The 190,723-nt window shown below is 67.5% G+C and carries 195 protein-coding genes, 2 tRNA genes and 1 riboswitch (1 of these 198 only partly in view); of the genes, 109 read left to right on the forward strand and 88 right to left on the reverse strand.

Going from position 1 to position 190,723, the window contains the following annotated elements; genetic code table 11:
* A protein-coding gene (locus DMO17_RS06915) for a putative urea ABC transporter substrate-binding protein (protein WP_110681760.1) crosses the window boundary here: on the reverse strand, positions 1 to 727 show its 5' portion. Its footprint begins 329 nt before the window's first position; only the first 727 of its 1,056 coding nucleotides appear in the window; its start codon is at positions 725 to 727; its stop codon lies beyond the left edge, outside the window.
* Positions 728 to 780: 53 nt separating this feature from the next.
* A riboswitch (guanidine-I (ykkC/yxkD leader) is annotated at positions 781 to 884 on the reverse strand.
* A 322-nt stretch (positions 885 to 1,206) separates the two neighbouring features.
* Between DMO17_RS06915 and bcsP the strand changes: the two genes are divergently transcribed.
* The 11 genes from bcsP to DMO17_RS06970 all read left to right on the forward strand — a co-directional run bounded on the left by bcsP (position 1,207) and on the right by DMO17_RS06970 (position 17,152).
* Positions 1,207 to 2,325 carry a cellulose biosynthesis protein BcsP gene (gene bcsP, locus DMO17_RS06920; protein WP_220034068.1) on the forward strand — a complete coding sequence of 373 codons (1,119 nt, stop codon included), beginning with the start codon at positions 1,207 to 1,209 and terminating at the stop codon, positions 2,323 to 2,325.
* Positions 2,322 to 4,505, forward strand: a complete 2,184-nt coding sequence (bcsA, locus tag DMO17_RS06925) for a UDP-forming cellulose synthase catalytic subunit (protein WP_110681761.1) — start codon at positions 2,322 to 2,324, stop codon at positions 4,503 to 4,505. Before bcsP ends, bcsA begins: the two co-directional genes overlap by 4 nt.
* Positions 4,502 to 6,781 (forward strand): cellulose biosynthesis cyclic di-GMP-binding regulatory protein BcsB, encoded by a 2,280-nt coding sequence (gene bcsB / locus DMO17_RS06930; protein ID WP_110681762.1) that lies wholly within the window; start codon positions 4,502 to 4,504, stop codon positions 6,779 to 6,781. Before bcsA ends, bcsB begins: the two co-directional genes overlap by 4 nt.
* A gap of 8 nt (positions 6,782 to 6,789) precedes the next feature.
* Entirely contained in the window at positions 6,790 to 7,962 is a 1,173-nt protein-coding gene (bcsZ, locus tag DMO17_RS06935) for a cellulose synthase complex periplasmic endoglucanase BcsZ (RefSeq protein ID WP_110681763.1), read from the forward strand.
* Positions 7,941 to 11,930, forward strand: coding sequence for a cellulose biosynthesis protein BcsC (locus DMO17_RS06940; protein ID WP_110681764.1), 3,990 nt, complete (start codon positions 7,941 to 7,943; stop codon positions 11,928 to 11,930). The genes bcsZ and DMO17_RS06940 overlap by 22 nt, the downstream gene beginning before the upstream one ends.
* Before the next feature lie 8 nt (positions 11,931 to 11,938).
* A complete protein-coding gene (locus tag DMO17_RS06945) occupies positions 11,939 to 12,595 on the forward strand; it encodes an SGNH/GDSL hydrolase family protein (RefSeq protein WP_110681765.1) in 657 nt (218 codons plus the stop codon).
* A 40-nt stretch (positions 12,596 to 12,635) separates the two neighbouring features.
* A complete protein-coding gene (locus DMO17_RS06950; RefSeq protein WP_110681766.1) occupies positions 12,636 to 13,295 on the forward strand; it encodes an SGNH/GDSL hydrolase family protein in 660 nt (219 codons plus the stop codon).
* Entirely contained in the window at positions 13,295 to 13,954 is a 660-nt protein-coding gene (locus DMO17_RS06955) for an alginate O-acetyltransferase AlgF (protein ID WP_110681767.1), read from the forward strand. Before DMO17_RS06950 ends, DMO17_RS06955 begins: the two co-directional genes overlap by 1 nt.
* Positions 13,955 to 13,963: 9 nt before the next feature.
* Entirely contained in the window at positions 13,964 to 15,379 is a 1,416-nt protein-coding gene (locus DMO17_RS06960; RefSeq protein ID WP_110681768.1) for an MBOAT family O-acyltransferase, read from the forward strand.
* 12 nt (positions 15,380 to 15,391) lie between these two features.
* Positions 15,392 to 16,537, forward strand: coding sequence for an alginate O-acetyltransferase AlgX-related protein (locus DMO17_RS06965; RefSeq protein ID WP_110681769.1), 1,146 nt, complete (start codon positions 15,392 to 15,394; stop codon positions 16,535 to 16,537).
* A 126-nt stretch (positions 16,538 to 16,663) separates the two neighbouring features.
* Positions 16,664 to 17,152 (forward strand): hypothetical protein, encoded by a 489-nt coding sequence (locus DMO17_RS06970; RefSeq protein ID WP_110681770.1) that lies wholly within the window; start codon positions 16,664 to 16,666, stop codon positions 17,150 to 17,152.
* A gap of 33 nt (positions 17,153 to 17,185) precedes the next feature.
* Here the strand turns inward: DMO17_RS06970 and mmsB are convergent, their stop codons facing one another.
* The 6 genes from mmsB to DMO17_RS07000 all read right to left on the reverse strand — a co-directional run bounded on the left by mmsB (position 17,186) and on the right by DMO17_RS07000 (position 24,312).
* Positions 17,186 to 18,076 carry a 3-hydroxyisobutyrate dehydrogenase gene (mmsB, locus tag DMO17_RS06975; protein ID WP_110681771.1) on the reverse strand — a complete coding sequence of 297 codons (891 nt, stop codon included), beginning with the start codon at positions 18,074 to 18,076 and terminating at the stop codon, positions 17,186 to 17,188.
* Positions 18,077 to 18,237: 161 nt separating this feature from the next.
* Positions 18,238 to 19,341, reverse strand: coding sequence for an enoyl-CoA hydratase/isomerase family protein (locus DMO17_RS06980; protein WP_110681961.1), 1,104 nt, complete (start codon positions 19,339 to 19,341; stop codon positions 18,238 to 18,240).
* 8 nt (positions 19,342 to 19,349) lie between these two features.
* Positions 19,350 to 20,168, reverse strand: coding sequence for an enoyl-CoA hydratase (locus DMO17_RS06985; RefSeq protein WP_110681772.1), 819 nt, complete (start codon positions 20,166 to 20,168; stop codon positions 19,350 to 19,352).
* Positions 20,169 to 20,291: 123 nt separating this feature from the next.
* Positions 20,292 to 21,455, reverse strand: a complete 1,164-nt coding sequence (locus DMO17_RS06990) for an acyl-CoA dehydrogenase family protein (protein ID WP_110681773.1) — start codon at positions 21,453 to 21,455, stop codon at positions 20,292 to 20,294.
* 6 nt (positions 21,456 to 21,461) lie between these two features.
* Complete coding sequence (locus DMO17_RS06995) at positions 21,462 to 22,709, reverse strand: ABC transporter substrate-binding protein (protein WP_110681774.1); 1,248 nt, start codon at positions 22,707 to 22,709, stop codon at positions 21,462 to 21,464.
* A 109-nt stretch (positions 22,710 to 22,818) separates the two neighbouring features.
* Positions 22,819 to 24,312, reverse strand: coding sequence for a CoA-acylating methylmalonate-semialdehyde dehydrogenase (locus DMO17_RS07000; protein ID WP_110681775.1), 1,494 nt, complete (start codon positions 24,310 to 24,312; stop codon positions 22,819 to 22,821).
* 117 nt (positions 24,313 to 24,429) lie between these two features.
* Here DMO17_RS07000 and DMO17_RS07005 point away from each other — a divergent pair, with 117 nt between their 5' ends.
* Positions 24,430 to 25,311, forward strand: a complete 882-nt coding sequence (locus tag DMO17_RS07005) for an AraC family transcriptional regulator (protein WP_110681776.1) — start codon at positions 24,430 to 24,432, stop codon at positions 25,309 to 25,311.
* A gap of 43 nt (positions 25,312 to 25,354) precedes the next feature.
* On the opposite strand, the gene DMO17_RS07010 is transcribed toward DMO17_RS07005, so the two are convergent.
* The 4 genes from DMO17_RS07010 to DMO17_RS07025 are packed head-to-tail and all read right to left on the reverse strand — an operon-like array spanning position 25,355 to position 26,884.
* A complete protein-coding gene (locus tag DMO17_RS07010) occupies positions 25,355 to 25,633 on the reverse strand; it encodes a Rho-binding antiterminator (RefSeq protein ID WP_110681777.1) in 279 nt (92 codons plus the stop codon).
* A 16-nt stretch (positions 25,634 to 25,649) separates the two neighbouring features.
* Positions 25,650 to 25,904 carry a DUF2024 family protein gene (locus tag DMO17_RS07015; protein ID WP_110681778.1) on the reverse strand — a complete coding sequence of 85 codons (255 nt, stop codon included), beginning with the start codon at positions 25,902 to 25,904 and terminating at the stop codon, positions 25,650 to 25,652.
* 1 nt (position 25,905) lies between these two features.
* Positions 25,906 to 26,643, reverse strand: coding sequence for a hypothetical protein (locus DMO17_RS07020; protein ID WP_110681779.1), 738 nt, complete (start codon positions 26,641 to 26,643; stop codon positions 25,906 to 25,908).
* Between the two features lie 10 nt (positions 26,644 to 26,653).
* A complete protein-coding gene (locus DMO17_RS07025; protein ID WP_110681780.1) occupies positions 26,654 to 26,884 on the reverse strand; it encodes a glutaredoxin family protein in 231 nt (76 codons plus the stop codon).
* A gap of 118 nt (positions 26,885 to 27,002) precedes the next feature.
* Here DMO17_RS07025 and DMO17_RS07030 point away from each other — a divergent pair, with 118 nt between their 5' ends.
* Entirely contained in the window at positions 27,003 to 27,569 is a 567-nt protein-coding gene (locus DMO17_RS07030) for a MarR family winged helix-turn-helix transcriptional regulator (RefSeq protein WP_110681781.1), read from the forward strand.
* A gap of 7 nt (positions 27,570 to 27,576) precedes the next feature.
* On the opposite strand, the gene DMO17_RS07035 is transcribed toward DMO17_RS07030, so the two are convergent.
* Positions 27,577 to 27,990: a PaaI family thioesterase gene (locus DMO17_RS07035; RefSeq protein WP_110681782.1), complete on the reverse strand. Its 414-nt coding sequence runs from the start codon at positions 27,988 to 27,990 to the stop codon at positions 27,577 to 27,579.
* Positions 27,991 to 28,144: 154 nt separating this feature from the next.
* On the opposite strand from DMO17_RS07035, the gene ung reads away from it, so the two are divergent.
* Positions 28,145 to 28,837, forward strand: coding sequence for a uracil-DNA glycosylase (gene ung / locus DMO17_RS07040; RefSeq protein ID WP_110681783.1), 693 nt, complete (start codon positions 28,145 to 28,147; stop codon positions 28,835 to 28,837).
* Here ung and DMO17_RS07045 read toward each other — a convergent pair.
* Positions 28,803 to 29,693 carry a DUF6279 family lipoprotein gene (locus DMO17_RS07045; RefSeq protein WP_110681784.1) on the reverse strand — a complete coding sequence of 297 codons (891 nt, stop codon included), beginning with the start codon at positions 29,691 to 29,693 and terminating at the stop codon, positions 28,803 to 28,805. The two genes, ung and DMO17_RS07045, sit on opposite strands and share 35 nt — an antisense overlap.
* Before the next feature lie 191 nt (positions 29,694 to 29,884).
* On the opposite strand from DMO17_RS07045, the gene DMO17_RS07050 reads away from it, so the two are divergent.
* From DMO17_RS07050 to DMO17_RS07060, 3 genes are read left to right on the forward strand one after another with little or no spacing between them, the layout of a single operon-like run.
* Entirely contained in the window at positions 29,885 to 31,870 is a 1,986-nt protein-coding gene (locus tag DMO17_RS07050; RefSeq protein WP_110681785.1) for an FUSC family protein, read from the forward strand.
* Positions 31,857 to 32,063, forward strand: a complete 207-nt coding sequence (locus DMO17_RS07055) for a DUF1656 domain-containing protein (RefSeq protein WP_110681786.1) — start codon at positions 31,857 to 31,859, stop codon at positions 32,061 to 32,063. The genes DMO17_RS07050 and DMO17_RS07055 overlap by 14 nt, the downstream gene beginning before the upstream one ends.
* Before the next feature lie 10 nt (positions 32,064 to 32,073).
* Entirely contained in the window at positions 32,074 to 32,931 is an 858-nt protein-coding gene (locus DMO17_RS07060; protein ID WP_110681787.1) for an efflux RND transporter periplasmic adaptor subunit, read from the forward strand.
* Between the two features lie 136 nt (positions 32,932 to 33,067).
* Here the strand turns inward: DMO17_RS07060 and DMO17_RS07065 are convergent, their stop codons facing one another.
* The 3 genes from DMO17_RS07065 to DMO17_RS07075 form a co-directional block, all read right to left on the reverse strand.
* Positions 33,068 to 33,538, reverse strand: coding sequence for a MaoC family dehydratase (locus DMO17_RS07065; protein ID WP_110681788.1), 471 nt, complete (start codon positions 33,536 to 33,538; stop codon positions 33,068 to 33,070).
* Positions 33,539 to 33,547: 9 nt separating this feature from the next.
* A complete protein-coding gene (locus DMO17_RS07070; RefSeq protein WP_110681789.1) occupies positions 33,548 to 34,492 on the reverse strand; it encodes an alpha/beta hydrolase in 945 nt (314 codons plus the stop codon).
* A 78-nt stretch (positions 34,493 to 34,570) separates the two neighbouring features.
* Positions 34,571 to 35,296 (reverse strand): substrate-binding periplasmic protein, encoded by a 726-nt coding sequence (locus tag DMO17_RS07075; RefSeq protein ID WP_110681790.1) that lies wholly within the window; start codon positions 35,294 to 35,296, stop codon positions 34,571 to 34,573.
* A 198-nt stretch (positions 35,297 to 35,494) separates the two neighbouring features.
* Between DMO17_RS07075 and fadD2 the strand changes: the two genes are divergently transcribed.
* Together fadD2 and fadD1 are read left to right on the forward strand one after the other, a co-directional pair.
* On the forward strand, positions 35,495 to 37,183 hold the full coding sequence (fadD2, locus tag DMO17_RS07080; RefSeq protein ID WP_110681791.1) for a long-chain-fatty-acid--CoA ligase FadD2: 1,689 nt from the start codon (positions 35,495 to 35,497) through the stop codon (positions 37,181 to 37,183).
* A 275-nt stretch (positions 37,184 to 37,458) separates the two neighbouring features.
* Positions 37,459 to 39,150, forward strand: a complete 1,692-nt coding sequence (gene fadD1 / locus DMO17_RS07085) for a long-chain-fatty-acid--CoA ligase FadD1 (RefSeq protein ID WP_110681792.1) — start codon at positions 37,459 to 37,461, stop codon at positions 39,148 to 39,150.
* A 79-nt stretch (positions 39,151 to 39,229) separates the two neighbouring features.
* Here the strand turns inward: fadD1 and DMO17_RS20195 are convergent, their stop codons facing one another.
* Complete coding sequence (locus DMO17_RS20195) at positions 39,230 to 40,687, reverse strand: methyl-accepting chemotaxis protein (protein WP_110681793.1); 1,458 nt, start codon at positions 40,685 to 40,687, stop codon at positions 39,230 to 39,232.
* Positions 40,688 to 40,814: 127 nt separating this feature from the next.
* On the reverse strand, positions 40,815 to 41,702 hold the full coding sequence (locus tag DMO17_RS07095; protein ID WP_110681794.1) for a DMT family transporter: 888 nt from the start codon (positions 41,700 to 41,702) through the stop codon (positions 40,815 to 40,817).
* Positions 41,703 to 41,776: 74 nt separating this feature from the next.
* Here DMO17_RS07095 and DMO17_RS07100 point away from each other — a divergent pair, with 74 nt between their 5' ends.
* From DMO17_RS07100 to DMO17_RS07120, 5 genes are all read left to right on the forward strand, one after another.
* Positions 41,777 to 42,277, forward strand: a complete 501-nt coding sequence (locus tag DMO17_RS07100; protein ID WP_110681795.1) for a MarR family winged helix-turn-helix transcriptional regulator — start codon at positions 41,777 to 41,779, stop codon at positions 42,275 to 42,277.
* A 73-nt stretch (positions 42,278 to 42,350) separates the two neighbouring features.
* Complete coding sequence (hrpA, locus tag DMO17_RS07105) at positions 42,351 to 46,385, forward strand: ATP-dependent RNA helicase HrpA (protein WP_110681796.1); 4,035 nt, start codon at positions 42,351 to 42,353, stop codon at positions 46,383 to 46,385.
* A gap of 90 nt (positions 46,386 to 46,475) precedes the next feature.
* Positions 46,476 to 47,552: a GGDEF domain-containing protein gene (locus tag DMO17_RS07110; protein ID WP_110681797.1), complete on the forward strand. Its 1,077-nt coding sequence runs from the start codon at positions 46,476 to 46,478 to the stop codon at positions 47,550 to 47,552.
* An 85-nt stretch (positions 47,553 to 47,637) separates the two neighbouring features.
* Entirely contained in the window at positions 47,638 to 48,165 is a 528-nt protein-coding gene (locus tag DMO17_RS07115; protein ID WP_110681798.1) for a DUF3087 family protein, read from the forward strand.
* 173 nt (positions 48,166 to 48,338) lie between these two features.
* Positions 48,339 to 49,034: a substrate-binding periplasmic protein gene (locus DMO17_RS07120; protein WP_258371494.1), complete on the forward strand. Its 696-nt coding sequence runs from the start codon at positions 48,339 to 48,341 to the stop codon at positions 49,032 to 49,034.
* A gap of 3 nt (positions 49,035 to 49,037) precedes the next feature.
* Here DMO17_RS07120 and DMO17_RS07125 read toward each other — a convergent pair whose 3' ends face one another.
* Entirely contained in the window at positions 49,038 to 49,253 is a 216-nt protein-coding gene (locus tag DMO17_RS07125; protein WP_110681800.1) for a VF530 family protein, read from the reverse strand.
* 802 nt (positions 49,254 to 50,055) lie between these two features.
* Positions 50,056 to 51,018, reverse strand: coding sequence for a bifunctional GNAT family N-acetyltransferase/nucleoside diphosphate kinase regulator (locus tag DMO17_RS07135; RefSeq protein ID WP_110681802.1), 963 nt, complete (start codon positions 51,016 to 51,018; stop codon positions 50,056 to 50,058).
* Positions 51,019 to 51,368: 350 nt separating this feature from the next.
* Between DMO17_RS07135 and DMO17_RS07140 the strand changes: the two genes are divergently transcribed.
* Both DMO17_RS07140 and DMO17_RS07145 read left to right on the forward strand, forming a co-directional pair.
* The gene (locus tag DMO17_RS07140) at positions 51,369 to 51,671 is read left to right on the forward strand and encodes a hypothetical protein (RefSeq protein WP_258371495.1); all 303 of its coding nucleotides are present in this window, start codon (positions 51,369 to 51,371) and stop codon (positions 51,669 to 51,671) included.
* Between the two features lie 62 nt (positions 51,672 to 51,733).
* The gene (locus DMO17_RS07145) at positions 51,734 to 52,477 is read left to right on the forward strand and encodes an SDR family NAD(P)-dependent oxidoreductase (RefSeq protein ID WP_110681804.1); all 744 of its coding nucleotides are present in this window, start codon (positions 51,734 to 51,736) and stop codon (positions 52,475 to 52,477) included.
* Between the two features lie 33 nt (positions 52,478 to 52,510).
* Here DMO17_RS07145 and DMO17_RS07150 read toward each other — a convergent pair whose 3' ends face one another.
* From DMO17_RS07150 to DMO17_RS07160, 3 genes are read right to left on the reverse strand one after another with little or no spacing between them, the layout of a single operon-like run.
* Positions 52,511 to 52,738 (reverse strand): DUF2798 domain-containing protein, encoded by a 228-nt coding sequence (locus tag DMO17_RS07150; protein WP_110681805.1) that lies wholly within the window; start codon positions 52,736 to 52,738, stop codon positions 52,511 to 52,513.
* Entirely contained in the window at positions 52,738 to 53,322 is a 585-nt protein-coding gene (locus DMO17_RS07155) for a flavodoxin family protein (protein WP_110681806.1), read from the reverse strand. Before DMO17_RS07155 ends, DMO17_RS07150 begins: the two co-directional genes overlap by 1 nt.
* Positions 53,323 to 53,343: 21 nt before the next feature.
* Complete coding sequence (locus tag DMO17_RS07160; RefSeq protein ID WP_110681807.1) at positions 53,344 to 53,841, reverse strand: DUF2938 domain-containing protein; 498 nt, start codon at positions 53,839 to 53,841, stop codon at positions 53,344 to 53,346.
* An 82-nt stretch (positions 53,842 to 53,923) separates the two neighbouring features.
* On the opposite strand from DMO17_RS07160, the gene DMO17_RS07165 reads away from it, so the two are divergent.
* Positions 53,924 to 54,343 carry a helix-turn-helix domain-containing protein gene (locus tag DMO17_RS07165; RefSeq protein WP_110681808.1) on the forward strand — a complete coding sequence of 140 codons (420 nt, stop codon included), beginning with the start codon at positions 53,924 to 53,926 and terminating at the stop codon, positions 54,341 to 54,343.
* A gap of 28 nt (positions 54,344 to 54,371) precedes the next feature.
* Here the strand turns inward: DMO17_RS07165 and DMO17_RS07170 are convergent, their stop codons facing one another.
* From DMO17_RS07170 to DMO17_RS07185, 4 genes are all read right to left on the reverse strand, one after another.
* On the reverse strand, positions 54,372 to 55,814 hold the full coding sequence (locus DMO17_RS07170; RefSeq protein ID WP_110681809.1) for a SulP family inorganic anion transporter: 1,443 nt from the start codon (positions 55,812 to 55,814) through the stop codon (positions 54,372 to 54,374).
* A 96-nt stretch (positions 55,815 to 55,910) separates the two neighbouring features.
* Positions 55,911 to 56,477 carry a COG3904 family protein gene (locus DMO17_RS07175; protein ID WP_110681810.1) on the reverse strand — a complete coding sequence of 189 codons (567 nt, stop codon included), beginning with the start codon at positions 56,475 to 56,477 and terminating at the stop codon, positions 55,911 to 55,913.
* A 102-nt stretch (positions 56,478 to 56,579) separates the two neighbouring features.
* On the reverse strand, positions 56,580 to 57,284 hold the full coding sequence (locus DMO17_RS07180) for a glutathione S-transferase N-terminal domain-containing protein (RefSeq protein WP_110681811.1): 705 nt from the start codon (positions 57,282 to 57,284) through the stop codon (positions 56,580 to 56,582).
* A 74-nt stretch (positions 57,285 to 57,358) separates the two neighbouring features.
* The gene (locus tag DMO17_RS07185; protein WP_110681812.1) at positions 57,359 to 58,618 is read right to left on the reverse strand and encodes a DUF3422 domain-containing protein; all 1,260 of its coding nucleotides are present in this window, start codon (positions 58,616 to 58,618) and stop codon (positions 57,359 to 57,361) included.
* 160 nt (positions 58,619 to 58,778) lie between these two features.
* Between DMO17_RS07185 and DMO17_RS07190 the strand changes: the two genes are divergently transcribed.
* Positions 58,779 to 59,216 carry an HIT family protein gene (locus DMO17_RS07190; RefSeq protein WP_110681813.1) on the forward strand — a complete coding sequence of 146 codons (438 nt, stop codon included), beginning with the start codon at positions 58,779 to 58,781 and terminating at the stop codon, positions 59,214 to 59,216.
* 2 nt (positions 59,217 to 59,218) lie between these two features.
* Here the strand turns inward: DMO17_RS07190 and DMO17_RS07195 are convergent, their stop codons facing one another.
* On the reverse strand, positions 59,219 to 60,085 hold the full coding sequence (locus DMO17_RS07195; protein ID WP_110681814.1) for a tetratricopeptide repeat protein: 867 nt from the start codon (positions 60,083 to 60,085) through the stop codon (positions 59,219 to 59,221).
* Between the two features lie 180 nt (positions 60,086 to 60,265).
* Positions 60,266 to 60,892: a cysteine hydrolase family protein gene (locus DMO17_RS07200; RefSeq protein WP_110681815.1), complete on the reverse strand. Its 627-nt coding sequence runs from the start codon at positions 60,890 to 60,892 to the stop codon at positions 60,266 to 60,268.
* Between the two features lie 131 nt (positions 60,893 to 61,023).
* On the opposite strand from DMO17_RS07200, the gene DMO17_RS07205 reads away from it, so the two are divergent.
* The 6 genes from DMO17_RS07205 (at position 61,024) to DMO17_RS07230 (ending at position 66,068) form a co-directional block, all read left to right on the forward strand.
* The gene (locus tag DMO17_RS07205; RefSeq protein WP_110681816.1) at positions 61,024 to 61,974 is read left to right on the forward strand and encodes a GlxA family transcriptional regulator; all 951 of its coding nucleotides are present in this window, start codon (positions 61,024 to 61,026) and stop codon (positions 61,972 to 61,974) included.
* A 63-nt stretch (positions 61,975 to 62,037) separates the two neighbouring features.
* Positions 62,038 to 62,925: a LysR substrate-binding domain-containing protein gene (locus tag DMO17_RS07210; protein WP_110681817.1), complete on the forward strand. Its 888-nt coding sequence runs from the start codon at positions 62,038 to 62,040 to the stop codon at positions 62,923 to 62,925.
* Between the two features lie 97 nt (positions 62,926 to 63,022).
* A complete protein-coding gene (aguA, locus tag DMO17_RS07215) occupies positions 63,023 to 64,132 on the forward strand; it encodes an agmatine deiminase (protein ID WP_110681818.1) in 1,110 nt (369 codons plus the stop codon).
* A gap of 9 nt (positions 64,133 to 64,141) precedes the next feature.
* Entirely contained in the window at positions 64,142 to 65,233 is a 1,092-nt protein-coding gene (locus DMO17_RS07220; RefSeq protein WP_110681819.1) for an extracellular solute-binding protein, read from the forward strand.
* An 83-nt stretch (positions 65,234 to 65,316) separates the two neighbouring features.
* Complete coding sequence (locus DMO17_RS07225; RefSeq protein ID WP_110681820.1) at positions 65,317 to 65,757, forward strand: 3-isopropylmalate dehydratase; 441 nt, start codon at positions 65,317 to 65,319, stop codon at positions 65,755 to 65,757.
* Between the two features lie 8 nt (positions 65,758 to 65,765).
* Positions 65,766 to 66,068 carry a hypothetical protein gene (locus DMO17_RS07230; protein ID WP_110681821.1) on the forward strand — a complete coding sequence of 101 codons (303 nt, stop codon included), beginning with the start codon at positions 65,766 to 65,768 and terminating at the stop codon, positions 66,066 to 66,068.
* A 40-nt stretch (positions 66,069 to 66,108) separates the two neighbouring features.
* Here DMO17_RS07230 and DMO17_RS07235 read toward each other — a convergent pair whose 3' ends face one another.
* On the reverse strand, positions 66,109 to 67,029 hold the full coding sequence (locus DMO17_RS07235; protein WP_110681822.1) for a LysR family transcriptional regulator: 921 nt from the start codon (positions 67,027 to 67,029) through the stop codon (positions 66,109 to 66,111).
* 116 nt (positions 67,030 to 67,145) lie between these two features.
* Between DMO17_RS07235 and DMO17_RS07240 the strand changes: the two genes are divergently transcribed.
* The gene (locus DMO17_RS07240; RefSeq protein WP_110681962.1) at positions 67,146 to 67,586 is read left to right on the forward strand and encodes a carboxymuconolactone decarboxylase family protein; all 441 of its coding nucleotides are present in this window, start codon (positions 67,146 to 67,148) and stop codon (positions 67,584 to 67,586) included.
* Between the two features lie 33 nt (positions 67,587 to 67,619).
* A complete protein-coding gene (locus DMO17_RS07245) occupies positions 67,620 to 67,862 on the forward strand; it encodes a hypothetical protein (protein ID WP_110681823.1) in 243 nt (80 codons plus the stop codon).
* Positions 67,863 to 67,899: 37 nt separating this feature from the next.
* On the opposite strand, the gene DMO17_RS07250 is transcribed toward DMO17_RS07245, so the two are convergent.
* The gene (locus tag DMO17_RS07250) at positions 67,900 to 68,538 is read right to left on the reverse strand and encodes a LysE family translocator (RefSeq protein ID WP_110681824.1); all 639 of its coding nucleotides are present in this window, start codon (positions 68,536 to 68,538) and stop codon (positions 67,900 to 67,902) included.
* Between the two features lie 372 nt (positions 68,539 to 68,910).
* Between DMO17_RS07250 and DMO17_RS07255 the strand changes: the two genes are divergently transcribed.
* The 11 genes from DMO17_RS07255 to DMO17_RS07305 all read left to right on the forward strand — a co-directional run bounded on the left by DMO17_RS07255 (position 68,911) and on the right by DMO17_RS07305 (position 77,017).
* Positions 68,911 to 70,035, forward strand: coding sequence for a beta-ketoacyl-ACP synthase III (locus tag DMO17_RS07255; RefSeq protein ID WP_110681963.1), 1,125 nt, complete (start codon positions 68,911 to 68,913; stop codon positions 70,033 to 70,035).
* A gap of 26 nt (positions 70,036 to 70,061) precedes the next feature.
* Entirely contained in the window at positions 70,062 to 70,664 is a 603-nt protein-coding gene (locus DMO17_RS07260) for an RNA polymerase sigma factor (RefSeq protein WP_110681825.1), read from the forward strand.
* On the forward strand, positions 70,658 to 70,891 hold the full coding sequence (locus DMO17_RS07265; RefSeq protein ID WP_110681826.1) for an anti-sigma factor family protein: 234 nt from the start codon (positions 70,658 to 70,660) through the stop codon (positions 70,889 to 70,891). The genes DMO17_RS07260 and DMO17_RS07265 overlap by 7 nt, the downstream gene beginning before the upstream one ends.
* Before the next feature lie 101 nt (positions 70,892 to 70,992).
* Positions 70,993 to 71,301, forward strand: a complete 309-nt coding sequence (locus DMO17_RS07270; RefSeq protein WP_110681827.1) for an HvfA family oxazolone/thioamide-modified RiPP metallophore — start codon at positions 70,993 to 70,995, stop codon at positions 71,299 to 71,301.
* A 12-nt stretch (positions 71,302 to 71,313) separates the two neighbouring features.
* A complete protein-coding gene (locus tag DMO17_RS07275) occupies positions 71,314 to 72,141 on the forward strand; it encodes an HvfB family MNIO-type RiPP peptide maturase (RefSeq protein WP_110681828.1) in 828 nt (275 codons plus the stop codon).
* Positions 72,138 to 72,842 (forward strand): HvfC family RiPP maturation protein, encoded by a 705-nt coding sequence (locus DMO17_RS07280; RefSeq protein ID WP_110681829.1) that lies wholly within the window; start codon positions 72,138 to 72,140, stop codon positions 72,840 to 72,842. The genes DMO17_RS07275 and DMO17_RS07280 overlap by 4 nt, the downstream gene beginning before the upstream one ends.
* Before the next feature lie 30 nt (positions 72,843 to 72,872).
* Positions 72,873 to 73,469: an HvfX family Cu-binding RiPP maturation protein gene (locus DMO17_RS07285; RefSeq protein WP_110681830.1), complete on the forward strand. Its 597-nt coding sequence runs from the start codon at positions 72,873 to 72,875 to the stop codon at positions 73,467 to 73,469.
* Positions 73,470 to 73,662: 193 nt separating this feature from the next.
* Positions 73,663 to 74,985, forward strand: a complete 1,323-nt coding sequence (locus DMO17_RS07290) for an OprO/OprP family phosphate-selective porin (protein ID WP_110681831.1) — start codon at positions 73,663 to 73,665, stop codon at positions 74,983 to 74,985.
* A 108-nt stretch (positions 74,986 to 75,093) separates the two neighbouring features.
* Positions 75,094 to 76,224: a GNAT family N-acetyltransferase gene (locus DMO17_RS07295; RefSeq protein ID WP_110681832.1), complete on the forward strand. Its 1,131-nt coding sequence runs from the start codon at positions 75,094 to 75,096 to the stop codon at positions 76,222 to 76,224.
* A gap of 2 nt (positions 76,225 to 76,226) precedes the next feature.
* Positions 76,227 to 76,550 (forward strand): low molecular weight protein tyrosine phosphatase family protein, encoded by a 324-nt coding sequence (locus DMO17_RS07300; protein WP_110681833.1) that lies wholly within the window; start codon positions 76,227 to 76,229, stop codon positions 76,548 to 76,550.
* 38 nt (positions 76,551 to 76,588) lie between these two features.
* Positions 76,589 to 77,017: an STM3941 family protein gene (locus DMO17_RS07305; RefSeq protein ID WP_110681834.1), complete on the forward strand. Its 429-nt coding sequence runs from the start codon at positions 76,589 to 76,591 to the stop codon at positions 77,015 to 77,017.
* Here the strand turns inward: DMO17_RS07305 and DMO17_RS07310 are convergent.
* From DMO17_RS07310 to DMO17_RS07320, 3 genes are read right to left on the reverse strand one after another with little or no spacing between them, the layout of a single operon-like run.
* Positions 76,998 to 77,552 carry a peptidylprolyl isomerase gene (locus tag DMO17_RS07310; RefSeq protein ID WP_110681835.1) on the reverse strand — a complete coding sequence of 185 codons (555 nt, stop codon included), beginning with the start codon at positions 77,550 to 77,552 and terminating at the stop codon, positions 76,998 to 77,000. The two genes, DMO17_RS07305 and DMO17_RS07310, sit on opposite strands and share 20 nt — an antisense overlap.
* The gene (locus DMO17_RS07315; protein WP_110681836.1) at positions 77,546 to 78,373 is read right to left on the reverse strand and encodes an alpha/beta fold hydrolase; all 828 of its coding nucleotides are present in this window, start codon (positions 78,371 to 78,373) and stop codon (positions 77,546 to 77,548) included. Before DMO17_RS07315 ends, DMO17_RS07310 begins: the two co-directional genes overlap by 7 nt.
* A gap of 10 nt (positions 78,374 to 78,383) precedes the next feature.
* The gene (locus DMO17_RS07320) at positions 78,384 to 79,310 is read right to left on the reverse strand and encodes a LysR family transcriptional regulator (RefSeq protein WP_110681837.1); all 927 of its coding nucleotides are present in this window, start codon (positions 79,308 to 79,310) and stop codon (positions 78,384 to 78,386) included.
* Between the two features lie 49 nt (positions 79,311 to 79,359).
* Between DMO17_RS07320 and DMO17_RS07325 the strand changes: the two genes are divergently transcribed.
* Both DMO17_RS07325 and DMO17_RS07330 read left to right on the forward strand, forming a co-directional pair.
* Positions 79,360 to 79,674: a 3-phosphoglycerate kinase gene (locus DMO17_RS07325; protein WP_110681838.1), complete on the forward strand. Its 315-nt coding sequence runs from the start codon at positions 79,360 to 79,362 to the stop codon at positions 79,672 to 79,674.
* A 131-nt stretch (positions 79,675 to 79,805) separates the two neighbouring features.
* A complete protein-coding gene (locus DMO17_RS07330) occupies positions 79,806 to 80,405 on the forward strand; it encodes an FMN-dependent NADH-azoreductase (protein WP_110681839.1) in 600 nt (199 codons plus the stop codon).
* Between the two features lie 110 nt (positions 80,406 to 80,515).
* Here DMO17_RS07330 and DMO17_RS07335 read toward each other — a convergent pair whose 3' ends face one another.
* The 3 genes from DMO17_RS07335 to DMO17_RS07345 are packed head-to-tail and all read right to left on the reverse strand — an operon-like array spanning position 80,516 to position 84,451.
* Entirely contained in the window at positions 80,516 to 81,694 is a 1,179-nt protein-coding gene (locus DMO17_RS07335) for a glycosyltransferase family 4 protein (RefSeq protein WP_110681840.1), read from the reverse strand.
* Between the two features lie 21 nt (positions 81,695 to 81,715).
* The gene (gene cysZ, locus DMO17_RS07340; protein ID WP_110681841.1) at positions 81,716 to 82,456 is read right to left on the reverse strand and encodes a sulfate transporter CysZ; all 741 of its coding nucleotides are present in this window, start codon (positions 82,454 to 82,456) and stop codon (positions 81,716 to 81,718) included.
* A 33-nt stretch (positions 82,457 to 82,489) separates the two neighbouring features.
* On the reverse strand, positions 82,490 to 84,451 hold the full coding sequence (locus tag DMO17_RS07345) for a sensor domain-containing diguanylate cyclase (protein ID WP_110681842.1): 1,962 nt from the start codon (positions 84,449 to 84,451) through the stop codon (positions 82,490 to 82,492).
* 210 nt (positions 84,452 to 84,661) lie between these two features.
* On the opposite strand from DMO17_RS07345, the gene trxB reads away from it, so the two are divergent.
* From trxB to DMO17_RS07365, 4 genes are all read left to right on the forward strand, one after another.
* Positions 84,662 to 85,609 carry a thioredoxin-disulfide reductase gene (trxB, locus tag DMO17_RS07350; protein WP_110681843.1) on the forward strand — a complete coding sequence of 316 codons (948 nt, stop codon included), beginning with the start codon at positions 84,662 to 84,664 and terminating at the stop codon, positions 85,607 to 85,609.
* 102 nt (positions 85,610 to 85,711) lie between these two features.
* Positions 85,712 to 86,422 carry an AzlC family ABC transporter permease gene (locus DMO17_RS07355; RefSeq protein ID WP_110681844.1) on the forward strand — a complete coding sequence of 237 codons (711 nt, stop codon included), beginning with the start codon at positions 85,712 to 85,714 and terminating at the stop codon, positions 86,420 to 86,422.
* Positions 86,422 to 86,751 carry an AzlD domain-containing protein gene (locus DMO17_RS07360; RefSeq protein WP_110681845.1) on the forward strand — a complete coding sequence of 110 codons (330 nt, stop codon included), beginning with the start codon at positions 86,422 to 86,424 and terminating at the stop codon, positions 86,749 to 86,751. The genes DMO17_RS07355 and DMO17_RS07360 overlap by 1 nt, the downstream gene beginning before the upstream one ends.
* Positions 86,752 to 86,864: 113 nt before the next feature.
* Positions 86,865 to 88,736, forward strand: a complete 1,872-nt coding sequence (locus tag DMO17_RS07365) for an MFS transporter (RefSeq protein ID WP_110681846.1) — start codon at positions 86,865 to 86,867, stop codon at positions 88,734 to 88,736.
* Between the two features lie 52 nt (positions 88,737 to 88,788).
* On the opposite strand, the gene sugE is transcribed toward DMO17_RS07365, so the two are convergent.
* Complete coding sequence (sugE, locus tag DMO17_RS07370; RefSeq protein WP_110681847.1) at positions 88,789 to 89,103, reverse strand: quaternary ammonium compound efflux SMR transporter SugE; 315 nt, start codon at positions 89,101 to 89,103, stop codon at positions 88,789 to 88,791.
* A 153-nt stretch (positions 89,104 to 89,256) separates the two neighbouring features.
* The gene (rdgC, locus tag DMO17_RS07375) at positions 89,257 to 90,177 is read right to left on the reverse strand and encodes a recombination-associated protein RdgC (RefSeq protein WP_110681848.1); all 921 of its coding nucleotides are present in this window, start codon (positions 90,175 to 90,177) and stop codon (positions 89,257 to 89,259) included.
* Between the two features lie 150 nt (positions 90,178 to 90,327).
* On the opposite strand from rdgC, the gene DMO17_RS07380 reads away from it, so the two are divergent.
* The 5 genes from DMO17_RS07380 to DMO17_RS07400 all read left to right on the forward strand — a co-directional run bounded on the left by DMO17_RS07380 (position 90,328) and on the right by DMO17_RS07400 (position 92,760).
* Positions 90,328 to 90,403: transfer RNA gene (locus tag DMO17_RS07380), tRNA-Val, on the forward strand.
* 15 nt (positions 90,404 to 90,418) lie between these two features.
* Positions 90,419 to 90,495: transfer RNA gene (locus DMO17_RS07385), tRNA-Asp, on the forward strand.
* Positions 90,496 to 90,724: 229 nt separating this feature from the next.
* Positions 90,725 to 91,435, forward strand: coding sequence for an FKBP-type peptidyl-prolyl cis-trans isomerase (locus DMO17_RS07390; RefSeq protein ID WP_110681849.1), 711 nt, complete (start codon positions 90,725 to 90,727; stop codon positions 91,433 to 91,435).
* Positions 91,436 to 91,787: 352 nt separating this feature from the next.
* The gene (locus tag DMO17_RS07395) at positions 91,788 to 92,204 is read left to right on the forward strand and encodes a DUF1232 domain-containing protein (protein ID WP_110681850.1); all 417 of its coding nucleotides are present in this window, start codon (positions 91,788 to 91,790) and stop codon (positions 92,202 to 92,204) included.
* A gap of 118 nt (positions 92,205 to 92,322) precedes the next feature.
* Complete coding sequence (locus DMO17_RS07400; protein WP_110681851.1) at positions 92,323 to 92,760, forward strand: PaaI family thioesterase; 438 nt, start codon at positions 92,323 to 92,325, stop codon at positions 92,758 to 92,760.
* Positions 92,761 to 92,887: 127 nt separating this feature from the next.
* Here the strand turns inward: DMO17_RS07400 and cmoB are convergent, their stop codons facing one another.
* The 10 genes from cmoB to DMO17_RS07450 form a co-directional block, all read right to left on the reverse strand.
* On the reverse strand, positions 92,888 to 93,859 hold the full coding sequence (cmoB, locus tag DMO17_RS07405) for a tRNA 5-methoxyuridine(34)/uridine 5-oxyacetic acid(34) synthase CmoB (protein ID WP_110681852.1): 972 nt from the start codon (positions 93,857 to 93,859) through the stop codon (positions 92,888 to 92,890).
* Complete coding sequence (gene cmoA / locus DMO17_RS07410) at positions 93,856 to 94,599, reverse strand: carboxy-S-adenosyl-L-methionine synthase CmoA (protein WP_110681853.1); 744 nt, start codon at positions 94,597 to 94,599, stop codon at positions 93,856 to 93,858. Before cmoA ends, cmoB begins: the two co-directional genes overlap by 4 nt.
* Positions 94,600 to 94,664: 65 nt before the next feature.
* Positions 94,665 to 95,234 (reverse strand): hypothetical protein, encoded by a 570-nt coding sequence (locus DMO17_RS07415; RefSeq protein ID WP_258371496.1) that lies wholly within the window; start codon positions 95,232 to 95,234, stop codon positions 94,665 to 94,667.
* An 86-nt stretch (positions 95,235 to 95,320) separates the two neighbouring features.
* Positions 95,321 to 95,989 carry a lysoplasmalogenase family protein gene (locus DMO17_RS07420; protein WP_110681855.1) on the reverse strand — a complete coding sequence of 223 codons (669 nt, stop codon included), beginning with the start codon at positions 95,987 to 95,989 and terminating at the stop codon, positions 95,321 to 95,323.
* A 96-nt stretch (positions 95,990 to 96,085) separates the two neighbouring features.
* Complete coding sequence (locus DMO17_RS07425) at positions 96,086 to 96,277, reverse strand: hypothetical protein (RefSeq protein WP_110681856.1); 192 nt, start codon at positions 96,275 to 96,277, stop codon at positions 96,086 to 96,088.
* A 10-nt stretch (positions 96,278 to 96,287) separates the two neighbouring features.
* A complete protein-coding gene (locus tag DMO17_RS07430) occupies positions 96,288 to 96,689 on the reverse strand; it encodes a protease inhibitor I42 family protein (protein WP_110681857.1) in 402 nt (133 codons plus the stop codon).
* A gap of 72 nt (positions 96,690 to 96,761) precedes the next feature.
* Positions 96,762 to 99,149: an endopeptidase La gene (lon, locus tag DMO17_RS07435; protein WP_110681858.1), complete on the reverse strand. Its 2,388-nt coding sequence runs from the start codon at positions 99,147 to 99,149 to the stop codon at positions 96,762 to 96,764.
* 49 nt (positions 99,150 to 99,198) lie between these two features.
* The gene (locus DMO17_RS07440; RefSeq protein WP_110681859.1) at positions 99,199 to 99,903 is read right to left on the reverse strand and encodes a hypothetical protein; all 705 of its coding nucleotides are present in this window, start codon (positions 99,901 to 99,903) and stop codon (positions 99,199 to 99,201) included.
* A complete protein-coding gene (locus tag DMO17_RS07445) occupies positions 99,900 to 100,637 on the reverse strand; it encodes a hypothetical protein (protein WP_258371497.1) in 738 nt (245 codons plus the stop codon). Before DMO17_RS07445 ends, DMO17_RS07440 begins: the two co-directional genes overlap by 4 nt.
* Positions 100,634 to 101,716, reverse strand: a complete 1,083-nt coding sequence (locus DMO17_RS07450; RefSeq protein WP_110681860.1) for a methyl-accepting chemotaxis protein — start codon at positions 101,714 to 101,716, stop codon at positions 100,634 to 100,636. The genes DMO17_RS07445 and DMO17_RS07450 overlap by 4 nt, the downstream gene beginning before the upstream one ends.
* 144 nt (positions 101,717 to 101,860) lie before the next feature.
* On the opposite strand from DMO17_RS07450, the gene DMO17_RS07455 reads away from it, so the two are divergent.
* Complete coding sequence (locus DMO17_RS07455; RefSeq protein WP_110681861.1) at positions 101,861 to 102,613, forward strand: helix-turn-helix transcriptional regulator; 753 nt, start codon at positions 101,861 to 101,863, stop codon at positions 102,611 to 102,613.
* Between the two features lie 4 nt (positions 102,614 to 102,617).
* Here DMO17_RS07455 and DMO17_RS07460 read toward each other — a convergent pair whose 3' ends face one another.
* Positions 102,618 to 103,472, reverse strand: coding sequence for a sulfurtransferase (locus DMO17_RS07460; RefSeq protein ID WP_110681862.1), 855 nt, complete (start codon positions 103,470 to 103,472; stop codon positions 102,618 to 102,620).
* Between the two features lie 99 nt (positions 103,473 to 103,571).
* Here DMO17_RS07460 and DMO17_RS07465 point away from each other — a divergent pair, with 99 nt between their 5' ends.
* Positions 103,572 to 104,363 carry a lysophospholipid acyltransferase family protein gene (locus tag DMO17_RS07465; RefSeq protein ID WP_110681863.1) on the forward strand — a complete coding sequence of 264 codons (792 nt, stop codon included), beginning with the start codon at positions 103,572 to 103,574 and terminating at the stop codon, positions 104,361 to 104,363.
* A gap of 184 nt (positions 104,364 to 104,547) precedes the next feature.
* Here the strand turns inward: DMO17_RS07465 and DMO17_RS07470 are convergent, their stop codons facing one another.
* The gene (locus DMO17_RS07470) at positions 104,548 to 105,606 is read right to left on the reverse strand and encodes an SMP-30/gluconolactonase/LRE family protein (RefSeq protein ID WP_110681864.1); all 1,059 of its coding nucleotides are present in this window, start codon (positions 105,604 to 105,606) and stop codon (positions 104,548 to 104,550) included.
* A gap of 108 nt (positions 105,607 to 105,714) precedes the next feature.
* Between DMO17_RS07470 and rnd the strand changes: the two genes are divergently transcribed.
* From rnd to DMO17_RS07485, 3 genes are read left to right on the forward strand one after another with little or no spacing between them, the layout of a single operon-like run.
* Complete coding sequence (gene rnd, locus DMO17_RS07475) at positions 105,715 to 106,830, forward strand: ribonuclease D (RefSeq protein ID WP_110681865.1); 1,116 nt, start codon at positions 105,715 to 105,717, stop codon at positions 106,828 to 106,830.
* Entirely contained in the window at positions 106,827 to 107,120 is a 294-nt protein-coding gene (locus DMO17_RS07480) for a YcgL domain-containing protein (RefSeq protein ID WP_110681866.1), read from the forward strand. The genes rnd and DMO17_RS07480 overlap by 4 nt, the downstream gene beginning before the upstream one ends.
* Positions 107,121 to 107,125: 5 nt before the next feature.
* Positions 107,126 to 108,052 (forward strand): D-2-hydroxyacid dehydrogenase, encoded by a 927-nt coding sequence (locus DMO17_RS07485; protein WP_110681965.1) that lies wholly within the window; start codon positions 107,126 to 107,128, stop codon positions 108,050 to 108,052.
* A gap of 15 nt (positions 108,053 to 108,067) precedes the next feature.
* On the opposite strand, the gene DMO17_RS07490 is transcribed toward DMO17_RS07485, so the two are convergent.
* On the reverse strand, positions 108,068 to 109,690 hold the full coding sequence (locus DMO17_RS07490; protein WP_110681867.1) for a methyl-accepting chemotaxis protein: 1,623 nt from the start codon (positions 109,688 to 109,690) through the stop codon (positions 108,068 to 108,070).
* Between the two features lie 186 nt (positions 109,691 to 109,876).
* On the opposite strand from DMO17_RS07490, the gene DMO17_RS07495 reads away from it, so the two are divergent.
* Positions 109,877 to 110,326 carry a YcgN family cysteine cluster protein gene (locus DMO17_RS07495; protein WP_110681868.1) on the forward strand — a complete coding sequence of 150 codons (450 nt, stop codon included), beginning with the start codon at positions 109,877 to 109,879 and terminating at the stop codon, positions 110,324 to 110,326.
* Positions 110,327 to 110,384: 58 nt separating this feature from the next.
* On the forward strand, positions 110,385 to 111,605 hold the full coding sequence (locus DMO17_RS07500) for a hypothetical protein (RefSeq protein ID WP_110681869.1): 1,221 nt from the start codon (positions 110,385 to 110,387) through the stop codon (positions 111,603 to 111,605).
* 28 nt (positions 111,606 to 111,633) lie between these two features.
* On the opposite strand, the gene DMO17_RS07505 is transcribed toward DMO17_RS07500, so the two are convergent.
* Positions 111,634 to 111,981, reverse strand: a complete 348-nt coding sequence (locus DMO17_RS07505; RefSeq protein WP_110681870.1) for a YajD family HNH nuclease — start codon at positions 111,979 to 111,981, stop codon at positions 111,634 to 111,636.
* Between the two features lie 83 nt (positions 111,982 to 112,064).
* Between DMO17_RS07505 and DMO17_RS07510 the strand changes: the two genes are divergently transcribed.
* Positions 112,065 to 112,337, forward strand: coding sequence for a hypothetical protein (locus DMO17_RS07510; RefSeq protein ID WP_146224900.1), 273 nt, complete (start codon positions 112,065 to 112,067; stop codon positions 112,335 to 112,337).
* Here DMO17_RS07510 and DMO17_RS07515 read toward each other — a convergent pair.
* Both DMO17_RS07515 and DMO17_RS07520 read right to left on the reverse strand, forming a co-directional pair.
* Positions 112,321 to 112,746: a hypothetical protein gene (locus tag DMO17_RS07515; protein WP_110681872.1), complete on the reverse strand. Its 426-nt coding sequence runs from the start codon at positions 112,744 to 112,746 to the stop codon at positions 112,321 to 112,323. The genes DMO17_RS07510 and DMO17_RS07515 overlap by 17 nt on opposite strands.
* Complete coding sequence (locus DMO17_RS07520; protein WP_110681873.1) at positions 112,746 to 114,782, reverse strand: S9 family peptidase; 2,037 nt, start codon at positions 114,780 to 114,782, stop codon at positions 112,746 to 112,748. The genes DMO17_RS07515 and DMO17_RS07520 overlap by 1 nt, the downstream gene beginning before the upstream one ends.
* A gap of 109 nt (positions 114,783 to 114,891) precedes the next feature.
* Here DMO17_RS07520 and DMO17_RS07525 point away from each other — a divergent pair, with 109 nt between their 5' ends.
* From DMO17_RS07525 to DMO17_RS07540, 4 genes are read left to right on the forward strand one after another with little or no spacing between them, the layout of a single operon-like run.
* On the forward strand, positions 114,892 to 115,374 hold the full coding sequence (locus tag DMO17_RS07525; RefSeq protein ID WP_110681874.1) for an MFS transporter: 483 nt from the start codon (positions 114,892 to 114,894) through the stop codon (positions 115,372 to 115,374).
* Positions 115,375 to 115,410: 36 nt separating this feature from the next.
* A complete protein-coding gene (locus DMO17_RS07530) occupies positions 115,411 to 115,854 on the forward strand; it encodes an HIT family protein (protein ID WP_110681875.1) in 444 nt (147 codons plus the stop codon).
* Positions 115,855 to 115,857: 3 nt separating this feature from the next.
* Positions 115,858 to 116,637: a class II glutamine amidotransferase gene (locus DMO17_RS07535; protein WP_110681876.1), complete on the forward strand. Its 780-nt coding sequence runs from the start codon at positions 115,858 to 115,860 to the stop codon at positions 116,635 to 116,637.
* A 2-nt stretch (positions 116,638 to 116,639) separates the two neighbouring features.
* A complete protein-coding gene (locus tag DMO17_RS07540) occupies positions 116,640 to 117,173 on the forward strand; it encodes a DUF2937 family protein (protein ID WP_110681877.1) in 534 nt (177 codons plus the stop codon).
* Between the two features lie 48 nt (positions 117,174 to 117,221).
* Here the strand turns inward: DMO17_RS07540 and DMO17_RS07545 are convergent, their stop codons facing one another.
* From DMO17_RS07545 to DMO17_RS07555, 3 genes are all read right to left on the reverse strand, one after another.
* Positions 117,222 to 117,716, reverse strand: coding sequence for a PaaI family thioesterase (locus tag DMO17_RS07545; RefSeq protein WP_110681878.1), 495 nt, complete (start codon positions 117,714 to 117,716; stop codon positions 117,222 to 117,224).
* Positions 117,717 to 117,798: 82 nt separating this feature from the next.
* A complete protein-coding gene (locus DMO17_RS07550) occupies positions 117,799 to 118,977 on the reverse strand; it encodes a vWA domain-containing protein (protein WP_110681879.1) in 1,179 nt (392 codons plus the stop codon).
* A 144-nt stretch (positions 118,978 to 119,121) separates the two neighbouring features.
* Complete coding sequence (locus tag DMO17_RS07555) at positions 119,122 to 119,967, reverse strand: AAA family ATPase (protein ID WP_110681880.1); 846 nt, start codon at positions 119,965 to 119,967, stop codon at positions 119,122 to 119,124.
* A gap of 213 nt (positions 119,968 to 120,180) precedes the next feature.
* Here DMO17_RS07555 and cysK point away from each other — a divergent pair, with 213 nt between their 5' ends.
* Entirely contained in the window at positions 120,181 to 121,155 is a 975-nt protein-coding gene (gene cysK, locus DMO17_RS07560) for a cysteine synthase A (protein WP_110681881.1), read from the forward strand.
* A gap of 239 nt (positions 121,156 to 121,394) precedes the next feature.
* Here the strand turns inward: cysK and DMO17_RS07565 are convergent, their stop codons facing one another.
* From DMO17_RS07565 to DMO17_RS07575, 3 genes are all read right to left on the reverse strand, one after another.
* Positions 121,395 to 122,297, reverse strand: a complete 903-nt coding sequence (locus DMO17_RS07565; RefSeq protein ID WP_110681882.1) for a DMT family transporter — start codon at positions 122,295 to 122,297, stop codon at positions 121,395 to 121,397.
* Between the two features lie 110 nt (positions 122,298 to 122,407).
* Positions 122,408 to 123,151, reverse strand: a complete 744-nt coding sequence (locus DMO17_RS07570) for a TorF family putative porin (protein ID WP_110681883.1) — start codon at positions 123,149 to 123,151, stop codon at positions 122,408 to 122,410.
* Positions 123,152 to 123,247: 96 nt separating this feature from the next.
* Positions 123,248 to 124,948 carry an amidohydrolase gene (locus DMO17_RS07575; RefSeq protein WP_110681884.1) on the reverse strand — a complete coding sequence of 567 codons (1,701 nt, stop codon included), beginning with the start codon at positions 124,946 to 124,948 and terminating at the stop codon, positions 123,248 to 123,250.
* Between the two features lie 156 nt (positions 124,949 to 125,104).
* Between DMO17_RS07575 and DMO17_RS07580 the strand changes: the two genes are divergently transcribed.
* The 3 genes from DMO17_RS07580 to DMO17_RS07590 all read left to right on the forward strand — a co-directional run bounded on the left by DMO17_RS07580 (position 125,105) and on the right by DMO17_RS07590 (position 128,944).
* Complete coding sequence (locus tag DMO17_RS07580; RefSeq protein WP_110681885.1) at positions 125,105 to 126,028, forward strand: LysR family transcriptional regulator; 924 nt, start codon at positions 125,105 to 125,107, stop codon at positions 126,026 to 126,028.
* A 100-nt stretch (positions 126,029 to 126,128) separates the two neighbouring features.
* Positions 126,129 to 127,766: an AMP-binding protein gene (locus DMO17_RS07585; RefSeq protein ID WP_110681886.1), complete on the forward strand. Its 1,638-nt coding sequence runs from the start codon at positions 126,129 to 126,131 to the stop codon at positions 127,764 to 127,766.
* 2 nt (positions 127,767 to 127,768) lie between these two features.
* Positions 127,769 to 128,944 (forward strand): CaiB/BaiF CoA transferase family protein, encoded by a 1,176-nt coding sequence (locus DMO17_RS07590; RefSeq protein WP_110681887.1) that lies wholly within the window; start codon positions 127,769 to 127,771, stop codon positions 128,942 to 128,944.
* 32 nt (positions 128,945 to 128,976) lie between these two features.
* Here DMO17_RS07590 and DMO17_RS07595 read toward each other — a convergent pair whose 3' ends face one another.
* Positions 128,977 to 129,468 carry an Lrp/AsnC family transcriptional regulator gene (locus tag DMO17_RS07595; protein WP_110681888.1) on the reverse strand — a complete coding sequence of 164 codons (492 nt, stop codon included), beginning with the start codon at positions 129,466 to 129,468 and terminating at the stop codon, positions 128,977 to 128,979.
* 199 nt (positions 129,469 to 129,667) lie between these two features.
* Between DMO17_RS07595 and DMO17_RS07600 the strand changes: the two genes are divergently transcribed.
* Positions 129,668 to 130,288 (forward strand): LysE family translocator, encoded by a 621-nt coding sequence (locus tag DMO17_RS07600; protein ID WP_110681889.1) that lies wholly within the window; start codon positions 129,668 to 129,670, stop codon positions 130,286 to 130,288.
* Positions 130,289 to 130,306: 18 nt separating this feature from the next.
* On the opposite strand, the gene DMO17_RS07605 is transcribed toward DMO17_RS07600, so the two are convergent.
* From DMO17_RS07605 to DMO17_RS07630, 6 genes are all read right to left on the reverse strand, one after another.
* Positions 130,307 to 131,635, reverse strand: a complete 1,329-nt coding sequence (locus DMO17_RS07605; protein WP_110681890.1) for a sensor histidine kinase — start codon at positions 131,633 to 131,635, stop codon at positions 130,307 to 130,309.
* 54 nt (positions 131,636 to 131,689) lie between these two features.
* Complete coding sequence (locus tag DMO17_RS07610; protein ID WP_110681891.1) at positions 131,690 to 132,133, reverse strand: Spy/CpxP family protein refolding chaperone; 444 nt, start codon at positions 132,131 to 132,133, stop codon at positions 131,690 to 131,692.
* 244 nt (positions 132,134 to 132,377) lie between these two features.
* Positions 132,378 to 133,055: a response regulator transcription factor gene (locus tag DMO17_RS07615; RefSeq protein WP_110681892.1), complete on the reverse strand. Its 678-nt coding sequence runs from the start codon at positions 133,053 to 133,055 to the stop codon at positions 132,378 to 132,380.
* Between the two features lie 27 nt (positions 133,056 to 133,082).
* Positions 133,083 to 133,493, reverse strand: coding sequence for an SH3 domain-containing protein (locus DMO17_RS07620; RefSeq protein ID WP_110681893.1), 411 nt, complete (start codon positions 133,491 to 133,493; stop codon positions 133,083 to 133,085).
* 51 nt (positions 133,494 to 133,544) lie between these two features.
* Positions 133,545 to 133,844: a YciI family protein gene (locus DMO17_RS07625; RefSeq protein ID WP_110681894.1), complete on the reverse strand. Its 300-nt coding sequence runs from the start codon at positions 133,842 to 133,844 to the stop codon at positions 133,545 to 133,547.
* Between the two features lies 1 nt (position 133,845).
* Positions 133,846 to 134,436 carry a septation protein A gene (locus DMO17_RS07630; RefSeq protein ID WP_110681895.1) on the reverse strand — a complete coding sequence of 197 codons (591 nt, stop codon included), beginning with the start codon at positions 134,434 to 134,436 and terminating at the stop codon, positions 133,846 to 133,848.
* Positions 134,437 to 134,501: 65 nt separating this feature from the next.
* Here DMO17_RS07630 and DMO17_RS07635 point away from each other — a divergent pair, with 65 nt between their 5' ends.
* The 6 genes from DMO17_RS07635 (at position 134,502) to rluB (ending at position 139,113) form a co-directional block, all read left to right on the forward strand.
* Complete coding sequence (locus DMO17_RS07635; protein WP_110681896.1) at positions 134,502 to 135,362, forward strand: PHP domain-containing protein; 861 nt, start codon at positions 134,502 to 134,504, stop codon at positions 135,360 to 135,362.
* A gap of 13 nt (positions 135,363 to 135,375) precedes the next feature.
* Positions 135,376 to 136,008 (forward strand): L-threonylcarbamoyladenylate synthase, encoded by a 633-nt coding sequence (locus DMO17_RS07640; RefSeq protein WP_110681897.1) that lies wholly within the window; start codon positions 135,376 to 135,378, stop codon positions 136,006 to 136,008.
* Positions 136,005 to 136,817: a segregation and condensation protein A gene (locus DMO17_RS07645; RefSeq protein WP_110681898.1), complete on the forward strand. Its 813-nt coding sequence runs from the start codon at positions 136,005 to 136,007 to the stop codon at positions 136,815 to 136,817. The genes DMO17_RS07640 and DMO17_RS07645 overlap by 4 nt, the downstream gene beginning before the upstream one ends.
* Positions 136,818 to 137,606 carry an SMC-Scp complex subunit ScpB gene (scpB, locus tag DMO17_RS07650; protein WP_110681899.1) on the forward strand — a complete coding sequence of 263 codons (789 nt, stop codon included), beginning with the start codon at positions 136,818 to 136,820 and terminating at the stop codon, positions 137,604 to 137,606.
* A gap of 77 nt (positions 137,607 to 137,683) precedes the next feature.
* A complete protein-coding gene (locus tag DMO17_RS07655) occupies positions 137,684 to 137,869 on the forward strand; it encodes a DUF1289 domain-containing protein (RefSeq protein WP_110681900.1) in 186 nt (61 codons plus the stop codon).
* Positions 137,870 to 137,961: 92 nt separating this feature from the next.
* Positions 137,962 to 139,113: a 23S rRNA pseudouridine(2605) synthase RluB gene (rluB, locus tag DMO17_RS07660; RefSeq protein ID WP_110681901.1), complete on the forward strand. Its 1,152-nt coding sequence runs from the start codon at positions 137,962 to 137,964 to the stop codon at positions 139,111 to 139,113.
* Positions 139,114 to 139,167: 54 nt separating this feature from the next.
* On the opposite strand, the gene DMO17_RS07665 is transcribed toward rluB, so the two are convergent.
* The 5 genes from DMO17_RS07665 to DMO17_RS07685 all read right to left on the reverse strand — a co-directional run bounded on the left by DMO17_RS07665 (position 139,168) and on the right by DMO17_RS07685 (position 143,788).
* Positions 139,168 to 140,094: a GGDEF domain-containing protein gene (locus tag DMO17_RS07665; RefSeq protein WP_110681902.1), complete on the reverse strand. Its 927-nt coding sequence runs from the start codon at positions 140,092 to 140,094 to the stop codon at positions 139,168 to 139,170.
* A 199-nt stretch (positions 140,095 to 140,293) separates the two neighbouring features.
* On the reverse strand, positions 140,294 to 141,034 hold the full coding sequence (locus DMO17_RS07670; protein WP_110681903.1) for a YciK family oxidoreductase: 741 nt from the start codon (positions 141,032 to 141,034) through the stop codon (positions 140,294 to 140,296).
* A 31-nt stretch (positions 141,035 to 141,065) separates the two neighbouring features.
* Positions 141,066 to 141,737: an N-acetylmuramic acid 6-phosphate phosphatase MupP gene (gene mupP / locus DMO17_RS07675; RefSeq protein WP_110681904.1), complete on the reverse strand. Its 672-nt coding sequence runs from the start codon at positions 141,735 to 141,737 to the stop codon at positions 141,066 to 141,068.
* Between the two features lie 5 nt (positions 141,738 to 141,742).
* A complete protein-coding gene (gene ubiG / locus DMO17_RS07680) occupies positions 141,743 to 142,441 on the reverse strand; it encodes a bifunctional 2-polyprenyl-6-hydroxyphenol methylase/3-demethylubiquinol 3-O-methyltransferase UbiG (protein ID WP_110681905.1) in 699 nt (232 codons plus the stop codon).
* A 12-nt stretch (positions 142,442 to 142,453) separates the two neighbouring features.
* A complete protein-coding gene (locus DMO17_RS07685) occupies positions 142,454 to 143,788 on the reverse strand; it encodes a TRZ/ATZ family hydrolase (RefSeq protein ID WP_110681906.1) in 1,335 nt (444 codons plus the stop codon).
* 103 nt (positions 143,789 to 143,891) lie between these two features.
* On the opposite strand from DMO17_RS07685, the gene mtnA reads away from it, so the two are divergent.
* The 17 genes from mtnA to rfbD all read left to right on the forward strand — a co-directional run bounded on the left by mtnA (position 143,892) and on the right by rfbD (position 162,418).
* Complete coding sequence (mtnA, locus tag DMO17_RS07690; protein ID WP_110681907.1) at positions 143,892 to 144,968, forward strand: S-methyl-5-thioribose-1-phosphate isomerase; 1,077 nt, start codon at positions 143,892 to 143,894, stop codon at positions 144,966 to 144,968.
* Positions 144,969 to 145,192: 224 nt separating this feature from the next.
* Positions 145,193 to 147,961: a DNA gyrase subunit A gene (gene gyrA / locus DMO17_RS07695; RefSeq protein WP_110681908.1), complete on the forward strand. Its 2,769-nt coding sequence runs from the start codon at positions 145,193 to 145,195 to the stop codon at positions 147,959 to 147,961.
* A 10-nt stretch (positions 147,962 to 147,971) separates the two neighbouring features.
* The gene (gene serC / locus DMO17_RS07700) at positions 147,972 to 149,057 is read left to right on the forward strand and encodes a 3-phosphoserine/phosphohydroxythreonine transaminase (RefSeq protein WP_110681909.1); all 1,086 of its coding nucleotides are present in this window, start codon (positions 147,972 to 147,974) and stop codon (positions 149,055 to 149,057) included.
* Positions 149,057 to 150,154, forward strand: coding sequence for a prephenate dehydratase (gene pheA, locus DMO17_RS07705; protein ID WP_110681910.1), 1,098 nt, complete (start codon positions 149,057 to 149,059; stop codon positions 150,152 to 150,154). Before serC ends, pheA begins: the two co-directional genes overlap by 1 nt.
* A 10-nt stretch (positions 150,155 to 150,164) precedes the next feature.
* The gene (gene hisC / locus DMO17_RS07710) at positions 150,165 to 151,274 is read left to right on the forward strand and encodes a histidinol-phosphate transaminase (RefSeq protein ID WP_110681911.1); all 1,110 of its coding nucleotides are present in this window, start codon (positions 150,165 to 150,167) and stop codon (positions 151,272 to 151,274) included.
* Positions 151,275 to 151,278: 4 nt separating this feature from the next.
* A complete protein-coding gene (locus DMO17_RS07715) occupies positions 151,279 to 153,507 on the forward strand; it encodes a bifunctional prephenate dehydrogenase/3-phosphoshikimate 1-carboxyvinyltransferase (RefSeq protein WP_110681912.1) in 2,229 nt (742 codons plus the stop codon).
* Complete coding sequence (cmk, locus tag DMO17_RS07720) at positions 153,504 to 154,172, forward strand: (d)CMP kinase (protein WP_110681913.1); 669 nt, start codon at positions 153,504 to 153,506, stop codon at positions 154,170 to 154,172. The genes DMO17_RS07715 and cmk overlap by 4 nt, the downstream gene beginning before the upstream one ends.
* 146 nt (positions 154,173 to 154,318) lie before the next feature.
* A complete protein-coding gene (gene rpsA / locus DMO17_RS07725) occupies positions 154,319 to 155,998 on the forward strand; it encodes a 30S ribosomal protein S1 (protein ID WP_110681914.1) in 1,680 nt (559 codons plus the stop codon).
* A gap of 158 nt (positions 155,999 to 156,156) precedes the next feature.
* On the forward strand, positions 156,157 to 156,441 hold the full coding sequence (gene ihfB, locus DMO17_RS07730; protein WP_110681915.1) for an integration host factor subunit beta: 285 nt from the start codon (positions 156,157 to 156,159) through the stop codon (positions 156,439 to 156,441).
* A gap of 24 nt (positions 156,442 to 156,465) precedes the next feature.
* Positions 156,466 to 156,699, forward strand: coding sequence for a LapA family protein (locus tag DMO17_RS07735; protein WP_110681916.1), 234 nt, complete (start codon positions 156,466 to 156,468; stop codon positions 156,697 to 156,699).
* A 178-nt stretch (positions 156,700 to 156,877) separates the two neighbouring features.
* Entirely contained in the window at positions 156,878 to 157,198 is a 321-nt protein-coding gene (locus DMO17_RS07740) for a ComEA family DNA-binding protein (protein ID WP_110681917.1), read from the forward strand.
* A 91-nt stretch (positions 157,199 to 157,289) separates the two neighbouring features.
* The gene (locus tag DMO17_RS07745; protein ID WP_258371498.1) at positions 157,290 to 158,180 is read left to right on the forward strand and encodes an NAD(P)-dependent oxidoreductase; all 891 of its coding nucleotides are present in this window, start codon (positions 157,290 to 157,292) and stop codon (positions 158,178 to 158,180) included.
* Positions 158,177 to 158,980: a hydroxypyruvate isomerase family protein gene (locus DMO17_RS07750; protein WP_110681919.1), complete on the forward strand. Its 804-nt coding sequence runs from the start codon at positions 158,177 to 158,179 to the stop codon at positions 158,978 to 158,980. The genes DMO17_RS07745 and DMO17_RS07750 overlap by 4 nt, the downstream gene beginning before the upstream one ends.
* 39 nt (positions 158,981 to 159,019) lie before the next feature.
* Complete coding sequence (gene rfbB / locus DMO17_RS07755) at positions 159,020 to 160,081, forward strand: dTDP-glucose 4,6-dehydratase (protein WP_110681920.1); 1,062 nt, start codon at positions 159,020 to 159,022, stop codon at positions 160,079 to 160,081.
* Between the two features lie 39 nt (positions 160,082 to 160,120).
* Complete coding sequence (gene rfbA / locus DMO17_RS07760; RefSeq protein ID WP_110681921.1) at positions 160,121 to 160,999, forward strand: glucose-1-phosphate thymidylyltransferase RfbA; 879 nt, start codon at positions 160,121 to 160,123, stop codon at positions 160,997 to 160,999.
* Positions 160,996 to 161,535, forward strand: coding sequence for a dTDP-4-dehydrorhamnose 3,5-epimerase (rfbC, locus tag DMO17_RS07765; protein WP_110681922.1), 540 nt, complete (start codon positions 160,996 to 160,998; stop codon positions 161,533 to 161,535). The genes rfbA and rfbC overlap by 4 nt, the downstream gene beginning before the upstream one ends.
* A 1-nt stretch (position 161,536) precedes the next feature.
* The gene (rfbD, locus tag DMO17_RS07770) at positions 161,537 to 162,418 is read left to right on the forward strand and encodes a dTDP-4-dehydrorhamnose reductase (protein WP_110681966.1); all 882 of its coding nucleotides are present in this window, start codon (positions 161,537 to 161,539) and stop codon (positions 162,416 to 162,418) included.
* Between the two features lie 49 nt (positions 162,419 to 162,467).
* On the opposite strand, the gene DMO17_RS07775 is transcribed toward rfbD, so the two are convergent.
* Positions 162,468 to 164,522: a hypothetical protein gene (locus DMO17_RS07775; protein ID WP_373389555.1), complete on the reverse strand. Its 2,055-nt coding sequence runs from the start codon at positions 164,520 to 164,522 to the stop codon at positions 162,468 to 162,470.
* A 555-nt stretch (positions 164,523 to 165,077) separates the two neighbouring features.
* On the opposite strand from DMO17_RS07775, the gene DMO17_RS07780 reads away from it, so the two are divergent.
* The 3 genes from DMO17_RS07780 (at position 165,078) to DMO17_RS07790 (ending at position 167,101) form a co-directional block, all read left to right on the forward strand.
* Positions 165,078 to 166,238 carry an MFS transporter gene (locus DMO17_RS07780; protein ID WP_110681924.1) on the forward strand — a complete coding sequence of 387 codons (1,161 nt, stop codon included), beginning with the start codon at positions 165,078 to 165,080 and terminating at the stop codon, positions 166,236 to 166,238.
* A 91-nt stretch (positions 166,239 to 166,329) separates the two neighbouring features.
* Positions 166,330 to 166,758 (forward strand): hypothetical protein, encoded by a 429-nt coding sequence (locus DMO17_RS07785; protein WP_110681925.1) that lies wholly within the window; start codon positions 166,330 to 166,332, stop codon positions 166,756 to 166,758.
* A gap of 10 nt (positions 166,759 to 166,768) precedes the next feature.
* On the forward strand, positions 166,769 to 167,101 hold the full coding sequence (locus DMO17_RS07790; RefSeq protein WP_110681926.1) for a YnfA family protein: 333 nt from the start codon (positions 166,769 to 166,771) through the stop codon (positions 167,099 to 167,101).
* Positions 167,102 to 167,109: 8 nt separating this feature from the next.
* On the opposite strand, the gene DMO17_RS07795 is transcribed toward DMO17_RS07790, so the two are convergent.
* The 5 genes from DMO17_RS07795 to DMO17_RS07815 form a co-directional block, all read right to left on the reverse strand.
* The gene (locus tag DMO17_RS07795) at positions 167,110 to 167,340 is read right to left on the reverse strand and encodes a YheU family protein (protein WP_110681927.1); all 231 of its coding nucleotides are present in this window, start codon (positions 167,338 to 167,340) and stop codon (positions 167,110 to 167,112) included.
* 28 nt (positions 167,341 to 167,368) lie between these two features.
* Positions 167,369 to 170,122, reverse strand: coding sequence for a hybrid sensor histidine kinase/response regulator (locus DMO17_RS07800; RefSeq protein WP_110681928.1), 2,754 nt, complete (start codon positions 170,120 to 170,122; stop codon positions 167,369 to 167,371).
* 81 nt (positions 170,123 to 170,203) lie between these two features.
* Complete coding sequence (locus DMO17_RS07805; protein WP_110681929.1) at positions 170,204 to 171,400, reverse strand: osmoprotectant NAGGN system M42 family peptidase; 1,197 nt, start codon at positions 171,398 to 171,400, stop codon at positions 170,204 to 170,206.
* Positions 171,401 to 171,443: 43 nt separating this feature from the next.
* Positions 171,444 to 173,180, reverse strand: coding sequence for an N-acetylglutaminylglutamine synthetase (ngg, locus tag DMO17_RS07810; RefSeq protein ID WP_110681930.1), 1,737 nt, complete (start codon positions 173,178 to 173,180; stop codon positions 171,444 to 171,446).
* 14 nt (positions 173,181 to 173,194) lie between these two features.
* On the reverse strand, positions 173,195 to 174,964 hold the full coding sequence (locus tag DMO17_RS07815; protein ID WP_110681931.1) for an N-acetylglutaminylglutamine amidotransferase: 1,770 nt from the start codon (positions 174,962 to 174,964) through the stop codon (positions 173,195 to 173,197).
* Positions 174,965 to 175,077: 113 nt separating this feature from the next.
* On the opposite strand from DMO17_RS07815, the gene DMO17_RS07820 reads away from it, so the two are divergent.
* Positions 175,078 to 175,542, forward strand: a complete 465-nt coding sequence (locus DMO17_RS07820) for a MarR family winged helix-turn-helix transcriptional regulator (protein ID WP_110681932.1) — start codon at positions 175,078 to 175,080, stop codon at positions 175,540 to 175,542.
* A gap of 3 nt (positions 175,543 to 175,545) precedes the next feature.
* Here the strand turns inward: DMO17_RS07820 and DMO17_RS07825 are convergent, their stop codons facing one another.
* The 5 genes from DMO17_RS07825 to mnmC form a co-directional block, all read right to left on the reverse strand.
* Positions 175,546 to 176,238 carry an MBL fold metallo-hydrolase gene (locus DMO17_RS07825; protein ID WP_110681933.1) on the reverse strand — a complete coding sequence of 231 codons (693 nt, stop codon included), beginning with the start codon at positions 176,236 to 176,238 and terminating at the stop codon, positions 175,546 to 175,548.
* 2 nt (positions 176,239 to 176,240) lie between these two features.
* Positions 176,241 to 176,996: a sulfite exporter TauE/SafE family protein gene (locus DMO17_RS07830; protein WP_110681934.1), complete on the reverse strand. Its 756-nt coding sequence runs from the start codon at positions 176,994 to 176,996 to the stop codon at positions 176,241 to 176,243.
* The gene (locus tag DMO17_RS07835; protein WP_082806462.1) at positions 176,996 to 177,538 is read right to left on the reverse strand and encodes a rhodanese-like domain-containing protein; all 543 of its coding nucleotides are present in this window, start codon (positions 177,536 to 177,538) and stop codon (positions 176,996 to 176,998) included. The genes DMO17_RS07830 and DMO17_RS07835 overlap by 1 nt, the downstream gene beginning before the upstream one ends.
* 28 nt (positions 177,539 to 177,566) lie before the next feature.
* Entirely contained in the window at positions 177,567 to 177,833 is a 267-nt protein-coding gene (locus tag DMO17_RS07840; RefSeq protein ID WP_110681935.1) for a metal-sensing transcriptional repressor, read from the reverse strand.
* 83 nt (positions 177,834 to 177,916) lie between these two features.
* Positions 177,917 to 179,869: a bifunctional tRNA (5-methylaminomethyl-2-thiouridine)(34)-methyltransferase MnmC2/FAD-dependent 5-carboxymethylaminomethyl-2-thiouridine(34) oxidoreductase MnmC1 gene (gene mnmC / locus DMO17_RS07845; RefSeq protein ID WP_110681936.1), complete on the reverse strand. Its 1,953-nt coding sequence runs from the start codon at positions 179,867 to 179,869 to the stop codon at positions 177,917 to 177,919.
* A gap of 78 nt (positions 179,870 to 179,947) precedes the next feature.
* Here mnmC and pap point away from each other — a divergent pair, with 78 nt between their 5' ends.
* Positions 179,948 to 181,441, forward strand: a complete 1,494-nt coding sequence (gene pap / locus DMO17_RS07850; protein ID WP_110681937.1) for a polyphosphate:AMP phosphotransferase — start codon at positions 179,948 to 179,950, stop codon at positions 181,439 to 181,441.
* Position 181,442: 1 nt separating this feature from the next.
* On the opposite strand, the gene DMO17_RS07855 is transcribed toward pap, so the two are convergent.
* Positions 181,443 to 181,652, reverse strand: a complete 210-nt coding sequence (locus DMO17_RS07855) for a DUF6316 family protein (RefSeq protein ID WP_110681938.1) — start codon at positions 181,650 to 181,652, stop codon at positions 181,443 to 181,445.
* Positions 181,653 to 181,859: 207 nt separating this feature from the next.
* Here DMO17_RS07855 and DMO17_RS07860 point away from each other — a divergent pair, with 207 nt between their 5' ends.
* On the forward strand, positions 181,860 to 182,825 hold the full coding sequence (locus DMO17_RS07860) for a DMT family transporter (protein WP_110681939.1): 966 nt from the start codon (positions 181,860 to 181,862) through the stop codon (positions 182,823 to 182,825).
* On the opposite strand, the gene DMO17_RS07865 is transcribed toward DMO17_RS07860, so the two are convergent.
* The 3 genes from DMO17_RS07865 to DMO17_RS07875 form a co-directional block, all read right to left on the reverse strand.
* Positions 182,815 to 183,435 carry an NAD(P)H-dependent oxidoreductase gene (locus DMO17_RS07865; RefSeq protein ID WP_110681940.1) on the reverse strand — a complete coding sequence of 207 codons (621 nt, stop codon included), beginning with the start codon at positions 183,433 to 183,435 and terminating at the stop codon, positions 182,815 to 182,817. The two genes, DMO17_RS07860 and DMO17_RS07865, sit on opposite strands and share 11 nt — an antisense overlap.
* On the reverse strand, positions 183,428 to 184,822 hold the full coding sequence (locus DMO17_RS07870) for a class II fumarate hydratase (protein ID WP_110681941.1): 1,395 nt from the start codon (positions 184,820 to 184,822) through the stop codon (positions 183,428 to 183,430). Before DMO17_RS07870 ends, DMO17_RS07865 begins: the two co-directional genes overlap by 8 nt.
* 80 nt (positions 184,823 to 184,902) lie before the next feature.
* Positions 184,903 to 185,916, reverse strand: a complete 1,014-nt coding sequence (locus tag DMO17_RS07875; RefSeq protein WP_110681942.1) for a DUF2804 domain-containing protein — start codon at positions 185,914 to 185,916, stop codon at positions 184,903 to 184,905.
* A 203-nt stretch (positions 185,917 to 186,119) separates the two neighbouring features.
* Here DMO17_RS07875 and DMO17_RS07880 point away from each other — a divergent pair, with 203 nt between their 5' ends.
* The 5 genes from DMO17_RS07880 (at position 186,120) to DMO17_RS07900 (ending at position 190,482) form a co-directional block, all read left to right on the forward strand.
* A complete protein-coding gene (locus tag DMO17_RS07880) occupies positions 186,120 to 186,614 on the forward strand; it encodes a DUF2059 domain-containing protein (RefSeq protein ID WP_110681943.1) in 495 nt (164 codons plus the stop codon).
* 12 nt (positions 186,615 to 186,626) lie between these two features.
* Entirely contained in the window at positions 186,627 to 186,932 is a 306-nt protein-coding gene (locus DMO17_RS07885; RefSeq protein WP_110681944.1) for a BolA family protein, read from the forward strand.
* 122 nt (positions 186,933 to 187,054) lie between these two features.
* A complete protein-coding gene (trhO, locus tag DMO17_RS07890) occupies positions 187,055 to 187,993 on the forward strand; it encodes an oxygen-dependent tRNA uridine(34) hydroxylase TrhO (RefSeq protein WP_110681945.1) in 939 nt (312 codons plus the stop codon).
* Between the two features lie 109 nt (positions 187,994 to 188,102).
* Complete coding sequence (locus DMO17_RS07895) at positions 188,103 to 188,711, forward strand: DsbA family protein (protein ID WP_110681967.1); 609 nt, start codon at positions 188,103 to 188,105, stop codon at positions 188,709 to 188,711.
* Positions 188,704 to 190,482 (forward strand): ABC transporter ATP-binding protein, encoded by a 1,779-nt coding sequence (locus DMO17_RS07900; RefSeq protein WP_110681946.1) that lies wholly within the window; start codon positions 188,704 to 188,706, stop codon positions 190,480 to 190,482. Before DMO17_RS07895 ends, DMO17_RS07900 begins: the two co-directional genes overlap by 8 nt.
* Positions 190,483 to 190,723: the final 241 nt, after the last annotated feature.

A 190,723-nucleotide genomic window follows, 5' to 3' on the forward strand; every position in this document is an offset into this window, starting at 1 on the left:
CCATCAGGCGCATGCCTTCGAACCAGGCGCCGGTGAGGGCGCGACCCAGCTGCGGATGCTGGGTCAGGGTCTGGCTGTTGATCACCAGCAGGTCGAGGATCTCGCCGGGGATGTGGTGCGAGCTGAACACCTGCACGCTGTCACCGTCCTGGCGCAGGTCGGCGAGGATCGGGTTCCAGGTCACCACCGCATCGCCCCTGCCACTGCGCCAGACCTGGGCCAGGTCCTTGTCCGAGACGTTCTCGATGGTCACGTCGGAAGGCTGCAGGTGGGCCCATTCCAGGGCACGGCTGAGCAGGTAGTGGGATACCGAGTTCTCCACCAGCAGGATGGTCTTGCCCTTGAGATCCTTCAGGTCCTTGCTGCCGCCGCGCACCAGGATGCCATCGGCACCGGCGGAGAAATCGCCGACGATCAGCGCGGTGCTGTCCACCCCAGCAGCTGCGGGAATAGTCAGCGCGTCCATATTGGTCATGGCGCAGGCGTCGTACTGGCCAGCGGTGTACTGCTCGATGGAGGTGACGTAGTCCGGCACCTGCTCGACCTGGATCTCGATGCCGTACTTCTTCGCCCACTTGTCGACGATGCCCTGCTCGGCCATGTAGCCCCACAGCATCCAGCCGGCATAGATCGACCAGCAGACCTTGAACGGGCGGGTTTCGGCAGCGTGGGCGGGCTGCAGGAGCAGCAGGGCGAGCAGGCAGGAACAGAACAGGCGGGCAGGCATGATGACCTCGGGACAATGGATGGGAGACAGGATGCGGCCGAGCAGGCACGCATTTCTCCCGGGCTTTTGTCCCGCCGTGTAACCCCAGTCGGGGTCGCCCACTCTCGGACCAGTCGCTCGTCGTGGTGGACGAGCCGGAACCCTAGTCGGCCATTGCGATGATGTGTTGGCACCAGGCCGGCACATCCTGTGCTGCCATTGCTTAGCGAATGGCGTGCCAGGCGCAGGGAGGCCGGATTGCGCCATTTGCGGGGGCGAAAGACCGCTCTGGCATGCGGATGGGTGTTTTTTTGGTGCGCACCCGCCCAGTAAGAGGGCAGAAAGCCGGGCTGCAATATCATCTTGACATCAGGTTTTTATCTCGCTGTAGAATTGACGCAATTTCGAAAAATAATAAGCAGTCGATATTTTTTTGACGCCATTTGTGCGTTCCCCTCTTCCTTGCGTACCTGCCCTAATCCGGCCAGCGGTGTTTCGATATGAGTGCCTCGAGCGATATCTCGCGTTTGTTCAAGCAGTTCGGTGGTCGCGCGGATCAGTATCAGGAAATATCCCGGGGCGATGAGGCGCGGGCCAGTGTCGAGCGCTGGCCGGTGGTGGGGCGCAGCGAGATTCAGCCCACTGACATCGCTGAGGTCTTACCCGCGGCGCCCGAGGCCGTCGCAGTGGCCGAGCAGGCGCCTGTCGCGCAACCGGAGGTCTGGTCCGCTGCCGGCCTGCAGAGCCTGCTGGCCAAGCTGGCCGAGGAGCCCAGCGAGCCGGCGCAGGTCGCCGCTGCGGTCGCGCCGGAACGTCCCGATCTTGCGCACATCCGCGTGATCGCGGTGGTTTCCGCCAAGGGTGGCGTCGGCAAGAGCACCCTGGCGGCCAACCTGGCGGCCGCGCTGCAGAAGACCGGACGGGCCGTGTTGGCCATCGATCTCGATCCGCAGAATGCCCTGCACCATCACTTCCAGGCGACCGAACAGGCACAGGCTGCAGCGCCGGCGCAGGGGTTGTGTCATAGCGAGCACGACTGGCACGAGCTCTGCGTGCCGACCCGCGACGGCCTGTTCGTCCTGCCCCACGGCCTGACCGACGAACCGGCCCGGCGCACCTTCGAGCGTCAGCTGGAAAGCGATCCCCTGTGGTTGGCGCGGCGTCTGGCCGATCTGCAGCTGGCCGATGGCGCGCTGGTGCTGCTCGACACGCCGCCGGGCCCGTCGCTGTACCTGCAGCAGGCGCTGAGCGTGGCCAATCTCGCCCTGGTGGTGAGCCTGGCCGATGCGGCCTCCTACACCGCGCTGCCGCTGATCGATGGGCTGATCGCCAGCCATACCGAGGGGCGCGCCGACTTCGCCGGCAGCGCCTACCTGATCAATCAGGTGGACAACTCGCGGCAGCTGAGCAAGGACATCACCCAGATCATGCAGGGCCTGCTCGGCAAGCGCCTGCTGGGCCTGGTGCATCGCGATCAGTCGGTCGGCGAGGCGCTGGCCTACAACCGCAACGTGCTGGACTACGACCCGCACGGCCGCGGCTGCCACGATATCCTGGCCTGCGCCCAGAGCCTGCTGGTACGCCTGGCGAGCGAGCAGCGAGTCGAGCAGCCGGCATGAGCCTCTGGCGCAAATGGTCCGGCGTCCTGGCGTCGGACTCCATCGCTGCGCGGCTGTGCGCCAGTCGCCTGGGGCAGCGGCTGACGCTGCTGCTCGCCCTGCTGATGCTCGGGGTGGTGGTGGCCGCGCCGCTCGACCTCGAAGCCCAGATGCTGTTCACCGCCGCCTGCATGGCGGCGGCGCTCGTTTTACGCCGGCACGCACATCGCCTGGCGATCCTGGCGATGATCACGCTGTCGGTGATCGCCTCGCTGCGCTACATGTACTGGCGCCTGACCTCCTCGCTGGGCTTCGAGAACCTGCTCGACATGCTGTTCGGTTACGGCCTGGTGCTGGCCGAGCTGTATGCCCTGCTGGTGCTGCTGCTCGGCTACCTGCAGACGGCCTGGCCGCTGCAGCGCAAGCCCTACCCGCTGCCGCGCGACACCGCCCTGTGGCCCACGGTGGATGTGTACATCCCCACCTACAACGAGCCGCTGGAGATCATCAAGCTCACCGCCTTCGCCGCCCAGGCCATCGACTGGCCGAAGGACAAGCTCAACGTCTACGTGCTCGATGACGGCCGCCGCGAGGAGTTCCGCGACTTCTGCGCCGAGGCCGGGATCGGCTACATCATTCGCCCGGACAACTTCCACGCCAAGGCCGGCAACCTCAACCACGCGCTGAAGCTGACCCACGGCGACTACATCGCCATCTTCGACGCCGACCACGTACCGACCCGTTCCTTCCTCCAGGTCGGCATGGGCTGGTTCCTGCGCGACCCCAAGCTGGCGATGCTGCAGACGCCGCACTTCTTCTTCTCGCCGGATCCCTTCGAGAAGAACCTCGACACCTTCCGTTCGGTGCCCAACGAGGGCGAGCTGTTCTACGGCCTGGTGCAGGACGGCAACGATCTGTGGAACGCCACCTTCTTCTGCGGCTCCTGCGCCATCATCAAGCGCGGCCCGCTGGAGGAAGTCGGCGGCATCGCCGTGGAGACCGTCACCGAGGACGCCCACACTGCCCTCAAGCTCAACCGCCTGGGCTACAACACCGCCTACCTGGCGCTGCCGCAGGCCGCCGGCCTGGCCACCGAGAGCCTGTCCGGGCATATCGGCCAGCGCATCCGCTGGGCGCGCGGCATGGCGCAGATCTTCCGCACCGACAACCCGCTGCTGGGCAAGGGGCTCAAGCTCGGCCAGCGGCTGTGCTACCTCAACGCCATGCTGCACTTCTTCTATGGCCTGCCGCGCCTGGTGTTCCTCACCGCGCCGCTGGCCTACCTGTTCTTCGGTGCGCAGATCTTCCAGGCCGAGGCCCTGCTGATCCTGGCCTACGCGCTGCCGCACATCCTCATCGCCAGTGTCACCAACTCGACCATCCAGGGGCGCTTCCGCCATTCCTTCTGGAACGAGGTCTACGAGTCGGTGCTGGCCTGGTACATCATGCGCCCGGTGCTGCTGGCGATGGTCAACCCCAAGCTCGGCAAGTTCAACGTGACGGCCAAGGGCGGGGTGATCGACCGGAGCTACTTCGACTGGAAGATGGCGCGGCCCTACATCGTGGTGCTGGCGCTGAACGTGCTGGGCGTGCTGGCCGGCCTGTGGAAGCTGGGCTTCGATCCCGAGGTCAGCGTGGCCACCGTGCTGATCAACCTGACCTGGACCTTCTACAACATCGTCATCAGCGCCGCGTCGGTCGCGGTGGCCGCCGAAGCCCGGCAGATTCGTGCCGAGCCGCGGGTGTACGCCGAGCTGCCGGCCACCCTGAGCCTGGCCAACGGCAAGACCATCGTCTGCCGGACCAACGACTTCTCCCAGCGCGGCATCGGCATCGCCCTGCCGGAAGGGGCACATGTCGAGCGTGGCGAGCAGCTGCTGGTGTCGCTGTTCCGCGACCACGAGGAGTGCGTGTTCCCCGCCGTGGTGATGTTCTCCCGCGCCGGCGTGCTGGGCCTGAACTTCCTCGAGCTGAACATCGAGCAGCAGCGCGAACTGACCCGCATGACCTTCTCGCGCGCCGACACCTGGGCCGCCACCTGGGGCCAGGGCGCCGTCGACACGCCGCTTGGCGCCCTGGCCGAAGTCTCCAGCATCGGCTGGCGCGGCCTTCGCCTGCTGTCGCGCGCCACCTTCGCCGAACTGCGTGCGCGCCTGCGCAGCCCGTCCTTCCACCTTCGCTCCACCCCGAGGAACCCATGAGCCAGAAACGCAATGGACTGTCGTCCCTGTGTCTCGCATTGACCCTGCCGCTGCTGCTGGCTTCCGCCTGGGCCGAGGAACCGGCGGAGGAGGGCGCCGTCGCCGTCGAGGGGGCTGCCGTCGACGGTGGTGAGATCCCGGCGGATGCCGTGCCGGTCGAGTTCGTGCCGACCTACAGCGCCACGCTCAAGCAGCTGGGCGCCAACTACACCATGCACCTGCGCGGCATCGAGGGCAGCGACAGCGTCAGCTTCGACGTGCGCGCCGACCAGGTGGTGAGCAAGGCGCGGGTCAAGCTGGAATACAGCTACTCGCCGGCGCTGCTGCCCGACCTGTCGCAGATCAACCTGATGGTCAACGACCAGGTGGCGGCCAGCCTGCCGGTGCCCAAGGAAACCGCCGGCACCCTGCAGCAGCAGGTGCTGGACATCCCGCCGCACCTGATCACCGAGTTCAACCGCCTGACCCTGCAGCTGATCGGCCACTACACCATGATGTGCGAGGACCCGCTGCATTCCAGCCTGTGGGCCAAGGTCAGCAACACCAGCGAACTGCAGCTGGAGACCACCCAGATCGCCCTGCCGGACGACCTGGCCAAGCTGCCGCTGCCGTTCTTCGACAGCCGCGATTCGCGCCTGCTGGAGCTGCCCTTCGTGTTTGCCGGTGCGCCGGACAACCGCAGTCTGGAAGCCGCCGGCATGGTGTCCTCGTGGTTCGGCGCGCTGGCCAGCTACCGCGGTGCGCGTTTCCCGGTGAGCCTCGGCCAGCTGCCGGAGAAGGGCAATGCCATCGTCCTGCTCAGCGGCGCGGCCAGCCTCGACGGTGTGCCCGCAGCAACCGACAAGGGCCCCAGCCTGACCCTGATGGCGCACCCCGTCGATCCCTTTGGCAAGCTGCTGATCCTGCGCGGTGACGACAGCGAACAACTCAAGCAGGCCGCCCTGGCGCTGGTCACCGGCAGCCAGGTGCTGTCCGGCGCCCATGCGCGCATCGAGCGCATCGACAGCCTGGCGCCGCGCGAGCCCTATGACGCGCCGAACTGGCTGCCCAGCGACCGCCCGGTGCGCCTCGGCGAGCTGACGGAAGCCAAGCGCCTGAGCGTCTCCGGCTATGACCCGGGCACCATCAACCTGCCGCTGCGCCTGCCGCCGGACCTGTTCAACTGGCGCCAGCCAGGCGTGCCGCTGCACCTCAAGTACCGCTACACGCCGCAGCCGGTGTCGACCAACTCGTCGCTGCTGATCAGCGTCGGCGGCAAGTTCATCAAGTCGCTGCCGCTGCCGTCGCAGGAGAACCTCGACCAGTCGCTGCTGGCCAAGCTGCAGGATGACAGCCTGCTGCGCGAGGCCAAGCTGATGCTGCCGCTGGACAGCCTGCCGCTGCAGTCGGCCCTGCAGCTGCGCTTCATGTACGACTACATCAAGCAGGGCGATTGCCGCGACATCATCATCGACAACATGCGCGGCACCATCGAGCCGGATTCGACCCTGGACCTGAGCGGCTACGAGCACTTCATCGCCATGCCCAACCTGGGCGTGTTCCAGAGCAGCGGCTTCCCGTTCACCCGCATGGCCGACCTGGCTGAGACCGCCGTGGTGATCCCGGCCGGTGCCAGTGCCGAGGAAATCTCCCTGCTGCTCGACCTGCTCGGCCGCTTCGGCGAGTCCACCGGCCTGCCGGCCAGCGGCGTCAGCGTGACCCAGGGCGACAGCGATACCGAGCTGGAGGACAAGGACCTGCTGGTGCTAGCCACCGGCAGCAACCAGCCGCTGCTGGAGCGCTGGGCCGACTGGCTGCCGGCGCAGATCAACGGGCGCGCCAGCTTCGAGCTGTCCGACCTGGTCCATCGCGTGCGCCACTGGATGGACAGCGACAGCCGCCGCCCGGCGCGCAGCAACCTGGTGCTGGGCAGCGGCGCGGCCGGCGCCTACGTGGCCGGCTTCGAGTCGCCGCTGACCAGCGAGCGCAGCGTGGTGGTGATCGCCGCCAGCGCCGCGGAGCGGCTGGGCGAAGTCAGCGCGGCCCTGCGCGGCGGCGAGGACTACGAGCAGTCCCTGCAGGGCAGCCTGGCGGTGGTCAACGGCACGCGCATCAACTCGCTGGTGGCCGACGAGCAATACCATGTCGGCGACCTGGGCTGGTTCCGCTACCTGCAGTGGCTGCTGGCGCACAACCTGGGCTGGATGCTGCTGCTCACCGCGCTGGGCGTCGGCCTGATCAGTCTGCTGCTGTTCGTCAGCCTGCGTGCGCGGACTCGTGCCCGCCTGAACGGCTGAGGTCGGCCATGCGGCGTCTGTATCCGACTCTCTGCGCCGGCCTGCTGAGCCTCGTGCTCGGCGGCGCCGCACAGGCTGCCTGCCCGGTCGATTGGCCGCACTGGCAGCGCTTCGCCGAACACTGGATCCAGCCGGACGGCCGCGTCCTGGAGTCCAGCCTGGAGAAGAACCACAGCACCTCGGAAGGGCAGTCCTACGCACTGTTCTTCGCCCTGGTGGCCAATGACCAGGCGCGTTTCGAGCGCATCTGGCGCTGGAGTCGCGAGAACCTCGCCGGCAATGACCCGCAGAAAATCCTACCGGCCTGGCTGTGGGGGCAGGGCAAGGACGGCCAGTGGCAGGTGCAGGACCCCAACTCCGCTTCCGACGCCGACCTGTGGTTCGTCTACGCCCTGCTGGAAGCCGACCGCCTGTGGCGCAAGCCCGAATACCGCGCCGATGCGCTGGCCCTGCTGGCGCAGATCAAGGCCCGTGAAACCACCGAGCTGCCAGGCCTGGGCCCGGTGTTGCTGCCGGGTCCGATCGGCTTCTCGCATATTGGCCATCTGTGGCGCATCAACCCCAGCTACCAGCCGTTGCCGCTGCTGCGCCGCCTCGCCGCCGTCGACCCCAAGGGGCCGTGGAACGCCATCGCCCGCCACAGCGCGGTGTTGCAGGAGCAAGCCGGGCCGCATGGCTTCGCCGCCGACTGGATCGGCTACCGTGCCGTATCCGAACGCGCCGGGCTGTTCGCCAGTGACCCGATGAAGGGCGACAGCGGCAGCTACGACGCCATCCGCGTCTACCTCTGGGCCGGCATGACCGACCCCGCCGACCCGCTGGCCAAGCCGCTGCTCGACAGCCTGTTCGGCATGGCGCGCGCCACCGCCTCCAGCGGCCTGCCGCCGGAGAAGGTCGACGTGCGCACGGGCGTCACCTCGGGGCAGAGCCCGAGCGGCTTCTCCGGTGCGCTGGTGCCGTACTTCCGCGCCAAGGGCCAGCCCTGGCTGGAAGAGCTGCAGGACCAGCGTGCGCGCGGCGCCATCGACCAGTGGATCGCCGGCACGGGGCCTGCGCCGTTCTACTACGACTACATGCTCAGCCTGTTCGGTCTCGGCTGGGCGGACAAGTACTACCGCTTCGCGGCCGATGGCCGTCTGCTACCGCTTTGGGAGTCTCCATGTTCCGCTACCGCCCGCTGACTCTGGCGCTGCTCGCCGCCCTGGCCCATGGCGGCGCCCAGGCCGAGGGCAGCGATGCCCAGCGCCTGCTGATCGAGCAGGGACATTTCTGGCAGGCGCAGGACAAGCCCAAGCGTGCCGGCGAGGTCTGGCAGAAGCTGCTGCTGATCGATGCGGCGCAGCCGGATGCGCTCTATGGCCTGGGCTTCATCGCGGTCAAGGATGGCGACCTGGCCAGCGCCGGCGGCTACCTGCAGCGCCTGCAGGCCATCCAGCCGCTGCCGCGCCAGGCATTGCTGCTGGAGCAGGACATCCGCCTGGCCGATCCGGCCAACCAGAAGCTGCTCGACGAGGCTCGCCTGCTGGTCGAGAGTGACCAGCGCGCGAAGGCTGCCGAGGTCTATCGTCGTGCGCTGGGCGGCAAGCCCGCGCAGGGGCAGATCGGCCTGGAGTTCTACAACAACCTGGGTTATGTCGACGCGCACTGGGCCGAGGCCCGTAGCGGCATGCAGCGCATCCAGCGCGAGTACCCGGACGACCCCTACGCCGCGCTGTTCCTGGCCAAGCACCTGGCGCGCAACCAGGGCGCACGCGAGGAGGGCATCCGTGCCCTGGCCAAGCTGGCCGAGCGCGAGGATATCGGTGGCGACGCCGACGAAAGCTGGCGCCTGGCGCTGACCTGGATCGGCCCGCCCAACAAGGCGCAGCAGCCGTTGTTCGAACAGTTCCTCAAGACCCATCCGGACGACGAGGAAATCCGCGCGCTGCTGGTCAAGGGCCGCACTCAGCCCGCCAGCGCAGCGGCGGCCTGGCGCCGTGACCCGCAGCTCGACCGCGGCCTCAAGGCCCTGGAGAAAGGCGAACTGCAGGTGGCCGAGCGCGAGCTGAGCGCCTACCTGGAGAAGCACCCCAAGGACCCCGATGCCCTCGGCGGGCTGGGTATCCTGCGCCAGCGCCAGGAGCGCTTCGAGGATGCCGAGCTGCTGCTCACCCGTGCCGTGAAGGGCGGTGGTGGCCGCGCCTGGCAGAGTGCGCTGGACGATGTGTGCTACTGGTCGCTGCTGCAGCGTGCGCGCGACAACATCGCCAACGCGCGCAATGCCGATGCCCGCCAGCAACTGGAACAGGCGCGCCGGCTCAAGCCCAAGGATGCCGAGGCCGTGCTGAGCCTGGCCGAGCTGCAGGCCCAGCAGGGCGAGCTCGCCGCCGCCGAAGCCGGCTATCGCCAGGCGCTGCAGCTGGGTCAGCAGCAGGCACGCGCCCTGCGCGGCCTGGTGCAGGTGCTGGGTGGCCAGGGCAAGGCCGACGAGGCCCTGCGCGAGCTGGACAAGCTGCCCAAGGCCGAGCGCGAGAAGATCGGCAGCCTCAGCCAGCTGCGTGCCGAGCAGGCGCTGCAGCGCGCCCGCGCCGCCGAACAGCACGGCGACAGCGCCGGCATGCGCCGCGAGCTGGAAAACGCCCTGCGCGACGACCCGAACAATGCCTGGGCACGCTTCGCCCTTGCTCGCCTGTACGTCGACCTGGGCGCCGTGGACGAGGCGCGCAGCCTGGTCGATGGCCTGTTGCAGACCCAGCCGAACGACCGCGACGCGCTCTACACCAGCGCGCTGCTGTCCATGCAGCTGGGCGACTGGCGCAAGGCCCAGGCGACCCTGGCACGCATCCCGCGCGACGCGCGCAATTCGGACGTCAGCCGGTTGGTGGCGGAAGTGGATTTCAACCTGCAGATGCAGGAAATCGAGGAACTCAACCGCAGCGGTCGGCGCGCCGAGGCGCGCGCCTTCCTCGGCCGTATCGAACCGCTGGCCCAGGGCAAGCCGGCGCGCCTGGCCAGCATGGCCTCGGCCTACGCCGATGCCGACGACCCGCAGCGTGCCATGGTCATCATGCGCGACCTGCTGGCGCGCAGCCCGCGCAACGACCTGTCGCTGACCCTGAGCTATGCCGGCGTGCTGTTGCGCGCCGAGCAGGACACCGAGGTGGCCGCCATTCTGCGCGACCTGCAGGGCCGCAGCATGACGGTGGAGCAGCGCAAGCAGTACGACGACCTGCTGTTCCACTACCGCGTGCGCCAGGCCGAGCAGCTGCGCCTGCGCGGTGAGCTGGCCGCCGCCTACGACACCCTGGCGCCGGCGCTGGCGCTGCGCCCGCTGGACCCGCTGGCGGTTTCGGCACTGGCGCGCATGTACGGCGCCAACGGCAACACCGCCAAGGCCCTTGAGCTGTTCAAGCCGCTGGTGCAGCGTCACCCGCAAGACGCCAACCTGCAGGTCGGTGCCGCCGATATGGCCGCGCAGCAGGCCGAGAACGGCTACGCCGAGGAGCGCCTGGAGCAGGCGCTGAAGCTGGCGCCCAACGATGTCGACATCCTCACCACCGCTGCCCGCGTGTACCGCTACCTCGGTCGCACCGGTACCGCCGCCGAGCTGCTGGGCAAGGTGGTGGCCCAGGAGAAACGCGAACAGACCCCGAGCTACGCCGCCAGCACCCGTCCGGCCAGCGCGCCGGCCAACCCCTTCGCCGGTGTTGGTAGCCTGGCCGCGGCACCTGCGGCGATTCCCGACCCGGTATCGACCCTGCCGGCGCCGGTCGAGCGTCCGACTCTGGCGCTGGACGATATTCCAGCTCCGGCGAGCAGCCAGCCGCGTGCCCCGGCCCGTGCCGAGCTGCCGGTGACCACCACGCGCGACAGCCTGTTGGCCCTGGAACCCGCGCCTGCACCGACGACCACCCTGGTCGCCGCCGAACCGGTCTCGGCCAATCCCTTCCTGCCGGGTGCCGAGGAAGAGCCGGACCCGCGTGCCGGCATGAGCGAGGCGGCCCGCGCACTGGACGATATCCTGCAGCAGCGCAGCGCTTATGTGGTGCAGGGTGTGACGGTGCGGACCAACGACAGCGAGTCCGGCCTGAGCAAGATCACCGATGTGCAGGCGCCGTTCGAGGCCAGCATGCCGCTGGGCGACAACCGCCTGGCCGTGCGCGTGACCCCCGTCTCGTTGAACGCCGGCAGTCTGGACGACAGTGCCCGTGATCGTTTCGGCGGCGGTCCGCAGGCGACGCTGGACAACCCGGGCATGTCGCCGGGTTCGCAGAAGGATTCCGGTGTCGGCCTGGCCGTGGCCTTCGAGAATCCCGGTGCGGGCCTCAAGGCTGACATCGGCACCACGCCGCAGGGTTTCCTCTACAGCACCGCCGTTGGTGGCGTCAGCGTCGAGCGTGCCGTGCCCGGCAACCCGGACCTGCACTGGAGCGTCGGCGTATCGCGGCGCGCGGTCACCGACAGCCTGCTGTCGTTCGCCGGTGCCGAGGACAAGCGTACCGGGCAGAAGTGGGGCGGCGTGACCGCCAACGGTGGGCGTGCCCAGCTGGCCTTCGATGACCGCGAAATGGGCGCCTATGCCTATGCCGGCTGGCATCGCCTGCTCGGCAACAACGTCGAGGACAACGACCGGGTCGAGGCGGGCACCGGTGTCTACTGGTACCTGCAGAACGACGAGCAGAGCCAGGCCACCATCGGTCTCGACCTGCTCGGCATCGGTTATCGCGAGAACCTCGGCTACTTCACCTATGGCCACGGCGGCTACTTCAGCCCTCAGAGCTTCTTCGCCCTGGGCGTGCCGGTCAGCTGGGCGCAGCGTTATGACCGTCTGAGCTTCCAGCTGCGCGGCTCGGTCGGCGTGCAGGCGATCAATCAGGACGAGGCCGACTTCTTCCCCGGCGACCGCGCGAAACAGGCCGAGGCCAGTCGTGCGCTGGGCTACGAGGCGGTCTACGGCAGCGATAACAGCACCGGTATCGGCTACAACCTGGCCGGCGCCGCCGAATACCAACTGGGCGACCACCTGTTCCTCGGTGGTCACGTCGGCGTCGACAACGCCCAGGACTACCGCCAGTGGAACGGCGGCCTGTACCTGCGCTACATGCTCGAACGCATGACCGGCCCGATGCCGCTGCCCGTTTCTCCCTATCAATCCCCCTACGCGAAATAAGGATTCCCATGGCTTCCTCCCTGCTTGCCGGCCTGTCGATCCTGATCATTGGCGACAGCCATATGGCCACTCCCAACTACCTGATCGGCGGTCTGCACGACGACCTCACCCGCAAGGGCGCCAACGTCCATTCCATCGGTATCTGCGGGGCCAACGCCGGCGACTGGCTGAAAGTCTCCCCGGGCGGCAACTGCGGCGCGGCCGAGCGCCGTGGCAAGGAGCCGGCCCAGGTGCTGCGCGGCAAGGCCAGCACCACGCCGATCAAGGAGCTGATCGCCAAGGACAAGCCGGACCTGGTGCTGATCGTGATCGGCGACACCATGGCCGGCTACGACAAGCCGTCCTTCCCCAAGGCCTGGATCTGGCAGCAGACCACCAGCCTGACCAAGGCCATCGGCGCCACCGGTACCCAGTGCGCCTGGGTCGGGCCGAACTGGGGCACCGAGGGCGGCAAGTACGGCAAGACCTACGCCAAGGTGAAGCAGATGTCGGCCTTCCTCGCCGCCAACGTGGCGCCGTGCAGCTACGTCGACTCGCTGAAGTTCTCCAAGCCGGGCGAGTGGGCCACCACCGACGGCCAGCACCTCAACGTGCAGGGCTACCAGAAGTGGGGCGCGGCCATCAGCGCCGAGCTGGAGAAAGTGCGCAAGGGCGCCGCCCAGTAAGCCCGGTATTCCTCTTTACGAACGATTCAAGGAGTTTCAGATGTCTTCTTCCGTACTGGCCGGCCTGACCCTTCTGGTGCTCGGCGAGAGCCACATGAGCCTGCAGAACCACCTGACCGAGCCGCTCAACGAGGCACTGGTGGCCAAGGGCGCCAACGTGCACTCGATCGGCGCCTGCGGTGCCAGCGCGGCCGACTGGCTGGTGACCAAGAAGGTCGACTGCGGTGCCGTGCAGGACAACAACGGCAAGCTGGTACTCAAGGGCAGTGGCGCCACCACCACGCCGATCAAGGAGCTGATCGCGCAGCAGAAGCCGGATGTGGTGGTGCTGGTCATCGGCGACACCATGGCCTCCTACGACAAGCCGGCCTTTCCCAAGGCCTGGGCCTGGCAGAGCGTGACCAACCTGACCAAGGCCATCGCCGCCACCGGCACCAAGTGCGTCTGGGTCGGCCCGGCCTGGGGCAAGGTCGGTGGCAAGTACAAGAAGAATGATCAGCGCACCCAGTTCATGTCGCAGTTCCTCGCCGCCAACGTGGCGCCCTGCACCTATGTCGACTCGCTGAAAATGTCCAAGCCGGGGCAGTGGGTGACCACCGATGGCCAGCACTTCACCGTGGCCGGCTACAAGGCCTGGGGCAATGCCATCGCCGAGGCGATGAGCAAGCTGCCGGCCGCCAGCCTGAAAGGAGGCAAATGATGAAGCGCGCGCTGCTCGGTATGTTCGCTGTGCTGCCGCTGGGCCAGGCCCTGGCGGCGGAGATTCCGCTGTATCCCACCGGGCCCAGCGAAGATTCGGCCTTCCTGCGCTTCTTCAACGCTGGCGAGACGCCGCTGGAGCTGAACGCCGCCAACGGCGCCAGCCTGCGCCTGGAAGGCGAGCAGCGTGCCTCCGATTTCCTCACCGTGCCGGCCGGCAAGCCGATCCAGGGCAGTCTGAAGCAGGGTGATGCGCAGCAGGCGCTGGATGTCAGTGTCGAGCCGGGCGAGTTCGCCACCGTGGTCGGCCTCGGCAACGGCAAGGAGCTGCGCCTGGTGACCCTGCGCGAGCAGCCGGACGACTTCAACGCCCTGAAAGCTTCGCTGGCCTTCTACAGCCTCGATGGCAGCTGCGCCAACGCCGGCCTGCAGGCCGCCGGGCGCAATGTCGACATCTTCAAGGATGTCGCCGAGGGCAGCCTGCAGCGGCGTTCGATCAACCCGCTGAAGCTGTCCGTGCAGCTGCGTTGCGGTGGTGCCGCCGTCGGCCAGCCGCTGGACCTCGGCCAGCTGGCCGCCGGCCAGCGCTACACCCTGTTCCTGGTGCCCTCGGCCCAGGGTCCGCGCCTGTTCCAGGCCGTCGACAACCTGGCCAATTAAGATCCCGACATGGTTTTCGCCTCCCTCGAATTTCTCCTGCTGTTCCTGCCCACCTTCATGCTGGTGTATGCCCTGGTCCGGCCGGGGGGGCGCAACCATGTGCTGCTGATCGGCAGCTGGATCTTCTATGGCTGGCTGAGCCCGGCCTTCCTCCTGCTGCACGTGGTGCTGACGGCGGTGGGCTGGGTCGGCGGCCTGCTGGTGGAGCTGACCGATGCGCAGTCGCGGCGGCGCTACCGCCTGCTGACACTGCTGATCGTGGCCAACGTACTGGTGCTGTGCTGGTACAAGTACGCCAATATCCTCGCCGCGACCTTCAACGAGCTGCTCAGCGCCTACGGTGCCATGCCGTTCGAGTGGCAGAAGGTGGCGCTGCCGGCAGGCCTGTCGTTCATCGTGCTGCAGGTGATCTCCTACCTGGTCGACGTGCACCGTAAGGTGGTTCCGGTCGAGCGCAGCTTCGCCAACTTCGCCACCTACCTGGCGATGTTCGGCCACTCCATCGCCGGCCCGATCATCCGTTACGACTGGGTGCGCCGCGAGCTGGTGCAGCGCTACTTCAATCCACTGAACTTCGCCCTCGGCGCGCGTCGCTTCATGATCGGCATGAGCATGAAGGTGCTGGTGGCCGACAGCCTGTCGCCGCTGGTGGACGTGGCCTTCAGTCAGGCCAACCCATCCTTCGTCGACGCCTGGATCGGCTGCCTGGCCTACTCGCTGCAGCTGTTCTTCGACTTCGCCGGCTACAGCGCCATGGCCATCGGCCTGGGCCTGATGCTCGGCTTCCACTTCCCGGAGAACTTCAACCGGCCGTACTGGGCGCGCAACATCCAGGACTTCTGGCGGCGCTGGCACATCTCGCTGTCCAGCTGGCTGCGCGACTACCTGTACATCGGCCTGGGCGGTAACCGCCTGGGTACCTGGAAGACCTACCGCAACCTGTTCCTGATCATGGCCATCGGCGGCCTCTGGCACGGCGGCGACAGCTGGAACTACGTGCTCTGGGGCGCTGCCCACGGTATCGCCCTGTGCATCGACCGCGCCTGGAGCCGCGCCGGCCTGCCGGACCTGCCGGCGCCGCTGGCGCACACGGTGACGCTGCTGTTCGTCTGCCTGGCCTGGACCCTGTTCCGCTCGCCGGACTTCGCCACGGCGCTGGGCATGTACGCCGGCCAGTTCGGCTTCAACGGCTTCGCCCTGGGCGATGCCCTGGCGGCGACCTTGCGCCCGGCCCACGGCATCGCCGCCGCCCTCGGCGTGGTGTGCCTGCTGCTGCCGCTGCTGCAGGCCCGTGCCGAGGCGCGCTTCGGCCACAGCCTGAGCTTCCGTGCGGTCGGCGCCCTGTGGCCGGTCGCCGGTTTCCTGCTGTCGTTCGCTCTGATCGCCAGTCGTGAAACCGTACCTTTCCTGTACTTCCAGTTCTAAGGGGACGTCCGTATGTCGAACAAAGACGCTTCCCTCGCCCCGGTGCCGCCGAGTGCGATGACCATCCTGCTCAGTCCGGTGGCCGGGGTGGTGATGTTCGTGTTCCTGCTGGCCGGCCTGCTCAGCTGCCTGTGGGCCATGTTCGTCAGCGGCAAGGTGGACCTGCTGCCCAAGGAGCACGGCTGGGCAGCCATCCGCGAAGGCGAGATCACCCACCATATCGCCAGGGAACTGTCCCATGTGACGCTGGCCAGGAAGGCGGCCGACCTGGAGCGCGCCGCCAGCTGGCTGCTGATCGGCGACACCGGCGCGCGCGTGCGCCAGGGCTGTCCGGGCTGGCTGTTCCTGGCCGACGAGAACCGCATCCACCCGCGTGCCGAGGCCAATGCCCAGGCGCGTGCGCAGAAGGTGCTCGCCGTGCGCGACTGGCTGGCGGCGCGCAACATCCGCCTGCTGGTGGCGCTGGTGCCGGACAAGAGCCGGATCGCCGCCGACCAGCTGTGCGGCATCAGCCGTTCCGCCCAGCTGGCTGACCGCGCACAGCGCTGGCAGGCGCAGCTGCAGCAGGCCGGTGTGGCGGTGCTGGACCTGGCGCCGACCCTGCAGGCGCTCGGCAGTTCGGCCTACCTGCGCAGCGACACCCACTGGAGCGAAGCAGGGGCGCAGGCTGCAGCCCAGGCACTGGCGCCGCAGGTCGGCGTGCTCGGTGTGACCCCGACGCCGGCCCAGCAGCTCAAGCGCGAGCTGCAGGCGGAGGCGCCGCGCCCCGGCGATCTGGTGCGCCTGGCGGGCCTCGACTGGCTGCCGGAAGGCCTGCAGCCAGCCGGCGAACGGGTGGCCGAGTCGCGCTTCAGCAAGGTCGAGCAGGCCGAGGCGCTGAGCGAGGACGACCTGTTCGGCGACAGCCAGCTGCCCAATGTCGCGCTGATCGGTACCTCCTTCTCGCGCAACTCCAACTTCGTGGCCTTCCTCGAGCAGGCGCTGGGGGCCAGCCTGGGCAACTTCGCCAAGGACGGCGGCGAGTTCTCCGGCGCCGCCAGGGACTACTTCGCCAGCCCGGCCTTCCGCGAGACGCCGCCGCAGCTGCTGATCTGGGAGATTCCCGAGCGCGACCTGCAGTCGCCCTACCAGGACGACATCGAGCTGCCGGCGCTGTAATAACTTGTAATGAAAGTTCGCCCGGGGCCCGGCATGCGCTTGCCCCGGTGACGCGGTCAGATGCAGTGGGAGCAGTCCCGGAGCCGGCACTCGCCGGCGCCTTCCCCGCGGTCGAAGGAGGCCGCCATGTCCCGTCTAGCCCTTGTCCTTGCAGTTCTGGCCCTGAGCCTCAGCGGTTGCGCCGTGTACGGTGGTGACTACGGTTACCCCGGCCCCAGCGTGCGCTACTACGAAAGCTACCCGTCCTACCGCGTCTACTACTACGACGATGACCGCAACTACCATCGCTGGCATCGCGACCGCTATCAGGAGCGCCGCCATTCCCACTACGCGCCGGGCTACGACGGCCGCTACCAGTGGCAGGATGGCAGGCGCCACGAGCGCTACCGCGAGCATGACCGTGGCTACCAGCCACCGCGCCATGGCTGGGACCAGCGCTATCACCAGCATGACCGCCGCGACCAGTCGTCCTGGCAGCGCCATGGCGGCCAGCGTTACGACGGCTACCCGCGCAAGCACCAGGAGCGCCGCCACGAGCGCCAGCGCAGCCAGGAGCGCGAGCCGGACCGGCGCAGCCAGCGCGGCGATGGCCGCTACTGGGGGATTTCCAACTGAGTGACGGGTAGCGGGGAGCGTCCCGCTGTCGCCTCAGCGCGGCTCGACGAAGAGTTTCTGCACCGCCGAGAAGTCCAGCTTGCCGTTGCCCTGCTTGAGCAGCAGGCGATACAGCTGCAGCGCCAGCGCACCCATCGGCGTGCTGCTGCCGGTGGCCTGCGCCGCCTCCTGGGCCAGGCCGAGGTCCTTGGCCATCAGCTCGGCCATGAAGCCGCCGCTGTAGCCTTTCGACGCCGGCACGTTGTCCATCACCCCCGGCCAGGGGTTGTACTTCTCCAGGCTCCAGTTGCCGCCCGAACTCTGCCGCATGATCTCGGCCAGCACGGCCGGGTCCAGGCCGCTGGCCACTCCCAGGGCCATGGCCTCGGCGGTGCCGATCATGTGCACGGCAAGCAGCTGGTTGTTGCACACCTTGGCCACCTGGCCGGCGCCGTCGGGGCCGGCATGGAAGATGTTCTTGCCCATGGCGGCGAGGATCGGTCGGGCCTTTTCCAAGGCTTCGGCCTTGCCGCCGACCATGAAGGTCAGGGTGCCGGCGGCGGCGCCGGCGGTACCGCCGGACACCGGCGCATCGAGCAGGGCGATGCCGCGCGCGGCCGCCGCGGCATGCACCTTGCGCGCGGAGTCCGGGGCGATGGTCGAGCATTCCAGCACCAGGCTGCCGGGCGTGATCTTCTGCAGCAGGCCGTCATCGCCCAGGTACAGACCCTCCACATGGCGGCTGGCCGGCAGCATGCTGACCACCACCTGGGCGTCGCGCACCGCCTCGGCGGCGCTGGCGGCAGGCTTGCCGCCGTCCTGGGTGAAGGCGTCCAGCGCCTCCTGCACCAGGTCGAAGGCGGTGACGGCAAAGCCGGCCTTGAGCAGGTTGCGGGCCATGGGCAGGCCCATGTGGCCGAGTCCGATGAAGGCGATCTGGGTCATTGTTGTTCTCCTTGTACAGTCCCGGTGATGGTGTGGCCGCGCAGGGCCTTGTTCTTCCCTCTCCCGTGGACGGGAGAGGGGAGTGTCAGTGCGTAGCCCGGATGCAATCCGGGGCGCGGTTTCGGAGCTTTGCCGGATTTCATCCGGGCTACGGCTCGCTTCTACAGGTCCGCCAGCGGATGCTCGCCCTCCCAGACCGGGGCGAAGTGCGCCGCGATCACCGCCGTCGGGATGGCCGCCGGGTCGGGCCAGTGCCACTTCGGTGCCTGGTCCTTGTCGATCAGGCGCGCACGCACACCCTCGGGGAATTCCGGATGGCGGCAGCAGTTCAGGCTCATGGCGTATTCCATGCGGAACACCTCGGCCAGCGACAGGTGGCGGGCACGGCGGATCTGCTGCCAGACCAGGTGCGCGGTCAGCGGGCAGCCGGCGGCCAGGGTCTTGGCGGCGCGCGCCAGCAGCAGGTCGTCGTCGCCCTGCAGGGCGGCGAGGGCGCGCCAGGCGGCGGGCAGGTCGGCCACGTCGAGCAGCGCGTCGATGCGCTCGCGGCGCGGCAGCCACTGGGCTTGCGGCAGTTCCGCGCGGGCCTCGTGCTCCAGGGCGCGGAGCAGGCTGGTGAGCTGTTCGGCGGCCTGCTGCTGCCAGTTGAGCTGTGTCAGGCCGTCGAGCAGCGCGTCCTGCTGGTCGTCGCGCAGGAAGCGGTCGGCGAGATTCAGGTCCAGGGCGTCACGGGCGTTGATGCTGGCGGCGGTCAGGCCTAGGAACAGGCCGAGCCTGCCCGGCAGACGGGCGAGGAACCAGCTGCCGCCGACGTCCGGGTACAGGCCGATGTTGATCTCCGGCATCCCTAGGCGGCTGCTCGGGGTGACGATGCGGATCGCCGCGCCCTGCATCAGGCCCATGCCGCCGCCCAGCACATGGCCGTGGGCCCAGCAGATCAGTGGCTTGGGATAGGTGTGGATGCGGTGGTCGAGGCGGTACTCGTCGGCGAAGAAGCGCCGTGCCAGCGGCGGCACCTCGCCGGGGTGCTCGCGGCACTGCTGCACCAGCTGCACCACGTCGCCGCCGGCGCAGAAGGCCTTGGGCCCGTTGCCGCGCAGCAGCACGCAGGCGATACGCTCGTCCTCGGCCCACTGCTTCAGCTTGGCGTCCAGTGCCTCGATCATCGGCAGGCTCAGGGCGTTGAGGCTCTTCTCCGCATCCAGGCTGGCGATGCCGATGCGGTAGCCATGCTGGGCGGGGCGTTCTTCGAAATGCAGGTTCATGGCGGTCATCACTTGTTGCGCCACTGCGGGTCGCGTTTCTCCAGGAAGGCGTTGACCCCCTCGCGGGTGTCGTCGGCGTCGAACAGGTCGACGAAGCGCTCGCGCTCCTCCGGCAGCCAGGTGTTCGGCCCGCGTGAACGTGCGCCCTGGATCAGCGGCTTGATGGTGCGCACCGCCACCGGGCTCTGCCGCGCCACCTTGGCCGCCAGCAGCAGGGCGGTGCCGCGCGCCTCGCCGCTGTCCACCACCTGCTCGATGAGGCCGATGCGCAGGGCGGTCTCGGCGTCGATGCGCTCGCCGCAGAGGATCATGCGCTTGGCCCAGCCTTCGCCGACCAGCCAGGGCAGGGCCTGGGTACCGCCGGCGCAGGGCAGCAGGCCGACGGTGGCCTCGGGCAGGGCCAGCTGGGCCTGGCGTTCGGCGATGCGGATGTCGCAGGCCAGGGCGCATTCCAGGCCGCCGCCCATGGCGTAGCCGTTGATCGCGGCGATGGACACGCCGCGGAAGTCGCGCAGGGTCTCGAAGGCCTCGCCGAAGCGCCGCGCCATCTCGCGGGCGCGGGCCTTGTCGCCGTCGGCGAACAGGTTGAGGTCGGCGCCGGCGCTGAAGAACTTGCTGCCCTGGCCGGTCACCACCAGGGCGTAGATGTCGTCGTCGCGGTTGAGGTGTTCGACCACCTGCTTGAGGCCGATCAGCGAGTCGCGGTCCCAGGTGTTGGCCGGCGGGTGGTTGATGGTGATCAGCGCGGTGTGGCCGTGCTTCTCCACCGTCAGCTTGTGGGTCAGGTCGAAGATGCCGGGTTTGTAGGCTTCGATGGCGGTGCTCATAACGCTCCTCGTCGGTGTTCTTGCCCGTCTCATTCATGGGAGATGGGGCAGGGGGAGAGGGTGGCTGTTCGGCCCCCTCTCCCTGACCCTCTCCCCAGGGGGAGAGGGGACTATAAGCAAAAGCTACAGCAGGCGATCGAGCATGCCGCCCTGGTCCAGCAGGCGGCGGGCGATGATCACCCGCATGATCTCGTTGGTGCCTTCCAGTATCTGGTGCACGCGGCTGTCGCGCACCCAGCGCTCCAGCGGATAGTCGTTGAGGTAACCGTAGCCACCATGCAGCTGCAGGGCCTCGTTGCACACCGTGAAGCAGTGGTCGGTGGCGAAGCGCTTGGCCATGGCGCAGTACAGGCTGGCCTCGGCGTGGCCGTGGTCCAGCTTGTGCGCGGCCAGGCGCACCATCTGCCTGCTCGCGGTCAGGTCGGTGAGCATATCGGCCAGCTTGAACTGCAGGGCCTGGAAGGTACTGAGCTGCTTGCCGAACTGCTTGCGTTCCTCGACGTAGTGCAGGCTTTGCTCCAGCGCCGCCTGGGCCGCGCCGAGGGAGCAGCTGGCGATGTTGATGCGGCCGCCGTCCAGGCCCTTCATGGCATAGACGAAGCCCTGGCCCTCCGGACCGATGCGGTTGCCGGCCGGGATGCGCACGCCCTCGAAGGCGATGGTGCGGGTCGGCTGCGCACGCCAGCCCATCTTCAGTTCGTTGCGACCGTATTTCACCCCCGGCGCGTCGCCCGGCACCAGGAAGCAGGACACGCCCTTGGCGCCGTCCTCGCCGGTGCGCGCCATGACGATCAGCACATCGGTGCTGCCGGCGCCGGAGATGAAGCACTTGCTGCCGTCCAGCACGTACTCGTCGCCGTCGCGCCGCGCGCGGGTGCGCAGGTGGGCGGCGTCGGAGCCGGCGTCCGGCTCGGTCAGGCAGTAGGAGGCCAGCAGCTCGCCGCTGCTCAGGCGCGGCAGCCAGGCATCCTTCAGCGCCTGGTCGGCGAAGCTGGCCAGCATCCAGCTGGCCATGTTGTGGATGGTGAGGAAGGCGGTGGTGGCGATACAGCCGGCGGACAGCTGTTCGAAGATCAGCGAGCTGGACAGGCGCGACAGGCCCAGGCCGCCATCCTCTTCCTTGATGTACAGGGCCAGGTAGCCCTGTTCGGCGGCGCGCTTGATCACGTCCACCGGGAAGTGGTGGTCGCGGTCCCAGTCGGCGGCATGCGGCGCCAGCTCCTTCTGGGCAAAGGCGCGGGCGCTGTCGACCAGCAGGCGTTGTTCTTCGTTCAGTTCAAAGTCCATGTTTCCTCACTGCAGGGTGCTGGGCTGGCCGGCCGCCTGCCGCTCGGCCTGCCATTCGGCGAGGCTGGGTGCGGCCTGGGCGCCGTCCAGTTGGTGGACGATCTCGAAATAATCCTGGCGCAGGGCGTCCTTCATCACTTCGGCGCGCGGCTTGACCCGCACGGCGTAGACGCTCTGCACGTTCTGGTGGTCGAAGGCTCGCCACTGCTGCTGATCCTTGAGCAGGCGGTAGCTGTGGCCTTCGAGGGCCTTGATCAAGGCTTCGCTGTCCAGGCTGCGGGCCCGTTCGGCGGCGTCGGCCCACTGGTGGACGATGCTGTAGGCCGAGGCGGCGGCGCTGGAGGGGTAGACCTGGTAGCGCTCGGTGAAGTCACGCACGAAGGCCTTGCCGGCTTCCGAGCCGACCAGCTCGGGCACGCGCCAGGTCCAAGGCTCGGTGCCGATCACGCCCTGCATCAGGCTGGGGCCGGCCTGCTCGACTATGCCCTGGGTCAGGTTGGGCGCGACTATCTGCATGCGCTGGGTCAGGCCCAGGTCCTCGGCCACGCGCATGGCACGCACCAGGTCCTCGCCGAACAGCACCAGCACCAGCACTTCGGCCTGGCTGGCGGCGGCCTGGCTCAGGCGTTCGTGGTAGTCACCGAGGCGGGCGCCGGGGAAGGGCACCTTGAGCCCCGGGTGGCGGGCGATGTCCTGGGTGCCGGTGGCCTGGCGCAGCGAGCTTTCGCTGGTGGTGCCCCAGGTGTAGTCGGCGGTGACGTAGAAGTAGCGCTTGCCCGGCAGGGTCTTGGCCAGGTACTGGCCGAGCACGCGGGCGCTCATCCAGGCGCTGTTGCACTCGCGGAACAGGTAGCGCTGGCCGTCCTTGCCGGTGGTGTCGTTGGAGTAGGTGAGGGTGCCGAAGTACAGCAGGCCGCGCTCGCGGGCGCGCTTGCCGGCGGCGATGGCCACCGCGCTGGAGGCACCGCCGAAGAGCATGGCGGCGCCCTCGTCGGCCAGCTTGTCGACGTTCTTCACCGCCTTTTCCGGGCGCGAGGCGGTGTCCCGGCTGGACAGGCGCAGCGGCCGGCCCAGCACGCCGCCCTGGGCGTTGAGTTCGTCGATGGCCAGCAAGGCTCCGCGCATCTGTGCCAGTCCCTCTTCCTTGTACGGGCCGGTGCGCGGGTAGTTGAGGCCGAGGGTGATGGGCTCGGCGGCATGCGCACAGGCGGTGATCCCGGCCCACAGGGCCAGGGTGGCGGTCAGTCGTTTCATCGGGCAATGGCTCCTTGTTCTTGTTGTGCCGGGGCCACTCTGAGGCCCTGGCGAACGCGGAGGCATTGTCTTTTCGTCTTAGTCGTCCGTTATTGAGGTGAGTCAGGTCTCACTTCAGTTGGATGGTCATGTTCGGTCCACTCACCGGACTGTCATCGAACCAGCGGCTGGTGACCGTCTTGGTCTCGGTGTAGAAGCGCACCGCCTGCTTGCCGTAGGCGTGCAGGTCGCCATAGAAGGAGCCCTTCCAGCCGGTGAAGGAGAAGAACGGCAGCGGCACCGGGATCGGCACGTTGATGCCCACCTGGCCGACTTCCACCGCGTGCTGGTAGTGGCGCGCGGCGCCGCCGGAGCGGGTGAAGATGCTGGTGCCGTTGCCGTAGGGGCTGGCGTTGACCAGCTCGATGGCCTGCTCCAGGGTGTCGACCTCCATGCACACCAGCACCGGACCGAAGATTTCCTCGCGGTAGAGGGACATCTTCGTCGTCACACCGCGGAACAGGGTCGGGCCCAGCCAGTTGCCGTCCGGGTAGCCGGGCACCTCGCAGTGGCTGCCGTCGAGCAGGCACTCGGCGCCTTCGGCCTTGCCCTCGGCGATCAGCCGCTGCACGCGCTGCTTGGCCTGCTGGCTGATCAGCGGGCCATAGGCGGCGCCGCTGTCCTTCCAGTAGCCGGGGCGCAGCTCGGCCATCTGCGCGGCCAGCTCGTCGATCCACTGCTTCGACTCGCCGACGAACACCGCCACGCTGATCGCCATGCAGCGCTGGCCGGCGGCGCCGCAGCTGGCGCCGAGCAGGTTGCTGATGACCTGGTCCTTGGGCGCGTCGGGCATGATCACCATGTGGTTCTTGGCGCCGGCGAAGGCCTGCACGCGCTTCAGGTGCTGGGTACCGGTGCGGTAGATATGCTGGCCCACCGGCACCGAGCCGACGAAGGAGATGGCGCGGATGTCCTCGTGGGTGAGCAGGGCGTCCACCACCTCGCGGCCGCCGTGCAGCACCTGCAGCACGCCGGCCGGCGCGCCGGCCTCGAGGAACAGCTCGGCCAGGCGGTTGGGGGTCAGCGGGTCCTGCTCCGACGGTTTGAGGATGAAGGTGTTGCCGCAGGCGATGGCCAGCGGGAACATCCACAGCGGGATCATCGCCGGGAAGTTGAACGGGGTGATGCCGACGCACACGCCCAGCGGCTGGATATAGCTGGCGGTGTCGATCTCGCGGGCGACGTTCTCCACCGTCTCGCCCATCATCAGGCTGCAGATGTTGGCCGCGTGCTCGGCCACCTCGATGCCGCGCCAGACGTCGCCCTTGGCATCGGCGAAGGTCTTGCCGGTCTCGCCGGCGAGGATCTCGGCCAGCTCGTCGTGGTGTTCCTTGAGCAGGTGCTGGTAGCGCAGCATCAGCCGCGCACGCTCCGGCACCGGCACTTCGCGCCAGGCGAGGAAGGCCTTCTTGGCACTGGCGATGGCCGCCTCGATCTCCTCGTGGGTGGCCTTGGGTGCCAGGGCCAGGACTTCCTGGGTGGCCGGGTCGGTCACTTCGATCAGTTCACGGGCGTGGCTGGCCTGCCACTGGCCATCGATCAGCTGGGGGATCACTCGGGGCATCGCGGGCCTCCTGATTGTTCTTGTGTGCCACTGTTATAGCCGCAGCCGACCAGCCTGTGGATTGACGATCTTGCTCTCGGGATGGACGATCTTGGGATTCGAAACCGGAGAGTCAGCATGGCCGCATCCTTCGAAACCTCCAACTGGCCGCTGCCCGCCGGCGGCCTGCGCTTCATCGTGCCGCCGCGGCTGCGCCGTGTGCTGGCCCGCCACCCGCTCAGCGGCGGCTGCTACCCGCTAGCCCTGGGGTTTTACCCGGAGGCCGCCGGACACCGCATGCAGCGCGCGCAGCCGGACGATCACCTGCTGATCTACTGCCGCGCCGGGCGTGGCTGGCTGGAGACGGTGGATGGACGATTAGAGGTCGGTGGCGGCGACCTGCTGCTGCTGCCGCGCGGCCAGGCCCACGCCTACGGCGCCGACCCCGAGCGGCCCTGGACCCTCTACTGGGTGCACTTCGACGGCAGCCTCGGCGACGACTTCCTGCGCCTGCTGGGCAGGCCCGGCGCCCGGCGCATCGGTGTGCAGCCGCGCCTGCTGGCGGACTTCGAGGCGCTGCTCGGCCTGCACCGCCAGGGCCTCAACCCGGCGCACTTCATCCACGCCGCCCACCAGTTGCAGGCGCTGCTCAGCTCGCTGGCCATACTGCCGGCGCGCACCACGTTGAAGTCCGGGCGGGTGCTGGACGTGGACGCGGTGCAGGCGGTGATGCGCAGCCACCTGCACGGCAGCCTCAACCTCGACGAGCTGGCGGCGCAGTTCAAGCTGTCGCGCTTCCACTTCGCCAAGACCTACCGCGCCCTGACCGGCCACGCGCCGATCCAGGATTTCATCCAGCTGAAGATGGCCCAGGCCTGTCGCCTGCTCGACCAGGGCAGCCTGGAAGTGCGGCAGATCGCCGAGCAGCTGGGCTACGACGATCCCTACTACTTCTCGCGGCTGTTCCGGAAGGTGGTGGGCATGGCGCCCAGTCACTATCGGGCGTTGCACCAGGGCTAGATGAAAAAGCCGTGGGTATCAGCCACGGCCTGTTCTGTCGCGGTCAGCTCGAGCAGACCAGCCCCGCCAGCTCCACCCGGCCGAAGCTGGCGCCGGGATCGAGCGGAGTGATGGCCAGCAGGCGGTCGAGACGCACTTCCTGCTGGCCTGCCTCGGTCTGCAGCACGAGGAACTCCTCCTTGCTCGGGGCCGTGCGCGTATCCAGCGCCCTGGCCACGAAGCTCGGGCCCTCGACCAGCTCGACCTGCAGGCGGTAGCCGTGCATGCAGGCGATCTCCAGGAAGTCGTGCAGATCGCAGTTCAGGGGTTGATACGGGTTCATGGCTTTCCTCCTCGGCTCAGCAACCCTGCAACGGGATGATGAAGTAGCCCTGCCGGGCGATGGCCGCGGCCACCTCGGGGTGGGCCGGCTCGCTGTGGCAGAACTGGCAGCGACTCTGCTCCACATCCGCTTCCGCCACGCCGCGGCTGGCGAGCCAGTCGCGGGCATGGCGGGCGGCGAGGGCCTTGTCGTTGCCTGCGATGAGCACGTCGAAGTGTAGGTAGCTACCGTCGAGCGTGCGCACGTGGGTGTCGAAGACCTGCACCTTCATGTCATTGCTCCTCTTTCCAGGTGGCCGGCAGCGACAGGTCGCCGGAGGCCACGTCCCACACGCTGGAAACGCACAGCAGCGGGTTGTGCAGGTCGGCATTGACCTGCAGGGCAGCGGTCACGCCGTCGTAGTTGAAGCTCTGCGGGAAGCCGACGGCGGCCAGCGGCACGCGGATGCGCGCGGCGTCGCCCTGCACGCTGAGGTCGTAGCCGGGCGAGTCGATGTAGATCGGCGCGCCGGGCCAGGTGGCCGGCAGCCTGGGCTTGGCGCCTTCGGGGATGTCGCGCACCTTGAGGCCGGACGGGCCGCAGCTTTCATCCTTGGTCAGCACCACCCAGTGCGAGTGCCACAGGCCTCCGTCGTTGTCCTGCTTGCCGTCGCCATTTTCGTCCAGCTGCGGAGTGTCGTCGAAGTCCGGGTGCGAGGTCAGCGCCAGGGCGAGGATGCCCGCGCCCGGCTCGAAGCCGACGCTGCCGGCGTCCAGGCTGGTCGGCCAGACATAGCTGTACACCTCGGCGGCGGCGAAGCTGCCCTTGGGCGAAGGCGTGCGGCTGCCGGCCTGGCCGTCGACCAGCTGTTCGAACACCAGGTCGCTGCCGTCCTTGGTCACGCGGGTGTGCACCAGGTCGAAGGCGGCGTCGAGCTGGGTGCTCTTCTCGCTGTGGATGCCGCCCGGGCCATGGGCCCAGGCCTGGCTGGCGAGGAGTGCGGTGAGCGCGAGAGCGAAGGGGGCTTTCATGGCCGGCTCCTTATTTCAGGTCGTCGATGGAGGCGCCGAAGTTCAGGTGCAGCACCTGGCCTTCGACCACCAAGGCGGGCACCGACCTGACACCGGCCGCTTCGGCCTCGGCGACGCGCTGTGGCTGATCGCCGAGGTGGACGACCTCGACCTCAACTTGCGGGGCCAGCAGGGCGAGCAGGGTCTGTTCGGCCGAGACGCAGACGGGGCAGCCGGCGTGGTAGAAGCGTGCGTGGGTCATTTCGAGTCTCCTTCAGGTTAATTTGGTATCGATTCGATACTGAATTGAAGGCTACGCGAACTCCGCGCTTTGTCAATATGGTTTTTAATCGATACTATGTGCCGACAGGAGTGATGACATGACCGCCACGACCCTCTTCGACCTGATCGAACGCCTGACCAGCCTGATGCGCATCTGGAACCGCCAGCACCCGCTGCTGGCGGAGCTGCAGCCGATCCAGGTCAGCGCGCTGGTCTATCTGTCGCGCTGCAACCGCTACTCCAACACGCCGCTGGCGGTGACCGAGTACCTGGGGCTGACCAAGGGCACGGTGTCGCAGTCGCTCAAGGCGCTGGAGGCCAAGGGCCTGATCGAGAAGGTGCAGGACCCGCACGACCGGCGCAGCGTGCATCTGGAGCTGACCGTGCCGGCCCGCGAGCTGCTGGCGGCCATCGCGCCGCCGCAGTTCCTGGTGGCGGCGCTGGAGCAGTTGGGCGAGCGCGCGCAGGCGCTGGAGGCGCTGTTCGGCGACCTGCTGCGGCAGATCCAGCGCAACCAGGATGTGCCCGGCTTCGGCCTGTGCCATACCTGCCGCTTCCACCAACAGCTTGACGGTGCGCCGTTCTGCGGCCTGACCCAGGAGCCGCTGCGCCAGTCCGATAGCGAGCTGATCTGCCGCGAGCATCAGCCGCCACAGGCGGCCTGACCAGGCCTTACACCCGGGCGATGGTCGCCAGGCCGGTGGCGATCAGCTTCTCCGCACCATCCTTCACCGCGAATACATCGGCTCGGCACACCGCCTGGCGCTGGCCGGCCTTGAGCACTTCGGCGCGACAGACCAGGCGCTCGCCGAGGGCCGGCGCCAGCAGGTTGAGCTTGTATTCGCTGGTGACCACGTCGCCGCACACCGAGGCCGCCGCCCAGGCGCAGCCGCTGTCGACCATGAAGCCGACCACGGCGCCGTGCAGGTAGCCGTGGTGCTGGCACAGGTCCGGGCGGCTGCGCACCTGCAGGCTGACCCTGCCGGGTGCGAAGTCGAGCAGTTCGGCGCCCAGCAGCTGGGCGAAGGTGGAGTGTTGCAGGGCCTGTTCCAGGCGTTCGCGGCTGATGCCGGTGACGGTGTCCATGCGGGTGCTCCTCGCAGGTGGGGAACCTGCAGTCTTGGCCGGCTTCGGCGTACGGGCCACATGCATCCACGGCCGTGATGGCCGGGCATCAGCTTGACTTGCCCGCGGCCCTTGCCTAGCGTGCCGCTTCCGTTTTTCGCAGCAGGAACACCGCATGAGCGCCGACGACCGCATCAAACTCGAGCCGGGCTGGAAGGAGGCCCTGCGCGAGGAGTTCGACAAGCCCTACATGCGCGAGCTGAGCGAGTTCCTGCGCGCCGAGAAGGCCGCCGGCAAGGTGATCTACCCGCCGGGCCCGCTGATCTTCAACGCGCTCAATTCCACGCCGCTGGAGCGGGTCAAGGTGGTGATCATCGGCCAGGACCCTTACCACGGTCCGGGGCAGGCCCATGGCCTGTGCTTCTCGGTGCAGCCCGGGGTGGCGGCGCCGCCCTCGCTGGTGAACATCTTCAAGGAGCTCAAGCGCGACCTGAACATCGACATCCCCGAGCATGGCTGCCTGCAGAGCTGGGCGGACCAGGGCGTGTTGCTGCTCAATACCTCGCTCACCGTGCAGCAGGCCAGCGCCGGCTCGCATGCCGACAAGGGCTGGCAGCCGTTCACCGACAAGGTGATCGAGGTGGTCAACGCACGGCCGGGCAACCTGGTATTCCTGCTCTGGGGCTCGCACGCGCAGAGCAAGCAGAAGCTGATCGACAGCACCCGCCACCTGGTGCTGAAGTCGGCGCACCCCTCGCCGCTGTCGGCCTACCGGGGTTTCCTAGGCAACGGCCATTTCAGCCGCACCAACAAGTACCTGGAGCAGTGCGGCCTCACTCCGATCGATTGGCGACTGCCGCCCCTGTAGTCGTCTCGCAGCTCAACCCGGCGATGTCCTCGCGCAGCTCGCCCAGGCGCGCCTGCAGGTGCTGGCGCTGCTGCGCCGAGCTGCTGGCGATCAGCCCGCCCAGCAGCTCGGCCAGGGCCTGCTCGCTGCGGGCGAAGGCGGCACGGTAGTCCTCGCTCCAGTAGTCCTGGCGCTGGGCGAACAGCTGCTCGATACGGGCGGCGAAGTCCTCCGCCTGGCGTTGCTCCAGGGTTGCCAGCAGCGCCGCCTGCCAGCGCTGGCGGCTGTCCAGCCAGAGCGGGCTCTGGCCCTCCAGCTGCCGTGCCCAGCGGGCCACCAGGTCGCGCTGTGCCGCATCGAGCTGGCCGAACCAGGGCTGCAGGCGTTCTTCCATGCGCACGCGGCGGCGCTCCAGCAGCTGGTCCGCCGGCGGGTCGACATACTCGCGGCGCAGCTCGGCGTTTTCCTCGGCCAGGGCCTGGCGCAGCTGTTCGACTTGCTGCGGGCTCAGCTGCTGCAGCAGGCCGGCGGCGGTCGGGCCGACTTCCACGGACACCGCGTCGAGCGCCTGGCGCAGCTGGCCGAGGCGCTGCAGGAGGCGGTCGCTGTCCAGGCGGCCGGCGTCCAGGCGGGCGCCGTCTTCCTCCAGCCAGGCGGCCAGCTGTGGCATCTGCGTGCTGCAGTGCCAGGCCTGGTGCTCCTGCAGGCGTGGCTTGAGCCAGGCCTTCTGCTGGCGATCCAGGTCCAGGTACTGGTCGACCCGCCAGGTCAGCAGCCAGTCCAGGTTGCGGTAGGCCAGGTCGATACGGCTGCAGGCGGCCAGCAGGCCCATGCAGGCCAGCAGTGCCAGGGTGGGTAGGGCGGATGAGCGTCGCATGTCCTTGCCTCATCTTGTCTGCCTCGTCCGAGCATAACCGGCGTTGGCGCAGGCGGCAGCATCGGGACATATCCGCTAAAACTCCTGTAGCGAAGATTCGACTGGAGGCTTAATGATAGTTAGCTAATAATTAGCTTCTGTTTGTATCTGCCGTAATGGCATGTCCAGCATGAGTCCATCAGGTAGCCGCCGTGCGTGATTCCCTCTCGGCCTTCCTTGCGCCCAGCCCCGTGGCGCTGCAGTTCGCCCTCAAGACCCTGCTCAGTGGCGGTCTGGCCCTGTGGTGCGCCTTCCGTTTCGATCTCGACCAGCCGCAATGGGCGTTGATGACTGCCTTCATCGTCGCCCAGCCGCTGGCCGGCATGGTGGTGCAGAAGGGCCTGGCGCGCCTGCTCGGCACATTCATCGGCACCGGCATGGCGGTACTGTTCATGGCCCTGTTCGCCCAGGCCCCCTGGCTGTTCCTGCTGGTGATGGCGCTGTGGCTGGGGCTGTGCACCGGCGCCTCGACCCTGCTGCGCAGCGCCTGGGCCTACTCCTTCGTGCTGGCCGGCTACACGGTGGCGATCATCTGCCTGCCGATCCTCGGCAAGCCGCTGCAGGTGTTCGATGCGGCCGTGGCGCGCTGCACCGAGATCAGCCTGGGCATCCTCTGTTCCATGGCGGTCAGCGCCGTGCTCTGGCCACAGCGGGTCGAGCGACAGCTGGTGCAGCAGGCGCGCGCGGCCTGGCAGAGCGGCACCCAGGCCGCGGCGGCGGCCCTGCAGGGCCGGGCGGCGCAGCGCCAGGGCCTGTTGGAGACCCTCGGCCGCATCGTCGCGGTGGATGCCCAGCGCGAGCATGCCTGGTTCGAGGGCCGGCGCGGCCGCCAGCGTGCCCGCGGCCTGCGCGCGCTGACCCGCGAGCTGCTCGGCCTTCTGCGCACGGCACGTGGCGTGGCGCGCCAGTGGCGGCAGCTGGAGGAGGCCGACGCGCGTGCCCTGGCGCCCTGGCTGGAGCGCCTTCGGGCGCGGCTCGGCGACGCCGAGGCGGCGCCGGATGAGCTGTACCGTGACCTGCTGGCGGCGGCCGAGCAGGCCGAGCAGCCGCCGGCGCGCCGCCACTGTCTGGGGCGCCTGGCGCTGCTGGCGCGGCAGCTGGGGCGTGCACAGCAGGCCCTGCTCGCGGTGGAGCGCGGCGAGCCGCCAGAGGATGCGCCGCCGGCCTTGTCCTGGCATCGCGATGTGCAGACCGCCGCGGTCTATGGCCTGCGCAGCTGCCTGACCCTGCTGGCACTGTCGGCCTTCTGGCTGGCCAGCGGCTGGCCCGCCGCCAATGGCGCGCTGCTGCTGGCGGCTGTGGTGTGCAGCCTGTTCGCCAGCCGGGAGAACGCCGACCTGATCGGCATGGCCTTCCTGCGCGGCATCTTCTACGCCTTGCCGGTGGCCTTCGTCGTCGGCCAGTTGCTGCTGCCGCAGTGGAACGGCTTTGCCATGCTCTGCCTGGGGCTCGGCGTGCCGCTGCTGTGCGGCCTGCTGGCGATGGCGCGGCCGGCGCTGGCCGGCGCCGCCACCTCCTTCTGCCTGCACTTCATCGTGCTCTGTGCGCCGCGCAACGACATGGTCTACGACGTCGCCTTCTTCCTCAACGAGGCGCTGGCCATGCTGATCGGCGTCGGCTGCGCCGTGCTGGCGCTGCGTCTGGTGGTGCTGCGCAACCCGCTGTGGCATGCCCGGCGCCTGCTGCGCGCGACCCTGGAGGACCTGGCGCGGCTCTGCTCGCGCAGCCTCGATGGCGCCGAGAACTGGTTTGGCGGGCGCATGGCCGATCGCCTGCTGCAGCTGGCCCGCCACTACCCGCAGCTGCCAGACGAGCGGCGCAGCCGCTGGGATGACGGCCTCGACAGCCTCGACCTGGGCGACGAGCTGCTGCACCTGCGCGCCTGCCTGGCCGCCGCGCCCGCCACCCCGCGCGAGGCCGAGCGGCGCTTCTTCGCCGAGGTGCAGCACCTGCTGCTGCAGGGGCCGCAGCCGGCCCGGGGCGCGGCCCTGGAGGCGCCGGCCACGGCCCTGCTGCGCGCGCTGCACGAATACCCCCAGGGGATCGAGCTGCGCCTGGCCGAGGCGGCGCTGCTGCAACTGACCCACAGCTGGCGCCAGTGGTGCGACCGGCAAGGAGACTCCAATGGCACTGCGTGAATGGGCCCTGGGCGGCGTGCTGCTCAGCCCCATGCTGCTGTATGCGCTGTTGGCGCTGCTGCTGACCGGCGTGCTGCGCCTGGGCCTGCAGCGTGCCGGGCTGGCGCGCTGGATCTGGCACGAGGCGCTGTTCGACTGCGCCCTGTATGTCTGTGTACTGGCGGCGCTGCTGGCGGCGCTGGCCACCTGGTGAGGAGTTGTAGATGAACGCACTTCCGCGCATGGCGGTGACCCTGATCGCGCTGCTGCTGGCCCTGCTGGCCGGCTGGTGGCTGTGGCACTTCTACATGATCGCGCCCTGGACCCGCGACGCGCGGGTGCGCGCCGACGTGGTCACCCTGGCTCCGGACGTGTCCGGCTGGGTGGTCGAGCTGAAGGTGCAGGACAACCAGCAGGTCAGGGCCGGCGACCTGCTCATGAGCATCGACCGCGAGCGCTACCAGGCCGCCCTGGACAAGGCCCGCGCCCTGGCCGAGACGCGCCGCCAGCAGCTGCGCCTGCGCGAGCACGAGGCCAACCGGCGCACCCGCCTGGGCCCGCAGGCGATCAGCGCCGAGCTGCGCGAGAACGCCCAGATCAACGCCGAGATTGCCCGCGCCGAGTTCCAGCAGGCCGAGGCCGAGGTCAAGCTGGCCGAGCTCAACCTGCAGCGCAGCGAGGTACGTGCGCCACGTGCGGGGCAGATCACCAACCTGCACCTGGCCCAGGGCAACTACGTGCAGGCCGGTCAGGCGGTGATGGCCCTGGTGGCCGACGATTCCTTCTACGTGCAGGCCTACTTCGAGGAGACCAAGCTGCCGGGCATCCGCGTCGGCGCGCCGGCCGAGGTGATCCTGATGAGCGGCGACGAGCCGCTACGCGGCAGGGTGCAGAGCATCAGCCGCGGCATCACAGACCGCAATGCGGCGCCGGATGCGCAGCTGCTGGCCAATGTCGAGCCGACCTTCAACTGGGTGCGCCTGGCCCAGCGCATCCCGGTGCGCATCGAGCTGGAAGCGGTACCTAAGGAGCTGCCGCTGAGCGCGGGGATGACGGCGAGCGTGCGGGTGGAGCGGGAGTAGCGCTGGGCTGACTCGGCCCAGGCTGACTCTGGGCACCTCCAGGCGTAGCCCGGATGCAATCCGGGCTAGGGCAACGATGAGCCAGCAAAAAGGCCGCTCGATGAGCGGCCTTGTCGTACCCGGACCTGGCCTCCAGTCAACCGACCGTGACCTTGGGCATCTCCGGCATGCTCAGGGTCTGCTCGGCGCGCGGCGCCAACACCTCGGCCTCGCCGTCCACCACCTGCTCGGCGTTCTGGTTGAACACCCGGGTGGCCAGGCGCACGCGGCCCTTGGGCAGTTTTTCCAGCACTTCCAGCTTGACCGTCAGGGTGTCGCCGAGCTTCACCGGGCGGGTGAACTTGAGCTGCTGGCCGAGGTAGATGGTGCCCGGGCCAGGCAGGCGGCAGGCGATGGCGGCGCTGATCAGCGCGCCGCTGAACATGCCGTGGGCGATGCGCTCCTTGAACATCGTCTCGGCGGCGAAGGCGGCGTCCAGATGCACCGGGTTGTTGTCGCCGGAGACGGCGGCGAACAGCTGGATGTCGCGCTCCTCCACCCGCTTGTCGAGGCTGGCCTGCTGGCCCACTTCCAGTTTGTCGTAGGGGATGTTGGTGACCTGGGTCATGGCGTGCTCCTAGGCAGTGGTATGGCAACGGCCGCGGGTCAGGGCCCGCTCCAGCCAGTCGCGCAGATGGGTGGTGACCTCGTCGCGGTTGCTCTCGTTGAACAGCTCGTGACGGGCCTCGGGATAAAGCTTGAGTTCGACTTCCCTGAGACCGGCGGCGCGCAGCGCATTGGCCAGGTCGACCAGGCGCTTGCCCTGGCTGACCGGGTCGCGGTCGCCGCCGATCACCAGCAGCGGCAGCGCGCTGTCGATCTGCGCCAGGTTGCGCACCGGGGTGATCTGCTGCAGGCCGGCGAGCAGGTCGCACCACAGCTGGGTGGTGCAGATGAAGCCGCACAGCGGGTCGGCGATGTACTGGTCGACTTCCGCCGGGTCGCGGCTGAGCCAGTCGAAGGCGGTGCGGTTGGGCTTGAAGGCCTGGTTGAACGAGCCGAAGGAGAGCCGGTCGAGCAGCCGGCTGCGCTCCAGCGGGCCGAGGCGCCAGCGCTCGAAGCGGGCGATCGTGCTGGCCAGCTTGTACAGCGCCAGCGGCTGGCAGTTGGAGCCGGACAGGATGGCGCCCTGCAGGCTGCAGCTGTGCTGCATCAGGTAGGCCTGGCCGATGTAGCTGCCCATGCTGTGGCCGAGCAGGAAGATCGGCGTCTGTGGGTGCTGCTGGCGGATGTGGTGGTTGAGCGTGGCGAGGTCGCCGACCACCTTGTTCCAGCCGTCCGCGTCGGCGTAGTGGCCAAGCACGCCGCGTTCGGCGGTGCGGCCGTGGCCGCGCTGGTCGAGGGCGTAGACCTCGTGGCCGGCCGCCACCAGCTCAGCGGCCAGGCGGGCATAGCGCGCGCCGTGTTCGGCCATGCCGTGGGCGATCATCAGCACCGCGCGCGGCGCCGCGTCGCCGTGCCAGCGGCGCACGAACAGTTGGCTGCCGTCGCTGGCGCCGATCCAGAGTTCTTCGAGTTGCATGGCGGGTCCTTGTGCCCTGGGAGTGGCGGCATTGTGCATGGCCCGGCCGGCCGCGCAAAGTGCCACGCCCGCCAAGGCTCAGCGTGGCGCGGCGTAGCGCCGCAGGATGCGCATGTATTCGCCGCTGGCGTGCAGTTCGCGCAGGCCGCGCTCGAAGATCGCCGCCCAGTCCGGCTGGTCGGGGCGCGGTGCGCTGAAGCCGACCATCAGCGGGATGCGCTCCAGCGCCGGCTCCTGCCAGGCCAGGCGCCCGCGCAGCGCCGCGTCACCGGCCACCAGGTGTTCGCCGACGATGCGCTCCAGCAGCACCAGGTCGAAGCGCCGGGCCGCCAGCTTGCGCAGGTTGCTGATGTCGTCCACCGCCTCCTCGGCGAGCAGGCCCGAGGCCAGGATGCGCGGCGGATAGCCGTAGCCGCGCACGATGCCGACCCGGCGCCCGCGCAGGTCGGCCAGGCTGTGCACGGGTTGCCGTTCGTGCTTGCGCACGAACAGGCCGAGCTGGCTGTAGAACAGCGGGCGCGAGGCGATCAGTCGCTCTTCCTTGATCTCCTGCGGCCACAGCGCCAGGGCCCCCTGGTAGTTGCCGTTGCGCAGCTCGGCGCGCACCCGTGCCCAGGGCAGGAAATCGATCTGCGGGGCATGGCCCTGGGTGGCGAAGGCGCGGCGGGTCAGCTCCACTATGCTGCCGCCGCCGGGCAGGTGCTCCGAGCTGTAGGGCGGGTATTCCAGGGTGGCCAGGCGCGGCTCGGCCGCCAGCGGCAGGCAGAACAGGGCGAGGAGGGCGGGCCAGAGTCTTGGGGGCATGAAGGCGGGTATGTCGGGGGCGATTAGTAGCTATAGCCCAGTCGGGCATGAATCGCCGAAAAGCATGGTAAAGATTCACGTGGTCAATGAGTGACCGCGGGTATTTGCCTGTGACGCACCAACTGTTAAGTTCCGGCACAGCCCGGTCGCAATCGCTGGCGTCCGGCCCGCACATTCAGGTCAAGGGGAATAACAACAATGCAACCTGACTTCTGGGACGACAAGCGCCCGGCCGGGGTATCCAACCAGATCGACATGACCGCCTACCGCTCGGTGGTCGAGGTGTTCGAGCGATCCTGCAAGAAATTCGCCGACCGCCCGGCCTTCAGCAACCTCGGCGTGACCATGACCTACGCCGAGCTGGAGCGCCATTCCGCGGCCTTCGCCGCCTGGTTGCAGAAGAACACCGACCTCAAGCCCGGCGACCGCATCGCCGTGCAGATGCCCAACATCCTGCAGTATCCGATTGCCGTGTTCGGTGCCATGCGCGCCGGCCTGATCGTGGTCAACACCAACCCGCTGTACACCGTGCGCGAGATGCGCCACCAGTTCAACGACGCCGGCGTGCGCGCCCTGGTGTACCTCAACACCTTCGGCAAGGCGGTCCAGGAAGTGCTGCCCGACACCCAGGTCGAGTACCTGATCGAGGCGCGCCTGGGCGACATGCTGCCGAGTCTCAAGGGTTGGCTGGTGAACACCCTGGTCAAGCACGTGAAGAAGATGGTGCCGGACTACCAGCTGCCGCAGGCCGTGTCCTTCAAGCAGGCGCTGCGCGAGGGCAAGGGCCACGCCTTCCAGCCGGCCAAGCAGGGTCTGGACGACATCGCCGTGCTGCAGTACACCGGCGGCACCACCGGCGTGGCCAAGGGCGCCATGCTCACCCACGGCAACCTGGTGGCCAACATGCAGCAGGTGCACAACTGCCTGCAGCAGATCGGCGAGGACGGCCAGCCGCTGATGCGCGAGGGTGGCGAGATCATGATCGCGCCGCTGCCGCTCTACCATATCTATGCCTTCACCGCGAACTGCATGTGCATGATGGTCAGCGGCAACCACAACGTGCTGATCACCAACCCGCGCGACATCCCCGGCTTCGTCAAGGAGCTGGGCAAGTGGCAGTTCTCCGCGCTGCTCGGCCTCAACACCCTGTTCGTCGCGCTGATGGATCACCCGGACTTCAAGAACCTCGACTTCTCCCGCCTCAAGCTGACCAACTCCGGCGGTACTGCGCTGGTCAAGGCCACCGCCGAGCGCTGGCAGCAGATGACCGGCTGCACCATCGTCGAGGGCTATGGCCTCACCGAGACCTCGCCGGTGGCCACCACCAATTGCTACGGCAAGCTGGCGCGCCTGGGCTCGGTGGGCATTCCGGTGGCCGGCACCACGCTCAAGGTGATCGACGACAACGGCGTCGAGCAGCCGCTGGGCGAGCGCGGCGAGCTGTGCATCAAGGGCCCGCAGGTGATGAAGGGCTACTGGCAGCGCCCCGAGGCGACCGCCGAGGTGCTGGACGAGGAGGGCTGGTTCAAGACCGGCGACATCGCCGTGATCGACCCGGACGGCCATGTGCGCATCGTCGACCGCAAGAAGGACATGATCATCGTCTCCGGCTTCAACGTGTACCCCAACGAGATCGAGGACGTGGTCATGGCCCACCCCAAGGTGGCCAGCTGCGCGGCCATCGGCGTGCCGGACGAGAAGTCCGGCGAGGCGGTCAAGCTGTTCGTGGTGGCCCGCGAAGGTGGCGTCACCGTCGAGGAGATCAAGGCCTACTGCAAGGAGAACTTCACCGGCTACAAGGTGCCCAAGCACATCGTGCTGAAGGACGCCCTGCCGATGACGCCGGTCGGCAAGATCCTCCGCCGCGAGCTGCGCGACATCGCCTGACGCCCGTTCCCGGCCGGCACCGCGTGTGCCGGCAGGTGCCGAAAAGCCCCGTCCCAGGGGCTTTTTTGTCCCGTGGTGGCGCTGGTGACCAGGCTGGGTGGTTCGGTCACTTTTATGACCGCTGCGGCCATGTTTGGTGCTAGGCGCACCCTGGCAAAGCTGCTACTCTCGGCACGCTTTGCGCCAGTCCCCATCTCGCGTCAAGGTCAATCATCACAACAAACAACCGCCATTGCGCGCGGTGTAGACAAGCTGTTGCTCAGGAGTAGGCTTCCATGACCGATAACTTCTGGAAGGACAAATACCCTGTCGGAATCGCTGCCGAAATCGATGCCGACCAGTACCCCAACATCCAGGCCGTACTGAAAGAGTCCTGCCAACGCTTTGCCGATAAGCCTGCTTTCAGCAACATGGGCAAGACCCTGACCTACGGCGAGCTGTACCAACTCTCCGGCACCTTCGCCGCCTATCTGCAGAACCACACCGATCTCAAGCCCGGCGACCGTATCGCCGTGCAGCTGCCCAACGTCCTGCAATACCCCGTGGTGGTATTCGGCGCCATGCGCGCCGGCATGATCGTGGTCAACACCAACCCGCTGTACACCGCGCGGGAGATGGAACACCAGTTCAACGACTCCGGCGCCAAGGCCCTCGTCTGCCTGGCCAACATGGCTCACCTGGCCGAAGAAGTGCTGCCCAAGACCGGCATCAAGCACGTCATCGTCACCGAGGTGGGCGACCTGCTGCCGCCGCTCAAGCGCCTGCTGGTCAACACCGTGGTCAAGCACGTGAAGAAGATGGTTCCGGCCTTCAACCTGCCGCAGGCCGTCAAGCTCAACCAGGCCCTGGCCCTCGGCCGTGGCAAGGCGGTCACCGAGGCCAGCCCGAGCAACACCGACATCGCCGTGCTGCAGTACACCGGTGGCACCACCGGCGTGGCCAAGGGCGCCATGCTGACCCACCGCAACCTGGTGGCCAACATGCTGCAGTCCAAGGCGCTGATGGGCTCCAACCTCGGCGAGGGCTGCGAGATCGTCATCTGCCCGCTGCCGCTGTACCACATCTATGCCTTCACCTTCCATTGCATGGCGATGATGCTGACCGGCAACCACAACATCCTCATCACCAACCCGCGCGACCTGTCGGGCACGGTGAAGGAACTGTCGAAGTGGAAGTTCAGCACCTTCGTCGGCCTCAACACCCTGTTCGTCGCCCTGTGCAACAACGAGGACTTCCGTCGCCTGGACCTGTCCAGCCTGAAGCTGACCCTGTCCGGCGGCATGGCCCTGCAACTGGCCACCGCCGAGCGCTGGAGGGAAGTCACCGGCTGCGCCATCTGCGAAGGTTATGGCATGACCGAGACCAGCCCGGTGGTGTCGGTGAACCCCTACCAGAACATCCAGATCGGCACCATCGGCATCCCGGTGCCCTCGACCCAGTGCAAGGTCATCGACGACGACGGCAACGACCTGCCGCTGGGCGAGCGTGGCGAGCTGTGCGTCAAGGGCCCGCAGGTGATGAAGGGCTACTGGCAGCGCCAGGAAGCCACCGACGAGATGCTCTCGGCCGATGGCTGGCTGAAGACCGGCGACATCGCGGTGATCCAGGACGACGGCTACATGCGCATCGTCGATCGCAAGAAGGACATGATCCTGGTGTCCGGCTTCAACGTGTACCCCAACGAGCTGGAAGACGTGCTCGCCACCCTGCCGGGCGTGCTGCAGTGCGCGGCCATCGGCGTGCCGGACGAGAAGTCGGGCGAGGCGATCAAGGTCTTCGTGGTGGTGCGCCCGGGCGAGAGCCTGAGCAAGGAGCAGGTGATGGAGCACATGCGCGCCAACCTCACCGGCTACAAGGTGCCGCGCTCGGTCGAGTTCCGTGACAGCCTGCCGACCACCAACGTCGGCAAGATCCTGCGCCGCGAGCTGCGCGACCAGGAACTGAAGAAGCTGGCCGCCACGGCCTGATCTTCGCGGCCATGAGAAAGCCCCGCCTCGGCGGGGCTTTTTCGTTTCTGTCACGCCGCTCTCGCAGAGGGGCGAGGGGCTACAGCTTGAGCTTGCGGATCGCCTTGCCCAGCTCGTCGGCCAGGCCGACCAGCTCGGCGCTGGTGCTGGCCGAGGCCAGGGTCTGCTGCACCGTCTGCTCGGTGACGTCGCGGATGCCCACCACCGAGCGGGTCATCTCCTCGGCCACCTGGCTCTGCTGCTCGGCAGCCACGGCGATCTGCACGTTGCTGTCGCGCATCTGCGCCACCGCACGGGCGATGTCGCCGAGCGCGCCGCCGGCCGCCTCGGCCTCCTGTACGCAGTGGTCGGCCTTGATCGAGCTCTCGCGCATGAACTCCACGGCGTCGCGGCTGGCCGCCTGCAGGTTGCCGATCATGCGGGTGATCTCGTCGGTGGAGTCCTGCACCCGCTTGGCCAGGTTGCGCACCTCGTCGGCCACCACGGCGAAGCCGCGGCCCATCTCGCCGGCCCGGGCGGCCTCGATGGCGGCGTTGAGCGCCAGCAGGTTGGTCTGCTCGGCGATGCCGTGGATGGTCTCGACCATGCCACCGATGGTGCGGCTGTCCTCGGCCAGCTTCTGGATCATCTCGGCGGTCTGCTGCACGCCCTGCGACAGATTGGCGATGGCCGAGCCGGCGCGCGCCACCACCTGCTGGCCGACGCCGCTGAGGCGGTCGGCCTCGGCCGATTGGTCGCGGGTGTCACCGGCATGGCGGGCGATCTCGTGCACGGTGGCGGACATCTCGTTGATTGCGGTGGCGGCCAGGTCGGTCTCGGCCTGCTGGCCGAGCATGCCGCTGCGCACCTGTTCCATGCTCGCGGCCAGGCGCCTGGCGCCTTCGTCAAGGCTGGCGGCGGCCTGGGCCACGGTGCCGACCACGCGCTGGTAGCCGGCCTGCATGGCGTTGAAGGCACTGGCCATCTGGCCCACTTCGTCGCCGCTGTCGAGTTCGGCGCGGGCGGCCAGGTCGCCGCTGCGCTCCACGTGCAGCATCACGTCCTTGAGCTGGTTGAGATGGCCGAGGATGAAGCGGATCAGCAGCTGCGAGGCGCCCAGCAACAGCAGCATCAGCACGGCCACGGCGATGGCGTAGGCGCCGGCGCGCTCGCCGAACACCTGCCACAGGCTCGGCGCGTGCACCGGCAGGGCCAGGCGCTGTCCGTCGGCGCTGTCCAGCACCCAGGCGCCGATCAGCGGCGAGTCGCCCCACAGGCCGTCATGCTCCAGCTCCACCCAGCCGCGAGCAGTGCGCGGCAGGCCCAGCGGCGGCTGCGCCGAGGCGGCGAAACGCTGGGCCTGGCTGGTCGCCGGCAGCTCCGCCAGGGCCGCCAGTTGCACGGCCAGGGCCTGGCCGGCCTGGCGCGCGGTCTCGGCGCGGCCGTGCTGCTCCTGCTGCATGGCGAACAGCACCAGCAGCAGGGTGGTGGCGAAGGCCACCAGGTTGACGGCCCAGAACTTGTATTTCAGAGAGAGATTACGAATCCATGCATCCATGGCGAACTTCTTCAGCGTCTGATGGGATGGCACAAGGCCGCTATCATGCCTGCGACAGTTCGCCCCGGCTTGATCCGGGTCAAGAGAGCCGCCGCTACTCCCTGTAACGGTCCGGATCGGATGATCTTTAGCCCGCCGCCCGCGCCGGGCGCAGCGCCACCAGGGCCACGCCGACCGTGGTGCACAGGGCGGCCAGCAGCATGGAGGCCGAGCCTTGCTCGCCGAGCAGGAAGATCGCCACCGCCGCGCCGGTAATCGCCGTGACCGAGCCGATCTGGCTCAGGTACACCGCGCCGGCCACCTTCTGCAGCACGAAGTAGAGCGCGTACATGCCGGCGAACAGCGCCACCTCGGCGACCAGCCACCAGGCCGCGGCGGCCTGCCCCCAGGCCGGGCGCAGCTCCACGCCGAACAGTCCCAGCGGCAGCAGCAGCAGGGCACCGGCCAGCAGCATGCCAGGGGCCAGTTGCAGCGGGCGTGCGCCTTCCGGCCAGTGGCGCGAGCGGTAGACGTTGCCGATGGCCAGGAACACCGGCATGACCAGCGTCGCCAGTACCCAGAGCAGCGGGCTGTCGCCGCTGCCGAGCTTGCCCAGGGCGAGGATCAGGCTGCCCGCCAGGCCAATCAGGATGCCGAGCAGGCGCAGGCGCTGCAGGCCCTCCATGCGCAGCGCCAGGGCCAGCGCGTAGGTCAGCAGCGGCGGGAAGGCCAGGCACAGCGAGGCGAAACCGGCGCCGACGTGGGGGATGGCGCTGAACAGCAGGGCGTTGGGCAGGCTGATGCTGACCAGCCCGGAAACCAGGTAGTAGCGCAGGTAGGGCCCCCGCAGGCTGGGCGCCTCACCGCGGGCCAGCGCCAGCAGGCAGAGCAGGCCACCGGCGCCGAGCAGGCTCCACAGCAGCAGGGCCACCGGTGGCCAGCCGCTGGCGGCGGCGAGTTTGGCGACGTTGCCGATCAGGCCGAGCAGGCCGCCCACGGCCAGCAGCAGGAACAGGGAAAGCCAGGGGCGCGACATGGCGGTCTCCTCGGGTTAGGATGGCTGCATTCTTGATGATAAGTATCTTGATGGCAAGATAAATGAAGCAGTCCATGCACGACCGTGCGCAAACCGCCGCCGACCAGTGGTGCCAGCAGCGTCCCGACCTCGACCCCTTTCCCATGGCCCTGCTGGGGCGCCTCGGTGAGCTGAGCCAGGTGATCAGCCGCGACTACCTGCTGCCGTTCTTCACTGCCCATGGCCTGCAGCCGGGCGAGTTCGACCTGCTGGCCACCCTGCGCCGCGCCGGCGAGCCCTATGCGCTGATGCCCACCGCGCTGTACGAGGCGGCGATGATCTCCTCCGGCGGCATGACCAGTCGCATCGACCGCCTGGAAAAGGCCGGGCTGATCGAGCGGCGCAAGCACCCGAGTGACCGCCGCGGGGTGCTGGTGGCGCTGACCGCCGCCGGATTCGCCCTGATCGACGGCATCATGGTCGCGCACGTGGCCAACATGCGCCGCCTGCTGGTGGGGCTGGACGAAGCCGAACAGACTCAGCTGTTCGACCTGCTCGGCAAGCTGCTGGCCGGCCTGCCGCCGGCCGGGCGCTGAGCCGCGTGGTTTCACGCCGGGCCGCGCAATCTGCGACAATCGCCGCCCGCCCTCGCCAGACCGCCGCGTTGCAATGACCGACTTCCACACCTTGCAGAAGAACCTCGACCAGGCCATGCAGGCCGACCGCCACCGCCTGCGCCGCCAGCTGCACGAACTGCAGAAGCAGACGCCGCCGGACGAGGCCAAGCTGGCGCAGTGGCTGGAGCGCTTCCAGGCCTCAGTGGCCAAGGTCGAGGCGCGCCAACGCAGCATCCCGAGCATCCGCTACGACGACGCCCTGCCGATCGCCGCCAAGCGCGACGAGATCAAGAAGGCGTTGCAGGAGCACCAGGTGCTGGTGATCGCCGGCGAGACCGGCTCGGGCAAGACCACCCAGCTGCCGAAGATCTGCCTGGAGCTGGGCCGTGGCGTGCACGGCCTGATCGGCCACACCCAGCCGCGCCGCCTGGCCGCGCGCAGCGTGGCGACCCGCGTGGCCGAGGAGATCGGCACCCCGCTGGGCGAGCTGGTCGGCTACCAGGTGCGCTTCGAGGACCATTCCGGCGATGCCAGCCTGATCAAGCTGATGACCGACGGCATCCTGCTGGCCGAGACCCAGCACGACCGCTTCCTGGAAAAGTACGACACCATCATCGTCGACGAGGCGCATGAACGAAGCCTCAATATCGACTTCCTCTTGGGCTATCTCAAAACCCTGCTGCCGCGCCGCCCCGACCTCAAGCTGATCATCACCTCGGCGACCATCGACCTGGAGCGCTTCAGCAAGCACTTCGGCGGGGCCGGCCTTCCGGATGCCCCGATCATCGAGGTTTCCGGCCGCACCTACCCGGTGGACACCTGGTACCGCCCGCTGGCCGCCGAGGTGGACGAGGAGGGCGAGAGCCTGCTCGACGACCTGACCGTCGACCAGGGCATCCTCGCCGCGCTGGACGAGATCGCAGCCTTTGAGAAGGCCGAGGGCAAGCGCCCCGGCGATGTGCTGGTGTTCCTCCCCGGCGAGCGCGAGATTCGTGAGGCCGCGGAGGTGCTGCGCAAGGCCAACCTGCGCCTGACCGAGGTGCTGCCGCTTTATGCACGGCTGACCCCGGCCGAGCAGCAGAAGATCTTCGCGCCGATGGGCGCACGCAAGATAGTGCTGGCCACCAACGTCGCCGAGACTTCGCTGACCGTGCCGGGCATTCGCTATGTGATCGACTCCGGCACCGCGCGTATCAGCCGCTACAGCTACCGCGCCAAGGTGCAGCGCCTGCCCATCGAGGCCATTTCCCAGGCCAGCGCCAACCAGCGCAAGGGCCGTTGCGGCCGGGTCGAGCCGGGCATCTGCATCCGCCTGTACAGCGAGGAGGACTTCCTCGCCCGCCCCGAATTCACCGATCCGGAAATCCTGCGTACCAACCTGGCGGCGGTGATCCTGCAGATGCTGCACCTGCGCCTGGGCAGCATCGAGGATTTCCCCTTTATCGAGCCGCCGGATGGCAAGGCCATCAGCGATGGCTTCACCCTGTTGCAGGAGCTGTCGGCGGTGAATCGCGAGGGCCAGCTCACTCCGTTGGGGCGCCAACTGGCGCGCCTGCCCATCGACCCGCGCCTGGGGCGCATGGTGCTGGAGGCGGCCAAGCTCGGCAGCCTGGACGAGATCCTGATCGTCGCTTCGGCGCTGTCGGTGCAGGACCCGCGCGAGCGGCCGCTGGACCGCCAGCAGGCGGCTGACCAGGCCCATGCGCAGTGGAAGGACGTGGATTCCGACTTCGCCGCGCTGATCAACCTGTGGCGCGGCTTCGAGGAGAAGCGCCAGGAGCTGGGCGCAAACCCCTTGCGCAACTGGTGCAAGAAGAACTTCCTGAATTACCTGCGTCTGCGCGAATGGCGCGACGCCCATCGCCAGCTGGTGCTGATCGCCCGCGAGCTGCAGCTGTCGGCGAGCAAGGCGGAAGGCCGTCGCGAGCGTCCGGTCCAGGGCGAGCAGAAGGCCAAGCCCACCACCGATACCAAGGTCAATGTCATCGTCCGCGAGCAGGCCGAGGCCGGCGAGGCGGCGCAGCGCGCCAAGAGCTACGCCGCCGTGCACAAGGCGATTCTGTCTGGCTTGCTCAGCCAGATCGGCCAGAAGAGCGAGGAGGGCGACTACCTCGGCGCGCGCCAGCGGCGCTTCTGGATTCATCCATCGTCGGTGATCGGCCGCAAGAAGCCGGCCTGGGTGATGACCGCCGAGCTGGTGGAAACCACCAAGCTGTTCGCCCGCATGGTCGCCAAGATCGAGCCGGACTGGATCGAGCCGCTGGCCGCCCACCTGATCAAGAAGAACCACTTCGAGCCGCACTGGGAGAAGCGCCGTGGCCAGGTGGTGGCCTTCGAGCAGGTCACCCTCTACGGCCTGATCGTGGTCGGTCGCCGCCCGGTGCATTTCGGTCCGGTCGATCCGGTTGCGTCCCGCGAGCTGTTTATCCGCGAGGGTCTGGTGCGCGGCGAGATCAACAGCCGCGCCCGTTGCCTGGCGGCCAACCGCGAGCTGCTCGAACGCCTCGACGAACTGGAGGCCAAGGCCCGGCGCCGCGATATCCTCGCCGACGAGGAAACCCTCTACGCCTACTACGAGGCGCGCATCCCGGCGGAGATCCACCAGGCCGCGACCTTCGAGCACTGGTACAAGAGCGAAGGGGCGAAGAATCCGCAGCTCTTGATCATGCGCGAGGAAGACGTGCTGGCGCGCGATGCCAAGGAAGTGACCGCCGCGCAGTACCCGGACATTCTCCAGCTCGGCGAGCTGCAACTGCCGCTGACCTACCACTTCGAGCCCAACCACCCGCGCGACGGCGTGACCCTGCGCGTGCCGGCGCCGCTGCTGCCGCAGCTGCCGGCGGACCGCCTGGAATGGCTGGTGCCGGGGCTGATCGAGGCCAAGGCCATCGCCCTGGTGCGCGGCCTGCCCAAGGCCATCCGCAAGAACTTCGTGCCGGTGCCGGACTTCGTCGGCGCGGCCCTGTCGAAGATCGCCTTCGGCCAGGGCTCGCTGCCCGAGTCGCTCGGTCGCGAGCTGACCCGCATGACCGGTGCCCGCGTGCCGGAAGAGGCCTGGATCGAGGCGGCTGCTCAGCTGGAAAACCACCTGAAGATGAACATCGAGGTGGTCGATGCGCGCGGCAAGTTCCTCGGTGAAGGCCGCGACCTGGCCGAGCTGTGCGCGCGCTTCGCCGAAGCCAGCCAGGCCGCCCTGGCCATCCCGCAGCAGAAGCAGGAACAGAAGCCGGTGGAGGCCAAGGCCTTCGCCCAGGTCGCCGAGAAGACCCAGCAGAAGATCGCCGGCCTATCCATGACCGTGTTCCCTGCCCTGGTGGAAGAGGGTGGGGTGGTCAAGGAAGGGCGCTTCCCGACCCAGGCCGAGGCCGACTTCCAGCACCGCCGCGCCCTGCAGAGGCTGCTGCTGCAACAGCTGGCCGAACCGGCCAAGTACCTGCGCGGCAAGCTGCCGGGCCTCACCGAGCTGGGCCTGCTGTACCGCGAGATGGGCCGCCCCGAGGCGCTGGTCGAGGACATCCTGCTGGCCAGCCTGGACGCCTGCATCCTCGACGGCGAAGCGACGCTGCCGCGCGATGGCGCCGCCCTGGCGCAGCTGGCCGAGCGCAAGCGCGGCGACTGGACCGGCCACGCCGAGCGTATCGCCCGCCTAGTGCTGGAGATCCTCAAGCTCACCCACGGCCTGCACAAGCGCTTCAAGGGCAAGATCGACCTGGCCCAGGCCATGGCGCTCAACGACATCAAGCAGCAGCTGGCCAACCTGGTCTACCCCGGCTTCGTGCGCGAGACGCCCGGCGAGTGGCTGAAGGAAATCCCGCGTTATCTCAAGGCCATCGAACAGCGCTTTGACAAAATCGGCGGGCAGCTGCAGCGCGACCGGGTGTGGACCGGCGAGCTGAGCGCCGCCTGGGAGCAGTACCAGGCGCGCGCTGCCAAGCACGCCCAGGAGGGCAAGCGCGATCCCGAGCTGGTGCTGTATCGCTGGATGCTGGAGGAGTACCGCGTGTCGCTGTTCGCCCAGCAGCTGGGTACCAGGATGGCGGTGTCGGACAAGCGCCTGAGCAAGCAGTGGAGCCAGGTTGAGGCCTGATGGCATTCTGCGCTCATGTCGGCGATGCTTGTGCCGACATAGCGAGCAGCCCATGAGGAGGAGCCGCCGGTGGGGTGGATCGACAGGCTGATGCGGTCGCTGAATCCGTTGCACGGCTTGCCGCATGCGACGTGCGAGGATTTCGCCTGCTGGTACCGCCAGGCCAAGCTGCTGCAGATCCGCTACGTCGCCTTCCTGACCATGGCGCTGTACCTGGTCTACGCCGCCATCGAGCAGAATGTGGCGCGCGACCACCTCGGCTCGCGTCTGCTGGTGCACGGCCTGCTGGTGCCCCTGGCACTGCTCGCTGTGGGCCTGATGAGTTACCGCGAGGCCTGGCACCGGGGCATGCTTGTCACCCTCTGCGTTGCGCCGGTGGGCGCGGTGAGCGCCAACCTGGCGTTCAACCACGGCGGGGCCGACTTTGCCTACTTCGCCCCGGAGATCTACCTCGCCCTGATGTGGACCTTCACCGTCTCCGGGTTGAACCTGCGCCAGGCCACGCTGAGCGCTGGGGCCTCCACCCTGGTGGTGGCCATCGTCACCCTCGACGGGGCGCTGCAACCCGGGCCGCAACGCCTGCACCTGATCTGGGTGCTCGCCTCGCTGTCCTTCGGTCTGCTCTGCGCCTTCATCCTCGAGAAGGCGCACAAGACCATGTTCCTGCACCAGGGCCAGCTGACCCTCAGCGCCAGCCTCGACGGCCTCACAGGGCTGTGGAACCGCGCCCGCATCGACCAGTTCTTCGCCGACGAGATCGCCCGTGCCCGGCGCTATGGCACGCCGTTCTCGGTGATCCTGCTGGACATCGACCACTTCAAGCACGTCAACGATCACCATGGCCATACGGTGGGTGACAGCGTGCTGCGCCAGTTCGCCACGCTGCTGCGCAACAACGTCAGGAGCATCGACAAGGTCGGTCGCCTGGGTGGCGAGGAGTTTCTCGTCATCCTGCCGGAGATCGACGCCGAGCAGGCCCAGGCCGTCGCGCGTACCCTGCAGGAGCGCATCCACCAGTTCGACTTCGACACCGTACTGCGCAAGACCGCCAGCTTCGGCATCACCCATTTCCGTGGCGACGAGAACCCGCAGAGCATGCTGGAGCGCGCCGACCGCGCGCTGTACCGGGCCAAGGCCAACGGCCGCGACCGCATCGAAGTGCTCTGAAGCCTCTTGTCACTGCGCAGGGCTCGACGGCGCGAAGGTGATCGGGCATTTTTGGCCCCCCCCAAGGCATTCCCGCGGACCCGCCATGTTCGAAATCCAGCCCATGAACCCCGAGCACTACCGCCAGCAGACCCGCCGCAGCACCCTGGCGCTGGCGGCCATCTTCCTGGCGCTGGGCATGCTCTGCGCCACCGCCAGCACCCAGCTGCTGGGCACGCCCGGTGGCGACAACTTCAAGTGGAACCTGCTCGGCGTGCTGCTCGGCCTGGCCCTGACCATCGCCCTGGTGCGCCAGCAACTGTGGCAGCGGCCGTTCATGGCGGCGGCGGTGTACGGCTGGCAGCTCAAACGCAGCCTGATGCGCGTCACCAACGTCATGCACCACGTCAAGGCCGGCGTGGCGGCGGGTGACGAGAGCGCCATGAAGCTGCTGCGCTTCTACCACCTGGGCGTGACCCAGATGCACCAGCTGGACGGCAACAGCAGCGACCTCGGCCAGATGGTGTGGGAGATCGATGCCCACCGCGAGGCCATGGCACAGCGCGGGCTGGATATCGAGCAGAAGCGCCTCGATCCGGCCTGGCTGGAGGCGGTCAAGGGCTTCAAGCCCTGAACACGGCGCGCTTTACCGAGGCGTCGACTTTCTCTTAGAGTCGGAGGCTCCCGGCCCCGAGCAGTCCCGCGAGCGCCCCGATGCCTCTGCCCAGCCTCCCCACGCCGCACTGCCGCTGCCTCCTGCTGGGGCTGCTACTCCTCGTGCCGGGCCTGGCCAGGGCCGGTTGCGAAATGTCGCTGCGCTGGGACAACGACCCGCCCTTCAGCATGCAGCTGGCCGATGGCTCCATTGCCGGCATCTCCATCGACAGCGCCCGCGAGGTGCTACAAGGCCTGGGGTGCGAGGTGCGCCTGGTGCGCCTGCCCTGGGCCAGGGCCCTGCGCGATCTGGAGCAGGGGCGCCTCGACGTGCTCACCGGCGCCTTCCGCAAGCCCGAGCGCGAGGTCTACGCACACTTCTCCGGCGTGATCGAGGAACCCTCGCGCAACATCCTGTTCATGCACCGCGAGGCTGCCGCTCGCTGGCCGGTGAGCGAGCTGCTGCAGCTGCGCGATACGCCGTTTCGCCTCGGCGCGCAGATCGACGTGTCCTATGGCCCCGGCTACCAGAAGTTGATCCAGACCCCGGCCTTCCACGAGCGCATGGAGTTCAGCGCCACCCGTCTCAACCTCTGGCGCATGGTCGCCAAGGGGCGCATCGACGGTGTGATCGCCGACGAACATTCCGGCCAACAGGAGCTAGCCGACCTGGGCCTGAGCGAGCTGATCCTGGCGACGCCGGTGGTGGTGTCCAGCGAGGGCGCGGAAACCGCCTTCAGCAAAAAGAGCGTCGCGTCCGAGTTCGTCCAGCGCTATGCCGAGGCGCTGCGCCGGCAGATCGCCGAGGGCCGTTATGCGCAGATTCGCCAGCGCTACCTGCAGCCCTGAGGGCTAGCGGCTGCGGGCGATGTCGCGGATATAGAGCGCCTCCACCTTCTCCCGCGCCCAGGGTGTCTTGCGCAGGAACTTGAGGCTGGATTCGAGGCTGGGTTCGTGGGTGAAGCAGCGGATGGCGATGAGCTGGCCGAGGCGCTCCCAGCCGTGCTTGTCGACCAGGGCCTGGAGGATGGCCTTTAGGGGCAGGCCGTGGAGGGGGTCGTTGCTCATCGGGTTCTTGCTCAGGGCTGGCGGGGAGTTGGAGCGGGGCACTGTAACGCCCCTCTCCCGTTTACGGGAGAGGGGAGGGGGAGAGGGGCTCTAGTTTGTGCCGATACTATTTATCTACTTGCTTACTGCACTGGTTCCGCCCTGCTGGGCGGGTCACTTTTTCCAGTCGCGGAAAAAGTAACCAAAAACGCTTGCCCCCGACATCCGGGTCTCGCTGCGCTCGACTCCCCTCACTCCATCGTTGTTCCAGGGGCACGCGCCGAAGGGCCATCCTTGGCCCATCGGCGCTCTCGCGGCATCCATGCCGCTCAACCCCTTACACAACGATTCCGTTCGGCCTCCTGAAGGGGGCGTTTGGAGTTGCCTGAAAGTTATGCATTCTTCTCCGGATGGTTCCCACGCTCCACGTGGGAACCATCCCGGCGCAATGCACGAAGCGCCGAGATAAACCACCAAGCACCTCGGAGCCCAAGTCCCCGTCAGAAGGCCGAGTGGAGGTGTTGCGCAGGGGGACGCGAGGCAGGACGCCGAGCGAGGAACGAAGGGACAGGGACGTCCCTTCGTGACGGCCCCCGGAGCGGCACCGGAGCGAGGGGAGTTTGGTGGCGTAGCCGCCAAACCCGGATGTCGGGTGCCCTTCTTCTTTGGTTACTTTCTTGTTGGGCAAGCAACAAGAAAGTGACTCGCCGTACAAGGCGAAACCTGGCGTTCCAGCCGAGGAAAGTGTTTCGACCTAGAGCCTGCGCTTCGGATAAAGCGTGGTCTGTCCCCAATTGGTTCTGAGCGCGAGCCAAGATCGTAATCAGAGGTGGAAATGGCCCGCAGCCTCCGGCTGGTAAAGCACTTTCCTGATGGCAATCCGGCAGGTCCGATCAGCAATACGCCAGTCGATGGTGTCCCCTTCCTGATAGCCGAGGATGGCAGCGCCGATGTCGGAACACACGGAATGCTTCCCAGCGTTGGTGTCCGCGTCCTCCGGGTAGACCAAGGCCACTTCGAGCTCTTCTTCGTCCAGCTGCAGCAAGGCCCTGGAGTTCATCGTGACGACGTTGCACGCCACCTGCTGCGGCTTGACGACAATGGCTCGTTCAAGCTCGTGTTCGAGCTCAACAACGGCCGGGCCCTGCTCGAGTGCGATAAGGCTCTCGAGCCTGGATTTGTCGACTTCAGTGATGTAGATCCTGCCGGAGTCGCCAGCGCCACCTTCGCGCAAGAGCTGGAGATAGCGCCCTGCCGTCATGGAAAATGACTTCAATGCAGGCGATTCGCTCTCAAGCAGAAAGCCGCTGCGCAGAAAGGCTTTTAGCGAGCGCACGTTATCCGGGTGGATCTTGGCGATTAGCTTTTCGGCCCGCATGTCGAGAAACGCCAGTTTCATGCCTTCGCGGAGGGTGCTGGTGCCAAGGTTGCGGCCCCATGTGTCGCTGTCTCCGATTACAAGGACGATTTCGCACTGTGCGCCGGTCTTGATCAGGCGGACAAAGCCCACCGGAGCGTCATGCCGGTCGTAGGCCATGAAGAATCGGCCGCCGCGGTTGAACAGATGAGTCAGGATCGGTAGCTGAGTACGATCGATGGCTTGCTCGATGAAGCGGGAGGTATGACGCGAATCGCTCAGGTAGCAGGTGACGCGCTCATCTTCCAACCAGTCCATCAGCTTCAGCGCGTGTGCCCGAGTAATTTCAGGGCACAGCGAAATGAAAGGCTTGTTCATCTTCACCACAGGTGTCTGTAAAGAATGAAAGCCCTTCATGGCTACGGCCATGACGGTTCTTTCGGCAGCCCGCCATCTTAAGACATAACGCGGGTAATGCCGAATGGGCTGGGAAGTTCGGGGAGGCTAACGCTCTGCCGAACCTGAACTCGCAGGAGGCTCAAGCATCCCGTTTACATCGGTGCCCCTCACTGCTACATCGCTGTCATTCCGACCTCACCGAATGTCTTATCGATCACGAATCATCGTTGTCATGACGACTTGTTATTTCATCAAGTCATTGAAATTAAATAGAAAAATACCTGGCACGAAAGCTGATTAACTCCAGGCGCAATGCCCAAAACAGGAGTACTCAGATGAAACACCTTGCCTTGCTTGCTTTCACAACCGGCCTATTGGCCATGCAAACCCTCCAGGCCGCCGAGGTGGTGGCGGAGCGGGAAGAAAACGCGGTCGGCACCGGTTTCGGTGGCCTGACCGGGCTGATGGTCGGTGCCGCCGCCGGCGGGCCGGTCGGCGCCGTGGTGGGGGCGGCGCTGGGGGGCTGGTCCGGGGCGCAGGTGCAGCGCGCCAGCGGGCAGAGCGGCACCGCCTACATCGTGCGCGACGAGGCGGGCGAGGAGCGTTGGGTGCGCTCGCCGCACCGGCGCTTCGAGCGTGGCCAGCAAGTCGACTTGCGCCAGGGCCGGCTCTATCCCCACTGATCCTGACGGCGCTCCGGGCCGGGCCCGGGGCGCGCCCCTTCTTCTCGGCTTTCGAGGTAATGATGAACAACGAATTCGAGCAACGCCTGGCGGTGGTGACCGGCGCCAGTTCCGGTATCGGCCTGGCCGTGTGCGAGCAGCTGCTGGAGCGCGGCGCGCGGGTGCTGGCGATGTCGCGCCGCCTGGGTGGGCTGGCGCCGCTGCTGCAGCGCTATCCCGAGCGGCTGTACTGGCATGAGGGCGACGTGACCCGCGCGGCCTCGCTGCAGGGCCTGGCGGCGCGCGTCGCCGAGCTGGGCACGGTGCATTACCTGGTGCCCAACGCCGGTATCGCCCAGCTGGCGGCGGGCAGCGATCTGCAGGCGTTCGAGGCGCAGTGGCGGGTCAACGGCGCCGGCGCGGTGAACACCTTCTATGCGCTGAAGGCGCAGCTGGCCGAGCCGGCGTCGGTGGTGTTCATCAGCACCTTCCTGCGCCAGCTGGGCTTCGTCGGCCTGGGTGCCTACATCGCCAGCAAGGCGGCGCTATCGGCGCTGGTGCGCAGCCTGGCGCTGGAGCATGCGGGCGAGGCTGTGCGCCTGAACCTGGTGTCGCCGGGGCCGACCGCCACGCCGATCTGGAACAGCCTGGGCCTGCCGGACGAGGCGCTGGCCGGTGTGGCCAGCGAGGTCAATGCGCGCCTGGTGGACGGCGAGTTCCTCAGCGCCGCGGCGGTGGCCGAGGTGGTGCTGTTCCAGCTGTCCCAGGGTGCCCGTGGCGTGTACGGCCAGGACTGGGTGGTGGACAAGGGCTACACCCTGCGCTGAGAGACCGCGGCACGCAGCAGCGTGCCGCCGGCTTCAGGCCTGGCGCAGCAGCAGGCGCACCAGGCGCTGGGTCAGCGGCGCCACCAGCAGCACGGTCGGGAAGGCGAACAGCCAGGCCGTCAGCCAGGCGCCCAGCCAGATCTCGGTGAACTGCGGCACCAGCCCGCTGGCGCGCAGGGTGGCAATGCCCGAGACCAGCAGCGACATCAGCCCGGAGAGGATCAGGGCGAACAGCAGCGGGGCGTACTTGGGCGGGATCATCAGGCGTGCTCCAGGGTGGCGCCGGCGTGCAGGCGCAGCAGGGTGTGGGCGAAGTGCTGGCCGAACAGGCGCGCGGTCTTGATGTCACCGGGGGCGAAGGCGTGGCCGGGCGAGGCCTTGTCCGCCTGTGCCATCAGCCCGGACCAGGAGCCCAGGCGGTTGGCGGCTTCGTCGTAGGGTACGCCCAGGTGCTGTTCGGGCAGGATCGGGTTGCCGACCCAGAGCATGCCGTGCTGCATGCAGAAGGTGAACATCGACAGCAGGGTGGACTGCTTGTCGCCGGCCGGCAGCGCCGACACGGTGAAGCCCGCCGCCAGCCGGCCGCGCAGGCGCTGCTGGCGCCACAGGCCGCCGGTGGCGTCCATCAGCGCCTTGAGCGGTGCCGAGACGCCGCCGAGGTAGGTTGGCGAGCCGAGGATCAGGCCGTCGTAGGCGGGTAGTTCGTCGGGGCGGGCGACCAGCTCCTGGGCTTGCAGCAGGTGGGCGGCGACGCCGCCGACGCCGGTCACGCCCTCGCCGATGCGCTCGGCGATGTGCTGGGTGTGCCCGTGGGCGCTGTGATAGAGGATGGCGACTTGCTTCATGGGATGGCTCCTTGACGGGGTTCAGGGTTGCAGCGCGGCGATCAGGACGGCGCTGAGGTACAGGCCGAGGCCGAACACGCTGTGGGTGGCCAGGCTTTTCAGGCTGTTACGCAGCGGCGTGGGGGTGTTGCGCGAGGCGATGCCGGCGCCCATGGCCGGCTGGATCAGCAGCAGCGGCATGGCGACCGTGGCCAGGCCCAGCGCCAGCGCCGGCAGCGGCGTGGGGCGTGCGGCCCAGCCCGTTCCGGCGAGGGCCAGCAGCAGGGCGGCGAAGACGATGCCGGTGGCGTAGTGGACGAGCCAGCCCAGGGCCAGTTCGCCGCGAACCGGCGTGGCCTTGGCGATGGCGGCGTGGCGTACCCGGCCGCGCGCCAGGTGGCCGACCCAGCGGCCGACGAAGGCGAAGCTCAGGGTCGGTACGCCCAGGCGCTGCAGGAGCAGTAGCCAGGCGTCCATCACCAGGGTGGCGCCGGCACCGATGGCGCTGATGAGCAGGAAGTTGTGCAGTAGCGGGTTCATGGCGGCCTCACTCGGGTTGACCAACAGGGGTTTCGATGTGAGGCTACAAGTTCAAGTGAACTTGAGGTCAAGAGGTGTTCGCATGGATATCGCCGAAGTCGCCAGACGCTCCGGGCTGCCCGCGTCGACGCTGCGCTTCTACGAGGAAAAGGGCCTGGTGCAGGTGCTCAACCGCCAGGGCGAGCGGCGCCGCTTCGGCCCGCAGATTCTCGACCAGCTGGCGCTGATCTCCCTCGGCCAGTCCGCCGGGTTCAGCCTGGAGGAGATCCGCAGCATGCTGACCAGCAATGGCGAGCCGAACATCGACCGCCAGGCGCTACTGGCCAAGGCTGCCGAGATCGATGCCAGCATCAAGCGCCTGCGCGCCATGAGCCGTGGCCTGCGGCATGCCGCCGCCTGCCCGGCGCCGAGCCATGCCGAGTGCCCGACCTTCCAGCGCCTGCTCAAGGACGCCGCCGCCGCGGCGCATGCGCGCAAGACCGGGCGCAAGCAGGGGCGTTGACTCGGAGCGCTGCGCCAGGTCGGGGGGCTCAGTGCTCGGCGCCGGCGCGCTTGAGCAGCTGCTTGCAGCGCTCGGACAGGTGCACCACGCGCAGGTGCTTGCCGGCACGGGCGTAGCGCTCGCGCAGGGTCTTCAGCGCGGCGATGGCGGAGTAGTCGACGAAGCTCAGGTGGCGGCAGTCGAGGGTCACCTGCTGCGGGTCGTCGGCCACCTCGAACAGGTTGAGGAAGGGCGTGGTGCTGGCGAAGAACAGCGTGCCGTGCACGCGGTACAGCTTGCTGCCGTCGGCCTGGACGTCGCTGTCGGCGTACAGCTCGCGGGCGTGGTGCCAGGCGAAGTTCAGCGCGGCGATGACGATGCCGCAGAGCACGGCGGTGGCCAGGTCGGTAAAGACGGTGATGACGGTCACGGCGGCGATCACCAGGGCGTCGCTGAGCGGCACCTTGCCGAGCACGCGCAGCGAGCCCCAGGCGAAGGTCTGCTGCGACACTACGAACATCACCCCGACCAGTGCGGCCAGCGGGATCAGCTCGATCAGCGGGGCCAGGAACAGCACGAACAGCAGGATCATCACCCCGCTGACCACGCCGGACAGGCGGCCGCGGCCACCGGAGCTGAGGTTGATCACGGTCTGCCCGATCATCGCGCAGCCGCCCATGCCGCCGAAGGCGCCGGACACCACATTGGCCGCGCCCAGGGCCACGCACTCGCGGTTGGTGTGGCCGCGGCTCTGGGTGATCTCGTCGGTGAGGTTCAGCGTGAGCAGGGTTTCCAGCAGGCCGACCAAGGCCATCAGCGCCGCATAGGGGGCGATGATGCGCAGGGTCTCCAGGTTCCACGGGATGTCCGGCAGGGCGAACTGCGGCAGGCCGCCGGCGATCTGCGCCATGTCACCGAGGGTGCGGGTGGGCAGGTCGAGCAGGTACACCAGCAGGCCGACGCCGAGTATCGCCACCAGCGCCGGCGGCACCGCACGGGTCAGTTTCGGCAGCAGGTAGACCACCGCCATGGTCAGGGTCACCAGGCCGAGCATCCAGTACAGCGGCGTGCCCTTGAGCCAGCCACCGTCGGCATGGAAGTGCTCCAGCTGCGACAGGGCGATGACGATGGCCAGGCCGTTGACGAAGCCGAGCATCACCGGATGCGGCACCATGCGCACCAGCTTGCCCAGGCGCAGCACGCCGAACAGGATCATCAGCAGGCCGCCGAGCAGCACGGTGGCCAGCAGGTACTGCGCGCCGTGTTGCACCACCAGGGCGACGATGACCACCGCCATCGAGCCGGCGGCGCCGGAGATCATCCCCGGGCGGCCGCCGAACAGCGCGGTGAGGGTACAGATGATGAAGGCGCCGTACAGGCCCATCAGCGGGTTGAGCTGGGCTACCAGGGCGAAGGCGATGCACTCGGGCACCAGGGCGAAGGACGAGGTGAGGCCGGCCAGGATGTCGGCGCGCACACGGGCGATTTTCATGGGCTTTCCTGAAGCAGCCGGCGGCTGCCGGTGCGGTGCTGCGGAGTTGCAAAGGGGGGCGGATGGTACGCAATCACCACTGCAGCGGCCAGCGCCTCAGTACAGACGGTAGCGCGCCAGTTCCTGCGCCGTAAGCACCTTCATGCGGTGCGGCTCGATGGCCTGCATGTCGCTGGCGAGCGTCGGCGCCACACCCATCTCGCGCAGGTAGCCGGCCAGGTTGTGGGGCATGCCGGCCTCGCGGGCGCGGGCCGACTCGCCGGCGGGGAAGTGCGGGCGGTGGATGGCCACGTGGCCGCGCACGTTCTTCTTGCGTCCGGCCGCCAGCAGGTAGACACAGCTGCCCTGGCACACGCCCCGGGCTGGGACCAGGGCGTCGAAGCCGGTCTCGCGCAGCAGGCGACCCATGCGCAGGGCCTCGGCGGTGCTGCCGCCGATGCTGTCGAGCAGCAGGATCTTGCGTGCGAACTTGCCGGGGTGGCCGCGTAGGCCCTTGAACAGGACTTCGTAGTCGCCGGGGGCGATGTCCTCGGAGACCTTGACGATGAGGATGCGGCCGACCGATTTCTGCTCGGCGGCTTCGATTTCGACCCTGGCCAGGCTGGGGCTGGCGCCCAGCGCGGCGGCGCAGAGCAGGGCGAGGCGGAGGAGGGTACGGCTCATGGGGCGACGGCTTCTGGCTGAACGACTGGGCGCAGAAGATACCCGTAGCGCGGCCCTGCGCCTATAGCCCGCCCCGCGCAGCAATGCGCGGGGCGGTCGAGGTCAGGTGCGCGCCGGTATCTGCAGGCCGCGCTGCACCGCCGGGCGGGTTAGGAAGGCGTCGAGCACGCGGGCGACGTTGGCGAAGCGCTCGAACTGCACCAGTTCGCCGGCCTCGTAGAAGCCGACCAGGTTGCGCACCCAGGGGAAGATGGCGATGTCGGCGATGCTGTAGTCGTCGCCCAGCATCCAGTCGCGGTCTTGCAGGTGCTGGTCGAGCACACCGAGCAGGCGCACGGATTCGGCCACGTAGCGGTCACGCGGGCGCTTGTCCTCGTAGTCGCGGCCGGCGAATTTGTGGAAGAAACCGAGCTGGCCGAACATCGGGCCGATGCCGCCCATCTGCCACATCAGCCACTGGATGGCCTGGTAGCGCAGGGCCGGGTCCTGCGGCAGCAACTGGCCGGTTTTCTCGGCCAGGTAGAGGAGGATGGCACCGGACTCGAACAGGGCCAGCGGCGCGCCGTGCGGCCCATTGGGGTCGAGGATGGCGGGAATCTTGTTGTTCGGGTTGAGCGAGAGGAACTCCGCGCTGAGCTGGTCGTTGCTGTCGAAGCTGACCAGGTGCGGCTCGTAGGCCAGGCCGGTCTCCTCCAGCATGATCGAGACCTTGACCCCGTTGGGCGTGGGCAGCGAGTACAGCTGCAGGCGCTCGGGGTGCCGGGCGGGCCACTTGCGGGTGATGGCGAAGGCGGACAGGTCGGTCATGGGGCTTCCTTGGCGGTTGAGAACTCGGGCCATCTCAGCACGGCGCTGTGGCTGCGGGAAAATCGATAGTGGCGTTAGTGGCTATCAGCCGTGGCGATTCTTTCCCCCTGCCGGCGCGCCCGGCGGATGCGCAGCATCACCCCGGCCAGGGTGAGCAGCGCCAGCGGCCCCAGGGTCAGCAGCGCGGTGCGTTCCGACAGCTCCAGGCCGAGGCCGAGCAGGCCCTGGTAAAGCAGCTTGAACAGGCTCAGCAGGTAGTAGCTGATGGCGATGATCGACAGGCCCTCGACCGCCTTCTGGATCCTGATCTGGGTGTCGGCGCGGGCATTGAGGCTGCGCAGGATGGCCGAGTTCTGTTCCTCCACTTCGCCCTGCACCCGCACCTGCAGCAGGTCGCTCAGGTGGGCGACGCCCTGGGCCAGGCGGGTCAGGCGCTGGTCGGTGGCCTGGCAGTAGCGCACCGTGGGCAGGAAGCGCCGCTCGATGAACACGCCCAGGCGCTGGCAGTCCTCGACGTGCTTCTCGCGCAGCTCGGCGATGCGTTCGCCGACCAGTTGCGCGTAGGCGGTGGCGGCGCCGAAACGCTGGCGGGTGCGCGCGCTGCAGTGGACGATGCGCGCCGACAGCCGGGCCAGGTCGGCGGACAGCTCGCGGGCGCCGTCGCGGCCTTCGGCGTTGCGCGCGGACAGGCGATCCAGCTCGCGCTCATGGTCCTTCAGCTCGCGGCTGACCTGCTGCGCCACCGGCAGGGTCAACGAGGCCATCATGCGGTAGGTCTCGATCTCCAGCAGGCGCCGCACCATGCGCCCCAGGCGGTAGGCATTGAGCCGGTGGTTGACCAGCAGCAGGCGGTTGACGCCCTGCTCATCGAGGCGGAAGTCGGACCAGGCGGTGGCGTCGCCGTCGCCCAGGGCGGAGGCGGCCGGGTCCTTGAAGCCGCAGCGGGCCGGGCCGTCGGGCCAGTGGGCGGCGGATTCCACGAGCAGCTGGCTGGCGCTGATCAGGCGTTCACGATGGGGTGCCAGCAGTGGCTCCAGCACCGCCGGCCACTCGCCCCACAGCGGGTCGCCGGCCTGGCGTGGCTGCACCAGGGTGAGGGTGAAGAACTCGCCGTGGCGCTCCCACTTGAGCGTGGCCTGGCCCAGGCGCAGCAGGCCCTGCACGCTGTTGCTGGGCAGGCGCTCTTCGGCCAGCCGTTCGAGCTGGCCGATCAGCACCGAGCAGGCCTCGTCCGGGTCGACGAAGGCCAGGTGGTGGACGTTGGCCGGTTCCTGGAAGTGGATCGAGGGGCGCGAGTGCAGTTCGTTGTGCAGGGTGACGCGCAGTGGATGCATGCTGGTTCTTCTGCCGGATCGGGGAATGGGGCAATGACGCCACCGCGTGACCTTGTGGTCACTGCGACATTTCGCCCCGGCCCGGCCACGGGGGCATGGGCAGCGGCGGCTCGAGCCGGTATGGTGCGGGCTTTACTCACCCGGGTTAGGGAGCTTACCCATGAGCCTGCATGGCACTTACGATCCGCAGAACATCTTCGCCAAGATCATTCGTGGCGAGGCGCCCTGCTACAAGCTGTACGAGGACGAGGACGTGCTCGCCTTCCTCGACCTGTTCCCGCAGTCCTACGGCCACTGCCTGGTGATTCCGAAGAATGCCCCGGCGCGCAACATCCTGGAGATCGACGACGCCAACCTGGCCAAGGTCATGGCCGTGGTGCGCCGGCTGACCCAGGTGGTGGTGGACGAGCTGCAGCCGGCCGGCGTGCAGGTGGCGCAGTTCAATGGCGCCCCGGCCGGGCAGACGGTATTCCACATCCACATGCACATAGTGCCGCGCTACGAGGGCGAGAAACTTGGCGTGCACGCCGCCAAGCAGGCCGATGCGGCCGAGCTGGAGCAGCTGCAGGCGCGGCTGCTGAAGCGGATCAACGGCTGAGGCTACTGCGGCCGCTGCAGGGCTATCTGCGGGCAGCGCGCCTGGCCGTCGCCGGCCTGGCGCTTGATCCATAGTTCGGCCTTGTCGTACCAGCTGCCATTGTCGCTGGCGAGGATGGCGATGGCCTCCTCCTTGCCATTGGCGGCGGCCTTCTCCAGCCACAGGCGGCTCTGCAGCTGGTCCACCGGCATGCCGCGGCCACGGCTGTAGGCCTCACTGAGGCTGAACTGGGCGAACTCGTCGTCGTTCTGCGCTGCCTGGCACAGCCAGTACAGGGCTTTGGCGTCGTTGCTGTCGTAGCGCTCGAGCAGGTGGAACTCGTCCTCGCCCAGGGCCATGTCCGCGTCTGCCGAGCTGCGTGCATCGCTCCAGTACATTTCGCCGAGCAGGTACTGGGCCTGGGAATGGCCCTGCTCGGCGGCCTTCTCCAGCCAGCCCATGGCGGTGAACAGTCCCCGCGCGTCCTGGCGGTCCTGCAGGTACAGGTAACCGAGTTCGGTCTGGGCCAGGGCCAGTCCCTGTTCGGCGGCCTGCTGCAACCAGCGCAGGGTCTGCTCCTGGTCACCGGGCAGCAGCTTGTCGCGGTAGAGCATGGCGATCTCGAAGGCCGCGCGACTGATGCCCTGTTCGGCGGCCTTGGCGTACCAGCGTTCGGCGGCCGGATACTGCTGCCTGGTGTAATACAGGTAGCCGAGGTTGAACTGGGCGCAGGCGTCGCCTGCACCCGCCTGGTCCAGATATTGGAAGATGATACTCGGCTTGTTCTCGATCAATACCTCGCAGCCGGGGGCGACTTCGGCCCGGGCGTAGAGGGACAACAGCAGGGGCAGGCCGGCGAGGGCCCTGAGCAGCGAGGGGAGTGGGCGCATGGGATCCTTCCTTGGATGTGGTCGGCCGCGCGGAGGAATGGCGCAACGGCGCAACGGACCTTAACCAAATGCTCTTGCGCTCGGCAAGCCCGTCGGCGCGGCTGGTGAGCCGCATCGATGGCCGATCGTGCCGCGGCGAAGGAGCCCGGCCTGGGCCGGGCTTTTCTGCGCCTGCGGTGTTCAGCGACCGGCGATGGCCCGCTGGTTGGACAGGTAGATGTTGTCCGGCTGCGGCACCTCGCCGGTCTGCAGGGCGTTGAGCCAGTCATCGGTGCTGAGCACGGCGGCGAAGCCGGTGTGCATGACCACGGTGAACACCCGGTGGATCTCCTCGGCGCTGGCCGAGCCCATGGCGTTGCGGTACGGCGGCGAGCCGGCGGCGTCGTGCAGCAGTTCGACCTTCCAGCCCTCGTGGTGGGCCTGGCGTACGGTGGAGTCGTCGCAGTTGTGGGTCATGTAGCCGATCACGCTGAGGGTGTCGATCTCGTGTTGCTTGAGGTAGGCGGCCAGGTCGGTGCCGGCGAAGGAGCTGGCCATCTGCTTCTGGATGAAGTGGTCACGCGGGCGCTCCGCCACCAGCGGGTGCAGCTCGGCGTTGTGGCTTCCGGTGGCGAAGATCGGCGCGCTTTCCGGCAGCAGGTGCTGGATGACGATCACCGGGATGCCGGCGGCGCTGGCGGCGTCCATGGCGCGGCCGATATTGGCCATCGACTGCTCGATGGGCGGGTACTCGATGCGCAGGTTGCCGGTGACGTATTCGTTCTGCACATCGATGACGATCAGGGCGCGTTTCGCTTGCTGGCTCATGGCGGGTTCCTCTGGTTTGGCGGTGTGGTGGTCGATGGGCAGATTGTTCGCCCGTCGCGCCTGTTGCCGTAAGTGGCCCTGAAGCCAGCTTGCGCTAAGATCGGGCCAAACCTTCGGATCGGGACAACGCCATGCCTGCCCACCGCATCGCCGTGGTCGCCTTCGACCACATCACGCCGTTCCACCTGTCCGTGCCCTGCCTGGTGTTCGGCGACCTCGGGCCGGGCGCCGAGCTGTACGAGCTGCGCGTGTGCGCCACTGCGCCGGGCGCGCTGCCGACCACCGCCGGCTTCGCCCTGCAGGTCGAACACGGGCTGGAGGCGCTGCAGTGGGCGCAGACGATCATCGTGCCGAGCTGGCACGACCCGGACGAGCGCCCACCGCAGACCCTGCTGGATGCGCTGGTGGCGGCCCATGCACGCGGCGCGCGGCTGGTCGGCCTGTGCCTGGGCGCCTATGTGCTGGCCGAGGCGGGACTGCTCGATGGCCTGCGCGCCACCACCCACTGGGCCTGGGCCAATGACTTCGCCGCGCGCTTCCCGCGGGTGACGGTGGACGCCGACGTGCTCTATCTGGATGACGGCGGCCTGCTGACCTCGGCCGGCACCGCCGCCGGCATCGACTGCTGCCTGCACCTGCTGCGCCAGCAGCACGGCGCCGAGCTCGCCAACCGGGTCGCAAGGCGCCTGGTGGTGCCGCCGCACCGCCAGGGCGGCCAGGCGCAGTTCATCGAGCAGCCGCTGCCGGCTACCTCCCGCGACGATCGCCTGGCCGGCCTGCTGGACTGGGTGCGTGCCCACCTCGACCTGCCGCACAGCCTGGACAGCCTGGCCGAGCGCGCGCTGATGAGCCGGCGCACCTTCACTCGGCACTTCCGCCAGCTCACCGGCATGACGGTGGGAGGCTGGCTGCTGGCCGAGCGCCTGGCCCTGGCCCAGCGCCTGCTGGAGAGCAGTGAGCAGGGCGTGGAGGCGATCGCCGCACTGGCCGGCTTCGGCTCGCCGGTGTCGCTGCGCCATCACTTCGGTCGTGCCTTCGGTGTGTCGCCCAGTGCCTGGCGGCAGACCTTCCAGGGGCACTGATCGGGCTGGACGGGGAGCGCGGCGCTGGGCAAGGATGACGGCTTTTGCCGGAATCGGATCGCCATGCGCCGCCTGCCCTCACTCACCGCCCTGCGCACCTTCGAGGCCGCCGCGCGCCACGCCCATTTCGGTCGTGCGGCCGCCGAGCTGTGCGTCACCGACAGCGCGGTCAGCCACCAGATTCGCCAGCTCGAGGAGCAACTGGGCACGCTTCTGTTTCAGCGCGACGGCCGCCAGGTGCGCCCCACGCCCCAGGCGCGGCGACTGCTGCGCAGCCTGCAGCAGGCCTTCGAGCTGATCGGTGAGGCCTGCGACGAGCTGCGCGACCCCGGCTCGCAGGCGCAGCTGCGCATCGCGGTGACCGTGGAGCTGGCGCAGAAGTGGCTGATCGGGCGCCTGGCGGACTTCGCCGAGCGCCACCCGCAGATCACCCTGCACCTGCACGAGCAGCCGCTGGAGGCGCCGCTGCCGGGCGCCGAGATCGACCTGGCGATCACCTATGGCACCGGCCCGGAGGACGCCAGCGCCTACTTCGTGCGACCGCTGCCGACCCTGCAGTTCTTCCCGGTGTGCAGCCCCGGCCTGTTCAATCAGCTGCCGCTCAAGCACCCGCGTGACCTGGCCCGCCACTGCCTGCTGCACGACGACCAGGACGGCAAGACCTGGACCGCCTGGCTGACCACCCACGCCGGCGACATCCAGCCTGCGCGCCACCTGTACCTCGGCCACGCCGGGCTGACAATGGAGGCCGCCGCGCGCGGCCAGGGCGTGGCCATCGGCGACAACCTGACCAGCGCCGAGGACCTCGCCAGCGGCCGCCTGGTGCGCCCGTTCGCCGCCCAGGTGGCCTCGCTAGGGCAGTATGCGCTGGTCTGCGAACGCCTGCGCCTGGACAAGCCTGCGGTGGCCAGCTTCATCGATTGGTTCACCGATCAGCTTGCTGATCTGTGAATTGAATTCAGCTATCCCGCGATAATGGTCATTGGTCGCGGCCGCTCTGCCGCGGGTACTGTCGAGCCATCCAACAGCCACCGAAGAGTACCTGACAATGGCCCGTACCCTGACCTCCCTGCCCAAGGCCGACGGCTTCCGCCTGCCCGGTGAATTCGAACCCAAGAGCCGCTGCTGGCTCGGCTGGCCGGAGCGCCCGGACGTGTGGCGCAACGGCGGCAAGCCGGCGCAGAAGGTCTGGGTCGAGATCGTCAGCGCCATCGCCAGCAGCGAGCCGGTGACCGTGTGCGCCTCGGCGGCCCAGTACGCCAACGCCCGCCGCCTGCTGCCGGCCCATGTGCGGGTGGTGGAGATGACCTGCAACGACACCTGGTTCCGCGACAGCGGCCCGGCCTTCCTGGTCAACGACGAGAGCGGCGAAGTGCGCGGCGTGGACTTCGAGTTCAACGCCTATGGCGGCCTCGACGGCGGTCTCTACTACCCCTGGGACAAGGACGACCAGATCGCCCAGAAGGTCCTCGAGATCGAGGGCTTCGACCGTTACCGCGCGCCCTTTATCGCCGAGATGGGCGGCATCCAGAGCGACGGCCAGCGCACCCTGCTGACCACCGAGCAGTGCCTGCTCAACCGCAACCGCAACGCCCACCTGGGCAAGGACGAGATGACTCGCCGCCTGCAGGACTACCTGGGCGCCGAGCAGGTGATCTGGCTGCCGCGCGGCTGCAAGTTCGATGAAACCGACGGGCATATCGACGACCTGGCCTGCTTCGTCCGCCCCGGCGTGGTGGTGATGCAGTGGACCGATGACCGCAGCGACCCGCAGTGGGAGATCTACCAGGAGGCCTACGACATCCTGCGCAGCACCCGCGATGCTCAGGGCCGCGAGCTGGAGATTCACAAGCTGCCGCAGCCGCGCGTACTGGAGTGGACGGCCGAGGAGGCCGAAGGCCTGGACCAGGACGACGCCACCCACACCCGTCAGGCCGGCACCCGGATCTGCGCGTCCTACATCAACTACTACGCCGGCAACTCGGCCATCGTCGTACCGCTGTTCAACGATCCCAACGACCGCATTGCCCAGGCGACCCTGGCCGAGCTGTTCCCCAAGCACCGCATCCTCGGCATCGAGAACTCGCGGGAGATCCTCCTCGGTGGCGGCAACGTCGCCTGCATCACCTCGCCGCAATACGCCGCGCCCAAGCGCTAGGAGGCCGCCATGAAACTGCCCGCCTCGTGGCTGGCCCTGTCTCTGTCCGTCTGCGCGGGTGCGCAGGCGGCCGAGCCCGCCAAACAGGTCAACCTGTATATCTGGAACGAGTACCTGGCACCGGACACTCTGGCGTCCTTCGAGCAGCAGACCGGGATCAAGGTGGTGGTCGATCACTTCGACTCGCTGGAGACGGTTGAGACCAAGCTGCTTACCGGACGCAGCGGCTACGACCTGGTGCTGACCGCCGGCCAGCACCTGCAGCGGGCCATCACAAGTGGCGCGCTGCAGCCGCTGGACAAGGCCGCGCTGCCGCACTTCGCCGGCCTGGCGCCGGAGTTCACCGGGCATATGGCGGTCTTCGATCCGGGTAACCGTCATGCCGGGCTCTACGTGTGGGGCACCACCGGTTTCGGCTACCAGCGTGAGGCCATCGCCCAGCGCATGAAGGATGCGCCGACCGACAGCTGGGCGATGCTGATGGACCCGGTCGTGGTGGCCAAGTTCGCCGACTGCGGGGTGAGCTTCCTCAATGACCCCAACGAGGTGTTCGCCGCCGCCTTCCGCTACCTGGGCCTGGATATCAACCAGCAGAACCTCGATGACCTTAAAAAGGCCGAGGCGCACCTGGCCAAGGTGCGGCCGTCGATCCGCTATTTCGACAACGACCATAACATCGCGGATCTCGCCAACGGCGACACCTGCCTGGCGATGTCGTGGAACGGCAACGTGGCCATCGCCGCCGGCCAGGCGCAGCAGGCCGGCAAGCCCTACAGCCTGCACTACAGCATCCCGCGCGAGGGCACGCTGATCTGGTTCGACGCTATGGCCATCCCTGCGGATGCGCCGCATCCGCAGGAGGCGCTGGCGCTGATGGACCACCTGATGAAGCCCGAGGTGATCGGCGCCATCACCAACAGCATCTACTACGCCAATGCGGTGCCGGCGGCCGATGCCTTCGTCGATCCGGCCCTCCTCGCCGATCCCGGTACCTATCCGCCGGCGCAGCTGCGCGCCAGCCTGTACACCAAGAACGACAACACCCCGGCCTTCAACCGCGCCCTGACCCGGGCCTTCAGCCGGCTGAAGTCGGGGCTATAGCACAGCGTTGCAGATCGGGCTTGAGCGGCGGCGTGGGAGCGCCAATACTGGGCCGACTCCACGCACGCCCAAGGAGGGCTTCCATGCGTTCGATCCTCGCCGTTCTTCCCCTGGTTCTGCTGGCCGGCTGCTCGTCGTTCCGTCCCGACGCCGAGCACATCACCCAAGTCCCCGACGATCGCCTGCTGGCCTACCAGGAGGCGCGCGAGGGCGGTGGCCAGCTGGTGGTCAACCGCGACATGGGCCTGATGGGCGGCGGCTGCTACGTGGCCATCGAGGTGGATCGCAAGCTGGCCGCGCGCATCGGCATGGCCGAGGTGGCGAGCTTCAATGTGCCGGCCGGTACCCGCGTGTTGGGCCTGACCATCGACCCGCTGGACGACACCCTGTGCGGCATGGGGCGCCTGCACAAGGAAGTGGCGGTGAAGGTCGCGCCGGGCAGCGTGCAGTACTTCCATATCGTCAGCGAGAACCGTGGCGGCTTCGACATCCGCCCGGATGCGCAACCGCCCAAGCTGCAGTGAACGCCGGCATGTCAGGTATCCGCCGCGCCATCCTGCTCGGCTTGCTGCTGAGCTGCGCGCCAGTGCTGGCCAAGGACTGGCCGGCCGGGGTCAAGCAGACCTTCCGCGACAGCTGTGTGAACAGCGCCGGCGAACCGCTGGGCAAGGAGCGCGCGCTGCTTTACTGCGATTGCACGGTGGGGCGCATCGATCGCGATTTCAGCCTGGCCGAGATGGCCGCGCTGGAGCAGGCCGAGCTGCCGCCGACGCTGATCGAGCGCCTGCAGCAGGTCTCGCAGCAGTGCCTGGGCGAGCTGGGCGCTCAGCGATAGCAGGCGGCCAGTCAGAACGGCAGGGGCTTGGCGCCGCGGCTCAGTCCCGCGGGCGCCACAGCGGATCGCCGGCCAGCAGTTCACCCGCCCAGTCGATGAAGGCGCGCACCCTGGCCGAGAGATGCCGCGATTGGGGGTAGACCAGGCTCAGCGGCATGCTGTCGGCCTGCCATTGCGGCAGCGGTTGGACCAGGCGGCCCTCTTCCAGGGCCTGGCGCGCGGCCGCCGCCGGTAGCACGGCAAAGCCCAGGCCGGCCACGACGGCGGCCAGGTAGGCCTCGCCGCTGTTGAAGCGCATGGCCGGCTCCTGCTCGATCGGATAATGCTCGTTGCCGCAGTGCAGGGTGTTGGCCTTCTGCCGCCCGGTGGCCGGGTAGACGAAGGCCAGGTAGCGGTGCGCCACCAGATCCTGCGGGTGCCGCAGTGGCGGGCTGGCGGCCAGATAGCTCGGCGCCGCGCACAGGCAGAAGCGCATCTGTCCGATGGGCCGGCAGACCAGATCCGGGTCGTGCACCGGGCCGCCGCGGATGGCGCAGTCGACGCCTTCCTGCACCAGATCGACGACCCGCTCGCTGCTGCCGATGTCCAGGCGGATCTGCGGGTAGCGGGCGACGAAGTCGGGCAGGGCGGGAATCAGCAGGAAACGGCTGACCGGCGAGGGCATCTCCACCCGTACCCGGCCGCGCGCCAGGCTGCGGTTCTGCGCCACGCTGGCTTCCAGTTCGTCGAGGTCGTCGAGCACGGCGCGGGCGCGTTCGTAGTAGGCGCTGCCATCGGTGGTCGGCGACACCCGGCGGGTGGTGCGGTGCAGCAGCTTGACGCCGAGCTGGCTTTCCAGTGCCTGCACCTGGCCCGACACTGTGGTCTTGGCCAGGCCCAGGGCATAGGCGGCGCGGGTGAAGCTGCCCAGCTCGATGATGCGGCAGAAGGCGCGCATGGCTTCCAGGCGGTCCAGGGCCATTATCCGAATCTCCGCACAATGTTTCCGTATGGGGCCAATTTATCGCGTTATGCATGGCTAATACAGTGGCGACCAACCCCGGTACGACATCGGGCCCCTTCGGAGCAATCGCCATGATGACCAGCAAGCGCAACAACTATCACCAGACCGCCCCGCATGTGTTCAAGGCCATCTATGCCCTGGAGCAGACCCAGGCCGGCTTTGCCCTGGAGGGCTCGCTGCGCGAGCTGGTCAAGGTGCGTGCCTCGCAGCTCAACGGCTGCGCCCTGTGCCTGGACATGCACAGCGCCGACGCGCTGAAGCAGGGCGAGTCGGCCCGTCGCCTGCTGGCCCTGGGCGCCTGGCAGGATGCGCCCTGCTTCAGCGAGCGCGAACGGGCCGCCCTGCTGTGGACCGACAGCCTGACCCGGCTGACCGAGGGGCACGTCACGGATGCCCTGCACCAGCAGGTGGCCGCGCAGTTCGACCCGCAGGAGCTGGCCGAGCTGACCCTGTGCATCGCCACCATCAATCTCTGGAACCGCTTCGGCGTCGGCTTCGCCATGCAATCGGCCTGAGTGCCGGTCACGCCCCCTGTGCTGGAGACCGCCATGGCCAAGCTCGTATTGATGGAAACCCGGAGTCTGGACGAACAGGCCCTGCGCCAGCGCCTCGCGGCGCTCGGCGCGGCGCCTGGCTGGCGCCTGCAGCGGCAGGAGCGGGGCTGGTTGCTGCGCCTGGACGAGTCGGCCGCCAGCATCGGCCTGTGCGCCGCGCTGCTGCGCTGTACCTGGTTGCGCCGGCTGGAGTGCATCCCTGGCGGGGAGGGCGGCGCGCTGGCGGCCAGCCACTGAGCCGGACTCGCGCAAGGGGCCCTGCGGCCCCGGCGCATCACACCCGGTCGGCGAGGGCCAGCTTCACCCCCAGCAGGGTGAACAGGCCGCCGGTAGCGCGCTCCAGCCACAGGCCGACGCGCCGGCCGACCTGCAGGCGCTGCTGGGCGAAGGCGGTGCTCAGGGCCAGGAAGTGGCACCAGAGCATGCCGTTGAAGTTGAAGATGGCGCCCAGCAGGAGGAAGGCCAGTGCCTTGTGCTCGGCGTCCGGGCTGATGAACTGCGGCACGAAGGCGAGGAAGAACAGCGCCACCTTGGGGTTGAGCACGTTGGTCAGGAAGCCCTGGGCGAAGATGCGCCCGTAGGGTAGCGCCGGCAGCTCGCTGGCGCCCGATGCGGCCGTTTCCTTGTGCCTGGCCAGCAGCATGCCGATGCCGATGTACAGCAGGTAGGCAGCGCCGATCAGCTTGACCAGCATGAAGGCGGTGGCCGAGGTGGCGAGCAGGGCGGACATGCCCAGCGCGGCGGCGACTATGTGTACGCAGGTGCCGGCGCCGATGCCCAGCGCCGCCGCCGAGCCGGCACGCCAGCCCTGGGTGGCGCTGCGTGCCATGATCAGCAGCGAGTCCGGCCCGGGGGCCATGTTCAGCAGCAGGCCGGAAATGACGAACAGGGCGAGGTCGTGGGTGCCGAGCATGGGCAGGCTCCAGGGGCTGGGAAGCCAGGATTCTGCGCCTTTTCTGAATGGCCGGTCAAAACCCGGTCATCGTTTCGGCGAGCGTGCTGCTCCCGTCGCAAAAGCCTATTTTGCTCGACTATCGCGACAGATTCCTGTGTCTTCGCCGCAGGTGCGCGCATCTCCTATGAACGCAGGATGCTTCGCCGCCAGTCCGGTGCCGCCGTGCGACAGCAGCGCCACGCCGGCGGCTATGGCACACTCTGCGCTTTGCAGCGTGGCGGGCCCAGCCTGGCCGTGAGCCGCCCTGCAGCCGAATTCGCGCCGCCGGCCCGTGCCGGGGTGCAACCGACCAGCCAGCCGCCCGCGGCGGTACAAGAAGAGGAATGTCCCGTGCACAAAGCCGTAATCAGTGGCACTGGCCTGTACACCCCGACCAACAGCATCTCCAACGAAGAGCTGGTGGCCTCCTTCAATGCCTACGTCCAGCAGTTCAACGCCGACAACGCCGCCGCCATCGAGCGCGGCGAGGTGCAGGCGCTGGCCGAGTCCAGCGTGGCCTTCATCGAGAAGGCCTCGGGCATCAAGAGCCGCTTCGTCATCGACAAGGACGGCATCCTCGACCCGCAGCGCATGGTGCCGCGCATCCCCGAGCGCTCCAACGACGAGTGGGGCATCCTCTGCGAGATGGCCGTGGGCGCCGCCAGGGAAGCCCTGCAGCGCGCCGGCCGCAGCGTCGCCGACATCGACGGCGTGATAGTCGCCTGCTCCAACCTGCAGCGCGCCTACCCGGCGGTGGCCATCGAAGTGCAGGCCGCCCTGGGCATCGACGGCTGGGGCTACGACATGAACGTGGCCTGCTCCTCCGCCACCTTCGGCATCCAGGCCGCCACCAATGCCGTGGCCACCGGCCAGGCGCGCGCCGTGCTGATGGTCAACCCGGAGATCTGCACCGGCCACCTGAACTTCCGCGATCGTGACAGCCACTTCATCTTCGGCGACGCCGCCACCGCGGTGATCATAGAACGCGCCGACCAGGCCACCTCCGAGCACCAGTGGGACATCCTCGGCACCAAGCTGCTGACCCAGTTCTCCAACAACATCCGCAACAACTTCGGCTTCCTCAACCGCGCCGCGGAAGAGGGCATCGGCGCGCCGGACAAACTGTTCGTCCAAGAGGGCCGCAAGGTGTTCAAGGACGTCTGCCCGATGGTGGCCGAGCTGATCGCCGCGCACCTGGCGGAAAACCAGCTGAACGTCGGCGATGTCAAGCGTTTCTGGCTGCACCAGGCCAACCTCAACATGAACCTGCTGATCGCCCGCAAGCTGCTCGGCCGCGATGCCGAGCCGCACGAGGCGCCGGTGATTCTCGACACCTACGCCAACACCAGCTCGGCCGGTTCGGTGATCGCCTTCCACAAGTACCAGGACGACCTGCCAGCCGGCAGCCTGGGCGTGCTCAGCTCCTTCGGCGCGGGCTACTCGATCGGCAGCGTGATCCTGCGCAAGAAGGCCTGACGCCAGTACCTGGCTGAGCGCACGCCATGGACGAGCAGCAGCTGTTGCAGCGTTTGCTGGCCGGCGAGCAGCAGGCCTTCCGCGAGCTGGTCGCCCGCTACCAGGGCGCCATGCGCGCGGTGGCCTACGCCATAGTCGGCAGCCGCAATGCCGACGAGGTGGTGCAGGACGCCTGGCTGGCCGTGGTGCGCAACCTGGCCGGCTTCCAGCAGCGCGCCAGCCTCAAGACCTGGCTGCTGACCATCACCGCCAATACCGCCAAGAGCCGCCTCAAGCAGCAACGCCGCGAGCCGCTGCTCGATGACCTGCCGGCGCCGCATGGCAGCGTCGGTGCCGAACGTTTCTCGGAAAATGGCCACTGGCAGGCGCCGCCCAGCCAGTGGGAGCAGGATACCCCCGAGGCCCTGCTGGCCGCCGGCGAGCTGCGCGAGTGCCTGGAGAAGACCATCGCCAGCCTGTCCGAGATGCAGTCCAGCGTGCTGCTGCTGCGCGAGCGCCAGGGGCTGGAGCTGGAGGAGATCTGTAATCTTCTCGACCTTTCGCTCTCCAATGTCCGCGTGCTCCTGCACCGCGCCCGGCTCAAGGTGTTCGCTACCCTGGAGCATTTCGAGGAGACCGGCCAATGCTGACCTGCCAGGAACTGGTAGCCCACTCCAGCGACTATCTCGACGGCCAGCTGCGCCTGCGCGAGCGCATCGCGGTGCGCGCCCACCTCGCCATGTGCCACCACTGCCGGCGCTTCATCCGCCAGATGAAGGTGACCCAGGCCGTGCTGCGCCAGTTGCCCGAACAGAGCCTGCCGGAGCTGGATGCCCTGGCCGACCGCCTTGCCGAGCAGCATCGCCGGCAGCCCTGAGCCGGCGTCGTAGAAAAAATTCTCCCGGGCTGTAACGCCCGCTTCGTCACTCCGTCTAGTGTTGCGTCGGGGGCATGTCGCCCCTCCACTGGAGAGACTCCATGAAACAGCTGAATACCGTTGTCGCCACCCTGGGCGCCGCCCTGCTGAGCACCGCTGCCTTCACTGCCCAGGCTGGCAGCAACCCCTTTGCCGCCCAGGAGCTCTCCAGCGGCTACAGCCTGGCGGCCCACGAGAAGGGCCACGAAGGCTCCTGTGGCGAGGGCAAGTGTGGGGGCGAGATGAAGGCCGAAGAAGGCAAGTGTGGCGGCGACAAGGCGAGCAAGGAGGGCAGCTGCGGCGAGGAAGGCAAGGCCGGTCGCGAAGGCAAGTGCGGCGAGGGCAAGTGCGGCGGCGACAAGACCGAGTAAGGGCGACGGGACATGACCATGCAGGGTTTCGTCACTGGCGCTGGCCTGGGCCTGCGTCGCGGCCTGCTGGCGGCGCTGCAGGACAGCGTCGTCGGCCAGGCGGATTTTCTCGAAATCGCCCCGGAGAACTGGATCGGCGTCGGCGGCCGTTTCGGCCGCCAGCTGCGCGCGCTGAGCGAGCGCCTGCCGTTTCTCTGCCATGGTCTGTCCCTCAACCTCGGTGGCTTCGCCCCGCTGGACATGCAGCTGCTGCGCTCGATCAAGGCGTTCCTCGACGAGCACGGCGTCCGCGGTTATAGCGAACACCTGTCGGCCTGTGCCGACCAGGGCCAGCTGTACGATCTGATGCCGCTGCCCTTCAGCGAGGAAACGGTGCGCCGCGTCGCGGCGCGCATCCGCCAGGTCGAGGAGGTGCTGGAGCGCCCGCTGATCATCGAGAACGTCTCGGCCTACGCGCGCCTGCCCGGCGAGCTGGACGAGGTCAGCTTCGTCCGCGCGGTGCTGGAGGAGGCCGACTGCCGGCTGCTGCTGGACATCAACAACGTGGCGGTCAACGCCCACAATTTCATCTTCGATGCGTGCGCCTACATCGCCGCCATGCCCGGCGAGCGCATCGCCTACCTGCACATGGCCGGTCATTACGACCAGGCCGCCGACCTCAAGATCGACACCCACGGCGCGCCGGTGGGCGAGCCGGTGTGGCAGTTGCTGCAGCATTGCTACAGCCTGCACGGCGTGCGCCCGACCCTGCTGGAGCGCGACTTCAACTTCCCGCCGGTGGCCGAGCTGTACGCCGAGGTGGCGCAGATCCGCCAGCTGCAACGGGAGGCCGGACGATGAGCGCGCAGGCCCAGGCCGCCTTCGCCGCGCGCATCCGCCGGCCCGAGTCGCAAGCGCTGCTGCCGGGCATCGCGCCGGAGCGCATGGCGGTGTACGAGGAGCTGTTCTTCAACAATGTCGATGGCTTCATCAACAGCGGTTTCCCGGTGCTCTGCCGGGTGCTCGGCGAGGCACGCCGGCGGCGCCTGGTGCGGGCCTTCCTGGCTGGCCACCGCTGCACCACGCCGTACTTCCTGCAGATCGGCGCAGAATTCCTCGCCTGGCTGCAGGAGGGCTGCGTCGCCGAGCCCGATGATCCGCCGTTCCTGCTGGAGCTGGCCCACTACGAGCGGGTCGAGCTGGCCCTCGATGTGGCCGAGGCCGAGTTGCCGCGGCAGGGCTGGTCGCCGCTGGCCTGGCCGCTGGCCTATGCCTGGCCGGTGCAGCGGATCGATGCCGAGTACCGGGCCGTGCAACCGCCGGCAGAACCGACCTGCCTGCTGGCCTGGCGCGATGCGCAGGAGCGGGTGCGCTTCCAGCAGCTGACGCCCTTCGCCTATCACCTGGCGCTGCGCCTGCAGGCCGGCCAGGCGAGCGCCGAGGCGCTGCTGGAGCTGGCCGCGCAGAGCGGCCTGGAGGCTAACGAACACTACTTCAGCCAGGCCCGTGCGCTGCTCCATGACTGGCAGCGCCAGGACATCTGGTTCCCCCCTGCCACCTGATCCGCGGGCTCGCGCCGCACGGAGATCACCATGCTCAGACTGCTCAACCGCCTCCAGGATGGCCTGGACGCTACCCGTCGCCTGGATTTTCTCGGTCCCCTGCTGCTGCGCCTGTACCTGGTGCCGGTGTTCTGGATGGCCGGCACGCACAAGCTGGCCGACATGGAGTCGACCATCGCCTGGTTCGGCAATCCGGACTGGGGCCTGGGCCTGCCGTTCCCGGCACTGCTGGCCTGGCTGGCGGCGCTGACCGAGGCGGGCGGTGCGCTGCTGCTGCTGTTCGGCCTGGCGGTGCGCTGGATCAGCATCCCGCTGATGGTGACCATGCTGGTGGCGATCTTCACCGTGCACTGGCAGTTCGGCTGGCAGGCCATCGCCGATCCGTCCGCACCCTTCGCCAACGAGCGGGTGTTGGCGGCGGCGGAGAAGCTGGAGCGAGCCCGCGCCATCCTCCAGGAGCACGGCAACTATGCCTGGCTGACGGCCAGCGGGCGCTTCGTGGTGCTGAACAATGGCATCGAGTTCGCCGCCACCTACCTGGTAATGCTGCTGGCGCTGTTCGGCACCGGTGGCGGGCGCTGGGTGAGCCTGGACTACTGGCTGGCCCGGCGCTGGCGGCAGCGCTGAGTTCCCGCCAGGCGAGAGCCGGGTGTGCGGCTCTCGCGGCTTATTCTTAATGGAAGTAAAAAAGTTCCTGTGTCACTGAACTTTCATCTAAATCAAACCGAGCTGAAATAACCCCCCGCCAAGATTCCCCCCCAACACCAAGGGCCGAGCCCGCGTGTTTTCCAACGCTAAAGACCAATAGGGGAATCCTTCGATGATCCGCAAGCACTTCGCCGGTTTCGCAGCCAGCGCCCTGGCCATGGCCGTTTCCGCCCAGGCTTTCGCCGGTACCGTCACCACCGACGGCGCCGACCTCGTGATCAACACCAAGAGCGGCCTGGAAGTCGCGACCACCGACAAGGAATTCAGCTTCAAGCTGGGCGGCAAGCTGCAGTGGGACGCCACTAACTTCGACGGGCTGAGCGCAGTCGACGAGAACCGTCCCTTCGACAGCACCTTCAACACCTTCATCCGCCGTGGTGAGCTGTCCGTGGAAGGCGTGGCCTACACCGACTGGGGCTATGGCCTGCGTGTCAGCTATGACGGTAACGAAGACGGTACCGATGTTGACCGTGCCTTCATCACCTACACCGGCCTTGGCTTCGCCGATATCACTGTGGGTCAGTACGGTGTCGACTACGGCCTGGAGAACACCACCAGCTCGTCCTGGATCACCGGCATCGAGCGCCCGATGATGTACGACCTGCTCAATGGCGACGAGGACACCAAGTTCGGCGTCAACGTCATGCACGCTGGCGACAACTATGGCCTGATGGCTCAGGTTGGCCATTACGAGCAGTACGAGTCCGAGGGCAATGACGAGCTCTTCGGTTACACCTTGCGTGCCAACTGGGCGCCGTACATGAACGGTACAGACGTGGTGCACCTGGGGGCCAACTATCACAGTTCCAATCCGGACGATAACCGCGCTCGTGCTCGCACTCGCTTCGGTGTGCGTAGCGACACCGACCGCAGCTTCACTCTGGCCGATACCACCGAGGCCAGCAGTGATAAAGAGTGGGTGTTGGAGTCGGGCGCTCAGTTTGGAGCCTTCCGCGCTCAGGCTGAATACTTCCAGCGCACCATCTCGGGTGAGAACAATGTTGGTGCTCCGGCAGATGTCGACATCGATGGCTACTACGCTCAGATGTCCTACATGTTCAACGGTGTACGCAAGTACAAGGCTGGCGCCGGCAAGTGGGACAAACCGGATCAGGCGGGTGCTGTAGAGCTGTTCGTACGTTATGACACTGCCACTGTAGACGGCGACACTGCTTCCGTTGATGGTGATCTGGGCGCTGGGGCCGGCACTACTCTGGCAGGTCTGAACGTGGTTGCAGATGCGAATGACGACTTCACTACCAAGGCATTTGTCGTGGGCGTGAACTATTTCCCGGTCCCGGCCGTACGCATGAGCCTCAACTATATCGACTACGAGCTGGACAACATCAATACCAGTGTTGCGGTGAATGCTGATGGCGACACCATGGAAGACGACGGCAAGGCCATCGTCGGTCGCCTGCAGTACGTGTTCTAAGAAGAACTTCAACGATACTGCTCCTTCCTGGCCCCGCCTCGTGCGGGGCTTTTTTCGTTCTACCGGCGCGCTATAGTGCGGCTCTCGCCGCATCCGGTATCCGTGCCCATGTCGCTGCTCCGGCTCGACTCCCTGCATCGCATCGCTCCTGCCGCCTGGGACGCCCTCTTGCCCGAGGCCCAGCCCTTCCTGCGGCATGTCTTTCTCTCGGCCCTGGAGGACAGCGCCAGCGTCGGGGCGCACTGCGGCTGGTCGCCGGCCCACCGCCTGCTGTGCGACGAGCGCGGCCAGGCGCTGGCGGCGCTGCCGGCCTATATCAAGCAGCACTCCTACGGCGAGTATGTGTTCGACATGGGCTGGGCCGAGGCCTGCCAGCGTGCCGGCATCGCCTACTACCCCAAGCTGCTCGGCGCCGTGCCCTTCAGCCCGGTGAGCGGGCCGCGTCTGCTCGGCGATGCACGGGCCTGCGCGCAGCTGCTGGAGGAGCTGGAGGCGCAGCTGGTGGAGCAGGGCCTGTCCGGCCTGCATATCAACTTCCTGCGCGCCGAGGACGATGCGCTGCTGCAGGGGCGCGAGGGCTGGTTGCAGCGCCTGGACTGCCAGTACCACTGGCGCAACCGCGGCTACCGCGATTTCCAGGATTTCCTCGACGCACTCAGCTCGCGCAAGCGCAAGCAGCTGCGCAAGGAGCGCGAGCAGGTGGCGGGGCAGGGCATCGAGTTCCGCTGGCAGCGCGGCGACGAGCTCGAGGAGGTGGACTGGGACTTCGTCTACGCCTGCTACGCCAGCACCTACCATGTGCGCCGCCGCGCGCCCTACCTGACCCGCGAGTTTTTCGCCCTGCTGGCCGAGCGCATGCCCGAGGCCATTCGCGTGGTCAGCGCGCTGCACAGTGGCCGGCCGGTGGCCATGGCCTTCAGCCTGGTGGCCGGCGACACTTTCTATGGGCGCTACTGGGGCTGCCTGGGCGACTTCGACCGCCTGCACTTCGAGACCTGTTTCTACCAGGGCATCGAGCGCGCCATCGCCGAGGGACTGCAGCGTTTCGACGCCGGTGCCCAGGGCGAGCACAAGCTGATTCGCGGCTTCGAGCCGCAGATCACCCGCTCCTGGCACTACCTGCTGCATCCCGGGTTGCGTGCAGCGGTGGCCGACTTCCTGGCCCGCGAGCGGTCGGCACTGCTGGCCTATGCCGAGCAGGCGCGGCAGCTGTTGCCCTATCGCCAAGAGGGAAGCTGAGCATGCCCCGCGCCCTGTTTATCTGTAGCCGCAACCGCCTGCGCAGTCCCACGGCGGAGCAGCTGTTCGCCGCCTGGCCGGGCGTGGAGAGCGACTCGGCCGGGCTGGCGCCGGATGCCGAGGTGCCGCTGTCCGCCGAGCAGCCGCAGTGGGCCAAGCTGATCTTCGTCATGGAGCGGATGCACCAACGTCGCCTGCAGCAGCGCTTCGCACCCTGGCTCAAGGGCAAGCGGGTGATCTGCCTGGGCATTGCCGACGACTACCAGTACATGCAGCCGGAGCTGGTCGAATTGCTGGAGCGCAAGGCCGGAGGCTATCTGCGGTGACTCGCACCCTGCGCCCGCGACCCTGGAAATAGCTGGGCATGCTGCTCGGCTGTCTGGCGTTCTGCATGATCGCCGTGTGGATGCTGCGCGACGGGCGCATCGCCGGCTGGTTCTGCCTGGCGGTGTTCGGCCTGGGTGGGTTGGTCGCCGCGCTGGCCCTGTTGCCGGGTGCTAACTACCTGCGTCTGGAGGAGGCGGGCTTCACCTTCAGCTCGCTGTTCCGCACCCACCATGTGCGCTGGGCGGATGTGGCGGGCTTCGTCCCGGTGCGGGTGGCGTCGAACACCATGGTTGGCTGGCTCTACCACGAGGGGCGGGTGCCCGAGGGGCGCGGCGCGCGCCTGTCACTGGCGCTCGCCGGCTGTCATGCGGCGCTGCCGGAGAGCTACGGCCTGCGCGCCGAGGAGCTGGCGCAGCTGCTGGAGCGGCTGCGCCGGGAGTGGCAGGTTAGAGCTTCTTCGCGTTGAGGATCAGCACCGGCTCGACCGGCACGTTCTGGTGCATGCCGCGGTTGCCGGTGCGCACCTTGGCGATGCGGTCGACCACGTCCATGCCGCGTACCACCTTGCCGAACACCGCGTAGCCGAAGTCGCGGCCGCCGTGGTTGAGGAAGTCGTTGTCCTTGTGGTTGATGAAGAACTGGCTGGTGGCCGAGTCCACCACCTGGGTACGGGCCATGGCGATGGTGCCGCGGTCGTTGCGCAGGCCGTTGTCGGCCTCGTTCTTGATCGGCTTGAAGGTGTCCTTCTCGGCCATGTCGGCGTCGAAGCCGCCGCCCTGGATCATGAAGTTCGGGATCACCCGGTGGAACTGGGTGCCGTTGTAGAAGCCGGATTCCACGTAGCCGAGGAAGTTCTGCGTGCTGATCGGCGCCTTCTCGGCATTGAGCTCCAGCTCGATGTCGCCATAGCTGGTGGTCAGCAGCACATGGGGATTTTCCGCAGCCAGCAGGCTGGTGCTCAGCAGCAGGCCGCAGGCGCAGAGGAGGAGTTGCTTCAGCATGGTCGTGAGTCCTTGTCTTGGGGGTGTGGCGGGGTAGCTTCGACCCGGGCGAGGAATTCGTCCAGGACGGCATTGAATCGTTCGGGCTGGTCCATCGGCGTGGCGTGGCGCGAATGCTCGATCACCACCAGGCGGGCGTCGGGCAGCTCGTTCACATAGGCCTCCTTGAGGGCGACCGGGGTGTAGTCGCGGTCGGCCGTGACCACCAGCGTAGGACAGGTGATCGCCGCCAGGCGTTCCCGCACGCCCCAGCCGATGATCGCATCGAGGCTGGCCAGGTAGGCGCGCTTGTCGTTCTGCGGCCAGCGTTGCTCGATCTTGGCGCGCAGCTCGGCCTGCTGCGGATGGGGGAAGAGGAGGCGGCCGAGGCCCTTGCCGATCGCCTGCATGCTCAGCAGGCGCGACAGGCTCCAGCGCTTGGCCAGCTGCCAGAAGTCGGCGGCGCTTCTGACCTTGACCTCCGGGGCGCTGTTAACGATGGTCAGGCTGCGCAGCAGTTCGGGGCGCTCGACGCCCAGCTGGAAGCCGACCATGCCGCCCATGGAGATGCCCACCAGGTGCACCGGCGGCAGCTGCAGGTGCTCGATCAGCGCCGCCACGTCGGCGGCGAAGCCGGCGATGCTGTAGCGCTGGCGTGGCTTGGAGGACTGGCCGTGGCCGCGCAGGTCAAGGCTCAGTACCCGGTGCGTGCGGGCCAGGTGGGGAATCTGGTATTCCCAGTCGCGGGTGCTGGAGCCCAGGCCGTGCACCAGCAGCAGCGCTTCGCCCTGGCCGTGCTCCTCGTAGTAGAAACGGCAGCCGTCATGCTCGAAAAAGGCCATCGCGTTCTCCTCAGTCGCTTGCCAGCGGAGCGGCGAAGGGTGCATCCAGCGGCGCGCCGTCGAAGTTCTTGATCAGCTCGATGAGGATCTGGGTGGCCGGGCCGAGCACCTTGTCCTTGTTGCTGTACAGGCAGAAGCGTGGCTTGCGTGTGCCGCCCTGTTCCATCGGCAGCGGCTTGAGCAGGCCCTCGGCCAGTTCGCGGGCGATCAGGTGGCGCGGCAGCCAGGCGAAACCCAGGCCGCTGGAGACGAAGGTGCGTGCGGTGGGCAGGCTGCCGACCGTCCAGCGCTGCTCGGCGCCGAGCCAGCCCGAGTCGCGGGGCTGGATGCGCCCGCTGTCGCGGGTCACCACCTGCATCTGGCCTTCCAGGTCCTGGAAGGTCACTTCGCGTTGCAGGCGGTGCAGCGGATGTTCCGGATGGGCCACGGCGATGAACTCCACCTCGCCCAGCTCGATGGGCAGGTAGCCGGTGATGTTGAGGGCGCTGATGGCCAGATCGGCGGAACCCTCCTTGAGCACTTCCTCGACCCCCGACAGCACTTCCTCGCGCAGGCGCACGCGGCAGCCATGACTCTGCGGCATGAAGGCGGAGAGGGCGCGGACGATGTTGGCGGTGGGGTAGGCGGCGTCCACCACCAGGCGCACCTCCGCCTCCCAGCCCTGTTCCATGTGGTGGGCCAGTTCCTCCAGCTGGCTGGCCTGCTTGACCAGCTGCCGCGAGCGGCGCAGCAGCACCTCGCCGGCCTCGGTGAGCACCGCCTTGCGCCCGTCGATGCGCAGCAGCGGTGCGCCCAGCTGCTCCTGCATGCGCGCCACCGTGTAACTCACCGAGGATTGCGAGCGGTGCAGGGCCTCGGCGGCCTGGGCGAAGCCGCCATGGTCGACCACCGCCTGCAGGGTGCGCCATTGTTCCAGCGTGACACGGGGCGCTTTCATCGCCGCTTCCTCTTCTCTAATCTGGGCACCCCCGGACGAGGAGATACCGATGAAAAACTGTTGCCTGGCCCTGCTCGCGCTGCTGCCGCTGACCGCCCTGGCCTATCCGACCGAGCTGAAGAAGCAGATGAACGGTGCGGAGGTGTCTGCCAGCATCCAGCAGATCGACACCAACATCGGCGGTCTCACGCTCTACAACTACGGTCTCACCGCCGCCAAGTGCAATGCCCAGTTCCGCAATGGTCCCGAGGCACCACGCAATCGTGCCGCCGAGCTCAAGCCGGGGGAGAGCGTGACGCAAACGGTGAGGTTCGCCCGTAACATCATCAAGCTGCGAGTAGACCTGCGCTGCGAGCCCAGATGAGACTAGAGCGCAGTGCTAGATAAATCAACTTTGTTGATTATTCATAGCGGATATTTGCGCTTTTTTATCTTAATGGCTGACCATAATCTGCACCCCATCGAAGCCAATCACCCCCGATGGAGGTCAGCCAAATGTCCCGTGTACTCGTTATCGAAAGCAGCGCCCGTCAACAGGATTCCGTCTCCCGCCAACTGACCGCCGACTTCGTCGCCCAGTGGCAGGCCGCCCACCCGCAGGACCAGGTGCAGGTTCGCGACCTGGCCAAGCAGCCGGTGCCGCACCTGGACGAAGCCCTGCTCGGTGGCTGGATGAAGCCGGTCGAGCAGCAGAGCGAAGCGGAGCAGGCCGCCGCCGTCCGTTCCAACCAGCTGACCGATGAGCTGCTGGCCGCCGACGTGCTGGTGCTGGCCGCGCCCATGTACAACTTCGCCATCCCCAGCACCCTCAAGGCCTGGCTGGATCACGTGCTGCGCGCCGGGGTCACCTTCAAGTACACCGAGACCGGCCCGCAGGGCCTGCTCACTGGCAAGCGTGCCTTCGTGCTGACCGCCCGCGGCGGCATCTACGCCGGCAGCGGCCTCGATCACCAGGAGCCCTACCTGCGCCAGGCGCTGGCCTTCATCGGCATCCACGACGTGCAGTTCATCCACGCCGAGGGCCTGAACATGGGCGCCGAGTTCCAGGAGAAAGGCCTGGCCAAGGCCCGCGAGCAGCTGGCCCAGGTCGCCTGATTCCCGACTCTCCCCTGGGGCCGATCCACTCGGCCCGTCCACCGGTCTGCACGGGCACTCCTCCCGGCAGGCCGGTTTTTTTATGCCCGCCGTTCAGGGGGGCAAGTGATTCACTCCGGCGCGGGGGCGATGCGGGCCTGGCGCAGGTGCGCCTCGAACTGCTCGACTATGCTGGCCCAGCCCTGCTGGCCGGCATGCCGGCGGGCGTTCAGGCGTACCCGGCGCAGGCTTTCCGCGTCCTCCAGCAGCCAGCGGGCGGCCTCGATGAAGGCCGTCTCGTCGCCGGGTGTGGCAAGGGCGCCGTTGTGCCCGTGGCGGATGTGCTGGGCGGCTGCGGCCTGGTCGAAGGCGACCACGGCCAGGCCCGAGGCCAGGGCCTCCAGAACCACGTTGCCGAAGGTTTCGGACAGGCTGGGGAAGAGGAACAGGTCGCCGCTGGCATAGTGCTCGGCCAGCTCCGCGTCGCGTCGCACGCCGCAGAACAGGGCCTCCGGCAGCTCGGCCTGGAGTTGTGCGCGCAGCGGCCCGTCGCCCACCAGCACCAGCCTCAGGCGGCGCTGCGGCAGGTTCTGCTGCAGGCTGCGGAAGGCGCGCACCAGCAGTTGCAGGTTCTTCTCCGCGGCCAGGCGGCCGACGTGCAGCACGGCGATCTCGTCCTCGCCCAGGCCCCATTCGGCGCGCAGTTCGGCCGAGCGGCGCATGGGGTGGAACAGTCGCCCGTCGACGCCCCGCGCCAGCAGCTCCAGGCGCTCGAAGCCGCGCCGCTGCAGTTCCAGGCGCTGGCTGGGGCTGGGCACCAGGGTCAGCCGCGAGCGGTTGTGGAACCAGCGCAGGTAGCCGGTCAGCAGGCGGCTGAGCAGGCCCAGGCCGTAGTGGTCGCTGTACTGCTGGAAGTTGGTGTGGAAGCCGCTGACCACCGGGATGCCCAGGCGCCGCGCGGCGCGCAGGGCGGACAGGCCGAGCGGGCCCTCGGTGGCGATGTACAGCACGTCCGGACGATGGCGCTGCCAGCGGCGCAGCAGCTTGTGCAGCGACGACTGGCCCCACTGCAGGCCGGCATAGCCCGGCAGCGGCCAGCCGCGGGTGAGCAGCAGATCATCGTCGCCGGCGGTGTCCTCGTCGGCCTGGCGCGGGCGCACCAGCTGCAGCCGGTGGCCGCGCTCGCGCAGGCCCTGGCACAGGCGGCCGAGGGTATTGGCCACGCCGTTGATTTCCGGCGGGAAGGTCTCGCTGACCAGGGCGATATGCAGGCTCGTGACATTCATGGCGCCAGTCTGCGACGGCGCCATGAAAGGCTGGTGACGGCCAGGTTACTGCGCGGTGACGTCGCGCTCGCGCACCCAGAACAGGGTGGCGCCGGCCACGGCGGCGGGCATCACCAGGATGTTGAAGAAGGGCACCAGCAGCGCCAGGTACACGGTGCCGCCGAAACCCAGGCTCTGCCAGCGCTTCTCGCGCAGCCAGGCGAGCATCTCGTTCCAGCCCAGCTTGTTGTTGTCCGCCGGGTAGTCGATGTATTGCACCGCCATCATCCAGATGCCGAACAGTATCCACAGTGGCACGGCCAGCAGGTTGAGCACCGGCACGAAGGTGAGGATCAGCAGCGGGATGGCGCGCGGCAGGAAGTAGGCCAGCTTGCGCAGTTCGCGGCCGATGGTGCGCGGCATCATGGCCAGCAGTTCGGCCCAGCTGAAGGGCGGGGAGTCGTCGCGGCCGCGCAGCACCACTTCCACCTTCTCGGCGAGGAAGCCGTTGAAGGGCGCGGCGATGACGTTGGCCAGCAGGGTGAAGGTGAAGAACATGATCACCAGCACCAGCAGCACGAACAGCGGCCACAGCAGGTATTCGAGAAAGCTCAGCCAGTCGGGCAGGCTGGGCATGAAGCTGTCCACCCAGCCGCCGAACTGTTGCATGGCCAGTACGATCAGGCCGACGAACAGCAGGGTGTTGACCGCCAGCGGCAGCAGCACGAACAGGCGCAGGCCGGGGCTGAGCACCAGCTTCAGGCCTTGGCCGAGGTATTGGGGGCCGGACAGGGCAGGGGTGGGCATCGCGATCTCCGTTACGCTGAAAACGCGCCGACCTTAACCACTTTGCGGAGATGAGGAAAGCATGCCGGGGTGGTACAGGCAGGCGCGGTTGCGCTCGCGCTTGGCCTCGTACATGGCGCTGTCGGCGGCCTTGATCAGGCCGTCCGGGTCGTTTGCGTGCTGCGGGTACAGGGCGATGCCGATACTCGGTGTAACAAAGTCGATGGACAGCGCGCCGATGCGGATGGCGCCCTGCAGCGCCTCGCGCAGGCGCTCGGCGAGCTTCTGCGCGGTCTCGGCGGCGCTGTCGGCCAGGATCAGGGTGAATTCGTCGCCGCCCAGGCGATAGACCCGGTCCGGCTGGCGCACGGCGCCGCGCAGGCGCTCGGCGATGTGCTGCAGCAGGGTGTCGCCGACATCGTGGCCGAACTGGTCGTTGACCTCCTTGAAGTGGTCCAGGTCGAGAAACAGCAGGGCCAGCGGCTGCTGGGACTGCTCGATGGACTGGCGCAGTTGCTCGTGGAAGGCCTTGCGGTTGCCCAGCCCGGTCAGCGGGTCGCGGTAGGCCATGTCCAGCAGGTGCTGCTGGTAGGCCATCTGATCGCTGATGTCGCGCAGGATGCCGCGATAACCAACGCAGTTGCCCTGTGCGTCGCGGATCAGCGAGAAGCGCGTCTCGTAGTAGCCCTGGCTGCCGTTGCGGCGGCGGAAAGGGGCGGCGAAGGTGGCATCGCTGCCGGCGTTCCAAGACTGGCGGAACAGCTCGCGGGCGCGTTGGATGTCCTGCTCTTCCAGCACCGTCTCGAAGGAACGCTGCAGCAGTTCCTCGGCCGGGTAGCCGAGCATGCTGCAGAGCGCGCGGTTGACCGCCTGGATGGTGCCATCCTGGGTCAGTTCGAAGTAGCCGTCCTGGATGGCGTCGAGGATCTCGCGGTCGCGCGTCTCGCTCTGTTCCAGGCGGGCCAGCATGCGGTTGGTCTCGGCCGCCAGCCGACCCAGCTCGTCGCGCCCGGCGTCGCTCAGGCGCTGGCCGGCGGTCTCCGGGCCGATGTCGGCGATTTCCCGATGCATGCGCGAGACCCGGCGCAGGATGCCGAACTCCAGGCCCAGGTAGATCAGCAGCCAGGCGGCGATCCCGACCGTGCCGGCCTGGGCCAGGAAGATGGCGATGGCCTTGCGTCCCTCCAGGTACAGGCGTCGCTCGCGGGTCAGTTCCAACATCAGCTCGGGTTCGTCGAGGCTGTTGCTGAACAGCAGCACCACCTGGTGGTGATCGTCGTCGAGGATGCGCCGGGGGCTGATCTCGATCTGGTTGATGCTGGTCTGGTCGAGGCTGGACAGCATCTTCCAGCGCACCATCTCCTCGTCCGGGGGGAGCATGCGCATGGCGCCGTCGAGCTGGGTCTGCAGGTTCTCGGCGCGCTCGCCGTCGATGAAATGGCCCGCCACCAGGGTGCCGACGCTGGGCAGGCTGTTCTGGTTGTTGCTGATGCCGCTCATCACCAGTATCAGCGGCACGCCCTGCAGGGCCACCAACTGGCCGCGCGGCCCCTCGCCGTCGCGGTGGCGCAGGCGCTCGGCCAGGGCCAGGATGCTGGTGCGCAGCGACTCGTGGCTGCGCGGCTTGTCGCTCCCTAGGGCCAGCAGGTCCGGCAGATCCGGCGGCAGCCACTGCTCGGCGCGGACCCGGCCATCGGCGGCGAGGTAGATCATGAAGTCGAAGTTCATCTGGCGCAGGGCTTCGCTGTCCATGTTGCGTTGCACGAAGTCCGGGTGCTGGCCGAGCATGAATTCGTAGCTGGCATCCCACTGGGCGTAGCTGAGCAGCAGGTCGAGGTTGCGCTTCAGATCGTTGTCCAGCAGCGCGCGCACCCGCTCGGCCTCGGCGACCAGCAGGGCGGCGTCCTGGCGGTCGAAGCGGCTGAGGATCAGGCTCTGCGAGAGCAGGTAGGCGATGACCAGGGCCAGGGCCAGCAGGGGGGCGAAGAGCCAGAACAGGCGTTTGCGCAGCGTCATGCCGATCGTGCGTCCTGGGGTGGGATGAGCCGAGTATAGTCCGAGCGCTCTGGCGCATAGGCCCGGGCTATTGGCGGCATTGAGAATGGGTATTTTCCCCGATGGCGGCGGCCCGGTAGCGTGGCCGCAGTTTCCCTTGTCGGGGTCGTCCGTTCCTCCCAAGCCTTCCCCAAGTGCTGTGGATGACCCCCTTTTATTCAGGAGCCGGTCATGTCCGCCAACCGTCACGCCCGCGTCATCATCCTCGGCTCAGGCCCCGCGGGTTACAGCGCGGCCGTATACGCCGCCCGTGCCAACCTCAAGCCGCTGCTGATCACCGGCATCCAGGCCGGCGGCCAGCTGACCACCACCACCGAGGTCGACAACTGGCCCGGCGACCCCCACGGTCTCACCGGGCCGGCGCTGATGCAGCGCATGCAGGAGCATGCCGAGCGTTTCGAGACCGAGATCGTCTTCGACCATATCAACGCCGTGGACCTGGCCGGCAAGCCCTTCACCCTGGTCGGCGACAGCGGCACCTACACGGCCGATGCGCTGATCATCGCCACCGGTGCCAGTGCCCGCTACCTGGGGCTGCCGTCCGAGCAGGCGTTCATGGGCAAGGGCGTGTCCGCCTGCGCCACCTGCGACGGCTTCTTCTACCGGGGCCGCGAAGTGGCGGTGGTCGGCGGTGGCAACACCGCGGTGGAGGAAGCGCTGTACCTGGCCAACATCGCCAGCAAGGTGACCCTGGTACACCGCCGCGAGACCTTCCGTGCCGAGAAGATCCTGCAGGACAAGCTCAGGGCGCGCATCGCCGAGGGTAAGATCGAGCTGCGCCTGAACGCCGAAGTGGAGGAGGTACTGGGCGACGAGATGGGGGTCACCGGGGTGCGTTTGAGGCACAGCGATGGCGCCCGCAGCGAGCTGAAGGTCGACGGCCTGTTCGTTGCCATCGGCCATACCCCCAACACCACGCTGTTCGAGGGCCAGCTGGCGCTCAAGGATGGCTACCTGGTGGTCAACGGCGGCCGCGACGGCAACGCCACCGCCACCAGCATTGCCGGGGTGTTCGCCGCCGGCGACGTGGCCGATTCGGTGTACCGCCAGGCCATCACCTCGGCCGGCGCCGGCTGCATGGCGGCACTCGACGTGGAGCGCTACCTGGACTCGCTGTGATCCCCCGGCTGTCCTGAGGAACCCCGCTGTTGCGGGGTGCAGCAATATCGTTCAAGACGGTGCCGTGGCGGCCAGCTAGCCTCCTCGTTCCAAGGAGGTTCCATGTCCCGTCACCACGAATTCCTGCAGGGCATGCGCGACATGCTGCCGATGCTGCTCGGCGCCATTCCCTTCGGCATCATCTTCGGCAGCCTGGCCGGTGCCGCCGGCCTCACGCCCTGGCAGACCATCGGCATGTCGGTGCTGGTGTTCGCCGGCTCCGCCCAGTTCATCGCCATCAGCCTGCTCGGCGGCGGCGCGACCCTGGCCGTGCTGTGGCTGACCACCCTGGTGGTCAACCTGCGCCACGCCCTGTACAGCGCCAGCCTGCAGCCCTTCGTGCGCCACCTGCCCAAGCGCTGGCGGGTGCCGCTGGCCTTCTGGCTGACCGACGAGGCTTTCGCCGTGGTCCAGCACCGTTATGCCGAAAGCGACGCCTCGCCGCACAAGCACTGGTACTTCCTCGGCGCGGCGCTGGCCATGTACCTCAACTGGCAGGCCTGTACCCTGGTCGGCCTGGTGTTCGGCCAGGCGGTGCCGAACATCGGCGCCTGGGGCCTGGACTTCGCCATGCTCGCCACCTTCATCGGCATCGTCGTGCCCATGCTGCGCAACCGCCCGCAGGTGGCGGCGGCCCTGGTGGCCGGCGCGGTGGCGCTGGTCTGCCACGCGCTGCCCTACAAGCTCGGCCTGATGGCCGCGGCCGGTGCCGGCATCGTCGTCGGCGTGGTGCTGGAACGGCGCTACCGCCTGCTGCAGGACGAGGTGTTCTGATGGACAACTGGCTCCTGATCCTCGGCATGCTGGCAATCACCTTCGCCACCCGTTACAGCCTGTTCGCCTTTCCCGACCTGCACTTCCCGCCCATGGTGCGCCAGGGCCTGCACTACGTGCCGACCGCCGTGCTCAGCGCCATCGTGGTGCCCGGCATGCTGTTGCCGGACGGCCAGAGCTGGGCCCTGAGCCTGGACAACGCCTACCTGCTGGCCGGCCTGGTGACCATCGTCATCGCCGCCGCGACCCGCCACCTGCTGGCGACCATCGGGGGCGGCCTGCTGGTGTTCTTTCTGTTGCGCGGGTGGCTGGGGCAGCTGCCGCTCTAGCACTTTTCCGCGACGATCCTGGGCGAATGCCACACGTGGGTGTGGCTTTGTCAGGGCTGGATGCTGTCCAATGCAGGACGGCGTTTGCCGCCCATATGACAGGTACAAGGACGATGACCCCACACTCGCAATTCGCCCTGCTCGGCACTCGGCGCTTCCTGCCGTTCTTCATCACCCAGCTGCTCGGTGCGTTCAACGACAACGTGTTCAAGCAGTCGCTAATCCTCGCCATCCTGTTCAAGCTCAGCGTCAGCGCCGACCGCGATCTGCTGGTCAACCTCTGCGCGCTACTGTTCATCCTGCCGTTCTTCCTGTTCTCCGCCCTTGGCGGCCAGTTCGGCGAGAAGTTCGCCAAGGATGCGCTGATCCGTGCGATCAAGCTGGCCGAGGTGGTGATCATGCTGGTTGGCGCGCTGGGCTTCCTGCTCGGCAGCCTGCCGCTGATGCTGGCCACCCTGTTCGTGATGGGGACCCAGTCCGCGCTGTTCGGTCCGGTGAAGTACTCGATCCTGCCGGCGGCGCTGCGCGAGCAGGAGCTGGTCGGCGGTAACGCGTTGGTGGAGATGGGTACTTTCCTGGCCATCCTCGCCGGCACCATCGGCGCCGGCATGCTGATGGCCAGCGACAGCTATGCCGCGCTGGTGGCCGGCGTGGTGGTGCTGGTGGCCGTGGCCGGCTACCTGGCCAGCCGCCATGTGCCGCGTGCGGCGGCAGCGCTGCCGGAGCTGCCGCTGGACTGGAACATCCTGCGCCAATCCTGGCGGATCATGCGCCTGGGGCTGGGTCAGCGCCCGGCGGTATCGCGCTCGCTGGTGGGCAACTCCTGGTTCTGGTTTCTCGGGGCCGTGTACCTGACGCAGATCCCGGCGTTCGCCAAGGAGCTGCTGCACGGCGACGAGAGCGTGGTGACCCTGATCCTCGCGGTGTTTTCCATCGGTATCGGCCTGGGCTCGATCCTTTGCGAGCGCATGAGCGGGCACAAGGTGGAGATCGGCCTGGTGCCCTTCGGCTCGTTCGGCCTGACCCTGTTCGGAATCCTGCTCTGGTGGTTCTCCAGCGGTTTCCCTCAGCCAGCGACACCCTACGACTGGCTGGGGCTGCTGGGCGTTGGCCAGGTCTGGTGGGTGCTTGCCGCCATTCTCGGCATCGGCATGTTCGGCGGCTTCTACATCGTGCCGCTGTATGCACTGATCCAGTCGCGCACCGAGGAGCACGAGCGGGCGCGGGTGATCGCCGCCAACAATATCCTCAACGCGCTGTTCATGGTGGCGGCGGCGCTGGTGTCGATCCTCTTCCTCAGCGTGGCCAAGCTGAGCATCCCGCAGCTGTTCCTGGCCATCTCGCTGATGAACATCGCAGTGAACCTGTACATCTTCAAGATCGTCCCCGAGTTCACCATGCGCTTCCTCATCTGGATGCTCAGTCATTCCATGTACCGGGTGCGCCATCAGAATCTGGATGTCATTCCCGACGAGGGCGCGGCGGTGCTGGTGTGCAACCACGTGTCCTTCGTCGATGCCCTGTTGATCGGTGGCGCGGTACGTCGGCCGGTGCGCTTCGTCATGTACTACAAGATCTACGATCTACCGGTGCTCAACTTCGTGTTCCGCACCGCCGGCACCGTGCCGATCGCCGGGCGCAACGAGGACCCGGAGGTGTTCGAGCGGGCCTTCACGCGGATCGCCGAGTACCTGGCGGCGGGTGAGCTGGTGTGTATCTTTCCCGAGGGCAAGTTGACCACCGATGGCGAGATCGACGAGTTCAAGGCCGGGGTCGAGCGCATCCTCGCGGCCAACCCGGTGCCGGTGATTCCGCTGGCTCTGCAGGGCCTGTGGGGCAGCTTCTTCAGTCGTGCGCCGCACAAGGGCCTGTTCAAGCGCCTGTGGTCGCGGGTCAACATAGTCGCCGGCACGCCGCTACCGGCGGACACCGGCAGACTCGTCATGCAGGAGCAGGTGATGCGCCTGCGCGGTGATCAGCGCTGACCCGATCGAATAAAAAAGCCCGCCGATTGGCGGGCTTTTTCTTTGGGGCCTATCAGTGGCTGAGCTTGAGGCCGACCAGGCCGATGACGATCAACGCCACGCTGCCCAGGCGCATTAGCGCCATGGACTCGCCAAACAGCAGCACGCCGGCGATCACCGTGCCGACGGCGCCAACCCCGGTCCAGATGGCATAGGCGGTGCCCAACGGCAGTTCCTTCATGGCCAGGCCGAGCAGGCCGATGCTGACGACCATGGCCGCGACGGTGAGCAGGGTGGGGAGGGGGCGGCTGAAGCCGTCGGTATACTTGAGGCCGACGGCCCAGCAGACCTCGAACAGGCCGGCGAGAAACAGAATGATCCAGGACATGGGATGGCTCCTTACAACGAATGGGCGGGCCGTCCCGGATGGTCACTCGAATGGAGCGGCGAGGTCGTCCTCGCGTTGTTCGCTATTTTGCACAGTCGGCTGCACAGGGCAAGTCATGTAGGACGGATGGCCCCGTGCAGCCTGCGCAGCGGATCAGATACCCTGCGGGATTTCCTCGCCGCCGAAGGCTTCGAACAGCGCCGGCAGGAAGTCGCTCAGGGTCAGCATCATCAGGGTGAAGCTGGCGTCCAGCTGGCCCAGCGCATCGTCACCGCCGTCCTGGGCGGCCTGGTCCTGCAGCAGGTCCTCGAAACGCAGGCGTTTGACTGCGAACTTGTCGTCCAGCACGAAGGACAGCTTGTCCTGCCAGGCCAGGGACAGCTGGGTGACCAGCTTGCCGGCGGACAGGTGCAGCTGGATTTCCTCGCTGGTCAGGTCCTGGCGCTTGCAGCGCACCACGCCGCCGTCTTCGCTGGTATCGCGCAGCTCGCACTCGTCGAGCACGAAGAAGTCCGGCGCGGCGGCCTGGGCCTTGACCCAGTCGGTGAGGGTGGCGGTCGGCGCCATCTTCACGGAGAGCGGACGCACCGGCAGCGAGCCTATGGCTTCGCGCAGGGTGGACAGCAGGTCTTCGGCCTTCTTAGCGCTGGCGGTATCGACCAGGATCAGGCCGAGCTTGGGCGCGATGGCGGCGAAGGTGCTGGAGCGGCGGATGAAGGCGCGTGGCAGGAAGCTCATGACGATCTCGTCCTTGAGCTGGTCGCGCTCCTTCTTGTAGACCTTGCGCATCTGTTGCGCCTCGATCTCGTCGACCTTGTCCTTCAGTGCGTCGCGCACCACGCTGCCGGGCAGGATGCGTTCTTCCTTGCGTGCGGCGATCAGCAGGAAGTCACCGCTGACATGCACCAGCGGCGCGTCGCCACCTTTGCCGAACGGCGCCATGAAACCGTAGGTGGTCAGCTCCTGGCTGGCGCAGGGGCGCGCGGCCTTGGCGGCCAGCGCTGCCTCCAGGGCCTCGGCGTCGAACGGCACGTCCTGGGTCAGGCGATAAACGAGCAGGTTGCGGAACCACATGGGAATGAACACTCCTTGAACACGAAGCGCGCATTATTCTCCATTGCCGGGGGTGAAGCTAAGCCTTTGGAACTGCTCGAAAATTTTTTTCAAAAAAGGCTTGCCAAGGTGAAAGGGCATCCCTAGAATGCGCACCACTTCGAGAGCACTGGGTGGTTAGCTCAGCCGGGAGAGCATCTGCCTTACAAGCAGAGGGTCGGCGGTTCGATCCCGTCACCACCCACCACTTTCGGGGTTACGCGCAGCGGTAGTTCAGTCGGTTAGAATACCGGCCTGTCACGCCGGGGGTCGCGGGTTCGAGTCCCGTCCGCTGCGCCATATATAAAGCTCTGGTTAGACTGAAGACCGGAGCTTGAAGAAAACGACCGAAAGGTCGTTTTTTTTTGCCCGCGATTTGTCCGCGCCGAGGCGGGTTCTTCGCCAGCCCGCCTGCGCCACTGAACTTCTGCGCCGTTTGCGGTTCCCATTGTGCCGTAGCCAGTGCTCGCTGCGGGCTGCTAAGCTCGCGCTCTCTCATTGCCCTTCGTGGCTTCTACAAGGAACAAGCATGAAACAACATCGTCTTGCGGCGGCGGTTGCCCTGGTCGGCCTGGTACTGGCCGGTTGCGATGCGCAGACCAGCGAAGTGGAACTCAAGACCCCGGCGCAGAAGGCTTCCTACGGCATCGGCCTGAACATGGGCAAGAGCCTGTCCCAGGAAGGCCTGGATGATCTGGACTCCAAGGCTGTGGCCATGGGCATCGAGGATGCCATTGGCAAGCAGGAGCAGAAAATCACCGACGCGGACATGAAGGATGCCTTCGAGTTCCTGCAGAAGCGTGCCGAGGAGCGCATGGCCAAGCTCAACGAGGAGTCCGCCGCCGCCGGCAAGAAGTTCCTCGAAGAGAATGGTAAGAAGGAAGGCGTGATCACCACCGCTTCCGGTCTGCAGTACGAAGTACTGAAGAAGGCCGACGGCGCCCAGCCCAAGGCCACCGACGTGGTCACCGTGCACTACGAGGGCAAGCTGACCGACGGCAGCGTGTTCGACAGCTCCATCGAGCGCGGCAGCCCCATCGATCTGCCGGTCAGCGGCGTGATCCCGGGCTGGGTCGAGGGCCTGCAGCTGATGCACGTGGGTGAGAAGTACAAGCTGTACATCCCCAGCGAGCTGGCTTACGGCGCCCAGAGCCCGAGCCCGGCGATCCCGGCCAACTCGGTGCTGGTGTTCGAGCTGGAACTGCTGGCGATCAAGGCCCCGGCTGCCCCGGCGCAGTAACGCTCGCTGCACAAGACAACGCCCCGCTTGCCGGGGCGTTTTCATTTGCAGAACCGGTAGGCGACCTGGCGGTCTGAATGGGAGTGCGGGGCCAGATGGTGTTACGGTTATGCACATTGCCCGAGTTACCTTTCCTGCACCGACTGTTACAGTTTTGATGAGCGGTACGATTGCTGTAACTAGCTGATTTATATGATTTTTTATTCGTGAGCAAAAAATGCCCGATCTGTAGCGAGGCCGCGTGATACGGGCGTTTGCTCGACTCATCAAACAACTGTTCACAGGGTTATCCACAGCTTCGGTGGATAACCGGACCTGACCCAGCAGCCATGCGGTATCGCGGAGAATCACCATGAGCATTCCCTGGAACAGTGTGCGTTACCTTCGCCTGGCTCAGCGCGTGCTGGCTCGTGGGCGATTGCCGGCACTGCTGCTGGCCGTCGCTCGCAAGGGCGAAGGCGGAGCCAGGTTTGCCCGCTTGCGCGCCGATCTGAATCTCATGCAGGGACTCTGCGCAGCCTGGTGGCGTGGAGAGTATCGAGACATCAGCAAGCAGGCCCTGCTCGCCGTGGTGGCTGCCCTGGTGTATTTCCTGGTGCCGCTGGACATGGCCCCGGACTGGCTGCTGGGTGTCGGTCTTCTGGACGATCTGGCGGTGCTGGCCTGGGTGTTGCGCACCTGGGAAGGTGAATTGCAGGCCTATCGTACCTGGCGCGAGACACAGCCCGCCGCTGCGCTGCAGCGCATCGAGGCGCTGCCGCCGGTGTAGGCGCGGCCGCTTGCCTAGCGGCCGATTCCGCCATGCTCGCGGGTGCTCCGGTCGCCGCGCTTTTGTCGGGGCGGCGCTGCGATAGAGTGGCGCCATAACCATGAACAGCGGAGTCGCCATGAGCCCCGAGGAACACTATCAGCGCCTGCAGAACATGTATGGCGCCGCGCCGGTCAACGCCTTCTACCAGCCGCTGCTGCGTGTCAGCGAGGGCGCTGCTGAGATCGAGATCCGGGTCGATGAGAAGTTCTTCCATGCCGCCGGCGCGGTACACGGCTCGGTCTACTTCAAGCTGCTCGACGATGCCGCCTTCTTCGCCGCCAACTCCCTGGAGCCCGAGGTGTTCGTGCTGACCACGGCCTTCACCACCTACCTGACCCGGCCGGTGTCATCCGGCAAGCTCAAGGCGGTGGGCAAGGTGGTCAACCGCAACCGCTCGCAGTTCATCGCCGAGGCCGTGCTCTATGGCGATGACGGCAAGGAAGTCGGGCGCGGCAACGGCGTGTTCGTGCGCAGCAAGATCAGCCTGGCGGACGCCCTGGGCTACGCCGACTGAAAACTGTCTACGTGGTCCAGCCGTTGTTGGTAGCGCCCTCGGATGCTCATTTACTGGTTGTAAACTGCGCTTCTGCGGGTGCTCCCGCCCAGGCTGGCCTGCCTCGCCAACGTTTCCGGCTTTTTTATCAGGGCTTGCGCGCCAGCAGCACGGCGCGGGTCGGCGCCGGTAGGCCCTCGACGGTGCGGCTGTGGTCGGCCGGATCGAGGAATTCCGGCAGCGACTGGAAGCGCATCCAGTCGGTGGCGCGCTGCTCCTCGACGCTGGTGGTGGACACGTCCACGCAGCGCACGTCGACGAAACCTGCGCGGCGCAGCCACAGCTCCAGCGCCGGCACCGAGGGCAGGAACCAGACGTTGCGCATCATCGCGTAGCGGTCCTCGGGCACCAGCACCTGCTGGGCATCGCCCTCGACCACCAGGGTCTCCAGCACCAGTTCGCCGCCACGCAGCAGCTTGTCCTTGAGGTCGAGCAGGTGGTCGATGGGCGAGCGGCGGTGGTACAGCACGCCCATGGAGAACACGGTGTCGAAGCCTTCCAGCCTGGCCGGCAACTCCTCCAGCGCCAGTGGCAGGTGCCAGACGGCGGCATCCGGCAGGTAGTTCTTCACGGCGAGGAACTGGTTGAGGAACAGCCAGTTGGGGTCGACGCCGACCACTGCGTCGGCGCCGGCGCCGAGCATGCGCCACATGTAGTAGCCGTTGCCGCAGCCGACATCGAGGATGCGCTTGCCGGCCAGGTCCAGATGCGGCGCCACCCGCGACCACTTCCAGTCCGAGCGCCACTCGGTATCGACATGCACGCCGAACAGCTCGAAGGGACCCTTGCGCCAGGGAATCAGGCCCTGCAGGGCCGTCTTCAGCGCGGCGCGGGTGGCCCCGTCGCAGGTGCCGTCCAGGCGCAGCGTCTCGCGCAGCTCGCTGCGCTCGGCGACCAGCGCCGGCAGCGCCTCCACGGCGGCGTACCAGCGCTCGAGATCGCCGTGGCCGATGGCCAGCTTGGCGTCGAGCTGGCCGGGCAGGCCGGCGGCCCAGTCCTGCAGCGGGGTGCCGGCCAGCTGCTGTTGCAGGGCGTCTAGCCCTAAGCGGGAAAAGATCATGACAGGGCGATCAGCGAGGCGAAGTTGAGGCACTGGAACCAGGGCACGACCCTGGAGAAACCGGCGGCCAGCAGGCGTTCGCGGTGTTGCTCCAGGCTGTCGGGCTTCATCACGTTCTCGATGGCGCTGCGCTTCTGCGCGATTTCCAGTTCGCTGTAGCCGTTGGCGCGCTTGAAGGCCAGGTGCAGTTCATTGAGCAGCGCCTGTTCGGCCGCGTCTTCGAAACGCAGCTTCTCCGAGAGGATCAGCGCGCCGCCGGGCAGCAGCGCCTGGCGGATGCGCGTCAGCAGCTCCAGACGCTGCTCGGGGGCGACGAACTGCAGGGTGAAGTTCAGCGCCACCAGCGACGCCGGCTGGAAGTCGAGGGCGAGGATGTCGGCCTCGATCACTTCGACCGGCAGCAACTCCTGGAACATGGCGTCCTGGGCGTGCAGGTACTCGCGGCAGCGCTCGACCATGGCATGCGAGTTGTCCACCGCGATCACCCGGCAGTCGTCGGCCTTCACGTGGCGACGCAGGGCCTGGGTCACCGCGCCGAGCGAGCAGCCGAGGTCGTACAGGGCGCTGCGCGGTTGGGCGAACTGCGCGGCGAGCACGCCGAGGTTCTCGACTATGGTCGGGTAGCCCGGCACCGAGCGCTTGATCATGTCCGGGAAGACCTTGGCCACGTCCTCGTTGAACACGAAGTCCGGCACCTGGTCCAGGGGCTGGGCGAAGAGTCGGTCGGGCTGCTGTTTCACGGCGGTCGGTTCACGGCGGAAAAGGCCGGCATTCTAGCCAAGAGCGGGCGCCAACCCAACCGCCGTCAGGGCAACTGGTCGAGGATGAACTCGCCGCCGCCCTGCAGCGGGCCCAGCGGGTTGCGCTTGACCTCGTAGCGGCGGATGTTCGGCTCGCCGTTGCTGACCTTGTGCACCAGCACGTCGTCGACCAGCACGAACACGGCGCGGAAGGTCCAGCCCTTGAGTTCGCGGGTCTTGCGGAAGTTGAGCACGTCGGCCCAGAAGTTCCCCACGCGCTGGGTATCGGTCTTGTTGAACTCGAAGGCGTAGCCGATGCAGCGGTCCTTGGCCTCCAGGCAGCGCAGCATGCCGTCCGGCAGGTATTCGATGGGCACATTGGGCTGGACGAACAGCAGGCGCAGGTCGATGAACGAGAGCATCTTGCCGTTGCCCTGGGCCAGCGGGTCGAAGCCCAGGGAGAAGAGTTCGGAGCGGGTGGTCCTGCCCGGCTCGGCCTGGGCGTAGCGGATCTCGGTATCGGTGTAGTCACCGAAGGGCGAAACTACCTCTGCCCGTTGGCTGGGCAGCAGGCTGGTGCAGCCGGTCAGAAGCAGCAGGGGAAGCAACAGCGACATGCAACGAGAGCCAGGCATGACAACCTCCGTCGATGAGCCCCCCTTACTCTCTATAGACGATTTGTCGGGCCGCCGTCGTCTCGCCGCAGGGACGAGCGGTGTTTCTAGCCCGCTGAGCAGACAGTGCCGCGGATCTGTCGCGAGGCCAGTACCACCGCCGAGGCGGCGATGCCCAGTTGGCCCAGCCAGTAGCTGAGGATGATGGCGTAGCGCGCGCCATCGAAGGGTGCGACGAAGCGGTTGATGCCGATCAGGCTGTCCGACAGTACGAACAGCGCCGCGCCGCCGGCCGCCAGCCAGGCCGAGCGCGGCGCTACCACGCCGACCCTGGCCAGGGCGCGCCAGAGCATGGCGCCGATGGCCAGGCTGTACAGCGCCACGGGCGCCAGCAGGGTGCCGAGCCCGGCGCGGCTGAGCACGAAAAGCATGCCGCCGGCCGCCGTCGCCGCGATCAGCAGGTCGAAGGGCGCCAGGCGGCGGGTATCGCCCAGGTAGGCCGCCAGGTAGGCCAGGTGCGCGAGCAGGAAGGCGCCCAGGCCGAACACGAAGAGGTCGGCCGGCCACTCCAGCAGCAGGTCGCCGAGCAGCGACAGGCCCAGGCCGATGGCGATCCAGCGTCGGTAGGCGCCGGCCGGTGCGGCGCGCAGCCAGAGCAGCAGGCACAGCACCGGCACGGGTTTGCTGAGCAGGGTCAGCCACTTGAGCTCGAGGTGCAGGCCGAGCAGGAACAGGGTGGCGCCGGCGAGGGCGACGAGCAGGAGCAATGGGCGCATGGCGGAACTCTCTTGTTGTTTGCGCCCAGTATGGCCGTCGAGTAGCTCTGCAGCAGTGCGCGGCGTGACAGCCAGGGTGGCTGATTGCGTCAGTGGCTAGAGCCAGATGGCTGCCTGTCCGTCATTCGCTCTGATTTTCTGCAACACCTTCTCGGCCTCTTCGTAATTGCGGCAGGCCAGCAGGAACCGATTCTTGCCGGACTTGCGATTCCAGATCGCCGGGCTGCCTGCTTTGGTGATGATGATTTCGCACTCGCCCAGGCTTCTGGGCAGGCGTACCCGCGCCATTGCATCCGCCTCAGCGCACGCTGATCGGGCAGTCGATGATCTTGGCCGGCGCCACCTCTACTTCCCAGGGGCGCTGGTAGTGCATCAGCAGGCGGCCGTTGCCGGCCTGGTAGGCCTGGTAGCGCCAGGTCGACTTGCCGGCGCTGCCGACGATGCCGGCGTCCTCCGGGGTGATGTAGACCTCCGGGCTCAGGCTGCGCAGCACGCCTGGCGCGGCATCGACCACCACCCAGCGGAAGCCGGTGGTGGGGTTGCTCGGCAGGCTGATGGTCAGCGACTGGCCGCTGTACAGCTGCATCGGGCACTTGCCCAGCTGCTTCTCCTCCACGGCGACGCCGGACTTGGGCTGCGAGCCGCAGGCGGCGAGCAGGGCCAGGGTGCAGGGCAGCAGCAGGCGCAGGGCAGGTTTCATGGTGGACTCCGGTCGGGCGAAAACCGCCACAGCATAGCCGCTGTGCACGGGCGCGGGCGAGCGCAGTGCCGCTCAGTCGAACAGCACCCGGGCCACCTCGGCGTAGCGCCTGGCGAAGTGCACGGTCAGCCCTTCGCGCAGGTAGTCCGGCAGTTCGAGGAAGTCGCCGCGATTGGCCTCCGGCAGGATCAGCTCGTGGATCTTCTGCCGGCGCGCGGCGATCACCTTCTCGCGCACGCCGCCGATGGCCAGCACCTGGCCGGTCAGGGTCAGCTCGCCGGTCATCGCCACGCCCTTCTTCGGCGCCTGGTTGCGCGCCAGGGAGAGCAGGGCGCTGGCCATGCTGATGCCGGCGCTGGGGCCGTCCTTGGGCGTGGCGCCCTCGGGCACGTGCAGGTGGATGAAGGCCTGGTCGAAGAAGTTCGCATCGCCACCGTACTTCCTCAGGTTGGCGGTCACGTGGCTGTAGGCGATCTCCGCCGATTCCTTCATCACTTCGCCGAGCTGGCCGGTGAGCTTGAAGCCACGGTTGAGGGTGTGGATGCGCGTGGCCTCGATCGGCAGGGTGGCGCCGCCCAGGCTGGTCCAGGCCAGGCCGGTGATCACCCCGGTGCCTTCGATGACCTGCTCGCCGCGGAACAGCGGCATGCCGAGGTAGCCTTCCAGGTCCCTGGGGCCGATCCGGACCTTGCTGCCCGGCTCGTCGAGCAGTTTGACCACCGCCTTGCGCACCAGCTTGCCCAGCTGTTTCTCCAGCTGGCGCACGCCGGCCTCGCGGGCGTAGCCCTCGATCACCGCGCGCAGCGCGGCATCGCTGATGGCGAGCTGGGCCTTCTTCACGCCCGCCTTGGCCAGCTGGCGCGGCCACAGGTGTTGCTTGGCGATGGCCAGCTTCTCCTCGGCGATGTAGCCGGACAGGCGGATCACCTCCATGCGGTCGAGCAGCGGGCCGGGGATGGAGTCCAGGGTGTTGGCGGTGCAGACGAACAGCACCTTGGACAGGTCCAGGCGCAGGTCCAGGTAGTGGTCGAGGAACTCGACATTCTGCTCCGGGTCGAGGGTCTCCAGCAGTGCCGAGGCCGGGTCGCCCTGGTAGCTGGCACCCATCTTGTCGATCTCGTCGAGCATGATTACCGGGTTCATCACCTCGACTTCCTTGAGCGCCTGCACCAGCTTGCCGGGCATGGCGCCGATGTAGGTGCGGCGGTGGCCCTTGATCTCCGCCTCGTCGCGCATGCCGCCGACGCTGAAGCGGTAGAAGGGCCGCCCCAGCGATTCGGCGATGGACTTGCCGATGCTGGTCTTGCCCACGCCGGGCGGGCCGACCAGCAGCACGATGCTGCCGGCGATCTCGCCCTTGAAGGCGCCGACGGCGAGGAACTCGGTGATGCGCGCCTTGATGTCGTCCATGCCGGCGTGGTGCTTGTCCAATACCCGGCGCGCGTGCGCGAGGTCGAGCTTGTCCGCGCCGAGCACGCCCCAGGGCACGCTGGTGGCCCAGTCCAGGTAGTTGCGCGTCACCGCGTATTCCGGCGAGCCGGTCTCGAGGATGGCCAGCTTGCCCAGCTCCTCGTCGATGCGCTTCTGCGCCTGGGCTGGCAGGGTCTTGCCGGCCAGGCGGGCGCGGAACTCGTCGGCGTCGGCGCTGCGGTCGTCCTTGGTAATGCCCAGCTCCTGCTGGATCACCTTGAGCTGTTCCTTGAGGAAGAACTGGCGCTGGTGCTCGCCGATCTTGCGGTTGACCTCGGCGGACAGCTCGTTCTGCAGGCGTGCCACCTCCACTTCCTTGCGCAGCAGCGGCAGCACTTTCTCCATGCGCCGCAGGATCGGCACGCAGTCCAGCACCTCCTGCAGCTCGGCAGGGGTGGCGGTGGTCAGCGCGGCGGCGAAGTCGGTGAGTGGCGACGGGTCGTTGGGGCCGAAGCGGTTGAGGTAGTTCTTCAGCTCCTCGCTGTACAGCGGGTTGAGCGGCAGCAGCTCCTTGATCGCGTTGATCAGCGCCATGGCATAGGCCTTGACCTCGTCGCGCGGATCCAGCGGACTCTGCGGATAGTCCACTTCGGCCAGGTAGGGCGGGCGATGGCGCTTGAGCCAGCCGCGCACGCGTACCCGGCCCAGGCCCTGGGCGACGAACTGCAGCTTGCCGTCGCCACGGCTGGCGTGGTGCACGCGCACCAGGGTGCCGTGCTCGGGCAGGCTGGCGGTGTCGAAGTGGCGCGGGTCGGTCACCGGCTGGTCGACGTAGAACAGCGCCAGGCACTTGTGCTCGGTGTTGGCTACCAGCTCCAGGGTCTCGGCCCAGTGCTCCTCGTTGACGATGACCGGCAGCACCTGTGCCGGAAAGAACGGGCGGTTGTGGATGGGGATGACGTACAGCTTGTCCGGCAGCGTCTGCCCGGGCAGGGCCAGGCTGGTGGTCTTGGCTTCGATGATTTCCGGCGTGTTGTCCTGATCGTTCATGGCGCACCCTCGGTTATGGGGTGCTAGATGGGGCGAGACGCCGGCGATTTCAACCGTGGCCCAGGCGGGTGCCCTGCAGCAGGCGCTCGATCGGCGGAGTGAGTAGGGCGAAGCAGTCGGCCGGGCCCAGGCTGGGCTGGCGCGCTTCGATCAGGTCGCTGCGCAGGCGCGCCAGCAGGCTGTGCAACTGCTGGTCGGCGTTGCCGGCGGCAATGCGTCGACACAGTTCGCGCATCTGCTCCTGCAGCACCGGCGGGCACTGGCCGTAGTTGGCGGCGCGCACGGCCAGGCCGCGCAGGCGGGCCAGGTCCTCGAGATTGCGGCAGGTGCTGGCGAGGCCGCGCACGGCGCCATGCGCGCGTGAGGCCAGGCGCTCTTCCAGGGTGTCGATCACCTGCAGCAGTACCTCGATCACCTGGCAATGGGCCTCGAAGTCGGCCGGGCGCATGCGCAGCAGCGGCCATTCGCGGTGCAGCGGGGCCAGCTCCAGGCTCTCGCCAGGCCAGTTCAGCCAGAGCTGGTCGAGCTGGCGGGCCAGGGCGTTGCGCTGGCTGACCGCGACGATGTCCTGCTGGGCGCCCAGGCCACGGTGTTTCTGCAAGGCACGCAGCAACTCCAGGCTGCGCTGCAGGCACTGGCCCTCGAGCTGATCGAGGGTGGCGCGATGCATCTGTGCGGCGCGACGGGTCAACAATTGGCCCAGGGCCAGCAGGCCGAGGCCCAGGGCAAGGGCGAAAAGCAGTTCGGGGCTCATCTGGCGGGCTCGTGGTGCATGGGTGGGCGAATGGCAGGGTCGGCGGCGGTCAGCAGGCGTTGGCGCAAGGTGCCGAGCTGCTCGTCGATCAGCGGGGTGAGCAACTCGAAACATTCCTGCGGCGCGATGGCCACCCGCAGCGGCTCGATCAGTTGCCGTTGCAGGCGCTCCAGGGCCTGGGCCAGGGCACTGTGCGGCGCCGCCTGGCGCTGCAGGCGCAGGCTCAGGTAGCGCAGCTGCACCTGCAGCGGCAGCGGGCAGCGCGGCGCGCCGGCCCCGCGTACCGCCAGGCCGCGCAGGCGCGCCAGCTCCTCCAGCTCGCGGCAGCGGCGGGCGATCTCGATGTCCTCGCCCTGGCGCAGTTCGAACAGCTGCATGGCGGTCAGCAGCTGCTCGATCAGCCGGCAATGGCCGTCGAAGTCGTCGGCCTGGCTGCGCAACCGCTGCCAGGCCGGGTGCAGCTCCTCCAGCTCGGCGGCGGCGGGCGGCAGCTCGCGCCACAGCCGGTCCAGCTCGTCGGCCAGCGCTCGGCACTGGGCGCGCGCGGCGGCGCTGTCCTGGCCGCCGAGGCCGCGATGCTTCTGCAGGCGCTGGAGCATTTCCAGGCTGTGCATCAGCGCCTGCAGCAGCGCGCGGCCCTGTCGGCGGCTGCGGCGCAGGGCGTGGCGGCGGTAGAGCAGGGCCAGCAGCAGGAGCGTGGCGAGGCTGGCACCGAGCAGGGTGGCGAGGTTCATGAGCTGGTCCTGTGCGTCAGGTACAGGGTCAGGGCGTGCAGTTCGCGGTTCTGCGCACTCTGCTGGCCGAGGGCGGCGCCTATCTCGTGCAGCTGCTGGTTGAGCGCCTGGTTGGCCTGGGTATGTTCGTCCAGGGCCTGGCGCATGGCGCCGAAAGCCGCCAGGTGGGAGGCACTGAAGTCGGCCTGCTGGTGCAGGCGCGCGGCCAGCTCCAGGTTGCATGTGCAGCCCTGGCCGAGCAGCTCGCGGTGCTCGTCGACCTCGCTGCGCACGTGGTTCATCGACTGGCCGATGGCGGCGACCGCCTGGGTGATCTCGCTGGCCGCCGCCGCGGTGGACTGCGCCAGGTTGCGCACCTCCTCGGCGACCACGGCGAAACCTCGGCCCTGCTCGCCGGCGCGGGCGGCCTCGATGGAGGCGTTGAGGGCCAGCAGCTGGGTCTGCTTGGCCAGGGCCTGGATCAGCTGCACCGCCTGTTCGACGGCGGCGTTGTGGCGCAACAGCTGGCCGACGGCCTGGTCGGTACGGCCGAGGCTGGCCTGGATCAGTTGCATCTGATCGCCCACCAAGCGGGCATCGAGGCTGCCCTGTTCACTCATTTGGTGCAGGCGGCGGAAGGCCTGCAGGGCCTCCTCGGCCAGGTCGCCGATGTGCAGCAGGGTCTGGCCGATCTCCTCGCTGGCGGTGGCGATCATGTTCACCCGCAGGTTCTGCGCCTCGCCCTGCTGCTCGGTGTGCTCGGCCATGCGCTCCAGCGCCTGGGCGGCGAACTGCACCTCGCTGCGCAGGCGCTCGGCGGCGCGGCGCTCGTCATCGCACTTGACCAGCAGGCGGGTACGCTCCGCGCTGCTCTCGAACAGGCCGGCCAGCTGTCGCAGCAGGTGGCTCTGCGCCTGTTGCTGGCGTCGCCAGCTGAGGCTCTGGGCGCCGCCCAGGTAGAGCAGCAGGGGCAGCAGGCAGAGGGCGGCGGCGTCCTGGTCGAGCAGGGCCAGCAGGGTGCTGGCCAGCGCCAGTGCGGCCAGCAGCCAGGTGCGGGCGGCGCCGCAGCGTTGCAGGCAGTAGATGCCGAGTTCCAGCATGAAGGCAGTCCAGGCGGGGCAGGGAAGTCAGCAGGGCAAAGCAAGATGCTGGCCAGCCTCCATCCGTCGCAACCCATGCGTGAGGACTGTTGCAACTAGGTGCAACCAGATAAAGTGCAGGCTTGCCCCGAGTCGGTGAAGAGAATGCTCAACGCCCGTCTGCTGCGCCTGGACGACCAGGCCCATGAACATGCCCACGACTACCACCAGCTGGTGCTGTCGCTGTCCGGCCGCGCGGAATTCGAGGTCGACGGCTGTGGCGGCGAAGTGTGCCGGATGCGCGCCTGCCTGGTGCCGGGCGACGCCGACCACCAGTTCGCCGGCATGGGCGACAACCGCATGCTGATCCTCGACCTGGACGAGCGCGACACTTCGCCGGAGGACCTCAGCCTGCTCGCCGAACTGTTCGAGAGTCCGCGCTACCCGACCCTGGACGCCGATTTTCAGAACCTGCTGAGCTACGCCGGTGCCGAGCTGGCACGCTACGGCAGCGACCCACACCTGGCCCGCGCCCTCGGTGGCGTGCTGCTGCGCGCCCTGCACCTGCGCCTGTTCGGCGAGCGCGGCCGCAGCGCCGTGGCCGGCCTGGACATCGGCCGCCTGGACGCCTACATCATCGAGCACCTGGCGCGGCGCATCACGGTGATCGAGCTGGCCCAGGTGGCCTGCCTCAGCCCCAGCCATTTCCACGCCCAGTTCAAGGACGCCGTGGGCCTGACCCCGCACCAGTACCTGCTCAAGACCCGCCTCGATCACGCCGCGCGCCTGCTGCGCGAGAGCCCGCTGCCGCTGGTGCGGATCGCCGAGGAGTGCGGCTTCTCCAGCCAGAGCGCGCTGACCACGGCCATGCGCCGCTACCTGGGGCTGACCCCCAAGCGCCTGCGCGGCCTGCAGTAGCGCCTCAGTCGCCGGTCGCCACGGGGCGCGCCGGGTCGGTGATCCATTCGCTCCAGGAGCCCGCGTACAGCGGCGCCAGCGGGTAGCCGGCGAGGCTCATGGCGAACAGGTTGTGGCAGGCGGTGACGCCCGAGCCGCAGTAGGCCACCAGCGACTCCACCGGCCGCGTACCGCGCAGGGCGTCGAAGCGTGCACGCAGCTGCTCGGCGGGCAGGAAGCGTCCGTCGGCGCCCAGGTTGTCGGTGAACACCGCGCACTGCGCGCCGGGGATATGCCCGGCCACCGGGTCCAGCGGCTCCACCTCGCCACGGAAGCGCGGCAGGGCGCGGGCGTCCAGCAGGGTCAGATCGCTGGCGCCCAGGCGCTGCTGCAGCTGCGTGGCGCTCAGCAGCAACGAGTGGTCCGGCTGGCCGCTGAAGCTGCCCGCCCGCTGTGCAGGCGTGTCGGTGGTCAGCGCCAGGCCGGCTTCCTTCCAGGCCTTGAGGCCGCCGTCGAGCAGCCACACGCCGTCGCGCTTGCCCAGCCAGGCCAGCAGCCACCAGGCGCGGGCGGCGAAGGCGCCGGGACCGTCGTCGTACAGCACGATGGTCGAGTCGTTGTCGATGCCCCAGGCGCGCAGCCGGTCGACCAGGGTGGCGGCGTCCGGCAGCGGGTGGCGGCCGGTCAGGCCCTTGATCTTCGGCCCCGACAGGTCGTGCTCCAGGTCTGCGAAGCGCGCGCCGGGCAGATGCCCCTCGGCATAGCTGCGCGCGCCGTAGCCCGGGTCGTCGAGGGCGAAGCGGCAGTCGAGGACCACCAGGCCTGGCTCCTGCAGGCGGGCGTGCAGGTCGGTGGCGCTGATCAGCTGGGCGAGCGGCATGGGAACTCCTGTGTCCAAATCATGACTATGGGCATCATAAAGACAGCCTTCCATAACCAGAAGCGAACCCCAGGCGGTTCGCCGCGCGAGGTAGTACTCATGCTCAGCCTGCAACCCGCCATCGAAAGCGCCAACCTGGCCCGCCGTGTCGGCGTGGTCCTGGGGTCGCTGCTGGTGACCTTCTACTACTGCAGCAAGGTGTTGCTGCGCGCCGTCAGCGGACGCCTGCGGCGCGCCGACGTGGACCGCTACACCCGCCGCTGGTCGGGCCTGCTGCTGCGCCTGGTGCGCATGCACCTGAGCGTGCACGGCCAGGTGCCGGACTTCAACGACGGGCGGCGCTACATCCTGCTCAGCAGCCACGCCAGCCACTACGACATCCCCGCCAGCTTCGTCGCCCTGCCGGGCTCGATCCGCATGCTGGCGAAGAAGGAGTTGTTCGGCATCCCGATCTTCGGCGCGGCGATCCGCGCCGCCGAGTTCCCCTCGGTGGACCGGCACAACCGTCACCAGGCGGTGAAGGACCTGGAGCAGGCGCGGCGCATGATGGAGAGCGGCATCGTCCTGTGGGCGGCGCCCGAAGGCACGCGCTCGAAGGATGGCCAGCTGCTGCCGTTCAAGAAGGGCTGCTTCCACCTGGCCCTGGACACCAACGCGATCATCGTGCCGATGGTCTTTCGCGGCATTCACGAGGTGCTGCCGGCGCGCACCTGGTGCTTCAATCTGGGCCTGCCGGTGCAGCTGCACATCGGTGCGCCGATCGACGCCAGTCGCTTCAGCTCCGAGCAGTTGCCGGAGCTGATGACGCAGACCCGCCAGAGCATGCAGGCGCTGCTCGGCGAGCCGGCGCCCGGTACGCCCCGGGGGCTGCTGACCGAGCAGCCGGTCTGACGAAAAAGCCCGCCGAATGGCGGGCTTTTTCATGGAAGTGTAAGAGCTCATCGCGTAGCCCGGATGCAATCCGGGGGGCGGAGCAGCCTGGTTCCCGGATTGCATCCGGGCTACGAATGATACTGTCGGAGCCAGTTGCCAATAGGCGGCTCCTCGCCCCCTGACCCGCGTGGAGAGGGCTGTCTCAGCGGATCTTCAGCTTGCCGATCCGGTCGTTGTCCAGGCTGCCCAGGTACAGGTAGTCGCCCACCGGTTTCACCGAGGTGACCATGCGCAGGTGGGTGCCGCTGGTGTCGTGCAGGCTCTGCACGATCTCGCCCTGTTCGTTGAGGGCGATGGCCAGGCCGTAGGAGGCCGGCTTCGGCCACAGCGCGCGCGGCAGCTTGGCCAGCTGGGCCTTGATCCAGGGCTGGTTCTGCAGGAAGTCGGCGTCGCCCTTGCGCGGGGTCGGCAGGGCCACCCAGAAGGTGCCGGCGCGATCGCCCTGCAGGTTGTCCGGCATGCCCGGCAGGTTGTCGGCGAACAGGTCATGGGTGCCGGCCTTGTCGCCCTTCAGCCAGTAGCGCTGGATGCGGTAGCGGTAGGTCTCGTTGACCAGCACGAAGTCCTCGTTCTGCGACAGGGCCACGCCGTTGGCGAAGTACAGATCCTTGAGCAGCACCTGGGTCTGGCCGCTGGCCGGGTCGAATACCATCAGGCGGCCATAGGGGCGGCCTTCGAGCAGGTCGAGCAGGTAGTCCGGCTGCTGGAACTTGCTGGAGGCATCGGTGAAGTAGATGCGGCCGTCGCTGGCGATGTCGAGGTCGTCGGTGAAGGTGAAGGGCACGCCCTCGGCCTCGCTGGCCAGCACTTCGATCTTGCCGGCCGGGTCGATGCGCAGCAGGCCCTTGTAGGCGTCGGCCAGGATCAGGTTGCCCTGGGCGTCGAAGTCCATGCCCAGCGGGCGGCCGCCGGTGGCGGCGAAGGTCTCGACCTGGCCGTCGGTGATGCGGATCACCCGGCCGTCATGCAGGCCGGCGTAGACCCGGCCCTGGGCGTCCACCGCGGTGTCTTCCGGACCGTGGATCTGCCCCCGGGCCAGCAGCTCGGCCTTCATCAGGGTGTCGTTGGGCTCCAGCACGCCGGTCATCGTGGGGGCCGGCTGCGGCTGCCAGGCCAGCGGGTCGATCGGGCTGGGGGTGAGCGCGAGGTAGCCGGCAGCGCCGGCGATGGCCAGGGCCAGCAGGCCGAGAAGCTTCTTCATTATGTTTCTTCCCTGGTTTGCGATGCGCGGCAGTGTACACGCAGGGCGCCGATGCCCGGTATCAGCGCCGGCCATATATACTGCGCGGCATCAATCAAGGAGTGCCGCGTGGCCATCGATATTCAGTGGATCCTCGACGACGCCAGCCTGGCGCGTCACTGCGCCGAGTGGCGGCAGTTGCCCTTCGTCGCCCTCGATACCGAGTTCATGCGGGTCGACACCTTCTATCCCATCGCCGGCCTGCTGCAGGTCGGTGACGGCCAACGTGCCTACCTGATCGACCCGCTCGAGGTGAAGGACTGGGCGCCGTTCGCCGAGCTGCTGGAAGACCGCGCCGTGACCAAGGTGCTGCACTCCTGCAGCGAGGACCTGGAAGTCTTCCTGCGCCTGACCGGCGCGCTGCCGGCGCCGCTGTTCGACACTCAGCTGGCGGCCGGCTACCTCGGCATCGGCTTCTCCATGGGCTACTCGCGCCTGGTGCAGGAGGTGCTCGGCATCGAGCTGCCCAAGGGCGAGACCCGTTCCGACTGGCTGCAGCGGCCGCTATCGCCGACCCAGGTCAGCTACGCCGCCGAGGACGCCCAGCATCTGGCCGAGCTGTATCAGGCTCTGCTGCCCAGGCTGCCTGCGGACAAGCTGGCCTGGCTGCTGGAGGATGGCGCCGAGCTGGTCGCCAACCTGCGTCGCGAGACCGACCCGGACGAGGCTTACCTGGAGGCCAAGCTGGCCTGGAAGCTGTCGCCCCAGCAACTGGCCGTGCTGCGCGCCCTGTGCGCCTGGCGCGAGCGTCAGGCGCGGGCGCGCAACCAGCCGCGCAATCGCATCCTGCGCGAGCACTCGCTGTGGCCGCTGGCGCGCTTCCAGCCGGACAACACGGTGGCCCTGGCGCGCATCGAGGACATGCACCCGCGCACCGTGCGCCAGGATGGCGAGACCATCCTGCGGCTGATTCGCGAGGCCGCTGCGCTGCCGCCCGAGCAGTGGCCCGAGGCCCTGCCGGCGCCGCTGCCGATCGAGGCCGGCGCGCTGCTGAAGAAGCTGCGTACGGTGGGCCAGCGCGAGGCCGAGCGCCTGCAGATGGCCCCGGAGCTGATGCTGCGCAAGAAATCCCTCGAAGCCCTGCTCAAGAGCGGCTTCCCCGACGGCCCCTGGACGCTGCCGGACAACCTGCGCGGCTGGCGCCGCGAACTGATGGGCCAAGCCCTGCTGGACGTACTGCAATGAAGAAGATCTGCTCCATCTACAAAAGCCCGCGCAAGAACGAGATGTACCTCTACGTGCTCAAGGCCGAGGCCCTGAGCCGCGTACCGGAAGGCCTGCTGGCCGCCTTTGGCACCCCGCAGCTGTGCTTCGAGATGATCCTCACCCCGGAGAAGAAGCTGGCCCGCGAGGACATCCATCAGGTGCTGGAGAACCTCGACAAGCAGGGTTACCACCTGCAGATGCCGCCGCCGGAAGAGGAATACATCCAGCACCTGCCGGAAGAGCTGCTGCGCCGCAACGACCCGGTGTGACGCCGGTGCGCATCCTCCTGCTGGAGCACGACCACGCCCGCTACGACGAGCTGCTGCGCGCCGCCGCGCCCGAATTGCAGCTGGTGCCCGGCGCACAGGTCAGTAGCGAGCAGGCCAGCGCCTGCCCGATCTGGCTTGGCCAGCCGGACCTGTTGCTGCCGCTGCTGCGTCAGGGCCTGCGTCCGGCCTGGCTACAGTCCACCTGGGCCGGCATCACGCCGCTGCTGGGCAGCGAGCTGCCGCGCGACTACCGCCTGAGCCGGGCCGTCGGCATCTTCGGCCAGCCGATGGCCGAGTATCTGCTGACCTACCTGCTGGCCCACCGGCGCCGGGTGCTGGCGCGCCTGGCCAGCCAGGTCGAGCAGCGCTGGGACAACCAGGCGCCGCCCAGCCTGCGTGGCTGCAAGGTGCTGATCGTCGGCACCGGCGATATCGGCGTGGAGGTGGCGCGCCTGCTCGCGCCCTTTGGCGTCGAGCTGCGCGGCATCGCCCGCCAGCCTCGGCCGATCGCGCCCTTCGCCGCGGTACATGGGCTGGATCAGCTGGCCGAGCAGGCGGCCTGGGCCGACTGCCTGGTCAACCTGCTGCCGGATACCCCGGCCACCCGCGACCTCTACGATGCCGCGCTGTTCGCCCGCATGCGTGGCGAGGCGCTGTTCGTCAATGCCGGGCGCGGCGTGGCGGTGGTCGAGGCCGACCTGGTCGCCGCCCTGCGCGCCGGACTGTTGGCCGGCGCGGTGATCGACGTGTGTCGCGAGGAGCCGCTGCCGCCCGGCCATCCGTTCTGGGATGCGCCGCGCCTGCTGCTCACGGGCCATAGCGCGGCGCCCACCGAGCCGGCGGCGATGGTTGAGTTATTTCTCGACAACCTGCAGCGCTACCGTGACGGCCAGGCGCTACGCGGCGAGGTGGATTTCGCCCGCGGCTACTAGCGGGCGTCGCCGGCCTCAGTAGCTGAAGCGCCGCAGCATGCCCTGCAGGCGCCCGGACATCGCCTGCAGCGCCTGGATGGCCTGGACGATGCCGCCCTGGGCGGCGGAGTTCTCCTCGACTATCTGTGCCACCCGCTCGACATTGGCGGCCACCTGTTCGCTGGCGGCGCGCTGCTCCTGCAGGGACAGCGAGATCACATTCACCGCGTCGAGCGACTCGCTCAGCGCGGCGCGGATGTCCTGCATCGCCGTGCCGGCCTGTTCCACCAGGCGCGTGCCGCTGCCCAGGCGCTCGCGGCCCAGGCCCATGCTGCTGCGCGCCTGCTCCACGCCGCCCTGGATGGAGCCGACCAGGGAGACGATCTCGGTGGTGGACTGCGCGGTGCGGCTGGCCAGGCTGCGTACCTCGTCGGCCACCACGGCGAAGCCGCGGCCCTGCTCGCCGGCGCGGGCGGCCTCGATGGCTGCGTTCAGCGCCAGCAGGTTGGTCTGCTCGGCGATGCCCTTGATCACGTCGACTATGGCGCTGATGTTGGCTGACTGGGCGGCCAGTTGCTCGAGATCCGCCGAACTCTGCAGGACCAGCCCGGCGATGCTGCGCATTTCCTCGATGGCGGCGGCGGTCACCTCGAGGCCGTGGTCGCTGAGCTGGCCGGCCTTTTCCGCCATGTCGCGGGTCTGCTGGGCGTTCTCGGCGATCTGGCTGATGCTCACCGCCATCTCCTCCATGGTGGCGGCGATGGCCGAGGCCGTATCGCTCTGCACGTTGGCGCTGTTGAGCACCTGTTCGGAAGAGGCGGCCAGCTGCAGGGAGGCGCACTCGATCTGCTCGGAGGCCTCGCCGATGTTGCCGATCATGTCGCGCAGGCCGTGGTGCATGCTCTGCACCGATTTCATCACGCCGCTGCTGGCACGCTCCAGGCTCGCCTGGCTGTCCAGTTGGCCGGCGGCGATGCGCGCGCTGATGGCTTCCAGCTCACCCGGTTCGGCACCCAGCTGCAGGCGCAGCAGGCGGGCGAAGTACAGCGCCTGGGCGCCGCCGAGCAGCAGAGCCAGCAGCAGTAGGCCCAGGCTTAGGCGCAGATCTCTGGTGTAGGTGGCCTGGCCCCGCTCGTACTGGTGCCGGGCCTCGCCCAGCTGGACCTCGATCAGCTCGGCGAACTTGGCCGACAGCGGGTCGATCAGCGGGTACAGGCGCTGGTCGGCGAACTCGCGCGTGGCTTCGCGCTGCTCCTGGCGCAGCAGGTCCTGCAGATGGTCGAGCGGCGCCTCGGCGGCGGCCATCAGTGGCTTGATCTCGGCGATCAGGCGTTGTTCCTCGGCGATCAGCTGGGTGTCCAGGTAGGCCTGCCAGGTCTTGTCGATATCGCTCCGGGCCTGGACTATCAGGGCTTGCGCGGCGCTGCTGGAGAGGCTGCCGCTGTTGGCCTTGTGCGTGGCGTCGACGATGTTGACCGCGTAGAGGTCGGCGATCAGCTTGAGGTCGCGCAGCGGCACCACCCGATCCAGGTACACGGTTTCCAGGCCGCGCACCGTCGACTGCAGCCCGTGCAGGCCGAGCAGCCCAACCAGCAGCAGGCTCGACAGCAGGGTGCCGATCAGCAGGAACAGATGGGTTCTGATCTTCCAGCTTTTCATGGGAGTCTTCCTTGAGGTAGGCAGGGGCTGGCCAGGGGCCATGACAGGAGAAGCCTAGATCAGTTCGGTGAATATCTGTTTTTTCGGTCAGTAAAATTACCGGCCTGCGCGACCGCCAGTCGCGCCTGCTTGGCCGCGTTCCTGGCACGGGCTAGACTGCCGGCCTTCCCAGCTGTCCTCATCGTCATGGCCGCCATCGTTCAACCCTTCTGGAAACGCAAGACCCTCGCCCAGCTCGACCAGGACGAGTGGGAATCGCTGTGCGACGGCTGCGGCCTGTGCTGCCTGCAGAAACTGGAAGACGAGGACGACGGCAGCGTCTATTACACGCGCATCGCTTGCAAGCTGCTGGACCTCAAGACCTGCCGTTGCAGCGACTACGCCAATCGCCGCCAGCAGGTGCCGGATTGCGTGCAGCTCACCCCGGCCCAGGCCGACCAGTTCAAGTGGCTGCCGCCGACCTGCGCCTACCGCCTGGTCAGCGAGGGCAAGGACCTGCCGCTGTGGCACCATCTGGTCTGCGGCGACCCCGACGCAGTGCACCACGAACGCATTTCCCAGTCCGGGCGCATGCTTGCCGAAGGCAGCGTGGCCGAGGAAGACTGGGAGGATCATTTGATCTTCCGCGCCGGTTGAGCTTTTCCCCTCGGCGGCGGTCCAAGGTCGTTCTCATTCACCCGCATGGAGCCCTTCGATGCCAGCCCGCACGCTGTTGACCGCCACCCTTCTGCTCGGCCTGAGCGCGCCTCTGTGGGCCGCCAAGCGGGTCGACCTGGATTACCGGGTCAAATTCCTCCCGGAAAGCGACCAGGCCGAGGTCAGCCTGACCCTGGAAAAGGGCGAGGTCGTACAGAAACTGGCCTTCAATCTGGGCAGCAAGGACTACTACAGCGACTTCAGCACCGACGGTAGCTGGACCCAGGAGGGCCCCGGCAGCGGCACCTGGCAGCCGGCCAAGGGCAAAAGCAGCCTGACCTACAAAGTGCGCATCAGCCATCCGCGCGATGCCGGCAAGTTCGATGCACGGATGACCGCGGACTGGGCCCTGCTGCGCGGCGACGACCTGGTGCCCAGCGCGCGCCTGGTCAAGGACGACAAGGTCGAGCTGGTGGCGCGCCTGCAATTCGATCTGCCCAAGGGCTGGGGCGGCGTGGAGACCGGCTGGCCGCGCATCGGCGAGAAAAGGTTCCGCATCGACAACCCGACCCGCAAGTTCGACCGCCCCACCGGCTGGATCCTCGCCGGCAAGATCGGCAGCCGCCGCGCCCGGCTCGGCGACACCGACGTGACGGTGGCTGCGCCGGTGGGCGAGGGTATGCGCCGCATGGATATCCTGACGCTGCTGACCTTCGTCTGGCCCGAGGCCCAGGCGGTGTTCCCGCGCGACCCGGCCAAGCTGCTGATCGTCGGCGCCGGCGACCCGATGTGGCGCGGCGGCCTGTCGGCGCCCAACTCGATCTTCTTCCATGCCGACCGGCCGCTGGTCAGCGAGAACGGCACCAGTTCGCTGGTGCACGAACTGGTCCACGTGTTCAGCCGCATCCGCGACACCGATCGCAGCGACTGGATCAGCGAGGGCCTGGCCGAGTACTACGCCATCGAGCTGGTGCGCCGCGCCGGCGGCATGAGCGAGGATCGCTACCAGGCGATCCGTAAGAAGCTGGCGAAGTGGGGCAAGCCGGTCGACAGCCTGCGCACCGAGGACTCCACCGGTCCGGTCACCGCCCGTGCCGTGCTGCTGTTGCAGGAGCTGGACCGGGAGATCCGCAAGCACACCGACAACCAGCGCTCGCTGGATGATGTCACCCGCGGCCTGATGCGCCTGGAAAAAGCCAGCACCAAGGATTTCGTCGAGATCAGCGAGAACGTGATGGGCCGCGGCTCGGAAGTGCTGGACAGCGCACTGCTGCGCTAACGCCTCCCGGGCCAGGGAGGCAGCGCGCTCAGCTCTTGGCCTTGAGCAGCGCCTCCAGCCCGGCCAGGGCCTTGTGGGTGACCTTGGCGCCCCTGCCGGCGCTGGCCGCCTCTTCCTTCTGGTAGTGCAGGTCGACCTGGCGCTGGTGCTCGTTGTCGTGGCAGTACAGGCACAGCAGCTCCCAGTTGGAGCCGTCTTCCGGGTTGTTGTCGTGGTTGTGGTCGCGGTGGTGCACGGTCAGCTCGCTCAGGCGCTTGCCGCTGAACTCGCGGCCGCAGCGCCCGCAGATGTGCGGGTACATCTTCAGCGCCTTCTCGCGGTAGCTGGTCTCGCGCCGGCGCTGGGCCTCGGCGAGGATCTGGTCGAGCTTGTTCATGGTGGTACCTGTGGTCGGCTGGGAAGTCGCGGGCCGGCGACCCTGCCAGAATAGAACGAAAGTCGCCGCCGCTGGAGCCCCCCATGCACCGTCTAGCGCCATTGCTGCTCCTGCTCCTCAGCCTCTGTGCCCAGGCCCAGCCCCAGGGCCTGCCGGGCACCGCCACGCCACAGCCCTATGCCCAGCCCCAGGTGCGCAGCCTGCCGGCCGCCCCCTATGGCACGCCGCCGCTGTTGGTCAATCCCGGCCAGCCCGCCAGGCCGCTGGTCAATCCGCCGCCCGCGCCCAGGGATAAGCCGCTGCCACAGCTGGAGAAGCGGCAGCAGGGCCAGCAGCACCCTAGCGACAAGCCCTGAGCGGGCGCAGGAACAGCAGCGGCAGGGCGATGGAGAGGGCCGCCGCCGCATTCAGGTAGGCGTGCAGCGCCAGGTTGAAATGCACGGAAATGGCGCTGTCCAGCAGGCACCAGAGCAGCAGCGCGGCGAATATCGCCGGTTTGATCGGCGCATGGCCGTGGCGGCGGTAGAGCAGCACCAGCACGCTGAACAGCAGGCCCCAGCTGGCCACGGTGGGGCCGAACAGGCCGACCATGGTGCGCAGCAGCGCCTGGTATTCCACGGGTGGCGGAGTTGTGGCGACGCTGGCATGCAGGTAGTCGAAATAGGCCTGGGTGGCCGGCAGCTGGGCGGCGAAGGCCAGCACCACGCCCAGCCCCACATGGCCCAGGCCGACCAGCAGCAACCAGCGGTAGAGCAGGGTCTGCATCAGGCTATCCCCAGCACCTTGAACAGGAAGGCGTATTCCAGGGCCACGTCCTTCAGCGCCTGGTAGCGTCCGCTCATGCCGCCGTGACCGGCGCCGAGGTCGGTCTTGAGCAGCAGCAGGTTGCCGTCGGTCTTCAGTTCGCGCAGGTGGGCCACCCACTTGGCCGCCTCCCAGTACTGCACGCGGCTGTCGTTATAGCCGGCCACCGCGAGGATCGCCGGGTAGCCCTGCGCGCGCACGTTCTCGTAGGGCGCATAGCCCCTGATGCGCTCGAACACTTCAGGGTCGTTAGGGTCGCCCCATTCGTCGTACTCGGTCACGGTCAGCGGCAGGTCAGGGCTGAGCATGGTGTTGAGCACGTCGACGAAGGGCACCTCGGCGATGGCTGCGGCGAACAGCTCGGGACGCAGGTTGAGCACGGCGCCGATCAGCAGGCCGCCGGCGCTGCCGCCGCTGATCACCAGTTGCCCGGCAGTGGTCAGGCCGTCGGCGATCAGCTGCTCGGCGCAGGCGATGAAGTCGCCAAACGTATTGGCTTTATGTTCCAGCTTGCCGGCGCGGTACCAGGCTTCGCCCAGCTCGCCGCCGCCGCGCACGTGGGCGATGGCGAAGACGAAGCCGCGCTCCAGCAGGGACAGGCGCGCGTGGCTGAACCAGGGGTCGAGGCTTTCGCCGTAGGCGCCGTAGCCATAGAGGTAGAGCGGGGCGGGCGCGCCAGAGGCGAGCACGTCCTTGCGCGCCACCAGGCTGATCGGCACCCGGGTGCCATCGGCGGCGCTGGCCCACTGGCGCCGGCTCTCGTAGGCGTCGGCGTCGAACGGGCCCTCCACCGGGGTCTGCTTGAGGACCTGCTGCGCCCCCGTGGCCAGCTCCAGCTGGCGCACCTGGGCCGGGCGGCCGAGCGCCTCGTAGCGCAGGCGGATCACCTCGCTGTGGAATTCCAGGCTGTCCTGCACGTACAGGCTGTAGGCGGCGTCCGGCAGTTGCACGGGGTAGGGGGCGCCGCCCTGCGGATGTACCTCGATGATCGGCAAGCCGCCCTCGCGCAGGCTGAGGACGAAGGCATCGCGGTTGAGGCTGACGCCCTCGAGCATGCGTGTCTCGCTATGGCCGACCAGCTCGCGCCAGTGCTCGCGGCTCGGCTGGGCCTCGTCCGCGACATACAGGGCGAAGTTGATGCCAGCCTGGTTGCTGCGCACGAACCAGGTCCACTGGCCGTCCAGCAGGCCGTGGTCGACGTCGTACTCGTGGTCTTCCTGGCGCGGCGCCAGGCAGCGGAACTCGCCGGCCGGCGTGTCGGCGTCGAGCACCCAGGCCTCGCTGGTGGTCTTGCTGCCCAGGCTGAGCACCAGCTGGCGCTCGGAGCTGGTGCGGTGGCAGCTGAGGAAGAAGCGCCCGTCGGCCTCCTCGAACACCAGGTCGGCGCCGGCGTTACCGAGCGTGTGGCGATACAGGCGGTGAGGGCGGTGGGTGTCGTCCAGGGTGACGAAGAACAGGGTCCGGTTGTCGTTGGCCCAGGTCATCTGGCCGTCGCAGTCGTCGAACGGCAGCTCGCGCAGCAGGCCGCTGTCCAGCTCCTTGACGAACAGGCGGTAGACCTCGTCGCCGCTGGTATCCAGGCTGTAGCCGAGCAGGCGGTGGTCCGGGCTGATGGTGAAGGCGCCGAGTGACAGGTAGCCGTCGCCGGCCAGGGCATTGGGGTCGAGCAGCAGCTGCTCGGCGTTCTCGTCCACCCTCAGCGAGCCGTCGGCCGGACGCGGGCAACGGTAGTGGCGCGGGTATTCGTCGCCGGCGCTGGTGCGCTGGTAGTACAGCCAGGGGCCCCAGGGCACCGGCAGTGACAGGTCGGTCTCGCGGATGCGGCCCTTGATCTCCCGGAACAGCGTCTCGCGCAGCGCGGCCTGGTCGGCCAGCTGCGCCTCCATGTAGGCGTTCTCGGCCTTGAGATGCTCGAGCACCTCGGTGGCATCGCGCTGCTGCAGCCAGCGGTAGGGGTCGGCGCCGGCTTCGCGGCGGGCAATCGGGGCGTCGGTCATCGCGCTTCTCGGCTTTCGGTTTTCGGCTCGGGGGCGACCGCGGGGAGGCGCAGGTCGCGCAAAAGCCGTTATCATAAGCGCCCCTCTGCCGGCCAAGCCACGAAACGCCATGACCGAACAAGACTATCTGCTCGCCTGGGCCGTCTATGCCGTCGCCGCCCTCGGCTGCCTGCTGGTATGGATGCGCATGACCGGCTGGATGTGGCGCTGGCTGCGCGAGCCATTGCGCGTGCTGGTGGCCGTGCTGCTGCTGACCCCGACCATAGTCGACCCGGCCCGCGAGCTGTTCGCCCCGGCCATCGCCATCACCGCCCTCGACCTGCTGTTCAAGGTCGGCAACAACGCCTGGCGCGCGGTGGCCGACCTGGCCATCTACGGCCTGATCGCCTTCGCCGTGTGGCTGGCCTTCTGCGCCCTGCGCTGGCCCGTCGAGCGCTGGTGGCAGGCGCGCCAGGGCAAGCCGGCGCAGGCCGCTGCCGAGGACGACGAACCGACCCTGCGCCAGCTCATGGACCGTGACGAGCGTTTCGATGCCGACACCCGCCTGGACGCCCAGGGCGAGCGCCGCCTGCGCATCGAACCGCGCCTCTAGAGGCTGCGCGCGGCCGGCATGCGCCAAGGAGAGCCCATGAATTGCGTGTTCTGCGCCATTGCCGACGGCCAGCTGCCGGCCCATGTCGTCCATGAGGACGAGCATTTCCTCGTGCTGCTGGACATCTTCCCGCTGCGCCCCAGCCATGTGCTGATCGTCGCCCGCGGCCATGCACCCTTTCTCGCCGACCTGCCGGCCGCGCCGCGCGAGGCCCTGCTGGCCCTGGCCGACCGGGTAGGCCGCGCGCTGTACCGCAGCGATCCTGCCGTGCTCGGCATCAACCTGCTGCTCAACGACGGCCCGGTGGCCAACCAGCATGTGCCGCACCTGCATCTGCACCTGATTCCGCGGCGTGTCGGCGACCTGCCGGCGCTGTGCTGGCGCATCCTCACGCGCTTCCTGCCGCTCGGCCGCAAGCGCCTCGAGGCACGTCTGGCGGGCGAGGCCGAGCGTCTGCGCGCGGCCCTGGCGGAGGGCTGAGCCATGTGCGAACTGCTCGGCATGAGTGCCAACGTGCCCACCGACATCGTGTTCAGCTTCACCGGGCTGATGCAGCGTGGCGGCGGCACCGGCCCGCACCGCGACGGCTGGGGCATCGCCTTCTACGAGGGGCGCGGCCTGCGCCTGTTCCAGGACCCGGCGGCCAGCGTCGAGTCCGAGGTGGCGCGCCTGGTGCAGCGCTACCCGATCAAGAGCGAGACGGTGATCGGCCACATCCGCCAGGCCAATGTCGGCCGCGTGTGCCTGGCCAATACCCACCCCTTCGTGCGCGAACTGTGGGGACGCAACTGGTGCTTCGCCCACAACGGCCAGCTGGCCGGTTTCGTCCCGCGCCTGGATTTCTACCGCCCGGTGGGCGACACCGACAGCGAGGCGGCCTTCTGCGACCTGCTCAACCGGGTGCGCGGCGCCTTCCCCGAGCCGGTGCCGGCCGAGGTGCTGCTGCCGGTGCTGGTGCAGGCGGCGCAGGAGTATCGCGGCAAGGGCGTGTTCAACTGCCTGCTCAGCGACGGCGACTGGCTGTTCTGCTTCTGTTCGACCAAGCTGGCGCAGATCACCCGTCGCGCGCCGTTCGGCCCGGCGCGGCTGAAGGATGTGGAGGTGACGGTGGACTTCCAGGCGGAAACCACGCCCAACGACGTGGTCACCGTGATCGCCACCGAGCCGTTGACCGACAACGAGCGCTGGAACCTGTTCCAGCCCGGCGAATGGAGCCTGTGGCGGCGCGGCGAGCGCGTCGCCCACGGGCAGATGGGGGAGTGAGGATGTTCAGGGCTTACTTGCGCTTGCTGGTGTTCGCCTTCGGCCTGCTGGTCGGGGTCCAGGTGCCGGGCTTCATCGACGACTACGCCAAGCGCGTGGCCGCCCAGCGCGCCGAGTCCGAGGAGAGCCTGCTGGGCTTTCGCGAGACCGCCGCGCGTTTCTTCAATGCCGATCTCAATGCTTTGGTCGCCCACTACCGCGCCAGCACCGACGAAGTGATGCGCAGCGACGCCGAGAGCGTCGCCCATCTGGTGACTCGTTCCGAACTGCTGGAAGGCGAGTGGCTGGCCATGCAGGGGCCCTGGTACGCCCAGGCCTGGCACCTGGCCACGGCCGCCGACCCTGAGCTGCTTGAGGCGACCTACTCCGCCTATACCTACCAGGTGCTGCTGGCGCCCCAGGCCGTCGCCTGGGCACTCGGCGTCGGGCTGGTCCTGGCCTGGCTGGTCGAGCTGCTGGCGCTGGGCATCGGCTGGACCCTGGGCATCGGCCGCAAGCACAAGCCGATCGCCTACGAGAAGCGCCACTGGCGCTGACATGCAAAAGGCCCCGCGAGGGGCCTTTTTCTTTTGCCGCAGCCGTTGTCAGTTTTCGCGACCGTGCGCCGTGGCGGCCAACTGGCTGGTGTCCACCCGCACGAAGACCGAATCGCCGATGGCGGTGAGCACATCGCCGGCGTAGATCTCGCAGATCACTTGGGTCTTGCGCCCCACCTCGCCCTCGACCCGCGCGCGCAATTGCAGTGGCACGCCCATGGGCGTCGGCTTGATGTACTTGATGCCGAGGAACCCGGTGACACAGTCGATGCGCGGCAGGCTGCCGGGCTCGCGGCCTTCGGCGCGGTAGTGGTAGGCCATGGCCGTCCAGTTCGAATGGCAGTCCACCAGCATGGCGATCAGCCCGCCGTAGACCAGGTCCGGCCAGCCGCAGTGCATGGGGTCGGGCAGGTGTTCGGCGACGACGTGGATGCCGTCCGCGTGCCAGCGGCTCTTGACGTGCAGGCCGTGCGGGTTGCGGCTGCCGCAGCCGTAGCAGACGCCATCGGGTGCGGCGGCGTCCTGCAGGGAAATATCGTGCATGTTTGGCTCGATGCGAAGGGATAACGCACCAAGCCTAACGGCTTTCGCCGCAAAGCAGAACGGGCCCGCATGGGCCCGTCCGTCACTTGGAGAGGAACTTCATGCCGTCTTCCAGCCCGCGCAGGGTCAGCGGGTACATCTGGTCGTTGATCAGCTCGCGGACGATGTTGGTCGAGGCGGTGTAGTTCCAGGCGTCCTTGGGGTAGGGGTTGATCCAGATGAGCTTCTTGTACTTGTCCATGAAGCGCTTCATCCACACGTAGCCGGCTTCCTCGTTCCAGTGTTCGACGCTGCCGCCGGCCTGGGTGATCTCGTAGGGCGCCATGGATGCGTCGCCGACGAACACCACTTTCCAGTCCGGCCCGTACTTGTGCAGCAGGTCCGAGGTGGAGAAGCGTTCGCTGGTACGGCGCAGGTTGTTCTTCCACACGCTCTCGTAGATGAAGTTGTGGAAGTAGAAGTACTCCAGGTGCTTGAACTCGGTCTTGCAGGCCGAGAACAGCTCCTCGCAGACCTTGACGTGGGCGTCCATCGAGCCGCCGATGTCGAACAGGATCAGCAGCTTGACCGTGTTGCGCCGTTCCGGGCGCATCTGGATGTTGAGCAGGCCGGCGTCCTTGGCCGTGTGGTCGATGGTGCCGCCGAGGTCGAACTCTTCCGCCGCGCCTTCGCGGGCGAACTTGCGCAGGCGGCGCAGGGCCACCTTGATGTTGCGCGTGCCCAGCTCGACCTGGTCGTCGAGGTTCTTGTACTCGCGCTGGTCCCACACCTTGGCGGCCTTGCCCTGGCGCTTGCCGGCGTCGCCGACGCGGATGCCTTCCGGGTTGTAGCCGCCGGAGCCGAACGGGCTGGTGCCGCCGGTGCCGATCCACTTGTTGCCGCCGGCGTGGCGTTCCTTCTGTTCTTCGAGGCGCTTCTTGAATTCCTCGATCAGCTTGTCCAGGCCGCCCAGGCTCTGGATCTGCGCCTTCTCTTCCTCGGACAGGTGGCGCTCGAACTCCTTGCGCAGCCACTCCTCGGGGATCAGCGCCTCGATGTGTTCGTTGAGGTTTTCCAGGCCCTTGAAGTAGGCGCCGAAGGCGCGGTCGAACTTGTCGAAGTGGCGCTCGTCCTTCACCAGGATCGCCCGGGCGAGGTAGTAGAACTCGTCCATGTCGGCGAACACGACGTTGTGCTTGAGCGCGTTGATCAGATCGAGCAGCTCGCGCACCGAGACCGGCACCTTGGCCGCGCGCATTTCATTGAACAGGTTGAGCAGCATGGCTGCGGACCTCTTGGGGTATGCGGACAATTCCCTCTCCCTTGAGGGAGAGGGCTAGGGAGAGGGTGAACGGACAACGCCGAGTAGCCGGCTTTCCCTCTCCCCCGGCCCCTCTCCCGCAAGCGGGAGAGGGGAGACAAGCAATCAGCGCCCGGCGCGGCGCGCCATGAAAGCCAGGCGCTCGAGCAGCTGCACGTCCTGCTCGTTCTTCACCAGGGCACCGGCCAGCGGCGGAATGGCCTTGGTCGGATCGCGCTCGCGCAGCACGGCCTCGCCGATGTTGTCGGCCATCAGCAGCTTCAGCCAGTCGACCAGCTCGCTGGTGGAGGGCTTCTTCTTCAGGCCCGGCACCTTGCGCACGTCGAAGAACACGTCCAGCGCCTCGGCCACCAGCTCGCCGCTGATGCCCGGGTAGTGCACGTCGACGATCTTCTTCAGGGTGTCGCGGTCGGGGAAGGCGATGTAGTGGAAGAAGCAGCGGCGCAGGAAGGCGTCCGGCAGTTCCTTCTCGTTGTTCGAGGTGATGATGATGATCGGGCGCTGCTTGGCCTTGATCGTCTCGTCGGTCTCGTAAACGTAGAACTCCATCTTGTCGAGTTCCTGCAACAGGTCGTTGGGGAACTCGATGTCGGCCTTGTCGATCTCGTCGATCAGCAGGATCACCCGCTCCTCGGACTCGAAGGCCTCCCACAGCTTGCCTTTCTTGATGTAGTTGCGAACGTCGTGGACCTTCTCCGAGTTCAGCTGCGAATCGCGCAGGCGGCTGACCGCGTCGTACTCGTACAGGCCCTGGTGGGCCTTGGTGGTGGACTTGATGTGCCAGGTGATCAGCTTGGCACCGAAGGCCTCGGACAGCTGCTCGGCCAGCATGGTCTTGCCGGTGCCCGGCTCGCCCTTGACCAGCAGCGGGCGCTGCAGGGTGATGGCGGCGTTGACCGCGAGCTTCAGGTCGTCGGTGGCGACGTAGGACTGAGTGCCTTCGAACTTCATCGTGTAATCCTCGAACGGTAACGCGCGGGCGGCGCCCGGCACGGCGAACAGCTGAAAAAACCAATATACCCCGCTCCCTGGCGCACTGTGAACGCAGACGCGCCATTCAGTCACTGAATGGCGGGTCACCCGCTCAAGGTCAGCGGCTGGACGCCCGCGCGGCCTGGGCATAGGCTTGGCGGTCTAGTTCCCGCTCGCACAAGGACTTCCGCCATGAGCCGCATCTATTCCGACAACGCCCAGTCCATCGGCAACACGCCGCTGGTGCAGATCAACCGCCTGGGGCCCAAGGGCGTGACCATTCTGGCGAAAATCGAAGGGCGCAACCCGGCCTATTCGGTCAAATGCCGGATCGGCGCCAGCATGATCTGGGATGCCGAGTCGCGCGGCGTGCTCAAGCCGGGCATGACCCTGGTCGAACCGACCTCGGGCAATACCGGCATCGGCCTGGCCTTCGTCGCCGCCGCCCGTGGCTACAAGCTGACCCTGACCATGCCGGCCTCCATGAGCCTGGAGCGGCGCAAGGTGCTCAAGGCCCTGGGCGCCGAGCTGGTGCTGACCGATCCGGCCAAGGGCATGAAGGGCGCCATCGCCCAGGCCGAGGAAATCGTCGCCGGCGATCCGGCCAAGTATTTCATGCCGGGGCAGTTCGACAACCCGTCCAACCCGGCCATCCACGAGAAGACCACCGGCCCGGAAATCTGGAACGACACCGACGGCGCGGTGGACGTGCTGGTGGCGGGCGTCGGCACCGGCGGCACCATCACCGGCGTGTCGCGCTACATCAAGCACAGCCGGCACAAGCCGATCCTCTCGGTAGCGGTGGAGCCCATCGTCTCGCCGGTGATCAGCCAGACCATCGCCGGCGACGAGGTCAAGCCGAGCCCGCACAAGATCCAGGGCATCGGCGCCGGTTTCGTGCCGAAGAACCTCGACCTGTCGATCGTCGACCGCGTCGAGCAGGTCTCCGACGACGAGGCCAAGGCCATGGCCCTGCGCCTGATGCGGGAGGAGGGCATCCTCTGCGGCATCTCCTGCGGCGCCGCCATGGCTGCCGCCGTGCGCCTGGCCGAGAAGCCGGAGATGCAGGGCAAGACCATCGTAGTGATCCTGCCGGACTCGGGCGAGCGCTACCTGTCGAGCATGCTGTTCAGCGACATGTTCACCGAGCAGGAGCTGCAGCAGTAAACAGCTGCCGTGCATGAAAAAGCCGCCCATGAGGCGGCTTTTTTGTATCCCCTCTCCCCATGGGAGAGGGCGGGGGTGAGGGACTCTGGGGCGACTCCGAGTTGCCAGCCGGCCCCTCTCCCTGGCCACGCGTCCTACACCGAGGCTAGCGTCCTGCTCGGTGCGCAGGGCTGCACTAACGGCCGTAGCCCGGATGCAATCCGGGAAACAGGCCACTCCGCTCCCGAATTGCATCCGGGCTACGTTCTGATCGGCGCCGCGCTCGGTGCGCTCGGGCGCACCACCAGCCACAGCGCCACGCCGATCAGCAGGCAGCCGGGCAGGTAGTCCCAGGTCAGCGGTTCGCCCAGCAGCAGGGCGCCCCACAGCACGCCGAACGGCGGGATCAGGAAGGTGGTGGTGGAAGCCTTGATCGGGCCAATGTCGGCCAGCAGGCGGAAGTACAGGACATAGGCGAAGGCGGTACAGACCAGGCCCAGGCCGGCCAGCGACAGCCAGACCTTGGGCCCGCCCCAGCTGGTGGGCGGCTGCCAGGCCAGGCTGCTGGCGAACAGCGGCAGCTGGAACAGGCTGGCACCGACCAGGCTGGCGAAGGCCACCAGGCGGTTGTCCAGGCCCAGTGGGCCGATCCAGCGGCGAGTGAGGAAACCGGCGAAGCCGTAGCAGGTGGTGGCCACCAGGCAGGCGGCGGCGCCCAGCAGCAGCGGTAGGTCGAAGTCCACCGGGCCGGTGCGGGTCAGCACGGCCACGCCGAACAGGCCCAGTGCCACGCCGGCGGCCTTGCTGGTGGTCAGCCCCTCGCTGAAGAACAGCGCGCCGATCAGTACGCCCATCAGTGGGGTGGTGGCGTTGAAGATCGACGAGTAGCCGGCCGGCAGCACCAGCGCGGCCAGGCAATACATCACCGACGGCAGACCGGCATTGATCACGCCGAGCACCAGGCAGGCCCTGAACTTGCCCTGGTAGTTCCACAGCGGCCGCATCAGCAGGAGGAAGGCCAGCAGGCCGAGGGCGCCGAGGCTGGCGCGGAAGAAGGCGGTTGGCAGGCTGCCCAGCACCGGCACGGCGATACGCATGAACAGGAAGCTGGCGCCCCAGATGGCGGCGAGCAGCAGCAGGCGGAACAGATCGGCGGGTTTCATCAACGGCTCCAGGCAGGAGCCGCCAGATTACGCCGCCCGGCAGACGGCGCAATCCGCAGCTGACTTTCAAATCGGCCGTACAGATGCATTCGCACGGCCGTGGTCATGGCTCAGAAGGTCTTGCTGGCGCTCACCACCAGATCGGCGCCGCACAGGTCGTCGTAGCCGGTGAAGCTCAGGCACTCGGCGTCGGACAGGTCGGTATCGACATAGCTGAGGCCCCAGTTGATGCCGGCCAGCTCGCGATTGAGTGAGACCTGCCAGTTGTCGTAGTCCTCGCGCGAGTCGCTGTAGTCGGCGTTGAAGAACACCCCGTCCTTGTAGTCGACGTTCTCCCAGCGCAGCTCCAGGCCGATCTCCAGCGGCAGCTGGGTACGGTAGCCGGCGTATTGGGTGAAGGCGGTGTCGTCGGTGTCGTGGGAGTGCTTGCCGCCGACGAAGAAGCCGTAGGCCTCCAGGGTCAGGTAGATGTCGCTGCCGTTGAACTGGCTCTCGCCGGGGAAGGTGTAGCGGTTGTAGTAGCCGTCCAGGCTGATGGCGTCGGTGATCTGCCAGTAGTAACCGAGGTAGTAGTCGATCTCCTGGCGGGTGCCGAAGCGGTCGTCGTTCTCCCAGTCGTAGCCGAAGTCGACGTTGCTGGTCCACACCCCGGCGTACAGGCCGCTGGCGTGGCTGAGCATCAGGTCGAGCTGGGCGGCGGGGTCGCCGAGGGTCTGCGAGATGCCGCTGTTGCGGTAGTCGCTGTAGAGGCCCGGGGTGATGGCCAGGGCGAACTGCTCGTTGAGTTCGATGGCCTGGGCCTGCAGGGTGCCGCCGGCCGCAAGGGCCAGGGCGAGAAGGTGCTGGATGCGCATGGAAGAGCCTTGTGTTGTGGTTGTTAGGTCGGCAGTTCGAAGGCGAGCCGCTGCGCCGCGCGCCGCAGGGCGCACGGTGAAGGCGGCGGGTGGGTCTTATTCGGCGTGGGCGGTGGTGGCGCCGGCCTGGTACACCGGCTTGCCGGCGAACCAGGTCTGCAGCACCCGGGTGTCGAACAGTTCGGCGTCGCTGACCGTGAAGATGTCGCGGTCGAGCAGGATCAGGTCGGCCTGCTTGCCGGGCGCCAGCGAGCCGATACGGTCCTCCAGGCGCAAGGCCTTGGCGGCATTGATGGTGTAGGCACGCAGCATGGTCTCGCGGTCGATGCTCTCGGCGGCGTTGAGCACGCCGAGCGGGCCCTCGCGGGTGCTGGCCTGGGCGATGGCGTTCCACGGGTTGGGGCTGGACACCGGCCAGTCGCTGGCCCCGGCGATGGTGGCGCCGGCCTTGTGCAGCGAGCGCGCCGGGTACTGGTAGCGGTAGGCGAAGGCGCTGACGTAGGGCTTGACCAGCTCCTCGGTGTAGCTCTCGGCGGTGGCCCACAGCAGCTGCATGGAGGCGATCACGCCGAGCTCCCTGAAACGCGGGAACTCCTTGGGATTGACCAGCTGCAGGTGGGTGATGCTGTGCGGCAGTGGCTGGGCATTGTGCTGGCGGGCGTACTGCACGGCATTCAGCGATTCCCGTACCGCTCTGTCGCCGACCGCATGCATGTGTACGATCCAGCCGCGCTGCTCGGCGGCGGCCAGCAGCGGGCCGAAGCCCTGCGGGTCGATCAGCAGCTGGCCCTGCTTGTGGCTGTTGGTGTACGGGTCGATCACCGCGGCGGTCTGCCCTGGGTATTCGAGGATGCCGTCGACGAACACCTTGAGGCCGGGGAAGGTCAGGTTGGGCACCCCTTCGAACTGGCGCATCACCTCGGTCTGCACGGCGAGGTCCTCGGGCTTGCTCTGCGGGTGGGTCAGCAGCAGGGCGGCCACGTGCACGTTCAGCTCGCCCTTCTCGGCCAGCTCGCGGTACAGCGGCAGCACGCCGAGGTCGCGGGTGGTGGGGCGCATCTCGAACAGCGACTGCTCGCCGCCGCCGTTGGCCGCGGCATCCATCCAGGCGGTGACGCCCACTTCCAGGTTCAGGCGCACCGCCTCGCGGGCGGCCTTCAGCATCAGCTCGTGGGAGGGCTTGGGCAGCTGGCTGCGCACCCGGTCCCAGCCGGTTTCGCTGAGGTAGCCGGTGGGTGTCAGGTCCGCCTCGTGCTCGATGTAGCTGGCTTCCTTGGCGTCCAGTGTCTTGATCAGCGCGGCATCGATGCCGACGCGCTGCAGCATGGCCTGGTTGGCCCAGCCGGTGTGCCCGTCGATGCCGTCCAGCACCAGCGGCTGCTCGGCCCAGCGGCCCTGGTTGAAACGCTTGGCCAGCGCGCGGCTGTCCTTCCAGTAGGCCGAACTGACACCGCTGATGACGATGATGTCGTCCAGGCGCGCGGTGCCGGCCGTGTCCTGCGCGAGGATCCATTGTTCCAGTTCGGCCAGCGGCTTGACCTCGTCATAGAGGTTGGCGCGCAGGCTGGCCAGGGCGCCCATCACTGGGTGGCTGTGGGTGTCGATCATGCCCGGCATCAGCACCTTGCCGGCCAGGTCGATGCGCTGGGTGCTGGCGTCGGCCAGGGCGAGGATGGCCGCGTCGCTGCCGACCTGGAGAATCCTGCCGTCTTCCACGGCGATGGCCTGGGCCCTGGGCTGGCTGGCCTCGGCGGTAAACACCTGGCCGTTGTAAAACACCATGTCGGCGGCGGCCATGGCTTCCAGGGAGGAAAAAGCTAGTGCACTTGCCAGTAACGCTCTTTTCACAGCAGACCCCTTGTTTTTATTGAGCTGCCGGCGAGACTAGCGAGCATGGGGAGCAGGCAGAACGGCCTGTTCGCGCAAAATCCTTTTGCCTGGTAGGAAACGACCATGGACAAGTTCAGTGCCCTCGGCATGTTCGTCGCCACGGCCGAGCAGGGCAGTTTCAGCCGCGCCGCCGAGCTGCTGGGCAAGACGCCCTCGGCCCTGACCAAGGCCGTCGGCCACCTGGAGCGCGAGCTGGGCGCGCAGCTGTTCGAGCGCAGCACCCGGCGCATCGTGCTGACCGAGGCCGGGCGCCTGTATCTGGACACCGCGCGCCAGGTGCTGCAGCGCCTGCATGAGGCGGGCGAGGAAATCGGCCAGCTGCAGCATGGCCTGCACGGCAGCCTGCGGCTGACCGCGCCGCTGGCGTTCGGCCAGGCCTTTCTCGATCAGGTCTGTGCCGGCTTCCTGACCGAGTACCCGCAGATTCGTCTGCGCGTCGACCTGTGCGACGACTTCGTCGACCTGGTCGAGGCAGGTTACGACCTGGCCCTGCGCGAGGGGCCTAGCGACCTGCCGGGGTTGATTGCGCGGGTGGTCGGCAAGAACCGCATCTGCCTCTCTGCCAGCCCAGCGTACCTGGCGCGCAACCCGCTGCCGCTGACGCCGCAGAGCCTGGAGCAGCACGACTGGCTGATGTACGCCCACCCGGCGCTCGGGCGCGACGGCTGGTGGGTGGTACGCGATGGAATGCGCATCCGCCTGCCGCACCCGCAGCGAGTGCGCCTGGAGAGCGACAACTACGACCTGCTGCTGGCCAATGCCGTGGCCGGCAACGGCGTGCTGCACACCCCGCTATGGAGCGTCGCGCCCCATCTGGCCGATGGCCGCCTGGTGCGGCTGATGGCGGACTACCAGATCGAGCCGGACGCCTTCGGCGAAGACATCCTCGCCGTCTACCCCAGCCACCGCCGCGCCACCGGCAAGGTGCAGGCCTTCATCGATTACCTGCAGCGCTTCCTGGCCTTCACCCTCGAGGCTGACCGCTAGGGTCAATCGCGCCGAGCGCTTGGGTCATTGAGGGGCGGCGAGGGCGGGGCTACCTTGAACCAGCCCGGCGGGGCAGATAACAACAAGAAGGGACGCCCGCATGACCGAACAACTGCCGCTAGAACGTTTCCAGCACTGGTGCGAGCGCACGCCCGAGCGGGTCTGGCTGCGCCAGCCGGTGGCTGGCCACTGGCATGGCTTCACCTGGCGCCAGGTCGACGAACAGGCGCGGCGCCTGGCCACCGGCCTGCAGGCCCTGGGCTGTGCGCCAGGCGACCGCGTGGCGATCCTGGCGAAGAACTGCGCCGAGTGGTTCATCAGCGACCTGGCCATCATGATGGCCGGGCTGATCAGTGTGCCGCTCTATCCGCTGCAGACCGCCGAGAGCATTGCCTACGTGCTGGAGCATGCCGGGTGCCGGGTGATCATCCTCGGCAAGCTGGACGAGCCGGGCAAGCTGGAGGGGGCCATCGGCGCGCAAGTAGCGCGCATCGCCATGCCCTATCCGACCCTGCGCGCCGACTACCAGTGGCACGAGCTGCAGGCCCATGCGCCGCTGCAGCAGGTGCACCGGCAGCAGGGCGACGAGCTGCTCAGCATTCTCTACACCTCCGGTACCACCGGCCAGCCCAAGGGTGTGATGCTGTCGGCGCGGGCCATGGCCTTCTCCGCCGCCAACGCCTGCGCCGAGATGAAGATCGGCGAGCGCGACCAGTTCTTCTCCTACCTGCCGCTGTCGCATGCCGCCGAGCGTTTTCTGGTGCAGATGAACAGCCTCTACGCCGGCGCGGCGGTGGCCTTCGTCGAGTCGCTGGAGACCTTCGCCGCCGACCTGCAGCACGTGCGCCCGACCGTGTTCTTCTCGGTGCCGCGGCTGTGGACGCGCTTCCAGCAGGGCGTGCTGGAGCGCCTGCCGCAACGCAAGCTGGACCTGCTGCTGCGCCTGCCGCTGCTCGGCAGCCTGGTGGCACGCAGGATCCGTCGCGGCCTGGGTCTGGACCGGGCGCGCATCCTGGTGTCCGGCGCCGCCGCGATTTCCCCCGGGCTGCTGGAGTGGTACCGGCGCCTCGGCCTGACCATCTGCGAGGGCTACGGCATGACCGAGAACTTCGCCTACGGTTGCTTCAACCGCCCAGGGCAGGTGCGCTTCGGCACGGTCGGGCGGCCCATGCCCTTCCTCGAAATGCGCCTGGCCGACAGCGGCGAGGTGCTGTTCCGCAGCCCGACCCTGATGCAGGGTTACTACCGTGAGCCGCAGCTCAGCGCCCAGGCCCTGGAAGGGGGCTGGCTGCACACCGGCGACAAGGGCGAGGTGGATGCCGACGGCTACCTGCGCATCACCGGGCGGGTCAAGGACATCTTCAAGACCAGCAAGGGCAAGTATGTGGCGCCGGCGCCGATCGAGGGCGAGATCGCCAAGAACACCTGGGTCGAGCAGGTCTGCCTGATGGGCAGCAACCGTGACCAGCCGCTGGCGCTGATCGACCTGTCGCCGGCGGCCCGCGCCCAGGCCCGCGAGCAGGTCGTCGCCGACTTGCTGGCAACCCTCGAGCGCCTCAATGCCGCGCTGCCGGCGCATGAGCGCCTGAGCCATTTGCTACTGGTGAGCGAGAGCTGGACCGTGGACAACGGCAGCCTGACGCCGACCCTGAAGATCCGCCGCAACGTGCTGGAGGCCCGCTACGCCGAGTGGGTCGCCCGCCTGCCGCATCAACCTGCTGTTCACTGGGAAGACTGAATATGAAAGGCCCGCTGTCCTCGCTGAAAGTCCTCGACTTCTCCACCCTGCTGCCGGGGCCCTTCGCTTCGCTGCTGCTGGCCGACCTGGGCGCCGAGGTGCTGCGCATCGAATCGCCGACGCGCATGGACCTGGTGCGCGTGCTGCCGCCGCATGTCGACGGCGTATCCGCCAGCCATGCCTACCTCAACCGCAACAAGCGCTCGCTGGCGCTGGACCTGAAGCAGCCCGAGTCCCTGGAGGTGGTGCGCCGCCTGGTGGCCGAGTACGACATCGTGCTGGAGCAGTTCCGCCCCGGAGTGATGGAAAAACTCGGCCTCGGCTACGAGGCACTGAAGGCAATCAACCCGCGGCTGATCTACGTCTCCATTACCGGCTACGGCCAGACCGGGCCGTACAGGGACCGCGCCGGCCACGACCTCAACTACCTGGCGCTGAGCGGTCTCGCCAGCTACACCGGGCGCCGCGACAGCGGCCCGCTGCCGCTCGGCATGCAGGTGGCGGACATCGCCGGCGGCTCCCTGCACGGGGTGATCGGCCTGCTCGCCGCGGTGATCGCCCGGCACAGCACGGGGCAGGGCCAGCACGTCGACATCAGCATGACCGACTGTGCCTTCAGCCTGCACGCCATGGCCGGTGCCGGCTTCCTCGCCGCCGGCCAGGAGCCGGACATGGAGAACCAGGCGCTCAACGGCGGCAGCTTCTACGACTACTACCGCACCCGCGACGGCCGCTGGCTGTCGGTGGGCAGCCTGGAACCGCAGTTCATGCAGCAGTTCTGCGCCGCCATCGGCCGCCCGGAGCTGGCCGCCCTGGGCCTGTCGCCCAAGGATCAGAAGGCGCTCAAGCGCGAGATCGAGATCGAGATCGAGAAGCACGACCTGGCCGACTGGCAGCAGCGTTTCGCCGCCCTGGATGCCTGCGTCGAGCCGGTGCTCAAACTGTCCGAGGCGGTCGAGCACCCGCAGCTCAAGGCCCGTGGCGTGGTCACCGAAGTACCGCGCGAGGGCAGGGCGGCGCAGCGCCAGCTGGCCTGCCCGATCCGTTTCTCGCAGGGGCTGGAGCCACCCCGGCATATCGGCAGCGCCCTCGGCGCGCACAGCCTGGAGGTGTTGCGCGAGCTGGGCTACGACGAGGCGCAGATCGCCGCGCTACAGGCCGCCAAGGCGCTCGGCTAGCTGCCCGGCACCTTGTCGGTGCCTGGCGGCCGTCATGCCGCGCCGCTGGACGGGCGCTTGATCGGGAACGCGACGAAGGGCTTGATCTCCTTGAGCACGAACATGCTCTGCATTTCCTTGATGCCGGGTAGCTGGCGCACGACTGTCATCGCAAAGTCGGCAAAGCAATCCAGGTCGCGGGCCACTACCTGCAACAGGAAGTCGGCGTCGCCGCCGATGCTGTAGCAGGCGACGACATCCTCCAGGCGCATGACTTCCTCCTCGAACTTCTGGGCTTCGGCCTTGCTGTGGCTGTCGATGCTGATGCGGATGAACACCATGACGCCCAGGCCGATCTTGCGCCGATCCAGCACGGCCCGGTAACCCTGGATGAAGCGGTGTTCCTCCAGCTGGCGGACCCTGCGCCAGCAGGGTGAGGCCGACATGCCGAGGTGCTCGGCCAGGGTCTGATTGGTCATGCGGCCATCCTGCTGCAGGGCGGCCAGGATGCGGGCGTCGGTAGCTGTCAAAGCGTGATCGGTCATAAATACCCCTGGGCTGTATCTATGTGAAATTTCCTGCCCTTTCTAATCCATTCGGAAGCCTAAGTAGAGAAGTTTTTCCCGGTCTGGAGGGTTAGAGTTTTCCCGTTCTCCTGGGCGGCGACCATGCCGCCCGTCGAGAGAACTCTGCGCGCGCAGGCCGAGGTTTGCCGCAGTCGACCATCTTCTCGAGGGCCACAGCGTGCTCGATCTGACCCAACTCATGACTTATGCGCTGTCGTTGCTGATTGCGGCGATAGTGCCCGGCCCCGGCATGGCGGCGCTGGTCGCCCGCAGCGTGGGCGGCGGGGCGGCTGCGGGAAGCTGCCTGCTGCTCGGCTTGATCCTGGGCGACCTGATCTACCTGTCGTTCGCCGTCTTCGGCCTGGCGCTGATCGCCGAGCATTTCGACCTGCTGTTCCAGTTGGTGCGCTGGGGGGCTGCTCTCTACCTGGGCTACCTGGCCTGGCTTTTCTGGTGCGCCGATCACCAGGAGATCGTGGTGGGACGGCCGGCGCATAGCCGGGAGCTGCTGTCCGCCGCCCTATCGGGGCTGACCATTACCCTGGGCAACCCGAAAACCATCGCCTTCTACCTGGCGCTGGTGCCCCTGGCCATCGACCTGAACAGCGTTTCCCTCGGCACCTGGGCATTGGTGCTGGTGCCGCTTACCGTGGCGGTACTGCTGGTGGTGGGGGCGGTGTTCATTCTCGCGGCGGTGCGCATCCGTCACATGCTCTCGAGCCCGCGCGCCCAGCAGCACCTGTTCCGCGGGGCGGCCACGGTGATGCTGGGGGCGGCCCTGTCCATGCTGGTGCGCTGAACAGGGGCTAACACCCCCTTACTGCTGCTGTGTCAGCGGCAGTTCCAGGGTGGCGATGAAGCCGCCCTCCGGGTGGTTGTCCAGCAGCAGGCGGCCGCCATGGCGCTCGGCGGCGCGGCGCGCGATGGCCAGGCCCAGGCCGTGGCCGGCGGCGTCCTGGTTGGGCGCGCGGTAGAAGGGTTCGCCCAGCCGCGCCAGCACCTCCTGCGGGGCGCCGGGGCCATGGTCGCGCACGCTGATGCGCAGCTGGCCGTCCTGCTGCTGCACCGTCACTTCGATGGGCTGCCCCTGCGGGTTGAAGCGCAGGGCGTTGCGCAGCAGGTTGTCCAGCGCGCGGCCGAGCATGTCCGGCCAGCCCGCGAGCGGCAGGGGGCGGCTGTCCATGCGGATCTGCAGGCGCTGGGCGGGGGCGGCCAGGGCGGCGTCGGCCTGCAGGCCGTCGAGCAGCTGGCGAAGGTCGATCGGGCGCGCGGCCCCGGGGTCGGCGTCCAGGCGGGCGAGGGCAAGAATCTCGCCGATCAGCGCCTCCAGGCGATCGCATTCCTGGGTCAGGCGGCCCCACAGCTTGTCCCGTTCGCCCGGCTCGGCGCGTTCGGCCAGGGCCAGGGCCACGCGCAGGCGCGCCAGCGGCGAGCGCAGTTCGTGGGAGACGTCGCGCAGCAGCTGGCGCTGGCTGCCGATCAGGTCTTGCAGGCGCGCGCCCATGCGGTTGAAGTCGCGGGCCAGCACGCCGAACTCGTCGCCGCGCGCGGCCAGCCTGGCCAGGCTGTGCTGCTGGTAGGCGGTCTGCCCGAGGTCGTGCACGGCGCCGCGCAGGCGGCCGAGCGGGCGGGTAATGGAGAAGGTCAGCAGCAGGCTGATGGCGGTCAGCACCACCAGGGCGATGCCGAGGGCACTGAGTGGCCAGAACAGGCTGTCGCGGTGCCAGGCCATCATCTCCGGATGGGGGATGCGGTAGATGAACAGGTAGGTCTCGCCCGAGGCCGGGCTCTGGTATTCCTCGGTGATGCGCCGCCAGGGCAGGCGTTGCGGGTTGTCCTGGCGTGCCTCGAAGGCGGCCGCGCGTGGCGGAAAGGTGCCGTAGACCAGGGCCTGGCCATTGTCGTTGAGCACCTGGACGTTGACCCGGAAGCGCCGCTTGCGCTTTTCCAGGAACTGCTGGGCGGCCTCGGGGCCGTCGCGCTCGTAGAGCTGGGTCCAGAGTTCGGGCAGGTCCTTGAGGGCCGGGTGGCGGCCGAGCACCCAGGCGTCCTGGTCCAGCGCGCGGCCCAGCAGCAGCGACAGGCCGGCGACCAGGGCCACCGCCAGCCAGAAGCTGGCGAAGATGCGCCAGAACAGTGAACGCATGGAGGCTCCTTGAAACGGAGGGCCCGGCACTGCGCCGGGCCCGATTGCCGAATATTACTCGGCTTTTTGTGCTTTCTCGGCCTTCCAGGCCTCGAATTCCGCGCGTTCGGCGCGACGTTTCGCCATCTCGGCCTTGTGCGCGTCGAAGGTCTTCTGCTGCTCCGGGGTGAGGATGGCGCGGATGGCCTTGTCATGCTCCAGGCGCGCGGTTTCCAGTTCCTGCTTGAGGGCGTCCTGGTCGGCCTTTGGCAGCTTGTCCAGATACTTCTGGGTGATCTCGCGGGGATCGCCCTTGCGCTCGCGCATCAGCTTGCCCATCTGCTCGCGCTGTTCGGCGCTGAGGTCGAGGTCCTTGAACATCCGCATGCCGTGGCCGTGGTGCTCGCCGTGCATGGCCTTGCTGCAGGGGCCGTGCTCGCCGGGGGCGCCTTCGGGCATGGCCAGGGCGAGGGTCGGCAGGCTGGCGGCGAGCAGCAGGGCGGTGAGGGTCTTGCGCATGATCTGTCTCCTTGTCTCGAAACCGGTGGTTTACCGGATGAGCCCAGTCTAGGGAGGGCAAGGTCAGGCGCGGTCAGGGGAGGGTAAAGGCTGGGTAAAGCCGAACCTGCCCGGAAGCCTGCTGCGCGTCAGGCCTGCTGCGTTAAAACTGTGTTCAGAACGCTCATTTACCTCGCGTAAATTGCGCTTCTTCACCCAGTTTTGCCTTGCATGCCTGCAGCTCGCGATGCTTCTGAGCTGGTTCTCAGGGCGCGTAGTAGTAGCCACGGCTGCGCAGGGCGACGATGCGCGGGCGGCCGTCGGGGTGCGGACCGAGCTTCTTGCGCAGGTTGCTGACGTGCATGTCCAGGCTGCGGTCGTAGAGGGTCAGCTTGCGGCCCAGTGCCAGCTGGGCCAGGGCCTGCTTGTCCAGCGGTTCGCCGGGTTGCTGCAGCAGGGCCTCGAGGATGCGCCCTTCGGACAGGGTCAGGGCGATCTCGTGCTCGCCGAGGTTGGCCACGCCGCGCTGCGGGCTGTAGCTGAGGTCGCCCAGCTCCAGGCGCGAGGAGCTGGCGACCGGCTGGCTGCGGCGCAGCACGGCGCGCAGGCGGGCGGTCAGCTCGCGCGGGTCGCAGGGCTTGGCCAGGTAGTCGTCGGCACCCAGCTCCAGACCGAGGATGCGGTCCAGCGGCTCGCCGCGCGCCGAGAGCATCAGCACCGGCAGTTCGGCGTGCTCGCTGCGCAGCTGCTTGAGCAGCTCCAGGCCGCTGCCGTCGGGCAGCATCACGTCGAGTATCACTGCCGCCGGGCTCTGCCCGGCCAGGGCAGCGCGGGCGCTGACACCGTCATGGCAGGCACGCACGGCGAAACCTTCCTGCTGCAGCCAGCTGGCCAGGAGCTCGCAGAGCTCGGTGTCGTCGTCGATCAGCAGCAGGTCGGTCATGGCGGTTTCGGCGGCTCAGGGTCGCGCTCAGACCCACTCGCTGCGCCTTTTGTTCCGCCCGCCGGCGCTCAGGCGGCCGACGATGAAGGCGATCAGCGCGCTGCCGGCGCCGATGGCGTACCACAGTTGTTGTTCGCTGAGCAGGCGCGGCGGTTGCTCGGCCTGGGCCTGCTTGAGCTGCAGCTTGAGGCGCTGGTTGTCCTGGCGCAGACGGCTGATCTGCGCCGCCTCGCGCTCGCCGCCCTGCAGTTCACCGAGCTGGCGCTGACTCTCGGCCAGTTGCTGCTGCAAGGCGGCGATCTGTGCGGCGCCGTCGCCGCTCGGGGCCGTGGCTGCGGCAGGTACCGGATTGAGGGCCAGCGGCTGGGACTCTTCCGCGTGCAGGGCGGGGATGACGCAGAGGGTGGTGAGCAACAGGTAGAGCGGGCCTTGGCGCATGGGGAACTCCGTTGTGCGAATTATTGTTATGGGCCTGCGTCGTGGATCGGATCAGGGCATTACCTGCTTGAAGGGTTTGACCAGCACGCTGGCGTAGACACCGGCGGCACGGTAGGGGTCGGCGTCGGCCCAGCTCTGGGCGGCGGCGAGGGACTCGAACTCGGCGACGATCAGGCTGCCGGAAAAACCGGCCGGACCGGGGTCGTTGCTGTCGATTGCCGGGTGCGGACCGGCCAGCACCAGGCGACCCTCGTTCTTCAGCTGTTCCAGGCGGGCCAGGTGGGCTGGGCGGGTGGCCAGGCGCTTGTCCAGGGACCCGGGGGCATCGCTGGCGATGATGGCGTAGAGCATGTCAGTCCTTGCTTTGCTGGGGGGCGTCGTCGTGGATGTGGCGCGCCAGGTAGACGCCCTGGGCGATCAGGAACAGCACGGTCATGCCGAGGCTGCCGAAGACTTTGAAGTCGACCCAGATGTCGTGGAAGGTGAAGGCGACGAACAGGTTGGCGCAGCCGCTGAAGACGAAGAAGGCGATCCAGGCCAGGTTCAGGCGGACCCAGATCGGCTGCGGCAGCTGCACGGCATGGCCCATGATGCGCTGGATCAGCACCTTGTCGCCGATGAAGTGGGTGGCGGCGAAGCCGGCGGCGAACAGCCAGTTGACCACCGGCGCCTTCCACTTGAGGAAGGTCTCGCTGTGGAAGGCCAGGGTCATGCCGCCGAACAGCAGGCAGGCCAGCAGGGTCAGCCACTGGCCCTTTTCCAGCTTGCGCTGGAGCAGGAGCAGCACGCCGTAGACCACCACCGAACTGGCGATCAGCACGGCGGTGGCGCTGAAGATGCCGCCCAGCTCGAAGCTCTGGCCGGCCAGTACGACGGTGCGCGGATCGAGTTTGTAGACGATGAAGAACAGGATGAGCGGGATGAAATCGATGAATTGTTTCACGGCGGCAGCCAGAAGCGGGATGTGGCGGCATAATAACAAACAACCCCGTTAACGAAAGACGCGCCATGAAGGTCGACCTGCACTGCCACAGCACCGCTTCCGACGGCGTTCTGCCGCCCGCCGAGGTGGTTGCGCGCGCCCATGGGCGCGGCGTCGAGCTGCTGGCGCTGACCGACCACGACACCCTCGAGGGCCTGGACGAGGCGCGCGCCGCCGCTGCCGGCCTGGGCCTGCGTCTGGTCAACGGCATCGAGCTGTCCTGCACCTGGGGTGGGGCGACCATCCATGTGCTCGGCTATGCCTTCGCCAGCGAGGCGCCGGCCTTGCAGCAGGCCATCGCCGAGTTGCACCAGGGCCGCTGGCTGCGCGCCGAGGAAATTTCCCGCCGCCTGGCCGCCAAGGGCATGCCTGGCGCCCTGGAGGGTGCCCGCGAAGTCCAGCAGGGCCTGGGCGATAGCGGCAACGCGCCGGCGCGGCCGCACTTCGCCGAGTTCCTGGTGCGCGCCGGGCATGTGCGCGACCACGCCGAGGCGTTCCGCAAGTGGCTGGGCTCGGGCAAGCTGGGTGACGTCAAGCAGCACTGGCCGAGCCTGGAGCAGGCGGTCGGCACGCTGAAGGCGGCCGGCGCCTGGATCAGCCTGGCGCACCCCTGGCAGTACGATTTCACCCGCAGCAAGCGCCGCCGTCTGGTGGCCGACTTCATCGCCGCGGGGGGGCACGCACTAGAAGTGGTGAACGGCCTGCAGCCGGCCGAGCAGGTCGGCGGCCTGGCCATCCTGGCCCGCGAATTCGGCATGCTGGCGAGCGCCGGCAGCGACTTCCATGCCCCGGGCGACTGGTCCGAGCTGGGCATGTACCGCCCGTTGCCGGACGATCTGTCTCCTCTCTGGGAGCGCTTCGACCATGCACGCGCTACTACCGCCTGAACAGGGAACGTCAATGAGCCAGTTCTTCCAGGTCCACCCGGAAAACCCGCAGCCGCGCCTGATCAAGCAGGCGGTGGAAATCCTTCGCAACGGCGGGGTGATCGTCTACCCGACCGACTCCTCCTACGCCATCGGCTGCCTGATCGGCGACAAGGGCGCGGTGGAGCGCATCCGCCGCCTGCGCCAGCTGGACGACAAGCACAACTTCACCCTGGTGTGCAGCGACCTGTCGCAGATCGGCCTGTTCGCCAAGGTCGATACCGGCGCCTTCCGCCTGCTCAAGGCGCACACGCCGGGGCCCTACACCTTCATCCTCGGCGCCACCCGCGAAGTGCCGCGCATGCTGCTGCACCCCAAGCGCCGCACCATCGGCCTGCGGGTGCCGGCGCACCCCATCGCCCTGGCCCTGGCCGAGGCCCTGGGCGAGCCGCTGATGAGCGTGAGCCTGATCCTGCCCGGCGCAGACCTGCCGATGAGCGACCCCTACGAGATGCGCCAGGTCCTCGAACACCAGGTCGACCTGATCATCGACGGCGGCTACGGTGGCCTGGAGGCTTCCACCGTGATCAACCTGGCCGAGGGCGAGCCCGAGGTGATCCGCGTCGGCTGCGGCGACCCGACGCCGTTCCAGGGTGACGCGGCGTGAGCGAGCAGCTCGACAGCCAGGCCGGCGCGCAGCAGGAATTACCTTTTGCTCTGGTCTACGGCCAGGCCGTCACCGAGCTGCCGCTGGACCTGTATATCCCGCCGGATGCCCTGGAAGTCTTCCTCGAAGCCTTCGAGGGCCCGCTCGACCTGCTGCTGTACCTGATCCGCAAGCAGAACATCGACATCCTCGACATCCCGGTGGCCGAGATCACCAAGCAGTACATGGGCTACGTCGAACTGATGAAGTCGGTACGCCTGGAGCTGGCCGCCGAGTACCTGGTGATGGCCGCCATGCTGGCCGAGATCAAGTCGCGCATGCTGCTGCCGCGCTCGGCCGAAGCCGAGGAAGAGGAGGATGACCCGCGCGCCGAGCTGATCCGCCGTCTGCAGGAGTACGAGCGCTACAAGGCCGCCGCCGAGGGCCTGGACGAACTGCCGCGGGTCGGCCGCGACCTCAGCGTACCGCGCCTGGACGCCCCCGAGGCGCGGGCGCGCAAGCTGCTGCCGGAGGTCAGCCTGGAGGAAGTGCTGCTGTCCATGGCCGAGGTGCTGCGCCGCGCCGACATGTTCGAGAGCCACCAGGTGACGCGCGAGGCACTGTCCACCCGCGAGCGCATGAGCGAGGTGCTGGAGCGTCTCAAGGGCAATGGTTTCGTGCCGTTCGTCAGGCTGTTTACTGTGGAGGAGGGACGTCTGGGGGTGGTCGTCACCTTCATGGCGGTGCTCGAACTGATCAAGGAACAACTGGTGGAACTGGTGCAGAATGAGCCCTTCGCGCCCATCCACGTCCGTGCCCGAGCCGAATAGATGAACCTGAACGACCCCAAGGAACTCGCCTCCCTGCTCGAAGCCTGGCTGCTGGCCCTGGGTCGGCCGCTGTCGCTGGAACGCCTGGGTGAGCTGTTCGAGGAAGGCGAGCGGCCGGAGCCGGCGCAGATTCGCGAGGCCCTGGAAGTGCTGCGCCTGTCCTGCGAAGGGCGCGCCTTCGAACTCAAGGAAGTGGCCAGCGGCTACCGCCTGCAGGTGCGCGAGAAGTTCGCCCCCTGGGTCGGTCGGCTCTGGGAGGAGCGCCCGCAGCGCTACTCGCGGGCCATGCTGGAGACCCTGGCGCTGATCGCCTATCGCCAGCCGATCACCCGTGGCGAGATCGAGGACATCCGCGGCGTGGCGGTCAACAGCCAGATCATCAAGACCCTGCAGGAGCGTGACTGGATTCGCGTGGTCGGCTACCGTGATGTACCGGGCAGGCCGGCCATGCTGGCCACCACCAAGGCGTTCCTCGATTACTTCAACCTCAAGAGCCTGGAAGAGTTGCCACCGCTGGCGGCCCTGCGCGAACTGGAGCCGGAGCCGATGCTGGCGCTGGACGACGACCTGCCGGTGCCATCTGGTCTGCAGGCGCGGGTGGATGCCGAGCTGGGTGAGGCGGAAGTGCCGGCCGAGCCGCGCGAGGAAACCAGCTTCCGCAGCCTGCTGGTCGAGCTGGACCAGATGGAGCAGGGCCTGAAGACCGATTTCAGTGATCTGCCGCAGTCTGCCGACGACGCGGAAGAAGAGCAGGGCGAGACGCTGGATAGCAGCGATTCCCTGCATTGAGGGGATTGAGACTTTCAATTCCGAGCTGAGGCCCTCTCGGCCTAAGCTGGCCCCGCCTTCCCCGAGCGGTTGCCGTCATGAGCAAGAATCCCTGCATCAATATCTGTGAGTTCGAGGCCGACATCTGTGTCGGCTGCGGCCGCAGCAAGCGCGAGATCAAGGCCTGGAAGAAGCTCGGCAAGGCCGAGCGCCTGGTGTTGCTGGCCGAGGCCGATCTGCGCCTGCTGGCGCTGGCGGCGACCGGGCGGCGCAAGCACCGCTGAGCGGTCTATAGTCAGTCAGCCGTGCGTGCGGGCGGCGATCCGCGTATGATGCGCGGCCTTTTTCATCCTCAGTTACACCGGGAGGTGCCCAGATGAGCGAATCCGAATTCGAACCCCGTCCCAGCGGCGAGAAGCTGCAGAAAGTCCTGGCCCGTGCCGGCCTCGGCTCGCGTCGCGACATCGAGCAGTGGATCACCGATGGTCGGGTCAAGGTCAATGGCGCCATCGCCAACCTCGGCGCCCGTGTCGAGCCGCGCGATGCCATCAGTGTCGACGGCCAGTTGCTCAGGCGCGAAGACGCCCAGGTGGTACGCCGCGTACTGATCTACAACAAGCCGGAAGGCGAGATCTGCACCCGCGACGACCCGGAAGGCCGCCCGACCGTATTCGATCGCCTGCCGCGACCGAAAGAAGGGCGCTGGATCAACATCGGCCGCCTGGACATCAACACCACCGGCCTGCTGCTGTTTACCACCGACGGCGAACTGGCCAACCGCCTGATGCACCCCTCCTACGAGATGGACCGCGAGTACGCCGTGCGCGTGCGTGGCGAGGTCACCGAGGAGATGATCGAGCAGCTCAAGGCTGGCGTGATGCTGGAAGACGGCCCGGCCAAGTTCACCGACATCAAGGAAGCGCCCGGCGGCGACGGCCTCAACCACTGGTTCCACTGCGTGGTGATGGAAGGCCGCAACCGCGAGGTGCGCCGCCTATGGGAGTCCCAGGGCGTGGTGGTCAGCCGCCTCAAGCGCGTGCGCTTCGGCCCGGTGTTCATGACCTCCGACCTGCCCATGGGGCGCTGGCGCGAGATGGGCCAGCGCGAGGTGGACATCCTCAGCGAGGAGGTCGGCCTCAAGCCGGTGGCCCTGCCGGCGATGAAGGAGAAGATGCGCGAGAAGCTTGACCGCCTGCAGCGCAAGGCGGCCAAGCCGCTGGCCCGCGGCGAGCGGCCCAAGCGCGTGCTGCGCCCGGCCGAAGGCGAGGTTGCCGAGGCGCCCCGTGCGCCCCGTGGCGAAGGCGCCGAGCGTGCGCCGCGTGGGCCGCGCAAGCCGGCTGGCGAGCGCCGTGAAGGTGGCCGTGGGACGCCGGTGGCCGAGCGGCCGTCCGAGGTGAACAAGAAGCGCGCCCCGCGCCCGGCGGTGGAGCTGGCCGATCGGCCGGCGCGCAAGCCTCGCCCGGCCGCACCGGGCAAGCGCCCGCCGAGCGGCGATGGCCAGCGCCCCGGCTTTGGCCGCAAGCGCTGATCGGCGGCAATGAAAAAGGGGCTCCACGGAGCCCCTTTTTGCTGCCCAGCCTTATCAGCCGGCCATGGACAGGCGGTTGCGCCCCTCGCGCTTGGACACATAGAGCGCATTGTCGGCGCGGCGCTGCAGGCTTTCCGCCGTCTCGCCCGGCAGCAGGGTGGCGCAACCGAGGCTGATGGACAACTCCAGGGCGCGGCCTTCTTCGAGGTATTGCAGGCCGAGCACGGCCAGGCGCAGGCGTTCGCCGACCATCTGCGCCGCCTCGCGACTGGTGTTGGACAGCAGCACGAGGAACTCCTCGCCACCGTAGCGGAACACCATGTCGATGTTACGCAGGCTGTTCTTCAGGGCGCTGGCCACGGCCTTCAGCACTTCGTCGCCGGTGGCGTGGCCGAAACGGTCGTTGATCGACTTGAAGTGGTCGATGTCGAGCATCAGCACCGACAGCGGCTGCTGGCTGCGGCGGGCCAGTTCGATCTCGCGCTGCAGGGCCTGGTTCATGGCGATGCGATTGCCGGTGTCGGTCAGTGGGTCGCGCAGTGCACTCTGCAGGGCCGAGCGGTAAAGCAGGGCATTGCGCAGGGGAAACAGCAGGCTGGCCAGCAGCGACTCCAGCTGGCCCAGTTCGTCGTCACTGAAGCGCTGGCTGCGGCGGAAGATCAGCTCGCCCAGGTACTCGCCCTCGTGGCTCAGGCGGTAGCCGGCCGAATGATTGGCGCGCTCACCCAGTTCGATGCGCAGGTCGCAGGCGGCCAGCTGGTAGCTCAGGGAGTCGAGCGGGACCAGACGCTGCACTTCCTGGAAGAACAGGCCGAGGATGCGGTCGACTTCCAGGGAGGTCTGCAGCTGCAGGCTCAGCTGCTGGCGTAGCTGCGCCAGGCTGACCGGCTTCACGGCCCGACTGTTGCGCGCCGCATAGCCCAGGCGCTGCAGCTTGGCGGCATCGAAGTCGATCGTATTGGACGGGGTGTGTGGAGCCATGGAACTCAACCTCTGACGCTGGGCGCGTTGATGGGAGAGGTAAAGCGAGTTCCGTGCCAATGAGATTTAACTTATTTAAATCAGATAGTTACGTTTATTTTTGGCGAGGGTTCGGCAAATTCTTGCCGGTTCCTTGGCGGGGATGCTGGCAATCTGATGCCGTTATGTGGGTGTCCGCCGGAAAACCGGCGGCAGGTCCTCACTGGGCGTCGAATGCCTGGCCATTGACGTCCCGGCTGTCCGGGCCCATCAGGTACAGATAGACCGGCATGATGGCTTCCGGCAGCGGGTTGTTCGCTGGATTCTCCCCGGGGTAGGCCTGGGCGCGCATGCCGGTGCGGGTGGCGCCCGGGTTGACGCTGTTGGCACGTACGTTGGCGATGCCGTCTACCTCGTCGGCCAATACCTGCATCAGGCCCTCGGTGGCGAACTTGGACACCGCGTAGGCGCCCCAGTAGGCGCGGCCCTTGCGCCCGACGCTGCTGGAGGTGAACAGCACCGAGGCGTCCTCGGAGAGCTTGAGCAGCGGCAGCAGGGTGCTGGTCAGCATGAACATGGCGTTGACGTTGACCTGCATGACGCGCATGAAGTTGTCGCCGGACAGCTGTTCCAGCGGCGTGCGCGGCCCGACGATGGCGGCGTTGTGCAGCAGGCCGTCGAGGCGGCCGAACTCGGCCTCCACGGTGGCGGCCAGCTCGTCGTATTGGTGCGGCAGGGCGGTTTCCAGGTTGAAGGGGATCACCACCGGCTGCGGGTGGCCGGCGGCCTCGATCTGGTCATACACCTGGTTGAGGTTTTCCTCGCTCTTGCCCAGCAGCAGCACGGTGGCGCCGTGGGCGGCAAAGGTCTTGGCGGCGGCGGCACCGATGCCGCGGCCGGCGCCGGTGACCAGGATGACGCGACCCTGGAGCAGGTCGGGGCGGGCGCTGTAGTCGAACATGGGGCGGGATCTCGTTGTTGCGTGAGTCGGATCAGCAGCTGCACAGGGCGCGGTCGAGCACGGCGCGCAGCTCCAGGGGATGGTCCACCACCACGTCGGCGCCCCAGTGGCGCGGGTTGTCCTCGGGGTGGATGTAGCCGTAGGTGACGGCAGCGGTCTTGCAGCCGGCGGCGCGGCCGGCCTCGATGTCGCGGGCATCGTCGCCGACGAACAGCACCTCGGCGGGGGGTATGCCCATCTGCTCGCAGGCCAGCAGGAGCATATCCGGCGCCGGCTTGCTGCGCGCCACGTGGTCCGGGCAGACCAGTGCCGCCGAGCGCCCGGCCAGCTCGAGCCGTTGCATGATCGGCTCGGCGAAGCACACCGGCTTGTTGGTGGCCACGCCCCACTTGAGGTGCGCCGCCTCGATGTCGGCGAGCAGCTCGGGCATGCCAGCGAACGGCTTGCTCAGCACCGCGCAGTGCTCCTGGTAGCGCTCGAGGAACTCCAGGCGCAGGGCTTCGAAGCCTTCGGCGCCAACCTCCAGGCCGAAGGTGGCGGACACCATGGCGCGGGCGCCACCGGAGACCACGTCGCGGATCAGTTGCTCGTCCATTGGCGGCAGGTCGCGCGCGGCGCGCATGGCCTGGCACACGGCGACGAAGTCGGGGGCGGTATCCAGCAGGGTGCCGTCCATGTCGAAGAGTACTGCTCGCAGGGCCATGCGCCTCAGTCCTCGCGCAGGGTCTGGATCATGTAGTTGACGTCGACGTCCGCCTCCAGCTTATAGCGTTTGGTCAGCGGGTTGTAGGTCAGGCCGATGATGTCACGCACCTCGAAGCCGGCCTGGCGACACCAGGCGCCGAGTTCGGACGGGCGGATGAACTTGCGGAAATCGTGAGTGCCGCGTGGCAGCAGGCGCAGCACGTACTCGGCGCCGACGATGGCGAACAGGTAGGCCTTGGGGTTGCGGTTGATGGTGGAGAAGAACACCTGGCCACCGGGCTTGACCAGCTTGTGGCAGGCGCGGATCACCGAGGACGGGTCGGGCACGTGCTCGAGCATCTCCAGGCAGGTGACCACGTCGAACTGGCCAGGCATCTCCTCGGCCAGGGCCTCGGCGGTGATCTGCCGGTACTCAACCTCTACGCCGGACTCCAGCTGGTGCAGCTGGGCCACGGCCAGCGGCGCCTCGCCCATGTCGATGCCGGTGACCGTGGCCCCGCGCTGGGCCATGGACTCGCTGAGGATGCCGCCGCCGCAGCCGACGTCGAGCACCTTCTTGCCGGCCAGGCCGACGCGCTCGTCGATCCAGTTGACCCGTAGCGGGTTGATGTCGTGCAGCGGCTTGAACTCGCTCTCGCGGTCCCACCAGCGGTGGGCGAGGGCCTCGAATTTGGCGATTTCGGCGTGGTCGACGTTGCTCATGCGGACTTTCCTTTAAATCGAATGCTTGCCAGCAATGCGCGCGCCCCAGGCGCGGGCATTGGCGATGATGTTTTCTTCATCGAGACGTGTCAGTCGGCCGTCGTCGAGCAGCTGTTTGCCGCCGACCCAGAGGTGCTTGGCGCAGCTGCGGCTGCCGGCGTAGATCAGTTGCGACACCGGGTCGTAGACCGGCTGCTGGGCCAGGCCGGAGAGGTCGAAGGCGGCCAGGTCGGCCAGCTTGCCCGGCTCCAGCGAGCCGGTGTCCTCGTCCAGGCCGAGGGCGCGGGCGCCGTTGAGGGTGGCCATGCGCAGCGCGGCGTGGGCATTCAGGGCGGTGGCGCTGCCGGCCACGGCCTTGGCCAGCAGGGCGGCGGTGCGGGTCTCGCCGAGCAGGTCGAGGTCGTTGTTGCTGGCCGCGCCATCGGTGCCGACGGCTACGTTGACGCCAGCCTGCCAGAGTTTTTCCACCGGGCAGAAGCCGCTGGCCAGCTTGAGGTTGGACTCGGGGCAGTGGATCACGCTGCTGTTGCTTTCCACCAGTAGCTCTACGTCTGCCTCGTCGATCTGGGTCATGTGCACGGCCTGGAAGCGCGGGCCGAGCAGGCCCAGGCCCGCCAGTCGCTGCAGCGGGCGCATGCCGTGCAGCTCCAGGCTTTGCTGCACCTCGAAGGCGGTCTCGTGGACGTGCATGTGGATGCCGGCGTCCAGCTCCTCGGCCAGCATCAACACCTGCTGCAGCTTATCGTCGCTGACCGAGTAGGGCGCGTGGGGGCCGAAGGCGATCTTGATCCGCGGGTGCTGCTTGAGGTCGTCGAACAGACGCAGCCCCTTGCGCAGGGCCTCCTCGGCGTCGCGCGCGCCGGGGGTGGGGAAGTCCAGCACCGGGATGGTCAGCTGGGCGCGGATGCCGCTCTTGTGCACCAGCTCGCTGGCCACTTCCGGGAAGAAGTACATGTCGGAGAAGCAGCCGATGCCACCCTTGAGCTGCTCGGCGATGGCCAGTTCGGTGCCGTCGCGCACGAAGTCCTCGTCGACCCACTGGGCCTCGGCCGGCCAGATATGGTCCTGCAGCCAGCTCATCAGCGGCAGGTCATCGGCCAGGCCGCGGAATAGGGTCATCGCCGCGTGGCCATGGGCGTTGACCAGGCTCGGGGTGAGTACGCAGCCCGGCAGTTCGCGTACCTGCGTAGACGGGTGGCGCAGGGCCTCGGTGCGCGGGGCGAGCAAGGCGATGCGGCCGTCGCGAATGCCCAGGCCGTAGTCGCGCAATACCACGCCGGCGGGCTCGACCGGCACCAGCCAGCTGGGCAGGAGCAGCAGGTCGAGCGGCTGGCGCGGTTCGGGCATGGCATTTATCCGGGCAATAAAAAGGTGGCGGCAGTATAACTGAGCCACGGCGGGGCCGGCTCGCTATAATCCGCGGCTTTTCGTTTCACCTTGTGGGGATGTCATGCGCGACAAACTGTTGGCAGCGGAGAAGGTAAAGGCCATCGAGTGGCGCGACGGCACATTGTTCCTGCTGGACCAGCGCCTGTTGCCAGGCGAGGAAACCTGGCTGGCCTATGGCTCGGCCGCCGGCGTGGCCGAGGCCATCCGCAGCATGGTGGTGCGTGGTGCGCCGGCCATCGGCATCGCCGCCGCCTTCGGCCTGGTGCTGGGCGCGCGGGCGCGCCTGGCCGCCACCGGCGACTGGCAGGCGGCGCTGGAGGAGGACTTCCGGGTGCTGGCCGAGTCGCGGCCGACCGCGGTCAACCTGTTCTGGGCGCTGGATCGCATGCGCGAGCGCCTGCAGCGGCTGAAGGCGGGCGAGAATGCCCTGGCGGCGCTGGAGGCCGAGGCGGTCGGCATCTTCGACAGCGACCGCGAGGCCAACCTGACCATGGCCCAGCTCGGCCTGGAACTGATCCGCAAGCACCAGAACACTCCGCAGAAGCTGCTCACCCATTGCAATACCGGGGCCCTGGCCACCGGCGGCTTCGGTACCGCACTGGGCGTGATTCGTGCCGCCCACCAGGCCGGCTTGATCGAGCGGGTGTTCGCCGACGAAACCCGACCCTGGCTGCAGGGCTCGCGCCTGACCGCCTGGGAGCTGGCCGGCGAGGGCGTGCCGGTCAGCCTGAACGCCGACTCCGCCGCCGCGCACCTGATGAAGACCGAGGGCATCACCTGGGTGATCGTCGGCGCCGACCGCATCACTGCCAATGGCGACGTGGCCAACAAGATCGGCACCTACCAGCTGGCGGTCAACGCCATGCACCACGGCGTGCGCTTCATGGTGGTGGCGCCCAGCTCGACCATCGATATGAGCCTGGAAGACGGCGAGGACATCCCCATCGAGGAGCGCGACGGCCGCGAGCTGCTGGAAGTCGGTGGTCAGCGCATCGCCGCCGAGGTGCACGCGGTCAATCCGGTGTTCGACGTGACGCCGGCCGACCTGATCGACGCGATCGTCACCGAAAAAGGGGTGGTCGAGCGGCCAGATGCGGCGAAAATGGCGCAACTCATGTGCCGCAAGCGCCTGCACTGAGCCTGTCGCCCGGGCGCCCGCCGGGGTAGGTCTGCACCGGTGACTGTGGTAAGCTCCGGCAGTTTTCGGGCGGCCCCATGCGGGCCGCTCCATTTGCGCCAATAACCGACTTAACTCGTTGATTTGTCGTGAGTCGCTGCCACGCAGGGGCGGCCACGGCGGACTCCGGTCAGGCCCAGGAAGGGTGCGACGGGGTTTCACCAGAATAAGGAACCAGGCTTCTCATGGGCGAACTGGCCAAAGAAATCCTCCCGGTCAATATCGAAGACGAGCTGAAACAGTCCTACCTCGACTACGCCATGAGCGTGATCGTCGGGCGTGCGCTGCCGGATGCGCGCGACGGTCTCAAGCCGGTGCACCGTCGTGTGCTCTACGCCATGAGCGAGCTGGGCAACGACTGGAACAAGGCCTACAAGAAGTCCGCCCGTGTGGTCGGTGACGTGATCGGTAAGTACCACCCGCACGGCGACACCGCGGTGTACGACACCATCGTGCGCATGGCCCAGCCTTTCTCCCTGCGCTACATGCTGGTCGACGGCCAGGGCAACTTCGGTTCGGTGGACGGCGACAACGCCGCGGCCATGCGTTACACCGAAGTACGTATGGCCAAGCTGGCCCACGAGCTGCTGGCCGACCTGGACAAGGAAACCGTCGACTGGGTGCCCAACTACGACGGCACCGAGCAGATCCCGGCGGTCATGCCGACCAAGATACCCAACCTGCTGGTCAATGGTTCGTCCGGTATCGCCGTGGGCATGGCGACCAACATCCCGCCGCACAACCTGTCCGAGGTGATCGACGGCTGCCTGGCGCTGATCGACAACCCCGAGCTGACCGTCGACGAGCTGATGCAGTACATCCCCGGTCCGGACTTCCCGACCGCGGGCATCATCAACGGCCGCGCCGGCATCATCGAGGCCTACCGCACCGGCCGCGGGCGCATCTACATGCGCGCCCGCGCCACCGTCGAGGACATGGAGAAGGGCGGCAGCCGCCAGCAGATCATCGTCACCGAACTGCCCTACCAGCTGAACAAGGCGCGCCTGATCGAGAAGATCGCCGAGCTGGTCAAAGAGAAGAAGATCGAAGGCATCACCGAACTGCGCGACGAGTCCGACAAGGACGGCATGCGCGTGGTCATCGAGCTGCGCCGTGGCGAAGTCGGCGAGGTGGTGCTGAACAACCTCTACGCCCAGACCCAGATGCAGAGCGTGTTCGGCATCAACGTGGTGGCCCTGGTCGACGGCCAGCCGCGCACGCTGAACCTGAAAGACATGCTCGAAGTGTTCGTCCGTCACCGCCGCGAAGTGGTGACCCGTCGCACCGTGTACGAGCTGCGCAAGGCGCGCGAGCGTGGCCACATCCTCGAGGGCCAGGCGGTTGCCCTGTCCAACATCGACCCGGTGATCGAGCTGATCAAGACCTCGCCGACCCCGGCCGAGGCCAAGGAGCGTCTGATCGCCACCGCCTGGGAGTCCAGCGCCGTGGAGGCCATGGTCGAGCGCGCCGGCGCCGATTCCTGCCGTCCGGAAGACCTGGAGCCGCAGTACGGCCTGCGCGAGGGCAAGTACTACCTGTCGCCCGAGCAGGCCCAGGCCATCCTCGAGCTGCGCCTGCACCGCCTGACCGGCCTGGAGCACGAGAAGCTGCTGGCCGAGTACCAGGAAATCCTCACCCAGATCGGCGAGCTGATCCGCATCCTGACCAACCCCGAGCGCCTGATGGAAGTCATCCGCGAGGAGCTGGAGAAGGTCAAGGCCGAGTTCGGCGATGCTCGTCGCACCGAGATCATGGCCTCGCAGATGGACCTGACCATCGCCGACCTGATCACCGAGGAAGAGCGCGTCGTCACCATCTCCCACGGCGGCTACGCCAAGTCCCAGCCGCTCGCCGCCTACCAGGCGCAGCGTCGTGGCGGCAAGGGCAAGTCAGCCACCGGGGTGAAGGACGAGGACTACATCGAGCACCTGCTGGTCGCCAACAGCCACGCCACCCTGCTGCTGTTCTCCAGCAAGGGCAAGGTCTACTGGCTGCGTACCTTCGAGATTCCCGAGGCCTCGCGCGCTGCGCGCGGTCGTCCGCTGGTCAACCTGCTGCCGCTGGACGAGGGTGAACGCATCACTGCCATGCTGCAGATCGACCTGGAGGCCGTGCGCGCCCGCTTCGCCGATGAAGAAAGCGAAGATGACGACGTGGTTGCCGAGCAGGTCGCCGAGGTGGTCGAGGCGGAAGACGCCGAAGAAGGCGACGACGCCGACTTCAGCCAGGACGAGCCGACCGGTGCCTATATCTTCATGGCCACCGCCTACGGCACCGTGAAGAAGACCCCGCTGATCCAGTTCACCAAGCCGCGCTCCAACGGCCTGATCGCCCTGAAGCTCGAAGAGGGCGACTCGCTGATCGCCGCCGCCATCACCGACGGCTCGAAGGACGTGATGATGTTCTCCGACGCCGGCAAGGTGATCCGCTTCAAGGAGAGCAAGGTACGCATCATGGGCCGCCTGGCCCGCGGCGTGCGCGGCATGCGTCTGGCCGATGGGCAGCGCATCATCTCCATGCTGATCCCGGAAGCCGGTGCGCAGATTCTTACCGCCTCCGCGCGCGGCTACGGCAAGCGCACCCCGCTGGCCGACTATCCGCGCCGCGGTCGTGGTGGCCAGGGCGTGATCGCCATGGTGATCAACGAGCGTAATGGCAAGTTGGTCGGTGCCGTGCAGGTGCTGGATGGCGAGGAGATCATGCTGATCTCCGACCAGGGCACCCTGGTGCGTACCCGTGTAGATGAAGTCCGTGGTGCGGGTCGTAACACCCAGGGTGTGATCCTGATCAAGCTGGCCGAGGACGAGACCCTGGTCGGCCTTGAGCGCGTGCAGGAGCCCTCCGGCGGCGACGAAGACGAGCTGGAAGCGCTGGAAGGCGAAATCGTCGAGCAGAACGAAGAAACGGTGACCGAGGCCGAAGAAGGCGCGGAGACCGGTAACAGCGAAGAGTGAGAGAGTCGAAGTGAGCAAACGCGCCCATAACTTCTGCGCCGGCCCGGCCGCGCTTCCCACCGCCGTGCTGGAGCGTGCCCAGGCGGAGATGCTCGACTGGCAGGGCAAGGGCCTGTCCGTGATGGAAATGAGCCATCGCAGTGATGAGTACGTGGCCATCGCCGAGAAGGCCGAACACGACCTGCGCGACCTGCTGAGCATTCCCAGCGACTACAAGGTGCTGTTCCTGCAGGGTGGCGCCAGCCAGCAGTTCGCCGAGATCCCGCTCAACCTGCTGCCGGAAGACGGCGTGGCCGACTACATCGAGACCGGCATCTGGTCGAAGAAGGCCATCGAGGAGGCGCAGCGCTACGGCAACATCAACGTCGCCGCCAGCGCCAAGGGCTACGACTACTTCGCCATTCCCGGGCAGAACGAGTGGCAGCTGTCGAAAGATGCCGCCTACGTGCACTACGCCAGCAACGAGACCATCGGTGGCCTGCAGTTCGACTGGATCCCCGAGGTGGGCGATACCCCGCTGGTGGTGGACATGTCCTCGGACATCCTCTCCCGCGAGATCGACGTCTCCAAGTTCGGCCTGATCTACGCCGGCGCGCAGAAGAACATCGGGCCGAGCGGCCTGGTGGTTGCGATCATCCGCGAAGACCTGCTGGGACGCGCCCGCAGCGTCTGCCCGACCATGCTCAACTACAAGGTCGCCGCCGACAACGGCTCCATGTACAACACCCCGGCGACCTATTCCTGGTATCTCTCCGGCCTGGTCTTCGAGTGGCTGAAGGAGCAGGGCGGCGTCGCCGCTATGGAGAAGCGTAACAAGGCCAAGAAGGACCTGCTGTACAAGGCCATCGATGCCAGCGATTTCTACACCAACCCGATCCAGCCGAGCGCGCGCTCCTGGATGAACGTGCCGTTCCGCCTGGCCGACGAGAAGCTGGACAAGGCCTTCCTCGCCGGCGCCGAAGCGCGCGGCCTGCTCAACCTCAAGGGCCACCGCTCGGTAGGCGGCATGCGTGCCTCCATCTACAACGCCACCGGTCTGGATGCCGTGGAGGCCCTGGTGGCTTACATGGCCGAGTTCGAGAAGGAGCACGGCTGATGAGTGACGCCGATCAGCTCAAGGCGCTGCGGGTTCGCATCGACAGCCTCGACGAGAAGATCCTCGAGCTGATCAGTGAGCGCGCGCGCTGCGCCCAGGATGTGGCACGGGTCAAGATGGCTTCCCTGCCGGCAGGCGAGAAGCCGGTGTTCTACCGCCCCGAGCGCGAAGCCTGGGTGCTCAAGCACATCATGGAGCTGAACAAGGGCCCGCTGGACAACGAGGAAATGGCGCGGCTGTTCCGCGAGATCATGTCCTCCTGCCTGGCCCTGGAGCAGCCGCTCAAGGTGGCCTATCTCGGCCCGGAAGGCACCTTCAGCCAGGCCGCGGCGATGAAGCACTTCGGTCATTCGGTGATCAGCGTGCCGATGGCCGCCATCGACGAGGTGTTCCGCGAAGTGGCCGCCGGCGCGGTCAACTTCGGCGTGGTGCCGGTGGAGAACTCCACCGAGGGCGCGATCAACCACACCCTGGACAGCTTCCTCGAGCACGACATGGTGATCTGTGGCGAGGTGGAGCTGCGCATCCACCACCACCTGCTGGTCGGCGATACCACCAAGACCGACAAGATCACCCGCATCTATTCCCACGCCCAGTCCCTGGCGCAGTGCCGCAAGTGGCTGGACGCGCACTACCCGAACGTCGAGCGCGTGGCTGTTTCCAGCAATGCCGAGGCGGCCAAGCGGGTGAAGAGCGAGTGGAACTCGGCGGCGATCGCCGGTGATATGGCGGCCAACCTCTATGGCCTGACCAAGCTGCAAGAGAAGATCGAGGACCGCCCGGACAACTCCACGCGCTTCCTCATCATCGGCAGCCAGGAAGTGCCGCCGACCGGCGACGACAAGACCTCGATCATCGTCTCCATGCGCAACAAACCGGGCGCGCTGCACGAGCTGCTGGTGCCGTTCCACACCAACGGCATCGATCTGACCCGCATCGAGACCCGCCCGTCGCGCAGCGGCAAGTGGACCTACGTGTTCTTCATCGACTTCGTCGGCCACCACCAGGACCCGCTGATCAAGGACGTGCTGGAAAAGATCAACAGCGAAGCCGTCGCCCTGAAGGTGCTGGGTTCCTACCCGAAAGCGGTTCTCTGAAGGAGCCACCATGAGTTGCGATTTCCTCGCCCTGGCCGTGCCGGGCGTGCAGAAGCTCTCGCCCTACGTGCCGGGCAAGCCGGTCGACGAGCTGGCCCGCGAGCTGAATCTCGACCCGGCCGGCATCGTCAAGCTGGCCAGCAACGAGAACCCGCTGGGCCCGTCGCCCAAGGCGCTGGAGGCGATCCGTGCGGCGCTGTCCGAGTTGACCCGCTACCCGGACGGCAACGGCTTCGAGCTGAAGACCAAACTGGCCGCCCGTTGTGGCGTCAGCCCGTCTCAGGTGACCCTGGGCAACGGCTCCAACGACATTCTCGACCTGGTCGCCCGCGCCTGGCTGGCGCCAGGCCTGAATTCGGTGTTCAGCCAGTACGCCTTCGCCGTGTACCCGATCGCCACCCAGGCTGTCGGCGCCCAGGGCAAGGTGGTGCCGGCCAAGGCGCATGGCCACGATCTGGAGGCCATGCTGGCCGCCATCGACGCCAATACCCGCGTGGTGTTCGTCGCCAACCCGAACAACCCGACCGGTACCTGGTTCGGTCCGGACGCGCTGGAGTCCTTCCTCGCCCGCGTGCCGCATAACGTGCTGGTGGTGCTGGACGAGGCCTATATCGAGTACGCCGAGGGCTTTGATCTGCCAGACGGCCTCGACTACCTGGCGCGCTACCCCAATCTGCTGGTCTCGCGCACCTTCTCCAAGGCCTATGGCCTGGCCTCGCTGCGCGTCGGCTATGCGCTTTCCTCGCCGCAGGTGGCCGATGTGCTCAACCGCGTGCGTGCGCCGTTCAACGTCAACAGCCTGGCCCTGGCCGCCGCCTGCGCGGCGCTGGACGATGCCGACTACCTGGCGGCCAGCCGTCGCACCAACGATGCCGGCATGGCCCAGCTGGAAGAGGGCTTCCGTCGCCTGGGGCTGAGCTGGATTCCGTCCAAGGGCAACTTCATCGCCGTCGACTTCGCTCGCGATGCTGCGCCGATCAACCAGGCGCTGCTGCAGGCCGGTGTCATCGTGCGCCCGGTGGCCGGCTACGGCATGCCGACCTTCCTGCGCGTGTCCATCGGCACCGAGCAGGAAAACGCCCGCTTCCTCGAGGCGCTGGAGCAGATTCTCCGTGGCTGATGCAATGCCGCTGCAACACGCGCTGGGCAAACTCGGCCGCCTGGTGGTGGTGGGGCTCGGCCTGATCGGCGGCTCCTTCGCCAAGGGCATGCGCGAGAAGGGGCTGTTCGACGAAGTGGTCGGCGTGGATCTGGATGCCGAGTCGCGCCGCCTGGCCGTGGAGCTGGGCGTGGTTGACCGCTGCGAAACCGAGCTGGCGGCCGCCTGTCAGGGCGCCTCGGTGATCCAGTTGGCGGTGCCTATCCTGGCCATGGAAAAGCTGCTGGGCCAACTGGCCAAACTGGAACTGGGTGATGCGGTGCTCACCGACGTCGGCAGCGCCAAGGGCAATGTGGTGCGTGCGGCGCGCCTGGCCTTCGACGGCAAAGTGGCGCGCTTCGTGCCCGGTCATCCGATCGCCGGCTCCGAGCAGAGCGGGGTGGAAGCTTCCAACGCCGAGCTGTTCCGTCGGCACAAGATGATCCTCACGCCGCAAGAGTCCACCGATGCCGCGGCGCTGGCGCTGGTCGACGGCCTGTGGCGCGCCCTGGGGGCCGACGTGGAGCACATGGAGGTGGAGCACCATGACCAGGTGCTGGCCGCCACCAGCCACCTGCCGCACCTGCTGGCCTTCACCCTGGTCGACTCGCTGGCCAAGCGCAGCGAGAACCTGGAGATATTCCGATACGCCGCCGGCGGCTTCCGCGATTTCACGCGGATCGCCGGTAGCGACCCGGTGATGTGGCACGACATCTTCCTCGCCAACCGCGAGGCGGTGCTGCGCACCCTCGACGCATTTCGCGACGACCTCGACGCCCTGCGCGGTGCGGTCGACGCTGGGGACGGGCATCAGTTGCTCGGCGTGTTCACCCGCGCCCGGCATGCCCGCGAGCATTTCAGCAAAATCCTGGCCCGCAGGGCCTATGTGGACGCCATGCACTCGAACGACCTGATCTACCTCGCCAATCCCGGTGGCTCGCTCTCCGGCCGCATCCGCGTACCGGGCGACAAGTCCATCTCGCACCGCTCGATCATGCTCGGCTCGCTGGCCGAAGGCGTGACCCAGGTGGAGGGCTTCCTCGAGGGCGAGGACGCCCTGGCCACCCTGCAGGCCTTCCGCGACATGGGCGTGGTGATCGAAGGTCCGCATCACGGCAAGGTGACCATCCATGGCGTCGGCCTGAATGGCCTGAAGCCGCCGCCCGGCCCGCTGTACCTGGGCAACTCCGGTACCTCCATGCGCCTGCTCTCCGGCCTGCTGGCCGCGCAGCCGTTCGACACCGTGCTGACCGGCGACGCCTCGCTGTCCAAGCGCCCGATGAACCGCGTGGCCAAGCCGCTGCGCGAGATGGGCGCGGTGATCGAGACCGGTCCTGAAGGTCGTCCGCCGCTGACCATTCGCGGTGGCCAACGCCTGACCGGCATGAGCTACGAAATGCCGATGGCCAGTGCCCAAGTCAAATCCTGCCTGCTGCTGGCTGGCCTGTACGCCGCCGGCGAGACCCGCGTCACCGAGCCGGCGCCGACCCGCGACCACACCGAGCGCATGCTGCGCGGCTTCGGCTACCCGGTGGCGGTGGATGGCAATGTCGCCAGCGTCGAATCCGGTCACAAGCTCAGTGCTACCCATATCGAAGTGCCGGCGGACATCTCCTCGGCCGCCTTCTTCCTGGTCGCCGCCAGCATCGCCGAGGGTTCCGAACTGGTGCTGGAGCATGTCGGCATCAACCCGACCCGCACCGGCGTGATCGACATCCTCAAGCTGATGGGCGCCGACCTGGGCCTGGAAAACCAGCGCGAAGTCGGCGGCGAGCCGGTGGCGGACATCCGCGTGCGTGCGGCCAAGCTCAAGGGTATCGACATCCCCGAGGACCTGGTGCCGCTGGCCATCGATGAGTTCCCGGTGCTGTTTGTCGCCGCTGCCTGTGCCGAGGGCCGTACCGTGCTGCGCGGCGCCGAGGAGCTGCGCGTGAAGGAATCCGACCGCATCCAGGTGATGGCCGACGGCCTGATCGCCCTGGGCGTGAAAGCTGAGCCGACTCCGGACGGCATCATCATCGAAGGCGGCCCGATTGGCGGCGGCGAGGTGTGGAGCCACGGCGACCATCGCATCGCCATGTCCTTCAGCGTCGCCTCGCTGCGCGCCACGGCACCGATCCGCATCCACGACTGCGCCAACGTCGCCACCTCCTTCCCCAACTTCCTCGGCCTGGCCGCCAGTGCCGGCATCCGCGTGGTGGAGGAGGGCAAATGAGCGCCATGGTGATCACCATCGACGGACCGAGCGGCTCGGGCAAGGGTACCGTCGCTGGCCTGCTGGCTGCCAAGCTGGGCTGGAAGCTGCTGGATTCCGGCGCGCTCTATCGCCTGCTGGCCTTCGCCGCCGGTAATCACGGCATTGACCTGACCAACGAGGAGGCGCTGAAGACACTGGCCGCCCACCTGGACGTGCAGTTCATCGACAAGCGCATCATCCTCGAGGGCGAGGAAGTCACCGACGCCATCCGTAATGAACAGGTCGGTGCCGGTGCCTCCATGGTCGCTTCGTTGCCGGCGGTGCGCGAGGCGCTCCTGCAGCGTCAGCGCGCCTTCCGCGAGGCACCGGGCCTGGTGGCCGATGGTCGCGACATGGGCACCGTGGTGTTCCCGGACGCGCCGCTGAAGATCTACCTGACCGCCAGCGCCGAGGAACGGGCCCGTCGCCGCTACCTGCAGTTGAAAGGCAAGGTGGAAGGTGTTAGCCTGCCGAGTCTGCTAGACGAGATTCGTGCGCGTGATGAGCGCGACATGCAGCGCGCCGTGGCTCCGCTGAAGCCGGCGGCTGACGCCATTCAGCTGGATTCCACCGAGCTGAGCATCGAGCAGGTGCTGGAAAGAATTCTCAGCGAGGTCGCCAATCGTGATCTCGCGGGTAACTGAGCCACGGCTGACTTAAGTCGAAAGGCTCGCAAGGAGGCAGGCGGGAGACCAGTCACAGTCCCGCAGGCCTCTTTTTACATGAACGAACCCACATTGTCTGGAGTGTGGTTTGGGCGAATCCCCGCCCTTGATCAACAGGAATCAACATGAGCGAAAGCTTTGCAGAACTTTTTGAAGAAAGCCTGAAATCCCTCGACATGCAGCCGGGTGCCATCATCACCGGCATCGTGGTCGACATCGACGGTGACTGGGTCACCGTACATGCCGGCCTGAAGTCCGAGGGCGTCATCCCGCTCGACCAGTTCTTCAACGAACAAGGCGAGCTGACCATCAAGGTCGGTGACGAAGTCCACGTTGCGCTGGACGCTGTGGAAGACGGCTTCGGTGAAACCAAGCTGTCCCGCGAGAAAGCCAAGCGCGCCGAGTCCTGGCTGGTTCTGGAAGCTGCGTTCAACGCTGAAGAAGTGGTCAAGGGCGTTATCAACGGCAAGGTCAAAGGCGGCTTCACCGTTGACGTCAACGGCATCCGCGCGTTCCTGCCGGGCTCCCTGGTCGATGTCCGTCCGGTGCGTGATACCACCCACCTGGAAGGCAAAGAGCTGGAGTTCAAGGTCATCAAGCTGGACCAGAAGCGCAACAACGTTGTCGTTTCCCGTCGCAGCGTGCTGGAAGCCGAGAACAGCGCCGAGCGCGAAGCTCTGCTGGAATCCCTGCAGGAAGGCCAGCAGGTCAAAGGTATCGTCAAGAACCTCACCGACTACGGTGCGTTCGTTGACCTGGGCGGCGTAGACGGTCTGCTGCACATCACCGACATGGCCTGGAAGCGCATCAAGCACCCGTCCGAGATCGTCAACGTTGGCGACGAGATCGACGTCAAGGTCCTGAAGTACGACCGCGAGCGCAACCGCGTCTCCCTGGGTCTGAAGCAGCTGGGCGAAGATCCGTGGGTCGCCATCAAGGCCCGTTATCCGGAAGGCACCCGTGTTACCGCCAAAGTCACCAACCTGACCGACTACGGCTGCTTCGCCGAGCTGGAAGAGGGCGTGGAAGGCCTGGTGCACGTGTCCGAGATGGATTGGACCAACAAGAACATCCACCCGTCCAAGGTCGTTCAGGTCGGCGACGAAGTGGAAGTTCAGGTTCTGGACATCGACGAAGAGCGTCGTCGTATCTCCCTGGGCATCAAGCAGTGCAAGTCGAACCCGTGGGAAGACTTCTCCGGTCAGTTCAACAAGGGCGACAAGATCTCCGGCACCATCAAGTCGATCACCGATTTCGGTATCTTCATCGGCCTGGACGGCGGTATCGATGGTCTGGTTCACCTGTCCGACATCTCCTGGAACGAAGTGGGCGAAGAAGCCGTACGCCGCTTCAAGAAGGGCGACGAGCTGGAAACCGTCATCCTCTCCGTTGATCCGGAGCGCGAGCGCATCTCCCTGGGCATCAAGCAGCTGGAAGACGATCCGTTCTCCAACTACGCCTCCCTGAACGAGAAAGGCACCATCGTGCGCGGTACCGTCAAGGAAGTGGACGCCAAGGGCGCCGTGATCAGCCTGGGTGGCGACATCGAAGGCATCCTGAAGGCTTCCGAAATCAGCCGCGACCGCGTCGAAGACGCCCGCAACGTGCTGAAGGAAGGCGACGAAGTCGAAGCCAAGATCATCAGCATCGACCGCAAGTCCCGCGTTATCAGCCTGTCCATCAAGTCCAAAGACGTCGAAGACGAGAAGGATGCGATGAAAGAGCTGCGTAACAAGCAGGAAGCCGAGACCACTGGTCCGACCACCATCGGTGATCTGATCCGTGCCCAGATGAACCAGAACTAAGTTCCGGTTTCAGCTGGAAAAAGGGCGACTTCGGTCGCCCTTTTTCGTTTCCGCGCCAATCATCATCCCCTCTTGACATTCGGACTATCCAAAGCCTGGCGGGCGTGCTAAAAACACCCTACTAGATGATCTAGCCGCTTGAAAAAGAAGGGAAAACCATGACCAAGTCGGAGTTGATCGAGCGTATTGTCAGTCACCAGGGGCTGCTGTCCTCCAAGGACGTGGAGCTGGCGATCAAGACCATGCTGGAGCAGATGTCCCAGGCTCTGGCTACCGGTGATCGCATCGAGATCCGCGGCTTTGGCAGCTTTTCCCTGCATTACCGTGCGCCGCGCGTGGGACGCAACCCCAAGACCGGCGAGTCGGTGCGGCTGGATGGCAAGTACGTGCCGCACTTCAAGCCTGGCAAGGAACTGCGCGATCGCGTCAACGAAGATGAGTGAGTCGCCAGTGGTGGGAGGCTATCTGTGCTGAGCCGTGTTGCACGCCTTGTCTGGTTTGCGGTTGTTTCCCTTATTGCAGGCTCGATTCTGCTGCTCATCCTGCAGAACCCACAAAGCTCCCGGTTTCACTTCTTGTTCTGGGAAACTCCCGAGCTGCCTTTTTCTATTTTGCTTATCCTGGCTTTCGGGCTAGGTATTTTTGTAATGATGCTTTGCTTGGTGGGATACAAGCTTTTCAGGCTCAAGCCTGGCAGGTGATAGGCGTTTCACATGGTCGGCAGCTACAAAGATGACCAAAGTGTGATCGGTTGGTGTGGCTATTTGTGATGTGGTGCGCATTGTCATGGCGGTATCTTTTTGACAGTCCCGTGACGAGGGCTAGCTTGTTCAGGGCGTGATCAGGATTCACGCCTCATCAATGAAAAGGAGCTTCGTCATGCGCAATAATCCCTTCGCTATTCTGCTGTTTTCCTGCCTTGCAACTCTTTCCCTCGGTGTAGCTGCCGCCGAATCAACAGATGCTCCCAGCGTGCCTGCCGAACAGGTGCAGATGCCTTCCGGGCAGGTAGACCTCAATACGGCTGACGCTGCAACTCTCGATGCTGGGTTGCTGGGAGTGGGGCCGGCCAAGGCGCAGGCAATTATCGATCACCGCAACAGCAATGGACCCTTCGCCTCGGTGGATGAGCTTCTGGAGGTCAAAGGCATAGGGGCGGCGATTCTCGAAAAGAATCGCGAGCGCATCAGAGTCAACTGATGCCGCAGCAATGAAAAAGCCGGTCACCGACCGGCTTTTTCATTTGCCCGGCTGGTTACAATGTGGGTTGGTGATGGCTCGGAGGTAGGCTGTGGTGCCGGTACAACGCTCACTCGGATTCGCTGGCATTGGCCTGATGGGCCTTCCCATGGCTCGCCGCCTTCTCGGCGCCGGTTATGCCCTCAGTGTCTGGAATCGCTCCAAGGGGAAGTGTACTGAACTCGGTCCCGAAGGGGCGAGGGTGGTGTCCGAGCCTGCTCATCTGTGTGATGACGCAGATCTGGTGTTGCTCTGCTTGGCTGACACCGAAGCTGTGCGCCAGGTCGTCTTCGGCCGAGGAGGGATCGTCGAGAGGGCCCGGCCTGGCCAGCTTCTGGTTGACTTCTCCAGCCTGGATCCCGCCGCGACGCGCGAAATGGCGGCCGAACTGGAGGTGCGAACCGGTATGCGCTGGATCGACGCGCCCGTATCCGGTGGTACCCAGGGGGCTGTGGCTGGAACGCTGGCGATCATGGCCGGTGGCCGTCAAGAAGATATCGAACGTGTGCGTCCACTGCTGATGCACCTGGGGCAGCGGGTGACTCGCATGGGTGATGTAGGGGCGGGGCAGGTGACCAAGGTATGCAATCAGATGCTGGTGGCCTGTAATGCGCTAGTAATCGGTGAAGTGGTGGCCCTGGCCGAGCGTGCGGGTGTCGATGCCCGCCTGCTGGCCCCGGCTCTGGCTGGTGGTTTTGCAGACTCCAAACCGTTGCAGATACTCGCGCCGCAGATGGCCGAGCGGTGTTTCGAGCCAATCAAGTGGCATGTGCGTACCTTGCTCAAGGATCTGGATACTGCAGTCAAGCTGTCTCGCGAGCAGGGCAGCGCTACCCCCATGAGCGGTCTGGCGGCGCAGCTGATGCGTATGCACGGCAGTCAGGGATATCTCGACAGGGATCCGGCAACCCTGATCGACCTGTTTCAGGAGTCGACATCGTGAAGGTCTGCGCCAACCTGTCGCTCCTGTTCACTGAACTGCCCCTTGCCGAGCGAGTCGCTGCTGCGCTGCTGGCAGGCTTCGACGGGGTGGAAATTCAGTTCCCCTACGACCTGCCGGCGATGCAGTTGAATGAGGCCCTTGAGCGATCCGGACTGCCCCTGGTGCTGATCAATCTCCCGGCTGGTGATCTGATGCAGGGTGGGGCTGGGCTGGCGTCCGTGCCGTCCCGTCAGGCTGAGTTCATGGCGGCGCTGGAACAGGCCCTAGCCTACGCGGGCAAGGTGCGTCCACTGTGCGTTAATGTGCTCCCCGGTCGGCGGGTTGAGGGAATTTCCCGCGAACACGCCTTGAGCACCCTTGCCGCCAATCTACACAGGGCGGCCGAAGCTTTCATGGAGCTCGGCATTCGTGTGCTATGCGAGGCGATCAACCCACTGGATATGCCGGGCTTTCTGATCAACACGCCCGAGCAGCTCGACGAGTTATTACAGCGGGTTGCGCATCCTAACTGTTTGGCCCAGCTCGATCTCTATCATATGGCGCGGCAGGGTTTGGATCTGCAGGCCGGTATTCGCCTGTTGGCGGGACGTATTGGCCATGTGCAGTTTGCCGACTGTCCTGGCAGGGGGATGCCAGGTAGCGGTGAGCTGGATTTCGAGTCAGTTCTGAGAGAGTTGAGGGCAAGCGGCTACCGAGGTTGGTTGGGCGCCGAGTACATCCCTGATCGGTCATCGCCCACGGCGTTCGATTGGCTGGCGCATTGGCGTTCTGCTGGTGGGGTCCTCGCCTGCGAGGTCTGATTGTGGGGTGCCTGTGGTATTTCCTGGTAAGAGAAAGCTATGGCCTTGCGTATTTTGCTGACTGGTGGTGCCGGCTTTATCGGCTCTGCGGTGATCCGTCATCTGATCGAGAACACCGACCATAAGGTCGCCAACCTAGACAAGTTGACCTATGCGGGAAATCTGGACTCGCTGGCCATGGTCGCCGACTCTCCACGTTACAGTTTTCATCAGCTCGACATCTGCGAGTGCCAGGAGTTGGACCGGGTATTCGCTGATTTCAGACCGACGACCGTGATGCACTTGGCTGCAGAGTCACATGTCGATCGGTCCATCGAGTGGCCTGCAGACTTCATACGGACCAACATAGTCGGCACATACAGTCTGCTGGAGGCTGCTCGGCGTTATTGGCAGACACTGCCGGGCATTGAGCGCCAGACCTTCCGCTTCCTTCATGTTTCCTCAGACGAGGTATTTGGCGATCTGGAGGGGAAGGGAGGGCTTTTTACCGAAACCACGCCCTATGCACCCAGTTCGCCGTACTCGGCGTCCAAGGCAAGCGCAGATCACTTGGTCCGGGCGTGGATGCGTACCTATGGCCTGCCGGTGCTGGTGACCAACTGCTCGAACAACTATGGCCCTTTCCAGTTTCCGGAAAAGCTTATCCCACACATGATCCTCAATGCTTTGCATGGGCAGTCTCTGCCGGTTTACGGGGATGGCTCGCAGGTGCGTGACTGGCTATTTGTCGAGGATCATGCCCGGGCATTGGTCGACGTGGTAACCCAAGGCAGGGTAGGGGAAACCTACAATATTGGCGGGCATCACGAAATGCCTAACCTTGAAGTGGTTGAAGCCATCTGTGCCCTGCTGGACGAACTTCAACCCTGTGAGTCGGGTGCCTACCGGGAGCGCATCAGGTTTGTGCAGGATCGCCCCGGACATGACCGGCGCTATGCCATCGACGCCAGCAAGATCGAGCGTGAGCTGGGCTGGCGCCCCCAGGAAACATTTTCAAGCGGTATCCGCAAAACGGTGGTCTGGTATCTGGAGAATCGGTGGTGGTGGCAGCGTGTGCTGAGCGGTGACTATCGACTGGCTAGACTGGGTGATCAGCCATGAATGAGGCGGCACTGTGCGCTCTATGAAAAGGGGCATTCAATGAAGGGCATCATTCTTGCCGGTGGTTCTGGTACCCGCTTGCACCCCATTACCCGAGGCGTCTCCAAGCACCTGCTGCCCATCTACGACAAGCCGATGATCTATTACCCACTGTCGGTGCTGATGCTGGCTGGTATACGCGAAGTTCTGATTATTTCAACTCCGGATGATCTACCCAATTTCCGTAAGCTGCTTGGCGATGGCAGCGCTTTCGGCATCGACCTGGACTATGCCGAGCAGCCTTCCCCCGACGGTCTGGCGCAGGCTTTTCTGATCGGTGAGTCGTTCATCGGGAGCGACAGAGTATGCCTCATCCTCGGAGATAGCATTTTCTATGGCTATGGTTTCAGTGCGATGCTGCAGGAAGCGATGCGACGCATGCAGGGGGCAACGGTCTTCGCCTACCATGTGAGTGATCCTCGGCGTTTCGGTGTGGTGGAGTTCGATGCTGCAGGCAAAGCAGTATCCATCGAAGAGAAACCGGCGTTGCCGAAATCCAATTATGCGGTTACGGGGTTGTACTTCTACGATAACTCGGTGATCGAGTTGGCCAAGCGGATCAGGCCCTCTGCACGCGGTGAGCTAGAGATTACCGACATCAATAGCGCTTACCTGGAGCGTGGTGATCTGCGCGTCAGCCTGCTTGGCCGTGGCTTCGCCTGGCTGGACGCGGGCACCCACGATTCCTTGATGGAGGCCGGCCACTTCGTACAGACCATCGAGTCCCGCCAGGGACTCAAGGTGGCGTGTTTGGAGGAGATCGCCTATCGCCAGGGCTGGTTATCGGCAGAGCAATTGGCGATCCAGGCGCGCGAGCTGGGTAAAACAGGGTACGGACAGTATCTGCTGCATTTGCTAGAGCAAGAGAATCATTCGTGAAGGTGATTGAAACGGCACTGCCCGGCGTGTTGATCATTGAGCCGAGAGTGTTTTTCGATGCGCGGGGATTTTTTCTGGAGACTTTCCAGAGCGAGCGTTATCGCGAGGTAGGCATTGATCTGCCGTTCGTGCAGGACAATCATTCGCGCTCTTCGCGCGGAGTGCTTCGTGGTCTGCATTTTCAGCGTACCCGCCCGCAGGGCAAGCTGGTGCGTGTCAGCAGGGGGGCGGTCTACGATGTCGCTGTGGATGTCGATCCGGCATCATCATCCTGCGGTCGTTTTGTCGGTGTTGAGCTTAACGACGAGAACCATCGCCAACTCTGGGTGCCGCCGGGCTATGCGCATGGTTTCTGTGTGCTGAGCGAGACGGCTGATTTCGAATACAAATGTACGGAGCTTTATCTACCCGAGGATGAAGGCGGCCTGCTCTGGAACGATCCGGATGTGAATATTCCTTGGCCTATTGCATCCCCTAAGCTATCTGCCAAGGATCAATGCAATCCTACGCTTCGCCAATTGCTTGGGCGCTTCTGAGATGCGCATCCTGATCACAGGTGCCCATGGGCAGGTCGGCCATGCACTGATGCGATCGGTCCCGGACAAGATAGAGACTGTCGCCTTGCCTCTGGACATCACCGAGCAGGGACAGGTTGCTCGGTGCCTGGTTGAGGTCGCCCCTGACGCAATCATCAATGCCGCCGCATACACAGCTGTGGATCGGGCGGAAAATGACCGCCAGCGGGCTTATGCGGTCAACCGCGATGGTGTGGCTTGGCTTGCTGACGCCGCCGAGCGCCTTGCTATTCCCATGTTTCATTTATCCTCGGACTATGTCTTTCACGGCGATGCCTGTGTTCCCTATCGAGAGGTGGATGCCTGTGCACCTCTGAACGTGTATGGGGCTAGCAAGCTGGCGGGTGAGCAGGTACTCGCAGAGCGCTGCTCCCGCTGGCTGGTGTTGCGTAGTAGCTGGGTGTTTGGTGTGCACGGCAGTAACTTCGTAAAGACCATGCTGGCGCTTGCCGGGGAGCGTGATGAGCTGGCAGTGGTCTCTGATCAATGGGGCTGTCCAACGTCCGCAATGAGCATTGCCTCAACGCTATGGCGGCTTGTGGAGCTTTACTATCAGCAAGGCGTTCTGTCCTGGGGCTGTTACCACTTCAGTGGTACGCCCATCTGCAGTTGGTACGACTTTGCTGAGATGATCTTTCTCCAGGCTCATGAACTGGGACTGATTACGCGGGTACCCAAGCTAAGGGCGCTTGCTACCTCGGATTACCCGACAGCGGCGCTGCGTCCGCGCTGGTCTGTGCTGGACTGCTCCAGGCTGCAGACCGAATTCGGCATTCCCCAGCCCGACTGGCGTCTCGACCTATATCAGGTATTGCAGGAAATTCGGCAGTCTATGCATGGCTGAAATGAAAAGGCCTGCGATTGCAGGCCTTTTTGTTGGTGCCGCTTCTGAATCAGGCCTTGTTGCCGTCGTAGTCGTTGAGCGAGATGACCCGGGTCTTGCCGACGCGGTGGCGATAGATCTCGCGCAGGTACTTGATGGCCTTCTTCACGCTCTCTCGCGACAGGCGGATGTCGTTGATCGAGACGAACTTGTCCTGGTCGTGGATCAGCTCGCGGTACTTCTTCTCGTACATCGGCTTGATCGCGTACCAGTTGGTGTCGAGGATCTTCGCCGGGTTCTCGTACTCGTTGAGCATGGCCTCGACGCGCGCCTCGTCGAATTCCTCGGAGACGATGAAGTCGAGCATGGCGTTGTCCAGGCTCTCGTCGTAGCGGTACTGGTCACGGGCGAAGCAGCGCTTGATGAAGGCGACGATCAGGGTCAGGAAATCGTCCGACAGGCACGGGCTCTTGACGATCAGGGTGGTCAGCGACAGGTTGGCCGAGGCGCCGATCACCAGGGCGTAGCGCTTCAGGGTGGTGTTGGGGAACAGGCTGTTGAGATGGGTCTTGAGCCGGTTCAGGTCCATGTAGGACAGCTTGTAGTCCTTCGGCAGCGAGACGATGGACACCACCGAGGAGCAGTTCTTGAAGAAGTGCAGGTCACTCAGGGCGCTGGCGTCGTAGTTGGACTTCTTGTACTGCTCCAGCGCCGCACGGTAGCGCTTGGCCTCGATCGGCAGCAGGCTGATGCCCTCGATGGCCTGGGTCGCCTTGTTGAAGTGCGGCAGGTCGATGGAACGGAAGAACAGGTCGTCGATATTGAGCTTGGGCTGCTCCTTCTCGAACACCTTGAACTTCTCGGTCGGCGCCGGAGCGGCCTGCTCGGCCACCACGGATTCCGCGTAAGCAACTGCCACCGGCCCGGCCAGGCTCATGAACAGGTCGTTGGCATCCAGGCGGATGGTCTCGCCGATATCGATGCCGGCACGGCGGAAGTAGTTCTGGTCGTAGTCGGTGGTCACCGCCTGGGCGGTGAGGATGTTGAAGATCTGCTGCGAGATGTACTGGTTGGCGTGGCGCTCCATGGCGTTCACGTCGATGTTCTGCACGTTGCCGCCGTCGCTTTCCTCGGCGTAGCGCATGATGTCGTTGGAGATCAGCATCATCGCGTTCCACGGGCGGATGCGGCGCATCACGCTCTCTTCGCCGGTTTCCTCGCTGTCGAAGTTGTAGGAGAAGTCCCACTCCTCGGCGAGGTACTTGCATAGCAGGCGGCCGGCGTTGATGTGCAGGGCTTCGGACATCTCGATGCGCTGGTCGGAGATGTTCGGCAGGATGCAGATGCCGCTGGTGAAGATCGGCTCGAAGACGAAGGAGTGCCCGCGATTGTCCTCGCTGCTGCTCTCCTGCTTGGTCTCGAAGGTCTTGCTCATGTAGGCGAACTGCTGGGCCAGGCCGAACTCCGAGGCCATGCCCGAGCCGGTGCCGCCGCCGGCGCTGAAGATGTAGAAGTACAGGCGCGACTGGTTGGCCTTGATGCCGCAGGAGTCGATCAGGTAGCTGTGGATGAACTTCCAGTCGGCGTTGGAGAAGCGCTGGGTATCCTTGTTGAGGATGATCTTGGCCAGGTACTGGCCGAGGATCGGCGCGTTACCGGCGCCGCCGGCGTGGACCTCGGACAGGTCCATGATCTTCATCTTGCTGTAGTCGTCGAGGAAGCCGCTGGTCTCGGCCTTGCGCGAGAAGCGGATGCGCCCCTCGATGTCCTTGTCCAGGTCGCCCAGCATCACCAGCGGTTCGATCAGGAATACCGGTTTGGCGGCGCGGCTGCCGGCCAGGCGCAGGTTGCTGCGTAGCCAGCCAGCCGGGCGCTGCTCGGAGCCGCTCTTTTCCTGGTTGCTGAATTCGTTGAGGTAGAAGCGCCGGGCGTTGTACACCAGCGAGGCGACGTCTAGGGCGATGTTGGAGCCGCAGCGGCCGAGGCCGATCAGGCACACCGAGGGGAAGTGCTGGGCGTGGCGGGCATCCAGGGCTTCATCGCCGTGCAGCTTGGGGAATACTCGTTCGCGCAGGCCGTCGAGGTTCTCCAGGATGCGGTCGATGTCGCGCTCGGTGAAGTACATGTACTGCTCGCCACCGATGTTGGCGGGGAGGTTCGGGGTTGCCGGTGCCGCCAGTTCCTCGACCGCGCTGGCGGTCAGGGTGCGCGGTTCGGAAACGGTGGAATCTACGTCTTTAGTTGTTTTCATCGGCGACATTCCGGGCTGTTGGCGGCAGCTTTCTTATTAAGGGAGTAGCATCAAAACAGCGCTGTTACATGACTAAGCACTATATACAGTGAACAGGCGTTATTCGAGGCGCCGTGTCGCTCTTTTTTATGCCCTATGCCGCGCCAGACCTGTGTCGACGACGGATCGCTGGCGAAATGCCATTTAGGAGCTGCGTGATGCTCGGTATGGTCGGTTTTCTGTCGGTGCCGTCGCGACGAGTGCGTAACTTCCGGGCCAGCGCAAGACACTTTCCCGGTGTGCTGCGCAAGACATTCTGCTTGAACAAGTTGATGGTCGAAATATATGTCCGCGCGGTCAGAATTTGGCTCCGAACGCTTGTCTGGCCCGTCTGTACAGGGGTAGGGTGACCGTCCCGGCCGAGATGGCTGCCCTGTTGTCGGATCTTGCGTGAAACCTGTATCCCGAGCCCTGCTGATGCTGGCTCTGGTGCTGGCGGCGATCAACCTGCGCCCCGGCATCACTTCCTTCGCCCCGCTGATCGAACGCATCGCCGAGGAGCTTGCCCTGAGCCGCGGCCTGATCAGCCTGACCACCGCCTTGCCGGTGCTGTGCATGGGCCTGCTGGCGCCGCTGGCGCCGCGCCTGGCCGTGCGCTTCGGCCTGGAGCGCACCATCGCCTGTTGCCTGGCCTTGATCGCCCTGGCACTGCTGGTGCGCCTGGGTGGGCACGCCAGCGCCGTGCTGATCGGCAGTGCCGTGCTGCTCGGCACCGGCATCGCCGTGGCCGGGCCGCTGCTGTCCGGTTTCATCAAGCGGCATTTCCGTGATCAGGTCGGCCAGGTGGTCGGCTGGTATTCCTTCAGCATGGCCATCGGCGGTGCCGGCGGCGCGGTGCTGACCGTACCGCTGACCCAGCACCTGGGCGACGACTGGAGCCTGGGCCTGGCCGCCTGGTGCGTGCCGGCGCTGCTCGCCCTGGTGCTGTGGCTGCGCCTGCCCAATCGCGCCGAGGCGGCGCAGCTTGGCGATGGCCAGGGGCTGCCCTGGCGCGAGCCGCGCGCCTGGCTGGTGACCGGTTTCTTCGCCATCCAGGCCGGCTTCTTCTACACCATGGCCACCTGGCTGGTGGCGCGCTACCACGAGGCGGGTCTCAGCCTGCTGTACAGCAACGGCCTGTTCAGCCTGTTCATGCTGGTCGGCCTGCCCAGTTCCTGGCTGATGCCCTGGCTGGCCCAGCGCTTCGATATCCGCCAGCCGCTGCTGGTGGCCTGCGGCCTGAGCCTGACCCTGTGCCTGGCCATGATCACCTTCCAGCCGACCCTGCTGCCCGAGCTCTGGGCCGTGCTGATGGGCTTCGCCCTCAGTGGCTCCTTCGCCCTGTCGCTGGTGCTGCCGCTGTACGAGGTGCACACGCCGCTGGCGGTCAGCCGCTGGACCGCGATGATGCTCTGCGCCGGCTACTGCATGGCCTGCCTGGCGCCGATCCTGGCCGGCCTGGGGCGCGACCTGGCCGGTAACTACCAGGCGCCGTTCATGGTGCTGATCGGCCTGGGCGTGCTGATGACGCTGATCGCCTGGGCCCTGCGCTCACCGAGGCGCCCGGCCTGAGGTCCGGCTTTTTGCGCGTGCGGGGCACTGGTTCCTTTGCAGTCGCCATGCCCTGTGTTAGAAGGCAGCCTGCACTTTCTGGAGTACCCGAGTGGAGTCCGAATCCATCGTCTATGGCTGCATCCGCGACTGGCCATCCGGTGACCGCGAGCAGCGCCTGGCGCGTCGCGCCACCAACCGCCGGATGCTGGAGCAACTGCCCCAGGGCGAGTCCTGGGCCTTTCTCGGGCGTGACATGTTCTCCTTCTGCGCGGCCGAGGGCGAGGGCCTGTACCAGACCCAGGTGATCCACTTCGGCGCCAGCTACCAGGCCATCGAGTACGAATGGAGCCTGTGGATCAAGGAATTCGAGGCACTGCTCAAGCGCCTGTACTGGGCCAGCGCCGTGGTGCACCTGGAAACCGAGCTGAACGGCGTGCACACCTTCCGCTGGGAGTCGGAGAACGGCTTCCACAGCCCCCAGGAACAAGACCTGCGGGTACGCTGCGTGTGGGAGCGCGAGGGCAGCCTGCGCGGCTGAGGGAGGGGCGATGCTCAACTACTTCTGGTTCTTCCTCGCCGCGCTGTTCGAGATCGGCGGCTGCTACGCCTTCTGGATGTGGCTGCGGCTGGGCAAGAGCGCCTGGTGGATCGCCCCGGGCCTGCTCAGCCTGACCCTCTTCGCCCTGCTGCTGACCCGTGTCGAAGCGGCCTATGCCGGGCGCGCCTATGCCGCCTATGGCGGCGTCTACATCGTGGCTTCGCTGCTCTGGCTGGGGCTGATCGAGCGGACCCGGCCGCTGCTCTCGGACTGGCTGGGCGCGGCGCTGTGCCTGGTCGGTGCCGGCATCATCCTGTTCGGCCCGCGCTTCGCCAGCCACTGAGGCGAGGCTCAGTCCTCCAGCCACTCCTTCGGCACTTCCTCGCGCAGCATCAGCTGGCACTGCTGGCTGTCGGGGTCGAAGGCGATCAGCGCCTGACCCTTCTCCAGTGCCCGGCGCGCCCGCTCGACGCGGGTCGCCAGCGGTGTGTCGTCGCCATTGTCGGTGCCGTCGCGGGTGACGAAGTCTTCCAGCAGGCGGGTGAGGGTCTCGGCTTCGAGCATCTGGTGGGGGATCAGCATGGCGGCTCCTGTTGGCGGGGCGGCCATGCTAATCGCTGGCGTTCGCCGCGGCGAGCAGGTGGCGATCGAGCACCGCGTAGAGCTGCTGGCAATCCAGCGGCTTGCCGAGGAAGTCGTCCATGCCGGCCTCGGCGCCGCGCTGGCGATGCTCATCGAGAATGTGCGCGGTCAGCGCGATGATCGGTACTGCCGGCAGCTGGCGCTGGTACTGCAGCTGGCGGATCTGCCGGGTGGCCTCGAAGCCGTCCAGCTCCGGCATCTCGCAGTCCATCAGGATCAGCGCGATGGCCGCCGGATCGCGGCGGTACTCGTCGACCGCCGCGCGCCCGTCGGCGACCAGGCGTACCTGGTAGCCGCGCTTCTTGAGAAAGCCCTGTACCACCATCTGGTTCACCTTGTTGTCCTCGGCGACCAGGATGCAGGGCGCCCTGCCGCCACGGCTGGCCAGTGCCGGAGCAGGCTCCTGGGCTTCGCGGCGGCGCTCGCTGTAAAGCTCCTGCAGGGCCTCGCGCAGGCTGCTCAGGGACAGCGGCAGGGGCAGGCCGAGCAGGCGCAGGCCCAGGCTGTCCGGCAGGTGCTGGTGCTGTTCCGGCGGGCTCAGCAGCAGCACGCGCTGGCCGTGTTCCAGGTGCGGCCGCAGGCTGTCCAGCCAGTGGCCACAGCTGCCCGGCCAGGGCGCCATCAGCACCAGCAGCGGGGGGGCACTGAAGTCCTCCAGGTAGTCGCGCAGGCGCTCCGGATCCTGGCAGCGCTGGGTGCGCATGCCCCAGCGGCCGAGCAGGTGGCCGAGGCAGTCGAGTCCCTGGGCGTCCAGCGAGCAGAGCAGGGCGACGCGACTCTCCAGCAGGCCGAGCAGTTCGTCTTCCGTCTGCTCGCCGGGCTTCAGCGGAATATCGAAGGCGAAGCGCGAGCCCTGGCCCGGCGTGCTCTGCACTTCGATGCGGCCCCCCATCATCTCCACCAGCTCCTTGCTGATGGCCAGGCCCAGGCCGCTGCCGCCATAGCGCCGGGTGGTGCTGGAGTCGCCCTGGGCGAAGGAGCGGAACAGCTGGGTGAGCACCTCGTCGCGGATGCCGATGCCGCTGTCGCTGACGGCGAATACCAGGTGCTGCTGGCCCTGGCTGTTGCTGCGCCGGCTGATGGTCAGCGCGACGTGGCCTTCCTGGGTGAACTTGAGGGCATTGCCCAGCAGGTTCATCAGCACCTGCTTGAGCCGCGTCGGGTCGCCCAGCACACGCCGGGGCACGCCGCCCTCTAGGCTGACGTAGAGGCGCAGGCGCTTCTCCAGGGCCTGGGCGGTGAACAGCAACAGGGTGTCGGAGACCATCTGCTCCAGGTCGAACTCGATCTCCTCCAGGCTCAGCTTGCCGGACTCGATCCGCGCGTAGTCGAGGATGTCGTTGATCACCGCCATCAGCGAGGTCCCGGAGCTGGCGATGGTGTCCACATAAAAGCGCTGGCTGCGCTCCAGCGGCGTCTCGCGCAGCAGCTGCAGCATGCCCAGCACGCCGTTGAGCGGGGTGCGGATCTCGTGGCTCATCTTGGCCAGGAAGCGGCTCTTGGCCTGGCTCTCGTACTCCGCCTGGGCCGCCGCCTGGCGTGAACGGTAGCCCTCCTCCTTGAGCAGGTTGATGCGGTCGGCCAGGCCGATCGACAGGGTCAGCAGCTCGATGGTCACGCCCACCTTGACCACCGCCGAGCCATAGATGCCGAAGATCTCCACGCCTAGCGAGCCGCTGGTGACCAGCATGAAGGCCACCAGCAGCACGCTCCAGGCCAGCACGTAGTAGGAGCCGTGGCGCACGCCGCGGCGCCAGGCGTAGATGCCGGTGAGCAGGAGGATCAGCGAGACCAGCAGCACCGCCAGGCTGGCCAGGATGTTCCAGGCGGCCAGGCCGATCAGCGGCACCGACAGCAGGCAGCCGACGATGCCCAGCATCAGCAGGCGCATGGCCTTGTCCAGTTGCGGGAAGTGCTGCGGGATGTGCAGGAAGTGGCGGCTGAACTGGGCGGCGGTGAGGCAGTGCAGGTACATCAGGATGTAGATGCTCACCGACTGCAGCGCCACATGCTCGGGCAGTAGCTTGAACAGCATGCCGTCGAAGCAGGCAGCGAACAGGCCGACGTTGATGTTGTACACAAGGTACCAGAAGTAGGCGCGCTCGCGCAGCGAGAGGAACAGGAACAGGTTGTAGACGAACATGGCGAACAGCACGCCGTAGAAGGCGCCGTTGATGCCCATCAGGTTTTCCTGGGCCGCCGCGCTGGCGCCGTAGGTGCTGAAGAACAGCGGTACGAAGATGGTGCTGGTGCTCTCCACCCGCAGCAGCAGGCTGTGGTCGCCCGGCGCCAGCAGCAGCGGGAACCAGAAGTGGCGCACCTGCACCGGGCGCTGGGCGAAGGCGAAGGTGTCGCCGCTGTGCTGGCGCTGCAGCTGGCCGTTGGCGTCCTGCAGGTAGACGTCGATGTGGTCGAGCAGGGCGTAGTTGACTTCCAGGTAGCCGGCCAGCGGCTGCGGCCGGCTATTGCTCAGGCGCACCTTGAACCACCACACCGAGTCGTTCTTGCCCAGGTTGGCGTGGTCGCCGGTCACCGGCTGGAAGGCGCTGTCCGGCAACTGCTGCGCTTCGGCGGGGCTCAGCTCGCCACCGGGGTCCTCGTGGTAGGCCATGAAGGGCGCCAGTGACAGGCGCAGCTCGTCGCGGTCCAGGGGGGCCGGGGCGAGCGCCCACAGCGGCCCGCACAGGCAGAGCAGCAGCACAGCCAGACACAAGCGCGGCATCCGCCAACCTCTGGTTTGTTGTCGGTTATGGCCTGCACTTTGCCCAGTTGTGGCGCGCCCAGCAAGTGCCCCGGCCAAGCCCTAGTCCGGCGGGCTTGAGCGGCCGCCGAGGAGGCTGTCGATGGCCGGTACCTGGGTGTCGCTGGCCATTTGCACGTCGTGCTCGATCTGGTGGCTGAAGCGTTCCAGGGAATGCTCGCGGGCCGGCTGGGCGTCGCTGGCGAACACCGGCGGGCTGAGCAGGTAAGCGCCGATCAGGCGGGCGAGCGCTGCCAGGCTGTCGATATGGGTGCGCTCGTAGCCGTGGGTGGCGTCGCAGCCAAAGGCCAGCAGGGCGGTGCGGATGTCGTGGCCGGCGGTCACCGCCGACTGCGCATCGCTGTGGTAGTAGCGGAACAGGTCGCGGCGCACCGGGATCTCGCCGTCGCCGGCCAGGCGCAGCAGGTGACGCGACAGGTGATAGTCGTAGGGGCCACCGGAGTCCTGCAGGGCCACGCTGACACAGTGCTCGCTGGACTGCTGCCCGGGCGCCACCGGGGCGATGTCGATACCGACGAACTCGCTGACGTCCCAGGGCAGCGCGGCGGCGGCGCCGGAGCCGACTTCCTCGGTGATGGTGAACAGCGGGTGGCAGTCGATTTCCGGCACCTCGCCGCTCTCGACTATGGCCTTGAGCGCGGCCAGCAGGGCCGCCACGCCGGCCTTGTCGTCCAGGTGGCGGGCGCTGATGTGGCCGCTATCGGTGAACTCCGGCAGCGGGTCGAAGGCGACGAAGTCGCCCACCGCCACGCCCAGGGCCTCGCAGTCGGCGCGGGTGGCGCAGTAGGCGTCGAGGCGCAGCTCGACCTGATCCCAGCTCACCGGCAGCTGGTCCACCGCGGTGTTGAAGGCGTGCCCGGAGGCCAGCAGCGGCAGCACGCTACCGCGCAGCACGCCGTTGTCGGTGAACAGGCTGACGCGGCTGCCCTCGGCGAAGCGGCTGGACCAGCAGCCGACCGGGGCCAGGGCCGGGCGGCCGTTGTCCTTCAGCTCGCGGACGATGGCGCCGATGGTGTCGAGGTGCGCCGACACCGCGCGGTCCGGGCTGGTCTGGCGGCCCTTGAGGGTGGCGCGGATGGTGCCGCGGCGGGTCAGCTCGAAGGGGATGCCGAGCTCCTCCAGGCGTTCGGCGACGTAGCGCACGATGGTGTCGGTGAGGCCGGTGGGGCTGGGGATGGCGAGCATCTCCAGCAGTACCTGGCGCAGGTAGGCGAGGTCGGGTTCGACGAGTCGGGTCATAAGGTCTCCTCGGAGGCAATTGTGCTGGGGAGAGGGCACTGGCTCAGGGATGCACGCGGCTGAGCGGGAACAGCAGGTCGATGAAGCGCTCGGCGGTCGGCTGCGGCTCGTGGTTGGCCAGGCCGACCCGCTCGTTGGCCTCGATCAGCACGTAGTCGGGCTGGTCGGCGGCCGGCACCAGCAGGTCGAGGCCGACCACCGGGATGTCCAGCGCCCGTGCGGCGCGCACCGCGGCCTCGGCCAGCGCCGGGTGCAGGCGCGCTGTGACGTCCTCCAGGGTGCCGCCGGTGTGCAGGTTGGCGGTCTTGCGCACGGCCAGGCGGGTGCCGGCCTGCAGCACGCTGGAATAGTCGTAGCCGGCATCGTGCAGGGTGCGCTGGGTCTCGGCGTCCAGCGGGATGCGGCTCTCGCCGCCGGTGGCGGCCTGGCGCCGGCGGCTCTGCGCCTCGATCAGCGCGCCGATGCTGTGCACGCCGTCACCGACCACGCAGGCCGGATGGCGGATGGCGGCGGCCACCACCTGGTAGCCGATCACCACGATGCGCAGGTCCAGCCCCGGGTGGTAGCTCTCCAGCAGCACGCGGCCGTCGAACTGGCGGGCGCGGGCGATGGCCTCTTCCACCGCCTCGGCACTGCGCAGGTCGACGGCCACGCCCTGGCCCTGCTCGCCGTCCACCGGCTTGACCACCAGGGCGCCGTGCTCGGCGAGGAAGGCGGCGTTGTCCGCGGCGTCACCGGCCAGGCGCTGCGCCGGCTGGCGCAGGCCGGCGCGGGCGAAGGCACGGTGAGTCAGGCGCTTGTCCTGGCACAGGGTCATGCTCAGCGCGCTGGTCAGGTCCGACAGCGACTCGCGGCAGCGGATGCGCCGGCCGCCCTGGCTGAGGGTGAACAGGCCGCCCTCGGCGTCGTCCACCTGCACCTCGATGCCGCGGCGCTGGGCCTCGTCGACGATGATGCGGGCGTAGGGGTTGAGCTCGGCCTCTGGGCCGGGGCCGAGGAACAGCGCCTGGTTGATGCCGTTGCGGCGCTTGATGGCGAAGGTCGGCAGGTCGCGGAAGCCGAGCTTGGCATACAGCGCCTTGGCCTGGCGGTTGTCGTGCAGCACCGACAGGTCCAGGTAGGCCAGGCCGCGACTCATGCCATGCTCGATCAGGTGGCGCACCAGGGCTTCGCCGACGCCCGGACGCGGGCAGTCCGGCGCTACCGCCAGGCACCACAGGCTGCTGCCCAGTTGCGGATCGGCGAAGGCGCGCAGGTGGTCCAGGCCCATCACCGTGCCCAGCACGCGGCCGCCGACTTCGTCCTCGGCCAGCCAGTAGCTGGGCCCACCGGCCTCGCGCGGGGTCAGCCGGTCGTGGTCCACCGGCAGCATGCCGCGCTGCAGGTAGAGACGATTGATGGCGTCCCAGTCCGCCTGGCTCTGTACCCGGCGAATGTGGAAGCCGCGAAAGCTGCGCGGTGCCGGGCGGTAGTCGGTGTACCACAGGCGCAAGGTATCGGAAGGGTCGAGGAACAGCTGCTGCGGCGCCTGCGCCAGCACCTGCTGCGGCGCGGCCACATAGAGGGCGATGTCGCGTTCGCCGGGCCGTTCCTCCTGCAAGGCGGCGGCCAGGCTGGCGGCGTCCGGGTAGGTGTGGCCGATCAGCAGGCGGCCCCAGCCGCAGTGGATGCTCTGCGGCTGGCAGGCATCGCTGCCCTCGCGGGCCAGGTGCGCCTGCAGGCGCTGGTAGGACGGTGCCTGGCCGCGTTGCAGGCGCTGGTTGTAGGCAGTGGCGCGCATGGATGGTCCCTCCCTCAGAGTCCCTGTTGATCCAGCCACAGGTGCAGCGCCGCCAGCTGCCACAGCTTGGAGCCGCGCAGCGGGGTGAGCTGGCCCTGCGGGTCGCTGAGCAGGCGGTCGAGCATGGCCGGCTCGAACAGGCCGCGATCCTGGCTGGGGTCGAGCAGCAGGTCGCGCACCCAGTCCAGGGTGGCGCCTTGCAGATGCTTGAGGCCGGGCACCGGGAAGTAGCCTTTGGGCCGGTCGATCACCGCGTGCGGAATGACCTGGCGGGCCGCTTCCTTGAGCACCTGCTTGCCGCCGTCGCCGAGCTTGAAGCGCGCCGGGATGCGCGCGGCCAGCTCGACCAGGCGGTAGTCGAGGAACGGCACGCGTGCTTCCAGGCCCCAGGCCATTGTCATGTTGTCGACCCGTTTCACCGGGTCGTCGACCAGCATCACCGTGGTGTCCAGGCGCAGCGCCTTGTCCACCGGCGCCGCAGCGCCGGGCATGGCGAAGTGCTCGCGGACGAATTCGCCGGCCCAGTCTTCGCCCTGCCACTTGCGCTGCAGGGTATCCAGCAGCTCGCCATGGTCGCGGTCGAAGAAGGCCGTGCGGTAGGCCTCGAAGGTGTCGCAGCGACCGTCCACCTGCGGGTACCAGTGGTAGCCTGCGAACAGCTCGTCGGCGCCCTGGCCGCTCTGCACCACCTTGCAGTGCCTGGAGACCTCGCGTGACAGCAGGTAGAAGGCGATGCAGTCGTGGCTGACCATCGGCTCGCTCATGGCGCGGAAGGCCGCCGGCAGCTGCTCGATGATCTCCCGCTCGCCGATGCGCAGCTGGTGATGGCGGGTGCCGTAGTGGTTGGCGATCAGGTCGGAGTAGTGGAACTCGTCGCCGCGCTCGCCGCCGGCATCGGCAAAGCCGATGGAGAAGGTCGACAGGTTGTCGACCCCTGCTTCACGCAGCAGGCCGACCAGCAGGCTGGAGTCCACTCCGCCGGAGAGCAGCACGCCGACGTCCACGGCGGCGCGCTGGCGAATGCTCACCGCCTGGCGCAGGCCGTCGAGCACGCGGTCGCGCCAGTCCGCCAGTTCCAGGGTGATTTCGTCGCGATGCGGGCCGAATTCCAGCTGCCACCAGCACTGCTGCTCGCGGTTGCCGTTCAGGTCCAGGCGCAGCCAGCTGGCCGGCGGAAGCTTCTCCACGCCGCGTAGCAGGGTGCGCGGGGCCGGCACCACGGCATGGAAGTTGAGGTAGTGATTGAGCGCCAACGGGTCCAGGCCGGTGTCGATGCCGCCGCCCTGCAGCAGGGCTGGCAGGGTCGAGGCGAAGCGCAGGCGCGCGCCGTCCTGGGTCAGGTACAGCGGCTTGATGCCGAGGCGGTCGCGGGCCAGGAACAGGCGCTCGCGGTCGCGTTCCCAGATGGCGAAGGCGAACATGCCGTTGAGCTTGGGCAGCAGTTGCTCGCCCCAGGCGTGGTAGCCCTTGAGCAGCACCTCGGTGTCGCCATCGGAGTGGAACTGGTAGCCCAGCGCCTGCAGTTCCGTGCGCAGTTCCGGGTAGTTGTAGATAGCGCCGTTGAACACCAGGCTCAGGCCCAGCTGGTGATCGTTCATCGGCTGGCCGGAGGCCGGCGCCAGGTCCATGATCTTCAGGCGGCGGTGGCCGAAGGCCAGTGGTCCGCTGCTGTGGAAGCCACAGGCGTCAGGGCCGCGCGGGGCCAGGTGGTGGGTGATTTTCTCGAGGGCGGCCAGGTCGGCCGGCTGTTGGTCGAAGCGTAGTTCTCCAGCGATTCCGCACATAAGTCCTTACCGGTGTTGCCGTTGGGGAGGGGTTCGCGCGGTCACGAACCTTTTTACACCCAAACAAAATAATGCTTTCATGTCAAAGTTTTATTTCCGATAAAGTGCGGTATATGTCAGAAAAATTACTTCCTACTGAAATTGATTTGTCGCCCTTCGAGCCCGCCCTGTTTGCTGCCATGCGGCGCCTGCAGCAGGCCGGAGAGGTGCATGCCAAACGCCTGGCACGCTTCGGCGGACTGACCCCGATGCAGCTGATGATCCTGCGCGTGATGGAGGGCGAGGGGCGTATGACGGCCAGCGGTCTGAGCCGCCGCGTGAGCCTCAGTGCGGCGACCCTGTCGGGCATGCTGGAGCGCCTGGAGGAACGTGGCCTGCTGCTGCGCCAGCGCGATGAGGAGGATCGCCGGCGGCAGTGGCTGAGCGTCAGCGAGGCCGGGCGTGCGCTGCTGGTGGCGGCGCCGCCGCTGCTGCCGCCGGCCCTGCGCAGCGCCTTTGCGGCGCTGCCGGAGTGGGAAAAGCACAGCCTGACCGCCGCCCTGCTGCGGGTGGCGGAGCTGTGTGGCGAAGTCGACTAGCGACTAGCCTTGGCCGCAGGCGCGGTTGGCCGGCACGGCCACGTCCATCAGCCTGGGATTGGGCAGCTTGAGGTTGGCCATCAGCTGCGCATAGGCCGCGCCATCGGCCACCTGCAGGCGCGGGTTGTGCGCGGCTTCCTCGGCGATGCTGGAGCGGGTCCAGCCGCGGTAGTCGTGGCCGGGCCAGACTTCGGTGTCACCGGGCAGGGCCAGCAGGCGTTGCAGGCTGGTCCACTGCGCGCGGGCGTCGCCGTTCTGGAAGTCGGTACGGCCGCTGCCGCGGATCAGCAGGGTATCGCCGGTGAAGACCTTGCCCGGCTCGGCGGCGCTGGCCGGCAGCAGGAAGCAGTAGGAGTCGTCGGTGTGCCCCGGCGTATGCCAGGCGACCAGCTCGCGGTCGCCGAAGGCCAGGCGCTGGCCGTCGGCGAAGGTGAAGCTGGCGCAGGCGCTGCCGCTCTGCTGGCCGAAGCCGCTGCGGCAGCCGGTGGCCGTGCGCAGCTCACCGAGGGCGGTGATGTGGTCGGCGTGGGTGTGGGTGTCGAGCGCCAGCACCAGCTGCAGGTTCAGCTCGCGCAGCAGGCGCAGGTAGTCGTCCAGCTTGTTCTTCACCGGGTCGATCAGCACCGCCTGGCCGGCATCGGCCAGCAGGTAGCTGTAGGTCGAGCTTTCGCTGTCGAAGAGTTGGCGAAGCAGCATGATCAGTGTCCTCCGAGGAGTTTCTGCGCGGCCAGCGACAGGCTGACCGCCACCAGCATCAGGGCGAACAGACGCTGCAGCATGCGTCCGCCCAGGCGCTGGGCCAGCGCGTTGCCGCCGAGCACGCCGGCCGCGCCGCCTAGGGCCAGGCCGGCTAGCAGCGGCAGCGAGGGCTGCGCGCCGCTGAGGTAGAACAGGAAGCCGCCGCCGGAAACCAGGGCGATCACCGCCATCGAAGTGGCGGTGGCGGCCAGCATGCTCAGCGGGGTAAAGGCCAGCAGTGCCGGCACCACCAGGAAGCCGCCGCCGACGCCCATCAGCCCGGAGAACAGGCCGACACCCAGGCCGATGGCAACCAGCGGGGCGCTGCGCAGTGGACCGCAGCCCTCACGCGGCAGGTTCGAACTGCGCCACATGCGCCAGGCCGTCCACAGCACCAGAGCGCAGAAGCCGAGAATCAGCACCGCCTCGGGAATCAGGCGGCCCAGCCACTGGCCGGCGACGTTGCCGGGCAGGCCAGCGATGGCCAGCAGCAGCACCGGGCGCCAGGCCACCAGGCCCTGGCGGGCGCGCGGCACGGCGCCGATCAGGGCGGTGATGGCTACGGCGCCGAGGCTGACACCGATCGCATCGCGCAGCGGCAGGTGCAGGCTGAGCAGCAGCGGCAGGGCCACCAGCGAGCCGCCGGCGCCGGTGAGGCCGAGCAGCAGGCCGAGCACGGCACCGATGCCCAGGGCCTCCAGCAGCAATATCTCCATCAGCGGTTCCAGGGCATACGGGCGAGCAGCAGGGCCATGGCGCAGGTGTTGCTGAGGCCGGCGAAAGTCAGGCCGGCGCCGACGAAGGCGGCCAGGCCATACCAGCCCGGATGCACCCAGGTGCCGAGTACGACACCCAGCAGCACCAGGCTGCCGGCGCTGATCTGCACCTGGCGCTGGATGCTGATCACGCCACTGGGGGCTTCTTCGGTGGGCAGGCCGCAGGCCACGCAGGCCTGGGTGCCGCCGTCGATCACCTGTACGCCGGGCAGCAGTTGCTGCAACTGGTCGGCGGCGCGGCGCGCGCGCTGGCCGCTGTGGCACAGCAGGTAGAGCTCGTCGCCGCGCTGCAGGCCTTCCTGGCGCAGCTGCTGCACCAGGGCGGCCGGATTGAGCTGGTCGAGTGGCACGTTACGCGCGCCGGCCACGTGCTGGGCGCGGAATTCCGCCGGGCTGCGTACGTCGATGAGGAAGCGCACATGCCCCTGCTGGCGCGCGCTGGCGAAGCGCGGGGCATCGATCAGGCAGATGGTGTCGGTCATTGCAGGGTACTCCCTGGGGGTATGTGGTTCAGGTGTATTTGGTGAAGATGGCGCGCACGCGCGCCAGGGTCTCGGCGTCGTCGCGCGCGGGGTCGAGCACGGTTTCCTCGAGCAGGCACGCGAGCATCTCCTGGTAGGCCTTGTCCAACGCCTTGCGCGCGGCGGCGAACTGCTGGGCGATGGCCTCGCATTCCTCGCCGCGGCGGATCATCGCCTGGATGCCGCGGATCTGGCCCTCGACGCGGGCCAGGCGCTTGAGCATGGCGTCCTGTTGCTGATGGTTCGGTGTGCTCATCACTATACTCCCTTGAGTATTTACTGGGGGGAGTATGTAGAGAGGGCTGCGCAGAAGCAAGCCCGTCCGTCGCCGTGGCGTACTCAGGTGTTGCGAATCAGCTTGCGCAGGGCGAAACGGTTCGGGTGGCAGGCCTCGGCAACGGCGCGCGGCAGCGGCAGCGGTTCGTCGTCCAGCCAGGCGGCCAGCAGCTCGCCGCACAGCGGTGCAGTGATCAGCCCGCGCGAGCCGTGACCGCTGTTGACGAACAGGCCGTCGCGCCAGGGGCAGGGGCTGTCCGGCACTTGGCGGGCATCCCTGCCGAGCACCGCATAGGTCTCGGCGAAGGCCGCCGGGTCGGCCAGCGGGCCGACAATCGGCAGGTAGTCGGGGCTGGTGCAGCGGAAGGCAGCGCGGCCTTCGAGCTGCGCCGTATCGAGCCGGTCGGTGTTCAGGCGCGCGGCCAGGTCCGCAGAGATTTCCCGCAGCAGTTCGAGGTTGCCAGCGTGTTCGGCGGTGGTCGGTGTGCAGTCCTGGCTGTGGAAGTCGAAGCTGGCGCCCAGGGTGTGCTCGCCGCCGCGCGGCGGCGCCACATAGCCTTCGGCACAGACTACGCAGGCCAACTCGGCGCTGCCGGTGGTCTGCGGCAGGCGGCTGATCTGCCCGCGGATGCGCTTGAGCGGCAGTTCGGCGGCGAAGCGGCGCACCTCGGCGGCGCCGGCCAGGATTGCCACGGGTGCCTCGGCCAGCAGACGCTCGCCGGCCAGCGCCTGCCAGTGGCCATCGACCCGCCGCAGCTCCAGCGCTTCACTGTGCGTCAGCAGGCGAATGTTCGGATGGCTGGCGAGCTGGCGGCACAGCGCCGGCGGATGCACCCAGCCGGCCTCGGGATAGAACAGGCCGCCGGCCGGCAGCGCGACCCCGGCGATGGCCTCGGCCTCGGCGCGGTCCAGGCTATGCAGCAGGTCAGCCGGGAAGGCCTCGGCCAGCCTGGCCTGACGTTCGCCTTCCTTGGTGTCGAAGGCCAGCTGCAGCACACCGCAGGCATCCCAGTCGCGGCCCTGCTGCAGCTGCTGGAGCAGGCGGCGGGTGTGGCCGAAGCCGGCCAGCACCAGTTGCGACAGCGCCGTGCCATGGGCAGACAGCTTGAGGTAGAGCACGCCCTGGGGATTGCCCGAGGCTTCCTGCGCCACTTCGCCGTGGCGCTCCAGCAGGGTCACCTGCCAGCCGCGCTCGGCCAGGCTGGCGGCCGTGGCGCAGCCGGCCAGGCCGGCGCCGATCACCAGTGCCTCGCGCCTGTTCGGCCGCGACGGTCGGGCATACCAGGGCTTGTCGGCCGTGCTCGTGGCACCTTCGAAACGGCCGCAGAGCATCTCCCACTTCTTGCCATGCCCGGGCGCCCGGCGCATGGCGAAGCCGGCCTCGATCAGGCCGCGGCGCACCGTGCCCTTGCTGGTGAAGGTGGCCAGGCTGGCGCCGGGGGCGGACAGCCGCGCCAGCTGCTGGAACAGCGGCGGGGTCCACATCTCCGGGTTCTTGTCCGGGGCGAAGCCGTCGAGGAACCAGACGTCGATGCGCGCATCCAGCTGCGGCAGCATCTGCTGGGCGTCGCCGACCAGCAGGGTGAGGATCACCCGGCCGCCATCCAGCACCAGGCGCTGGAAGCCGGGGTGGATGGCCAGGTACTGCTCCAGCAGCTGCCCGGACCAGGGCGCCAGTTCCGGCCACAGGGCCAGGGCGCGGCGCAGGTCGGCCGGTGCCAGCGGGTACTTCTCCACGCTGACGAAGTGCAGGCGGGCGTCGCCCGGGGCATGGTACGCGAAGGTCTGCCAGGCGCAGAGGAAGTTGGTGCCGGTGCCGAAGCCGGTCTCGCCGATCACCAGGCTCCCGCCGGCGGGCAGGGTGGCGCAGCGCTCGGCCAGGGCGTTGCCCTCGATGTACACGTGGCGCGTCTCGCCGAGGCCGTCGTCGCGGGAGAAGTAGATGTCGTCGAACTGGCGGGAGCGTGGCTGGCCCTGCTCGTCCCAGTCGAGTTGGGCGTGGCGGAAATCGGTCATGCGGTCACCCTGGCGCGAGGTCGCGCATTGTAACCGGGGAATCCGCTAGGCTGAGCGAAGCGAAGCAAGGAGATGCACATGTTCGAATCCGCCGAATTGGGCCACGCCATCGACGAGGAAACCTTCGACCGGGAGGCCCCGGTACTGCGCGAGGCGCTGCTGGAAGCGCAGTACGAGCTGAAGCAGCAGGGGCGCTTCCCGGTGATCATCCTGATCAACGGCGTCGAGGGCGCCGGCAAGGGCGAGACGGTCAAGCTGCTCAACGAGTGGATGGACCCGCGCCTGATCCAGGTCAGCACCTTCGATACGCAGACCGACGAGGAGCTGGCCCGGCCGCCGGCCTGGCGCTTCTGGCGCCAGCTGCCGCCCAAGGGGCGCATCGGCATCTTCTTCGGCAACTGGTACAGCCAGATGCTGCAGGGGCGGGTGCACGGCCACTTCAAGGATGCCGTGCTGGACCAGGCCATCGACGGCGCCCTGGCGCTGGAGCAGATGCTCTGCGACGAGGGCGCGCTGATCTTCAAGTTCTGGTTCCACCTGTCCAAGAAGCAGATGAAGGCGCGTCTCAAGGAACTGCAGGACGATCCGCAGCGGGCCTGGCGCATCAGCCCGCTGGACTGGCAGCAGTCGAAGACCTACGACAAGTTCGTACGCTACGGCGAGCGGGTGCTGCGCCGCACCAGCCGCGACTTCGCGCCCTGGTACGTGGTGGAGGGCAGCGACGAGTACTACCGCAGCCTGACGGTCGGGCGCATCCTCCTCGACGGCCTGCAGGCGGCGCTCAAGGCCAAGGTGCGGCGCGTGCCGCAGCCGCACGTGGCACCGATGATCGCCAGCCTGGACAACCGTGGCCTGCTGGACTGCCTGGACCTGTCGCAGAGCCTGGAGAAGGAGGAGTACCAGGACATGCTGGCCCTGGAGCAGGCGCGCCTGGCCATGCTGATGCGCGACAAGCGCATGCGCCGGCACGCCCTGGTGGCGGTGTTCGAGGGCAATGACGCGGCCGGCAAGGGCGGCGCCATCCGCCGTGTGGCGGCGGCCCTGGACCCGCGCCAGTACCGCATAGTGCCGGTCGCCGCGCCGACCGAGGAGGAACGGGCGCAGCCCTACCTGTGGCGTTTCTGGCGGCACATCCCGGCGCGCGGCAAGTTCACCGTGTTCGACCGCTCCTGGTATGGCCGGGTGCTGGTGGAGCGGGTCGAGGGCTTCTGCGAGCCGGCCGACTGGCTGCGCGCCTATGGCGAGATCAACGACTTCGAGGAGCAGCTGAGCAACGCCGGCGTGGTGGTGGTGAAGTTCTGGCTGGCCATCGACCAGGACGAGCAGTTCCGCCGCTTCAAGGAGCGCGAGCAGATCGCCTTCAAGCGCTTCAAGATCACCGAGGAAGACTGGCGCAACCGCGAGAAGTGGAACGAGTACTGCGATGCGGTGGGCGACATGGTCGACCGCACCAGTACCTCGATCGCGCCCTGGACCCTGGTCGAGGCCAACGACAAGCGCTTTGCCCGGGTCAAGGTGCTGCGCACCATCAACGAGGCCCTGGAGCGGGCCTTCGCCAGGGCCCGCGACTAGGCTAGAAGGCGCTGCTACCGGCCAGGGCCCTGGCCTGCTGCATGCGCAGTACGTAGCGCGTGATTTCCCGCTCGGCATCCACTCGGGTGAAGTAGGGACCTTCCAGGGTGCCTTCGCGGGTGGCAAAGAAGTACTGGCCGTTGACTGCGCTGACCCGCTCGCTCCGGTAGTGGGTACCGGGGGCCGGGTCGATCTGACGTTGACCGAACATGACGAGGGCTCCTGCAACAAGATGCACTGTCTTCAGTCTAGTGACTGGCTGCCCGGGGAAGAGGTCGGGCGACGGGTGGTCATAAAATGATCAATTGTTGCGGCGGCACAGTTCGACCTTGTCCGGTCGGTTAACTGTGGCTGTGAGGTCGCTGCGCGGGGGCCTAGAATGGCTTTCCGCCCATTCCTCCCGCCGATCGAGAGCACCATGCACGTTTCCTCCGGCCGCTGGCTCTACGGCCTGCTGCTCGCCCTGACCACCGCGCTGCTCTGGGGCATCCTGCCAATCAAGCTCAAGGAAGTGCTGCAGGTGCTGGACCCGGTCACCGTCACCTGGTACCGCCTGCTGGTTTCCGGCCTGCTGTTGCTGGCGTGGCTGGCGGCCAACCGCCGCCTGCCACGCTTCGCCCCGCTCGGGCGGCGTGGTCACGGCCTGCTGGTGCTGGCCGTGTTCGGCCTGACCGCCAACTACGTGCTGTACCTGATCGGCCTCAACATGCTCAGCCCCGGTACCACCCAACTGGTGATCCAGATGGCGCCGATCCTGTTCCTGGTGGCCAGCCTGTTCGTCTTCCGCGAGTTCTTCAGCCTTGGCCAGGGCATCGGCATGGCCATCCTGCTGCTGGGTTTCGGCCTGTTCTTCAACCAGCGCCTGGCGGAGCTGCTGACCTCGCTGACCGCCTACACCACCGGGGTGCTGGTGATACTGCTGGCCTCCTTCGTCTGGGTGTTCTACGGCCTGGCGCAGAAGCAGCTGCTGACCCACTGGAGTTCGCCGCAGATCATGCTGGTGATCTACCTGGCCTGCGCACTGCTGCTGACGCCCTGGGCCCACCCGCTGCAGGTGCTCCAGCTCGATTCGCTGCAGGCCTGGCTGCTGCTGGCCTGCTGCCTGAACACCCTGGTGGCCTACGGCGCCTTTGCCGAGGCGCTGGCGCACTGGGAAGCCTCGCGGGTCAGCGCGACCCTGTCGGTCACCCCGCTGGTGACCTTCGCCGCCGTGGCCCTGGCCGCCCTCTGGTGGCCGGACCACGTGCAGCCGGAGCAGATCAACCTGCTCGGCTACGCCGGCGCCTTGCTGGTGGTGCTGGGCTCGGCGCTGACCGCCCTGGGGCCCTCGCTGCTGGCCGGCTGGCGCGCGCGCCGGGCCCGCCTGGCCGCGCTCAGGCCCTGACGCCCAGCTCCTCGGCCTTGCGCAACCAGCCCTGGCGCTGCTCCTCGGAGGAGGGGCGCACCGGGGCGAACTCGCTCAGGCGGCGGGTCTTGATGCCGCAGAAGCCGAGGATGGTGCGCACCATCTGCCGGTGGGCCGGCGCGCCGTAGATCCAGCGGAAATACCAGGGCGGGGTGTCCAGGGTCACCAGCAGGTCGGCGGTGCGCCCGCTCAGCAGCTTGTCCCACAGCTGCGAGCGATTGCGGTACTTGAAGGCGAAGCCAGGCAGAAAGGTGCGGTCGAAGAAGCCCTTGAGCAGCGCCGGCACGCCGCCCCACCAGACCGGGTAGACGAACACCAGGTGCTCGGCCCAGTGGATCTGCCGCTGCGCCTCCAGCAAGTCCGGCTCCAGCGTCTGGTGCTGGCCGTAGCCTTCGCGCAGGATCGGGTCGAACTGCAGCTCGCCGAGGCGCAGCTGGCGCACCACGTGGCCCTGGGCGCGGGCGCCGTTGCTGTAGGCCTCGGCGAGGGCGTGGCACAGGCCATCGCTCTTGGGCGTACCGAGGATCAGCAGGATGCGCTTGCCGTCGCCTTCCAACGGGGTGGCGCCACTCTTCGCTTCTTCAGCCATGTTGACCGGACTCCAGCATGTTTTCCGGGCGCACCCAGGCATCGAACTGCTCGTTGCTCAGGTGGCCCAGCTGCAGGGCCGCCTCGCGCAGGCTGAGGTCTTCGGCATAGGCCTTCTTGGCGATCTCGGCGGCCTTGTCGTAGCCGATGTGCGGGTTCAGCGCGGTCACCAGCATCAGCCCGCGCTCCAGGTGCGCGGCCATTTGCCGGGCATCCGGCTGCATGTCCACCACGCAGTGGCGGGCGAAGTTGCGGCTGCCGTCGGCGAGCAGGCGGATTGACTGCAGCAGGTTGTGGATGATCACCGGCTTGAACACGTTGAGCTGCAGGTGACCCTGGCTGGCGGCGAAGGCGATGCTGGCGTCGTTGCCCAGTACCTGGCAGGCCAGCATGGACAGCGCCTCGCACTGGGTCGGGTTGACCTTGCCGGGCATGATCGAGCTGCCCGGCTCGTTGGCCGGCAGACGCACCTCGGCGAAGCCGGCGCGCGGGCCGGAGCCGAGCAGGCGCAGGTCGTTGGCGATCTTCATCAGGGCCACGGCCAGGGTCTTCAGCGCGCCGGAGAGGGTGGTGAGCGGTTCGTGGCCGGCCAGCGCGGCGAACTTGTTGGGGGCGGAGACGAACGGCAGGCCGGCCAGTGCGGCGAGTTCCGCGGCCATGGCCTCGGCGAAACCGCGCGGCGCGTTCAGCCCGGTGCCGACCGCGGTGCCGCCCTGGGCCAGTTCGCACACCGCCGGCAGGGCGGCGCGGATGGCGCGCTCGGCGTAGTCGAGCTGGGCGACGAAGGCCGACAGCTCCTGGCCGAAGGTCACCGGGGTGGCATCCATCAGGTGGGTGCGCCCGGTCTTGACCAGGTGCATGTGGCGCGCCGCCTGCTCGGCCAGGGCGCCGGACAGCTCGGCGATGGCCGGCAGCAGGTCCTGCTGGACTGCCTGCACGGTGGCGATGTGCATGGCGGTGGGGAAGCTGTCGTTGGAGCTCTGCGCGCGGTTGACGTGGTCGTTGGGGTGCACCGGGCTCTTGCCGCCGCGGCCCTGGCCGGCCAGCTCGTTGGCGCGCCCGGCGATCACCTCGTTGACGTTCATGTTGCTCTGCGTGCCGCTGCCGGTCTGCCACACCACCAGGGGGAACTGCGTGTCGTGCTGGCCGGCCAGCACCTCGTCGGCGGCCTGCTCGATCAGCCGGGCGATGTCCGCCGGCAGCTCGCCGTTGCGGCTGTTGACCCGCGCGGCGGCCTTCTTGATCAGCGCCAGGGCGTGCACCACGGCCAGCGGCATGCGCTGCTCGCCGATGGCGAAGTTGATCAGCGAGCGCTGGGTCTGGGCGCCCCAGTAGGCGTCGTCGGGGACCTCGATGGCGCCGAGGCTGTCGGTTTCGATGCGGCTCATGGGGCGATTCTCCGGGATGATTGTCGGCAGTTTAGGCCCCGGAGGATCGGCGCGGTTCCACACCGTCCCTATCGGCGTGATTACCAGCGCGCGTGGGTCGCGCCGAGCCAGCCGTAGGCAGCGCTCACCGGCACCGTACGGCCCTCGGGGTCGCGCAGGTCGCCATCGAAGCGGCCGAACCACTGGCGGGTGTCGGCGTAGAAGGGGCCGAGCCGGGGGCAGGCCTGGTGCAGCTGGCGCGGGGTGAAGCGCAGCTCGACCTGGCCGCTGGGGCTGCTCAGCTGCCAGGGCGCCAGCGGCCCCTGCGGGTTCTGCACGGTATGCACCGGTTCGTTCAGGTGCAGCAGCTCGCCGCCGAACCACAGGGCGTTCTCCGACAGGCCGCTATGGTCGGTCCAGCCGGCGCCGAAGTTGCCGGCGATGCCGCCGGGGGCGGCGAAGGCGGCGCGCGTCCAGTGGCTGTGCAGGGGCCACACGCCGCGGGCGAAATCCAGCGAGGCGAAGCTCTGTCCCACCGTGCACAGGTATTGCCGGCGCCCCAGTTGCAGGTGGCCGGTCACCGGCAGACCGAGCTGGCGGCAGGTGGCGTGGAAGGTGCGCCTGCCCATGGGGCAGACCAGGTTGACCGACTCCAGGTGTGGCGGGCGCTGGATGTCCAGCGCCGCCTGCAGCGGCTGCCCGCCGATATCCGGGGCCTGCACGGTGAGGCGCACGGCATTGCCGCGGTCCTCGGCCAGCAGCTGCAGGCGCGGGTGGTTGAACTCGTGGCTCTCCTGCGGCGTATCCGGCAGCGCGCAGCCCAGGCCGAGGGGCCGCAGCTGGGTGCGCGAGGCGCCCTGGCCGCTGTGCAGGTCGAGGAAATAGGCGGCGCCGTAGCCCAGATAGTCGAGGTCGGCGAAGGTCAGCGCCAGCATCCAGTCCGGGGTGGTGATGCACCAGTGGTTCCAGCGCTTGCGCCGGCCCAGGTGGCGGGGCAGGGCGCAGTGCACCTGCGGCCTGGGCGACCAGCCGATGGCGGCTTCCAGCAGGCGGCCGCGCTCGTCGCACAGGGGCTGCGCCGAGGGGGACGCGAGCGGGTTGGTGAAGCTGTTCATGCAACACATCCATGTGTAGGTACGGGCGCTGTGGCGCGCTCTGCGCCGCCGTACGCGGGAAAGGCGCCAAGCATGCACAGTTGTACCAGTACAGAGCAAGTGCTGGCTTTTTGCTCGTTCCGGTCGTCAGTCCGACGCTTGAGCGATGCCGGGGGCGCGCGCAGAATGGCCGCCCGCACCCATACCCGCCCAAGGATTGCCCGATGATTCGCCTGTGTGCCCTGTTTTCCCTCCTGCTGCTCGCCAGCCCCGCGCTGCATGCCGAGACGCCGGCCACCGCCAGCCATGTCGCCGAGGCCCGGCGCTTCCTGCAGCTGACCCGCGTGGACAAGCTCACCGTGCCGGCCTACGCCCAGGTGCAGCAGATGTTCGCCCAGCGTTTCGCCCAGGCCCAGGGCAAGGACAGCCAGAAGCCCGTGCTGGAGCGCTACCAGGCCCAGGCCAACGCGGCGCTGGACCAGGTGGTGGGCTGGAAGACCCTGGAGCCGGAGCTGCTGGAGCTGTACACCCGCGCCTTCAGCGAGGCCGAGCTGAAGGAACTGGTGGCCTTCTACCAGACCCCGCTGGGCAGCAAGGTGCTGGAGCGGATGCCGCAGCTGATGGCGATGTCTGCCCAGCTGACCCAGACCCGCCTGCAGCAGGCGGTGCCGGAAGTGGACAAGCTGCTCGGCGAGATGAACGCCGAGCTCAAGCAGTAGGAGTCAGTGACCATGAGCATGCGCGACCAGATCATCGCCGCCCTGCAGCCGCTGCAGGCCGAGCACCTCGATGTCCTCGACGAGAGCCACATGCACAGCCGTGGCCAGGAGACCCACTACAAGGCGGTGATCGTCAGCCCGGCCTTCGCCGGGCTGAACGCGGTCAAGCGCCACCAGAAGGTCTACGCCAGCCTTGGCGAGCTGATGCAGCAGTTCCACGCCCTGGCCCTGCACACCTACACCCCCGAGGAATGGGCGGCGCAGGGCATGGCGCCGGATTCGCCGACCTGCCGCGGCGGCAGCAAGCACGACCACTGATCCCGCTGCGCGTGCCCCTAGGCACGTGGCTGCGCTAGAATCGCCCCGCGCCGGCTCCAGCCGGCGCTTGCATTTCATCCCCGGTCCGCCCTTTGCGCGGGCGACCACTGGAGAGAGTCCCCATGACCGACAAGATCGTCGTGGCGGCGCTGTACAAGTTCGTTTCCCTGCCGGACTACGTCGCGCTGCGCGAACCCCTGCTGCAAACCCTGCTCGATAACGGCATCAAAGGCACCCTGCTGCTGGCCGAGGAAGGCATCAACGGCACCGTCTCCGCCAGCCGCGCCGGCATCGACGCGCTGCTCGCCTGGTTCCGCCAGGACCCGCGCCTGGCCGATATCGACCATAAGGAGTCCTACTGCGACGAGCAGCCCTTCTACCGCACCAAGGTCAAGCTGAAGAAGGAAATCGTCACCCTCGGCGTGCCGGGCGTGGACCCCAACCAGCGGGTCGGCACCTACGTCGAGCCCAAGGACTGGAACGCCCTGATCAGTGACCCCGAGGTGCTGCTGATCGACACCCGCAACGACTACGAGGTGGCCATCGGCACCTTCGAGGGCGCCATCGATCCTAGGACCAAATCGTTCCGCGAGTTTCCCGAGTACATCAAGGCCCACTTCGACCCGACCCGGCACAAGAAGGTCGCCATGTTCTGCACCGGCGGCATCCGCTGCGAGAAGGCCTCCAGCTACATGCTCGGCGAAGGCTTCGAGGAGGTCTTCCACCTCAAGGGCGGCATTCTCAAGTACCTGGAGGAGGTGCCGCAGGAGCAGAGCAAGTGGCAGGGCGACTGCTTCGTCTTCGACAACCGGGTGACCGTGCGCCACGACCTGTCCGAGGGCGACTACGACCAGTGCCACGCCTGCCGCAACCCGATCTCCGCCGAGGACCGCCAGTCCGAGCACTATTCGCCGGGCATCAGCTGCCCGCACTGCTGGAACTCGCTGCCGGAGAAGACCCGCCAGGCCGCCCGCGAACGGCAGAAGCAGATCGAGATCGCCCAGGCGCGCAACCTGCCACACCCCATCGGCTACAACTACAAGGCGCTGCAGGGCGACTGAGCCCTGCGCCACCTTGTCCCCTGCGCAGCGCCCTGCTGCGCGGGTACACTGCCCCGGCCTCCAGCCGGTCAAGGAACTGCCTGTGCGCCCAGCCCGCCTGCTCTACGTGATGGACCCCATGTGTTCCTGGTGCTGGGGCTTCGCCCCGGTCGTCGAGGCCCTGGCCGAGCAGGCCGGCGCGGCCGGCGTGCCGCTGCAGCTGGTGGTCGGTGGCCTGCGCCGCGAGCGCGCGGCCATGGACCCGGCGGCGCGGGTGCGCATCCTCGCCCACTGGCAGGCGGTCAACGCCAGCACCGGCCAGCTGTTCAACTTCCACGACGGCCTGCCCGAAGGCTTCGTCTACGACACCGAGCCGGCCTGCCGCGCCCTGGTCACCGCGCGCCAGCTGGACGAGCAGAGCGTGGTCCCGCTGGCCGGGCTGATCCAGCAGGCCTTCTACGCCGAGGGCCGCGACGTGACCCGCGCCCAGCTGCTGGTGGAGCTGGCCGAGCGTGCCGGCATCCCGCGCATCGAGTTCGCCGCCGCCTTCGACAGCGAGGCCATGCAGGCGGCCACCGCCGCCGACTTCGCCTGGGTGCAGGACCTCGGCATCGCCGGCTTCCCCACCCTGCTGGCCGAGCGTGACGGCCAGCTGGCCCTGCTGACCAATGGCTACCAGCCGCTGCAGGCCCTGGCGCCGCTGCTCGGCCGCTGGCTGGAGCGCGCCGTACATGCCTGACCGCCTGAGCTGGGCGGAGATCCGCCAGCTGGCCCTGCGCCATCGCAAGGGCCTGATCCTGGCCAACCTGGTCGCCGTGTTCGCCACCCTGTGCAGCGTGCCCATCCCGCTGCTGCTGCCGCTGCTGGTGGACGAGGTGCTGCTGGGGCAGGGCGATGCCGCGCTCAAGGTGATGGATCGCTTCCTGCCCGCGGCCTGGGAGAGCGCCGCCGGCTACATCGGCCTGATGCTGGTGCTGACCCTGGTGCTGCGCCTCGGCGCCCTGGTGGCCAACGTGCTGCAGGCGCGGCTGTTCGCCCGCCTGTCCAAGGACGTGATCTATCGCCTGCGCATCCGCCTGATCGAGCGCCTCAAGCGCATCGCCCTGGGCGAGTACGAGAACCTCGGCGGCGGCACGGTCAGCGCGCACCTAGTCACCGACCTGGACACCCTCGACAAGTTCATCGGCGAAACCCTCAGCCGCGTGCTGGTGGCCCTGCTGACCCTGACCGGCACGGCGGCCATCCTGCTGTGGATGCACTGGCAGCTGGCGCTGCTGATCCTGCTGTTCAATCCGCTGGTGATCTACGCCACGGTGCAGCTGGGCAAGCAGGTCAAGCAGCTGAAGAAGCTGGAGAACGACAGCACCTCGCGCTTCACCCAGGCGCTGACCGAGACCCTGGAGGCGATCCAGGAAGTACGCGCCGGCAACCGCCAGGGCTTCTTCCTCGGCCGCCTCGGCCAGCGCGCCCGCGAGGTGCGCGACTATGCCGTGGCCTCGCAGTGGAAGAGCGATGCGGCCGGGCGCACCAGCGGCCTGCTGTTCCAGTTCGGCATCGACCTGTTCCGTGCCGTGGCCATGCTTACCGTGCTGTTCTCCGACCTGTCGATCGGCCAGATGCTTGCGGTGTTCAGCTACCTGTGGTTCATGATCGGCCCGGTCGAGCAGCTGCTCGGCCTGCAGTACGCCTACTACGCCGCCGGCGGCGCCCTGGCGCGGATCAACGAGCTGCTGGCGCGCGCCGACGAGCCGCAGCACGAGGGGCGCATCGACCCCTTCAAGGGCCGCGAGACGGTCGGCATCGAGGTGCGCGGCCTGCGCTTCGCCTATGCCGACGAGCCGGTGCTGAACGAGCTGAACCTGAGCATCGCGCCCGGCGAGAAGGTCGCCATAGTCGGCGCCTCCGGCGGCGGCAAGAGCACCCTGGTGCAGCTGCTGCTCGGCCTCTACAGCCCGCAGGCGGGGAGCATCCGCTTCGGCGGCGCGAGCCTGGAGGAGATCGGCCTGGAGCGGGTGCGCGAGCACGTGGCGGTGGTGCTGCAGCATCCGGCGCTGTTCAACGACACGGTGCGCGCCAACCTGTGCATGGGCCGTGAACGCAGCGACGAGGCCTGCTGGCAGGCCCTGGAGATCGCCCAGCTGGCGGCCACCATCCGTGCCCTGCCGCAGGGCCTGGACAGCGTGGTGGGGCGTTCCGGCGTGCGCCTGTCCGGTGGCCAGCGCCAGCGCCTGGCCATCGCCCGTATGGTGCTGGCCGAGCCCCGGGTGGTGATCCTCGACGAGGCCACCTCGGCCCTCGACGCCGCCACCGAGTACGCCCTGCACCAGGCCCTGGGGCGTTTCCTCAACGGCCGCACCACGCTGATCATCGCCCACCGCCTGAGTGCGGTGAAACAGGCCGACCGGGTGCTGGTGTTCGACGGCGGCAGCATCGCCGAGGACGGCGACCACCAGCAGCTGATCGCCGAGGGCGGGCTGTACGCCAAGCTTTACGGGCACCTGCAGCACTAATTCCGCTGTCCCTTGTCTCACTCCTGTGACGGTCTGCCGTGTTTCGGACGGTGGCTAAAATAGACTGCAGAATCCGGTGCTGTGGAGGATTGATGATGCGGAAATTACCAACTGTGCTGGCCTTGTCGGCCAGTGCCTTGCTGCTGGCTACAGCGGTGCTGCCGCCTGAGGCCAACCCCTTGATCGACTCGGCCTATGCGCGTGACGGTGGAGGCGGTGGAGGCGGTGGAGGCGGTGGAGG

This window comes from Aquipseudomonas alcaligenes (assembly GCF_003205495.1).
Classification (GTDB): Bacteria; Pseudomonadota; Gammaproteobacteria; order Pseudomonadales; family Pseudomonadaceae; genus Aquipseudomonas; species Aquipseudomonas alcaligenes_B.

Coding starts and splice junctions, on each gene's coding strand:
- DMO17_RS07685 (WP_110681906.1), bottom strand. CDS start 143,788: ATGCCCGAACCGCGCCAGCCGCTCGACCTGCTGCTCCTGCCCAGCTGG.
- DMO17_RS07860 (WP_110681939.1), top strand. CDS start 181,860: ATGCACGTTTCCTCCGGCCGCTGGCTCTACGGCCTGCTGCTCGCCCTG.
- DMO17_RS06995 (WP_110681774.1), bottom strand. CDS start 22,709: ATGAAACGACTGACCGCCACCCTGGCCCTGTGGGCCGGGATCACCGCC.
- hrpA (WP_110681796.1), top strand. CDS start 42,351: ATGACCGACTTCCACACCTTGCAGAAGAACCTCGACCAGGCCATGCAG.
- DMO17_RS07815 (WP_110681931.1), bottom strand. CDS start 174,964: ATGTGCGGAATCGCTGGAGAACTACGCTTCGACCAACAGCCGGCCGAC.
- DMO17_RS07290 (WP_110681831.1), top strand. CDS start 73,663: ATGATCCGCAAGCACTTCGCCGGTTTCGCAGCCAGCGCCCTGGCCATG.
- DMO17_RS07425 (WP_110681856.1), bottom strand. CDS start 96,277: ATGGCGCGGGTACGCCTGCCCAGAAGCCTGGGCGAGTGCGAAATCATC.
- DMO17_RS06985 (WP_110681772.1), bottom strand. CDS start 20,168: ATGAGCACCGCCATCGAAGCCTACAAACCCGGCATCTTCGACCTGACC.
- DMO17_RS07200 (WP_110681815.1), bottom strand. CDS start 60,892: ATGAGCCAGCAAGCGAAACGCGCCCTGATCGTCATCGATGTGCAGAAC.
- DMO17_RS07005 (WP_110681776.1), top strand. CDS start 24,430: ATGGCCGCATCCTTCGAAACCTCCAACTGGCCGCTGCCCGCCGGCGGC.
- DMO17_RS07640 (WP_110681897.1), top strand. CDS start 135,376: ATGAGCCAGTTCTTCCAGGTCCACCCGGAAAACCCGCAGCCGCGCCTG.
- DMO17_RS07250 (WP_110681824.1), bottom strand. CDS start 68,538: ATGCTCGGCACCCACGACCTCGCCCTGTTCGTCATTTCCGGCCTGCTG.
- DMO17_RS07610 (WP_110681891.1), bottom strand. CDS start 132,133: ATGCGCAAGACCCTCACCGCCCTGCTGCTCGCCGCCAGCCTGCCGACC.
- DMO17_RS07055 (WP_110681786.1), top strand. CDS start 31,857: ATGGCACTGCGTGAATGGGCCCTGGGCGGCGTGCTGCTCAGCCCCATG.
- DMO17_RS07170 (WP_110681809.1), bottom strand. CDS start 55,814: ATGAAAATCGCCCGTGTGCGCGCCGACATCCTGGCCGGCCTCACCTCG.
- DMO17_RS07205 (WP_110681816.1), top strand. CDS start 61,024: ATGCCTGCCCACCGCATCGCCGTGGTCGCCTTCGACCACATCACGCCG.
- fadD1 (WP_110681792.1), top strand. CDS start 37,459: ATGACCGATAACTTCTGGAAGGACAAATACCCTGTCGGAATCGCTGCC.
- mtnA (WP_110681907.1), top strand. CDS start 143,892: ATGCGCGACAAACTGTTGGCAGCGGAGAAGGTAAAGGCCATCGAGTGG.
- DMO17_RS07655 (WP_110681900.1), top strand. CDS start 137,684: ATGAGCAAGAATCCCTGCATCAATATCTGTGAGTTCGAGGCCGACATC.
- DMO17_RS07115 (WP_110681798.1), top strand. CDS start 47,638: ATGTTCGAAATCCAGCCCATGAACCCCGAGCACTACCGCCAGCAGACC.
- DMO17_RS07270 (WP_110681827.1), top strand. CDS start 70,993: ATGAAACAGCTGAATACCGTTGTCGCCACCCTGGGCGCCGCCCTGCTG.
- DMO17_RS07395 (WP_110681850.1), top strand. CDS start 91,788: ATGAGCATTCCCTGGAACAGTGTGCGTTACCTTCGCCTGGCTCAGCGC.
- rfbA (WP_110681921.1), top strand. CDS start 160,121: ATGAAGGGCATCATTCTTGCCGGTGGTTCTGGTACCCGCTTGCACCCC.
- DMO17_RS07355 (WP_110681844.1), top strand. CDS start 85,712: ATGTCCCGTCACCACGAATTCCTGCAGGGCATGCGCGACATGCTGCCG.
- DMO17_RS07530 (WP_110681875.1), top strand. CDS start 115,411: ATGAATTGCGTGTTCTGCGCCATTGCCGACGGCCAGCTGCCGGCCCAT.
- DMO17_RS07120 (WP_258371494.1), top strand. CDS start 48,339: ATGTCGCTGCGCTGGGACAACGACCCGCCCTTCAGCATGCAGCTGGCC.
- DMO17_RS07480 (WP_110681866.1), top strand. CDS start 106,827: ATGAAGAAGATCTGCTCCATCTACAAAAGCCCGCGCAAGAACGAGATG.
- DMO17_RS07030 (WP_110681781.1), top strand. CDS start 27,003: ATGACCGCCACGACCCTCTTCGACCTGATCGAACGCCTGACCAGCCTG.
- DMO17_RS07555 (WP_110681880.1), bottom strand. CDS start 119,967: ATGAAGTTCGAAGGCACTCAGTCCTACGTCGCCACCGACGACCTGAAG.
- rfbB (WP_110681920.1), top strand. CDS start 159,020: ATGGCCTTGCGTATTTTGCTGACTGGTGGTGCCGGCTTTATCGGCTCT.
- DMO17_RS07540 (WP_110681877.1), top strand. CDS start 116,640: ATGTTCAGGGCTTACTTGCGCTTGCTGGTGTTCGCCTTCGGCCTGCTG.
- DMO17_RS07060 (WP_110681787.1), top strand. CDS start 32,074: ATGAACGCACTTCCGCGCATGGCGGTGACCCTGATCGCGCTGCTGCTG.
- DMO17_RS06940 (WP_110681764.1), top strand. CDS start 7,941: ATGTTCCGCTACCGCCCGCTGACTCTGGCGCTGCTCGCCGCCCTGGCC.
- DMO17_RS06970 (WP_110681770.1), top strand. CDS start 16,664: ATGTCCCGTCTAGCCCTTGTCCTTGCAGTTCTGGCCCTGAGCCTCAGC.
- DMO17_RS07470 (WP_110681864.1), bottom strand. CDS start 105,606: ATGAAGAAGCTTCTCGGCCTGCTGGCCCTGGCCATCGCCGGCGCTGCC.
- DMO17_RS07625 (WP_110681894.1), bottom strand. CDS start 133,844: ATGCTCTACGCCATCATCGCCAGCGATGCCCCCGGGTCCCTGGACAAG.
- DMO17_RS07075 (WP_110681790.1), bottom strand. CDS start 35,296: ATGCCCCCAAGACTCTGGCCCGCCCTCCTCGCCCTGTTCTGCCTGCCG.
- DMO17_RS06955 (WP_110681767.1), top strand. CDS start 13,295: ATGAAGCGCGCGCTGCTCGGTATGTTCGCTGTGCTGCCGCTGGGCCAG.
- bcsA (WP_110681761.1), top strand. CDS start 2,322: ATGAGCCTCTGGCGCAAATGGTCCGGCGTCCTGGCGTCGGACTCCATC.
- DMO17_RS07260 (WP_110681825.1), top strand. CDS start 70,062: ATGGACGAGCAGCAGCTGTTGCAGCGTTTGCTGGCCGGCGAGCAGCAG.
- mnmC (WP_110681936.1), bottom strand. CDS start 179,869: ATGACCGATTTCCGCCACGCCCAACTCGACTGGGACGAGCAGGGCCAG.
- DMO17_RS07575 (WP_110681884.1), bottom strand. CDS start 124,948: ATGGCCGCCGCCGACATGGTGTTTTACAACGGCCAGGTGTTTACCGCC.
- DMO17_RS07190 (WP_110681813.1), top strand. CDS start 58,779: ATGAGCCTGCATGGCACTTACGATCCGCAGAACATCTTCGCCAAGATC.
- pheA (WP_110681910.1), top strand. CDS start 149,057: ATGAGTGACGCCGATCAGCTCAAGGCGCTGCGGGTTCGCATCGACAGC.
- cmk (WP_110681913.1), top strand. CDS start 153,504: ATGAGCGCCATGGTGATCACCATCGACGGACCGAGCGGCTCGGGCAAG.
- DMO17_RS07145 (WP_110681804.1), top strand. CDS start 51,734: ATGAACAACGAATTCGAGCAACGCCTGGCGGTGGTGACCGGCGCCAGT.
- DMO17_RS07180 (WP_110681811.1), bottom strand. CDS start 57,284: ATGACCGACCTGTCCGCCTTCGCCATCACCCGCAAGTGGCCCGCCCGG.
- bcsP (WP_220034068.1), top strand. CDS start 1,207: ATGAGTGCCTCGAGCGATATCTCGCGTTTGTTCAAGCAGTTCGGTGGT.
- DMO17_RS07595 (WP_110681888.1), bottom strand. CDS start 129,468: ATGACCGATCACGCTTTGACAGCTACCGACGCCCGCATCCTGGCCGCC.
- bcsB (WP_110681762.1), top strand. CDS start 4,502: ATGAGCCAGAAACGCAATGGACTGTCGTCCCTGTGTCTCGCATTGACC.
- DMO17_RS07580 (WP_110681885.1), top strand. CDS start 125,105: ATGGACAAGTTCAGTGCCCTCGGCATGTTCGTCGCCACGGCCGAGCAG.
- DMO17_RS07455 (WP_110681861.1), top strand. CDS start 101,861: ATGCTCAACGCCCGTCTGCTGCGCCTGGACGACCAGGCCCATGAACAT.
- DMO17_RS07420 (WP_110681855.1), bottom strand. CDS start 95,989: ATGCGCCCATTGCTCCTGCTCGTCGCCCTCGCCGGCGCCACCCTGTTC.
- ihfB (WP_110681915.1), top strand. CDS start 156,157: ATGACCAAGTCGGAGTTGATCGAGCGTATTGTCAGTCACCAGGGGCTG.
- DMO17_RS06950 (WP_110681766.1), top strand. CDS start 12,636: ATGTCTTCTTCCGTACTGGCCGGCCTGACCCTTCTGGTGCTCGGCGAG.
- DMO17_RS07330 (WP_110681839.1), top strand. CDS start 79,806: ATGTCCCGTGTACTCGTTATCGAAAGCAGCGCCCGTCAACAGGATTCC.
- DMO17_RS07515 (WP_110681872.1), bottom strand. CDS start 112,746: ATGCAGACCCTGCTCTACCGCTGGTTGCTGCTGGTCGGCCTGGGCCAT.
- DMO17_RS07665 (WP_110681902.1), bottom strand. CDS start 140,094: ATGGCTCCACACACCCCGTCCAATACGATCGACTTCGATGCCGCCAAG.
- DMO17_RS07295 (WP_110681832.1), top strand. CDS start 75,094: ATGTCGCTGCTCCGGCTCGACTCCCTGCATCGCATCGCTCCTGCCGCC.
- cysK (WP_110681881.1), top strand. CDS start 120,181: ATGAGCCGCATCTATTCCGACAACGCCCAGTCCATCGGCAACACGCCG.
- DMO17_RS07010 (WP_110681777.1), bottom strand. CDS start 25,633: ATGAACCCGTATCAACCCCTGAACTGCGATCTGCACGACTTCCTGGAG.
- DMO17_RS07500 (WP_110681869.1), top strand. CDS start 110,385: ATGCCAGCCCGCACGCTGTTGACCGCCACCCTTCTGCTCGGCCTGAGC.
- DMO17_RS07110 (WP_110681797.1), top strand. CDS start 46,476: ATGCGGTCGCTGAATCCGTTGCACGGCTTGCCGCATGCGACGTGCGAG.
- DMO17_RS07160 (WP_110681807.1), bottom strand. CDS start 53,841: ATGAACCCGCTACTGCACAACTTCCTGCTCATCAGCGCCATCGGTGCC.
- DMO17_RS07125 (WP_110681800.1), bottom strand. CDS start 49,253: ATGAGCAACGACCCCCTCCACGGCCTGCCCCTAAAGGCCATCCTCCAG.
- DMO17_RS07465 (WP_110681863.1), top strand. CDS start 103,572: ATGCTCAGCCTGCAACCCGCCATCGAAAGCGCCAACCTGGCCCGCCGT.
- ung (WP_110681783.1), top strand. CDS start 28,145: ATGAGCGCCGACGACCGCATCAAACTCGAGCCGGGCTGGAAGGAGGCC.
- DMO17_RS07320 (WP_110681837.1), bottom strand. CDS start 79,310: ATGAAAGCGCCCCGTGTCACGCTGGAACAATGGCGCACCCTGCAGGCG.
- DMO17_RS07000 (WP_110681775.1), bottom strand. CDS start 24,312: ATGCCCCGAGTGATCCCCCAGCTGATCGATGGCCAGTGGCAGGCCAGC.
- gyrA (WP_110681908.1), top strand. CDS start 145,193: ATGGGCGAACTGGCCAAAGAAATCCTCCCGGTCAATATCGAAGACGAG.
- DMO17_RS07100 (WP_110681795.1), top strand. CDS start 41,777: ATGCACGACCGTGCGCAAACCGCCGCCGACCAGTGGTGCCAGCAGCGT.
- DMO17_RS07835 (WP_082806462.1), bottom strand. CDS start 177,538: ATGACCGACACCATCTGCCTGATCGATGCCCCGCGCTTCGCCAGCGCG.
- DMO17_RS07220 (WP_110681819.1), top strand. CDS start 64,142: ATGAAACTGCCCGCCTCGTGGCTGGCCCTGTCTCTGTCCGTCTGCGCG.
- DMO17_RS07230 (WP_110681821.1), top strand. CDS start 65,766: ATGTCAGGTATCCGCCGCGCCATCCTGCTCGGCTTGCTGCTGAGCTGC.
- DMO17_RS07445 (WP_258371497.1), bottom strand. CDS start 100,637: ATGAACCTCGCCACCCTGCTCGGTGCCAGCCTCGCCACGCTCCTGCTG.
- DMO17_RS07430 (WP_110681857.1), bottom strand. CDS start 96,689: ATGAAACCTGCCCTGCGCCTGCTGCTGCCCTGCACCCTGGCCCTGCTC.
- ngg (WP_110681930.1), bottom strand. CDS start 173,180: ATGCGCGCCACTGCCTACAACCAGCGCCTGCAACGCGGCCAGGCACCG.
- DMO17_RS07615 (WP_110681892.1), bottom strand. CDS start 133,055: ATGACCGACCTGCTGCTGATCGACGACGACACCGAGCTCTGCGAGCTC.
- DMO17_RS07315 (WP_110681836.1), bottom strand. CDS start 78,373: ATGGCCTTTTTCGAGCATGACGGCTGCCGTTTCTACTACGAGGAGCAC.
- DMO17_RS07135 (WP_110681802.1), bottom strand. CDS start 51,018: ATGGCCGTAGCCATGAAGGGCTTTCATTCTTTACAGACACCTGTGGTG.
- rpsA (WP_110681914.1), top strand. CDS start 154,319: ATGAGCGAAAGCTTTGCAGAACTTTTTGAAGAAAGCCTGAAATCCCTC.
- DMO17_RS07360 (WP_110681845.1), top strand. CDS start 86,422: ATGGACAACTGGCTCCTGATCCTCGGCATGCTGGCAATCACCTTCGCC.
- cysZ (WP_110681841.1), bottom strand. CDS start 82,456: ATGCCCACCCCTGCCCTGTCCGGCCCCCAATACCTCGGCCAAGGCCTG.
- DMO17_RS07035 (WP_110681782.1), bottom strand. CDS start 27,990: ATGGACACCGTCACCGGCATCAGCCGCGAACGCCTGGAACAGGCCCTG.
- DMO17_RS07510 (WP_146224900.1), top strand. CDS start 112,065: ATGCACCGTCTAGCGCCATTGCTGCTCCTGCTCCTCAGCCTCTGTGCC.
- DMO17_RS07175 (WP_110681810.1), bottom strand. CDS start 56,477: ATGAGCCGTACCCTCCTCCGCCTCGCCCTGCTCTGCGCCGCCGCGCTG.
- DMO17_RS07565 (WP_110681882.1), bottom strand. CDS start 122,297: ATGAAACCCGCCGATCTGTTCCGCCTGCTGCTGCTCGCCGCCATCTGG.
- DMO17_RS07840 (WP_110681935.1), bottom strand. CDS start 177,833: ATGAGCACACCGAACCATCAGCAACAGGACGCCATGCTCAAGCGCCTG.
- DMO17_RS07790 (WP_110681926.1), top strand. CDS start 166,769: ATGCTCAACTACTTCTGGTTCTTCCTCGCCGCGCTGTTCGAGATCGGC.
- trxB (WP_110681843.1), top strand. CDS start 84,662: ATGTCCGCCAACCGTCACGCCCGCGTCATCATCCTCGGCTCAGGCCCC.
- DMO17_RS07210 (WP_110681817.1), top strand. CDS start 62,038: ATGCGCCGCCTGCCCTCACTCACCGCCCTGCGCACCTTCGAGGCCGCC.
- DMO17_RS07520 (WP_110681873.1), bottom strand. CDS start 114,782: ATGACCGACGCCCCGATTGCCCGCCGCGAAGCCGGCGCCGACCCCTAC.
- DMO17_RS07275 (WP_110681828.1), top strand. CDS start 71,314: ATGACCATGCAGGGTTTCGTCACTGGCGCTGGCCTGGGCCTGCGTCGC.
- DMO17_RS07800 (WP_110681928.1), bottom strand. CDS start 170,122: ATGCCGCGCTTGTGTCTGGCTGTGCTGCTGCTCTGCCTGTGCGGGCCG.
- DMO17_RS07865 (WP_110681940.1), bottom strand. CDS start 183,435: ATGGCTGAAGAAGCGAAGAGTGGCGCCACCCCGTTGGAAGGCGACGGC.
- ubiG (WP_110681905.1), bottom strand. CDS start 142,441: ATGAGCAACGTCGACCACGCCGAAATCGCCAAATTCGAGGCCCTCGCC.
- scpB (WP_110681899.1), top strand. CDS start 136,818: ATGAACCTGAACGACCCCAAGGAACTCGCCTCCCTGCTCGAAGCCTGG.
- DMO17_RS07450 (WP_110681860.1), bottom strand. CDS start 101,716: ATGCTGGAACTCGGCATCTACTGCCTGCAACGCTGCGGCGCCGCCCGC.
- rfbD (WP_110681966.1), top strand. CDS start 161,537: ATGCGCATCCTGATCACAGGTGCCCATGGGCAGGTCGGCCATGCACTG.
- DMO17_RS07345 (WP_110681842.1), bottom strand. CDS start 84,451: ATGACGCTGCGCAAACGCCTGTTCTGGCTCTTCGCCCCCCTGCTGGCC.
- DMO17_RS20195 (WP_110681793.1), bottom strand. CDS start 40,687: ATGGATGCATGGATTCGTAATCTCTCTCTGAAATACAAGTTCTGGGCC.
- DMO17_RS07525 (WP_110681874.1), top strand. CDS start 114,892: ATGACCGAACAAGACTATCTGCTCGCCTGGGCCGTCTATGCCGTCGCC.
- DMO17_RS07305 (WP_110681834.1), top strand. CDS start 76,589: ATGCTGCTCGGCTGTCTGGCGTTCTGCATGATCGCCGTGTGGATGCTG.
- DMO17_RS07155 (WP_110681806.1), bottom strand. CDS start 53,322: ATGAAGCAAGTCGCCATCCTCTATCACAGCGCCCACGGGCACACCCAG.
- aguA (WP_110681818.1), top strand. CDS start 63,023: ATGGCCCGTACCCTGACCTCCCTGCCCAAGGCCGACGGCTTCCGCCTG.
- DMO17_RS07415 (WP_258371496.1), bottom strand. CDS start 95,234: ATGCCTGGCTCTCGTTGCATGTCGCTGTTGCTTCCCCTGCTGCTTCTG.
- DMO17_RS06980 (WP_110681961.1), bottom strand. CDS start 19,341: ATGAACCTGCATTTCGAAGAACGCCCCGCCCAGCATGGCTACCGCATC.
- DMO17_RS07235 (WP_110681822.1), bottom strand. CDS start 67,029: ATGGCCCTGGACCGCCTGGAAGCCATGCGCGCCTTCTGCCGCATCATC.
- DMO17_RS07495 (WP_110681868.1), top strand. CDS start 109,877: ATGGCCGCCATCGTTCAACCCTTCTGGAAACGCAAGACCCTCGCCCAG.
- DMO17_RS07635 (WP_110681896.1), top strand. CDS start 134,502: ATGAAGGTCGACCTGCACTGCCACAGCACCGCTTCCGACGGCGTTCTG.
- DMO17_RS07900 (WP_110681946.1), top strand. CDS start 188,704: ATGCCTGACCGCCTGAGCTGGGCGGAGATCCGCCAGCTGGCCCTGCGC.
- fadD2 (WP_110681791.1), top strand. CDS start 35,495: ATGCAACCTGACTTCTGGGACGACAAGCGCCCGGCCGGGGTATCCAAC.
- DMO17_RS07440 (WP_110681859.1), bottom strand. CDS start 99,903: ATGAGCCCCGAACTGCTTTTCGCCCTTGCCCTGGGCCTCGGCCTGCTG.
- mmsB (WP_110681771.1), bottom strand. CDS start 18,076: ATGACCCAGATCGCCTTCATCGGACTCGGCCACATGGGCCTGCCCATG.
- hisC (WP_110681911.1), top strand. CDS start 150,165: ATGAGTTGCGATTTCCTCGCCCTGGCCGTGCCGGGCGTGCAGAAGCTC.
- mupP (WP_110681904.1), bottom strand. CDS start 141,737: ATGGCCCTGCGAGCAGTACTCTTCGACATGGACGGCACCCTGCTGGAT.
- DMO17_RS07505 (WP_110681870.1), bottom strand. CDS start 111,981: ATGAACAAGCTCGACCAGATCCTCGCCGAGGCCCAGCGCCGGCGCGAG.
- DMO17_RS07620 (WP_110681893.1), bottom strand. CDS start 133,493: ATGCGCCAAGGCCCGCTCTACCTGTTGCTCACCACCCTCTGCGTCATC.
- DMO17_RS07670 (WP_110681903.1), bottom strand. CDS start 141,034: ATGTTCGACTACAGCGCCCGCCCCGACCTGCTCCAGGGTCGCGTCATC.
- DMO17_RS07820 (WP_110681932.1), top strand. CDS start 175,078: ATGTCAGAAAAATTACTTCCTACTGAAATTGATTTGTCGCCCTTCGAG.
- DMO17_RS07875 (WP_110681942.1), bottom strand. CDS start 185,916: ATGAACAGCTTCACCAACCCGCTCGCGTCCCCCTCGGCGCAGCCCCTG.
- DMO17_RS07240 (WP_110681962.1), top strand. CDS start 67,146: ATGACCAGCAAGCGCAACAACTATCACCAGACCGCCCCGCATGTGTTC.
- DMO17_RS07490 (WP_110681867.1), bottom strand. CDS start 109,690: ATGAAAAGCTGGAAGATCAGAACCCATCTGTTCCTGCTGATCGGCACC.
- DMO17_RS07265 (WP_110681826.1), top strand. CDS start 70,658: ATGCTGACCTGCCAGGAACTGGTAGCCCACTCCAGCGACTATCTCGAC.
- DMO17_RS07225 (WP_110681820.1), top strand. CDS start 65,317: ATGCGTTCGATCCTCGCCGTTCTTCCCCTGGTTCTGCTGGCCGGCTGC.
- lon (WP_110681858.1), bottom strand. CDS start 99,149: ATGAACGATCAGGACAACACGCCGGAAATCATCGAAGCCAAGACCACC.
- DMO17_RS07245 (WP_110681823.1), top strand. CDS start 67,620: ATGGCCAAGCTCGTATTGATGGAAACCCGGAGTCTGGACGAACAGGCC.
- DMO17_RS07140 (WP_258371495.1), top strand. CDS start 51,369: ATGCAAACCCTCCAGGCCGCCGAGGTGGTGGCGGAGCGGGAAGAAAAC.
- rluB (WP_110681901.1), top strand. CDS start 137,962: ATGAGCGAATCCGAATTCGAACCCCGTCCCAGCGGCGAGAAGCTGCAG.
- DMO17_RS07550 (WP_110681879.1), bottom strand. CDS start 118,977: ATGCTGCTCAACCTGTTCAATGAAATGCGCGCGGCCAAGGTGCCGGTC.
- DMO17_RS07585 (WP_110681886.1), top strand. CDS start 126,129: ATGACCGAACAACTGCCGCTAGAACGTTTCCAGCACTGGTGCGAGCGC.
- DMO17_RS07165 (WP_110681808.1), top strand. CDS start 53,924: ATGGATATCGCCGAAGTCGCCAGACGCTCCGGGCTGCCCGCGTCGACG.
- DMO17_RS07015 (WP_110681778.1), bottom strand. CDS start 25,904: ATGAAGGTGCAGGTCTTCGACACCCACGTGCGCACGCTCGACGGTAGC.
- DMO17_RS07545 (WP_110681878.1), bottom strand. CDS start 117,716: ATGCACGATATTTCCCTGCAGGACGCCGCCGCACCCGATGGCGTCTGC.
- DMO17_RS07825 (WP_110681933.1), bottom strand. CDS start 176,238: ATGCTGCTTCGCCAACTCTTCGACAGCGAAAGCTCGACCTACAGCTAC.
- DMO17_RS07885 (WP_110681944.1), top strand. CDS start 186,627: ATGAGCATGCGCGACCAGATCATCGCCGCCCTGCAGCCGCTGCAGGCC.
- DMO17_RS07775 (WP_373389555.1), bottom strand. CDS start 164,522: ATGTACTTCACCGAGCGCGACATCGACCGCATCCTGGAGAACCTCGAC.
- DMO17_RS07300 (WP_110681833.1), top strand. CDS start 76,227: ATGCCCCGCGCCCTGTTTATCTGTAGCCGCAACCGCCTGCGCAGTCCC.
- DMO17_RS07870 (WP_110681941.1), bottom strand. CDS start 184,822: ATGAGCCGCATCGAAACCGACAGCCTCGGCGCCATCGAGGTCCCCGAC.
- DMO17_RS07280 (WP_110681829.1), top strand. CDS start 72,138: ATGAGCGCGCAGGCCCAGGCCGCCTTCGCCGCGCGCATCCGCCGGCCC.
- rdgC (WP_110681848.1), bottom strand. CDS start 90,177: ATGTGGTTCCGCAACCTGCTCGTTTATCGCCTGACCCAGGACGTGCCG.
- DMO17_RS07020 (WP_110681779.1), bottom strand. CDS start 26,643: ATGAAAGCCCCCTTCGCTCTCGCGCTCACCGCACTCCTCGCCAGCCAG.
- DMO17_RS07855 (WP_110681938.1), bottom strand. CDS start 181,652: ATGTTCGGTCAACGTCAGATCGACCCGGCCCCCGGTACCCACTACCGG.
- DMO17_RS07740 (WP_110681917.1), top strand. CDS start 156,878: ATGCGCAATAATCCCTTCGCTATTCTGCTGTTTTCCTGCCTTGCAACT.
- DMO17_RS07195 (WP_110681814.1), bottom strand. CDS start 60,085: ATGCGCCCACTCCCCTCGCTGCTCAGGGCCCTCGCCGGCCTGCCCCTG.
- DMO17_RS07310 (WP_110681835.1), bottom strand. CDS start 77,552: ATGCTGAAGCAACTCCTCCTCTGCGCCTGCGGCCTGCTGCTGAGCACC.
- bcsZ (WP_110681763.1), top strand. CDS start 6,790: ATGCGGCGTCTGTATCCGACTCTCTGCGCCGGCCTGCTGAGCCTCGTG.
- DMO17_RS07715 (WP_110681912.1), top strand. CDS start 151,279: ATGCCGCTGCAACACGCGCTGGGCAAACTCGGCCGCCTGGTGGTGGTG.
- pap (WP_110681937.1), top strand. CDS start 179,948: ATGTTCGAATCCGCCGAATTGGGCCACGCCATCGACGAGGAAACCTTC.
- DMO17_RS07895 (WP_110681967.1), top strand. CDS start 188,103: ATGGACCCCATGTGTTCCTGGTGCTGGGGCTTCGCCCCGGTCGTCGAG.
- DMO17_RS07880 (WP_110681943.1), top strand. CDS start 186,120: ATGATTCGCCTGTGTGCCCTGTTTTCCCTCCTGCTGCTCGCCAGCCCC.
- DMO17_RS07325 (WP_110681838.1), top strand. CDS start 79,360: ATGAAAAACTGTTGCCTGGCCCTGCTCGCGCTGCTGCCGCTGACCGCC.
- DMO17_RS06965 (WP_110681769.1), top strand. CDS start 15,392: ATGTCGAACAAAGACGCTTCCCTCGCCCCGGTGCCGCCGAGTGCGATG.
- DMO17_RS07150 (WP_110681805.1), bottom strand. CDS start 52,738: ATGATCCCGCCCAAGTACGCCCCGCTGCTGTTCGCCCTGATCCTCTCC.
- DMO17_RS07045 (WP_110681784.1), bottom strand. CDS start 29,693: ATGCGACGCTCATCCGCCCTACCCACCCTGGCACTGCTGGCCTGCATG.
- DMO17_RS07590 (WP_110681887.1), top strand. CDS start 127,769: ATGAAAGGCCCGCTGTCCTCGCTGAAAGTCCTCGACTTCTCCACCCTG.
- DMO17_RS07390 (WP_110681849.1), top strand. CDS start 90,725: ATGAAACAACATCGTCTTGCGGCGGCGGTTGCCCTGGTCGGCCTGGTA.
- DMO17_RS07285 (WP_110681830.1), top strand. CDS start 72,873: ATGCTCAGACTGCTCAACCGCCTCCAGGATGGCCTGGACGCTACCCGT.
- DMO17_RS07400 (WP_110681851.1), top strand. CDS start 92,323: ATGAGCCCCGAGGAACACTATCAGCGCCTGCAGAACATGTATGGCGCC.
- cmoB (WP_110681852.1), bottom strand. CDS start 93,859: ATGATCTTTTCCCGCTTAGGGCTAGACGCCCTGCAACAGCAGCTGGCC.
- DMO17_RS07185 (WP_110681812.1), bottom strand. CDS start 58,618: ATGCATCCACTGCGCGTCACCCTGCACAACGAACTGCACTCGCGCCCC.
- DMO17_RS07025 (WP_110681780.1), bottom strand. CDS start 26,884: ATGACCCACGCACGCTTCTACCACGCCGGCTGCCCCGTCTGCGTCTCG.
- DMO17_RS07095 (WP_110681794.1), bottom strand. CDS start 41,702: ATGTCGCGCCCCTGGCTTTCCCTGTTCCTGCTGCTGGCCGTGGGCGGC.
- DMO17_RS07460 (WP_110681862.1), bottom strand. CDS start 103,472: ATGCCGCTCGCCCAGCTGATCAGCGCCACCGACCTGCACGCCCGCCTG.
- DMO17_RS07830 (WP_110681934.1), bottom strand. CDS start 176,996: ATGGAGATATTGCTGCTGGAGGCCCTGGGCATCGGTGCCGTGCTCGGC.
- DMO17_RS07795 (WP_110681927.1), bottom strand. CDS start 167,340: ATGCTGATCCCCCACCAGATGCTCGAAGCCGAGACCCTCACCCGCCTG.
- DMO17_RS07070 (WP_110681789.1), bottom strand. CDS start 34,492: ATGCAACTCGAAGAACTCTGGATCGGCGCCAGCGACGGCAGCCAACTG.
- DMO17_RS07335 (WP_110681840.1), bottom strand. CDS start 81,694: ATGGCGCCGTCGCAGACTGGCGCCATGAATGTCACGAGCCTGCATATC.
- trhO (WP_110681945.1), top strand. CDS start 187,055: ATGACCGACAAGATCGTCGTGGCGGCGCTGTACAAGTTCGTTTCCCTG.
- DMO17_RS06990 (WP_110681773.1), bottom strand. CDS start 21,455: ATGGACTTTGAACTGAACGAAGAACAACGCCTGCTGGTCGACAGCGCC.
- DMO17_RS07065 (WP_110681788.1), bottom strand. CDS start 33,538: ATGACCCAGGTCACCAACATCCCCTACGACAAACTGGAAGTGGGCCAG.
- DMO17_RS06945 (WP_110681765.1), top strand. CDS start 11,939: ATGGCTTCCTCCCTGCTTGCCGGCCTGTCGATCCTGATCATTGGCGAC.
- DMO17_RS07605 (WP_110681890.1), bottom strand. CDS start 131,635: ATGCGTTCACTGTTCTGGCGCATCTTCGCCAGCTTCTGGCTGGCGGTG.
- DMO17_RS07365 (WP_110681846.1), top strand. CDS start 86,865: ATGACCCCACACTCGCAATTCGCCCTGCTCGGCACTCGGCGCTTCCTG.
- DMO17_RS07570 (WP_110681883.1), bottom strand. CDS start 123,151: ATGCGCATCCAGCACCTTCTCGCCCTGGCCCTTGCGGCCGGCGGCACC.
- sugE (WP_110681847.1), bottom strand. CDS start 89,103: ATGTCCTGGATCATTCTGTTTCTCGCCGGCCTGTTCGAGGTCTGCTGG.
- DMO17_RS07535 (WP_110681876.1), top strand. CDS start 115,858: ATGTGCGAACTGCTCGGCATGAGTGCCAACGTGCCCACCGACATCGTG.
- DMO17_RS07805 (WP_110681929.1), bottom strand. CDS start 171,400: ATGACCCGACTCGTCGAACCCGACCTCGCCTACCTGCGCCAGGTACTG.
- DMO17_RS06960 (WP_110681768.1), top strand. CDS start 13,964: ATGGTTTTCGCCTCCCTCGAATTTCTCCTGCTGTTCCTGCCCACCTTC.